Here is a 216,695-nt window from a genome sequence, read left to right as displayed (position 1 = left end):
AAAACCATAGCGCGGCGACCACCACGCCGAGCATGCCGCCATGGAAGGACATGCCGCCCTGCCAGACATACAGCGCCTCCCACGGCGCCGTGACGTAGTGGTCCGGCCGGTAGAACAGCACGTAACCGAGCCGCCCGCCCAGGATGATGCCGAGCGTCGCCCAGGTGACGAAGTCATCCACCTGTTCCCGGCTGGCCGCCACCGGCGCCAGCGCCACCAGCCGCCGCGCCAGCATCCAGCCCAGGACAATTCCACCGATGTACGCCAGCGCATACCAGCGCAGCGCGAAGGGGCCGATTTCGATCAGCACCGGGTCGATGACGGGGAAGGCGATCACGAACATCTCTGCGGGTTACCGATGCGGGTCAGGGTTCAGCAGGAAATCCCGCACGTAGCGGCCGACGCCATCTTCCAGCGTCGTTGCCGGCCTCGCATAGCCTGCGTCGCGCAGCTTCCGCATCGGGGCCTCGGTGAAGTACTGGTATTTCCCCCGCAGGTCCGGCGGCATGTCGATGAATTCGATGCGGTCGTTCTGGCCCAGTCCGGCGAACATCGCCCGCACCAGGTCGACGAAGCTGCGCGCCTGGCCGGAGCCGATGTTGAACAGCCCGCTGACGCCAGGATTTTCCAGCAACCACAGGATTGCGGCCACGCAATCATCCACATGGACGAAGTCGCGCATCTGCGCGCCATCGGCCACGCCGGGGCGGTCCGACCGGAACAGCCGGGCCGGCTCGCCCCGCGCCACCTCGTGGAATTTATGGAAGACGACGCTGGCCATGCGGCCCTTGTGGGCCTCGTTCGGGCCATAGACGTTGAAGAAGCGCAGCCCGGCCCATTGCGGTGGCGCCGGATGGCCACGGGCCAGCATGTCCGCCACCCGGCGATCGAAGGCCAGCTTGGACCAGCCATACAGGTTCAGCGGCCGCAGCGCCGCCAGTGCCGCCGGCGCCTCGTCATCCTCGAAGCCCAAGGCCCCGTCACCATAGGTCGCCGCCGAGGAGGCGTAGATGAACGGCACGCCGCGCCGGGCGCATTCCCCCCAGAGTTCAAGCGGCAGCGTCAGGTTGGTGGCCGCCACCAAGTCGCCATCCGTGGCGGTGGTTGCGCTGATCGCGCCCATGTGCAGCACCGCCTCGACCCGCGGATTGCCGGCCCAGAAGCCGGGCAATGCCTCCGGCGCCAGGATGCCGGCGATGCCGTGCTTCGCCAGGTTCCGCCATTTCGGCCCGTCCCGCAGCCGGTCCACCACCAGGACCTCGGCCCCGCGGTCACAGAGTGCGGCAACCAGGTTCGACCCGATGAAACCGGCGCCCCCAGTTACGACATACATCGCGCGACATACATCGTCGGTTGATCCCCTCGCGGTGCCCATCCAGCCGCCGGCGGGGTATAGGCCGCGGTCCCGCAGCCGGACAAGGCGCGGGCGGGGTGCGGCCAGGGTTACAGGTCATGTGGCAGGAGGTCTTGATGAGCAGCGAAACCGGCACCGGCGGCAGCAACCCGGGCGGCACCAGCGGGGCCGGCACCAGCGGGTCGGGCATGGGCAGCGGCCCCGGCGGCCGCAAGTCGATCTTCGACGACCTGGCCGGCATGGCCGGCGGCGCCTTCTCCGTCCTGGCCGGCGCGCGCGCCGAGGCCGAGGCGATGGGTCGCGCCCAGGTGGAGGCCATGGTCCAGCGCCTGGACCTGGTGCGGCGCGAGGACCTGGATGCCGCGCTCGAGGTCGCCCGCCGGGCGCGGGAGCAGGCGGAGGCGCTGGAACTCCGCGTCGCCGCACTGGAAGCGAAGCTGGCCGAGCCGAAGGCGGCGCCCGAGGCAGATCCGGGACTTTCGGCCGACGCCGGCTGAAGGCGCTGTTGCCGGTTCGCGCGCCAAGCCGTTGAGCTGCGTTACAGAAGCGATGCTTGCGGGCGCGTTTTGCACCTGCGTAGTCTAGCCCTTGTGGCGATTCGGGTGGCCCCTCCCCAACCCAGGGGGGTTGGCGCCCCCGGACGGGCGAAGGAGGTGCCGCGATGTCCGCATATGTCGGATACGAGGAACGCGACCGGTCCGCGAACCCCCTCGACGTGCTGGAACAGATCGTGACGGCCAATGAATGGGCCTTCGACCGCCGCTCGGACAGCGAGATGGCGGCCGAGGCACCCGGAAAGTGGTGCGACTACGGCCTGTACTTCTCCTGGTCGCACGAGATCAGCGCCATGCACTTCTCCTGCACCTTCGACCTGAAGGTGCCACCCGGCAAGCGCGACCGGCTGTTCGAGCTGCTGGCCCTGGCCAACGAGAAGCTGTGGATCGGCCATTTCGGCCTGGACAGCGACGATGGCGTGCCGGTGTTCCGCCATGCCGTGCTGCTGCGCGGGGCGCCGGGCGCCTCGGCCGAGAGCCTGGAGGACATGGTGGATATCGCCATCACAGAGTGCGAGCGCTTCTTCCCCGCCTTCCAGTTCGTGCTGTGGGGCGGCAAGCCGCCGGCCGAGGCGTTGCAGGCCGCGATGCTGGACTGCGTCGGCGAGGCCTGAGCCGGGGAACCGCTTGCCAAGCAGGGGCCGGGCGGCAAGTCTCGCCGGCATGACCGACACGCTCCCCCCCCTGCTTCTCATCGGCTGCGGCAAGATGGGCGGCGCCATGCTGGCCGGCTGGCGCGAACGTGGCCTCGGCGAGACCCTCGTGGTGGACCCCTTCGCCGCCGCGCCAATTCCGGGTGCCACCCTGCTGCGCGATCCGGCCGAGATCCCCGCCGGCTTCGCGCCCGCCGCCATCATCATCGCGACCAAGCCGCAGGAGGCCCCGGCGAGCCTGCCCGCCTATGCGCGCTTCGCCGGGAGCGGCGTCTTCGTCTCCATCATGGCCGGCAGGACGGTGGCCTTCATGCAGGGCCTGCTCGGCGACGGCAGCGCCGTGGTCCGCGCCATGCCGAACACGCCGGCCGCCGTGCGCCAGGGCTTCACCGTCGCCTTCGCCGGCCCAGGCGTCTCCGCCGCCCAGCGCGACCTGGCGGATACGCTGCTGGCCGCCACCGGGGAGGTCGCCTGGGTGGAGGCGGAAGGGCTGCTGGACCCGGTGACCGCCGTCTCCGGCGGCGGCCCCGCCTATGTCTTCCTGCTGGCCGAATTGCTGGAGGCCGCAGCGGTGGAACAAGGTATCCCGTCGGACCTCGCCCGCCGCATGGCGCGCGCCACCGTCGCCGGCTCCGGCGCCCTGCTGGCCGCGAGCACCGAGGATTCGGCGCAGCTTCGGAAGAACGTCACCAGCCCCAAGGGCACCACCGAACGCGCGCTGGCGGTGCTCATGGACCAGGCAGCCTGGCCCAGCCACATCTCCCGCGCCATCGCCGCCGCCACGGCGCGGTCGCGCGAGTTGGCGGGATGAGCGCCCCATTGGCGACAGGCGGGTCCGACCCCAAGCTTATGGCCATGGACAATACCGATTCCCCGCTGCTCGATGCGCTGTTCAACGTGATCGCGCAGCATGGCTGGCGCGGCGTCACCGTCGGCCGGCTTTCCGCCGCCTCCGGCATTCCGGCCGGGGAGCTGGTTCGCCGCTTCCCTTCGCGCCTCGACCTGTTGCGCCTGCATGCCGACAGCGTCGCCGACCAGGTGGCCGCCGGCACCGTGCCCGGCCAGGGCGGCACGCCACGGGACCGGGTGTTCGACGTGCTGATGCGCGGCATCGATGCGCTGCTGCCGCATCGGGCCGGCATGCTGCGGCTCGCCTCCGACATGTGGCGCGACCCGGTCCTTGCCGGTGCGCTGGCGCCCATCCTCCAGCGCAGCATGGAGCGCATGCTGGATGCGGCGGAGCTCGATTCGACAGGCCTGCAGGGCAAGCTGCGCGCCGCCGGCCTCGTCGGCGTCTGGATCATGACGGTGCGGGCCTGGGAGAAGGACGAGACGGCGGATCTGGGCTCGACCATGGCGGCCCTGGATCGGGCGCTCGACCGGGCGGAACAGACGGCGCGCAGCCTTCGACTGGACCCAGGCGACCGGGCGCCGCCTGTCTCGGTGGACTGACGGCACCCATCACAAAAAAATGGTGCGGTGCAGCATGAAACCTCTTCTGCGGATATCACCACTTCGCTATAGGGTCGCCACGCCGACCCCAAGCAGCTGCCGAAGGAACACCTGAAGATGTCCGACCGTTTTGGCATGAAGCCCGACGAAATGATGCGCATGCTGTCCGAGTTCCGCATGCCCGCGATGCCGGACATGAGCGGCCTCGCCGATGCGCAGCGCCGCAACCTGGAGGCCCTTTCCAACGCCAACCGCGTGGCGCTGGAAGGCGCGCAGGCCGTTGGCCGCCGTCACATGGAGATCCTGCAGGCCTCGATGACGGAGATGAGCGACGCCATCCGCATGATGTCCGGCACGGAAAGCCCGCAGGCCCGCGCCGCCAAGCAGGCGGAGTTGCTGAAGTCCGCCTATGAGCGGGCCGTCGCCAACATGAAGGAGGTCGCCGACCTCATCCAGAACTCCAACTCCGAGGCGCTGTCCGTGCTGAACAAGCGCTTCACGGAAGCCATGGACGAGGTGAAGACCCTGGTCGCCAAGCAGCAGGGCTGAACCGGCCGGCGCGTCCCCGGGCGCGCCACCTAGACCGGCAGGCGGACCCGAGCCCGCAACCCCCCGAGCGGGCTCTCCTCCAGCACGATGTCGCCGCCATGCGCCCGGGCAATGTCCCGGGCGATGGCAAGCCCCAGGCCGGTGCCGCCGGCCGTCAGCGTAGCGAAAGGCCGGAAGGCCTCCTCCCGCTGCGCCTCCGGGATGCCCGGCCCGTCATCATCCACCGTCACCTGCGCCCAGGCTCCCGCGGTCTCGCCCCGCGGAATCTCGGCGACGGCCACGGCGATCCGCCGTGCATGCTTGCGGGCGTTGTCCAGCAGGTTCGCCAGGCAGCGCCGCAGCGCGTCCGGCCGCAGCGGCAGCACCAGTGCTGCCGGCGCCTCCACCGCCACTTCCGCGCCATCCCGCCGCGCCCGCTGCGCCACGTCCCGCACGATGCCGCTGAGGTCGGTCGGCTGGGTCTGCTCCTGCGCCTCGCCCCGGGCGAAGGCGAGATAGGAGGCGACCATGCGCTCCATCTCCTCGACATCCTCGACCAGCGCCGCGATGTCCTCCTCCGCCTCCGGTGCCCGCGGCAACATCGCGAGCGCGAGGCGCATCCGGGTCAGCGGCGTACGCAGGTCGTGGCTGATCCCGGCCAGCATGTCCGTGCGCTGCCCGACGAAGCGGCGGATGCGGTCCTGCATCCGGTTGAAGGCGCTCGCCGCCTGCCGCACCTCCGCGGCGCCTTCCGGCTTCATCAGCCCGATGTCGCGACCCAGGCCAAAGGCCTCCGCCGCGCCCGCCAGGCGGCGGATGGCGCGCACCTGGTTCTTCATGAACAGCGCCGCGACGCCGAACAGCAGCAGGGACGACCCCACAAGCCAGATGAAGAACAGGTACAGCGTGCCTGTGAACAGCCGCTTGCGCGGCGCCTCCACATGCAGCACGCCATCCGGCAGCTGCACGCGGATGATCACGCTGCGGCGGTCGGACTGCCAATCGGCGTCGAAGGGCCGCCGCACCCGTTCACCCATCGCATGCGCCAGGTCGCCCTCCAGCGGCAGCAGGGGCAGGGAGGCGGCGCGGTCGGGCGTCTCGCCCAGGTTGGCGCCGGCTTCGAAGGCCAGGGCGAGGTCCAGCCGCCAGGCGCTTTCGCGGAACAGCCAGGCGCGGTCCGCCGGCTCCGGCAGCCGCTGCATTACCTCGATCACCATGCCGATCTCGCCCGCGACGCCGCCGGCGAGGCGGCGCGAGATCACATCAAGGTGCCCGCCATAGAACAGCTGCAGCGCGATCCCCTGCAGGATCAGCAGCGGCAGCAGGATGATGAGCAGCGACCGGCCGAGCAGCCCGCGTGGGACCAGTCCCCGAAAGTGGTGGGCGACTTGCCCGATCATGCGCGGGAGGTCCCGGGCTGGATCATGGCCCGGGCCTCAGCACATAGCCGCGGTGGCGCACCGTCTGCACGAAGCGCGGCTCCCGCGGGTCGGGCTCCACCTTCCGGCGCAGGCGCGTGACCTGCACGTCGATGGCGCGTTCCCCGGCCTCCGGCGTGCCGAGGGCGACGCCGATATCCTCGCGGCTCAGCACCTCGTTCGGCCGCTGCGCCAGGGCCATCAGCAGGGCCTGTTCGCCGCCGGTCAGTCGCACCACCCCCTCCGGCCCGCGCAGCTCGGCCCGTTGCGGGTCGAACCAGCGGATGCCGAGCTGCACCGGGGCGGTGGAGGCTTCCAGCACCGGCGGCGGCGCGGCGCGGCGCAGGATGGTGCGGATGCGCAGGGCCAGTTCGCGCGGGTCGAAGGGCTTGGCGAGGTAATCGTCCACGCCATGCTCGAAGCCGGTGACGCGGTCATCCGGGGCACCGCGCGCGGTCAGCATCAGGATCGGCACGTCCAGACCCTCCCGCCGAAGGCTCTCGGTCAGCTCCAGGCCGCTCTCGCCCGGCATCATCACGTCCAGCACCATCAGGTCGAAGCTGACGGAGGCCAGCGCGTGCCGGGCCGCGGCCGCATCTGCGGCGGCGGTGATCCGGAAACCCTGCTCGGCCAGGAAGCGCTGCAGAAGCGCGCGCAGCCGGGCGTCGTCATCGACCACCAGCAGGTGCGGCGCATCGGCGCTCAGCGTCATCGCGATGGCTCCGGCGAGCCCGCCTCCAGCCGATCCAGCGCCGCCCGCGCCTCCGGCCCCATCAGCCCGCGCATCACGCGCCGGAACCCCTCGACGGCCTGCGGCCCTGCCTCCCGGTAGGCGCGCATCACGGTGTCGCGCTGGCGTTCAAACAGGCTGCGCTCCAGCGCGGCGCCCTTCTCCGTCAGGCTCAGCAGCCGCTGGCGGCGGTCGTTGCGGCCGGGGCTTTGTGTCACGAAGCCATCCTCGACCAGCGGGGTCAGCACCCGGCCAAGCGATTGCTTCGTGATGCCGAGGATGCCCAGCAGGTCGCCCACCGTGATGCCCGGCCGGCGGCCGACGAAATGCAGCACGCGATGATGCGCCCGCCCCATGTCCAGTCCGGCCAGAATGGCATCGGCGCCGGCGGTGAAGTCGCGGTAGCCGAAGAACAGCAGGTCCTGCGCGAGCCGCAGTTCCTCCTCCCGCAGGAACAGCAGGTTGCGGCCGGCAGCCGGGCTTCCGCGATCCTCCGTCTGCGGGCGCGCCGCCAAGTCAGGCTTCAGGGGCATGCCGGCTCCGTCCTTCGATGAGCCGAGGCAGCTCGCCCATATGGGTCAGGTTCATTGACATTTCTTCCCGGCCATCGCAACCTTCCCCTGTCGCGCGCGGCGTCCCCTGCCGATATAGGGCACCGGCGCGGAAACGAGTAGCGAACCAGTGGCGACCCAGTGTCGGGAGGAAGAACAACATGGCTCTCGTCCCCTTCGATGACCGTGATGGCTGGATCTGGCTGGATGGCGCCTTCGTGCCCTGGCGCGACGCGCAGTTGCATGTGCTGAGCCATGGGCTGCACTACGCGTCCGGCGTATTCGAGGGTGAGCGCGCCTATTCCGGCCACATCTTCAAGCTGCGCGCCCATACCGAGCGCCTGATTGAATCCGGCCGCATCCTGGGCTTCGAAATCCCCTGGACGGCGGAGGAGATCGACGCCGCCTGCCGCGAGACGCTGGCCCGCAACGGCCTGACCGATGCCTATGTCCGCCCGCTCGCCTGGCGCGGCGCCGAGCAGTTGTCCGTCTCCGCGCAGCAGACGAAGATCCACCTGGCAATCGCCACCTGGGCTTGGCCGAACCTGTTCGGCGCGGACCGGATGAAGGGCGTGCGCCTGGCCTGGGCGAAGTGGAAGCGGCCGCATCCCGAGACGGCGCCGACCGCCTCCAAGGCCGCGGGCCTCTACATGATCGGGACGCTGTCGAAGCACCATGCGGAGGCGGAGGGGTTCGACGACGCCCTGATGCTCGACTGGAAGGGCGACATCAGCGAGGCCACAGGCGCCAACGTCTTCCTGGTGATCGATGGCGAATTGCACACGCCGACGCCGGTGAACTTCCTGGACGGCATCACCCGCCGCACTGTGATGGCGCTGGCCCGCACCCGCCAGATCAAGGTGGTGGAGCGCACCATCCCGCAAGCCGACCTCGCCAGGGCGAGCGAGGTTTTCCTCGTCGGCACCGCCGCCGAGGTCACGCCGGTGCGCCAGGTGGCCGACTTGCACTTCACCCCGGCCGCGATCACGGAGACGCTGCTGAAGGATTACGAGGCGCTGGTGCGCATGCCACCCGAGGGTGTCGCGGTACGGGCGGCCTGATGCCACTCTCGCTGCGATCCGCCCGCGCCGCCGATGCCGGCGGCATCTGCGCGCTGCACGCCATGTCCTGCCGCAGCGCCTACGCCGGCATGCTCGACCGCGACTTCCTCGAGAACGACCTGGAGGATGCGCTGGCCGCGCATTGGCAGGATCTGCTGCGCGGCCGCCGGCGCCCTGGCCAGGTGGTGATGGCGGTGACCGGCCACCAGGTGAACGGCTTTGCCGCTGCGATGCTGGAAGGAACGTGCTGTCAGGTGGGCAGCCTGCATGTGCGGCCGGAAATGCGCGGCGGCGGAATCGGCCGCCAATTGCTGGGCACGCTGGCGCACCGGCTGCGCCAGCAGGGGGCGCTCAGTGCGGAGCTTTGGGTCTTCACCGCCAATGAGGGCGCCATCCGCTTCTACCGCCGGCTGGGCGGGCAGCTTGGCCCGCCGGTGATGCGGGAGGCCTTCGGGCAGCCGGTGTCTGAGCGCCGCATGCACTGGCCGGACCTCGCGGCGCTGGTCGGCGCCTGCGCGCGATAAGGCGCTTGCGACCCGGCCCGGTCCTGGCCTAGCCTCCGGCCAGGAACAAAAGGGATACGTGCCATGACCACCGCCGAGGTCGCGAAGGCTTTCGCCGAGCTCTGCAAGTCCGGCGATCACGAGGCCGCCGGCGCGCGGTTCTGGGCTGAGGATGTGGTGAGCCGGGAGGCGATGGAAGGCCCGATGGCGGAGGTGCGTGGCAAGGCGGCGGTCAAGGCGAAGGGCGACTGGTGGTACGACAACCACGAAGTCCATTCGGTCGAGACCGAGGGGCCCTTCATCCACGGCGACCAGTTCGCCCTGCGCTTCGCCATGGACGTGACGGCGAAGCAGACCGGCCAGCGCATCCAGATGGCCGAGATTGGCCTCTACACCGTGGCAAATGGCAAGGTTGTGGAGGAACGCTTCTTCTACTGATGCTTCATTGGGGCCGCACCACTTCGGGCCGCCGCGGGAGCGCCGCCAGGGCAACGGCCAGCGGCAGCAGCCAGACGATGCGCGCCTGGTAGCGATGGTGCGGCTTCGACAGCGCGCCCGCCGCCGCGGCGTTGACCAGCAGCGCGCCCAGGGCGAGCGACAGCAGCGCCAGCCTGGGTCCGTCGCGTGCCTTGGCGGCGCGCCACGCCATCCACGGCGCGGCCAGCAGCGCCACCAGGACAACCGGCACATGTGGCCGTAGCCAGGGCTCGGCCAGCCGCGGCAGTTCGCCCTGCATCTGCGCGCCGGCATCGAAATGCGCGAGTTCCTCCGCCGGGAAGAACTCCGCGATGGCCCGGCGCGCGGACAGCGCCAGGTGGTCCGCCACCAGCGTATCCCCCACCATGAGCTTCGCGGATTGCGCCAGTGCGTTGCCGATGCCGGCAAGGATGACGCGAAGCGGATAGGCGGCGATCGTCTCGCCGATGATCACCCGCGCCTCGGCCGCGCCGCGCATCGCGCCCATCCGACGCAGCGTTCCATTCGCCTCCCGGTTCAGTGGGCTGGTCTCGTCCCAGAGGAACTCATCGCTGTCCATCGGCAGCTGGTCTGTGAAGGCACAGAGATGCCAGCCGGCCTCCGGGCACCGGTCCCGCAGCAGCGCCGCCGCCGGCCCATCCGCCTGCAGGCGCGCGAGCAGGAAGGCCGCCCCGTGCGGGGAGGGGGTGAAGCGATCGAAGGCCTGCAGATTGGCCAGGCACAGCAGCAGCACCGCCAGCGCCACCGGCAGCCCGGCGCGCAGCACCGGTGCCAGGCGCCAGGTCAGCAGCAGAACCAGCCCAAGCAAGGCCAGCGCCACCGGCAGATGCGAGAGATGAGAGGCGACCGCGAGCACTGTCAGCCCGGCGACCCATAGGGCCTGCCCCATGGTCAGCGCGCCGAAGGCGAGCAGGAAGATGCACAGCGGCAGCAGCCCGGTCAGCGCATCCGGCATCAGCGTCGCCAGGAACCAGGGCGCCGAGGTCAGCACCGCGAGGCCGGCGCAGACCACCAGATGCCAGCCGATCCCGGCCCGCCCCCGCACCGCCGCCTGCATCAGCCAGATCAGGTGGGAGGCGATCAGCCCCTGCACCAGCATCGGCGCCCAGAGCGAGCGCTGCCAGTGGAAGGCGTGCAGGAAGGGACCATAGGCCTGGGTCTTGTCCCAGGGCACCTCCGGCACCGTCGTGTGCAGCAGGTAGGAGACGGTGTCGATGAAGACCAGCGGGTAGCCGTTCAGCCAGGCCGGCCAGACCAGCAGCGGCGCGCCCAGGACACTGGCCAGGAAGCCGAGCAGCTTCCGGGCGAAGGGGCGGTACGACTCGGCGGGCATCGGCCACCAACATCCAGGGTTGTGTCGCGTCCGTCACATGACGCCTGCGCGATAGGCTCCGCTTTGCACCGGGCGGGATCGCGGCAGCAATGCCAGCCCGGCGATGACCGGCATCAGCCACAGGATGCGTGCCTCGTAGCGCAGATGCGGCTTGGACAGGCCGCCGGTCGCCAGCGCATTGGCGGAAACGCCGACCAGCACGCCCACCACCAGCCCGATCCGCCGCACATCGCCGCGCAGCCGCCACCATGCGTACAGCGCCAGCACCGCGCCCACCAGCAGCACCGGCGCGTGCGGCCACAGGAATGGCGCGGTAGCGGTCGGCAGCAGGCCACGCGGTTGCAGCGCGCCGTCGTAGGCCGCCAGTTCGCCGGCCGGGAAACCCTCCGCGATGCGAGGGCGGACGGCGGTGGCCAGGTGCGTGTCCACCAGCGTGTCACCCGCCGTCGCCAGCACCACCTGGCGCAGCGCGTTCAGAACCGTCGTCCTGGCCACCTCCAGCGGATAGGCGCGCAGCGTCTCCGCCACGATCACCCGTGCTTCTTCCGACAGCAGCGCGCCGCCGAGGAAGCGGGGGGCACCATCCGGCGCCCGGTTCACCGGACTGTCCGGCTCCCACAGGAAAGCATCGCTGTCCATCGGCAACCGGTCGGCGAAGGCACACAGGTACCAGCCGGCCTCCGGGCAGCGCGCCCGGACCAGCGCCGCCGCCGGCCCATCCGCCTGCAACCGGGCCAGCGCGAAGGTGGCGCCATGCGGCGAGAGCGTCGCCCTGCCATGTCCCCACAGATTGGTACCGAGAAGCAGCAGCACGGCCAGGGCCATCGGCGCCGCCGCCCGCAGCACTGGCCCGATCCGCCGCGCGACCATCACCACGAACACCACCACCGCCAGCGCCAGCGGCAGGTGCGACAGATGCGCGGCGATGCCCACCGCCGCCAACAGCACCAGCCAGGCGGTCTCCATCCGGGACAGCGGCACAAAGCCCAGCAGCAGCAGCGCCAGCAGCACGATCGGCGCGAAGACATCCGGCATCAGCAGGGCGATGGTAAAGGGTGCCGTGGTCAGCAGCGCCGCGCCGGCGCAGGCCAGGAGGTGCGTACCCGGCGTCGCCACGCCGCGCAGGCCGCGCTGCGCCAGCCACAGCAGGTGCGACAGCGCCAGCGCTTGCGCCAGCATTGGCCCCCACAGCGAGACGCGCCAGTGGAATAGATGCAGCAGCGGGCCGTAGATGTGCGGCTTGTCCCAGATCACCAGCGGGCCACTGGGTGCCGGGGCGGTCTGGTGCAGGAAGGCGCCAGTGTCGCTGAACAGCAACGGGTAGCCGTTCAGGAAGGCCGGCCAGGCCAGCAGCAGCGCGCCCGCCAACCCAGCCACCAGCCGGAGGATCAAGCGCCGTCGGCCCAGCGGGACGCCGCCGCATCATCGCTTGCCTTGGCCTCGACCCAGCGGGCGGCGCCATCCGCGAACTCCTCCCGCTTCCAGAATGGCGCGCCGGTCTTCAGCCAGTCGATCAGAAAGGCGCAGGATTCCAGCGCCGCGGCCCGGTGCGGGGACGCGGTCAGCACGAGAACGATGGGATCACCCGGCAGCAACCGCCCGACACGGTGGATGATGGTGCAGCCGGTCAGGCTCCAGCGCGACCAGGCCTGCTCCGCGATCCTGGCCAAAGCACGTTCCGTCATGCCGGGATAATGCTCCAGCACCAGCGCCGAGAGCCCGTCATCCGCCCGGCACAACCCGACGAAGCTGGCCAACCCGCCCACATCGGTGCGGCCGGAGGTCAGCCGCGCGGATTCGGCGGCGAGGTCGAAGGGCGCGTCCTGCACCAGGATGCGGGGCATGGTCAGCCGCCCGTCACCGGCGGGAAGAACGCGACCTCATCGCTCGCCGCCACCTTCTGGTCCGGCGTCGCGAAATCCTGGTTCACCGCGGCGCGGATCTGCTTCGGATCGGCGAAGGCCGCCGCATGGCCAGGCCCGCGCGTGGCGAGCCATGCAATCAATCCGGCGACGTCTCCTACCTCCGCGGGTGGCGAGACGCTTTCCTCGGCCACGCCCACCTTCTGTCGCACCCAGGCGAAATACAGGATCTTCACGGGGCCGAAGCTCCCTCAGTTCGGCACCACGCGCGTGCTGGGCTGCCCGTCCGGGCCGATCCAGGTCTCGACATTGCCATCGCGGATCACGGCGCCGCCGCCACTCGGGCCGGTAAAGCCCTGCACCCGCGGCGTGCCGCCAGTCCCGGTGACGCTCTGGCCGGAAGGCGTGGTCAAGGCCCGGCCCTCGAGCCGCGGCGAGGCGGGTGCCGAGCGCGGCGCCGGGGTCGGTCCCGGCGTGGTCAGAAAGGCGTCCGGCGGCCCGAGATTGCCGGGCGGGGTGGAGGAGCCACGCCGCAGCGGCCGGTCCCCCGGCGTCGCCACGGGCGATGATGCGGCGGGTGCGCCGTCGATCAGCGAAGGACGGTAGGAGGGGATGTTCCGCATCGCCTCGTCCGGGTTGCTGAGATCGCCCCGGGGCGCTTCCTGCGCCGGCCAAACGTCGCCGGTCTCCGGCACCAGCGGTTCCACCGGCGGGTTGGTGCCGCGCACGCGCTGCACCGTCAGGCTGTCCGCATCTACGACGCTCGTCGGACCCATGAAGGGCGACCAGGGGCTGGCGCCGAGCCCGCCGCCGGAACACCCGGCCAGCAGGAGGGCGACGCCCAGCGCCGGCAGGCGCATGCGCACCGGCAGGCGAAGCGGGCTGGGGTTGGGTTGGTCGGCGGCCATGTCGGCTCCCGTCATCGGATGGGTCGGGCAGAAGATGCGACACAGGATGGCATGTCTCAAGGCCGAAGCGGAGTCCGCACCGGTGGGTCCTGCGCCGGCGGCGGAGATGCGGTGCGGCGAACATGACGGAGACCGGCCTGGAGGTAGTCCCACCCCGTCACCAGGGTCAGAATCGCGGCGGCGAGCAGCATCACCTCCCCGATCAAGGAGACCGGCAGGAAGTCCAGGTACAGAATCGTAGCCCCGCTGTCGCCGGCCAGCAGGGTGCCGAGCGCGCCCATCTGGAAGCCCGTCTTCCACTTGGCCAGTTTCGTCACCGGCAGCCCGACCTTCAGCCCTGCCAGGTATTCCCGGAGGCCGGAGACCAGGATCTCCCGCAGCAGGATCACGATGGCGGGATACAGGCCGAAATCGCTCAGCCGGCCGGTGCCGGCCACCAGCATCAGCGCCGCGCCGACCAGCAGCTTGTCCGCGATCGGGTCGAGCATCCGCCCAAAATCGCTGATCTGCTGGCGCGAACGCGCGAGCTTGCCGTCGAAATAATCGGTGATCGCGGCGGCGGAGAACACGGCACAGGCCGCCAGGTCGCTCCAGGGCTCGCGCAGCGAGGCCAGGACCACCAGCAGCGGGATCGCGGCGATGCGCGAAAGCGTCAGGATATTGGGCAGGTCTGTCGGCACAATGGCATCCGGTGGTTCATCGGGCTCAGCCCTCCCCCACTCTACCCGTCCCGGCGCCAGGGTGGAAATGCCCATGGATGCGGCGCGCCACGGTGGGGCCGATGCCGGGCGCGTTTTCCAGGTCCGTGAGCGCCGCGTTGCGCACGCCGCGGGCCGAGCCGAAGTGATTGAGAAGCTTTCGTTTCAACGCGGCGCCCACACCCGGCACCTCGTCCAGCTCCGACCGCACCATCGACTTGGACCGGCCGGTGCGATGGGTGGCGATGGCGAAGCGGTGCGCCTCGTCCCGCAGCCGCTGCAGATAATACAGCACGGCATCGCGGGGTGGCAGCTGGATCGGGTCGCGGCCGAACTGGTGGAACCACTCGCGCCCGGCATCGCGGTCCGGCCCCTTGGACATGGCGACCAGCGGAATGTCGTCCACCCCGAGCTCGGCCAGGATTTCCCGCGCTGCGGTGAGCTGGCCCTGGCCGCCATCGATCAGCACCAGGTCGGGCCAGGACTCGCCCTCCCGGCCCGGATCCTCCTTCAGGGCGCGGCCGAAGCGGCGCTCGAACACTTCGCGCATCATGGCGAAATCGTCTCCGCCACGGGGTGCGGCGCCGCCCGGGGCGGCCTTGATGCCGTATTTCCGGTAGGCGTTCTTCAGGAAGCCGGCAGGACCGGCGGCAATCATCACGCCATACGCGTTGGTGCCCATGATGTGGCTGTTGTCATAGACCTCCACCCGCTCCGGCGCCGATGGCAGGTCGAAGATGCGGGCGACGCCGGCCAGCAGTTCCGTCTGCGCCGCGCCCTCCGCCATACGGCGCTCGATCGCCTCCCGCGCATTGGTGGTCGCATGTTCCACGGCGCCGCGCTTCTCGCCCCGCTGTGGGCGGTGGATTTCCACGCGCCGCCCGGCCTTGAGGCTCAAGGCTTCGGCCAACAGCGACGAGTCCTGCGGGTCGTGGCTCACCAGCACCAGAGGCGGTGGCGGCAGGTCGTCGTAGAGCTGGCCGAGGAAGGCGCCCAGCACTTCCTCCGGCGACTGTTCCGACTTCGCGTGGGTGAGGAAGAACGGCCGGTTGCCGTTGTTGCGGCCGCCGCGGAAGAAGAAGACCTGGACGCAGGACTGGCCCGCCATCTGGTGCAGCGCCACCACGTCGGCGTCGTTCACGCCCTCCAGGTTGATGCGGTCGCTGCCCTGAACATGGGTCAGGCCGCGGATGCGGTCCCGAAGGCTGGCCGCGCGCTCAAACTCCAGGCGGGCCGAGGCCTCCTCCATCTCCGCCGCCAGCTTCTTCTGGAGCGAGGGGATGCCACCGCCGAGAAAATCCTTCGCCTCCCGCACGAGCGCGGAATAATCGTCCTTCGAGATCCGCTCGACGCAGGGCGCGGAGCAGCGCTTGATCTGGTGCAGCAGGCAGGGACGGGTGCGGGTGTCGAACACCGTGTCCCGGCAGGTGCGCAGCAGGAACACCCGCTGCAACGCCGTCAGCGTCTGGTTCACCGCCCAGGCGGAGGCGAAGGGGCCCCAGTAGCTGGCGCCCTTGCGGCGCTCCCCGCGATGCTTGGTGATCTGCGGCCAGGGGTGGTCCTCGGTCAGCACCAGCCAGGGATAGGACTTGTCGTCGCGCAGGACGATGTTGAACCGCGGCCGCAGCTTCTTGATCAGGTTGGCTTCCAGCAGCAGCGCCTCGGCCTCGCTGCCGGTGGTCACGACCTCCAGGCTACGGGTCTCGAACACCATGCGGCGCAGGCGTTCCGGCAGGCGAGCCAGCTGGGTGTAGGCGTGTACGCGCTTCTTCAGGCTGCGCGCCTTGCCGACATACAGCGCGTCCCCCTTCGCATCGAGCATTCGGTAGACGCCCGGTGCCAGCGGCAGGGTCGCCAGCGCCGTCTCGATCACGGCAAGGCCGCTCGGGCCGACGGCTCCGGCTGTGCCGCCAGGGAACGGGGGTTCGGGCGTATCAGCGGTCATCGCGTGCTACCTGGACGAATTGGGAGGCTCCCTTGAGCAAATCCAGGGCCCTGCGGTTTTTCCACCGAAGCTGGGGATAAGTCTGTGGGGCAACTGTGGTGGAAGCGCCGGAAATGGCCGTCATCCGCCAGTCACACATCATTGCGCGATTTCTAGGCAGTTTCGGCAAGCATCTGATTTTGTTGTGAATTGTGTTTTTGACCCCTGCTTCGTTGGCGTCAAGTGTAACTTCTAGGTTGACAAGCGATCTTCTGCCGCCTTCCGCGCAACCCGGTGGAAAACTGCCGATCGCGTGAGCCGGAATGCACATCGTTTCAGCCGGATGCGCGCGTCCGCTCCACCACCACGCCGACCGTCGCAACGTCCGGGAAGGCATCCGGCTTTTCGACAGTGACCCGCGCCCGTTCCACCCGCGCATCGGCCAGGGCGGCGAGCGCCACCTTCTCCGCCAGGGTTTCCACAAGCAGCACATGGCCTTCGGCGACGGTGGCGCGGGCGATGTCCACCAGGCGTTCATAATCCACCACCCGGCGAAAATCATCCGGCCCGACCGATGCCGGCGCCGCTTCATCCCGCACCACCAGCTCGACGCTCAGCACCACGCGCTGCGGGCCGGCCTTCTCATGCGCGTGTATGCCGAGCCGGGCCATGAGTTCCAACCCGCGCAGGAACACCACCCGATAGCCACGCTCGGCATCCGGTGCGTAGAGGGGGGCATGGATCATTCGGCGACCTCCGCGGCCCCGGCCGCCGGTGCCCATTGCAGATGCTGCCCGCCATCGAGGGCGATCATCTGCCCGGTCATGGCCGGCAGGGACAGGATGGCGAGCAGCGCCCGCGCCACTTCGTCCGGCCCGGTCCCGTGTCGCAGCGGAACGGAAGCGCACTGCCGGTCGAACTGTTCCCGGCTCTGGCGGGGGGAGGGCAGGGCAGGGCCCGGGCCGATGCCGTTCACACGGATGCGCGGCGCCAGCGCCAGCGCCAGGGTCTGCGTCAGCGTCCACAGTGCCGCCTTGGAGACGGTGTAGGATATGAAATGCGGCGTCAGCGACCAGACCCGCTGGTCCAGCAGGTTGACGATGACACCCTCCGCCCCCGCCGGCAGCCCGCCGGCCATGGCCTGCGCCAGCACGAAGGGCGCGCGGAGGTTCGCCTCCATGTGCCGATCCCAGCTTGCCCGGCTGGCATCGTCCCATTCGTCACGCTCGAAGGCGGAGGCGTTGTTCACCAGCACGCCGATGGGGCCAAGCGAGTCGCTCGCCAGGCCGACCAGCGGCGCCACCTGCGCCTCCTGCGCCAGGTCGGCCTGCAGGGCGATGGAGCGGCGGCCTGTCGCTTCGATCGCTGCGACCGTCGCGGCGGCCTCGGCGGTGCTGGTGCCGTAGTGGATCGCGACGTCGAAGCCGGCCTCGGCCAGGGCCAGTGCCATGGCCCGGCCCAGCCGCTTACCGCCGCCGGTGACCAGGGCGGTGCGGGGGATGCTGGTGGGGATGTTCATGCGCGGCGGGCCATAGCCTGCACATGGCGCCTGCGCCAAGGGTTGACCATCACCGCCAGTGCGCCTTCCCTGGGTTGAACGGCTGGGATGATGGACATGCGCGCGGCTTTGGGGGTGCTGGCGTTGCTGGCGGCCGGGCCTGCAATGGGCCAGGGCCTGGGCCAGGCTGTCCCTGGCCTCGGCCGCAGCCTGCCCTCGATCCCCGGCCTCACGGCGCAACCCGAGACGCCGCAGCAGAAACGCGAGTTCTGCCAGCGCGTGGCCAGCGCAGCCGGGCGCTGTGCGATGTCGGGCGGCATGGCTGCGGCGGCACTGACAAGCTGCCTCGTGCAATCGCTGCCGGCGCAGGATTCCCTGCGGGTCGCCCAGGCGGCACAGTCGGCACGCGGCAACGCTGCCGCGCTGCTGTCGGAATGCGGCATCGGCCTGACGCGGTGATGCCTCAGCGCCGGCGCCCGCGCCCCTTCGGCTTGTTCGGATCGTAGCCGCCGCCGCCCGGCCCCAGCGGCTTCGGCTTCCAGTCCTGCTTCGCCCGGCCCTGGATGGGGGCGCTGTCGCGGAGCGAACGTCCGGCCAGGTTCGGCTCCAGCCCCAGCTCCAGCGCCTCCAGCCGCTTGATCTCGTCGCGCAGCCGCCCGGCCTCCTCGAATTCCAGGTCAGCGGCGGCGGCGCGCATGCGCTTCTCCAGTTCGGCGATGCTGGCGCCGAGATCCTTGCCGATGAACTGTGCGGTGCTGTCGCCCTCGACCGCATCCACCGTCACGTAATCCTGCTCGTAGACGGATTGCAGTACGTCGGAGATGTCGCGGCGGATGCTGGTAGGCGTGATGCCGTGCGCAGCGTTCCAGTCCTGCTGCCGCTGCCGGCGCCGCGCCGTCTCGCCAAGAGCCTTCTTCAGGCTCTCGGTCATCACATCGGCATACAGCACCACGCGGCCTTCCACGTTGCGCGCGGCGCGGCCGATGGTCTGGATCAACGCGGTGGTGGAGCGCAGGAAGCCTTCCTTGTCGGCGTCCAGGATCGCCACCAGCGAGCATTCGGGAATATCCAGCCCCTCGCGCAGCAGGTTGATGCCGATCAGCACGTCGAAGACGCCGCGGCGCAGGTCGCGGATGATCTCGATGCGCTCGAGTGTATCCACGTCCGAATGCAGGTAGCGGCAGCGGATGCCGGTTTCCGTCATGTATTCGGTGAGGTCTTCCGCCATGCGCTTGGTCAGCGTGGTGACCAGCACGCGGCCGCCTTCCCCCGCCACCTTGCGGCATTCCGCCAGCAGGTCGTCCACCTGGCCTTCGACGGGCCGGATCTCCGTGACCGGATCGACCAGCCCGGTCGGCCGGATCACCTGTTCGGCGAATGTGCCGCCGGTGCGCTCCATCTCCCAGGGCCCGGGCGTCGCGCTCACGAACAGGGTGGTCGGGCGGTATGCGTCCCACTCCTCGAACTTCAGCGGGCGGTTGTCCTTGCAGGAGGGCAGGCGGAAGCCAAATTCATCCAGCACCGACTTGCGCGCGAAGTCGCCCCGGTACATGCCGCCGATCTGCGGCACCGTGACGTGGCTTTCGTCCACGATCAGCAGCGCGTTCTCCGGCAGGTATTCGAACAGGGTGGGCGGCGGCTCGCCCGGCTTACGGCCGGTGAGATACCGGGAGTAGTTCTCAATGCCCTTGCAGACGCCGGTGGTCTCCAGCATCTCGATATCGAAGGTGGTGCGCTGGTCCAGGCGCTGGGCTTCCAGCAGCCGGCCTTGCGCCGTCAGCTCCGCCAGCCGTTCCTTCAGCTCCGCCTTGATCGACAGGATGGCCTGCTGCATCGTCGGCCGCGGCGTGACGTAGTGGCTGTTGGCGTAGATCGAGACCCGGTCCAGATCGCCCGTCAGCTCCCCGGTCAGCGGGTCGAATTCCCGCAGTCCGTCGATCTCGTCGCCGAACAGGTTCACGCGCCAGGCGCGGTCCTCCAACTGCGACGGCCAGATATCCACGGTCTCCCCGCGGATGCGGAAGGTGCCGCGCTGGAAGGCAGTGTCGTTGCGGCGGTACTGCTGCTCGACCAGCCCCTTGATCAGCACGTCGCGGTCGATCTTCCCCCCACGCTCCAGCTTCACCACCATGCGCGAGTAGGTTTCGACCGAGCCGATGCCGTAGATGCAGGACACCGACGCGACGATCACCACGTCCGACCGTTCCAGCAGCGACTGCGTGGCGGAATGCCGCATCCGGTCGATCTGTTCGTTGATCTGCGCGTCCTTCTCGATATACGTGTCGGTGCGCGGGACGTAGGCTTCCGGCTGGTAGTAGTCGTAGTAGCTGACGAAGTACTCCACCGCGTTGTCGGGAAAGAAGGATTTCATCTCCCCGTAAAGCTGCGCCGCCAGCGTCTTGTTCGGTGCCAGGATCAGCGTCGGCCGCTGCACCGCCTCGATCACCTTGGCCATGGTGAAGGTCTTGCCGGACCCGGTGACGCCGAGCAGCACCTGGTCGCGTTCCTGCTTCGCCAGCCCCTCCAGCAGCGTCGCGATTGCCTTCGGCTGGTCGCCGTTCGGCTCGTAGGGGGAGACCACACGCAGCGGCGGCCCGCCTTCCGGCGGCGGGCGCTTCTGCGGGTAGAACTGCACGACGGGGGTGACGATGTTCATGGCCCCGGCAATGTGGGCACTCCCGCGCCGTCGCGGTAGCCTTCTTCTGTAGCGGAGTGACGCCATGGGCATCGAGATCGAGCGGAAGTTCCTGGTCGCCGGCGATGGCTGGCGGCAGGCCGCCAGTGGCCCCGGCATGCCAATCCGCCAGGGGTACCTCTCGACCAACGCCACCGCCGTGGTGCGCGTGCGCCGTGCCGGGCCGTGCGCCTTCCTGACGATCAAGGGACCGGGTGGCCTGGTCCGGGCGGAATTCGAATATGAGATCCCGCCGCAGGACGCGGAGGACATGCTGACCCTTTGCGCGGAGGTGCCTTTGGCGAAAACCCGCTGGCCGGTGCCGCATGAAGGCCATCTCTGGACCGTGGATGTCTTCGAAGCACCCGCCCGGCTTGCCGGGCTGGTCCTGGCGGAGGTCGAACTGCCGCATGCCGAGGCGGTGCCGGCCCTGCCGGATTGGCTGGGCCGGGAAGTTACCGGCGATCCGCGCTACGCGAATGCGGCGCTGGCCAAGGCCAATCCCTGAGCGGCGGTCCAGCTTCGCGCTGAGGCATGGATGCGGCCGAAACTGAGGCGTGACATGAAGGCGGACCAAGGCGGACTCCCCGGCGCGCGGCAGGCGCTCGCCATGCTGTAGCCGAACATCCTCGCGCCGCTGTGCGCCACCGTGTCGGTCCCGTGACGAACAGAATCGGTGCTTCGGCGTTCTGGGTTCGCAGGGGTGCTGCGCACCCGAACGGACAACGGAGGAACACCATCATGCGATCTCGGCACATGGCGCTGGCTGGCGCTGTTGCGGCGACACTGGGACTTTCCGGTGCAGGGCTGGCGCAGAGCGTCTCCCCCGGCTCCAACGCGCCCAATCTGGATGCCACCGGCCGCCCGGTGACGGAAGCGCCGGCGCGCGGTGGCGCGCAGGCCGTCAACCCGAGCCCGATGACCCCGGGCAGCCGCGCCAACGAGGCACCCGGCATGGGCGCCGGCACAGCCGGGCAGCAGGCGCAGTCGCGCGAAAACCCGACGCCGATGGCGCCTGGCAGCCGCGCCGGAGAAGCGCCCGGCATGGGCGGTGCCGCATCCCAGCGCGGGCCGGCGCAGGCGCAGGGCACCGGTGCACCTGATACGCAGGTGAGCCCCGGCACCGCGCCGGCCACCGCGCCGCCCGGCCAGGCGGCGGGCCCGCTGCCCGGCTCGACTCGGCCGCCCGGCGCCACGCAGTCGGCGGATCCGGGCGCCGCGCGCCCTGGCACGACCGCGGAGCGCCCGATGCCAAACGGCACGGCTACGACAACCCCGCGCGGCGATGCCGCGACAACCCCGCGCGGCGACGCCGCGACAGGCGCCCTCACTCCGGCCGCACCGGCCGAAAGCGGCGGTGCCCGCAGGACGCCGACCGCGGGGGCGCCACTGGAGGGCGCCAATTCGTTCACCGAGGGCCAGGCCCGTTCGCGCATCTCGGATGCAGGCTTCGCCGATGTCCAGGATCTGCGCCTCGACGATCGTGGCGTCTGGCGTGGCCGCGGCATGCGCAACGGCCAGCAGGTCGGCGTCGCCATGGACTACCAGGGCAACGTCGTCGCCGACCAGTAAGCCTCACAGCAACAGGAACATCTCCATGACCCATCGCACAATCGCCCGGCTCTTCGAGAACTCCGCGACGGCCCACGCCGCCGTCCGCAGCCTGGAGGGCGCCGGCTTCCGGCACGACGACATCACCTACATGGGCAGCGCCACGGAAGGCGAGGCCGGCCACACCGGGACCCATGGCACCACCCACACCGAGACCGGCGCCGCCACCGGCGCGTCGCTCGGCACCGTGGTCGGTGGCGGCGCCGGCCTTCTCGCTGGCATCGGCGCGCTGGCCATTCCAGGCGTCGGCCCGCTGGTCGCGGCTGGCTGGCTGATCGCGACGCTCACAGGTGCCGGAGTCGGCGCCGCGGCCGGCGGGCTGCTCGGCGCGCTGACCTCGGCCGGCGTCAGCGAGGAGCACGCCGAAACTTACTCCGAGGGCGTACGCCGGGGCGGCCACCTCGTCGCGGTCCGGACCGACGACGCTCGCGCGGCGGAGGCCGAGCGCATTCTGGAAAGCCATGGCCCGATCAACATGGACGAGCGCCAGCAGGAATGGCGCAGCGGCGGCTGGCAGCCGGCGCACGAGCCCATGCGGAACCCGGACCCGGTCAATCGTGGCATCGGCACCACCCACACCGGCGTGCCCGGCGCGGGCGCGGCGGGGGCTGGCATGCCGATCTCCAGCCCGCCGCTTGCGGGGACTCCCGCGGCCACGACGCCGGTCGCGGGCGCCAACGACCCGACGCGTCGCCGGCCCGGCGACGTCGCCTGAGGCGCGCCGATCCCATGCTGCACGCCCCCGGACCGGTCGGTCCGGGGGTAGTTTTGTTGTGTGAAGATGCTCTTGGCTTGACCTGACGTTTCCATGCAGGCGCGCTCTGCGATAACATGATCCTGAACCGGCGGCCCGCAGCGGGTCGTCGCCAAGGGAGCGATCTGCCCCGCATGCGGCTTTCGACGCGTATCACGTTGCTCTGCGCTGCGGCCGTACTGCCGTCACTCGGTATCCAGGCCTGGCATGAAGTGAGGCTTCGGCAGGCGAAGCTCGAGGATGTCCGGGCCGAAGCCCGGCGCTTCGCGCTGCAATCCGCATCCGAGGTCAACCGGGTGATCGAAGGCGCCCGCAACATGCTGGCAGCGGTGGGGGAGGCGCATCTGCGCGGCGGAACCTTTCCCGGATGCGGGGAGGGCTTGGCGGCCCTGACCGCGCGCATGCCGCGGTACGCCTCCATCGGCGTCAGCAATGCGGAAGGGCAGGTGATCTGCAGTTCTGCCGGCGGCGCCGGGCCGGGCTCGATCAGTGCCAGGCCCTATTTCCAGGCAGCCCGCGCCAGCTTGGCATTCGAGGTCGGCGCGCCGATGGCAATCCCGGCGGCCAACGGCACCGCCGCGCGTCGGATCCTGCCGGTGGCATTGCCGTTTCAGTCCGAAGGCCGCTTCGCCGGCGTCGCCATCACCAGCTTCGATACCGATTGGCTGTCCGCCAACCTGGTCGCCTCCGGTGCGCTGCCGGAGGGTGGATCGGTGACGGTGGCGGACCGGCACGGCACCATCGTCGCCCGCTTTCCCCAGCCGGAAAGCTTTGTCGGTACCCGCATCCCGGAGGCCTATGCCGACCTGATGCGGGCGGGCCCGCCGGGCGTGCTGGACGTGGTCAGCCAGGATGGCACGGCGCGTGTCCTTGGCTACGTCCCCATCGGCGCCGCATCCAGTGGCCTCTACGTCAGTGCCGGCTTTGCGACGGCCCCGGCCCTGGCGGCAGCCGACGAGGCGACGCAACGCGCGGTGCTGCTGGTGCTGGTAGGCCTGCTGTCCGCGCTCGCCGCCGCCTGGCTCTTCGGCCGGCTATCGCTGCGCGATCCGGTGGACCGGCTGCTCGATGTCATGCGCCGCTGGGCGGCCGGGGACCACGGTGCGCGCAGCGACATCACCGATCGCTGGGAGATCGGCCGCCTCGCCGCCGGCTTCAACGCCATGGCCGACGCCGTGGCGATGCGCGAGCAGCACCTGCGCGAGGGCGAGGCGCGGCTGCGGGACGTGCTGGGCCAGATGCCGGTGGCCGTGGTGCTTGCCGAAATCCCCTCCGGCCGCGTCGTGTTCCGCAATGCGCGCGCCGTGGCGCTGCTGCCGGATGGCGAAGCGGGCCGCGATGCGTCGGACCCACTGGCCGAGCCGCTGCGGCGGGCCATCGCCGAAGGCCGGTCGACCGAGGACCTGGAACTGCCGCTGCGCCGCACCGATGGCACCGAGACGATCCTTTCGGTGAGCGCCGCGCCAGTGCGGGCCGCCGGTGGCGAGCGGCTGGCTGTGGCCGCGTTCCTGGATGTCGGCGCGCGGCGCCATGCCGAACGCCAGCGCGAATTGCTGACGGCGGAGCTGCGACACCGGGTCAAGAACGCCCTGGCCGTCGTGCAATCCATGGTGGCGCAGACCCTCGCGCAGAGCACCAGCCTGGACGAATTCCGCCGTAGCTTCACTGCACGCCTCAGCCTGCTGGCCAAGGCGCAGGACGCGCTGTTCGCCTCCGAGGATGGCTGCGTGCAACTGGATGCGCTGGTGGGGATCACCCTCGCGCCGTTCGGTGCGGCGGCGCGCGCGGAGGGCCCGGCAGTGGCGCTGCCGGCAAAGCACACCCTGTCGCTCGCCATGGTGCTGCACGAGATGGCGACCAATGCCGCCAAGCACGGCGCGCTGCGTCCGGCTGCGGGCGGCCACATCGCCGTCACCTGGGCGGTGCGCCAGGACCCGGCTTCAGGCGAGGAGCAGGTGGAACTGGTCTGGGCCGAATGCTCCGGTACCCCGGTGGTTGAGTCCGGGCGGCGCGGCTTCGGCGGCCGGCTGATCGAGCGCTGCGTCCAGCACGACCTGCGTGGCCATGCCGAGTCGCGCTTCGAACCCGCGGGGATAAGCTGGCGCCTGAGCTTCCCGAAGCCGAATCCAGCCCGCACGCAGATGCTGGAATTCGCGCTCCCCGGCTGAGGTGGCACCAGAAGAGTTGCGTCACGCGAGGAACCTTGGGCGGGCATCGTCGTTACGTCGGCGCCTTGGCCGGCATCTTCTGGCCGGCTTTCCTTGTGCTGATCGGGTCCCGCCTTGCAACGCAGAACCGCCCTTGCCGCCTTCGCCGCCCTTTCCGCCAGCGCGACGGGCGTGGGCTTCGCGCAGCAGCGTCCATCTGCGCGGCCCTTCACCGAAGGGACCGTGCGCGACTTGGCACGCGAGCTGGCGAAGTCCCCCTACCGCGCCCCGGAGTCGCGCCTGCCGCGCGGCTTCGCGGATCTCGACTACGACGCCTACCGCACGCTTCGCTTCGATCCGCAACGCGGGCTCTGGCGCGGGGATAATCTTGGCTTCCAGGTGCAGCTGTTCCACCGCGGCTTCCTCTACGCGCCACGGGTCGAACTGTATGAGGTGGTGGATCGCGAGGCGCGGCCGGTGCCCTATGATCCCACTGCCTTCACGCTGGGTGACCGGCCGCCGCCGCCCGCCGATTTCGGCCATGCCGGGTTCCGCATCCATTTTCCGCTGAACACGCAGGGCGTGCTGGACGAGGTGGCAAGCTTCCTCGGCGCCTCCTACTTCCGGGCAGTCGGCAAGGGGCTGAACTACGGCCTGTCCGCGCGCGGCCTCGCCATCAAGACCGCCGATGCGGCGGGGGAGGAGTTTCCCCTGTTCCGCGCCTTCTGGCTGGAACGCCCGCATGCCGGCGCCAATTCGGTCGTCGTGCACGCCTTGCTGGACAGCCCCAGCGCCACGGCGTCCTTCCGCTTCACGATCCGCCCCGGCGAGAACACCATCTTCGACGTGCAGGCCACCGTCTGCCCGCGGGTCGAGGTGACCGCGGCCGGGATCGCGCCGCTGACCAGCATGTACTATTTCGCGCCGAACGACCGCGCCGGCATCGACGACCACCGCGGCGCCGTCCACGATTCGGACGGGCTGATGCTGGCGACTTCCCGCGGCGAACAGATCTGGCGGCCCCTGCACAACCCGCGCGACCTCCAGGTCAGTCAGTTCGCGGAGGTGAACCCGCGCGGCTTCGGCCTGATGCAGCGCCGCCGTGCGCCGGGCGACTACAACGATCTGGAAGCTGCCTATGAGCAACGCCCAAGCCTGTGGGTGGAACCGATCGCGGATTGGGGGCCAGGCACCGTCCAGTTGATCGAGATTCCCACCAACGACGAGATTCACGACAACATCGTGGCCTTCTGGCGCCCGCAGCAGCCCATGCGCCCCGGCGAGGAGTACAACTTCGTCTATCGACTGCACTGGCTGCCGGTGGTGCAAGGCAACCCGGATCTGGCGCAATTCGTCGATACTCGCAGCGGCGCCGCGCCCGGCAATGCGCGCCTGTTCGTCCTGGACGTGGTCGGCGGAAAGACGGAGGTGCCCGAGGGCACGCTGCCGGTGCTCGACCTCTCAGCCCATGCCGGTGAGATCCGTCACCCAGTGGTGCAGCGCAACCCGCAGACCGGTGGCTGGCGCGTCCACTTCCAGCTTGTGCCGGGTTCGGCTCGGCTGGTGGAACTACGCGCGGTCCTGAAGCTCGGCGAGCGGCCGATCAGCGAAACCTGGCTCTACCGATGGACGGCCTGAACAACCAGACTGGCCGCACCGGCTGGCGGGCCCTGCCGGACCCGGCCCCGCTGGACATGCCGGTGCAATCGCTGCGGCAACTGCCGCCGGCGGGCCCGGCCACGCGGCCTTCCTCGCCGCCCGGCATGGCCTGGCGGCGCATCCTGGTGCTCGGCGGCGCGACGCTGCTGACCATCTTCGCCACGCATGAGATGGGCTTGGCGCTGGATATCGCGCGGCCGACCGGCCTGCAGATCATCCTGCTGGTCCTGTTCGTCGCGCTGTTCGCCTGGATCGCGCTGTCCTTCGTCAGCGCACTCTGCGGCTTCGCCAGCCTGTTGGCCGGCGGCGGCAGGCGGCTCGGGATCGATCCCGCGGCGCCGCTGCCGGTGCTGCAAAGCCGTACCGCGCTGCTGATGCCGGTCTACAACGAGCCGCCCGAGCGGGTGATGGCGGGCTTGCAGGCAATCCACGAGAGCCTCGCCGCCACCGGGCAGTCGGCGCATTTCGACATCTTCATCCTCAGCGATACGACCGACCCGGATGCCTGGGTGGCAGAGGAGGCGGCCTTCCTGGCGCTCCGCGAACGCACCGGCGACCACGACCATATCTTCTACCGCCGTCGCCCCAAGAACATCGAGCGCAAGGCCGGCAATATCGCCGAATGGGTGCAGCGCTTCGGCGCTGGCTATCCGCAGATGCTGGTGCTGGACGCCGACAGCGTGATGGAGGGCGATGCGCTGGTGCGCCTGGCCGGGGCGATGGAGGCTCACCCGGACGTCGGCCTGATCCAGACCCTGCCCGTCATCGTCAACGGGAACTCCTTCTTCGCCCGGATGCAGCAGTTCGCCGGCCGCGTGTACGGTCCGATGATCGCCGCCGGCATCGCCTGGTGGCATGGGGCGGAGGGCAACTACTGGGGCCACAACGCGATCATCCGCACCCGCGCCTTCGCCGAGCACGCCGGGCTGCCGACGCTGGGCGGCCCGAAGCCGTTCGGCGGCCATATCCTCAGCCATGATTTTGTCGAGGCTGCACTGTTGCGCCGGGCGGGCTGGGCCATCCACATGGTGCCCGCGCTGCGCGGCAGCTACGAGGAAAGCCCGCCGGCGCTGACGGAACTGGCGATCCGCGACCGTCGCTGGTGCCAAGGCAATCTGCAGCACGCTGCGGTGCTCGGGGCGCGCGGGCTGCACCCGATCAGCCGGCTGCACCTGCTGACAGGTATTGGCTCCTACATCACGGCGCCGCTCTGGCTGCTGTTCCTGGTGGTCGGCATCTTCGGTGCGCTGGAGGTGCGGTTCATCCGGCCGAATTACTTCCCCTCCGGCCCGTCGCTGTTCCCGGACTGGCCGGTGGTGGACCCGGTGCGGGCCATGTGGCTGTTCATCGGCACCATGTCGCTGCTGCTGGTGCCCAAGGTCCTTGCCTGGATCCTGCTGCTCCTGAAGCCGGCGGACCGGCGCGGCATCGGCGGGCCGGTGCGGTCTTTCCTCAGCATGCTGCTCGAAACGGTGGTCGCCGGCCTGCTGGCGCCGGTGACGATGCTGACGCAGAGCGTCGATGTGGTCTCGATCCTGCTCGGCCGCGACTCGGGGTGGCAGCCGCAGCAGCGCGACGATGGGCGGCTGGAATGGCGGGCGGTGGTGCGGCTGTACTGGCGGCATACCGTGGCCGGGCTGCTGTTCGGCGTTGCTTCCTGGCTGGTCTCGCCGAGCTTGGCGCTCTGGATGCTGCCGGTGACCCTGGGCCTTGCGCTCGCGGTGCCACTGGCATCCTGGACCGCAGGCTCCGCAGTCGGACTGCGCCGTATGGGCCTGCTGGCGATCCCGGAGGAAGCCACGCCGCCGCCGGTTCTGGCCCGCGCCAATGCCCTGCGCGCGACGTTGCGCCCTGTGGAGCAGGAGGCGGTGGCGCGGCTTGCCGCAGAACCGACGCTGCTGGAGGCTCACACCAGCATGCTGCCGGCGCCACGCCGGCCGAGGCTGGACCCGGTCGATGTGCCACTGGCGGTCGGGATGGTGAAGGTGAACGAGTCGCGCGACTTGGGAGAGGCCCTGTCCGGGCTGGCGCGGGCCGAAAAGGCGGCCCTGCTGGCGGATCCGGCTGGTCTGGCGAGGCTTATGGAACTGGCGAGACCGGTGCCAGCACGGGTCTCAGAACCTGTCGCGTGATTGCCGTTCAGGCGGAGGCTGGCGCTCTCGGAGCCATTTTGTGGCTCCTGGGCCCGGTCAGCCGAACAGGCTCTGTGCCACGAGCCCGAGGCCGACCCACAGGAGGATGCTGGCGCCTACGATGACGAGGAGCGCGGTGCGGACGCTGAGGCGTTCCGGCATGGCGGCAACCTTGGCAATCGTCGCCGTGTTCGAAGCGGTGGTCGGGGCGGTTGTCGTGGACATTCTGGGTCCTGCCGTATTGCTCGCATCAATGTGATGCAGATTGACCGGTCAAACAACTGTCAAGAATGAGACGCGAAATCCCGATTATTGCGTTTGATGCAAACCATCCGCCGCAACGTTCCTCATGGCCGATGATTTACCCGATATTCGTACCGAAAGCTACATGAAGTGTGAGCTTGATTGACTCAGAGGTGCAAAATCGCGCTTCAGCGCAATCCGGCGAAGCGCCATCACGCCGGGTGCAAACTGCCAGGATGCTGAAGGGGGCGGAAATGCCGGGTGAGGGGATCGAACCCCCGACCTTCGGTTTACAAAACCGCTGCACTACCGCTGTGCTAACCCGGCGCGCCAGGATCGGGCGGACCCGGATGCTTTAGCCTGCCGCGATACGCCGCTCAAGCATGGCCGACCTGCCCGAAGGCGTCGTCATTGGTCGCGCGCACCACCGCGGCGAATAGCCGCAGGGCATCAGGCCCACCGCGGTCGGAGAGCGTGCCACCCTCCATCTCCTCGGCCAGCAGCTCCGCGTGCTCGGCAAGCGTCTCGGCGGCGCGGCGCAGCGCCTCCCGCGACAGGACCAGCTGCAGATCCTCAGGGAGGGTATTCCAGTCGGCTATTCGCATGGCGGTCCCAGGGCAGGGCGCCATCCTGGCGAAAGGCCGCGCGACAGGCTGCGGCAAGGTCATCCTGTCACGCCCGCATTGCCGAAGCGTGAACGGCAGGCCGTTGTTCAAACGAAGTGCAGCGAGACGCGGCCCAGCGTGTCGAACTCCACCTCCACCTCGGTCGGCCCCGCGATCCAGATCGGCGGCGTGACGGAACCCAGGAACACCACCTGCCCGGCGCGCAGCCCGCCGAAGACGGCGGCGGCCGGGGACGCCGCAAGCCAGGCCAGCGCCGCGAAGGGGTGCCCGAGCAGATCGGCGCCGACACCTTCGCCGCGCAATGCGCCACCCACGTGCATCCGCCCGCGCGTCGCCCCGAGGTCCAGGTCACGCCAGTTCACCGCCGGCACGCCGAGCACGCCGGCGGCGTGGAACACCTGGTCCGCGATCAGGGTCGGGGTGCCAAGCGCCGCCAGGTCGTCGTAGCGCTTCTCCACGATCTCAATGGCCGCGAAAACCTCCGCCACCGCATCGCGCGCCTGGTCCTGCGTGCAGGGGCCGGGCGGCAGGTCGGCGCCGAGCCGCAGCCCGACCTCGCATTCGACGCCGGGCGCCACGAAATCCGCGAACCGCACCTGCGCCGGGGTCGTGTGCAGACCGGAGGCGGGGACGAAGCCGGCCGCCGGCCCCGCAAGCCCGAGATAGGCCTGCATCTGCTTCGTCGTGGCGCCGATCTTGAAGCCGGCGGGCGGAATGGCGCCCATGGCCTGCGCCACCTCCCGCTGCACGGCGTAGCCGCCGGCCGCGTCATGCGGGGCATGGGTACCAAGCGGAGCCAGGTTCAACCGGGCCCGGCGGGCGGCGAGGATGGCGGTGGCGGCGGGGCTGGTCATGCCTGTTCGTCCTCCTCCAGCGTATCGTCCTGGTCTTCCGGGTCCTGCGGATCATCCAGCTCGTCCGCATCCTGCGGATCGGGCGCCTCGTCATCCGGCATCCTGCCGTCGCGGGCGATCTCGTAGAGCCCGACGGCGGCGGCGGCGGCGACGTTCAGGCTTTCCACCTCCGGCACCATCGGCAGCCGCACCAGCTCGTCGCAGGTCTCGCGTTGCAGGCGCCGCAGCCCGGCATCCTCGGCACCCAGCACCAGCACGCTCCGCCGGTCCCGCGGCACCGCCTCGCCCAGGGTCCGCTTGCCTTCGCCGGCCAGGCCCAGCACCCAGAAGCCGGCGCGCTGCAGCGCGACGATGGCGCGGGACAGGTTCACCTCCCGCGAGATCGGCACCAGCTCCAGCGCGCCGGAGGCCGCGCGGGCCAGGGCGCCGGTTTCCGGCGGCGCGTGGCGGTCCTGCATCACCACGCAGGCGGCGCCGAAGGCGGCGGCGGAGCGCAGGATGGCGCCGACATTGCGCGGGTCCGTCACCCGGTCCAGCACCAGCACCGGGCCGGGCCGCTGGGCGATGGCGACATCGAGCGGGATGGGCTGCAGCGGCTCGGCCAGCAGCGCGGCGCCCTGGTGGATGGAATCTTCAAGCAGGAAGGTCTGGAAGCGGTTGCGTTCGACGCGTTCCGCCGGCACCCGCCAGGGGCGCGGCAGCGCCTCGGCCAGCGCGGCTTCCGCATCCACCGTCAGCAGCAGGCGCTTCAGGCGGCGGCGTGGATTGGCGAGCGCGGCGGCCACGGCGTGGATGCCATACAGCCACAGCGTGCCGCCCGGCGCCGCATCCCGCGCGATGGCGGCCTGGGAGGGGCGCGGTTCCCGCACCGGGGCGGCGGCGGGCTGCACACGCGGTAGCCGCGTCTCGCCGCTGCCGCGCCGGTCGCGGCCGCGAACCGGCGCCTCGGGCTCCGGCGCGTTGGGTGCGGGCGCGAAGGGCGTGCGGCCGGGCGCGGTCTCACGCGGCGCCAAGGGGCGGGGCGCGCGGTCCGTCGGGTTGCGGGTGAAGCCACCCGGCTTTCCGTTCGGCTTGCGCCCCGGCTTGCCGCTGGGAGCCCCTCTGGGCTTCTGGAAGCTGCGCTGGCCTGCGGTACCGCGCGCGGCCGCACCGCCGACGCTGCGCGGCGGACGTTCGCCAAGCGGGCGGAACGGCCGGTCCTCCGTGTCGCGGGTGGGCCGCTCGGCGGCGGGGCGGCCGGGCCGCTCAGGCGGCGCGCCGGGTGGGCGGCTGCCGGCTGGCTTCGGGCCTGCCGTGGCGCCGCCGCGCGACGGCTTGCCGGCGGGACCACGGCTGGGCGGGCCCCCTGCGGGGCCACGACTGGGCGGGCCCCCTGCGGGGCCGCGGCCGGGCGGGCGCCCGGCGGGGCCGCCGGAGGCGGAGGAGGGGCGACGAGGCGGGGGCTTGGACATGGTGCCATTCTGCGCCGCCGCGCGCGCCCTGTCCAAGCGCGCGCTGCCCGTGCCAGCCCGCTGCCCGGAAGCCGTTGACAGCGGCCGCGCAAAGGGGCAAGTCCCGGCCCGCTCCGGGTGATGAGCCTGGAGCGCGGCAGGCCTGTCGAAGGCTGCGGAGGGGTGCCCGAGTGGCTAAAGGGGGCGGACTGTAAATCCGCTGGCTCAGCCTACGTTGGTTCGAATCCAACCCCCTCCATACCTTCCCCGGTTGTTTCCTACGGGTCGTCAGGCCTCCCGCTCCGGTCCCGCGTCGCGGGTGTAGCTCAATGGTAGAGCTCCAGCCTTCCAAGCTGGCTATGCGGGTTCGATTCCCGTCACCCGCTCCACGCGCGCGCGGGCCGGCGGCACAGTGGCGCGCGGCAGACATGGTCTGGATAGCGGGAACAGGCAGATGGCCAAGGCGAAATTCGAGCGGAACAAGCCGCACTGCAACATCGGCACGATCGGGCACGTGGACCACGGCAAGACGTCGTTGACGGCGGCGATCACGAAGATCCTGGCGAAGACGGGCGGTGCGACGTTCACGGCGTACGACCAGATTGACAAGGCGCCGGAGGAGCGTGCGCGCGGGATCACGATCTCGACGGCGCATGTGGAGTACGAGACGGCGAACCGGCACTACGCGCATGTGGATTGCCCGGGCCACGCCGACTACGTGAAGAACATGATCACCGGCGCGGCGCAGATGGACGGCGCCATTCTGGTCGTCTCGGCGGCGGATGGTCCGATGCCGCAGACCCGCGAGCACATCCTGCTGGCGCGCCAGGTCGGCGTTCCGGCGCTGGTGGTGTTCCTGAACAAGGTGGACATGGCGGACCCGGATCTTCTCGAACTGGTCGAGATGGAAGTTCGGGAATTGCTGTCGTCCTACCAGTTCCCGGGCGACGACATTCCGATCATCCACGGCTCGGCGCTGATGGCGCTGGAGGACAAGCAGCCGGAGATCGGCGAGCAGGCGGTGCTGAGGCTGATGGAGGCGGTGGACGCCTACATTCCGCAGCCGGCGCGTGCGCTGGACCGGCCGTTCCTGATGCCGGTGGAGGACGTGTTCAGCATTTCCGGCCGCGGCACGGTGGTGACCGGGCGGGTCGAGCGCGGCATTGTCAAGGTGGGCGAGGAGATCGAGATCGTCGGTCTGAAGAACACGGTGAAGTCGGTGGTGACCGGCGTCGAGATGTTCCGCAAGCTGCTGGACAGCGGGCAGGCGGGCGACAACATCGGCGCGCTGCTGCGCGGCATCAAGCGCGAGGATGTGGAGCGCGGGCAGGTGCTGGCGGCGCCGGGCTCGATCACGCCGCACACCGGCTTTTCGGCCGAGGCGTACATCCTGACGAAGGAGGAAGGCGGGCGTCACACGCCGTTCTTCACGAACTACCGGCCGCAGTTCTACTTCCGGACCACGGACGTGACCGGGATCGTGAAGCTGCCGGAAGGCGTCGAGATGGTGATGCCGGGCGACAACGTGACGATGGACGTGGAGCTGATCGCGCCGATCGCGATGGATGAGGGCCTGCGCTTCGCCATCCGCGAAGGCGGCCGCACCGTCGGCGCCGGCGTCGTCGCCAAGATCGTCAAGTAGGGCGGCCCCGGATCGGGGCAGGGGCGGGGCGGGTCGTGCGAGCGACCCGCCCCGTTTCACTTGAGGGAGGCGGAGCGGGGCATGTCGGCACACGGGATGGAACTGGCAGGCTTCGGCCCCCGCCTCGGCGCGCAGTTGATCGACCTCCTGTGGCTGCTGCCGCTGTCGCTGGTGCTCGGCACCCTCGGTGCGCTGGCCAATGGCGGCGAGATGTCCGGCGCCGGGGAGGCGATGGCCAATATCATCGGCGCGCTGGTGGTGCTGACCTTCTGGGCGGATCGAGGCGCGACGCCCGGAAAGCTGGCGCTTGGCCTGCGGATCGTCGATGCCGAGACCGGCGGGCAGCCGCCCTTCCGCCGCCTGGTATTGCGCTACCTCGGCTACCTGCTGTCCGCCATCCCGCTTTGCCTGGGCTATTTCTGGATGCTGTGGGACCCGCGCCGGCAGACCTGGCACGACAAGCTGGGCCGGACCCTCGTCGTGACGGTCGCGCGCCCCTCGACAGGCTCCGCGCGCTGATATAGAGGACCGCCCTCGCGCGGACCCTTAGGGGCGTAGCTCAATTGGCTAGAGCGCCGGTCTCCAAAACCGGAGGTTGGGGGTTCGAGACCCTCCGCCCCTGCCAAGCGGCCGCGCGGGCAACGTGGCCGAAGGCGTCCCCGGAACGGGACGCCACCGGCCGCGCAGGCCACGAAATGCTATCGTTTTCGGTGTCTCGTCCGTGAAAGGGGCCGTCTTGGCCAAGCTCGATCCCGCGCAGTATGTCCGCGAGGTGCGCCAGGAAGTGGCGCGCGTCACCTGGCCGTCGCGCAAGGAGACGCTGATCACGACCGGCCTGGTGCTGGCGCTCTCGGCGTTGGCCGCGGTGTTCTTCCTGGTTGTGGACCAGATCATCGCCTACGCGATGCGGATGCTCTTCGGGGTGGGTGGGTGATGGCGGACAAGAAGTGGTACGTGGTCCACGTCTATTCGGGCTTCGAGAAGAAGATCAGCCAGCAGCTGCGTGAGCAGGCGGCCCAGAAGGGCTTGGCCGATGCCTTCGAGGAAATCCTGGTCCCTGCCGAGGAGGTGGTGGAAGTCCGCCGCGGCCAGAAGACCAACCAGGAGCGGAAGTTCTTCCCCGGCTATGTGCTGGTGAAGATGGAAATGACCGATGACGCTTGGCACCTCGTCAAGAACACGCCGAAGGTCACCGGCTTCCTGGGCGAGAAAAACCGCCCCACGCCGATCCGCGAATCCGAAGCGCAGCGGATGCTGAAGCAGGTGCAGGACGGGGCCGACAAGCCGAAGCGCCCCTCCATCATCTTCGAGGTCGGCGAGCAGGTGCGCGTGGCCGATGGCCCCTTCACCAGCTTCAACGGCACGGTCGAGGAAGTGGATGAGGAACGCGGCCGCGTGAAGGTTTCCGTCTCCATCTTCGGCCGCTCCACGCCGGTCGAGCTGGAATACGGGCAGGTCGAGAAGGTCTGAGAGCGGCCCCGGAAGGGGCTGGACTCGCCATCCGCGCAGGGCTATACGCCCGCCTCCGCTGACCGGCCCGGGCGTTTTCCGGGCCTTTCGGCTGTCTGGAACGCGGGAGACGCCCCGGTGGGCGTCGCAGGGACCGCGGTCCTCCAATAGAGGATACCGCTCACAGTGGCGAAGAAGATCGTAGGCTACATCAAGCTGCAGGTGCCGGCGGGCAAGGCGAATCCGTCCCCGCCGATCGGCCCGGCGCTGGGTCAGCGCGGCCTGAACATCATGCAGTTCGTGAAGGAATTCAACGCGGCGACGCAGCAGCTGGAGCCGGGCACGCCCACTCCGGTCGTGATCACCGCGTTCTCCGACCGCACCTTCTCCTTCATCATGAAGACGCCGCCGAACACCTACTTCCTGATGAAGGCGGCCAAGATCGAGAAGGGCAGCCTGACGCCGGGCAAGGGCGCCACCGTGGGCCGGGTCACCAAGACCCAGCTGCGCGAGATCGCCGCGGTGAAGATGAAGGACATGAACTGCACCGACGTCGAGAGCGCCGTGCGCATGCTGGCAGGTTCCGCCCGTTCCATGGGCATGACCGTGGTGGAGGGCTGAGCCATGGCAAAGCAGGGCAAGCGCCTCAAGGCGATCGTCTCCAACCTCGACCAGAACAAGAACTACGCGCTGGATGAGGCCATCAAGCTGGCCAAGTCGAACGCCAAGGCGAAGTTCGACGAGACTATCGAGATCTCGATGAACCTCGGCATCGATCCTCGCCATGCGGACCAGATGGTGCGCGGCGTGGTCGGCCTGCCGAACGGCACCGGCAAGACCGTGCGTGTCGGCGTCTTCGCCCGCGGCGCCAAGGCCGAGGAGGCGCTGGCCGCCGGTGCCGACGTGGTCGGCGCGGACGACCTGGCCGCCGCCGTGCAGGAAGGCAAGATCGACTTCGACCGCTGCATCGCGACGCCGGACATGATGGCCCTGGTGGGTCGCCTGGGTAAGGTGCTCGGCCCGCGTGGCCTGATGCCGAACCCGCGCCTCGGCACCGTGACCATGGACGTCAAGGGCGCCGTGCAGGCCGCCAAGGCCGGCCAGGTGGAGTTCCGCGCCGAGAAGGCCGGTATCGTGCATGCCGGCATTGGCAAGGCGAGCTTCGAGGCCGACAGCCTGCTGGCCAATGCACGCGCCTTCATCGACGCGATCCAGAAGGCCCGCCCGACCGGCGCCAAGGGCACCTACGTCAAGAAGGTGTCGCTCAGCTCCTCGATGGGCCCGGGCCTCAAGGTCGACATCGCCACCCTGACCGGGGGCTGAGTTTTCTCGCGGCGCACATTGCGCCGCGACGCCATTCGGCATCCCTCGGGATGCCGGGCAGGGCAGGGGCCATGGTCCCTGTCCGAACCTGTCGGAGACCTCCTGTGGCGCGACCCGGCCCCGGCCGGTCCGCCTTGAAGCGGCGCCAGCCGCGCAGGTGAGAGATGGGGTGCCGAGAAGTTCCGCCGGACCGGGTGCCCATGGCACCCCGCACGGCTTGGCTTGGTAGGTCCCGTTCCAGCAGGCCTTTCGGGGTGGTTCCCACCCCGCGCTTGAACCGGCCGTAGCCCTTCCAAAAGGCGCGGCCAAATTCGGAGACGGACGTGGACCGTACGGAAAAGCAGGCCTTCGTGCAGGGCCTGCAAACGGTGTTCGCGGAGACGTCCTTCGTCCTCGTCAGCCAGAACAAGGGCCTGACGGTGGCGGATGCGACGACGCTGCGGCGGCGGATGCGGGAAGCCGGGGCAACCTACAAGGTTGCGAAGAACCGGCTGGCCGCGCTCGCCCTCGATGGCACCAGCTTCCAGGGCATCTCGCCGCTGCTGAAGGGCCCGACCGCGCTTGCGTGGTCGCGGGACCCGGTGGCCGTGGCGAAGACCGCCGTGGACTTCGCCAAGGTGAACGACAAGTTCGTTATCCTTGGCGGGGCGCTCGGGACCCAGACGCTGGACGCCGAGGGCGTCAAGGCGCTGGCAGCCCTGCCGTCGCTCGAGACCCTGCGCGCGCAGCTTCTGGGCCTGATCCAGACGCCGGCGACGCGGATCGCGGGCATTCTGCAGGCTCCTGGCTCGCAGCTCGCGCGGGTATTCGCCGCGTATGCCAAGAAGGACGAGGCGGAGGCGGAGGCGGCGTAAGCCCCTTCCCACCCTCATGATCGGACCAGGCGGGAAGGGTTCCCGCTTCGGTCTTGCAAATACCAAGCCAAGCTATTAGATCGAAGGACATTGACATGGCCGAACTCGCAAAGCTCGTCGAAGAGCTCTCCAGCCTGACCGTTCTGGAAGCTGCTGAGCTCTCCAAGATGCTGGAAGAGAAGTGGGGCGTTTCCGCCGCGGCTCCGGCCGCAGCGGCAGCGGCACCCGCGGCTGCAGCCGCGGCCGCCCCGGTCGAGGAGAAGACGGAATTCACCGTTACCCTGAAGGCCGCCGGCGACAAGAAGATCAACGTGATCAAGGAAATCCGTACCATCACGGGTCTGGGGCTGAAGGAAGCCAAGGATCTGGTCGAGGGTGCGCCGAAGGTCGTGAAGGACTCGGTGAACAAGGACGAAGCGGCCAAGATCAAGAAGGTGCTGGAAGAGAACGGCGCCGTGGTCGAGATCAGCTGAGGCCGCTGCGCATCCAACCTCACCCCTCTGGGCGGGGGCGGGTGCGCGAAATCCGGTCGGCGGGCCTTTGGCTTGCCGCCGGGCGACATATCTGCGGGAACGGGCGGGACTCCCAATCGGGAATCCCGCCCGCGACCGCGTTTGACGATGGCGCTCCGCCGCTCCAGGCGAGGCGAATTGGCAGGAATCCTCCGGGCGCGGTGCGTCTCCGGCAGGTACGGGAAGCGGGACAGGCATGAACGCTATCGCGAAGACGTTCACCGCGCAGAAGCGCATCCGGCGGTCTTTCGGGCGCCTGCCCGAAGTCGCCCCGATGCCCAACCTCATCGACGTGCAGCGCGCCTCCTACGAGGCCTTCCTGCAGATGGGCGTTGACCCGGATGTGCGCCTGCACGCCGGGCTGCAGGAAGTCTTCAAGTCGGTCTTTCCGATCGACGATTTCGGTGGCCGGGGCCGGCTGGAATTCGTCCAGTACGAGCTCGAGGAGCCGAAATACGACGTCGAGGAATGCATCCAGCGCGGCCTGACCTTCGCCGCCCCGCTCAAGGTGCGCCTGCGCCTGATCGTCTGGGACGTGGACGAGGATACGGGCTCTCGTTCCGTGCGCGACATCAAGGAGCAGGATGTCTACATGGGCGACATGCCGCTCATGACGGATAACGGCACCTTCATCGTCAACGGCACCGAGCGCGTCATCGTCTCGCAGATGCACCGTTCGCCGGGCGTGTTCTTCGACCACGACAAGGGCAAGACGCACAGCAGCGGCAAGTACCTGTTTGCCGCGCGCGTCATCCCCTATCGCGGCAGCTGGCTCGATTTCGAGTTTGACGCCAAGGACATCTGCTACGTCCGCATCGACCGCAAGCGCAAGCTGCCGGCAACGACGCTGCTGTATGCGCTGGACAGCGCCTGGACCCAGCAGCAGCGCGCCGAACGCGCCGCCGCCGGCCTGCCGCCGCTCGAGATCAACGAGATCCGCGGCATGGATGCCGAGGAAATCCTGAACGTCTTCTACGGCCAGGTGGTCTTCGCGCGCGGCCCGAAGGGCTGGTCGCGCCCGTTCGATCCGGACGCCTTCCGCGGCATCAAGCTGCAGGAGCCGCTGATCGACGCGCGCACCGGCGAGGTCGTGGCCGACAAGGACGTCAAGATGACGCCCCGCGCCGCCCGCAAGATCGCCGAGGGTGGCACGACCGAGGTGCTGGTCGGCCGGGCCGACCTGCTCGGCCGGTTCGTCGCCGAGGACATGGTCAACATGGAGACGGGCGAGATCTGGGCCGAGGCCGGCGAGGAGCTGACTGAGCCGAAGCTCGCCGCCATTGAGGAAGCCGGGCTGGACCGTCTTGCGACGCTGGCCATCGACCAGTCCGCCGGCCCCTGGATGCGCAACACGCTGGCCGTCGACAAGAACGGCAACCGCGAAGAAGCGCTGATGGACATCTACCGGGTGATGCGCCCGGGCGAGCCGCCGACGGCGGACACCGCGGAGACGCTGTTCCGCGGCCTGTTCTTCGACAGCGAGCGCTACGACCTGTCGGCCGTCGGCCGGGTGAAGATGAATATGCGCCTCGGCTTCTCCGCCGAGGAGGTGCCGGACACCCAGCGCACGCTCCGCAAGGAAGACATCGTCGCCACGATGCGCGTCCTGCTGCAGCTGAAGGACGGCAACGGCTCCATCGACGACATCGACAACCTCGGCAACCGCAGGGTGCGTTCGGTCGGCGAGCTGATGGAGAACCAGTACCGCGTCGGCCTGCTGCGCATGGAGCGTGCGATCAAGGAGCGCATGGGGTCCGTCGATATCGACACCGTCATGCCGCACGATCTGATCAACGCGAAGCCGGCCGCGGCCGCGGTGCGCGAGTTCTTCGGCAGCAGCCAGCTGTCGCAGTTCATGGACCAGACCAACCCGCTGTCCGAGGTGACGCACAAGCGCCGCCTCTCGGCGCTTGGCCCGGGAGGCCTGACCCGCGAGCGCGCCGGCTTCGAGGTGCGCGACGTGCACCCGACGCATTACGGCCGCATCTGCCCAATCGAGACGCCGGAAGGCCCGAATATCGGCCTGATCAACAGCCTGGCCACCTTCGCCAAGGTGAACAAGTACGGCTTCATCGAGACACCGTACCGCCTGGTGAAGAATGGCCAGGTGGTCGGCGCGCCGCGCTACCTCTCCGCCATGGAGGAGGAGCGCCTCGTCGTGGCGCAGGCCGATGCCGGGCTGGACGGCGATGACAAGCTGACCGGCGAGCTGGTCAGCGTGCGCGATGGCGGCGACTTCCGGCTGGTGAAGCCGGAGGAAGTGACGGCGATCGACGTCTCGCCGAAGCAGCTGGTTTCCGTTGCTGCGGCGCTGATCCCGTTCCTGGAGAACGACGACGCCAACCGCGCGCTGATGGGCTCCAACATGATGCGTCAGGCGGTGCCGCTGATCCAGGCGGACGCCCCGCTGGTCGGCACCGGCATGGAAGCGGCGGTGGCACGCGACAGCGGCGCCACCATCGTGGCGAAGCGCGACGGCGTGGTGGACAGCATCGACGGTGCGCGCATCGTGGTGCGGGCGACGGGCGACGACGGCACCACGCGCGGCGTCGACATCTACCGCTTGCGCAAGTTCATGCGCTCCAACCAGTCCACCTGCATCAACCAGCGCCCGCTGGTGAAGGTAGGCGACCGGGTGGCGGCCGGCGGCATCATCGCCGACGGTCCGTCCACCGAGTTCGGCGAGCTGGCGCTCGGGCGCAACGCGCTCTGCGCCTTCATGCCGTGGAACGGCTACAACTTCGAGGACAGCATCCTCATCAGCGAGCGGATCGCGCGCGACGACGTCTTCACCTCGATTCACATCGACGAGTTCGAGGTGAACGCCCGCGATACCAAGCTGGGCCAGGAGGAAATCACCCGCGACATTCCGAACGTGGGTGAGGAAGCGCTGCGCAACCTCGACGAGGCCGGCATCGTCTATATCGGTGCGGAAGTGCAGCCGGGCGATATCCTGGTGGGCAAGGTGACGCCGAAGGGCGAGAGCCCGATGACGCCGGAAGAAAAGCTCCTCCGCGCCATCTTCGGCGAGAAGGCCTCCGACGTGCGCGACACCTCCCTGCGGCTGCCGCCGGGCGTGGCGGGCACCATCGTCGATGTGCGCGTGTTCAGCCGCCGCGGCGTCGACAAGGACGAGCGCGCCATGGCGATCGAGCGCGCGGAGATCGAGCGTCTGGCCAAGGATCGCGACGACGAGAAGGCGATCCAGGAGCGTTCGTTCCACTCGCGCCTGCGCGAGCGCCTGCTGAACCGCAAGGCCAGCGGTGGCTTCCGTGGCGTGAAGGCCGGCACCGAGATCAATGACGAGGTGCTGGACCAGTTCGCCAAGCAGACCTGGCGCCAGATCGGCGTGCAGGACGATGCGGCGATGGCCGAGATCGAGTCGCTGAAGCGGGAGTTCGACGCCGCCGTCGAGCGTCTGCAGAAGCGCTTCGAGAGCAAGGTCGAGAAGCTGCAGCGTGGCGACGAGCTGCCGCCCGGCGTGATGAAGATGGTCAAGGTCTTCGTCGCGGTGAAGCGCAAGCTGCAGCCGGGCGACAAGATGGCCGGCCGCCACGGCAACAAGGGCGTCGTCTCCCGCGTGGTTCCGATCGAGGACATGCCGTTCCTTGAGGACGGCAAGCCGGTGGATCTGGTGCTGAACCCGCTCGGCGTGCCGTCGCGCATGAATGTCGGGCAGATCCTGGAGACGCACCTGGGCTGGGCCTGCGCCAACATGGGCCGGCAGATCGGCGAGATGGTCGAGGAGTATCGCCGTGGCGGTGCCATGCGCGAGGAGCTCATGGCCAAGCTGCGCGAGGCCTATGACGAGGAGACCGTGGTTCGCGAGATCGAGCCCATGGACGACGACCAGCTGATCGAGCTGTGCGAGAACCTGAAGAAGGGCGTGGCCATCGCGACGCCAGTCTTCGACGGCGCCCGCATGGCGGATATCGAGGGCATGCTGACCAAGGCCGGCCTCGACAAGTCCGGCCAGGTCTGGCTGCACGATGGCCGCTCGGGCGAGAAGTTCGAGCGCAAGGTCACGGTCGGCTACATCTACATGCTGAAGCTGCACCACCTGGTGGACGACAAGATCCACGCGCGGTCCATCGGGCCGTACAGCCTGGTGACCCAGCAGCCGCTGGGCGGAAAGGCGCAGTTTGGCGGACAGCGCTTCGGCGAGATGGAGGTCTGGGCGCTGGAAGCCTACGGCGCCGCCTACACCTTGCAGGAAATGCTGACGGTGAAGTCGGACGACGTGTCCGGCCGCACCAAGGTGTACGAGGCCATCGTCCGCGACCAGGACAACTTCGAGGCCGGCGTGCCGGAATCCTTCAACGTGCTGGTGAAGGAACTGAAGTCGCTGGGCCTGAACGTCGACCTGGAAAACCGCCCGACCTGATCGGGCGGCGTGCTTCCCCGCGCTGCCGGAAGGTGGCGCGGCTCTCTCCCTTTTCGTGGCGCGAGGCGGGCACGCTGGCGCGCCGGACGGAGTGGACCGCATGAATGAGCTGATGAAGATTCTGGGCCAGACCGGCCAGCAGATGACCTTCGATCAGATCCGCATCTCGATCGCCTCGCCGGAGCAGATCCGCTCCTGGTCCTATGGCGAGATCAAGAAGCCGGAGACGATCAACTACCGCACCTTCAAGCCGGAGCGGGACGGGCTGTTCTGTGCCCGCATCTTTGGGCCGATCAAGGACTACGAGTGCCTGTGCGGCAAGTACAAGCGCATGAAGTTCCGCGGCATCATCTGCGAGAAGTGCGGCGTGGAGGTGACGCTGGCCAAGGTGCGCCGTGAGCGCATGGGCCATATCGAGCTGGCGTCCCCGGTCGCGCATATCTGGTTCATGAAGTCACTGCCCTCGCGCGTCGGCCTGATGGTCGACATGTCGCTGAAGGAGCTGGAGAAGGTCCTGTACTTCGAATCCTACGTGGTTCTGGAGCCGGGCCTGACCGACCTCAAGCTGCACCAGCTGCTGACCGAGGACCAGTTCCAGAACAAGCAGGACGAGTTCGGCGAGGACGCCTTCAGCGTTGGCATCGGCGCGGAAGCGGTGAAGCAGATGCTGGCGGCCATCGACCTGCAGAAGGAAGCCGCGCAGCTGCGCGCCGACCTTAAGGAGACCACTTCCGAGGCCAAGCGCAAGAAGCTGGTGAAGCGCCTGAAGATGCTCGAGAGCTTCGGGGAGGGCGGTGCCCGTCCGGAGTGGATGATCCTCGACGTCGTGCCGGTGATCCCGCCCGAGCTGCGCCCGCTGGTGCCGCTTGACGGTGGCCGCTTTGCGACCTCTGACCTGAACGACCTGTATCGCCGCGTCATCAACCGCAACAACCGCCTGAAGCGGCTGATCGAGCTGCGCGCGCCGGACATCATCGTGCGCAACGAGAAGCGCATGCTGCAGGAGGCCGTGGATGCGCTGTTCGACAACGGCCGTCGTGGCCGCGCCATCACGGGGGCGAACAAGCGACCGCTGAAGTCGCTGTCCGACATGCTGAAGGGCAAGCAGGGCCGCTTCCGGCAGAACCTGCTCGGCAAGCGCGTCGACTATTCGGGTCGTTCGGTCATCGTGGTGGGTCCGGAGCTCAAGCTCCATCAATGCGGGCTCCCCAAGAAGATGGCCTTGGAGCTGTTCAAGCCGTTCATCTATTCAAAGCTCGAAAAATACGGCCACGCGACCACCATCAAGGCCGCCAAGCGGATGGTGGAGAAGGAGCGGCCGGAGGTGTGGGACATCCTCGAGGAGGTCATCCGCGAGCACCCCGTCCTGCTGAACCGCGCGCCGACGCTGCACCGTCTGGGCATCCAGGCCTTTGAGCCGGTGCTGGTCGAGGGCAAGGCGATCCAGCTGCATCCGCTGGTCTGCACGGCGTTCAACGCGGACTTCGACGGCGACCAGATGGCCGTGCACGTCCCGCTGTCGCTGGAAGCGCAGCTGGAAGCGCGCGTGTTGATGATGTCCACCAACAACATCCTCAGCCCGGCCAACGGCAAGCCGATCATCGTGCCGTCGCAGGACATCGTGCTTGGCCTGTACTACCTCTCGCTCGAGACGCCCGAGTTCAAGGTGGCGGAGGAGCAGAAGGCGCCGGCCTACGCCTCGATCGGCGAGATCGAGCAGGCGCTGGCCGCTGGCGTGATCAACCTGCACAGCAAGATCCGCGCGCGCCGCAAGGCCGCCGACAAGGACGGCAACATCGTCACCGAGCGCGCGGTGACGACGGCTGGCCGCATGTTCATGGGCGCGCTGCTGCCGCTGCATCCGGCGGTGCCATTCTCCCTGATCAACCGGCAGCTGACCAAGAAGTCGATCTCTGACGTCATGGACGCAGTGTACCGTCACTGCGGCCAGAAGGAGTCGGTGATCTTCGCTGACCGCCTGATGGGCCTCGGCTTCCGGCACGCGGCCAAGGCCGGCATCTCCTTCGGCAAGGATGACATGGTCATCCCCGACACGAAGAATGCGATGATCGGCAACACCAAGGACCAGGTGAAGGAGTTCGAGCAGCAGTACCTCGACGGCCTGATCACCGCGGGCGAGCGCTACAACAAGGTGGTCGACGCCTGGTCGCGCTGCACCGAGGAAGTCGCGCAGGCGATGATGAAGGAGATCCAGAAGGAGGAGATCGGCAAGCCCGCCAACTCCGTCTGGATGATGTCGCACTCCGGCGCGCGTGGTTCGCCGGCGCAGATGCGCCAGCTCGCCGGCATGCGTGGCCTGATGGCCAAGCCCTCGGGCGAGATCATCGAGCAGCCGATCATCTCAAACTTCAAGGAAGGCCTGACCGTCCTGGAGTACTTCAACTCGACCCATGGCGCCCGGAAGGGCCTCGCGGACACCGCGTTGAAGACGGCGAACTCGGGCTACCTGACGCGGCGCCTGGTCGACGTGGCGCAGGACTGCATCATCGTCGAGGACGATTGCGGTACGGAGCGTGGCATTACCGTGCGCGCCGTGATGGATGGCGGCGAGACCGTGTCCTCGCTCTCGGAGCGCATCCTGGGCCGAACGACGCAGGAGAACGTCATCGACCCGGCTGACGGATCGGTGCTGGTCAAGATCGGCACGCTGGTCGAGGAGCCGGAGGCCGAGCTGATCGAGAAGGCCGGCGTGGAGGGGGTGAAGATCCGCTCCGTGCTGACCTGCGACGCGCGCGTTGGCGTCTGCGCCATGTGCTACGGGCGAGACCTCGCCCGCGGTACGCCGGTAAACACCGGCGAGGCTGTCGGCGTCATCGCGGCGCAGTCGATTGGCGAGCCGGGCACGCAGCTGACGATGCGCACCTTCCACATCGGTGGAGCGGCGCAGCGTGGCGCGGAGACATCGGCCGTCGAGGCGATCGCGGACGGCACGGTGAAGTTCCTGAACCGCCAGGTCGTTACCACCAGCCAGGGCGCAACCATCGTCATGGCCCGCAACTGCGAAGCCGTGCTGCACGATGCGAATGGCCGGGAACGCGGGCGCAATCGGGTGCCCTACGGCGCCAAGCTGCTGGTGGAGGAGGGCGAGGCCGTCACGCGCGGCCAGAAGGTAGCCGAGTGGGACCCCTTCACCCTGCCGATCATCACCGAGAAGAACGGCAAGGTCGAGTTCGGCGACCTGCTCGAGAACGTCACCCTCATGGACCGCATGGACGAGGTGACGGGCCTGAGCTTCAAGGAGGTGGTCGAGTACAAGTCGACGGGCCGCAGCGCCGATCTTCGTCCGCGGCTGATCCTGCGCGATGCCGGCGGTAATGTGGTGAAGCGCGACAACGGCGCGGAGGCCATCACGGTGCTGCCTCCTGGCTCGATCCTTTCGGTCGAGCATGGCAGCGAAGTCCGGATCGGCGACGTGATCGCGCGGATGCCGCGCGAATCGTCGAAGACGCGCGACATCACCGGCGGTCTGCCGCGGGTGGCGGAGCTGTTCGAGGCGCGGCGTCCGAAGGACGCGGCGATCATCGCCGACGTCGATGGGCGCGTGGAGTTCGGCAAGGACTACAAGGCCAAGCGGCGCATCCTGGTGGTTCCGGAGCAGGTGGGCGACGAGCCCTCCACGCCCCGGGAGTACCTGGTGCCGAAGGGCAAGCACGTCTCCGTCCAGGAAGGCGACTACGTGAAGGCCGGCGACCCGCTGGTCGACGGTCCGCGCGTGCCGCACGACATCCTGCGGGTGCTGGGCGTGGAGGCCTTGGCCAACTACCTGGTGAACGAGGTGCAGGACGTCTATCGACTGCAGGGTGTGAAGATCAACGACAAGCACATCGAGGTCATCGTCCGGCAGATGCTGCAGAAGGTCGAGATCCTGGATCCGGGTGACACGACCTACCTGGTGGGCGAGACGGTGGAGCGGATCGAGTTCGAGATCGAGAACGAGAAGCGCATCTTCGCCAAGGAACGCCCGGCACGTGCCGAGCCGGTTCTGCAGGGCATCACCAAGGCGTCGCTGCAGACCACCTCGTTCATCTCGGCCGCTTCGTTCCAGGAGACGACCCGGGTGCTGACCGAGGCCGCTACCGCGGGCAAGGTGGATAACCTGATGGGCCTGAAGGAGAACGTCATCGTCGGGCGCCTGATCCCGGCGGGCACGGGGTCCGTCATGAACAAGCTGCGGGCCGTTGCTGCGCAGCGGGACCGGGGGCGTCTGCCGACCTCTCCGGAGCCGTTGGCGGGCCCCGCGCGGGCCGCGGAGTAGCTATGCGGGTGGCGTCCAGGGAACTCCCCAGGGGCGCCACTTCGCTTGACTCAACCAGGCGCGCCGGATAATAGGCGCGACCTTGGTCGGATGTGGCGCAGCCTGCGCCGGTACGGCCGGGCTGATATTGGTCTCCAGCGACGCGCTTCCGGAACCGCTCCTACAGGAGCCTAGGCCGGGGGTCGGACAGGTGCCCGCAGGGAAGTGCCACTTGGCCTTCCACGCGGGCCGCTCTGTTTGCGGTGCCGGGACAGACGAGACGAGCACGAAGGGGCGTCATGCCGACGATCAACCAGCTCATCGCCCACGGGCGTGAGCCTATCGCGAAGCGGAACAAGGTTCCGGCCCTGCAGGGCAGCCCGCAGAAGCGGGGCGTCTGCACGCGCGTCTACACGACCACGCCGAAGAAGCCGAACTCGGCGCTTCGCAAGGTCGCGAAGGTGCGCCTGACGAACGGCTACGAGGTCGTGAGCTACATTCCGGGTGAGGGTCACAACCTGCAGGAGCACTCCGTGGTGCTGATCCGCGGCGGGCGCGTGAAGGACCTTCCGGGCGTTCGCTACCACATTCTGCGCGGCGTGCTCGACACGCAGGGCATTGCCAAGCGTCGCCAGCGCCGGTCGCTGTACGGCGCCAAGCGGCCGAAGTGAGGAACTGAGACATGTCGCGCCGCCATAGCGCCACCAAGCGCGAAGTCCTGCCGGACCCGAAGTTCGGCGACCTCGTGCTGAGCCGTTTCATGAACGTGCTGATGTACGACGGTAAGAAGAGCACCGCCGAGGGCATCGTCTACGCTGCCATGGACACGCTGAAGCGTCGTGGCGGCGCCAATGCCGATCCGCTGGGCGTGTTCCACCAGGCGATGGACAACGTGAAGCCTGCCGTTGAGGTGCGCTCGCGCCGTGTCGGCGGGGCCACCTACCAGGTGCCTGTCGAGGTTCGGCCGGAGCGGCGCCAAGCGCTTGCGATCCGCTGGCTCATCGACAGCGCCCGCAAGCGTGGTGAGCACACGATGGAAGACCGCCTGTCCGCAGAGTTGATGGATGCCGCGAACAACCGTGGTTCTGCCGTCAAGAAGCGCGAAGACACGCACCGTATGGCCGAAGCCAACAAGGCCTTCAGCCACTATCGTTGGTAAATCTGCGCTTCAACGCGCACCGCTGGTAACGCGATCCGATCTGAGGATTTGACATCATGGCCAAGGCGAAATTCGAGCGGAACAAGCCGCACTGCAACATCGGCACGATCGGGCACGTGGACCACGGCAAGACGTCGTTGACGGCGGCGATCACGAAGATCCTGGCGAAGACGGGCGGTGCGACGTTCACGGCGTACGACCAGATTGACAAGGCGCCGGAGGAGCGTGCGCGCGGGATCACGATCTCGACGGCGCATGTGGAGTACGAGACGGCGAACCGGCACTACGCGCATGTGGATTGCCCGGGCCACGCCGACTACGTGAAGAACATGATCACCGGCGCGGCGCAGATGGACGGCGCCATTCTGGTCGTCTCGGCGGCGGATGGTCCGATGCCGCAGACCCGCGAGCATATCCTGCTGGCGCGCCAGGTCGGCGTTCCGGCGCTGGTGGTGTTCCTGAACAAGGTGGACATGGCGGACCCGGATCTTCTCGAACTGGTCGAGATGGAAGTTCGGGAATTGCTGTCGTCCTACCAGTTCCCGGGCGACGACATTCCGATCATCCACGGCTCGGCGCTGATGGCGCTGGAGGACAAGCAGCCGGAGATCGGCGAGCAGGCGGTGCTGAAGCTGATGGAGGCGGTGGACGCCTACATTCCGCAGCCGGCGCGTGCGCTGGACCGGCCGTTCCTGATGCCGGTGGAGGACGTGTTCAGCATTTCCGGCCGCGGCACGGTGGTGACCGGGCGGGTCGAGCGCGGCATCGTCAAGGTGGGCGAGGAGATCGAGATCGTCGGTCTGAAGAACACGGTGAAGTCGGTGGTGACCGGCGTCGAGATGTTCCGCAAGCTGCTGGACAGCGGGCAGGCGGGCGACAACATCGGCGCGCTGCTGCGCGGCATCAAGCGCGAGGATGTGGAGCGCGGGCAGGTGCTGGCGGCGCCGGGCTCGATCACGCCGCACACCGGCTTTTCGGCCGAGGCGTACATCCTGACGAAGGAGGAAGGCGGGCGTCACACGCCGTTCTTCACGAACTACCGGCCGCAGTTCTACTTCCGGACCACGGACGTGACCGGGATCGTGAAGCTGCCGGAAGGCGTCGAGATGGTGATGCCGGGCGACAACGTGACGATGGACGTGGAGCTGATCGCGCCGATCGCGATGGATGAGGGCCTGCGCTTCGCCATCCGCGAGGGCGGCCGCACCGTCGGCGCCGGCGTCGTCGCCAAGATCGTCAAGTAAGCGACGACAGAAGGGATACGGGCCAGAGCGCCATGGACAGCCAGAACATCCGCATTCGCCTGAAGGCGTTCGATCACCGCGTGCTGGATGGCAGCACGCGGGAGATCGTCAACACGGCCAAGCGGACGGGTGCGCGGGTGCGCGGGCCCATCCCGCTGCCGACGCAGATCGAGCGTTTCACCGTTAACCGTTCGCCGCACGTCGATAAGAAGTCGCGCGAGCAGTTTGAGATTCGTACGCATCGTCGCCTGCTTGATATCGTCGATCCCACCCCGCAGACCGTGGACGCGCTGATGAAGCTCGACCTGGCCTCCGGCGTGGACGTCGAGATCAAGATCTGATCGACGGTATAAGGACCGACATTATGTCCATCACAGGCCGTCAGGTTACGGGCCGTTCCGGGCTGATCGCCCGGAAGCTGGGGATGACCCGGCTTTTCAACGAGGACGGTTCCACCGTTCCGGTCACCGTTCTGCATGTCGACGACGTGCGGGTTGTTGCGCAGCGCACGATGGAGAAGGATGGCTATGTTGCCGTCCAGATCGGCATCGGCCACGCGAAGCCGAAGAACGTCACCAAGCCGCAGAAGGGTCACTTTGCGAAGGCCGGCGTCGATGCGCCGCGCAAGACCGTGGAGTTCCGCGTGGCGGAAGACGCGACGCTTGCGCCTGGCACGAAGCTCGACATCGGGCATTTCGTTGTTGGCCAGAAGATCGACGTGACCGGCGTGACGCAGGGCAAGGGCTTTGCCGGCGCCATGAAGCGCTGGAACTTCTCGGGCCTCGAGGCGTCGCACGGCGTGTCGGTCAGCCACCGTTCGCATGGTTCGACCGGCAACCGCCAGGATCCGGGCAAGACCTTCAAGAACAAGAAGATGGCTGGTCACCTCGGCGTCGAGCGCGTGACCACCCAGAACCTGGTGATCGCCGGGCATGACGCGGAGCGCGGCCTGCTGCTGGTAAAGGGTGCGATCCCGGGCTCGAAGGGTGGCTACGTGCTGGTGCGCGACGCTGTGAAGCGTGCGCGTCATGCCGATGCTCCGTATCCCGCGGGCGTGGTCGCGGCCGGCGAAGCTGGGGCGCAAGGGTAACAATCATGGCGATCCAGCTTCCTGTCATCACTCTCGACAACACGCCTGCCGGCGAGATCGAGCTTTCGGAGGCGCTGTTCGGCGCCGCGCCGCGGGCCGACATCATGGCGCGTGTCGTCCATTGGCAATTGGCCAAGCGCCGCGCCGGGACCCACAAGGTCAAGGGCATGGGCGAGGTCTCCGGTACGACCAAGAAGCCGTACCGGCAGAAGGGCACCGGCAACGCGCGCCAGGGCTCGCTTCGGGCACCGCAGTACCGTAAGGGTGGCATCGTTCACGGCCCGGTCGTGCGCAGCCACGAATACAATTTGAACAAGAAGGTCCGTCGTCTCGGCCTGATCTGCGCGCTGTCCGCCAAGGTCGCGGCCGGCAAGCTCATCGTGCTGGATGCAGCTGCCGCTGGTGAGGATGCGAAGACCTCGGCGATGGTCGCGCAGCTGAAGAAGCTGGGCTGGGACAGCGCGCTGGTCATCGATGCGACGGTGGATGCGGGCTTCGCCCGCGTCACGCGCAACATCCCGAAGATCGACGTGCTGCCGACGATCGGCGCCAATGTGTACGACATCCTCAACCACGATGTGCTTGCGGTGACGCGGGCTGGTCTTGAGGCTCTGGCCGTGCGGCTCAGCGGCGCGAAGAAGGAAGCTGAGGCATGAGCGAGACGGCACCCAAGCCGCGCGGCAAGGTCCTGTCCGCGGAACGCCTGTACCAGGTGATCCTGGCGCCGGTGGTGACGGAGAAGGCGACCCGGCTCAACGAGAGCAGCCAAGTCACCTTTCGCGTGACCAATGACGCGACCAAGCCGGAAATCCGGCAGGCCGTCGAGAAGCTGTTCTCCGTCAAGGTCGAGGCGGTCAACACGCTCGTGATGAAGGGCAAGACCAAGCGGTTTCGCGGTCGCAAGGGCCAGCGGTCCGATTGGAAGAAGGCGGTGGTTCGGCTGCAGGCCGGACAGACCATCGACCTCACGACGGGGCTTGCGTGACGCCATGGCATTGAAGAATTTCAACCCTGTTACGCCTTCGCTGCGCGGCACGGTCCTGGTGGACCGGTCCGACCTGTGGAAGGGCAAGCCGGTCAAGGGGCTGACGGAGGGCAAGTCGCACTCCGGCGGTCGCAATAACCATGGCCGCACGACGGTTCGGTTCCGGGGCGGCGGACACAAGCAGTCCTACCGCATCGTCGACTTCAAGCGCCGCAAGTATGATGTTGCCGCGGTTGTCGAGCGTCTGGAATACGACCCGAACCGCTCTGCCTGGATCGCGCTGCTGAAGTACGCGGACGGTGAACTGGCCTACATCATCGCGCCGCAGCGCCTGAAGGCCGGCGACAGCGTGGTGTCGGGCGAGAAGGTCGACATCAAGCCGGGCAATGCGATGCCGCTGGCCAACATCCCGGTCGGCACCATCATCCATTGCCTGGAGATGAAGCCGGGCGCTGGTGCCAAGATCGCACGCTCGGCTGGCACCTTCTGCCAGCTGGTCGGCAAGGATGCCGGCTACGCGCAGGTGAAGTTGATGTCCGGTGAGGTCCGCCTGGTGCGGGCCGAGTGCATGGCCGCCATCGGCGCCGTGTCCAACCCGGATAACAGCAACCAGCAGATCGGCAAGGCTGGCCGGACCCGCTGGATGGGCTTCCGTCCGCATGTCCGCGGCGTGGTCATGAACCCGGTCGACCACCCGCATGGTGGTGGCGAGGGTCGGACTTCCGGCGGTCGCCATCCGGTTACCCCGTGGGGCAAGCCCACCAAGGGTGCCAAGACCCGTAACAACAAGCGTACGGACCGGCTCATCGTCCGGCGCCGCAACGCGACGAAGGGCTGACGGCAATGTCGCGCAGCGTCTGGAAGGGGCCGTTCGTCGACGGCTACCTGCTCAACAAGGCAGAGGCGGCTCGTGCCTCCGGCCGGAACGAGGTCATCAAGATCTGGTCCCGCCGCAGCACGATCCTGCCGCAGTTCGTGGGTTTGGTGTTCGGCGTGTACAACGGGAAGAAGTTCATCCCGGTGCAGGTGAACGAGAACATGGTTGGGCACAAGTTCGGGGAGTTCTCGCCGACGCGTACCTTCACCGGGCACTCGTCCGACAAGAAGGCGAAGCGGGGCTAACGCCATGAGCAAGCCGAAGCACGAGCGCGGGCTCGAAGAAACCGAAGCGCAGGCCGTCACGAAGAACATTCGTGTCAGCCCGCGGAAGCTGAACCTGGTGGCGGGGTTGATCCGTGGCCGCACGGCGCAGGACGCCGTCGCGACGCTGACCTTCTCCAAGCGCCGCATCGCGCAGACGGTGAAGAAGACGCTCGAGAGCGCGATCGCCAACGCCGAGAACAACCACTCCCTCGATGTCGACCGCCTGGTCGTCACCAAGGCCGAGGTTGGCCGCGCGGTGGTGATGAAGCGCTTCCACGCGCGTGGTCGCGGCCGCTCCTCGCAGATCGAGAAGTGGTTCAGCCATCTCAAGATCGTGGTGGCGGAGCAGACGATCGCCCCGCCGGCGGCACAGCAGGAGGCCGCGTAACATGGGTCACAAAGTCAATCCGATCGGGCTCCGGCTCGGCATCAACCGCACCTGGGACAGCCGCTGGTTCGCGGAAGCCGACTATGCGCGGATGCTGCATGAGGACCTGAAGCTGCGCCGGACGCTGCGTGAGCGCTTGAAGGGCGCCGGCGTGTCGCGCGTTGTGATCGAGCGTCCGGGCAAGAAGCCGCGCGTGACCATCCATGCCGCCCGGCCTGGCGTGGTCATCGGCAAGAAGGGTGCGGACATCGAGAACCTGCGCAAGGACCTGGCGAAGATGGCGGGGGCCGAAGTATCCCTGAACATCGTCGAGATCCGCAAGCCGGAGATCGACAGCACGCTGGTCGCGGAGAGCATCGCGCAGCAGCTGGAGCGCCGCGTGGCGTTCCGCCGCGCCATGAAGCGCGCCGTGCAGTCGGCCATGCGCCTCGGCGCTGGCGGCATCCGCATCAACTGCTCCGGCCGTCTTGGCGGGGCGGAGATCGCGCGGATGGAATGGTACCGTGAAGGCCGTGTGCCGCTGCACACGCTGCGCGCGGACATCGATTTCGGCGTCGCCACGGCGAAGACCACCTACGGCACCTGCGGTGTCAAGGTTTGGATCTTCAAGGGCGAAGTCATGGCCCATGATCCGATGGCGCAGGACAAGCGCGCCGCGGAACAAGCGCCGCAGCGCTGAGAGTAAAGTATCATGCTTCAGCCTAAGCGCACGACGTTCCGCAAGGCCCACAAGGGCCGCATCAAGGGCATCGCCCGTGGTGGATTCACTCTGACCTTCGGCGGCTTCGGCCTGAAGGCGCTGGAGCCCGAGCGGGTGACGGCGCGGCAGATCGAGGCGGCACGGCGCGCCATCACGCGCGCCATGAAGCGCCAGGGTCGGGTGTGGATCCGCATCTTCCCGGATGTGCCCGTCTCGACGAAGCCGGCCGAAGTCCGCATGGGCTCGGGCAAGGGTGCGCCGGAATACTGGGTGGCGCGGGTGAAGCCGGGCCGCATCATGTTCGAGCTGGACGGGGTCTCCGGCGAGATCGCGCGCGAGGCGCTCGAGCTCGGGGCGGCGAAGCTGCCGATCAAGACGAAGATCGTGACGCGCCTCGGCGCCACGGCGGAGGCCTGAGATGGCGCAGACAAAGATTGCGGACGTCCGGGCGAAGTCCCCGGATGAGCTGCAGGAGATGCTGGTGAACCTGCGGAAGGAGCAGTTCAACCTGCGCTTCCAGCGGGCCACTGGCCAGCTTGAGGCGACAGGTCGCATCAAGCAGGTCCGGCGCGACATCGCCCGGGCGAAGACGATCATGGCCGAGCGCACGCGCGCCGGCAAGCAAGCGTAAGGGGTTCGGGCGATGCCGAGGCGCGTCCTCACGGGCCGGGTGGTCAGCGACAAGACCGACAAGACGATCACCGTCTTGGTCGAGCGTCGCGTGATGCACCCGCTCTACAAGAAGTTCATCCGTCGTTCCAAGAAGTACGCAGCGCATGACGCGGCGAACCTCTGCAAGGAAGGCGACCTGGTGTCGATCGAGGAATGCCGCCCGATCAGCAAGAACAAGTCCTGGCTGGTGATTGCGCGCAACGGCGATGCGGTTGAGCGTCCGGAGGGCTTTGCCGCCCCGGTCGCCGCCACCGCACCGTCTGCCGACGCGCCGGCTTCGGCAGGCTGAGGCGGACCCACCATGATCCAGGTCGAATCCAATCTCGAAGTCGCCGACAACTCCGGTGCGCGTCGCGTCCAGTGCATCAAGGTGCTGGGTGGCTCGAAGCGCCGGACCGCGTCGGTCGGTGACATCATCGTCGTTTCCGTCAAGGAGGCGATTCCCCGCGCCAAGGTGAAGAAGGGCGAGGTGCATCGCGCCGTCATCGTCCGCACGGCCTATCCCGTGCGGCGTATCGACGGCACGGCCATCCGCTTCGACGGCAACGCCGCGGTGCTGATCAACAAGCAGGGCGAGCCGATTGGAACCCGTATCTTCGGACCGGTCGTGCGCGAGCTGCGTGGGAAGAAGTTCATGAAGATCATCTCGCTGGCGCCGGAGGTCCTGTAAGGCCATGGCCGCGAAGATCAAGAAGGGCGACAAGGTCGAGGTTTTGACCGGTCGCGACAAGGGCAAGAAGGGCGACGTCATTCGCGTCGTGCCCGAGGAAAGCCGCGCCTTCGTGCAGGGCGTGAACATGGTGAAGCGCCACACCAAGCCGCAGGGCATGGGCAAGCCGGGTGGCATCGTCGAGAAGGAGGGGCCGATCCATCTCTCCAACTTGGCGCTGCTCGATCCCGTCTCCGGCAAGGCGACGCGGGTTGGCTTCAAGGTGCTGGAAGACGGCCGCAAGGTCCGTGTGGCCAAGCCCTCGGGCGAGGTGATTGACCGATGAGCGACTCGAAGAAGGGCAACAAGCCCGGCACGAAGGGTGGCAAGTCCACGCCGCCGAAGAAGTCCAACGCGCCGGCCGCCGCCAAGGGTGGCGAGCAGCGCGTTGCGCCGGCCTCTCCGGCCGCTGTCGCGAACCCCGGCGAGGCGAAGGCTTCGCCGGCCGAGCAGCCGCGCATGCGGCGCCGCTATGAGGACGAGATCCGCAAGGCCCTGTCTGCCGAGTTCGGCTACAAGAACCCGATGCAGGTGCCGAAGCTGGAGAAGATCGTCATCAACATGGGCGTGGGCGAGGCCGCCGGCGACCAGAAGAAGCTGGATGCGGCGGTGGCCGACCTGATGGCGATCAGCGGCCAGAAGCCGGTGAAGACCAAGGCGCGCAAGGCGATCGCGGGCTTCAAGATCCGCGAAGGTCAGGCGATTGGCTGCAAGGTCACGCTGCGCAAGGCGCGGATGTTCGAGTTCCTCGACCGCCTGGTGACCATTGCGTTGCCGCGGGTGCGGGACTTCCGGGGCATCCCCGGGAACCGTGGCTTCGACGGCCGTGGCAACTACGCCATGGGTCTCAAGGAGCAGATCGTGTTCCCCGAGATCAACTACGATAAGGTCGACGTGGTGCGCGGCATGGACATCCAGTTCGTGACGACGGCGAAGACCGACAAGGAAGCCAAGGCGCTGCTCAAGGCGTTCGACCTTCCTTTCGCAAACTGATTTGGAAAACCGCCTGACAGACGTCAGGCAGGTTCCGGAGGATTTTAGACGGCATGGCCAAGACCTCGTCTGTCATGAAGAACAAGCGTCGTGAACGGCTCGCGAAGCTGCATGCGCCCAAGCGCGCCGCCCTCAAGGCGGTGGTGATGGATCGCGAGTTGCCGGTCGAGGAGCGCTTCGAGGCGACGCTGAAGCTGGCGCAGTTGCCGCGCAATGGCGCGCAGAACCGCGTCCGCCTGCGCTGCGAGCTGACCGGTCGTCCCCGCGGCAACTACCGCAAATTCAAGCTGAGCCGCAACCAGCTCCGCGATCTGGCCAATCAGGGTCAGATTCCGGGCCTGGTCAAGGCGAGCTGGTAAGGAGGGCCGCGTATGTCGCTGTCCGATCCGCTGGGTGACATGCTCACCCGTATCCGCAATGCCCAGCGCGCACGGCAGAGCCGTTGTGTGGCCCCGGCATCCCGCCTGCGGGAGAATGTGCTCGATGTGTTGAAGCGCGAGGGCTACATCCGCGCCTTCGCCACCGAGCAGCTTCGCCCTGGCATCAAGGTGATCAGCATCGAGCTGAAGTATTCCGAAGGCGAGCCCGCCATCAAGGAAATCGCGCGCGTGTCCAAGCCGGGCCGCCGCGTCTATTCCAAGATCGCGGAGTTGCCGAAGTTTTACTCCGGCCTCGGTATTTCGATCCTGTCCACGCCGAAGGGCGTGATGAGCGACAATGAGGCCCGCGCTGCCAATGTTGGCGGCGAAGTCCTCTGCCGCGTGTTCTGACGGGAGGATAGATTATGTCTCGCGTCGGCAAATACCCGGTCCCGGTTCCGGCAGGCGTCCAGGTGGCGCTGCAGGGCCGCAAGGTCGTGGCCAAGGGCAAGAATGGCGAGCTTTCGCTCGACCTGACGGAAGAAGTGGATGTCACCATCGAGGGTGGCGAGGTTGCGGTGGCGCCGCGTGGGGGGGACCGCAAGTCCCGCACCATGTGGGGCACCACGCGCAGCCTGATCCAGAGCATGGTGACCGGCGTTTCAACCGGCTTCACCCGCAACATGGAAATCACCGGCACCGGCTATCGTGCGGCAGTGCAGGGGAAGGAGCTCGTGCTCAACCTCGGCTACAGCCACGACATCCGCTATCCGATCCCGGCGGGCATCAAGATCACCTGTGAGAAGCCGACCTCCATCAAAGTGGAAGGCGCCGACAAGCGCCAGGTCGGCCAGGTGGCCTCTGAGATCCGCGCGTATCGCGGCCCGGAGCCCTACAAGGGCAAGGGCGTGCGCTACGACAACGAGGTGATCCTCCGGAAGGAGGGTAAGAAGAAGTAATGGCCAACAAGCTCGCATTGATGGAGCGTCGCCGTTCGCGCGCGCGCTACCAGATCAAGATGAAGTCGGGTGGCCGCGTGCGGCTCTCGGTCTTCCGCTCGGGCAAGCACATCTACGCCCAGGTCATCGACGACAAGGCCGGCCGTACCGTGGCCGCCGCCTCGTCCATCGAGAAGCCGATGCGTGATGAGCTGAAGACCGGCGCCGACAAGGGCGCGGCGGCAGCAGTCGGCAAGCTGGTGGCGGAGCGCGCGCTCGCCGCCGGTGTCGTGGAAGTGGTGTTCGATCGCGGGCCGTACCTCTATCACGGCCGCATCAAGGCACTCGCGGAGGCAGCCCGCGAGGGCGGCCTCTCCTTCTGAGGAGTTCGGGAATGGCACGTGAACCCAGGAGCGGCGAGGGCGGCGGTGGCGGTGGCGAGGGCGGCGATCGCCGTCGTGGCCGCGGTCGCGACCGCAACGAGAACCGGCAGGATCGGTCCGACGGCGATGAGCTGAAGGACAAGCTGGTCACCATCAACCGTGTGGCCAAGGTGGTGAAGGGCGGTCGTCGCTTCAGCTTCGCCGCGCTGGTCGTGGTTGGCGACCAGAAGGGGCGCGTTGGCTGGGGCGCCGGCAAGGCGCGCGAGGTTCCGGAGGCAATCCGCAAGGCGACGGAGCGTGCCAAGCGCACGATGATCCGCGTGCCGATGCGCGAGGGTCGCACCCTGCACCACGACCAGGTCGGCGAGTTCGGTGCGGGCCGCGTGATTCTGCGGGCCGCGCCGGCCGGTACCGGCATCATCGCCGGTGGTCCGATGCGCGCGGTGTTCGAGACGCTTGGCATGGGCGACGTCGTCGCCAAGTGCACCGGCACGACGAACCCGCATAACATGGTGAAGGCGACCTTCGCGGCGCTCGGCCGTTGCACCAGCCCGCGGGCTGTGGCGGCGCGTCGCGGCAAGAAGGTGTCGGACCTGATGGGTCCGCGCAAGGACGCCGTGGCCGAGGGCGCGGCGCCGGAGGCGACGAATGTCTGAGGCGAGCAAGAAGACCGTGAAGGTGACCCAGACCGGGTCGCCGATCGGCCGCAAGCCGGGTCAGCGCGAGACGCTGATCGGGTTGGGCCTGAACAAGATCCGTCGCACGAGCGAGCTGGAGGATACTCCGGCCGTGCGTGGCATGATCCGGAAGGTCGCCCATCTGATCAAGGTGGACGGTGAATAACATGAAGCTCAACGAAATCCGCGACAACGACGGCGCCCGGCCGAAGTTCAAGCGCATCGGCCGTGGCATCGGGTCCGGCAAGGGCAAGACTTCCGGCCGCGGCGTCAAGGGTCAGAAGGCGCGCACCGGCGTGTCGCTGAATGGGTTCGAGGGCGGTCAGCTCCCGATCTATCGGCGCATGCCGAAGCGTGGCTTCGTGAATCCGTTCCGCAAGAACTACGCGCCGCTGAACCTCGGTGCGCTGGACAAGGCCATTGCCGATGGTCGTCTGCCGGAAGGCCAGGCGATCGACGAGGCCATGCTGCAGGCGGCCGGTGTGGTCCGCAACTCTCCGAAGTACGCCGGCGTGCGGCTGCTTGGCGTGGGTGAGATCACCCGCGCTGTGACACTGACGGTGTCCGGTGCCTCCGCCACTGCGGCCGCGGCGATCGCGGCGGCCGGTGGCACGCTGACGCTGCTGGTGGTCAAGGCAGAGGCTCCGGTTGAAGCCTAGGCCGGTCCAAGGCTGATTTGAGCGCGCCGCCCTTGCACCCTTTGGGTGCGGGCGGCAATTTAGGGTAGCTGCGACGCGGCGTCCCGGGTCCGCCTTTCGGCGTGGCTTGGGGGCGCCGCTTTCGCGAGGAGGGATCGCACATGGCGTCCGCCGCCGAACAGCTTGCGGCCAATCTGAACCTCGGGGTGCTGGCCAAGGCCACCGAGCTCAAGAATCGGCTGTGGTTCACCCTGGGCGCGCTGATCGTCTACCGCATCGGCTCCTACGTGCCGGTGCCGGGCATCGATGCCGGCGTGATGGCCGAACTGCTGCAGCAGATGGGCGGCGGCATCCTCGGCATGTTCGACATGTTCACCGGCGGGTCGCTGGGGCGCATGACGATCTTCGCGCTGAACATCATGCCCTACATTTCCGCCAGCATCATCGTGCAGCTGATGACGGCCGCCATCCCGTCCTGGGAAGCCTTGAAGAAGGAAGGTGAGTCCGGGCGAAAGAAGCTCAACCAGTACACCCGCTACCTCTGCCTGTTCATCGCGATCTTCCAGGCCTACGGCATCGCCGTGGGGCTCGAGAGCCTGCGCGGCAGCTTCGGGGCGGCGGTGCATGATCCAGGCTGGTTCTTCCGAATCTCCTGCGTCATCACGCTGGTCGGCGGCACCATGTTCCTGATGTGGCTGGGCGAGCAGATCACGGCGCGCGGCATCGGCAACGGCATCAGCCTGATCATTTTCGCCGGCATCGTGGCGAACCTGCCCTCCGCGCTCGCGGCGACCCTGGAACTCGGCCGCACCGGGGCGCTGTCCACCTTCTTCATCATGGCGTTCCTGGCTATCGCCCTGCTGGTTATCGCCTTCGTGGTATTCATCGAGCGCGCCCAGCGGCGCATCCCGGTGCAGTACCCGAAACGCCAGGTCGGCAACCGGATGTTCGGCGGCGAGAACACTCACCTGCCGTTGAAGCTGAACACGGCCGGCGTCATGCCGCCGATCTTCGCGTCCTCCCTGCTACTGCTGCCCGCGACCTTCGCGGCGTTCCGGCAGGACCCGAACAGCGACAGTTGGCTGACCAGCGTGACCAACCTGCTGGCGCATGGCCAGCCGCTGTACATGGCGCTGTACCTGGCGCTGATCGTGTTCTTCGCCTTCTTCTACACGGCGGTCGTGTTCAATCCGCAGGAGACGGCTGACAACCTGCGCAAGTATGGCGGCTTCGTGCCCGGCATTCGGCCTGGCCTGCCCACCGCGCAGTATTTCGACCGGGTTCTGACGCGGCTGACGGCGGTGGGCGCCATCTACCTGTCCATCGTCTGCATCCTGCCGGAGCTGCTGATCTCAAACTACGGCGTGCCGTTCTACTTCGGCGGCACGTCGCTGCTCATCATCGTGTCGGTAACGATGGACACGGTGGCACAGGTGCAGTCACATCTGTTCGCCCATCAGTACGAGGGGCTGATCAAGAAGGCTCGGCTGGGTGGCCGCGGCACGCAACCGGGGGGACGCGGTCGATGAGGACAGATACGTGCGGCTGATCCTTCTGGGTCCGCCCGGGGCCGGAAAGGGCACCCAGGCGAAGCGGCTGGAGGAGCGCTACGGCGTCGTGCAGATCGCCACCGGCGACATGCTGCGGGCCGAGGTGAAGTCGGGCTCTCCGATCGGCCGCGAGGCGAAGGCCATCATGGAGCGGGGTGAACTGGTGCCGGACAGCATCCTGATCGGGATGCTGGCGGCCCGTGTGCAGGCGCCGGACGTGGCGCGGGGCTTCATCCTGGATGGCTTCCCCCGCACCGTGCCACAGGCGCAGGCGCTGGATGGAATGCTGTCCGACCAGGCGCTGCCGCTGGACCACGTGATCGAGCTGAAGGTGGATGACGCCGCGCTCGTGGAGCGGATTGCCGGGCGCTACACCTGCGCGAAGTGCGGGGAGGGCTACCACGACCGCTTCAAGGTGCCCGCCCAGGCGGGCGTCTGCGACGTCTGTGGCAGCACCGAATTCGTTCGTCGCGCCGATGACAGGGCGGAGACGGTGGCGGCGCGGCTCGAGACGTACCACCGCCAGACATCACCCTTGCTGCCGCACTATGCCGGGCAGGGAAAGCTCAAGCAGGTCGATGGCATGGCCGACATGGACGAGGTGACGCGGCAGATCGCGGCCATCGTGTCCGGTCGTCCGCTGGGTACGGGCTGAGGCCGTGGCCTCCGCCTTGACTCCCCCCTTGGGGCCGGTGTAGCACCCGGCCCCTGCGGTCCGGAGGTTCCTCCGGCCGCCCTTCGCCGTTGCATGCCTGATTCGGGCCAGTTTCGTGGGAGCCACGAAGGTCCGGGTCTGGTTGAACTGATGCGGGCCTCGGCCCGGTTTTTTTGAGGCAGGCCCCAGGCCTGATGAGGAGAGAGGCACCGTGGCGCGCATCGCCGGCGTGAACATCCCAACCAACAAGCGGGTGCTCATCTCGCTCCGCTACATCTATGGCATCGGTCCGCAGAACGCGAAGGTGATCTGCGAGCAGCTCGGCATTCCCGAGGATCGCCGGGTGAACCAGATGACCGATGACGAGGTCATCCGCGTCCGTGAGCTGATCGACCGGGAATACCGCGTCGAGGGCGACCTGCGGCGTGAAGAGGCGATGAACAAGAAGCGGCTGATGGACATGGCCTGCTACCGCGGCCTGCGTCACCGCAAGGGCCTGCCGGTCCGCGGCCAGCGCACCCACACCAATGCCCGCACCCGCAAGGGCAAGGCCGTGGCGATCGCCGGCAAGAAGAAGGTGACGAAGTAAGATGGCTCGCGAACCCCGCGCCGGCGCCCGTCCCCGCAAGAAGGAGAGGAAGAACATCTCCTCTGGCGTGGCGCATGTGCTCGCCTCCTTCAACAACACCGTGGTGACCATCACCGACGCCCAGGGCAACGCGATTGCCTGGTCCTCGGCTGGTAGCCAGGGCTTCAAGGGTAGCCGGAAGTCCACGCCCTACGCCGCCCAGGTGGCCGCAGAGGATGCCGGCAAGAAGGCCCGCGAGCACGGCATGGAGACCCTGGAGATCCAGGTCTCCGGTCCAGGTTCGGGTCGCGAGTCGGCGCTGCGTGCCCTCCAGGCCGTCGGCTTCTACGTCACCGCCATCCGCGACGTGACTCCCATCCCGCACAATGGCTGCCGCCCGCGCAAGCGCCGCCGCGTCTAGTTTGACGCGCGACGCTTACCAGGGCTGGGCAGGGGAATAGACCGTGATCGAGAAGAATTGGCGTTCGCTGATCGAGACCAAGAAGGACGTCGAACTCGGCGCCGATCCGACGCGGCTTGCGACCCTGATCGCGGAGCCGCTGGAGCGTGGCTTCGGCATGACGCTCGGCAATGCGCTGCGCCGCATCCTGCTGTCTTCGTTGCAGGGCGCCGCCGTGACGGCCGTGCGTATCGACGGCGCGCTGCATGAGTTCAGCAGCCTCCAGGGCGTGCGGGAAGACGTCACGGACATCGTCCTGAACGTGAAGCAGCTTGCCGTGCGCATGCAGGGCGATGGCCCGAAGCGCCTGCAACTGACGGCGACCGGCCCGGGCGAAGTCACCGCCGGCCAGATCCAGACCACCGGCGACATCGAGATCTCGAACCCGGACTTGGTCATCTGCTCGCTCGACGACGGCGCCAAGTTGTCGATGGAACTGACGGTCGACACCGGCAAGGGCTATGTCCCGGCCAGCGAGAACCGGCCGGAGGATGCGCCGATCGGCCTGATCCCGATCGATGCCATCTACTCGCCGGTCCGCCGCGTCGCCTACCAGGTGCAGCCGACCCGCGTCGGCCAGAAGACGGACTACGACAAGCTGGTCCTGACCGTCGAGACCGACGGTACGGTGACGCCGGAGGATGCTGTCGGCATCGCCGCGCGCATCCTGCAGGAACAGCTGCAGCTCTTCATCAATTTCGAGGAGCCGCGCCAGCGTGTGGTGGAGGAGATCCGCGACGATCTGCCCTTCAACCGCAACCTGCTGCGCAAGGTCGACGAGCTGGAGCTTTCGGTCCGCTCGGCGAACTGCTTGAAGAACGACAACATTGTCTACATTGGCGACCTGGTTCAGAAGACCGAGCAGGAAATGCTCCGCACGCCGAATTTCGGCCGCAAGTCGCTGAACGAGATCAAGGAAGTCCTCGCCTCCATGGGCCTCGGCCTCGGCATCACCGTGCCGGGCTGGCCGCCGGAGAACATCGAGGACCTGGCGAAGAAACTCGAGGAGCCCTTCTGAGGGCTCTTGGCGGAGGGGCAGTCACCCATTCGGGTGAGACGGCTCTGCAACGGACTTAACGGGTCGGCCGACGCAGATGCGGCTGGCCTGGGTATCTAAGGAAACAGGACCATGCGTCACGGCGTTGCCGGCCGTAAGCTCGGCGTCACCACCAGCCACCGCCTCGCCATGCTGCGCAGCATGGCGACCGCGCTGATCAAGCACGAGCAGATCAGCACCACGCTGCCGAAGGCGAAGGAGCTGCGCCCCTATGTCGAGCGCATCATCACCCTCGGCAAGCGCGGCGACCTGCATGCGCGGCGCCAGGCCTATGCGCAGATTCGCGATCCGAAGGTGGTGGACAAGCTGTTCTCCACCATCGCGGATCGCTACAAGACCCGCGCCGGCGGCTACACCCGCGTGCTGAAGGCCGGCGTCCGCTACGGCGACGCGGCCGACATGGCGGTGATCGAGCTGATCGAGCGTGACGTCGCGGCCAAGGGCCTCGACAGCGGCCCGCGTCCTGAGGCTGTGCCGAGCGAGGCGGACGAGGCGTAAGCCTCTCAGCCCCAGGCTTCGTGAAGGGGGGGCGCCGCATGGCGCCCTTTTCCGTTAGATGATCCGCAGCGTCATTCTGCTGGGACTACTCGCGGTGCAGCCGGCCCAGGCGCAGGCCAGCTGGCCCGAGGTCAAATGCACGCGCTACGGCGAAGCGACGGCAGCGGCGCTGGCGCATTTCGGGCGCCAGGGTGTCAGCCAGGAGTTTCTCGACCGGCACGCCGCCTTCCTTGCTTCGGGGTGCAGCGGTCCGCGCGATGTCTGCCCACGGTCGCCGGCGGAACTGAACCTGGCCGATGCGCTGTCGATCGCCGCGATGAACGGCGGCGCCACCGGCAGCTTCCTACCCTTCGCCTGCCGGGACTGACCCGCGCCGCGCGTCGCGCAACTCCAGCCGCGTCAGCCAGAAGCCGGCCCCGACGATCACCGCGACACCGGCCAACATGGAGACCTCCGGCACCTCGTCGAAGAAGATCCAGCCGAACAGGATCCCCCACAGGATCATCGCATATTGCCACGGAACGACCACCGGCGCCGGCGCCAGGGCGAGCGATCGCGTGACGGCCAGATGCGCCGCCACCCCCACCACGCCCAGCAACATCAGCAGGCCCGTATCCACCCATCCCACCGGCACCCAGCCAAAGGGCGCCAGGAACAGGCCGAAGGTCAGCGCCCCCAGCATCTGGTACACGGCGAGCACCGGAGCAGAGGTGCCGCGCAGCGCACGCGTGCTCAGCAGGTAGCCGCTGTACAGCACGACACCTGCCATCGCCGTCAGGGTCGGCAGAAGCCCGTGGTCCAGCCCGGCACCGAGCGTCAGCACCACGCCCAGGAAGCCCAGCACCACCGCGATGAAGCGCGGCCGGTCGAGGCTTTCCTTCAGCAGCACGGCAGAAGCCAGCGCCACGAAGATCGGCGTCGCCATCCAGAACGCCATGGTGTCCGCCAGCGGCATCTGCGACACGGCCCAGTAGAAGGCCGCGACCTCCAGTGTGCCGCAGGCCACCCGCAGCAATTGCAGCCTCGGGCGGCGCGGTTGCAGCAGGGGCAGCACACCCTCCCGCACCAGCAGCGGCGCCAGGATCAGCAGGGCCGCGATGCTGCGCAGGACCAGCACCTGCGCGACGGTGTAGCTGCCGAGCAGCCACTTCCCCAGCACGTCGTTCAGCGAAAAGCCAAGCACCGCCACCGACATCAGCAGGATGCCGGCGAGGTTGCGGTTGGAGGGTGGGGTCACTCGGCGCGGATATTCGCGTCCCGCACCAGGGCCGCCATCTCCGCCCTCCCGTCGCGCACGAAGCGGGCGAAATCATCCGGGCGGCTGGCCACGGGCACACAGCCGATCTGCACCAGGCGCTGGCGGATCGCCGGTTCCGCCACCGCCTCGACCAGCGCATCGGACATCGCCTGGACCACGGCGGGCGGCGTCGCGGCGGGGCCGAAAAGGCCGGCCCATTCATTGGATTCGAAGCCCTCGAAGCCGCTCTCATGGATCGTCGGCACGTCCGGCCGGCTTTCCACCCGCGTCCGAGTGCCGACCGCCAGGAAGCGCGCCCGGCCGCCATCCACCACCGGGCCGGCTGAGACCAGCGTGGTGAAGACGGCATCGATGGCGCCGCCCGCCAGGTCCTGCGCCGCGGCCGCACCGCCCCTGTACGGCACGTGGATCACCTCGATGCCCGCGCGTCGGGCGAAGGCCACCAACCCCAGATGCCCCGCCGTCGCATTGCCCTGCGTGCCCACGGTGATCGTGCCCGGACGTGCCTTTGCCGCCGCCACGAATTCCGCCAGGGAGCGCGCCGGAAAATCGTTCTTCACCGCGATGGCGGAGGGGAACTGCACCACGAGGCTGATCGGCGTGAAGGCGGTCGCGTAGTCGAAGGGCAGGCGCGGCAGCAGCGCCGGATTAACGATGTGGGAGGAGGCATCCCAGAGGAAGGTGTGGCCGTCCGTCGCCCGCGCCACCTCGTTGCCGCCCAGGCTGCCGCTGGCGCCGGTACGGTTTTCCACCAGAAAGTTCTGGCCGAGCTTCGCGCCCATATGGGGCGTCGTAACCCGTGCGGCGCTGTCCGCCGCGCCGCCGGCAGAGAAAGGCACCACCAGCCGGATGGGCCGCGACGGCCAGGCCGCCTGTGCGTGTGACCTGGACGCGAGCGCGAGGGTGGCGGCACTGGCCAGGATGGCGCGGCGGGTGGCGGGCATCGTTCTTCCTCCGGTCGGGTCGGTGCGGGAGATTGCGGCGGCGACGCGCCGGGTCAACCCACCTCGATCTTCGCGTCGCGCACCAGCTGCCCCATCAAGGCCCGCTGGTCCGCCACATACTTCGCGAATTCGGCCGGCGATGTGCCGACGGGCAGCGCGCCCAGCGTATCCAGCCGCGCCCTTACCGTGGCATCCGCGAGGGCGTGCAGCGCCGCCGCATGGAGCCGTTCGGTGATCGCCGGCGTCAGCCCGGCAGGGGCATACAGCCCGTTCCACTCGTTCAGCTCGTAGCCCGGAAAACCCTGCTCGGCGACGGTCGGCACGTCCGGCAGCGCCGCCAGCCGCTGCGTCGTGCTGACGGCCAGCGGCTTGATCGCGCCGTCGCGGGCCAGTTGCAGGGAGGAGGAGACGGTGCCGAAGACGAAGGTGATGTTGCCGCCCAGCAGGTCCTGCAATGCCGGCGTGCCGCCGCGATAGGGCACGTGCTGGATGTCGAGCCCGGCCCGGCTGAGGAACAGCGCGGAGGCCAGGTGCGCCGCCGTGGCATTGCCGGAGGAGCCATAGGACAGCGTGCCCTGACGCGCCTTCGCCCATGTGACGAACTCGGCCAGGCTGTTCACCGGCACGTTCTTGTTCACCACCAGCAATTGCGGCAGCACCACCACCTGGCTGATGGGGGTGAAGGCGGTGGCGTAGTCAAAGGACAGGTTGCGCAGCAGGGACGGGTTCACCGTATGCGCCAGCGCGTCGATCATGATGGTGTGGCCGTCCGGCGCGCTGCGCGCCAGATCCGCCGCGGCGATGGAGCCGCCGGCGCCGGCACGGTTTTCCACCACCACCGGCTGGCCGAGAAACGCGCCCATCGGCGTGGCCAGCAGGCGGGAGGTGGTGTCGACGCCACCGCCCGGCGGGTAGGGCGCCAGCATGCGGATCGGCCGTGTCGGCGCCCACTGTGCCAAGGCGCCACGCCCCAGGAAGGGTGTCGCCAGAAGGGCGCCAGCCAGCGCGCGGCGGGTGAGGGTGGTCATGGCGCGATCCTCCGCTTTTGTTGGCCGCACCATGCCCTGCGGGCCGGCATGCGGCTAGACTGCGGGGCATGACACGCCCACCCGATCTGTTCGGCGCCCCGGAAGCCGAGGCACCCGCACCACCGCCCGGCCCCCGCCCGTTGGCCGACCGCTTGCGGCCGCGCAGCCTTGATGAGGTGGTAGGCCAGCCGCAGCTGGTCGGGCCGGAGGGCAGCATCACCGGCATGCTGGCGCGCGGCAGTCTTTCCTCCGTGATCCTCTGGGGCCCGCCCGGCGTCGGCAAGACCACCATCGCGCGGCTGCTGGCGGAGGCCGCCGGGCTTTCCTTCGTCGCGCTGTCCGCGGTGTTCTCCGGCGTCTCCGATCTCAAGCGCGCCTTCGACGAAGCGCGCATGCGCCGTCGCAACGGCCGCGGCACGCTGCTGTTCGTGGACGAGATCCACCGGTTCAACCGCGCGCAGCAGGACGGCTTCCTGCCGGTGGTCGAGGACGGCACCGTGACGCTGGTCGGCGCCACCACGGAAAATCCCTCCTTCGCCCTGAACGGCGCGCTGCTGTCGCGCTGCCAGGTGCTGGTGCTGCAACGGCTGGACGAAGCCGCACTGGCCGACCTGATGGCGCGCGCCGAGGCCGAGGAGGCGCGGACCCTGCCGCTGACGGCAGAGGCGCGGAACAGCCTGGCCGGCATGGCCGATGGCGATGGCCGCTACCTGCTCAACATGGTGGAACAACTCCTGTCCCTGCCGCCGGGCGGCGATCCGCTGGATCCGGACGGCCTCGTCGCGCTGCTGGCAAAGCGCGCCGCCCTCTATGACAAGGACCGGGAGGAGCACTTCAACCTCATCTCCGCCCTGCACAAATCCCTGCGCGGCTCCGACCCTGACGCGGCGCTTTACTGGTTCGCGCGGATGCTGACCGGCGGCGAGGACCCCCGCTACATCGCCCGCCGCCTCCTGCGCTTCGCCTCCGAGGATGTCGGCATGGCCGACCCCCGGGCGTTGCAGATCGCGCTGGCGGGGTGGGAGGCGTATGAGCGGCTCGGCTCGCCGGAGGGCGAGCTGGCGCTGGCACAGGTGGTGGTGCATCTTGGCACCGCACCGAAATCCAATGCGCTGTATGCCGGCTTCGGGGCGGCGATGCGCGCGGCGAAGCAGACCGGCAGCCTGATGCCGCCACCCAATATCCTCAATGCGCCGACGAAGCTGATGAAGCAACTCGGCTACGGCGAGGGCTACGAATACGACCACGACGCCGAGGAGGGCTTTTCGGGCGCCGACTATTGGCCCCCGGGCATGGAGCGCCAGCGCTTCTACAGCCCGACGCAGCGCGGCGCGGAGGCGGCAGTGGCGGCGCGGCTGGCGGAATGGGATGCGCTGCGGAAGCGCCGGCGATGAACTGGCTGCTGGTCGCCGCGGGCGGCGCCGTGGGATCCCTGCTGCGACACGGCCTCTCCCAGCTGGCGATCGGCCAGCTCGGTGCCGGCTTTCCCTGGGGCACCCTGGCGGTGAACGTGCTCGGCAGCGCCGGCATCGGCATCGCGGCGGGGCTCGGGGTGCAGGGCGAGGCGCGGTTGCTGCTGGTCACCGGCCTGCTCGGCGGCTTCACCACCTTCTCCGCCTTCAGCCTGGAGACCGGCCTGCTGTTCGAGCGTGCCTGGTGGCTGGCGGCGGCCTACGTCGCGGCGTCGCTGGTCCTGGGCCTCGCCGCCTTCGGCATCGCCTATGGGCTGATACGACGCTGACCCGCGTCAGGTGCGGCGGATGCCGGTGAAGGTGGTCAGCCCGACTGGCATGTCCACCAGGTTGCGCTGATGCGCGGTGACACGGAAGAACTCGCCGATCGGGTAGTACGGCAGGTCCTGGAAGAACTGCGTCTGGATCTCCCGCGCCTTGGCCTGCTGCGCGGCGACATCCGGTGCCGCCATCCATTCCTGCCGCAACCTTTCCAGATCCGGGCTGTCCGGCCAGCCGAACCAGGCCCGCGCGCCATTCGCCCGCAGGCCAAGATTGGCCACCGGGTCGAGCAGCCCGGCGGCGCTGAAGCTGGAGGGGAAGACGCTCCAGCCGCCGCGCTCCACCGGCTCCCGCGAACCGCGCCGCTGCACGACGCTGCCCCAATCCGCGGCGAAGGGCTCCACATTCATCCCGACACGCCGCAGCATGTCCACGGCCACCTCGCTCATCGCCTTCAGCGTGGGCAGGTCCATCGGCTGCAGGACCACCACCTTCTCACCCTTGTAGCCGGCGGCGAAGATATCCTGGCGCGCCTTCTCGTAGTCGCGCGGGCCCTCCAGCACGGCGAGGCCTGCATCATTGGCCATCGGCGTATTCGGCACGAATACGCCGACGCCGCTGCGCCACAGGTTGCGATCGTCGCCAAAGGTCGCCGTCATGTAGGCGGCCTGGTCCAGAGCGCCGAGCAGCGCCCGGCGGATCGCGGGATTGTCGAAAGGCGGATGCAGGTGGTTGAGGCGGAGGATGCTGACGCTGCTGTCCTCCGTCACCTTCACGGCCACGTTGCGGGCGCGGCGCAGGATCGGCAGCAGGTCGTTGGGCGCGAATTCCACCCAATCCACCTCGTTCTGCTGGAGTGCTGCCGCGGCGGTCGCGTAGTCGGGCAGGACGTGCCACTCGACGCGGTCGAAATGCGCGACCTTGGGCCCGGCGGTGCGGCTGGGCGTGCCCTCGGGCCGGGGCACATAGCGCTCGAAGCGGTCATACACCACGCGCACGCCGGAGACGCGTTCCGCCGTGTTGAAGCGGAAGGGTCCGCTGCCGATGATCTCCGGCACGGGGCGCGATGGGTCGGTCAGCGCCAGGCGCTCCGGCATCATCGCCGGCATCGGCGCCGTCACCTTGCCCAGCGCGCGGGCCAGCAGCGGGAAGGGGCGCTTCAGCCGGAACCTGATGGTCCGGTCGTCCGGCGCGCTGAGTTCGTCGATGGCGGCGAGCAGTTCCTGCCCGAACATGTCGCGGGCGCCCCAGCGGCGGATGCTGGCGACGCAGTCGCGGCCGCGCACAGGCTCGCCGTCATGGAAGCGCAGCCCGTCCCGCAGGGTCAGCGTCCATTGCAGCCCGTCATTCTCCACCACATGGCCGGCGACCATCTGTGGCTGCAGGTTGTAGTCGGCGTCCATCCCATACAGCGTGTCGAACACCATGCCGCCATGGGTCAGCGTCACCGTCGCCGTGTTGAAGACCGGGTCGAGGACCGTCAGGTCGGTCTGCGGCACGAAGCGTAGGGTGCGCGCCGCGGCGGGCTGCGCACCGACGACCCGCGGTGCGGCCAGCAGGGCACTCGTGGCAGCCAGGATCGTGCGACGGGTCTGCATGCGGAGGAACTCCAGGACGACCCCGGAGGCAAAAGAACTTTGTAGACTGTGTCAATCGCGCAGGCGCGGCCGCTGCATCACGACAGGGCGTTGTCGTCCCAGCGTGGCCCAATCGGCGCCTTGCCGCCGCCCTCCGGGCGTTCCTGGACGTAGGTCGGCCAGGCCAGGCCCGTCACCTTGAAGCGCAGCGCGGCGAGGATGGCGCGGCCTTCCTCGGCGGGCACCTCGAAGCGAGAGGTGCCCGGCGCGGCATCGAGCTGGTGCAGGTAGTACGGCTTCACCCGGTGGCGCAGCATGGCGCGGAACAATTCCTCCAGCGCCGCCGCACTGTCGCTGACACCGCGCAGCAGCACGCTCTGCCCCAGCAGCACCACGCCGGCGCCGGTCAGGCGGCGCAGCGCGGTGGCAGCCTCGGCGGTGAATTCGCGGGCGTGGTTGGCATGCAGGCAGAGATACAGCGGCTTTTCCAGGTCCATCGCCGCCGCCAGTTCCGCCGTAACCCGCGCCGGATCAGCCACCGGAACCCGAGTATGAACCCGAAGGATCTCGATATGCGGGATCGCTGCCAGCCGTTCCAGCAGCCAGCCGAGCCGCCGTGGTGAGAGCATGAGGGGATCTCCGCCGGTCAGGATCACCTCCCGCACCTGCGGCGTCGCCGCGAACCAGGCGATCGCGGCTTCGAGCTGCGCCGTGTCCAGCAGCCCGCCGCCGGGCCCCACCACCTCCCGCCGGAAGCAGAAGCGGCAATAGACGGGGCAGGCCAGCAGCGGCTTCAGCAGGGCGCGGTCCGGGTAGCGGTGCACCACGCCGGGCACCGGGGTGAAGGGTGCGTCGGCGGTGGGGTCGGCGACCTCGTGTGGCGCCGTCTCCAGCTCCGCCACGTGCGGGACGTACTGCGCCGCGATCGGGTCCGCCGCATCCTCCGGCCGGATCAGCGCCGCCATCGCCGGCGTCACCGCGATGGCGTAGCGCTCCGCCACCGCCTCCAGCCCCGCCGCATCGGCGCCATGTGGCAGCAGCCCGGCGGCGGCCAGGCCGGCGGCATCGCGGATCGTCCGCTTCGGCAACAGGTTTCGGGGCGGGTTGGTATCGGGCATGATCCGCGCCGGTAAACCCCAACACCGGAGGCGCGTCCATGCCCAAGGCCGCATCGCCACATGGCCGGCAAGCCTGGACGCGCGACCGGCTCGCCGCGCGGCTGCCCTTCCTGCGCCGCCGCGCCGCACTCACCGCCGCCACCCGCGCCTTCTTCCAATCCCGCGGCTACCTGGAGGTGGAGACGCCCTGTCTGGTCCCTGCGCCCGGCATGGAGGTGCATCTGCGCGGCTTCGCCACGGAATACCGCCCGCATCTCGGCATCGGCGAGGAGACGCTGCTGTGGCTGCGGACCTCGCCCGAACTGGCGCTGAAGCGCCTGCTGGCCGGCGGGGCCGGGCCGATCTTCGAATTCGCCCGGGTCTGGCGCAACGGCGAGGCGAGCCCGAACCACGCGCCCGAATTCACCATGCTGGAGTGGTACGCGCCGGGCCTCGGCATGGCCGGGCTGATGGATGAGGCGGAGTTGCTTCTCCGCTCCGTCTGCCCCGGTGTTGTGGGACAGGGGGAGGTCACGGCGGATCTTTCCCGCCCCTTCGTCCGCATGACCATGGCTGAAGCCTTCAGCCGGTATTGCCGAGGCCTCGACATCCTGGGAACCGTCGATGTCGCGACCGGGGAGGGCAGCGCCACGAGGTTGCGCGCCGCCGCCGCCCGCAGCGGCCTGCATGTGTCGGAGACGGATAGCTGGGAGGACGGCTTCTTCCGCCTGATGCTGCGCTACGTCGAGCCGAAGCTCGGCCGCGGCCAGGCCACCTTCCTGACCCACTGGCCCACCCCCCAGGCCGCGCTGGCCCGGCGCGACCCGCAGGATGGCCGCGTCGCCCTGCGGTTCGAGCTATTCGCCGCAGGGCTGGAACTGGCCAACGCCTTTGAGGAACTGACCGACCCGGTGGAACAGCGCAGCCGCTTCGAACGCGACGTTGCCGCGCGCCGGGCCGAAAGCGGCGAGGCCGGCTGGGACGTGGATGAGGATTTCCTGGCGGCGCTGGACTACGGCATGCCGCCATCTTCCGGCATCGCGCTCGGCTTCGACCGGCTGGCGATGCTGGCCAGCGGCGCCGCGGAGATCGAGGACGTGCTGTGGCTGCCCGCCATCCCGCGCACGCCGCAGCCGGCCCTGGCCGCGCCGCCGAAGCTGCTTGCGGGGCCTGGCTAGTCGGCCTGGCTAGTCCCTCAGAGCCGCAAGAATTTCGGCGCTGCGCTCGGCCGGCCAGGCGAAGAAGGTGAAGACATAGGGGTCGGAGGCCGCAAAGACCGCCGGGTCCGGCGAGGCCACCTGCATCGTCGCCGCGTCGAACGCCGCATGCGGATGCCAGGCGCGGTCCAGCACGAACCAGCTTTCGTAGCCGAAGCCGGCCAGCAGCGCCGGCACGTCCCGCGTGCTGCCGGCACGGTGGCGTTCCTCGACCTCCAGCGACAGCACCGGGCGGCAGCGGCGCAGCGTCGCGGCGGCGCCCTCCAGCACCTCCTGCTCGAAGCCCTCCGCGTCCAGCTTGACGTGTTCCAGGTCGTCCAGCCCTAGCGCATCGATGGTCGTAACCGGCACCACATGCCGCGCCACGGTGACCGAGGCGAAGGCGTCGTAGGATTTGGCCGTGCTCGCCCACTGCTCCTGCGCCACGCCGTCCAGGATCGGCACGGACAGGGTAAGGCTTCCGGCAACAGCCCCCAGCGCCTCCGTCCGCAACTCCAGATGCGTCGGGATGGCGCCGTATTCCGCCAGCACCGCTTCGCGCAGCCGGGCGAAGGCGCTCGGCAGCGGTTCAAATGCAAGGACCTGGGCGCCGGGCAGGCGGGAGAAGGGCAGGGTCAGGAGCCCGTCATGCGCGCCCACATCCAGGATGGTGCCAGGGCGGTGCAGCCGCTGGTGGAAGCTCAACTCGTCCATGTGCCTGCCGGGCTCCCATTCCTGAGCCCGGCATGTGGCATCGGCGCGCGGAACGCCAGGGGCGGGCGCTTCAGTTCGGCGGGACTTCCGAAATCCGCAGCTGCGTCGGGATGCGGGAGCCGCGGTCGTAGCTGCCGATCCAGATGTCGTACTGGCCGGATTGCGGGTTGCGGAAAATCAGGCCGGGGTTGGTGCCCTGGAAGTCGTCGTTGCAGGCCCAGCGGCCGTTCGGCAGGTTGACCACCAGCGTGACGTCGGCCCGCGACACCGCCGAAAGATACAGCGGCAGCCCCTGGCCGGCGCTGTAGTTCAGCCGCACATCGGGCGCGTTGGCGATGGAGCCCAGGCACTCCCGCCCCCCGAGCCGCTCCGCCGGCAGTCCGCCACCTGCCGTGACGTTCACGACGTAAGGATCGGGCGCGAAATTGGCGCGGAGGTTCACCGTGCCGAAGGAGGGCTGCCGGTTGTAGTCCTGCGCCAGGGCCAGAGTCGGCACCGCGGCCAGGGCCAGCAGGGCGGCGATGTGTCGGGACAGCATGGTCGATCTCCAGCAGTGGCGGCGCAGGATGCGGCCGCTCGAATGAACATTTCCCTTTTCGTGGAGCCGCTGCATCCAACGGCTCGCGCCGACCGTAACGCTTCCGTCGCGGTTGAAAAGCCCGCGACGGCGTTGCCGCAACAATTCGAAACGGAAACCCGATGTCCCGCCCCCTGGTCTGGCTCGCCGTAGCATTGGGCTTTGCCCATCCTGCCGTCGCCCAATCTCCCGATCCCTCATCCTGGCTCCCGCTGGAGCGCCGCTTCGAGAGCACCGGCGGGGGCGGCTGGATGATCGACGGCTATGACCCGGTGCTGGCCGAGGGCCGCTGCCGCACGAACTTCCTGGCGCTCGGCCCGGGCGGGGAGCGTGTCGCCAACGTCGTGGAGTGGGAGGCCGTGCCGATCCCGGGAGGCATCCTGTGCCGCGACGGCCGCTGGCGCGGCCAGGACGGGCAGGGCGCCGGCACCACGCCGCTGCAGGTGTTCCTCCGCGCCGATGGCGCCCGGTTCCGCTCCCCGTGAGGCGGATCGCTCAGATGATCAGGCGCCCCGCACTCACCGGCACCACGCCGCCGCCGACGCTGACCCGGATGCCGAAATGCGGCATCGTCTGGGCGGCGAGCGCGAGGAGGCTCGGCCGGCCCATCTCGATGCCCTGCTCCACCTCGATCTCCAGCGCATCGGCACCCAGCCTCTGCATCAGCAGTCCGGCTAGCGCCACATTGGCACTGCCTGTCGCCGGGTCCTCCACCAGGCCTGACAGCGGCGCGAACATGCGCGCCCGCAGCCGGCCGGGGTGCAGGCGGGTGTAGAGCAGCAGGCCAATGGCGCGATCCGCCGGCAGGTTGGCGCGGAAGGCGGCGACATCCGGGGCGGCGGCGGCCAGTGTCTCCGCATCCGCGACCTCGGCGATGGCAAAGGGCGTGCCGCAGGAGGCGATAACCGCCTCCCCCACCAGCGCCGGCAGGCCGGCGCAGGCGGCAATGGCCTCGGCATGCAGCGTCTCGACCAGGGTAAAGGGCTGCGGCGCGGAGATGTGGGCGGCCGTGACCTCCCCTGCCGCATCGCGCAGCAGCCGCGCCTCCACCGCGCCAGCCGCCTGTTCCAGCAGCAGCGTATCGCCGGCGAGTTCCAGGTGCCGCGCCAGCAGAACGGCGGCGCCGACATTGGGGTGGCCGGCGAAGGGCAGTTCGCGGCCTGGGGTGAAGATGCGGATGCGGGCGCGGGACGGTTCGGCGGCGGTGACGAACACCGTCTCGCTCAGGTTGAACTCGCGCGCGATGGCCTGCATCACGGCGCCATCCAGATCTGCGGCGCCGTAGACCACGGCCAGCGGATTGCCGCCATGGCGGATGGTGGTGAAGACGTCGCAGGTTTCGAACATCAGGCTCATGATGATCTTGTCGGACGGGTTGGCGGCGTCAGGCAAGCGTCTTCCGGCAGGCTATCCGAAAGGAGCAGACCCTCAGCCCCCTGCGGCGGCAATCGCCGCGTTCATCGCCCGCACGCCGGCATCCGGCCCGTCGGGATGGTTCCAGACTGCGCCGACGACCGCCAGGAAATCCGCCCCGGCCTGGACCAGGGGCGCGCAGTTGGCGGCGGAAATGCCGCCGATGGCGACGCAGGGGATCTCGAACATCTCGGACCACCACTCCAGCAGGTCGGTCTCCGCCACATGCTCGGTCCGCTTCGTGCCAGTCGGGAAGAAGGCGCCGAAGGCGACGTAGTCCGCGCCCGCTTCCCCCGCCTCCATCGCCAGATGGCGGGAGGCGTGGCAGGTGACGCCGATCATTGCCTCCGCCCCCAGAAGTTTGCGCGCCGCGATGGGGTCGCCATCGCCCTGGCCGAGATGCACCCCGTCGCAGCCGGCGCGCTTCGCCAGGTCCATGCGGTCGTTCATTAGCACGGCGACGTCATGCGCCTGCGCCACCGGCAGCAGGGCTTCCGCCGCGCGCAGGATGGCATCCTCCGGCAGGTCCTTCAGCCGCAGTTGCAGCGCGGCGACGTCGCCGGCGCCGAGGGCGCGTTTCAGCGCCTCGGTGAAGCCGGGCAGGTCCGGGATGGCGGGCGGGGTGATGAGGTAGAGGCGGCAATCGGGCATGGCCCAGCGTGTCGCCCGCCGGCGGCGCTTTGGGAAGGGGTCACGCCAATCCGCGCCAGGCCAGGTGCGCGCCGAGTGCCAGCAGGCTGGCGAAGAAGATGCGCCGGAACAGCGCCGGCGGGATCTTCGCCCGCAGCCAGCCGCCCAGCGCCATGCCGCCGAGCGCCGGCGGCAGCGCCAGCAGCGATCCGCCGGCGGCCATCGGCGTGAAGCTGCCGGCCAGGGCCAGGGCGAGGCCCAACGCTACCGTCGCCACCAGGAAGGCAAGGCCGAGTGCCTGTACCAGCGCATCGCGCGAAAGCCCCAGCGCGCCGAGCCAGGGCACCACCGGCATGACGAAGACGCCCGTCGCCCCCGTCACCAGCCCGCCAAGCAGGCCGGTGGGCACCGCGCTGATACGTTCCGCCCGTGGCGACAGGTGAAACGGCGGCGCCGCCAGCCCCCAGCCACCATAGATCGCAAGAGCCAGCCCGAGCAGCCCGAGCGCTGCCGGCCCGCCACCCGTCAGCAGCCCGATCCCGGCCAGCGTGCCCGGCACCAGCATCAGCAGCATCGGCCACAGCCGCCGCAGCAGCGGCCGCAGCGCCGGTCCACTGGCCTGCATCACGTTGGTGGCGAGAGACGGCAGAACCAGCAGCGCCGCGGCCTCCGCCGGCGGCATCACCAGCGCCAGGACGCCGATGGCGATGGTCGGAAGGCCGAGGCCGATCAGGCCCTTGACCATCCCGGCGAGCAGGAAGACGAGGCCGGCGAAGACGGCGAGAGGCAGGTGTTCCATGCGGCCAGCCTGCCTGGGATCCGAAATCGATGCTTCGCTGCCGGCCGCAGCGTCCGGCGCCGGTCAGCCGGCCCGCGCGTCGGACGGGCCGACGGGTGTTACGCGAGAGGGGGAGGCCGTGTGGCCTCCCCATCGTGGTCTCAGTGCTTGTAGACGTTGATGATCGCGGCGAGCAGCGCCAGCGCATCGGCCTTGGAGCGCTGGAAGGCGTTGCGGCCCATGATGGAGCCGTTGCCGCCGGCGGCGTGGATGGCGCGGACCTCGTCCAGGATCGCCTCCGTACCCTTGGCCTCGCCGCCGGAGAACACCACCAGGCGCCGGCCGCCGAAGCAGGCCTGCACGATGTGGGCGAAGCGCTTGGTGGCGTCGTCCTCCACCGGGCTCGCCTGGTAGGTCTTCTTCGCTGCATCCAGGCTGATGGCGGAAGTCGGCGGCTTCACCTTGATGATGTGCGCGCCGACCAGCGCCGCCATGTGCGCGGCATAGGCGCAGATGTCGAGCGCCGTCTCGCCGACCTTGTCCAGCATCGGGCCGCGCGGATAGCTCCACACCACCACGGCAAGGCCGACGGACTTGGCCTCCTCCGCCAGCTCGCGCAGCTCCTCGATCATCTCGAACTGATATTCGGAGCCGGGGTAGATGGTGAAGCCGATGGCCGAGCAGCCCAGGCGCAGCGCGTCGCCGACGCTGGCCGTCACGCCCTGGTCCTTGGTGGTGGACAGGCTGTTGCTGCTGTTCATCTTCAGGATGGTCGGGATGGTGCCGGCATAGGTCGCGGCACCCGCCTCGATCATGCCGAGCGGCGCGGCATAGGCGTTCAGCCCGGCCTCAAGCGCCAGCTCGAACAGGTAGCGCGGGTCGTAGGCCGCGGGGTTCGGCGCGAAGCTGCGGGCCGGGCCATGCTCGAAGCCCTGGTCGACCGGCAGGATCACCATCCGCCCGGTGCCGCCGAGCTTGCCGGCCATCAGGATGCGGGCGAGGTTCGCCTTGGTCCCGGGATTGTCGCTCTCATACCAGGACAGGATTTCCTGGACTTTTGGCGTCAGACGCATTCTCGGGAGTCCTCTCGGATGTCGGCAAACGATGTCCGGGGTCTAGCGCAGCATGGCCCCGGTGTCATGCGTCCGGGCCAGCCAATCCGCCAGTTTGGCGCGCGCGGCAGGGCGGCGGAGATCAAGTTCGCGCAGGTCCAGAGCCGGCGGGCGCGAGGGCAGCAGCAGCGCGCCAACCTCTGCCGCCGCTCCGGACACGGTGGCGAAGGCCGGAAGCGCGCCATGCAGCACCAGGATGCGGCAGCCGGCGCGAAGGCCCGCCAGCGCATCGCCGGCCGCATCGCCGCAGCACAGGGCGTTGGGCGCATCGCCGCGGTCCTGCACGCCGGACGTAGCGCCGGCCGCCGCGACCAGCGCGCGCCAAGCGCCCGGGCCGAGGAACCCGGCAGCGCCCGGCGCCGATAGGAGCAGCACGCCACCCGGCCCCGCGACCTCCAGCGCCGCGCGGCCTTCCGCCGCCGACCGCACCAGAACAGCCGGCGGAAGCCGGACCGAACCCTTGCTCACCGTTGACCCGCCGCGCCGTGCATGCAAAGCGTTGCAGCATGCCGGAACCGGTGGCGACAAGGCGCAGGCGGCGCAGTCGCTGCGTTTGGGCGCGCAACGGGGCGGGGGTTTCTGGTGTCAGGCATGCGTGCGGAAACCGGCGACCCGACCAGCCGCGCCCTGGCGCGGCTGGAACAGGCCGTCGAGAGACTGGCCGAGGCAGCCGCCCAGCCCCGCGCCGTTGCCGCGCCGGGTGAAGGCATCCCGAAGGCCGCCGTCGCCGCCATCGCGGACCGGCTGGACGAGACGATTGCGCGCCTGCGCGCGGCGCTCGGAGAGGATCAGTAGATGGGTCAGGTCACCGTCCGCGTCGGCGGCTACAGCCACCCGGTTTCCTGCGAGGATGGCCAGGAAGCCCACCTGGTCTCTTTGGCCGGGGAGGTCGACAAGCGGGTCAATTCCATCAAGGCGATGGGCGGCCAGTTCGGCGAAAGCCGCCTGCTGCTGCTCGGCGCGCTGCTGCTGGCCGACGAGGTGCACGACCTGAAGGTCGCGCTGTCCCAGGCCCGCGCCGGCCAGAACATGGCCGCCCCGCAGCCCGACCCGAAGCTGGCGGAACGCCTGGCGCGCATCGCCGACCGCATCGAGGGCATTGCCCAGACCCTCGACCGTCCCTAACTAGGATATGCGGGGCTGCCCGGTTGGTGAGGCACATGAACCCCCGGGGCCAATAAGCATCCTCCGGGGGCTGGCGCTGCTCAGGTCTTGGCCTGGGTACCTGGTTCCCACCTGCAAAAGCAGGTCTCAGGAGGGTTATAACGCCCACGGCCATGGTGGCTCCGCAGCTTTACATATCCTCTGACGTGCCGCAGGCACGCCAAAGGCGTAACAGGCGCGGCCTCCGGCCGCCTGCCTACGCGCCTCGCACGGTTGGTCTGGGTGAGGGTAATCTGGGCGAGGGTAATCTGGGCAAAGTCCGCCTTCGCGGCCTCGGCGCGCTGCGGCGCCGCCGGCGCTCTGCCATTCCTCAAGCGCCGGGCGGCGGCATCCGCCACCTTGGCTTTGCTCCCTCTCCCCCGCAGGGAGGAGAGGGTTGGGGCGAGGGGGGCGCACAGGACCGGCGCGACACCGCCCCATGATGCTCTGTCCCGAACTCCTCGCTGGCATGAAGGCGGAGGCGCGCAAGGCCGCGCTGGCCCGTCGCGCCGCCTGCGATCCTGCCCTTGGGGCACGTCTGGCCCACCACGTCCTGCGCGACGCGCCGCCGCCACCCGGCGCCACCGTTGCCGGCTTCTGGCCGATGGGCCCGGAGATCGACATCCGCCCGCTGCTGCTGGCCCTGCACGCGTGCGGCCACCGTATCGCGCTGCCGGTCACGCCGAAGCGCGGCAACCCGCTGCGCTTTCGCCAGTGGCAGCCCGGCGACACGCTGGCGCGCGGCCCGCTCGGCACCAGCCAACCAGGTCCAGAGGCGCCGGACCTCACACCCGATTGGCTGCTGGTCCCGCTGCTGGCCTTCGACCGTGCCGGGCGCCGCCTCGGCTATGGCGGCGGCTATTACGACCGCACCCTGGCCAGCCTGCCCGGCGCCACCGCCATCGGGGTTGCCTATGCATGCCAGGAGGTTGACGAAGTGCCCGCGGGCGTGGACGACGCACCCCTGTCTGCCGTCGCGACGGAGCGCGGCCTGATCTTCTGCGGAGCCTCCCCGGTTTGAGAATACTGTTCCTCGGCGACCTCGTCGGCCGCTCCGGCCGGGAGGCCGCCGCCGCCGCCATCCCCGGCCTGCGGCAACGCCTGGCGCTCGACCTGGTGGTGGTCAATGCGGAGAATGCCAGCCACGGCTTCGGCTTGGCGCCGGAGATGGCACGCGCGCTGTTCCTGGCCGGGGCGGATGTCCTGACGCTCGGCAACCACGCCTGGGACCGCAAGGAAATCTTCGCCTACATCGAGACCGAGCCGCGCCTCATCCGGCCGCTGAACTACCCGCCCGGCACCCCCGGCAAGGGTGCCTTCGTCGTGGCGCTGGACGATGGCCGCAAGGCGCTGGTGGTGCAGGCGATGGGCCGGCTGTTCATGGATGCGCTGGACGACCCTTTCCGCGGCGTGCAGGCGGCCATCGCCGGGCACCGCATGGGCGCCGGCGGCTCCGTCCAGGCGATCCTCGTCGACTTCCATGCCGAGGCGAGTTCGGAAAAGCTCGCCATGGGTCACAGCTTCGACGGCAAGGTATCCCTGGTGGTGGGCACCCATACCCACACGCCCTCCGCCGATCACCAGATCCTGGTGGGCGGCACCGGCTACATGACGGATGCCGGCATGTGCGGCGACTACGACAGCGTCATCGGCATGCAGAAGGGCGGCGCCGCGCTGCGCTTCTGGAAGAAGGTGCCCGGCGAGAAGCTGGCCCCTGCCGAGGGCGAGGCCACGGTCTGCGGCGTCTTCCTGGAAACCGACGACGCCACCGGCCTCGCCACCCGCATCGAGCCTGTTCGCATGGGCGGCCGGCTCAGCCAGGCGATTCCCGCCCTTCAGGCCGCCTGACGAAACCGCGCCAGCCCACCGGACCGCAGCAGGGTAGAGGGCAGGGGCCGCCCCACCACCTCCTCCGCCAGCCGCCCGGCCTCGACCAGCGCATCCAGGTCGATGCCGGTGGCGAGGCCCATCTCCTCGCACAGCAGCACCAGTTCCTCGGTCGCGATGTTGCCCGGCGCGCCCGGTTGGCCGGCGAAGGGGCAGCCGCCCAGCCCGCCCACCGTGGTGTCGAAGCGGGAAATCCCGAGCCGCAGCCCGGCATGGGCGTTGGCGATGCCGAGCCCACGCGTGTCATGCAGGTGCAGGATGAGCGACAGCTCCGGCCAGCGCGCCCGCACCTCGCCCACCACGCGCTCGATCCGTGCCGGCGTCGCCCACCCCATGGTATCCGCCAGCGTCGCCTCGCGCAGCGTCAGGCCGTGCTCGGCGCCGATCTCGAACGCGTCCACCAGCGCTTCGATCACCTTGGCCGGCGGCACGTCGCCTGAATAGTTGCAGCCGAAGGCGGCCTGCACGCTGATCCGCGGCACCAGCACCCCGGCCTCCAGATGCGCCGCGACGTTGCTGCGTTGCGCCGCCAGGTTCTTCGCCCGGTCGCGGTTCAGGTTCTTCAGGGAGAAGGCCTCGGACGCCACGACGGTGACGGCGCCCTCCACCTTCAGCCGGTCGCGGAAGGCGAGCGCGCGCGCAAGCCCGGCGGCGTTGAACCACAGCGCCGTGTAGGTCACGCCCGCGCGCGGCGCGAAGCCCGCCACCACCGCCTCCGCATCCGCCCAGCCCGGCACCAGCTTGGGCGAGACGAAGGAGCAGACCTGGATGTGGTGCAGCCCGGTGGCGGACAACGCATCCACCAGCGCCACCTTGCGGGCGGTCGGGATCGGGCCGGGCTCGATCTGGAAGCCCTCGCGGGGACCTTCCTCGCGGATCTCGACGGATGACGGCAGGTCGGACATGGCGCGTTCTCCTCGCCGTGCAGGCTACACCCCCACCTGCCCGATGCGGAACCCTGACCCCAAGGGTGCCGGCGCGCTGCGCCGAGCGGCCGAACGGTCGCCGCGCCCAGGCCGACCGCGCGAAAGTTCGAAACAGTGCAGGGCGCCCGCCGCTTGAGGTCAGGAAAACATAGCCCTTCTGGGCCTTTTCAGGCCCAGCTGGGCAAATCGATCCAGGCCAGGTGCCCCCCCTTTCCGGCGCCGCAGTCCAGGAAGATGCAGCGCCCGCCCAGCGCCCCCTCCGCCACGAAGGGCCGGCCGTCCATGCTGCGGCGGTCATGGCCGCAGACCACGGTGACATCGGCCGGAATCTTGTCCACCCAGTCATGCACCCTGTCGGGGAAGCCATCCTGGCGCATCCGCCCGGTCACCTGGCCGAACAGCGCCCGCGTCACCAGGCCCTGCGCCTTCTGCGTGCCGGCATCCGGCGGCGGCGCCGCGTGCAGCATGCCGGGGTGGTAGCCGCCATGCACGAACACACGGCCGCCATCGCGGATCCAGGCCGGGGCACGGGCAATCTCCTCGATCGCGCGCGCCTTCAGCGCCGCCCCATCCGGGGCCGCGTCGAGCTGCGCCAGGGTCCGCCCCAGCCCCTCCGCCTGGATGCGCAGCGGCGTGCCGGTCAGGGCGCGGCGCAGCTTGTGGTCGTGGTTGCCGAGCAGGAACAGCCCCTGTCGTGCGTCGATCAGCGCGAACATGCGGCGCAGCACCTCCGGGCTGTCCGGCCCGTGGTCGGTCAGGTCGCCGAGCTGCAGCACGAACATGTCGGCCGCCAGGGCGCCATCGACGGCATGGGAGAAGGCCTGCGCATCGCCATGCACATCGGCTACCACGCGCAGCCCGGCGAAGCCGCGCCACAGGTTTTCAGGCGGGGTCATCAGGCCGGACCCCTCACTTGCGCAGCGCCGCGAAGCCGGCCAACGCCCGGGCGCGGCCCGTCGCATGATCCACCACTGGGGAGGGGTAGCCGTTGCGGGCGATGGCCTTGGGCGCCTCCCACGGCTTGTGGATGAAGGCGTTCGGCATCGCCGCCAGCTCCGGCACCCACCGGCGGACATAGGCGCCCTCCGGGTCGAACTTCTCGCCCTGCAGGATCGGGTTGAACACCCGGAAATACGGCGCCGCATCCGTGCCGCAGCCCGCCACCCACTGCCAGGAGGCGCTGTTGGAGGCGAGGTCGGCATCCACCAGCGTGTCCCAGAACCAGGCGGCACCCTCCTGCCAGGACTGCATCAGGTGCTTCACCAGCAGGCTGGCTGCGATCATCCGGACCCGGTTGTGCATCCAGCCGGTCTGCCACAACTGCCGCATGCCCGCATCCACCACCGGATAGCCGGTAAGGCCGCGTTGCCAGGCATGCAGCAGCTTCGCGTCGGGCTGCCATGGGAAGCTGGCGAACTCCGCCCGCAGCGGCGCCTCCGGCATCTCCGGCCGGTGCCATAGCAGGTGATAGGCGAATTCGCGCCAGAGGATCTCCTTCAGGAAGGTCTCGCTGGCAGTCGCGTCCGCCTGCGCGGCGCGGACCGCATGCCAGACCTGGCCCGGCGAAACCTCTCCCCAGCGCAGATGCGGCGACAGGCCGGAGGAACCCTCGATGCCCGGCAGGTTGCGCTGCATATCGTACTTGCCCAGCGCCCGGTCCACGAAGCGCGCCAGCCGCGCCTGGGCGCCGGCCTCGCCCGGTTGCCAGGTTTCGGGAAAGCCCGCCGCCCAGTCCGGCTCGCCCGGCACCGGATACAGGCCGAGCGATTCCAGCGTCTCGCCCCCCTCGGGCGGCGTGACGCCGGGGATGCACTCGGGCGCGGCGCGCGGCGCCGGCGGGTCGCCGGCCGCCAGCAGGGTCTTTGCAAAGGGCGAATAGACCGCGTAGGGCTTGCCGCTCGCGGCGCCGAAGCCGTGCGGTTCGCGCAGCAGCGTCGTGGTGTGCAGGTGCAGCGCGCGGCCGGAATCGGCCAGCGCCTCGTGCACACGGCGCGACTGCTCGCGGGCCCAGGGCTCGTAGCCGCGGCCGGCATGGACGGCCCGGGCGCCGACAGCCTCAGCCAGGGCCGGCAGCACCATCTCCGCCCGCCCGCGCGCCAGCAGCAGCGTCGCGCCCCGCGCCGCGAGATCGGCCTGCAAGGATGCCAGGCTGCGATGCAGCCACCAACGCGAAGCGGCGCCGGCGCGGTGTGCGTCCGCGGCGTCATCGTCCAGCACGAAGACCGGCAGGACCGGGCGGCCGCCTTCCAGGGCGGCGAGCAGGGCGGGATGGTCGGAGAGGCGAAGGTCGTGGCGGAACCACAGCAGGCGGGGCTCGGTCATCCCTGCCATGTAGGATGAAACGACCGATTAGGGAGCAGCGGGAGCGAACCATTGCGGATCGAACGCGTTCTTGACCCGACCGCAACGCCTGCCGCCCTGGTTTGCCCTGACGTGCACGGGCAGCGCGGGCCACAACAGAGGATACCCCCGCATGATCCAGACGACCCTCCTGCGCCGTCGCTTCCTGACCCTGGGCACGATGGCCGCCGCCGGCTCGCTCGCCGCCCCCGCCATCCTGCGTGCCCAGACCGTGCCGCCGACCCGCACCCTCGCCGACACCATGGCCGGCGACAGCCGCTTCGCCCGCTTCTTGGACCTGATCAGCCGTGGCGGCATGGTTGAGGACTTCCGCAGCGCCGAGCCGATGACCGTCTTCGCCCCGACCGACGCCGCCTTCTTCGGCGCCCCTGCCAACCTGCTGCAGCAGCTCGTCGGCACCAACAGCTCCGGCGGCAGCCAGGAGAGCGTGGACCGCCAGCGCCTCGGCGCGCTGATCAACTACCACATCCTGCCTGGCGCTTTCCGCGCCTCCGAGCTGATGGGCAGCGATCGCCGCCTTCGCACGCGCAATGGCGCCGACATTGCCCTGACCGGCACGACCGAGGGCCTGATGTTGCAGAACCCGGCCCCGGCGATGCAGATGGGCGGCTTCGGCGCGGCCGGTGCCAACGTCTCCTCCCGCCCGGCGCGGGTGGTGCAGGCCGATATCGTGGCCAGCAACGGCGTGATCCACGCGATCGACCAGGTCATCTGGCCGTGAGGTGACGCGGCGGGGCCCGGAGCATTTTCAAGCCAGGCGGAGACGCCTCGCGACTCGGAAGATGTGGCAGGTCTAGTCCCCGCCGATTTGCGTGAGGACAGGCGCGCCGTCCGGCAAGGACGGCGCGTTTTCCGTTCCTGGCGGCCTGGTGCCGCGCAAGGGGCCGGTCGGGAAGCTGAACAGCCGGTCCTGGCCGAGCAGGAAGGCGCGGCCGCCCCGCGGGAACAGGGCGGCGATGGCGGGGTCACGCACCTCCAGCCCGCCGGTATAGGCGCCGAAGGCCGGCAGCAGCAGGCGCCGCGCATCGGTCAGGAAGCAGGGGCGCGTCACGGTCCCCGCGCGGGTCGGCATGGCTGCCTTCGGGTGGTAGTGGCCCGAGACCTCGAAATTGGCGCCGTGTTCGGCGATGTGGCGGAACATCAGCGGCCCGCGCCGCCATTCCGCCACGGCAATGCCGGGCAGGCCGACCGGCGGTTCCGGGTCGTGGTTGCCCAGCACCCACACCACCTCCAGCCCCGCCAGCATGCGCTGCAAGGCGGCGCAATCCGCGGCCTGCAGTCGGGCGCAGCCATGGCGGTCGTGGAAGCTGTCCCCCAGCAGCACCAGGCGTGCCGGCTTCCAGCGCCGCAGCGCCAGCGCCAGGCGCTCCAGCGTCTCCCGCGTGTCGTAGGGCGGCAGGAAGCGGCCGGCGGCGGCGAAGCTGCTGCCCTTTTCCAGGTGCAGGTCGGCCACGACCAGAAGTTGTTCCGAAGGCCAGGCGAGCAGCCCGGCCGGGTCCAGCATCAGGCGCTGGCCGGCCATGTGAAGCGGTGCTGCGTTCAAGAGGGGGCTCCGTAGTTCTTCGGCGCGTTGCGCACGAAGCGGTTGTAGCGCTTGGGGTCGCGCGGGCGTCGCGCGCGGTCGCGGTCGCCGCGCGGCGGGATGGTCTCGGTGACGTTGGCGAGGATCTCGGAAAACACGTCGGCCCCATCGGTCGCGTCTGCGACGAGGTCCGCTGCCTCCGCCAGCAGCGCATCCTGCGCGCCACCGGCGACCCATTCGCGGCCCTCCTCGATCAGCGCCGGCACGGCCAGCGGCGAGGCACGCTCGAGGCGCATGTGGCGGATGCCGCCGGCCTTCGCGCGCGCCAGCAGCAGCCCGATCCGCGCCACGTCGGTCAGCCCTGCGGCGGCTTCGCGCCGCGTCGCGCGCAGCAGGATGTGGTCCGGCTCATGCTTCCGCAGCACGTCGTAGATCAGGTCGGAGTTCATCGTCATCTGCCGCGGTCGCTTCTCCGTCCCCGGATGGTTCTTCTCGATCAGCCCCGCGATGGTGGCGATGTTCCGGAAGGTGCGGCGGAGCATGCTGCTCTCGGCCATCCAGGCCTCCAGCTCCTCGCCCAGGATGTCCTCCTCGAACAGCCGCTCGATGCCGGTGAGTTCGAAGGCCGACCAGGCGGCCAGCACGTAGTCCGTCGCCAGGTATCCGAGCGGTCCCATGCCGAGACGTTCCATCCGCTTGGTCACCAGCATGCCCAGCGTCTGGTGCGCGAGGCGCCCCTCGAAGCAATAGGCCACCAGGAACCAGCGGTCGCCGCGCAGGAAGGTCTCCACCAGCAGCCCGTCGCGCGGCGGCATGATGGATTGGTGCTGCTGCAGCCGTAGCCACTCGCGCACGGATTCGGGCAGGGCGGGCCAGGAGGACGGGTCGTGCAGGATGCCGCGCACGCGGGCCGCGAGATGCGTGGTCAGCGGCATGCGGCTGCCGGCATAGGCCGGCACGCGCGGCTCGCCCTCTCCGCCTCGGGAGACCATGCAGGCCAGCGCGTCCAGCCCCTCAAACTTCAGGAGTTGGCCGGCGAAGATGAAGCAGTCGCCGGCGGTGAGCGTGGAGACGAACCACTCCTCGACCTCGCCGAGCACCGGACCGCCGCGCAGGCGGACTTTTACGAGCGGCGTCTCGACGATGGTGCCGAGGTTCATGCGCAACTGCCGCGCGGCGGCGGGACCGCGGATATGCACCATGCCTTCAGAATCGCGGAACAGCCGGCGGAAGCGGTCGTAGGATTGCAGGGCGTAGCCGCCGTTTTCCACGAAGCCCAGCGCATCGTCGAAATCCCGCCGCGTCAGCGCGGCATAGGGCGCGGCACGGATCACCTCCGCATACAGGTCATCCGGGTGGAACGGCCCCGCCACCGCAACAGCCAAAATGTGCTGCGCCAGCACGTCGAGGCCGCCCTCCCGGGGCGGATCGCCATCCAACTCTTCCGCCGCGATGGCCTGGCGGGCGGCGACGCATTCGATGACCTCGAAGCGGTTCGCCGGCACCAGCACCGCCTGGCTCGCCTCGTCCATCCGGTGATTGGCGCGGCCGATGCGTTGCAGCAGTCGCGAAACGCCCTTCGGCGCGCCGACCTGCACCACCTGGTCGACCGCGCCCCAGTCGATGCCGAGGTCGAGCGAGGCGGTCGCCACGACGGCGCGCAGCTTTCCCTCCGCCATCGCGGCCTCAACCTTGCGGCGCTGTTCCACGGTCAGGCTGCCGTGGTGCAGGCCGATGGGCAGGTTGTCATCGTTCAGCCGCCACAGCGCCTGGAAGCACAGCTCCGACTGCGCGCGGGTGTTGACGAAGACGATGGTGACGCCGGCGCCGCGGATGCGGCGATAGACCTCCGGCATCGAGGCCAGGCCCATATGGCCGCCCCAGGGCAGGCGGCCCTCGGGCAGCAGCATGTCGAGGTGTGGCGCCGCCCCCGGAGCGCCCTGCACCAGCGCCACATCCTGGGCCCGCGCGGTGGGCGAAAGGTAGGCGCGAAGCGACGTCGGATGCGCGACCGTCGCAGACAGGCCAATGCGCCGCGCCGCTGGCGCCAGCGTCGAAAGCCGGGCCAGCCCGAGCGCCAACTGGTCGCCGCGCTTGCTGCCGGCCAGGGCGTGGATCTCGTCCACCACGATGGCGTGCAGCCCGGCGAACATCTCGCCAGCATCCGGCAGGGTCAGCAGCAGCGCCAGGCTCTCGGGCGTGGTCAGCAGCAGGTGCGGCGGTGCCGCGCGCTGGCGGGCGCGGCGGTTGGCAGGGGTATCGCCGGTGCGGGTTTCGATGCGGATCGGCAGGCCCATCGCCTCGACGGGCGCGGTCAGGTTGCGCGCGATGTCCACCGCCAGGGCCTTCAGCGGCGAGATGTACAGTGTGTGCAGACCCTCGCGCGGATGCTCGTGCAGATCGACCAGGCTGGGCAGGAAGCCGGCCAGGGTCTTGCCGCCGCCGGTCGGCGCCACCAGCAGCGCGCTCTGCCCTCCTTGCACAGCCGCCAGCAGCGCCATCTGGTGCGGCCGCGGCGACCAGCCGCGCGCGGCGAACCACTGGCTGAACAGTTCCGGCAATGTTCCCATCTGCCGGGGACTATGGCGATGCTGGCGAGGAAGGGAAAGGGCGGTCAGACCTTTTCCAGCGCCCGGTGCGGCAGCGCTGGCATTTCGGCCCGCACGGCATCGCCCGGCCGCACCACGCCGCCCTGGCGCACGATGGCCATGATGCCCGCCTTCAGGATCAGCGCGCCCTCCGGCGTGCGGCCGAGCGTGGCGCGCATCAGCCCCGGCTGGAAGTGGTCGAGCTGGTAGCAGGGGTTGCGCAGCCCGGTCACCTCCACCACCGCCGCATCGCCCAGGTGCAGCAGCGTGCCCTGCGGCAGCGCCAGCAGGTCGAGGCCCGCCACCGTCACATTCTCCCCGATCGCGCCGGGGCTGACATCGAAGCCCTGGCCGCGCAGTTCCTCCAGCAACCCGGCGTCGACCAGATGCACCTGGCGCAGGTTGGGCTGGTCCGGGTTCGCCTTGACGCGGGACCGGTGCTTCACCGTCACGCCGCAATGCGCATCGCCCGCCACCCCCAGCCCCGCCAGCAGCGTGATGTCCGGCAGCACTGGCTTGGAAAAGGCATGTCCGGCCGCCGCAGCCACCGCGATCACTTCAGCCGGCATGGTGTCGTCCCGATTCGATCCTCACTGAAGAAAGCCGATCCAGCGCCCCGCGACCACCGTGCCGATCCAGGCCAGCAGCGAAACCAGCGCCGCCGCCCGCACCGAGGCCGCGACGGGCGCCCCCGCCAGCGCCTGCCGCCACGGCGCACGCAGATGCAGCACCGCAAGGTTCAGCAGCCCGGCCCCGATCAGGCCCAGCTTCGCCAGGAAGGCCGGGTTCTCCAGGTAGGCGCCGGGCCGCGTGGTGAACAGCCAGAACCCGGTCACAGCCGCGAGCCCAAGCCCCATCGCCGCGACGCGCCACAGCGGCGGCCCGAACAGCGCCAGCGGCACGGCCCGGAAGGCGCCGAGCAGGCGCAGGTCCAGCGTCGCGATGGCGCCGAACAGCAGGCCGATGCCCAGGATATGTGCCGCATTCACCAGCAGGTAGGCGGTCTGCCAGTCCCGCAGCAGCGCCGCCCCGCGCCAGGCGGCCATTGCCTCCAGGCTCAGCTGCGGATCCGCTCGGGGTAGATGTCGTAGGTGCGTTCCCGCACCGTCACCCGCACCGCCTTCATCCGCCGCTCATCGCTGCTGCGCGAACTGTTGCCGAGCGCCCGCACCTCGTCGCCTGCACGGGCGGACTCGGCGTTGAAGCCGGCGGCGGCGGTCTGGCGCGGATTGCCCAGCTCAACGATCCAGAGCTGGCCATTCGCTTCGACGCGCAGGGTCGGGTGCGGCGCGCCGATGTAGATTTCGCGGATCGTGCCGGTCAACTCGCCCTGGTCGCCCTCCGCCCAGGACCAGCCGTGATGCGCCGCGGCGCCGCCGGCGGTGACGGTAGCGGCGAGGAAGCCCAGCGCTGCGCGCCGTCCGTGGGTGTGCCTTTGCATGCAAGCCCTCCTTGGGTTGACGGGCGGCAAGTTGGGACGATGCAGGCGGCTGTCGAGGTGCAGCCGCTCAGGCGGCCTGGCGCGCCACCACCAGCGCCACCAGGGCGCCGAAATCCTTGCACTCGCCCAGCTCCTCGGCCTCCACCGCCACGCCGCTGCGCGCCTCCACCTCCAGGCTGATCAGCGTGTGGTTCAGGCTGTCCCAGCCCGGCACGTCGCCGGCCGCCATGTCGGGAGTCAGCACGATATCGCGGTCCCCGATCACCTCCCGCGCAATGGCCTGCAGGTCGGCGAGGTTGAAGGCGGGCATGGGCGTCACTCCGGCTGGCGAACCTGGTCTTGGCGAAACTGGGCGACGTATCGGCGGCGGTTCTCGTCCCGGCTGATCTTGCCGCTGCCGGCCTTCACCAGCCAGCTGCCCTCGACGATGCGCACGTCACGCGGCGTGACCAGAAGCGTGTCGGCCAGGTGGCGGCTGGCGGCGGCGCGGCAGGCGGCCAAGGCGACGCCGGCGGCCGGGTCATGCTCCGCCACCACGACCAGCTCCTCCGACCCTGTCTGGTCGCTGTCCAGGCCGAAGGCGACGATCCGCCCTGCCTTCAGGCCAGGAACCTCCGCCAGGGTCGCCTCCACGTCGTGGACGAAGATGTTGCGGCCGTTGACGATGACGATCTCCTTGATCCGGCCGAAGACGAAGAGCTGGTCCTGCAGCACGGCCCCGAGGTCGCCGGTGCGGAACCAGCCATCCGCGCCGATGCCCGAATCCGGCGCCGACCTGCCGCGATAGCCCGCAAACAGGAAGCCGGCGCGCAGGCCGATCTCGCCGTAATGCCCGGGCGCCAGGGCGCGGTCGCCGTCGAATACCGCGATGTCCACACCCGGCAGGGGCCGGCCGGAGGACAGCACCAGCCCTTCTCCCTCCGGCGCCAGCGACGCGCCGGCAAGGTCCTCACCGACCGCCAACCCCGGCGGCACCGCCAATCCCAGGCGCTTCTCGGCCCGGCCCTGGCTGGCGGCGAACACCGTTTCCGCCATCGCGTAGCAGCCTACCACCGAACCCTGCCGCACCCCGCAATCGGCGAAGGCCTGCTCGAACCCCTGGGCATCGGCCAGGCGGCAGGGCTCCGAGCAATCCACCCAGAGCCGCATCGCATCCAGCCGCGGCGGCCGCAGCGCGCGGCGCAGCCGGATGAAGTGGCGGAAGGCGAAATTCGGCATCCAGCAGATGTCGCAGCCATCCGCCGCGATCAGCTCGAGGAACCGCCCCGGCGCACCGACCCATTCAAACGGATCGAGCACCGAGACGCAGTCGCCCCCCAGCACCGGCAGCAGGAAGCCGGCCAGCAGCCCCATGTCGTGGTACAGCGGCAGCCAGCTCGCAACGGAGAGCCGCGCGACCCCCACCTCGGCCCGCAGCCCCGGCCAATAGGCGACGAACTGGCCGGCCAGCATCCGCCCGCTGACCGGCACCGCCTTCCGGAGCCCGGTGGTGCCGGAGCTGTGCTGCACGAACAGCGGCGCGTCCGATTCCAGCCGGGCTCGAAGCACCTCCAGCGCCCCGGTCCCGTCGGCCCGCGCATCGGCCGGAACCACCAGCACCCGCGCCGCCAATGCCGGATCGAGAGACCGCACCATCTCCGCCGACGCCGCATCCAGGACGCAGATGGCGGCCGGATCGACGGCGCGCAGCGCGCTGCGCTGCTGGGCGAAGAAATGCGCGGGGTCCTGGCGTGGCGAGGCCGGTGGAAAGCAACTCGCGACCCGCCCCGCCGCCACGATGCCAAGGAAAACCGCCATGACCTGCGGCCCGGAAGCTCCGACAACCAGCACCAGCCCGCCGGGCGGCGCGCGCGCTTCAATCCAGGCCGCCAGCGCGGTGGCGCGCTGCCACAGCGCACGCCCCGTCATGTCGTGGCGCTCACCCTGGCGCCAGTGCCGCAGCACCGGGCGATCCAGCAGCCCCGGCGGAAGCAGCGCGTCCGTCACGCTGCCGCGCCGGGCTTCCGGCGCATCAGCCCCCACTTCGTCAGGGCCCGCGTCACCTGGTCGGCGTAGGTGCGTTCGAAGGCCAGGCCGGCCGGCGTGTCCGCATGCGCGTCCTCATGCCAGACATAATCCGCGGCAGGATAGGGACAGTAGGCGAAGCAGGTTCCGGCATCCACCACGTGCAGCTCCGCCGGCCGCTGCCGCGCCGCATTGTTGGTGATCAGGATGCGGTTGCCGGCACGGCCTGTGAAGCGGGCCAGCGCGGCGTCCAGGTGGGCCAGGAAATCCAGCTTCTCCTCCGGGTACTGCACCGGGCAGGCGGCCAGCAGGAACACCGCATCCGGCCGGCGGCAGGCGTCGCGGAACAGCGCGGCCTTCGCGGCAAGATTGTCGCGCATCGGTGCCGCATCCCGCTGCAGCCAGTAGGGCCCGCGATGGTGGTTCCAGTGCGCGGTGCGGTCGGCGCGGACCGCCATTGAGTGGCCGCGACGGGTCCGGACGATGCGGATGGCGCCTGGGTCGCAATAGCCGGCGAAGTCATCCTCCAGCGCGGCCAGCACTCCAGGAACGGTGTGGCCTGCCAGCGCGAAGGGAACGAACAGGGCGACGAAATCCTCCTCCCGCCGCAGGCCCCAACGGCAGGGCAGGTGCCAGGGCAGGCAGTTGAGCCCGAGCGAGATGAACGAGGCGCCACCCTCGAACCGGTCCCGCAGCCATGTCCGGAAGCGCTGTCGGTGCCGCACCGCGTACCAGGCCTGTCGCAGCGGTGCGTGCTGCCGCGACGCGGCGCCGAGGGCGAGGATGACCGCCTCGATCTCCTCCAACGGCAGGCAGCACAACTCAGCGAAGTGCAGCAGGGTGGCAGGGTAGTGGTGCGCCGGCACCACGGTGGCCGGGTCCAGCCTGCGGATCGCCTCGCGCGTCGCCTGTTGCAGGGCGGCGTAGTCCTGGATTTCGAACAGGAGCCGCAGCCGCATATGCGCGACATCAGGCGCATCTCCGGCCTGCCGCAGCAGGGCGATCGCGCCCGGCAGGTCGCCCGCTTCCCGCAGCCGCGATGCGGCCAGGGTCGGCGGGACGGAGGCGTCGTCCGCGACGGTCACTCGGCGTCGGATGTGCGGCCGAGGCGCCTTGGTCCGGCCTGTTCCAGGGTCAGGCCGGCCTCGGCCAGGTCACGCAGCACCAGGCTGCCGAGGCGGGTGTATTCGCGCCGGTTGCCGGCCCACTGCTCGCGCATCGCCTCGCGCAGCTTCTCCCGGCTCAGGCCGGGATGGGCCTGCAGGTGCAGCTGCCGCCACAGCACCTGCCCGACGAGTCGTGCCAGTTCGGCGTCCTCGGCCACCGGCTCCTGCGCCTGCTCCGCCGGCGCCTCCTCCGCCGCGGCGGCGAAACTGGGCACCGGCAGGCCAATGCCGACATGCGCCCGCAGTGCTTCCGCCGCCTCCGGCCGCGCCAGCTGCGCCACGACAAACAGGTCCCGGCCCGCTTCGCTGGCGTCCCCGGGACCGGCATGGGGGTCCCAGTGCCCGGCATAGGCGATGTCGAAGCCCAGGCGCTCCAGCAGCGGGCGCACCAGGGTGAAGCTCTGGTATTCGAAGCGCGTGCAGGCCTGGCCCTGCCAGGGGAAGTAGCGGCGGATGTCGCCCACCAGCTTGGCGAAGCCGGCCTCCGTCGTCGCATCGGCGACGTTGAACACCAGCCACCCGCCGGGCCGCAGCAGCAGCGCGGCATTCAGCCAGTAGGCGAGCTGGTACTGCAGGTCGACCTGCACCATGGCGTCGATGCTGAACACCGCATCGACATCGCGCTTCAATTCCTCCCGCCCGAAGGCGCCCAGCACTCCGTCCGGGTGCAACGGGTCGACCGGCAGGAAGCCGAGCCGGCCGGCGTCGACATGGTCCGCAAGCTTCGCTGCCGCGGCCTTCATCACCCGGTCGCTGACGTCGAAGACGGTCAGCTTCACCGCCGGATTGGCGCGCAGCAGCGCCTCCGCGTAGCGCCCGTCGCCGGTGCCGATCTCGATGGCGCGCCGCCAGCCGGCCGAATCCGCCATGCCGAAGATCCGGCGCAGCACGGCCATGGCCGGAGGCCGGTCGGGGCCGCCGGCGATGGCGCGCGGGGCCTCCCGCGTCCACAGGTCGGCGTAGGATTCCGGCCGGGCGAGGCTGGCCGGCACCGCATCGGGGTCGGCGCGCAGCGCATCGCGGAAGGCCTCCGCCTGTTCAGGGCGATCGAGGCGGGCGATCAGGTACAGGTCCCGCGGTGGCCGTCCCTCATGGTTCGACCAGGGCTCCAGCAACTCGATCTCGAAGCCCAGCCGGCGCAGGACGAAGCTGGCGATCTCGGCCGAGAGGTATTCGAATTTCGGGCAGATGCGGCCCTGGAACCTGTAGAACTTGCGGATGTCGCGCAGGATCTTCTGGAAGCCGCCGACGGTGGTGGGGTCGGCCAGCGTCATCAGCACCCGCCCGCCCGGCTTCAGCAGCAGCGCCGCGTTCATCCAGTAGGTGGTGAGGTAGGTGAGGTCCACATGGACCATGGCGTCGATGCTGAACACCGCATCGACCTTGCGCGCCAGACCCTGCGCGGACAGCATGGTGAACATCGCATCCGGGTGCACCGGGTCGATCTCGTGCAGGGACAGCCGGCCGGATTCGACGAAACTGCCCAGACGTGCCGCCGTGGCGTCGAGGAAGTTGCGGCTGACGTCGAAACCGAACAGCCGGACCCCTTCGCCGGCGTGCAGCACGCGTTCCGTGTACTTGCCGCCGCCGCCGCCGATCTCGACTGCCACGCCCCACTGTGCGACGCCGGCCGGGACGAAGAGCTTGTCGAAGATGCGCTGCCAGCTTTTCTCGTTGCCCCATTCCTGCCCCGGGTAGACCAGACGCGCATCGGCCTGCTGGAGCCTGGGAAACGCCTCCGCCACATAGACGTCCCACAGCTGACCATAGGTCTGCTTCTTCATCCGGCGCCGCTCCGAGTTGCGTACAAGTTACCAGCCGCCTTCCCGCCATGAAAGGGTTGCGGCAGCCGCCCCCGGGCCGGTCGCATTGCCGCCTCAACCGGCCGCGCCCACATTGTGGGCCATGGCGGCTCCCCACCCCCGAAGCTGGATGCGCGTGACGCCCGAGGGGCTGTACTGCGAACCCGGCGGCTTCTTCATCGACCCGGCGCGGCCGGTGCCACTGGCGGTGGTGACGCATGGCCACTCGGACCATGCCCGCCCCGACCACGCGGCGGTGCTGGCCAGCCCGGAGACGCTGGCGGTCATGCGCGCCCGCATGGGCGAAGGCCGTGCCGGTCTGCGGCAGCAGCCGATCGCGCCCGGGGAGGTGGTGCGTCACAACGGCGTCGAGATCCGCCTGGTCCCGGCTGGCCATGTGCTCGGGTCCTGCCAGGTGGTGCTGGACTGGCAGGGCAGCCGCATCGTCGTCTCCGGCGACTACAAGCGACGCGCCGACCCGACCTGCGCGCCCTTCGAGCCCGTCACCTGCGACGTCTTCGTCACCGAGGCGACCTTCGGCCTGCCGGTCTTCCGCCATCCGGATGCGGCGGTGGAGGTGGCGCGGCTGCTGGAAAGCCTGCGGCTGTTTCCGGAACGGGCACATCTCGTCGGTGCCTATGCGCTGGGCAAGGCGCAGCGGCTGATCGCGCTGCTGCGGCAGGCCGGCTGGGACCGGCCGATCTACCTGCACGGCGCGCTGATCGGCCTGTGCGAATTGTACGAAAGCCTGGGCGTGAAGCTTGGCCCGCTGGAGCCGGTGCCGGTGCCGGCCAAGCGCGGTGGTGGCGGCCTGCTGGCCGGCGAGGTGGTGCTGGCGCCACCGAGTGCCGAGGCCACCGCCTGGGTGCGCCGCCTGGCCGAGCCGGTGATCTGTGCCGCCTCCGGCTGGATGCGGGTGCGGCAGCGCGCCAAGGCGAAGGGCGTCGAACTGCCGCTGATCATCTCCGACCACGCCGACTGGGATGAGTTGCTGATGACCATCGAGCAGGTGCAGGCCCCGGATGTCTGGGTCACCCATGGCCGCGACGACGCGCTTTGCCACGCTATGGCGCAGCGCGGCGTGCGCGGCCGGGCGCTGCACCTGCTGGGCCGCGGGGAGGAAGATGAGGACCCGGCGCCGGTGGCCGCGGAAGCGCCGGCGGAATGAGTCTTCCAGCCTTCGCCGGACTGCTCGAACGGCTTGCCTTCACCCCCGGCCGCCTCGCCAAGCTGGCGCTGCTGCGGCACTGGTTCGAGACGCAGCCCGACCCCGATCGCGGCATCGGCCTCGCCGCCCTGACCGGGGAGCTGGTGTTCCGCTCCGCCAAGCCGGCCATGGTGCGGGAACTGGTGGCGGGGCGCAGCGACCCGGTGCTGTTCGACCTGTCCTACGATTATGTCGGCGACCTCGCCGAAACCGTTGCGCTGATCTGGCCGCCGCGCGCCGGCGTCAACACCCCGCCGCCCGGCCTCGCCGAGGTGGTGGAGGCGATGGAGGCGACGCCGAAATCGGCGCTGCCGGAGCTGATCGCCGGTTGGCTGGATGCGCTGGATGCCAATGGCCGGCTGGCGCTGATCAAGCTGGTCACCGGCGGGCTGCGCGTCGGCGTTTCCGCCCGGCTTGCCAAGACCGCACTGGCTGAATGGGCCGGGGAGGATGTGGCGGAGATCGAGGAGGTCTGGCACGGCCTGGCGCCGCCCTACCTCAACCTGTTCGCCTGGCTGACCGAGCAGGGGCCGCGGCCGAGTTCCGAGAACCTGCCGGTGTTTCGGCCCTTGATGCTGGCGCATCCGCTGGAGGAGCCGGATTTCGCCACGATCGGCCCGGAGACGCATCGCGCCGAGTGGAAGTGGGACGGGATCCGCGTGCAGCTTTCGGCGACGCCGGGCGGTGCCGCGCTGTGGTCGCGCGGGGCGGAGGAGATTTCCGGCGGGTTCCCCGAGATCCTGGAGGCGATGGATTTCCACGCCGTGCTGGACGGCGAGTTGCTGGTGATGCGGGACAAGGAAGTCGCGCCCTTCGCGGACCTCCAGCAGCGGCTGAACCGCAAGGTGGTCAGCGCGAAGATGCAGGCGTCGCATCCCGTCGCCGTGCGGCTGTACGACATTCTGTTCGATGGCGCGGAGGATCTGCGCCCGCTGCCCTTCGACCAGCGCCGCGCGCGGCTGGAGGCCTGGTTCGCGCGGGTGCAGCCGCGGCGCATGGACCTGTCGGAGATGATCCGCTTCGGCTCCATGGCCGAGTTGGAAGCGATCCGCGCGGGCGCGCGCGCCGCGGCGATCGAGGGGCTGATGCTGAAGCGCGCCGACAGCCCCTACCTCGCCGGGCGGCAGAAGGGGCTGTGGTGGAAGTGGAAACGCGCGCCGCTCGGCGTGGATGCGGTGCTGATGTACGCCCAGCGCGGCCACGGCAAGCGCAGCAGCTTCTATTCCGACTTCACCTTCGGCCTGTGGCGGCCGGACGGGCAGGGGGGGCAGGAACTGGTGCCGGTCGGCAAGGCCTATTCCGGCTACACCGACCAGGAATTGCTGTGGATCGACCGCTGGATCCGCAACCACACCACGGCCCGCTTCGGCCCGGTGCGGGAGGTGGAGAAGTCCCTGGTGATCGAGGTGATCTTCGACGCCGCGCAGCGCAGCACCCGCCATAAATCCGGCGTCGCGTTGCGCTTCCCCCGCATCCTGCGGCTGCGTACCGACAAGCCGGCGGAGGAGGCGGACCAGTTGGCGACGCTGGAGGCGCTGATCGTCGGTGTGGCGGAGGATTGACGAGTCTGGCTAGCCTGCCCGTCCCGGCCCGCATCGGGCGGGCCGGCGGAGATGAATGACGATGCTGAAATCCGCTTGCCGCCTGGCGATGGTCCTGCTGCCGTTGGCGGGATTGGCTCACGCCCAGACCGTTGTTGCCACGCGCGAGGCGCCGGAGGCGATCGGCCCCTACAGCCAGGCCATCCGCGTCGGCAACACGCTGTACCTTGCCGGGCAGATCGCGCTCGACCCCGCCACCAACCAGATGATCGCCGATCGGACCATCGAGGCCGAGACGCGCCGCGTGCTGGACAACCTGAAGGCGGTGGTCGAAGCGGCGGGCTTCCGCATGTCCGACATCGTCTCCACCACCGTCTTCATGGCGGACCTGAATGAGTTCGGCCGCATGAACACGGTCTATGCCACCTACTTCCCTTCCAACCCGCCGGCCCGCGCCACGGTGCAGGCCGCCCGGCTGCCGCGCGACGTGAAGGTGGAGATCGCCGCGATCGCCGCGCGCCCCTGATTGACCACCCCCAACCCGCGTGCTGCCTTGCCGGCGCAGCACGTGGGGTGACGTCGATGAAACTGGTTCCGAATCTATGCCGTCAGCGCCTCGCCGAGGGCGGACTCGCGCTCGGCTTCGGCGTGCATCACCTGCGCGGCAGCGCGGTCGGCATGATCGGCCAGGCCGCTGGCTTCGACTGGCTGTTCATCGACATGGAGCACGGCGCGATGAGCGTCGACGATGCTAGCCGCATCGCCATCGCAGCGCTCGGCCAGGGCATCACGCCCATCGTCCGGGTCTGCAAGGATGCGCTGTTCGAGGGCACGCGCTGCCTCGACAACGGTGCCATGGGCATCGTCGTGCCGCATGTCGACACGGCCGAGGAGGCCGAGGCGGTGGTGCGCGCCTATCGCTTCCCGCCCACCGGCGACCGCAGCTGGGGCGCGCCGCCCTTCGCCTATGGCATGGCGCCGGTAAATGCGGCGCAGGCGCAGGCCGAACTCAACGCGGATATTCTGGTGGTCTGCATGATCGAGACGCCGCAGGCGGTGGCGAATGCGGAGGCCATCGCCGCCGTGCCGGGCGTCGACGTGCTGATGTTCGGCACCTCCGACCTCACCGCCACCATGGGCATCCCCGGCCAGATCGGCCACCCGGATGTCCGCGCCGCCTACGCCACGGTGGGCGCCGCCTGCGCCGCGCATGGCAAGGTGATGGGCATGGGTGGCGTGTATGACGAGAAGGTCGCGCCGGACTACATCGCGCTCGGCGCGCGCTTCATCCTGGGCGGCTCCGACCACGCCTTCCTGATGGCCGGCGCCACCCAGCGTGCCGGCTTCCTGCGCGGGCTGGCGCCGAAACGGGCTTGACCCCTCGCGCCGAGAGGCCGGCGGTCGGCATCGCGCTGCGGCTGTCGGCGACGCTGCTGTTCGCCGTGATGTCGCTGTTCGTCCGGTTGGCCTCGGCGCAGGCGCCGGTCGGGCAGATCGTGTTCCATCGCAGCTTCTGGGCGCTGCTGCCGATCCTGGCCTACCTGGCCTGGCGGCGGCAGTTGCCGCGCGGGTTCACCACGCGGCACCCGATGGGCCATCTGCGGCGCAACCTGTTCGGCTGTGCCTCCATGTTTTTCTCCTTCCTGTCGCTGGCCACCCTGCCGTTGGCGCTGGCCACCGCATTGTCCTTCCTGGCGCCGCTGCTCGCCGTGCCGGTCGGCATCCTGGTGCTGCGGGAACGGCCCGGCTGGCTGGTCGGCGGCGCGGCCATCGGCGGCTTCGCCGGCGTGCTGCTGATGCTGGCGCCCGCCTTCACCGGCCCGGCGCTGGACCAGGACACGCTGATCGGCGTCGGCGCCGGCCTGCTGACGGCGGCGACGACGCTGTTCGCCCGCGTCGAGGTGAAGCGCCTGACGGCGACCGAACTGCCGGGCACGATCGCCCTGTATTTCTCGCTGCTCTGCGCCGCCGGTGGGCTGGCGACGCTGCCCCTCGGCTGGGCCGATATCGGCGGCACCGGCCTGGTCTGGCTGGTCGGCGCCGGCATCGCCGGGGGCCTCGCGCATATCTGCATGACGGAGGCGGTGGCCCGCGCGCCGATCAGCCTCCTCGCCCCCTTCGAATACACCGCGCTGTTGTGGGCGGTGCTGTTCGACCTGGTGATCTTCGGCCTGATCCCAGGCCTGCCGAGCCTGGCGGGCGGCGTGCTGGTGGTTGCGGCCGCGGTGGTGGTTGCCTTCGCCGACCGGCTGCGCACCTGGCTGCGGCGCGCTTGAGCGCCGGGTGCCATTCCTGTGGATGACTCGCAAGTAATCTTGCGAACGCCTCGCAATTGCGATATCTCGCTCGCAACACCGCCAGAGGACACCCCCCATGCGCCGTCGCCCCCTGCTCTCGCTGCTTCCGGCCCTCGGCCTTGCGGCATTCGCGTTTCCGGCGCTCGCCCAAGGGCCGGAGCTGAACCTCTACTCCTCCCGCCACTACGACACGGACCGGGAGCTGTATGACGCGTTCACGCGCGAGACCGGAATTCGCGTCCGCCTGATCGAGGGCGACGCCGACCAGCTGATCCAGCGCATCCGCACCGAGGGCGCGAACAGCCCCGCCGACGTGCTGATCACGGTGGACGCCGCCCGCCTGGCCCGCGCGAAGGAGGCCGGCATCCTGCAGCCGATCCAGAGCCAGGTGCTGAACAGCCGCATCCCGGCCAACCTGCGCGATGCCGAGGGCTACTGGTTCGGCGTCTCCAAGCGCGCCCGGGTCATCATGTACGACCGCCAGGCCGGCCTGCCCGAGGGCCTGAGCCGCTTCGAGGACCTCGCCGATCCGCGCTTCCGCGGCCAGATCTGCGTCCGTTCGGCGTCGCACCCCTACAACACCTCGCTCACCGGCTCGGTGCTGGCCGCCAACGGCGCGGAAGCGACGGAAGCCTGGGCGCGTGGCGTCGCCGCCAACATGGCGCGCCCGCCGCAGGGCGGCGACCGCGACCAATTCCGCGCGATCCCCTCCGGCCAGTGCAAGCTGGCGATTTCCAATACCTACTACCTCGGCAACATGATGACATCCCAGCGCGCCGAGGACCGCGCGATCGCCGAGCGCATCGGCGTGCTCTTCCCGAACCAGGGTGCCGGTGACCGCGGCGCGCATGTGAACATCTCCGGCGCCGGCGTTGTTCGCACCGCGCCCAATGCCGCCGCCGCGCAGCGCTTCATCGAATACCTGACCAGCCCGCGGGCGCAGGAGATCTTCGCGGTGGGCAACATGGAATATCCGGTCGTGGCCGATGCGCCGGTGCACCCGGTGCTGGCCGCCTTCGGCGAGTTCCGCGAGGACCAGCTCAACGCCGGCACCTACGGCGCCAACGCCGCCGAGGCGCTGCGCATCATGCAGCGCGCGGGCTGGCGCTGACTCTCCGGGCGGCCTTCTGACGCCTTGGCGTCAGCGGCCCGCCTGTCGCTGAATTGCTGCAAAAGCCGCTGCGGAAGGGCGAGGCTGCATGTATATCTGCAATTGCAATGCGCTGACGGACAAGCAGATCTCGGCCGCGGTGGCCGCGGGAGCCGACCGTCCGCATGATGTCTACGCGGCCTGCGGCTGCCGCGCCCAGTGCGGCGGCTGCACGGCGACCATCCTGGCGATGGTGCGCGCGGGGACCTGCACTGCCGGCAAGTAGCCGGCCGCAGCCCCGGGGCCGGTCACCCGGTTGCAGAAGGATGCGGACGTGCGCGACGCCAAGGTCATCGAATACCTCAACCTCCAGCTCACCAACGAGCTGACCGCGATCAACCAGTACTTCCTGCATTCCCGCACGCTGCGCCACTGGGGCGTCAGCAAGCTGGCGCGCAAGGAATACGAGGAATCGATCGAGGAGATGAAGCACGCCGACTGGCTGATCGAGCGCATCCTGTTCCTCGGCGGCCTGCCCAACGTGCAGCGGCTGAACCAGGTGCTGATCGGCCAGAACGTCCAGGAGATCCTGGAATGCGATCTGAAGCTGGAGGAGAAGGCGCTGGTCGATCTGCGCGACGGTATCGCGCACTCCGAATCCGTGCGCGACTACGTCTCGCGCGACCTCATGCTGAAGATCCTGGCGAATGAGGAGGAGCACGAGGATTTCCTCGACCGCCAGTTCGACCTGATCCGCCAGATCGGCATCGAGCGCTACATCCTGCTGAACAGCGACGCGGCGCCCGATCAGGATTAGTCGCGCTCCGCCGTGATGCTGCTGCCGCCGAAGACCACCTGGCGGCGCAGCGCCGGCGTGAACAAGCCATACAGCATCGGCAGGTCCGGCGCGCTGGCGGCGTCCAGCGCGGCGCGCCGGTCCTCCGGCAACCGGAGATCCGTGGCCGCGATGTTGTCCCAAAGCTGCGCCATGCGGCTGACGCCCATCAGCGCGGTGGTCACCCCGGGCCGGCCCAGGACCCACGCCAGCGCGACCCGGGCCATCGGCTGCCCCATCCCCTCCGCCACCTCCCGCAATGCGGCGACGATCCGCCAGTTGCGCTCGGTGAACAGCGTGTCGCCGAAGGGGTTGGCCCCGTCCAGCCGCTTGTCATCCGACGGACGCGCCGTGGCGCCGGCTTCGTTCGGCAGGCCGCCGGCACGCGAGGGGCCCGCCTCGACCGTCGCGCGGTCGTATTTGCCGGTCAGCAGGCCATAGGCGAGCGGGCTCCATGGCATGAAGCCGATGCCTAGGTCGCGCGCCAGCGGCAGGTGTTCCGCCTCCAACTCCCGGCTGACCAGCGAATGGAAGTACTGCATCGCGATCGGCCCCGGCTGCCCGCGCAGCGCTGCCAAGGTGGCGATGCGCGCGACGTACCAGGCGGGTGCGTTGGAGATGCCCCAGTAGCGGATGCGGCCGGCGCGGATCAGCGCCGCCATCGTCTCCAGCAACTCCTCGGCCGGCGTCACGGAATCCCAGACATGAACCCAGTACAGGTCGATATGGTCGGTGCGCAGCCGGCGCAGCGAGGCCTCCAGCGCCGCATGGACGTGCTTGGCCCCGTTGCCGCCGGCATGTGGCCCCTGGCCACCGGAGAAGCCGGATTTCGTCGCCAGCACGATGCTGTCCCGCAGCCCGCGCTCGGCGATGATCGCACCCAGCATCTCCTCCCCCTGCCCGCCGGCATAGACGTCCGCCGTGTCGACGAGGTTGCCCCCGGCCTCGACATAGGCGTCGAACACCGCCTCGGCCTCCGGCCGGTTCATGCCCCACCGAGAGACGCCGAACGTCATCGTCCCCAAGGCAAGGGGGCTGACGGCAAGGCCGGAGCGGCCGAGGGTGCGGTAGTCCGTGAGGGCCATGCGAGGATTCCATAGCGATTGCTATGGAACGTGATGCGCCACTTGTCGGCGGTGGTCAAGAATTTCATAATGATTGCTATGGAACATGCCGCGCCGCGTCGCCGACATGGCCGCCCGCTGTCCTTCGACCGCGAGGCGGCGCTCGGAGCCGCCATGCTGCTGTTCTGGCGGCACGGCTACGAGGCGACCTCGGTGGCTCAGCTCACCCAGGCGATGGGCATCACGCCGCCCAGCCTCTACGCCGCCTTCGGCGACAAGCGCCGCCTCTTCCGCGCCGCGGTCCAACGCTACATGACGGGCGCGCGGACCGTGGAGCAGATCATCGGCGAAGCCGCGAACGCGTGGGACGCGGCACGTGACCTGCTGGTCACTGCGGCAACCGGCAATACCGGCGAGGCGACTCCGCCGGGTTGCCTGCTGGCCAGCGCCCTGGTCAGTGGCTCGCCCGAGGAGGCCGAGCTGCGGGAGGAGTTGGCCGCCATCCGCCGCGATATCGAGGCGCGCCTGCGGTCGCGGATCGCGCAGGATTTGGCGGAGGGCCGGCTGCCCCCTGGCTGCGATCCCGTGGCGCTGGCCGGCCACACGCTCGCCGTGATTCAGGGCATGTCGACGCTTGCCAAGGATGGCGCCGACCGGGGCAAGCTGCTGCGGATCGTGGATACCGCGATGGCCTGTTGGCCGGCGCCGGGTGGCTGATCTTCAGCCAGGTCCGGCTATGTTGCCGCTCAGGCTGGCGGCGATCGTGGCGGCTTCCTCCGCCGTACTGCCCTCGGCTGGGCTTCGGCCGGCGCGGCGGTACCAATACTCGGCATTGGCGTCGTCACCCTCGATCCGGTGCAGCCAGGCATGGATCCAGGCGGCGTCCGCGCCCGGATCGGCCTGGGCGATCTGGTGCGCCCCCTCCCAATCCCCATCGAGCGCCAGGCGGATGGCGCGCAGCAGCGGCTCGGTCCTGGTGATCACCGTCGCATCCCCCGCACCAGGGCCGCCACCGGCAGCAGCCCGACCAGGACGATCAGCAGCGCGGCGGTGGACGCTTCGGCCAGCCTTTCATCCGAGGCCAGATTGTGCACGCGGACCGCCAGCGTGTCGAAGTCGAAGGGCCGCACGATCAGCGTCGCCGGCAGTTCCTTCATCGTGTCCACGAAGACCAGCACGCCCGCCGTCAGCAGCGCACCGCGCGCCAGCGGCAGTTCGACCGAGCGCACCGCCTGCCCCGGCGTGCGGCCGAGCACGCGGGCGGCGCCGAACAGGCTTGGCCGGATGCGGGCCAGGCCCGATTCCACCGCCGACAGCGCCACGCCGAGGAAGCGCACCAGGTAGGCGAAGACCAGCGCCGCGATGCTGCCCGACAGCAGCAGGCCCGTGGAGATCCCGAATCGCGCGCGCATCCAGGCATCCAGGGTGTTGTCGAACAGCGCGAAGGGCACCAGCGCGCCCACCGCGATGACCGAGCCCGGCAGCGCGTAGCCCAGCGCCGCAACCCGGTTGGCCGAGGCGCGCACGCGGGAGGGATGCAGCCGCTGCGCCCAGGCCAGCAGCGCCGCCAGCAGCACGGCGAGGGCGGCCGTCAGCCCGGCGAGCGTCACGCTGTTCAGCGCGTAGGGCACGGTGCGGCGCGGGTCGAGCGGGTCGCCCGCCTCCAGCATCAGCATCAGCAGCGCGCCCGCCGGGATGACGAAGCCGAGCAGTACCGGCAGCGAACACACGAGGATCGCCGCCGCTTCCTTCCAGCCGCGCAGCACCACCGGCCGCAGTGGCGGGTTGCGGGTGGTGGTGGGGTGGTAGCGCCGGCCGCCGCGACTCATCCGTTCCAGCAGCAGCAGGGTCGCGACCAGACCCATCAGCGCGGTCGCGAGTTGCGCCGCCGCAGTGCGGTCGGCTAGGCCGAACCAGGCGTCGTAGATGCCGGTGGTGAAGGTACGCACGGCAAAATGCTGCACCGTGCCGAAATCCGCCAACGTCTCCATCAGCACCAGCGCCACGCCACCGGCCAGCGCCGGGCGCGCCATGGGCAGCGCCACATGCAGGAAGGTACGCGGCAGGCCGTGGCCGAGGGTGCGGCTGGCTTCCAGCAGGCACACGCTCTGTTGCAGGAAGGCGCTGCGACACAGCAGGTAGACGTACGGATATAGCACCGCGGCAAGCATCAGCGCGGCACCCGGCAGGCTGCGGATCTCGGGGAACCAGTAATCGCCCCAGCGCAGGCCGGTGGCGTCCCGCAGCAGGGTCTGCACCGGCCCCGCCACGTCCAGCAGCCAGACATAGGTGTAGCCGCAGACATAGGCCGGCATCGCCATCGGCAGCAGCAGGGCGACTTCCAGCAGCCAGCGGCCGCGGAAGGCGCAGCTTGCCACCAGCCAGGCGGTGATCGCGCCCATCGTCGCCGCCAGCACGCCGACCAGCACCGCGAGCAGCAGTGAGTTCACCAGCAATTCGGGCAGCAGGGTGCGCAGGATGTAGGCCCACTCGGTGCCGCCCGATCCCAAGCCAGCGGGCGTCGCCGCCGTCACCAGCACGGAGGCCAGCGGCGCCGCGATCAGGCCCGCCGCCAGCAGCGAGACCCAGGCCCAGGCCGGCGCCACCCGGCTGCGCCGCGGCGGGCCGGGGCGCAGGCGGTCGGCCGGAAAGCCGGCGGTGGACATCGCGTGTCAGTCCTTGCGCGCCATCCAATCGGCGGCGGAGACCCGCTTCACCTCCATCCGGTCGCTGGTCCGCGTGTACCAGCCGGCACCATGCAGGCGACCCACAAGCCCGAGCGCCGGGCTGTCGATGTAGCATTTCACCGGGTCCATCACCGCGGCATCGGCGATGTGCATGGCCCGCACCTGGCCGATGACCATGCTGTGGGCGCCGATCGGCAGCGTCTGGAACAGCGTGCACTCCATCGCCACCGGGCTTTCCGCCAGGCGGGGCGGCCGCACCTTGGTGGAGGGGAGGGTGGTCAGCCCGGCCTGCGCCACCTCGTCCTCGCCGGGCGGGAAGTCGGCGGCGGTGACGTTCATCGCATCCAGCGCCGTCTCCGGCACCAGGCAGACGGTGAATTCGCCGGTGGCCGCGATGTTGGCCAGGGTGTCCTTGGCCGCACCGGTTGGCCGGTTGCCGACGCCGAGCGCAACGACCGGCGGGTCCGAGCCGAAGACGTTGAAGAAGGAATAGGGCGCGGCGTTCAGCACGCCCGCCGCATCCTGGGTCACCACCCAGGCGATTGGCCGCGGCACGACGGTGGAGACCAGCAACTTGTAGCGGCTGGACGCCGGCAGGGCATCGAGGTCGAACAGCATCGGCAGTCTCCGCGGGTCGCCGCGCTTAGTGCCGCCGGCGGCCGCCCCTGTCGAGGGCTGGGCCTCTCAGCATTGCCGCCCCTTCGGCACCTGCATCGATCGAAGCTCGCCCTCCGCCACCAACTCCGCCGATTCGGCGAGTGCGGCGGTCAGTGGCAGGCCGAGGTGCCGCGCGACCTGTCCCAGCCGGGCGCCGCAGGTGCGCAACGTCTCCAGCGACGTATCGGCCCGGCGCGGCTCGCCGCCTGGCCTCTCCCCGTCCGGGTCCAGCAGGTCGAACACGAAAGTGCGGCTGCCGTCGTCATGCTGCGTGATCAGTGGGGTCTCCCGCAGCAGCGCAGCCAGCAGGTCCTGGTCCGGGATGGTTTCGAGCCGGCCCCTGCGGTCATGGATGAACAGGGTGATCCGTGCGACCTCGCTCATTTTGGTTCCTGCCTGCTGGCGCCCTGGGCGCTTCGGCCCCGCCATGAGGCGGCCGGTCACCGAAGATAACTATTTCGTTACGAAACTACCCAGGATTGAACCATTAAGCAAACGAATCCCGTGAGGGGTCAGCCCACGGCATCCGGCGCCTTCTTCCCGTGCAGAAGCACCGCATCGACATTGCTCAGGGCGCGCTGGCCCATGGCGTCCCGGGTCTCAAGCGTTGCGCTGCCCAGATGCGGCAGCAACGCCACATTCGCGAGGCCCAGATAGCCCGGAAACAGCTTTGGTTCGCCATCATAGACATCGAGGCCGGCGGCGCGGATGTGGTCGGAGCTCAGCGCCGCGACCAGCGCCGCATCATCCACCGAGCCGCCGCGACCGGTGTTGATGACGATCGAGCCCGGCCGCATCCAGGAGAGGCGTTCGGCATTCAGCCAGCGCCGCGTCGCCTCGCCGCCCGGCATGTGCATGGACAGGATATCGATGGAGGACAGGAAGTCGCGCTCCTCCGCATGGAAGATCGCGCCCTGTTCCAGGTCCGGCGGCACGCGGTTCAGGTCGCGGTAGTGGATTTCCATGCGGAAGCCGCGCGCCATGGCGGCCAGCTCCCGCCCGATGCGCCCGAAGCCGGCGATGCCGAGGCGCTTGCCCTCCAGCGTCACCCCCATCAACTGCGTGGGCGCCCAGCCGTCCCATTTGCCGGCGCGGACCATGCGCTCGCCCTCTCCGGCGCGGCGGGCGGCCATCAGCATCAGGGTGAAGGCGCATTCGGCGGTCGCGAAGGACAGCACCTCCGGGGTGTTCGCCACGGTGATGCCGCGCGCCTTGGCCGCGGGAACGTCGATATGGTCGGTGCCGACGGAGAAGGTGGCGATGATCTTCACGCTGTCCGGCAAGGCGCCAATGGTGCCGGCGTTCATCGGGTCGCCTGCGGCGCACAGGATGCCGGCGGCACCAGCCTCCGCCGCCCGGCGCGCAATCTCGGTGCCCTCGCGGTACCAGGGCTCGTCGGCGCTGTTCAGGCGGGCATCGTAGTCGCGCGCGGCGCGGGCCTCGATGGCATCCGGCAGGCGGCGGGTCAGCAGCAGGACGGGTTTCGGCATGGCTTTGTCTTCCCGGGCGTCGTTCGGGCTTTGGTAGCAGGAAGCGCCCGGCTTGCCAGCCGGGCCGCTCGGTTGCAGGTTCCCCGCCGGATTGCCGCAAGGAATGAAAACATGGATCTGGGTCTCAAGGGCCGCCGCGCCCTGGTGATGGGCGCCTCCAAGGGCCTCGGCCGGTCGATCGCCGATGCGCTGGCGGCCGAGGGCGCGACCCTTGCCATCAGCGGCCGCGACCAGGCGAGCCTCGACAAGGCGGCGGCGGAACTGCGGGCGGCCGGTGCGGCGGCGGCCACCGGCCTGGTGGCCGATGTCGCGCAGGGCGAGCAGATGGACCGCCTGGCCGATGCCGCGATCGCGGCGATGGGCGGCGTCGACATCCTGGTGCTGAACCACGGCGGCCCGCCGCCCTGCATCGCCTCCGAGATCACGGACGCTTCGCTGCACACCTGGTTCGAGCAGATCGTGGCCTCCCCCATCCGCATCGCCAACCGGCTGATCCCGGCGATGCGCAAGCAGGGTTTCGGGCGCGTCATCGTGGTCGGCAGCACCGGCATGCAGCATCCGATCCCGAACCTCGCTCTGTCCAACACCCTGCGCGCCGCGATCTGGGGCTGGCTCAAGACCTATGCGGGGGAGGCGGCGAAGGACGGCGTGACCATGAACGTGCTGGCCCCCGGCAGCATCATGACCGACCGCATCGTGCAGAACGCGGCTTCCCGCGCCGCCAAGGCCGGCACCACGCCGGAGGATGAGATGGCGCGCATGTCGGACGAAATTCCGGCCGGGCGCATCGGCACGACGGAGGAGTTCGGCCCGATGGGCGCCTTCCTTGCCAGCGACCGCGCCGCCTACATCACCGGCTCCATGATCCGCGTCGATGGCGGCCGCGTCCGCAGCATGCTCTGAGGGAAACACACCGATGCTGCCGAACCTGACGCCGGATGTGGCGCTCGCCGAGAGGCTGTTCGACGAGTTGCGCGTGGCAAGCTTCGACGGCGTCGGCATCACCCGCGATGCCTATGGCGCGGGCGAGCGACGCGCGCATGAGATCGTGCGCGCGGCGGCGGAGGGCATCGGGCTGGACTGCCAGGTGGACCCCATTGGCAACCTGCTGATGACCCTGCCGGGCAGCGACCGCGCGCAGAAGCGCGTGCTGCTCGGCAGTCACCTCGACAGCGTCGCGGAGGGCGGCAACTTCGATGGCGCCGCCGGCGTGCTGGTGGGCCTCGCTGCCCTGTCCGGCATGAAGCGCGCCGGCTTCGTGCCGGGGCGGGATGTGACGGTGGTGGCGGTGCGGGCGGAGGAGGCCGGAAGCTGGTTCCCCATCTCCTACCCCGGCTCGCGCGGCGCACTCGGCCTGCTGAAGCCCGAGGAGCTTGGGGTAAAGCGCCAGGACAACGGCCGCTCGCTGGCCGACCACATGCGGGAGGAGGGGTTCGACCCCGGCTTCGTGGAACGTGGCGGGCGCACCTTCTCCAAGGACGACACGGCGGCGTTCCTCGAATTGCACATTGAGCAGGGGCCGGTGCTGGAAGGGCAGGGGGCGCCTGTCGGCATCGTCACCGGCATTCCGGGCAGCCGCCGGCTGCGCGGCGCGCGCGTGCTGGGCGAGTACAACCATTCCGGCGCCACGCCCCGCAAGTACCGGCGCGACGCGGCGATCGCGCTGGCGGAGCTGGCGCATCGCGTCGATGACCGCTGGGTGGAGCTGGAGGCGCGCGGCCACGTGCTGGTCGTCACCTTCTGCGTCATGGGCACGACGGAAGACGCCGGCTTCACCAAGATCGCCGGCGAGGCGCGCTTCCAGCTCGACGTCCGCAGCGTGAACCCGCGCAGTTGCGACCTGCTGATGGAGACGCTGTACGAGGCGGTGCCCGAGATCGAGGCGCGCCGCGGCGTGCGCTTCGAACTGGGCGCGGAGACCACCAGCCGCGCCGCGCCGATGGATGCCGGCATCCAGGCGGGGCTGGCGAACGCCGCCGATGCGCTGGGCATCCGCCACCTGTCGATGGCAAGCGGCGCGGGGCATGACGCGGCGGCCTTCGCCATGGCGGGCATCCCGGCCGGGATGATCTTCGTCCGCAACCAGAATGGCAGCCACAATCCGAAGGAAGCGATGCGGATGGAAGATTTTGCCGAGGCCTGTGCGGTGGTGACGCGTTGGGCGAGCATGTCCTCGTCACAATGAGCGAGTTGGTCTGGATATCACTAGTTAGTTCATTTGCTGGCGCGGCGGCGTTCTACCTGCTTCAGGCTGCGCTGAACATTTGGCTGCGGCCAGTCCTGGTTGTTGAGGTTTCGCAGAACGGCGGTTTTCGTGTCGAGCGTTTGGTCAACGTTGATGGAGGCACCATGCCAAAATCTCAGCGACCGGGCGTGTGGCTACGAGTTCGTGTCGTCAACCGAGGGCGAAGCGTCTCTCGCGGTGTCCGCGTGTTTATGACTGATTTTGCCGACGCTGGAGACGCGCCGCTAGAACGGCTGGCAACGGACCCTGCCCCGCTCGATTGGGCACATTTACCGCGTGGTTCGGCAATCGACATCCCGCCCGGGCTGGGGTTCTTTGCTGACTTCGTATTGGCCGTTGGATACCCGTCGTGGGTTGAATCTGAACTCAGGTCGGGATCGCGCATTCCAGAATTCGAGAGACTTTTACTCAGCCGCAGTCCGATCCGCTGTGCCTTTACCCCGACTCATCAAAGTGGCCTGGGTGAAATGAAAATTGCCTGCCTTGAAGTCGGGGGCAATTTGAACGCCTTTCAATGGAGGCATTAACCAGCAACATGTCTGAATTGAGCAAAGCAGCCCGCCTCGCCGTCGATATCGGCGGCACCTTCACCGATGTGGCCGTCGAGCGTGCCGGCGAGGACGGTACCGAGCGCTGGACCGGCAAGGTTCTCACGACGCCGCACGCGCCGGAACTCGGCGTGCTGGAGGGCGTGCGCGTGGTGCTGGAACGTGCCGCGCTGACGCCCGCCGATATCGAGTTGGTCATCCACGGCACCACGCTGGCCACCAACGCCATCATCGAGCGCAAGGGCGCCCGCACCGCGCTGCTGACGACGGACGGCTTCCGGGACGTGCTCGCGCTGGGGAACGAGTCCCGCTACGACCAGTACGACCTGAACATCGATCTCGCCCAGCCGCTGATCCCGCGCCGCTGGCGGCTGACGGTGCCGGAGCGGCTGGACAATGAGGGCCATGTGCTGCTGGCGCTCGACGAAGCGGCGGTGCGCGCCCAGGTCGAGACCCTGCGTGCCGAGGGCATCGAAAGCCTCGCCATCGGCTTCCTGCATGCCTTCGTGAACCCGGCGCATGAACGCCGCGCCGCGGCCATCGTGCACGAGATGTGGCCGGACCTTCCCATCTCGCTGTCCTCCGAGGTGTCGCCTGAGATGCGGGAGTGGGAGCGGTTTTCCACCACCGCCGCCAACGCCTATGTCCAGCCGCTGATGGCGAGCTACCTGCGGCGCCTGGAAGCCGGGTTGAAGGAGGCCGGCTTCACCTGCCCGCTGTTCATGATGCTGTCCGGCGGCGGCCTGACCACGCTCGACACCGCCGCGCGCTTCCCGATCCGCCTGGTGGAATCCGGCCCCGCCGGCGGCGCGATCTTCTCGGCGCATGTCGCGAAGCAGCGCGGCTGGTCGAAGGTGCTGTCCTTCGACATGGGCGGCACCACGGCGAAGGTCTGCCTGATCGACGATTTCGCGCCGCAGGCCAGCCGCACCTTCGAGGTGGCCCGCGTCGGCCGCTTCAAGAAGGGCTCTGGCCTGCCGCTGCGCATCCCCGTGATCGAGATGGTGGAGATCGGCGCCGGCGGCGGCTCCATCGCCCATCTCGATGCGCTGGGCCGCATCCAGGTCGGGCCGGAAAGCGCCGGCGCGGACCCGGGACCGGTCTGCTACGGCCGCGGCGGCGACAAGCCGGCGGTGACTGATGCGAATTTGGCGCTTGGCCGCTATGAGCCGGACCTGTTCGCCGGCGGCGCCTTGAAGCTGCATGTGCAGCCGGCGCTGGATGCGCTGGATGCGCATGTCGGCCGCAAGCTGGGGCTGGCGCCGGAGATGGCGGGGCTCGGCGTGGTGGAGATGGTGGACGAGAACATGGCGAACGCCGCGCGCGTGCATGCCATCGAATCCGGCAAGGGCTATGGCGGCCGCGGCATCATCGCGTTTGGCGGCGGCGGGCCGGTGCATGGCTATCGCGTCGCCGAGAAGATCGGTGTCGATCGTGTGCTGGTGCCGAGCGGCGCCGGCGTCGGCTCCGCCATCGGCTTCCTGCGCGCGCCGGTGGGGTATGAGGTGGTGAAGTCGCTGTACCAGCGTTTTCGCACCTTCGACGTGGCGGCTGTCAATGCGCTGCTGGCGGAGATGTCGGCCGAGGCGTCCCGCGTTGTCGCCGAAGGCGCCTTCGGCGCGCCGACGCAGGAACACCGCCTGGCCTTCATGCGCTACGTCGGCCAGGGCCACGAGATCAACGTGGCGCTGCCCGCGCGGGCGCTGACCGAGGCCGACATTCCCGAAATCCGCTCTGCCTACGACGCCGAATACACCCGCTTCTATGACCGCCCCGTGCCCGGCAGCGACGTTGAAATCCTGTCCTTCGCCGTCACCGTCGCGACCATCGCGGAACCGGTCGAACCCGTGGCGCCCGTGGCCGACACGCCGGCCCCCGCGCCGATCCGCATGCAGCGCGTGCGCGACACGGCGACCGGGCAGGTGGCGGATTGGCAGGTCTATGACCGTGCCCAAATGCCCGCCGGGTCCGCCGTGCCCGGTCCCTGCATCGTGGCGGAGGCGGAGACCAGCACGCTGGTCGGGCCGGGCTGGTCCTGCCGGGTGGACGGGCTGCGCTATCTGGAACTGACTCGCGGTGGCTGAACTACAGCTCCACCTCGTCACCCTCGACGAAGATGGTGCCGGATGGCGGCAGGGATCGCGTGGCGCTGTCGGTATCCAGCCCCAGCCGCGTCATCTCGGCCTCCGTCAGGCGGCGGAACTCGACGCCGGCCTCGCGGAAGATCTCGATCGACAGCAGCCCGGCCTTGTCCCACTTCGATGCGGTGCCGAGGCGGGGTTCGGCGGCGATCACGCGCTTGACGCCGGCCTGGATCAGCAGCGTCGCGCACATGCTGCAGACCGGCTTGCCGACCACATAGGCGTCGCAGTCCCGCGCCTCCTTCCCCGCGAAGATCAGCGCGTTCTGCTCGGCGTGGATGGTCATGGTCAGCTTGAGCTTCTGGTCCTCCAGCCGCCGCACGTCATCCTCGACGTTGGAGGGGAAGCCATTGAAGCCGACGGCGATCAGCCGGCCGAGCTTGGGATTGACGATGGCGGCGCCGACCTTGGCGCGCGGGTCCTTGGACCATTCGCCGACCAGCTTCGCCAGGTCGAGGTAGCGGGCATCCCACTTCTCCTGGCTTTTCCGCCGTGTTGCCGCGCTGACTTTGGTCCGGGCCATTCCTACGCACCGCAAGTCTCTGAATATCAAGCCTAGATGGGGATCGCATGAGCACGCAAGCCGCCAGCGCGCTGGAGAAGATCCAGCAGCAGATCCAGTGGAACCGCCTGATCGCGGTGGTGGAGGAACAAGCTCAGATCATGATCCGCACCGCCTTCTCCACCACGGTGCGGGAAGCTGGCGACCTGTCCGCCGGCGTTTTCGACCTGCATGGCCGGATGCTGGCGCAGGCGGTGACGGGCACGCCGGGCCATGTGAATTCCATGATGGAATCAGTCGGCCACTTCCTGGCAAAATTCCCGGCCGAGACGATGAAGCCGGGCGACCACTACATCACCAACGACCCCTGGCTCGGCACCGGCCACCTGCACGATTTGACGGTGGTGACGCCCGCCTTCAGCGGCGGGAAGATCGTCGGCCTGTTCGCCAACACGGCGCATGTCATTGATGTCGGCGGCCTCGGCATGGGGCCCGAAGGGCGCAGCGTCTTTGAGGAGGGGCTCTATATCCCCATCGTGAAGTGTTTCGACCAGGGCGCGCCGAACGAGACCTTTTTCGACTTCCTGCGCATGGGATCGCGTACGCCGGTGGAGCTGGAGGGCGATGTCTATTCGCTGTGCGCCTGCAACGATGCCGGCGCCAAGCGCCTGGCGGAGATGCTGGCCGAATTCGGCATGGACAGCCTGGACCCCCTGGCCACCTACATCTTCGACAGCTCGCTGAAGGCGACGCTGGAGGAAATCGCAAACCTGCCCAAGGGGATCTACCGCAGCCAGATCACCTCCGATGGCTACGAGGCACCGGTCACGCTGAAGGCCGCGATGACGGTGCAGGCTGATCGCATCGTGGTGGACTATTCCGGCACCTCCGGCCTGTCCGGGCGCGGCATCAACGTGCCGGCGGCCTATTGCCGCGCCTATGCCTGCTTCGGCATCAAATGCGTCGTGGCGCCGGAGATCCCGAACAACTGGGCCTCGCTGGCGCCTTTCCACATGGAGATTCCCGAGGGCTGCATCCTGAACGCACCGCGGCCCTATCCGGTCTCGGTGCGGCATGTGGTGGGACAGTTGCTGCCGGACCTGATGATGGGCTGCCTGCACCAGGCGGTGCCGGACCGGGTGAATGCGGAAGGCTCCTCGGCCTTATGGAACCCGCCGCTGCGCGGCGGCGCGCAGGTCTCCGGCGCGGCTGCGGAACTGCCGGATTTCGAGATCATCACCTTCAACTCCGGCGGCACCGGCGCGCGTCCCACCAAGGATGGCCTGGACGGCACCGCGTTTCCCTCCGGCGTGCGGACCATGCCGGTGGAGGCGACGGAGAATGTCGCGCCGGTGATCTTCTGGCAGAACCAGCTCCGCCCGGATTCGGCCGGCGCCGGCCGCACCCGCGGCGGCTTCGGCAAGGTCATGGAAATCGGCACCAAGGGCGAGGCAGAATTCGCCGTCAACGCCATCTTCGACCGCGTCGCCAACGCGCCGAAGGGCCGCGACGGCGGCGGGGAGGGGGCGCCCGGCTGGGTCGGCCACACCGATGGCACCACCATCCGCACCAAGGGTTTCCAGGTGATCCCGAAGGGCAAGCGGCTGCTGCTGAAGCTGCCGGGCGGTGGCGGCATGGGCGATGCGGCGGCGCGCGACCCGGCGCTGGTCGCGCGCGACGTGGCGGATGGGCTGGTCAGCCCGGAGCAGGCGAAGGCGCTCTACCGCGCAGGATAGGCCTTCTCCGGTCGCGGATTGCTGCTAAAGCACATCATTGCGCCATGGCTCGATGATGCTGGCGCGGGAAGGAAGTGCCGTCGATGCCGGTCTGTCCAAAGGCGACCATGGACGAGTTCCTTCTACGGCTCCGCGCGGTGAACGCGACGCTCGACCGCGGCCTGAGCGCCTCGGTCTTCGGCAAGAGCTCACTGCAGCCACTGGTGGCGCTGCTGAAGACGACAGGTTGCACGCCGCTTGGAATCTACCGGGCGATCGCGGCGCTGGAGCCGGCGAGCGTGGACAAGTACCGCGACGGCTTGTCCTTTCTGCTGCGCAGTTTTCCCGGCCTGAGCGGTACCGGTATCCAACTCGACGATCTGCGCAGCCAGCCGATTCCGCAGGTCCAGGCGGCACTCTACACCAAGTCTATCACGCCAGCCGATTTCAACCCGGACAACCGCCGGGGGCAGGGCATCTTCGTGAAGCCGCCCTCGACTTCCATGGGTCGTTCCATCGTCAAATACCTGCTGGCCAACCCGGCGGATGCCGGACTGCTGATGATCCACCTGGGAAGCGCCGATTCTGCCGGGCTGGATGAGAGCTTCAATGGGCGAACCTCGCTGCAATACATGACCTCGGTGCTGCGCGTGGCCCGGATGCTGGGCTGCCCCATCACCGCCCTGTCGATGGCCAAGGCGGGCGAGGAGCACCTGTGTCCGGTTCTGCTGACCGAGTTCATGCAGGTTCCGAAGACCCGCCGGCTGGTGATCCACGAGCCTGCGTTCCACACGGCGACCAACCAGCCTGCCATGCTGGCCTTCCTGCGCAGCCGGCCCCGCGTCATCGTGATGGGGTTCGACGCGACAATCTGCGTCTTTGCCAATGTCTTCGGGTCGGAGGAGAAAATGAGCGAGCATGACGCGACCTTCCGCCCGCCGCTGATCAACTTCGCTGACGTCGTCATGTCCCGCGCCACGCTGGCCTGCAAGGGGCCGCTCAACGCCAAGACACAGACCTTCGGCAAGGCGGAGTACGGGCCGCTCTTCATGCTCGGCCCGAACTGAGCCGGCGCGCTTTCAGCCGTTTCCATGGCAAGGGCGCGCCTCGCCTCCATCTTGCGCGGCGGCGTCGGCGCAGCAGATGCAGGCCATGAAGTCCTGCACCGGTCGTCGCGCCTTGCTGGGGATGAGCCTCGCCAGCATTGCGAACCCTGCCCTCCTCCAGGCGCAGCCGCAACGCCCGCCACTGCAACTCGAACGGTTCGCCGACACGCCCGGCCTGCGCGCGCTGATCGTGGCCCAGAACGGCATCCCGGTTGCGGAGCGCGTGTTCCGCGGCGGCGGGCTGGACCGGCCGACGAACATCAAGTCAGCGTCCAAGACCCTTCTTGCCATGCTGGCCGGCATCGCCATCGAGCGCGGCGTGCTGACCGGGCTGGACCAGCGCATCGCCCCCATCCTCGGTAGCCGCATTCCGCGCGACGCGCCGCCGGAGGTCCGCGACATCACGCTTCGCCATCTGCTGTCCATGCGGGCGGGGCTGGAGCCGACCTCCGGCGCCAATTACGGCGCCTGGGTCGCCAGCCGGGACTGGCTGGCCTACGCCCTGTCACGGCCGATGGTGGATGAGCCGGGCGGGCGGATGCTGTACTCCACCGGCACCTCCCATATCCTGGCTGCGATCCTGGCCCGCGCCAGCCGTCGCAGTGTCCACGAACTGGCAACAGCCTGGCTCGGCACGCCGCTGGGCTTCACCGTGCCGGGCTGGACGCGGGACCCGCAAGGGCTGCATTTCGGCGGCAACGAGATGGCGCTGTCGCCGCGCGCCCTGCTGGCCTTCGGCGAGTGCTGCCGCAAGGGCGGGGTGCATGAGGGCCGCCGGGTGATCCCGGCCGATTTCCTGCGCCAGGCCTGGCAGCCGCAGGCGCGCTCGGCCTGGAGCGGGCAGATGTACGGCCTCGGCTGGTGGATCGCCGAGGCGCGTGGGCAACCGGTGTACTATGCCTGGGGCTATGGCGGGCAGATGCTGTACCTGCTGCCGGGGCTGGGGCTCACCGTGGTGATGACCTCCGACCCGGACGTGCCGCGGGTGCGCGGCCAGGTGCAGACCCGACACGCGCTGCTGACCGAATCGATCCTGCCGGCGTTCCTGGAAGGTGCCTAGTCGTCCGGCGCGCCCTTCGTCCGGTCGGTGACGCCGGGCGGGTCCGGGTAGAGGTCGGACGGGACCTTGGCCTCCGGGTTCCGGGTGGTGGAGCCCTGCTGCACCTTCGCTGCGGTGTCCTTGCTGGTTGGGTCGGCGCTGTTCATCCGCTCGCTGGCGCCGGTCGGCGCGGTCGGCTTGGCCATGGCTTGCTCCTGGGCTGGTCCGGTGGCAACGCCGAACGGCGCCCGAGGCTCCCTGGCGCGATGACGCCCGGCTTGGCATGATCGCGCAAAGCGATAGGGAACCCGGCCAGATGGCGCTCCGCTGCGACCTCATCATCCGTGACGCAACCTTGTTCGACGGCACCGGGGCACCGCGCCGCCTCGGCGATGTCGGGGTCAAGGGCGACCGCATTGCCGCCATCGGCGACCTCGGCGGCGCAACGGCGGACCGGGAGGTGATCGCCACCGGCCGCGCCGTGGCGCCCGGCTTCATCGATGCGCACACGCATGACGACCGCGCCGTGCTCTGCGGCCCGCAATGCACCACCTGCAAGACCAGCCAGGGCGTCACCACCGTGGTGGTCGGCTGCTGCGGCGTCTCGCTCTCCCCGGCGCGGTTCAAGCGCATGCCGCCGCCGCCGCTGGACCTGATCGGCGCCGAGGGCTGGTGGCGCTTCGCCGATTTCGGCGACTACGCGCATGCGCTGGCGAAGCAGGGCAGCGAGGTCAACACCTATGCCCTGGCCGGCCACCAGACCATGCGCGTGGAGGCGATGGACGGGGACGTGTATCGCCCGGCCAATGACCGGGAAATCCACCACATGCACCAGCGGCTGAAGCAGGCGCTGGCGGAAGGCGCCTCCGGCTTCTCCACCGGCCTGTACTACGGCCCCAACATGCATGCGACGACGGAGGAGGTCATCGCGGTGGCGGAGGCGCTGAAGACCACCGGCGGCCTGTATTCCACCCATATGCGCGACGAGGCCGACAAGGTCCTGGGCTCGATCGAGGAGACCATGAAGATCGGCAAGCGGGCCGGCGTCGCGGTGCAGATCAGCCACCACAAATGCTCGCTGCCGGAGAATTTCGGCCGTTCCACCCAGACCCTGCCGCTGATCGCGGAATATGCCCGCACGCAGGAAGTCGCCTACGACGTCTATCCCTATCCGGCCGGGTCCACCGTGCTGATGCCGGACCGGCTGCGGGACGACGTGAAGGTGATGATCACCTGGTCCGTGCCGCACCCGGAGATGGCCGGCCGCTACCTGCACGAGATCGCCCGCGGCTGGAACAGCGACATCAAGGCGGCGGCGGAACGCCTGACGCCCGCCGGCCAGATCAGCTTCCAGATGGACGAGGAAGATGTGCGCCGGATCATGGCGCATCCGCTGTCCATGATCGGCTCCGACGGCATCCCGCACGACGCCCACCCGCATCCGCGCCTGTGGGGCACCTTTCCGCGCGTCCTCGGGCACTACGCGCGCGGCCTCGGCCTGTTCAGCATGGAGACCGCCATCCACAAGATGACCGGCCGCTGCGCGGAGGCCTATGGCATCGTGGACCGTGGCGTGCTGGCGGAGGGCGCCTATGCCGACCTCGTGCTGTTCGATCCGGCCACGGTCATCGACGCCGCCACCTTCGAGACGCCGACCCTGCCGAGCCTCGGCATCGAGGAGGTCTGGGCCAATGGCGTGCCCACCTTCCGCGCCGGCTACGGCGACAAGGGTGGGGCGACGGGCGAACGGCCTGGCCGCCTGGTGACGCGCCATCGCGCCTGAACCGACACGACCCCGCGCCTGGTACCAGGCGCCGCCGGCCAACGACGTGGCGCCGACCGAGCGCCGCGATCCGATCACGCGCACCGCGCGCAATGCGATGATCGCGGGGCTGCTGGTGCTCGGCGCGCTGGTGCTCGGCGCGCAGATGTTTAGCGGCGGCTGGGTCGTGCCGTTCGAGATGGCCAGCTACATCAAGGCCGGGCCACGCGCCGGGGCCGAGCGGTTGGAGCGCGACCTGCTGGAGGCGCACGGCCCCGGCAGCAGCGTCGGGCCGCTCTACGCCCAGTTGCAGCGCATGGGCTTCGAATGCCGCGGCGTCACGGCGGCCGGTGAAATTGAAACCTGCCGCTTCCGCGCCCGTCGCGGCGACAGCGAGGTGCTGACCGCGTTGGTGGAACTCGGCCATGACGGGCTGGTGGTGCGGGCCATCGCGGTGCGCATGGCTCTGTCGCGAAGCTGAGCTTTCATCAGGTCAGTGTTGCTGTCACGATCCAGGCATGGACTGGCTGCCGCTCCTCGGTTTCGCGATCGCTTCCTCGGTGACGCCGGGCCCCAATGTCCTGATGGTCGCCGCCGCCGCCGCGAGCCACGGGCTGCGGCGGGTGATGCCGCACATGCTGGGCATCACCTTCGGCTTCGGCGGCATGATCCTGCTGGTCGGGCTGGGTCTGGCCGGGCCGCTGCTGGCCAGCCGTATCCTGCACGAGGTGCTGCGCTGGGCGGGTGCGGCCTGGCTTCTGGTGCTGGCCTTGAGGATTGCCACCGCTCCGCCACCGCAGGCCCGCGCGGTGGGGGAGGCGGCCGGCGCGGACAAGCCGCCGCTGGGCTTTGTCGGTGGGGCGCTGTTCCAATGGGTCAACCCCAAGGCCTGGATGATCGCCGCTGCCGTGGTGCCCGCCTTCACCCGTCCGGGCGAGCCGATGCTGCCGCAGATCCTGGCCATCTCCCTGGTCTTCCTGCTGATCACCCTGCCTTGCCTGCTGGTCTGGGCCGGCATTGGCGTTTCCGCCGGGCGGCTGCTGCACAGCCCAGGGCGCCTGCGCGCCTTCAACGTCACCATGGCGGTGCTGCTGGTGGCGAGCCTGGTGCCCATGCTCCGGTAGACTCGCGCGGCCCTGCGCCGTAATCCGGGCGGCAAGCCCGGGAGACGACACCAGATGGACATGCACCAGCCCGCCGCCGATCCGCATGCCGAGATCCGCGAGGAAGTCCGCAAGCTCTGCGCCCGTTTCCCCGGCGAATACTGGCGCGAGCTGGACAGCCGCCGCGGCTATCCGACAGAATTCGTCGAGGCGCTGACCGAAAGCGGCTACCTCGCCGCGCTGATCCCGGAAGAATTCGGCGGCGCCGGCCTGCCGCTGTCGGGTGCGGCCGCGATCCTGGAGGAAATCCAGGCCAGCGGCTGCAACGGCGCTGCCTGCCACGCCCAGATGTACATCATGGGCACCATCCTGCGGCACGGCAGCGAAGCCCAGAAGGCGCAGTACCTGCCCGACATCGCGGCGGGCAAGCTGCGCCTGCAGGCTTTCGGCGTGACGGAGCCCACCAGCGGCACCGACACCACAGCGTTGCGCACCACTGCGCGCCGCGAGGGCGACAAATACATCGTCAACGGCCAGAAGATCTGGACCAGCCGCGCCGAGCATTCCGACCTGATGCTGCTGCTGGCCCGCACCACGCCACGTGACCAGGTGGCGAAGAAGACCGAAGGGCTGTCCACCTTCATCGTGGACATGCGCACCGCGAAGGGCCTCACCATCCGCCCGATCCGCACCATGATGAACCACAATTCCTGCGAGGTGTTCTTCGACAACATGGAGGTGCCGGCGGAGAACCTGCTTGGGCAGGAAGGTCGCGGCTTCCGCTACATCCTGGACGGGATGAACGCCGAGCGCCTGCTGATCGCGGCCGAGTGCATCGGCGACGCCAAGTGGTTCACCGCGCGGTCGGCCGCCTATGCCCGTGAACGCGTGCTGTTCGGCCGCCCGATCGGCCAGAACCAGGGCGTGCAGTTCCCGATCGCCAAGGCCTACGCCCAGATGCGCGCGGCGGAGGCCATCGTGCAGAAGGGCCTGGCGAAATTCGAGCGCGGCGAGAACTGCGGCGAGGAGGCCAACATGGGCAAGATGCTCGCCGCCGAGGCCTCCTGGGCCGCTGGCGAGGCCTGCATCAACACCCATGGCGGCTTCGGCTTCGCCGAGGAATACGACATCGAGCGTAAGTTCCGCGAGACGCGGCTGTACCAGGTGGCGCCGATCAGCACGAACCTGATTTTGAGCTACATCGGCGAACACGTGCTGGGCATGCCGCGGAGCTATTGATGCGACCGCTGGAAGGCCTCCTCGTCGTCGCCATGGAACAGGCCGTCGCCGCGCCGACCTGTTCGGTGAAGCTCGCCGATGCCGGCGCCCGGGTCATCAAGATCGAGCGTGCCGAGGGCGATTTCGCGCGCGGCTACGACACCGCCGCCGCCGGGCAATCCAGCTATTTCGTCTGGCTGAACCGCGGCAAGGAATCGCTCGTCCTCGACATCAAGAACGCCGGGGACAAGGCGCTGCTCGGGCGCATCCTGGCGAAGGCAGATGTGTTCATCCAGAACCTCGCCCCCGGCGCCATGGCGCGCGCCGGCTTCGGCAGCGCAGAGCTTCGTGTGAAGCACCCGCGCCTGATCACCGTCGACATCTCCGGTTACGGCGAGGAAGGCGATTACGCCGCGATGAAGGCCTACGACCTGCTGGTGCAGGCGGAGTCCGGCCTCGCCGCCATCACCGGCCATCCGGCCGGGCCGGGCCGCGTCGGCGTCTCCGTGGTCGATATCGCCTGCGGCATGAACGCCCATGCGGCGGTGCTGGAGGCCTTGATCGCCCGCGGCATCACCGGGCAGGGCACCGGCATCGCCGTGTCGCTGTTCGACGGCATGGCGGATTGGATGAACGTGCCGCTGCTGTACTACGAGGGCACCGGCCGCGCGCCGGCGCGTGTCGGCCTGGCGCATCCCTCCATCTGCCCCTACGGCGCCTTCGCCACGGCGGATGGCGCGCTGGTGCTGATCTCGATCCAGAACGAGCGCGAATGGGCCGCCTTCTGCGGCGGCTTCCTGGCGGAGCCGGGCCTGCCCGTGCAGCCAGGCTGGCGCAGCAACAACGAACGTGTCGCGAACCGCCCGGCGGTGGATGCGCATATCGGCACCGTCTTTGCCGGCCTGACGCGCGATGCCGCCGCGGCGCGGTTGAACGCGGCCGGCATCGCTTATGGCTTCGTCAACGGCGTGGCCGAGCTTGCCACTCATCCGGCGCTGCGCCGCCTGCGTGTGGAGACGCCGGGCGGGCCGGTGCAGGTGGCGGCACCGGCGGCACGGCTGGCGGGCGAGGCGCGGCAGTACGGGAAGGTGCCGGCACTGGGCGAGCATGGTCCGGCGATCCGGGCGGAGTTCGGCGGAGGCTGAGACCGTTCTGCCCTGCAGAAAGATGCGGACGCCCATACGGGCATGCGCTCGGTGCGTGGGTGCAATGCAGCAAGATTTTTATGCTGCACCGCAAAAAGACCCTTGTGGGGCCGGCACCTCCGCTATAGATTGTGCATCGCAGCAACACGGCGTTGCCGGGTTGTCTGTCTTTCTTGGACGTTTCCTCCCTAAACTCGGCGGTCCCGCAAGGGACCGCCCTTTTTTTGTCCAGTGCCCGCCCAGCCGAACAGGGTCAGCGCAGGACGGACCAATCCGCCTTTGCCAGGGTCGCGACCAGCCGCGTCAGGTCGCGCGTCAGGGCCTGCATCCCCGGCGCCCGTTCCACCCGCGCCTCGTTCATGTACAGGCTGCGCGCGATCTCGATCTGCAGCGCGTGCACGCCCTCCCGCGGTCGTCCGTAGTGGCGGGTGACGTAGCCGCCGGCATAGGGATCATTGCGGCGCACCCGGTAGCCCAGGCCGCCCAGCGTCTCCTCGACCAGCCGCGTCGCCCGCGGCGCGCAGGCGGTGCCATGCGCGTCGCCCAGCACGAAATCCGCCGGGCTGACCCCATGGCCCGGATGCGCCGGCATGGAATGGCAATCGATCAGCAGGCAGTAGCCGAAGCTGGCATGGGTTTCCGCGATCAGCGCGGCCAGGGCCGCGTGGTAGGGCTGCCAGAACTGGCGGATGCGCGCCTCCGCATCGGCGAAGGCCAGCTTGTTGCGATAGACCGGCTCGCCGGAGGCGACGATGCGAGCGATGGTGCCGAGCCCGGCGCCGACGCGGGGGCTGGCGCTGTTCACCCAGGCGGGAAGCGGACCGTCGAACATCCCTGGGTCGAGCTCCCAAGGCTCCCGGTTCACGTCGCAGAACACGCGCGGGAAGGTCGCCGTCAGCAGTGGTGCGCCGAAGCCGGGGGCGGCGGCGAACAGCTCGTCCACGAAACTGTCCTCGCTACGGCGCAGCGCCGTGGGGTCCAGACGGGAATCGGCCAGGAAATCGGCGGTGTAGTGCGCCCCGCTGTGTGGGGAGGCGAAGACCAGGGGCACGGTCTGGCGCTCCGGCCGCGCCACGTGCAGCGGCGGCAGGTCGGGGACCAAACTGGTGGTCAGGGCGGCGGGCAGAGGCAGGTCCATCGGTGTCACGATCAAGCCACAGCGAGGGGCCGCTTGTCATCCCCCGCTGTCCGATCAGCCGGCCGCCTGGGCTTGCGTTGCCCTCCGTGCTTGGCTATCTCAGCGCTTCGCTGGATGGGCGCGTAGCTCAGCGGGAGAGCATCGCCTTGACACGGCGGGGGTCACAGGTTCAATCCCTGTCGCGCCCACCATCCAGCGCTTCTCCTTCCTTCAGGCTCACGCGGCGTTGACCGCGGGCGCGGGCTGACGCACATCTGCGCCACCATCCCGGGAGGAACGAAATCATGCGCCGCCGCACCCTTATCGCCGCCGCCCTGGCCACACCCGCGCTGCCGCGCCTCGGTCAGGCGCAGGCCGCCGTCACCATGCGGCTGTCGCACCAGTTTCCCCCTTCCCACCACAATGCCCGCGTCGTCGCCGCCTTCGCCGAGGATGTGAAGGCGCGCAGCCAGGGCCAGGTGGATGTGCAGGTCTTCCCGGCGGAACAGCTGGCCAAGGCCGGCGAGAACTTCCCCGGCGTGGCGCGCGGCGCCTTCGAGGCGGCGGCGGCGGTGAACTTCCAGTGGGGCACGACGATCCCCGAGATGAACGCGCCGACCATCCCCTACCTGTTCACGGATTTCGCGCGGATCAGCCGCTTCCCGGGCAGCGAGGCGGCGAAGCACCTGGAAGGGCTGCTGGAACGCCGGGCCGTGAAGAACCTGATGTGGCTCTACACCACCCGCCAATCCATCTTCACCAGCAACCGCAAGCCGATCGTCAACCTGGCCGATTTCCAGGGCATGAAGATCCGCGGCCTGAACGCGCTGACCGACCACGCCCTGTCCGCCGTCGGCGCCGCCCCATCCGCCATGCCGGGGCCGGAAGTGTCGCAGGCGCTGCAATCCGGCGTGCTGGATGCGGGGCTGACGGACATCTCCGCCGCCGTGTCGCGCCGCTACTACGAGATCCAGAAGTTCGGCACCGTCGCGCCCTATTTCTCCGTCATCAGCCATGTCTACGTGAACCCGCGCTGGTTCAACGGGCTGGCACCCGCGCACCGTACTGCGATCGAGGCCGCCGCCCGCAAGGCGGAGCAGGACCAGATGCAGATCACCGAAGACACCGCCAAATCCGCGCTGTCCACGCTGCGCGAGCGCGGCATGACCATCCATGAGCAGACCGCGTCCGAGGCGGCCACCTGGCAGGCCGCGATGCAGCCGCCCGTGATCGCCGCCTTCCTGCGCCTGGCGCCCGAGGGCGGCCCGCGCGCCATCGAATTGCTGCGCAACATCCCGAACGCCTGAGATGCGTGGGCTGGAGCGCGCCGTCGGGCTGGTGGCGCGCTTCGCCGGTGGGCTGGGCGCGGTGCTGACGCTGCTTTGCGTCGCCCTGGTCGGCTATGCCGTCGGCATGCGCTACCTGTTGGGCCAGCCGGAGCCCTGGACCGACAAGGTCGCCGGCTGGCTGGTGGTCGGCGTTGTGATGCTGGCGGCACCCGAGGCGCAGCGCCGCTTCGAACATATCGGCGTCGATATCGCGCGTGATCGCCTCGGCCCGCGCCTGGTGCGGGTGGCGCACCTGATCGGCACGCTTTCGGTGGCGGTCGTCGCTGGCGTGCTGCTGCATGCCGGGATCGAGACGGTGGCGTTCAGCCGCATGGTCGGCATGATGACCGACCTCGAGGGTATCCCCGCCTGGTGGGTGCAGGCGCTGCTGCCGGTGGGCGCGGCACTGCTGCTGCTGGTGGCCTCAGCCCAGACCCTTCTGCTGCTGCTGGGGCGCGAGCCCGAATACCTGCCCGACAGTTCGGAATCGGTCCCGCGCGACCCGCTCGCCCGAGCGGAATGACCTGACGGAGTGACGCCCGCGTGACCTTCTTCCTGCTGCTGGGCGCGCTGATCGTCCTGCTGTGGCTTGGCATGCCGATGTTCGCGGCGCTGTTCCTGCTGCCGCTCGCCGTGCTGTTCTGGGTCGAGGGCGCGGTGCCGGCGCTCGGCGAGATGGTCATCGGCAAGCTCGACGGCTACCTGCTGGTGGCGATCCCGCTGTTCATGCTGATGGCGCACATCATGGTGCGCGGCCGCGTGGTGGACGACCTGTACAACGCCGCCTTCGCCCTGCTGCGCGGCGTGCGCGGTGGCGTCGGCATCGCGACCGTGCTGGCCTGCACCGTCTTCGCCGCGATCAGCGGCAGTTCCGTCGCCACAGCGCTGACCATCGGCAAGATCGCGATCCCGCAGATGCTGCGCTACGGCATGTCCCGCCAGGGCGCCTTCGGCGTGGTGGCGGGCGGCGGCACCCTTGGCATCCTGATCCCGCCCTCCGCACCCATGGTGCTGTACGCGTATGTCACGGAAACCTCGGTCGCGGCACTGTTCCTGGCCGGGCTGGTGCCGGGCCTGCTGATGGCGCTGATGTTCGCCGCCTACTGCTTCATCACCGAGGGCAAGGCCAAGGTCCCGGCGGACGAGCCGGTGCCGGACAGCGTGCAGGTCGCGCTGATGCGCGCCGGCTGGTCGCTGTCGCTGCCCATCTTCGTGCTCGGCGGCATCTATCTCGGCGTCTTCACGGCGACGGAGGCGGCCGGCACCGGCACGATCTACGCCCTGCTGATCGCCGCCCTGATCTACCGCACGCTGACCTGGCGCGACATGCTGCAAGGCGTGCAGGAAGCGACGCGGACATCCGCCATGCTGCTGATGATCATCGCGGGTGCAGCCATCTACGGCTACATGCTGACCAAGCTGCAGGTGCCGCAGGAGTTGACGAAGCTGGTGGCCGATTTCGGCCTGTCGCGCACCGAATTCCTGATCGCCATGATGGTGCTGCTGTTCCTGCTCGGCCTGGTGCTGGAAAGCTTTTCCATCATCCTGCTGACCATGCCGGCCATCCTGCCGCTGCTCGGCGTGCTGGACATCGACAAGGTCTGGTACGGCATCCTTCTGACGCTGAGCCTGGAGATGGCGCTGATCTCGCCGCCGGTGGCGCTGAACTTGGTGGTGATCAAGGCGATCACCGGAGCGCCGCTGGCGGAGGTGAATCGCAGCATCCTGCCCTACATGCTGATGCTGGCCTTCGGCACCGCCATGCTGATCGCCTTTCCGGAAATTGCGCTCTGGCTGCCACGGATGGCGGGGTACGGAGGCTAGCCTGCGCCGCGCCGCCATTGCCGACTGAACTTCGCCGGCCCTGGCGGGTTTGTGCGGCATGGCCCCATTCCGGGTGCCGTCGGGGTCCGCGCCTGGCGAGGTGCCCCGCGCAGCAGGAGTTTCCCCATGCAGCTTCGGATCAGCGGCGTCCTTGTGGCCACCGCGCTGTCGTTCGGCCTTGTTGCCTGCGACGCCGCCTCGAACAGAGGCTCTGGCGTGCCGTCCGCCTCCCGCACCGCGCCTGGCTACAGCCAGACCGGCTCATCGGGTTCGGGCGGCAGCACCGCCGGGAGTGCGGCAAGTGGCACGTCCGGCGCCAACGCGCCTTCCAGCGCCAGCGGTGGCCAGTCGTCCAGCGGCACCGGTGGCACGGGCGGCTCCTCCGGAAGCGCCGCCAATGCGGGCGCCAGCTCCAGCGGCGGCCAATCCTCGGGCGGTACCGGCGGCGCCGGCGGCTCGCAGTAGCGCCGGCGGACTATCGATCCCGCCGCACCACCCGGTGCGGCGGGACGTTTCTCAGGCCGCGCGCTGCAGGCCGGACGCCAGCGCGTCCTCGCCATCCAGCACGGCGGCGGTGGCATGCACCACGGCGGCGATGCGCACCGCGGCCTGCACCTGTTCCTTGCTCAGCCCGCCGTGCAGCACGATCTTCTCGTGGCTTTCCATGCACATGCCGCAGCCGTTGATGGCGGAGACCGCGAGCGACCACAGCTCGAAATCCGCCTTGTCGACGCCCGGCTTGGCCATGACGTTCATGCGCAGCTTCGCCGGCATGTTCGCGTAGTCGCCGCCCACCAGGTGGGTGAAACGGTAGTAGACGTTGTTCATGCCCATGATGGCGGCGGCGGCCTTGGCGGCGGCCAGCGCCTCCGGCGACAGTTGCGCGCCGAACTCGGCGACCAGGGCCGCGGTCAACTCCGCGTTGCGGCTGGCGAGCGCGGAGGCGACGAAGGTACCGGCACGCTGCTGCTGGTTCAGCACCGGCTCGGTGGCCAGCGAGCCCAGGTTGAGCTTCAGGTCCTTGGCGTAGTCGGGCAGCCGCCCGCGAATGGCTTCGAGAGACATTGGGATGACCTCATCAGGACAGGCAGAGCCCTCTCCCCCGAGGGGGGAGAGGGTTTGGTGAGGGGGGCGCGCCGCTAGATCAGGCGGCCTGCTCGAACAGTTCCTGCGGCTTCAGGACATCCTTGCCCTTCTCCCAGTTGCAGGGGCACAGCTCATCCGTCTGCAACGCATCGAGCACGCGCAGCACTTCCTGCGGGTTGCGGCCGACATTCAGGCCGTTCACGGCGGCCCACTGGATGGTGCCCTCCGGGTCGACGATGAAGGTCGCGCGGAGCGGCACGCCCTCAGCCTTGTCGAGGATGCCGAGCGCGTTGGACAGCTCGCGCTTGGTGTCGGCCAGCATCGGGATCTCGAGGTTGCGGATGTCCTCGTTGTAGACGCGCCAGTTCAGGTGCACGAACTCGCTGTCGGTGGAGGCGCCGTACAGCACGGTGTCACGGTCCGCGAACTCGCCGTTCAGCTTGCCGAAGGCGGCGATCTCGGTCGGGCAGATAAAGGTGAAATCCTTCGGCCAGAAGAACACGACCTTCCACTTGCCGGCATCTGTCGATTCGGAAATTTCGGTAAACGATTTGCCCGGGCCGAGCAGGCCTTCCTTGCCGCCCTTGACGGCAGTGAGCTTGAAGGTGGGGAACTTGTCGCCGACGGTCAGCATGGAAATCTCCTGGGGAGGGAGGGCTTTGCGCAACCTGCGCTGCGCTGCAGCATTTATGGCGCGGTGCAGCAAAACGTGCCAATGAATAGTTTTCGGCCGTTTGATTGGTTTTGTCGATCATGCTCCTCCCTAGCCCGCAGCAACTCCGCTACCTCGTGGCGCTTGCCGACCATGGCCACTTCGGCCGGGCCGCTTCCGCCTGTGCCGTCACGCAGTCCACGCTTTCGGCCGGGCTGATCGCGCTGGAGCGGCAATTGGCGGCGGCGTTGCTGGAACGTGGCGGCGTGGTGAAGCGCCCGGTCTTCACGCCGCTCGGCCTGGAACTCGTGGCGCGGGCGCGCACGGCGCTGGCGGCGCTGGAGGCGGTGGCCGAGACCGCGGCCACGGCGCGCGACCCGCTGTCGGGCCCGCTGCGCCTTGGTGTGATCCCGACCATCGGCCCCTTCCTGCTGCCGCGCCTGATGCCGGCGCTGCGCGCGGCCTATCCACGGCTGCGGCTCTGGCTGCGGGAGGATCTGACGGACCGGCTGGTGTCGGGGCTGGAGGCCGGGAAGCTGGACCTGCTGATCCTGGCGCTGCCGGCGGCCGGCGCCATCGAGACCCTGCCACTGGCCGCCGACCCGTTCCGGCTGGCCCTGCCGCGCGGCCACCACCTGGCGGCACGTGACCCGGTGCCAGTCTCGGTGCTGTCGGGCGAGCGGATGCTGCTGCTGGAGGACGGCCACTGCCTGCGTGGCCATGCCGAGGCCGCCTGCGGCCTGCCGCGCGGGCTATCCGACGCCAGCGAGGACGGCTTTGCCGCGACCAGCCTGCACACGCTGGTGCAGATGGTGGCCGGCGGCCTCGGCATCACGCTGCTGCCGCAGTTGGCCATCGATGCCGGCGTGGTCGGCGATGCGCCGGTGGAGTTGCGCCGGCTGGAGGGCTCGGCGGCGCCGGCCCGCATGCTGGCGCTCGCCTGGCGGCCGCGCAGCCCGCGCGCAGCGGAATTCGCCGGGCTGGCGCCGGCGGTGGCCGCGGCGCTGGCCTGATCCGGCCGTGCCTTCTAGCGCACGACGATCTCCACCCGACGATTTCGCGGCTCCCGCACCCCGTCCCGCGTCGCCATTGCAAGCTGCGTCTCGCCGAAGGCCGACACGCCGATATCCTCGCCCCGGATGCCCTGGCGACGAAGTTCGGAGGCCACGGCCTCCGCGCGTCGCATGGAAAGGCGCTGGTTGGCGCCGGCCGTGCCGACCGTGTCGGTGTGACCGCTGACCTCGATGCGCGCCGTGCCGGTGCGGGCGGCCTGTGCCGCCTCCGCCACGATCTCCCGCGCCCGCGCCGTGAGGGAGGCGCTGTTGAGCCCGAAATACACGATATAGCTGCGCGCCACGGCGGGCGCCGCGGCGACCGGCGGCTGGGCCATGGGGGCCATGGGCGGGGCGGCGAGCGAGGGTGTGACGGGCAAGGGCTCCGGCGTGCTGCCCAGCGCATAGCGAACACCGAACAGCACGGCATGGTGGTAGGGGTTGATCTCGGCCCGGCCGGTCTGGTTGCGGCCGTTCCGGGCGAACAGTGTGGCGCTGTATTCCGGGTCCATCATACCCATGAAGCGGTATTCCGCGGTCGCGGACAGGCCCGGTATCGCGCCGATCGGGAAGGCGGCGCCGGCGATGGCCTGGTAGGCGAGCGACCCGTCGGTACCATCCACCGCCAGGCGCTGGCGGTTGCCGTTCACGCGGAGATCCTCGACCTCCGACCACACATAGCCGAGGCCGACGCCGAGATACGGCTGCACCCAGTCGACGCCGACCGGGATGTCCAAAAAAGCATTGGCCATGACGCCCCAGTTCCACATCTGTCCCTGGCTCTGCGTCACCGGGGACAGGCTGGCGGGTCCGCTGGCGCGGTCGATGGCATTGGCGCGGAGGCTGCCTTCCAGCTCGACGCGGATGCCGTTGCCGAAGCCGTATCCCACTGCCAGCACGCCCATCGCCTGCGGCTCGAAGCGGATGTTGCCCTGGCCGTTGAGCGCCCTGGCGACATTGCCGCTGGTTTCGATATCGGTCTGCTGCGGCTGGTTCGCGCCGATCCCGGCGGAGACGTAGAAGCCGGCGGGCACCTGCGCCTGCGCCGTCCCGGCCAGCAGGGTGCAGCCCAGCAGCATGGCCCTCACTGTCCGCATGCGCCCGTTCCCCTTCCGATGCCGGAATGTAACATGGCGCAACAGGTAGGCGGACGGAATAGGGAATTGCCGCGAGGGTTGAGGCTAGAACCCGCCGCCGGCCGCGAGCCAGGCCTGTTCCGCCGGCGTGCTGGCGCGACCGAGCGCGGCATTGCGGTGCGGGAAGCGCCCGAAGCGCCGGATCACCACGCGGTGCCGCCAGGCATAGTCGATGGCGCCATCCGGCGCGGCCATGGCCGGGGTGTCGCGCAACCCCTCGAACAGGGCGACGGACAGGTCCTGGTCCGGCAGGTCCTCGCCATGTTCGAAGGGCAGGTACAGGAACACGCGCTGCACCGGGTGCAGGCCGCGGTCCAGGCCACGCGCCAGCACCACGTCGCGCGCGATGGCGCGGGCGTGTGCGTCGCTGGCGAAGGCCTCGGCGCTGCCGCGGTGCAGGTTGCGCGGGAACTGGTCGAGCACCAGCAGCAGCGCCAGCGCGCCCTCCGCCGTCCTCGCCCAGCCATCGAGGGCACCGTCGCGCGCGGGGGCGACCAGACCGGCGAAGCCGTCGCGGATGCTGGAGTCGAAGGCATCGTCCTTGGTGAACCAGGCCTTGCGGAAGGTGGCGGGGCCTTCGGCGAACCAGAAGGCCAGCACGTCGTCGGGGGAGGTCATGCGAGGGCCATATCCAGGATGCGGATGGAATGCAGCGCCGGCCGCTTCGCCAGGTCGGCGATCTGGTGGCGGCAGGACGTGCCGTCGGCGACGATCAGCGCGGTGGGCGCCGTGCGCCGGATGTGCGGCAGCAACGACAGTTCGGCCATGGCGATGGAGGTCGGCAGCTTCTCGGCGTCGTAGCCGAAGGCGCCCGCCATGCCGCAGCAGGAGGAGGCGATGGGCGTGACCTTCAGGCCGGGAATGCGCGTCAGCGTCGCCACCGCGGCCGGGAAGTCGCCGACCGCCTTCTGGTGGCAATGGCCGTGGATGTGCGCCTCCGCGCCGATCTCCTTCAGCTTCAGCGGTGCCTTTGTCTTCGCCAGCCACTCGGACACCAGCATCGCCCGCCCCGCCAGCTTTTGCGCAGCCTCGCCGGGTAGCATGGACAGGAACTCGTCGCGGAGCGTCAGCAGGCAGGAGGGTTCCAGGCCGAGCACCGGGGCCTCGAAGGGCGCCAGGGCTTCCAGGGTACGGCGGGCCTCGGCACGGGCTTCCTCGACCATGCCGGCGGCGAGGTAGGTGCGGCCTTCATCGAGCGGGCGCGACCCCGCGCGCGGTCGGGCCACCGCCGGGTCGGCGCCGGCTGCGCGGAGCACGCGGATGGCGGCGCGCAGGTTCTCCGGATCGAAATACCGGTTGAACAGGTCGGGCAGCAGGATGACCTCGCCCGCCCTTCCATCTGGTGCGCGCAGCTCCGCATCCCGAAAAGCGTCGCCGCGGAAGCGGGGCAGGGTGCGGCCGGCGGCGAGGCCGGTGAGGCCCTGTGTCAGACGCGCCGCGCCCGGGATCATGTCGCGCAGGTTGAACAGCGCCGGCGCGCGGGCGGCGAGCGGCGCCCAGCGCGGCATGGTGGCGATCAGCCGGTCCTTCAGCGCCACGCCGCGGGCGCGGCCGCGGGCATGCGCGGCCTCGATCTTCATCTTCGCCATATCGACGCCGGTTGGGCATTCGCGCTTGCAGGCCTTGCAGCCAACGCACAGCTCCAGCGCCGCCGCGACCTCGTCCGAGGCCAGCCCGTCCTCGCCCAACTGCCCGGTCAACGCCAGCCGCAGCGTGTTGGCGCGCCCGCGCGTGAGGTGCTGTTCCTGCCGCGTGGCGCGGTAGGAGGGGCACATGCTGCCGGCGTCGAATTTCCGGCAGGTGCCGTTGCTGTTGCACATCTCGACCGCGCCCAGCAGGCCACCTTGCGGGCCTGGCCAGGCGGACCAGTCCAGCGCCGGCGTGACCTTCGGGTCCGCCGCGTAGTCCGGCCCGTAGCGGAACAGCGTGCGGTCATCCATGCGCGGCGGATGCACGATGCGGTTCGGATTCAGCAGCCCATGCGGCAACTCATCGGTGCCCGGGTCGAAGGCGTCCTTCACCTGTTCGAAGGCGCGCGCGATGCGGGCGCCGAACATCGGCTCGTTGAATTCGGACCGCACGATGCCGTCGCCATGCTCGCCGGAATGGCTGCCCTTGTATTCGCGGACGAGGGCGAAGCACTCCTCGGCGATGGCGCGCATCTTCGTCACGTCCTCGCCCGACTTCATGTTCAGCACCGGCCGCACATGCAGGCAGCCTACCGAGGCGTGCGCGTACCAGGTGCCCTTGGTGCCATATCGCGAAAAAACGTCGTTCAGGCGCTCGGTGTAGTCGGCGAGGTCGTCGAGGCCGACGGCGCAATCCTCGATGAAGGACACCGGCTTCCCGTCGCCCTTCATGCTCATCATGATGTTGAGCCCGGCCTCGCGCACCTCCGCGACCCGCGCCTGGAAGCCGGCGTCGGTGATGCGCACGACCTGGCCCGGCAGGCCAAGGTCGCCCATCATTTCCACCAGCCGGTCGAGTTGCAGCAGCAGCGCCGCGTCGTCGTGGCCGTGGAATTCCACGATCAGCAGGCTGTCGGGCTCGCCGATCAGGATCTGGTCGATGGTGTCGCGGTAGATCGGGATCGACCGGCCGAGGTCGATCATGGTGCGGTCCACCAGCTCCACCGCCTCCGGGTCCAGCGTCACCAGGTGGCGGGAGGCTTCCATGGCGCGGCGGAAGGAGGGGAACTGGCAGATGCCGAGCACCTTGCGCGGCTTGATCGGCCACAGCTTCAGGTCGAGCGCCGCCGAAAATGCCAGCGTGCCCTCGCTGCCCACCAGCAGCCGCGCCAGGCTGCCGCGACCGTGCTGGCGGCCGTCCGGCGTCAACGCATCCAGGTTGTAGCCGCCGACGCGGCGAAGCTGCTCCGGGAAGCGCGCCGCGATCTCCTCGGCTTCCCGCGCCCCGATCGCGCGCAGCTTCGCCACCAGGTCGGCGACGCCGCCCGGCACGTCCGGGCCGAGGTTGTCCGGCAGCTCGGCAAAGTTGAAGCGCGTGCCGTCGGCCAGGATGGCGTCGATGGCGCGGACGTTGTCCGCCATCAGCCCGTAGCGGATGGATTTCGAGCCACAGGAATTGTTCCCCGCCATGCCGCCGATGGTGCAGCGCGCCCAGGTCGAGGGATCGACCGGGAAGAACCTTCCTGAACTCTTCAGCGCCTCGTTCAGCGCCCCGAGCGTGATGCCCGGCTCGACCCGCGCCGTGTCGCCCTCCACGGAGATCACGCGGCGCAGATGCGGAGTGCAGTCGATCACCAGGCCGCTGTTCACCGTCTGGCCGCACTGGCTGGTGCCGGCCCCGCGCGCCAGCACCGGCACGCCCTCCTCGCGGCAGATCGCCATGGCGGCCGCGACATCCGCGGTACTCCGCGGCACCAGCACCCCCACCGGCATCATCTGATAGATCGAGGCGTCGGTCGCGTAGCGCCCGCGGTCGCCGGCGGAAAACAGCACCTCGCCCGCGGTCTCGCGCCGCAGCCGGTCCGCGAGGCGGCTGGTTCCGATGTCGCGGCTGGCGTTCATGCTGGTTCCCTCATCCTTGCAGGGTGCTTAGCGCGCGCGCCTGCAAATGTCCGATCTATAAGGCTCATCAATCCTACAAGGCTTACTCATTGGCAGGCAGCCTGGGTGGAGGCTAGGTAGCGGCAACCGAGGAGGATCGCCGCCATGGCCTATTTCCAGTCCAAGCCCAATTCCGGCCGCCATTTCCTGCAAATCCCGGGTCCCTCCAACGTGCCGGACCGCATCCTGCGCGCCATGGACCACCCGACGATGGACCATCGCGGCCCGGATTTCGGCAGGTTCGGCGCCCAGGTCCTGGAGAAGGTCCGGAAGGTCTTCAAGACGGAGAGCCATGTGGTGATCTTTCCGGCCTCCGGTACCGGCGCCTGGGAAGCGGCATTGGTCAACACCCTGTCCCCCGGCGACCGCGTGGTGATGTGCGAGACCGGCTGGTTCGCGCATCTGTGGAACGAGATGGCGGAACGCCTCGGCATCCAGGCCGACTTCGTCAAGACCGACTGGCGCCGCGGCGCGGATGTCGCGGCCATCGAGCAGAAGCTGCGGGATGACAAGTCGCACGCCATCAAGGCGGTCTGCGTCGTGCACAACGAGACCAGCACCGGCGCGACATCGCGCATCGACGAGGTGCGCCGCGCCATCGACGCCGCCGGCCACCCGGCGCTGCTGCTGGTGGACACCATCTCCGGCCTGGCGTCCATGGACTACCGCCACGACGAGTGGGGCGTGGATGTCACCGTTTCTGGCAGCCAGAAGGGCCTGATGCTGCCGCCCGGCCTGTCCTTCAACGCGATCAGCGCCAAGGCGATCAAGGCCAGCGATTCTGCGAAGCTGACGCGCAGCTTCTGGGACTGGAAGCCGATGCTGGCCTCCAACGCCACCGGCTACTTTCCCTACACGCCGGCCACCAACATGCTCTATGCGCTGGATACCGCCGTTGACATGCTGCTGGAGGAAGGGCTCGACAACGTCTTCGCGCGGCACGACCGCATGGCGGAAGCGACGCGCCGCACCGTGCGGCATTGGGGGCTGGAGGTGCAGTGCCAGGACCCGCGGCACTATTCCTCGGTCCTGACGGCGGTGCGCCTGCCGGAGGGACACAGCGCCAACGCGCTGCGCGCGACGATTCTGGAGAAGTTCAACATGTCGCTCGGCAACGGGCTCGGCCAGTTGAACGACCGGGTGTTCCGCATCGGCCACCTGGGCGACATCAGCCCGCTGCAACTGGTCGGCACGCTCGGCGGCGTGGAGATGGGGCTGCGCGCGGCCGGCATCCCGCACCAGGCCGGCGGCGTGCAGGTGGCGATGGAGTACCTCGGCGGGAACGCCTGACGGAAAGCCCTCTCCCGCACTTCGGGGGAGAGCGCCGGCGCAATGCGCCGTCGGGGTGAGGGGGCATCACGCCTCCGCCATCTTGCACGCGACGGTTGCATCCCGCGCGCCGCCACGTGCCATCCTCCGCCCGCCCGTTCGGGCCAACGGAGGAAGCCCATGCAAAACGTTCCCTCGCGCCGCACCCTGCTCGGCGCGGCCGCCGCCCTCGCCGCAAGCCCCGCCACCGCCCAGCGCCAGTTCGGCCCTGGCGCCCCGCCGCAGCGCTACCCGGACCCGGACATCGTCGCGATCGACCCGCAGCGCTTCAACGCGAAGCTGGGCAATTCCGCCATCACCCGGCTGCACACCGGCATGGGCTGGGCCGAGGGGCCGGCGTGGCACGCCACCGGCCGCTTCCTGATCTGGTCCGATATCCCGAACGACGAATGCCTGCGCATGGTCGAGGAGGACTGGACCACCCATCGCCGCTTCCGCAGCCCCTCCGGCTATTCCAACGGCAACACCTTCGACCGTGAAGGCCGGCAGATCGCCTTCCGCCACTTTCACCGCGACGTGGTGCGCTACGAATCTGATGGCCAGGTCACGGTGCTCGCCGCGAGCGGTCCCGATGGTCGCTTCAACGCGCCGAACGATGGCGTGGTGCATCCCGAGGACGGCGCGCTGTGGTTCACCGACCCCGGCTATGGCGGGCTGATGGACTACGAGGGCAACCGCGTGCCCGAATCCGCGCAGTCGCCGCGCCCCTTCATCAAGGAGGCGATCTACCGGATCGACGCGCAATCCGGCCAGGTGGCGAAGGTGGCGGACGATGTGGTGAAGCCGAACGGGCTGTGTTTCTCGCCCGACTACCGCACCCTGTACGTCGCCGACACAGGGCGCAGCCACTACCCGGGCACGCGCAGCCAGATCTGGGCCTATGACGTGAACGGGGACCGCCTCAGCAACCCGCGGACCTTCGCCGAGATGACCCTGGACGGGAAGACCGGCATGGTGGACGGGCTGCGTTGCGACGAGGCCGGCAATGTCTGGGGCGCCATGGGCTGGGTCGGGGAGGGCTATGACGGCGTGCACGTCTTCGCGCCCAACGGCGACCGCATCGGCCAGATCCGCCTGCCCGAGATCTGCGCCAATATCTGCTTCGGCGGCACCAGGCGGAACCGGCTGTTCATGTGCGCCAGCCAGTCGATCTACATGGTGCCGGTCGAAACCCGCGGCGCGCATTTCTGCTGAACGGAGGGGCAGGGGGGCCGCTTGCCAGCCCCGGTAGCGCGGCCCACCCTGGCCACCAACGATCTCCGGAGTGTTGCATGACGATCGAGGTCTGGACCTGGCCGACGCCGAATGGCCACAAGGTCCACATCGCGCTGGAAGAACTGGGCCTGCCCTACAAGGTGGTGCCGGTGAACATCGGTGCCGGGGAGCAGTTCCGGCCGGAGTTCCTGGCCATCACGCCGAACCACCGCATTCCCGCCATCGTCGACCCGGACGGGCCGGGTGGCCAGCGCCTCACGCTGTTCGAATCCGGCGCAATCCTGATCTATCTCGCGGAAAAGACCGGGAAGCTGCTGCCGGCGGACCCGGCCGGGCGGTATCGCGCGCTGGAATGGCTGATGTTCCAGATGGGCGGTGTCGGCCCGATGTTCGGCCAGTACGGCCACTTCCACACCTACGCCCCGGAACAGATCCCCTACGCCCAGGACCGCTATGCGAAGGAGGTCGGCCGCCTGCACCGCGTGCTGGACAAGCGCCTGTCCGCGGTTTCCTTCCTGGCCGGGGAAGCGTATTCGATCGCCGACATCGCCACCTTCCCCTGGATACGCAATCCGGAGCGGCGGAAAATCGACCTGGCGGACTATCCCCATCTGAAGCGCTGGCACGACACCATCGCCGCGCGGCCCGCCGTGCAGCGCGGCTGCGCGGTGCTGGCGGAAAACCAGCGCGTCGGCGGCATGTCGGACCAGGAACGTGAAGTGCTTTTCGGCCAAACCCAATTCCAGGCGCGCTGACATGGCAGAGATCGACCACATCGTCATTGGCGCCCGTACGCTGGAGGAAGGCGCGGACTACATCGAGGCGCAGCTCGGCGTGCGCCCCACGCCTGGCGGCAGCCACCCCGGCATCGGCACGCACAACATGCTGCTCGGCCTGGGCCCGGATCGCTACCTGGAGGTCATCGCACCCGACCCGGAGCAGCCCGCCCCGCCGCACCCACGTCCCTTCGACCTCGACGATGCCGGGGTGGCGATGATGCTGGAGGCCGGGCCGCATCTGCTGGCCTGGGTTGCCCGGACCCCGGCGCTGGATGCGGTAGCCGCACGGCTAGGCGCCAGCCAGGCCGGGGAGGTGCGGGCCATGTCGCGTGGCGACCTGAAGTGGCGCATGGCCTTCCCGCCGCAGAACCAGGACATGCGTAACCTGATCCCGCCGCTGATCCAGTGGGAGGACGGCAAGGGCGCCGCGCCGCGCCTGAAGGATTCCGGCTGCCGGCTGCTGGCGCTGGAGGCCGAGCATCCGGATGCCGACCAGCTCCGCCAGGCCCTCGCCCAGAGAGGGCTGGAGGAGGCGCTGAAGCTGCGCCGCAGCGGCCACCCGCGCCTGGTGGCGCGGATCAGCCGCCCGGACGGCACGGAGGTCGCCCTCAGCAGCGGTTGAATCCGCTGCCCCCCATCACATGAACCGTAAACTTACGTCTGCGAATGACGCGTGGCTTGCGTCAGGCGTTGCGGCGCGGCGAACTACCGGGCAGGCTGGTAACGCCAGACGCTGGCCGGTGGGAAGTTGAGGGGGGTCCAGACCTCCCGCTTCGCGCTGAGGCCAAGCGCACGATAGGGCAGCGGCGAGGTAATGCAGTAGGTGTACAGGAGAAATCCCTTGCCGGGAGCCACGGCCTCGACCGCTGCGATGAATCGCCGCTGGTACGCCCGGGGCAGCATCACCAGGGGAATGCCGCAGATCGCGGTGCCGACCTTGCCGTGCATCGACTCGGGCAGCGCCTTCGCCAGTTCGAAGGCATCGCCGCAGATCACGTTCACGCCCGGCAGCGCCGCGCGCAGGTGGTCGGCCATGTCGCGGACGATCTCGACCACCACCAGTTTCTCCGCCGGCACGCCGGCGGCCAGCAGGGCGCGGGAGATGACACCGGTGCCGGCGCCGAGCTCCACCACCACTTCGTCCTCCTTCCGCTGTACCAGGGCCGCGATGCGCCGGCACAGGGTGTCGGAGGACGGGATGATGGACCCCATCTGCAGCGGGTTGGCGAGCCAGCGCTTGAAGAACAGCCCGGCATTGGCGACTTGGCGATGCCCGCCTGGGACCGCATCGGGTGTCGCGTCGCTTCTGGTGATGTCTGACACAGATTTCTCCTTGACAGATTTGTGACCGTATGCATCAGGCCAACGAAATGCGTGTAGCCGGAATGCCGCTGCCTCGCCAGGGTGGTGCTTGCCGCGCCGCCATGGCCGCTTCCGGATCCTGCGCGCGATGACCGCCCGGATCCTCGTCGTCGACGATATCGCAGCGAACCTCCGGCTGCTGGAGATCAAGCTGCTGAACGAGTACTACGAGGTGGCCATCGCCGCCTCGGGGCCGGAGGCGCTGACGACGGTGCAACGCTGGATGCCCGACGTCGTTCTTCTCGATGTCATGATGCCCGGCATGGATGGCTACGAGGTCTGCCGCCGGCTGAAGGCGCAGCACAGCACGGCGCATATCCCGGTGGTGATGATCACGGCGCTGACCGACCCGGCCGAGCGCGTGCGCGGGCTTGAGGCCGGGGCCGATGACTTCCTGTCGAAGCCAGTGGACGATGCGACGCTGTTTGCCCGGCTGCGGGCGCTGCTGCGGATGAAGCAGGTGCTGGATGCCTGGCGGCTGCGCGCCGAGACCGCCCGCGACCTGGGCTTCGAGCCGCCGCCCGGACCATCCCCCAGCGTCGCCGGTGCCCGCGCCCTGATCGTGAACGAGGACGCGGCGGAGGCCGAGGCGCTCGGCCTGGTGCTTGCGGCCGACGGCATTGAGGTGGCGCATTGCGCCGACCCGTCCGAATCCTGGGACATCCTGCAGGACGGGCTGCACGACGTTGTGCTGCTGAGCCTTTCGCTGGATGGCGGCGATGCGCTGCGCCTGGCATCGCGGCTGCGCGCCCATGCGGCGACGCGGGACGTGCCGGTGCTACTGGTCGCCGATCATGGCCAGAAGGGCCTGGTGCTGCGCGGCTTCGACCTCGGCGCCAACGACCACGTCATCCGCCCGGTCGACCCCAACGAGCTGCGCGCCCGTGTCCGCAACCAGATCCGCCGGAAGCGCTACCAGGAACGCCTGCGCGCCGACCTCGACCGCAGCCTGGAGATGGCGGTCACGGACCCGCTGACCGGGCTGCGGAACCGTCGCTATGTGCGTCGCCATCTGGAAGGCGTGCTGCGCAATTCCGGCGCGGCGGTGTTGCTGATGGATGTGGACAAGTTCAAGGCCGTCAACGACACGCATGGCCACGCCGCCGGCGACCTGGTGCTGCGGGAGGTGGCGGAGCGCGTCCGGGGCCATCTGCGTGCCGCCGACGTGGTGGCCCGCTACGGCGGGGAGGAATTCCTGGTGGTGATGTCCGGCGCCGCGACGGAGGACGGGATGCTGGTGGCGGAACGCCTTCGGGCCGCCATCGCCAATGTGCCGATGGTGGCGGAGGGCGTTTCCATGAACGTCACCATGAGCATCGGCGTGGCAGCCGGCGGCATCGGTGCGCAGGCGGATGATGTGGTGAGTGCGGCCGATGCGGCGCTGTATCGCGGCAAGAACAACGGCCGCAACCGAGTGGAGGCCGCTGAGCCATCGGACTGGCCGCCTTCCGCCGACCAGGGCAAGGCCGCGACGCGCGTGGCCCGCTGAAACGGCGAAAGGCCGCCCCGGACGCATCGTCCGGGGCGGCCTTCATGCCGCGGCGCGGGGGGCGGTGCCCCCCAGCGGAATTACTTGATCTTCGACTCGCGGAACAGCACGTGCTTCCGGGCGACCGGGTCGTACTTCTTCATCTCGAGCTTGCCGGTCGCGTTCCGGGTGTTCTTCTTCGTCACGTAGAAATAGCCCGTGGACGGCTCCGCCGTGCTCACCAGCTTGATCAGGATGGTATTGGCCTTGGCCATCGGGCGGGTTCCAGCTCAGAAAACGGTTGCGGGCGGACCTTGCGGACCACCCGGCACGAAGGCCGCGTTGTAGTCCGGCGGCGGCTCAGGTCAAGAGCCATCAGTCGGCGGTGGCCCCGCTGGCCCGCACCAGCGGCACCCATTCCGCCAGCTCACGCTTCAGGAAGGCGGCGAATTCCGCCGGGCTGCCCTCCGCGATCGGCGGCAGGTCCAGTTCGGCGAGCCGCGCCGCGGTCGCCGGTTCCAGCAGGGCAGTCCGCACCGCCTGGTTCATCCGCGCCACGATCGGCGCCGGGGTGCCGGCCGGCGCGAACAGGCCGAACCAGGAATAGGCCTTGTAGCCCGGCAGCCCGGCCTCCGCCGCCGTCGGCACCTCCGGCATCAGGGAGGACCGCGCCGCGGTTGCCACCGCCAGGCAGCGCAGCCGGCCGGCAGCATGGTGCGGGGCGATCAGCGCCGGCGTGTCGAAGCACAGCGAGACCTGGCCGGCCAGCATGTCCGTCAGCATTGGCGCGCTGCCGCGATAGGGCACATGCGTCGCCTCCGCCCCGATGGCGTTGAGGAAGGCGACCGCGCCGATATGCGCCGACCCGCCGGCGCCGCCGGTGCCGTAGGCGGTGCGTCCGGGACTGGCCTTCAGCAGCGCGATCAGCCCGGCCAGGTCGGTAACGCCGAGGGAGGGGTGCACCGTGATGCAGATCGGCACCATCACGGTGGGTGCCACCGCGACGAAATCACGCTCCGGATCGTAAGGCAGGCGGGCGCCGTACAGGCCGACGGCCAGCACATGGGTCGAGATCGTGCCCATCAGGAACACGCTGCCATCCTTCGGCGCGCGGGCCACCGCGTCCGAGCCGATGGTACCGCCGGCGCCGCCGCGATTCTCGATCACCACAGACTGCCCCAGCACCTGCTGGATACCCGGCGCCAGCAGCCGGGTCGAAACATCGGTGCTGCCGCCGGCGGCGAAGGGCACGACGATGCGCACCGGCCGAGTCGGCCACTCCGCTTGGGCCCGTGCCGCAAGCGGCAGCAGGGTTGCGGGGATGGCGAGGGCGGTGCGGCGGGAAATCATGGTGGCCTCATGCGGCAGGTGCGGCGCGACCATAGGCCCGGCGCCGTGCGGCAGGCCATGGCGGGACTCGGGCTTGCCGTTATAACGGCGGACCATGCGCGATCTCCTCCTCCTCAATGCCCGCCTGCTCGACCCCGCGACCGGGCTGGATGCGCCCGGCGCGCTGCTGGTGCGGGACGGCCGGATCCATGACCACGGCCAGAACCTCGGCACGCCGGAGGGGGTGGAGGTGCTCGACCTGGATGGCGCCTGCCTCGCCCCCGGCCTGGTCGACCTGCGCGCCGCACTCGGCGAGCCTGGCGGCGAGCACCGGGAGACCATCGCCTCTGCCGCCCAGGCCGCGGCGGCGGGCGGCATCACCACGCTTTGCGCGCTGCCGGATACCAGCCCCGCCATCGACGACCCCGCGCTGGTGTCCTTCCTGGCGCGCCAGGCCGGCGGCAGCCTGACCATCCTGCCCTATGGCGCGGCGACGCGGAGCTGTGCCGGCAAGGATCTTTCCGAATTTGGCCTGCTGCGGGAGGCGGGCGCGATCGCCTTCACCGATGGCCGTCGCGCCATCGGTCCAGCACGGCTGATGCGCCTCGCGCTGTCCTACGCGCGCGCCTTCGGCAGCTTCATCGTGCAGCATCCGGAGGAGCCTTCGCTGGCCGCCGGCGGCGCCGCGACGGAAGGCGAGCGCGCCACGCGGATGGGCCTGCCCGGCATCCCGCCCGCCGCCGAGTGCATGATGGTCGAGCGCGACATCGGCTTGGCGCGGCTGACCGGCGGTCATGTCCATTTCGCCCATGTCAGCACTGGCACGGCGCTGGAGGCGATCCGGCGCGCCAAGGCGGAGGGCCTTCGCGTCACCTGCGACACGGCGCCGCCCTATTTCGACCTGAACGAGACGGCAATTGGTGAATACCGCACCTACGCCAAGCTTTCGCCGCCGCTGCGGGCGGATGAGGACCGGCTGGCGGTGGTGGCGGCGCTGGCGGACGGCACCATCGATGCCATCGCCTCCGACCACCAGCCGCACGACGCTGATGACAAGCGCCTGCCCTTCGCCCAGGCGGAGCCTGGCGGCGCCGGGCTGGCGACGCTGCTGGCGGTGACCCTGGCGCAGGTGCATGGCGGCCGGCTGCCGCTGCTCGCCGCCATCGGCCTGATGACGGACCGGCCGGCGAAGCTGCTCGGCATCGAGGCTGGCCGCCTGCGCAAGGGCGCGCCGGCCGACCTGGTGCTGTTCAGCCTGGAGCGTGGCTGGCAGGTGATCTCGGGGAAGCTTCCGGGCAAGGCGCAGAACACGCCCTTCGACGGGCGTGCGCTGGAAGGCCGCGTGCTCGGCACCTGGAAGGCCGGCCAGCGGGTGTTCGGGTGACCACGCCTTTGATCCTCGCGGCCATGCTGGGCTACCTGCTCGGCTCGGTGCCCTATGGGCTGCTGCTGACGAAGGCGGCGGGCCTCGGGGATGTCCGCGCCATCGGGTCCGGCAGCATCGGCGCCACCAACGTGCTTCGCACCGGCAACCGCAAGTTGGCGGCGGCGACGCTGGTGCTGGATGCGGCCAAGGGCGCGGTGGCGCTGCTGCTGGCCCGCTGGATCTGGGGCGAGGATGCGGCGCTGGTCGCCGGCTTCGCCGCGTTGCTGGGGCACACCTTCCCGATCTGGCTCGGCTTCAAGGGCGGCAAGGGCGTGGCCACCGGGGCGGGCGTCATCCTGGCCGCGCAGCCGGGGCTGGGGCTGCTGCTGCTGGGCGTGTGGCTCGCCATGGCGGTGCTGACCCGCATTTCCTCGGCCAGCGCGCTGACCGTCTGTGCCCTGGCGCCGGTGGTGGCGGCGCTTTCGGGGGATTGGCGGCTGGCGGGGTTCTGCCTGGGCGTCGCGCTGCTGATCGCCATCCGCCACCACGCCAATATCCGCCGGCTCATCGCCGGCACCGAACCCAGGATCGGCAAGAAGACCTAGATGGCCCCCGCCGAGGCCCTGGCGCGGCTGCGCCTGTCGCGCACCGAAGGCATCGGCCCGGCCAATTTCCGCCGCCTGATCCAGCGCCATGGCAGCGCTGGCGCGGCGCTCGCCGCGCTGCCCGGCCACGCCGCCCGCAGCGGCCGCGCCTTCACCGCGCCACCGCCGGCCGAGGCGGAGCGCGAGATGGCGGCGGTGGCACGCATGGGCGGCGATTTCGTGTTCCTCGACAGCCCCGGGTACCCGCCGCTGCTGGCGCTGCTGGAGGACCCGCCGCCGGTGCTGGCCGTGCTCGGCGATGCCACCGTACTGAAGCGGCGCCAGGTCGGCGTGGTCGGCGCCCGCGCAGCCTCCGCGGCCGGGCGGCGGCTGGCGGAGGAGTTGGCCGCGGGGCTGTGCACGGCCGGCATCGCCGTCACCTCCGGCCTCGCCCGCGGCATCGACACGGCGGCGCACCAGGGCGCGCTCGCTGCCCAGGGCCGCACTGTCGCCGTGGTCGCAGGCGGGCTGGATGTGCCCTATCCGGCCGAGAACGCGGCGCTGCAGGCCCGGATCGCCGCCGAAGGGGGCGTCGTGGTCAGCGAGGCGCCGCTCGGCACCGCGCCCATGGCGCGGCACTTCCCGCGCCGCAACCGCATTGTCGCCGGCCTGGTGCTGGGGCTGGTGGTGGTGGAGGCGGCGCCGCGCTCCGGCAGCCTGATCACCGCCCGCCTGGCGCTGGAGGCGGGGCGGGAGCTGTTCGCGGTGCCAGGCAACCCGATGGACCCGCGCGCCCGCGGTGGCAATGATTTGATCAGACAGGGTGCGCATTTGACCGAAGGTGCGGAGGATGTGCTAGCCAACCTGCCCGCCCAGCCGCTCGAATTGCCGCTGTTCTCGATGCGTCCGGAGCCCCGCAATGCCGCCGAAAGCCCCCTGGAAGCGCCACCGCCGGCCGAATCCACAGGGCAATTGCTTGAGTTGATTGGCACGGTCCCGGTTGCCGTTGACGATCTGGTCCGCCGCTGCCAGCTATCTGCGCCATCCGTCCAGGCGATCCTGCTTGACCTGGAGTTGTCGGGGCTGGTGGAAACCCTGCCCGGCAACAGGGTCGTGCGGTCCGTGACCTGACCGTCCGATGCTACCGAAGCGCGCGAAGGCGAACCGACAGAAATGACCGATGTCGTCGTGGTCGAAAGCCCGGCCAAGGCCAAGACCATCAACAAGTACCTGGGCGGCGACTTCACCGTCCTCGCCTCCTTCGGCCATGTCCGGGACCTTCCCGCGAAGGACGGCAGCGTCCGGCCCGAGGAAGACTTCGCCATGGACTGGGAGGCGGATGAGCGGGGCGACCGGCAGATCACCGCCATCGCCAAGTCGCTGAAGGGGGCCCGCCGCCTGTACCTCGCCACCGACCCGGACCGGGAAGGGGAGGCGATTTCCTGGCATGTGAAGGACATGCTGGCCCGCCGCGGCGTCCTGAAGGGCGTCGAGGTGCACCGCATCACCTTCAACGAGATCACCAAGCGCGCCGTGCAATACGCGGTGGCACACCCGCGCGAACTCGACGCGCCGCTGATCGACGCCTATCTGGCCCGCCGCGCGCTGGACTACCTGGTCGGCTTCAACCTTTCCCCGGTGCTGTGGCGCAAGCTGCCTGGTAGCCGTTCGGCCGGGCGCGTGCAGTCCGTCGCGCTGCGCCTGATCTGCGAGCGGGAGGCCGAGATCGAGGCGTTCCGGGCGCGCGAGTACTGGACGGTGGAGGGCCGCTTCGCGACCCCGGCCGGCGCGCCCTTCACGGCGCGGCTGACGCACCACGAGGGCAAGAAGCTTGACCAATTCGACCTGCCGAACGAGGCGGTGGCGATGGCCGCCAAGGCGGCAGTCGAGGCGGGCCAGTTCAGCGTCGCCAGCGTCGAGAAGCGGCGCACCCGGAGAAATCCGCCGCCGCCCTTCACCACCTCGACGCTCCAGATGGAGGCGTCCCGCAAGCTTGGCATGGGCGCTCAGGCGGCGATGCGGGTGGCGCAGCAGCTGTACGAGGGTGCCGATATCGGCGGCGAATCCGTCGGCCTCATCACCTACATGCGGACCGATGGCGTGCAGATGGCGCGCGAGGCGATGTTCGCCATCCGCGACCATGTGAAGGAGGCGTTCGGCCCCGACTACGTGCCGGGCGCGCCGCGCGAATATTCCTCCAAGGCGAAGAACGCGCAGGAAGCGCATGAGGCGATCCGGCCGACCGACGTCACCCGCACGCCGGAACAGGTGGCCCGCTTCCTCGATGAGCGGCAGCGCAAGCTCTACGAGCTGATCTGGAAGCGCGCCGTCGCCAGCCAGATGCAATCCGCCGAGCTGGACCAGACGGCGGTGGAGCTGGTCGAGCCCTCCGGCCGCACGAAGCTGCGTGCCACCGGCTCGGTCATCGCCTTCGACGGCTTCCTCCGCCTGTACCGGGAGGATGAGGACGACCGGGCGGCGGACGCCCGCGCGGGCATCGCGACGGCCGGGCCCGAGCCGGATGACGACAGCAGGACGCTGCCGCCGATGCGGGAGAAGGACCCGGTGAAGACCGGTGCCGTCGCCGCCAACCAGCACTTCACGCAGCCGCCGCCGCGCTATTCCGAGGCGACGCTGGTGAAGCGGATGGAGGAACTCGGCATCGGCCGGCCGTCCACCTATGCCTCCATCCTGCAGGTGTTGCAGGACCGCGACTACGTGAAGATCGACAAGCGCCGCCTGGTGCCGGAAGACCGCGGGAGGCTGGTGACGGCCTTTCTGATGTCCTTCTTCGAGCGGTACGTGGACACCGGTTTCACCGCGGGGCTGGAAGAAAAGCTGGACGACATCTCCGGCGGCCGCGCCGACTGGCGCGCGGTGATGCGTGCCTTCTGGGAGGAGTTCTCCAAGGCGATCTCGGCCACCAGCGAGCTGACGATCTCGGACGTGATCGACGCGCTGGACGAGGACCTCGGCCCGCACTTCTTCCCGGCCCGCGCCGATGGCGTGGACCCGCGCGGCTGCCCGGCCTGTTCCGGCGGCAGGCTGGGACTGCGGCTGGGGCGGACCGGCGCCTTCATCGGCTGCTCGAACTATCCCGAATGCCGCTACACGCGGCCGCTGGTGGCCCCTGGGGCCGAGGCGGAGGGTGCGGCCGGCTTCAACGAGGGCCAGCGCGACCTGGGCGCGGACCCGGCGACCGGCCAGAACATCAGCCTGCGCCGCGGGCCCTACGGCCTGTACGTGCAGCTCGGCGAGGAGACGCTGGACGCCAAGGGCAAGAAAGTGAAGCCGCGGCGGGCCAGCCTGGCCAAGGGCATGGACCCGGAGGGGCTGACGCTGGACCGCGCGCTCGCCCTGCTGTCGCTGCCGCGCGTGGTCGGTGTGCATCCGGAGACGCATGAGGAGATCACGGCGGCGATCGGGCGCTTCGGGCCGTATCTGAAGATGGGCCAGCTGTTCAAGTCGCTGGACCCGGATGACGACGTGCTGGTCGTCGGCCTCAACCGTGCGGTGGCGCTGCTGGCGGATGTGAAGCCGCGCGGGCGGGCGCTGGGCGATCATCCGACCGGCGGCAATGTCGATGTGCGGCGCGGGCGATTCGGGCCCTTCGTCATGCATGGCAGCCGAGTCGCCTCCATGCCGAAGACCATGGACTTCGACACGGTGACGCTGGACGAGGCGGTGAAGCTGCTGGCGGAGAAGGGCAAGGAATTGCCGCCGCTGAACAAGGGCAAGAAGGGCGCCAAGGCAAAGGCGCCGGCGCGCAAGGCGGCGGCGAAGCCGGCGAATGGCGAGGATGCGCCGGCCAAGCCACCGGCGGCGAAGAAGCCTGCGGCCAAGAAGGCAGCGCCGAAGAAGCCGGCCGCGAAGAAGCCGGCCCCAAAAAAGGCGGCCCCAAAAAAGGCGGCCCCGAAGAAGGCGGCGCCGAAGAAGGCTCCGGCGAAGCAACCGGCCGCCAAGAAGGCCGCGGGCTGAGATGCCGCGGCGCGGTCCCCCGCTCAAGGGCCACGCCGCGCGCAAGAAGCCGGCGGTGCCGAAGCCGGCCACCGGCGCGGCACCGGTCCGCGCGGCACCGGTTGGCGGGGCAACGGTCGGCGCGGCAGCGGCGCCGCTGCCGACGCTGGTGCAGTTGCGCGAGTTCCTGCGCGACGCACCGGGCCCGGTCGGCAAGACCGAGATATCCCGGCATTTCGGCCTGTCCACCGACCAGCGCCCGGCGCTGCGGGAGTTGCTGCGCAGCCTGAAGGAGACCGGCCAGGCGGCGCCGGTCGGCCGCAAAAGCCTGGTGGCGCCGGAACGCCTGCCGGACATGGCCCCGGTCGAGATGACCGGCACCGACGTGGATGGCGACCCGATCGCCCGGCCGCTGCAATGGGACCGCGCCCTCGGCCCGCCGCCCGCCATCTTCATGCAGCGGGAAGCGGCCGGACAGCCGGCGCTGGCGCCGGGCGAGCGGGTGCTGGCGCGGCTGAAATACATCGGCGGCAACAAGTACGAGGGCCGCACCTTCAAGCGCCTGACGCGCGAAACGCCGGCGCGCATCCTCGGCGTGTTCGAGGAAGGCCGCATCATCCCGACCGACCGCCGCCAGAAGGCGGATTGGCGGGTGCCGCTGGACCAGCTGGGCGGCGCGAAGCCAGGCGATATCGTACTGGCCGAACCTCTGCCCAGCCACCACGCCCTCGGCCCGCGCCCGGCGCGAATCCTGGAAGTACTGGGCCGCATGGGGGAGGCGCGCTCCGTCTCGCTCATCTGCATCCACGCCCACGGCATTCCGGACATCTTTCCGGCTGAGGCGCTGGAGGAAGCCGAGGCGGCGAAGGGCGTGACGAAGCGCGGGCGGGAGGATCTGAGCGACATCCCGCTGGTCACCATCGATGGCGAGGACGCGCGGGACTTCGACGACGCCGTCTGGGCGGAACCGCAGGATGACGGCTGGCGCTGCCTCGTCGCCATCGCCGATGTCGCGCATTACGTGAAGCCCGACAGCGCACTGGACCGGGAGGCCTGGGCGCGCGGCAATTCCGTGTATTTCCCCGACCGCGTCGTGCCGATGCTGCCGGAGGCGCTGTCCAATGGCTGGTGCAGCCTGCGCCCGAACGAGCCGCGCGGCTGCCTGTTCTGCGAATTCCACATCGACCGCGCCGGTCGCAAGTCCAGGCACCGCTTCGGCCGCGGCCTGATGCGCTCCGCAGCGCGCCTGACCTACGAGCAGGTCCAGGCGGCGAAGGAGGAAGGGACGGCGCCGGACGGCGTGCCGGCCGACCTGCTCGGCCATCTCTACGGCGCCTTCGAGGCGCTGCTCGCGGACCGCGCCCGGCGCGGCACCCTGGAACTCGATGTGCCGGAACGCCGGGTGCTGCTGGACGAGGCGGGCCAGGTGCAGGCGGTGGTGCCGCGCGCGCGCCTCGATTCGCACCGGCTGATCGAGGAATTCATGGTCGCCGCCAATGTCTGCGCGGCGGAGGAGCTGGAACGGCTCAGCCAGCCCTGCATGTACCGCGTGCATGACCGGCCCTCCGACGCCAAGCTGGAAGGGCTGCGGCAGTTCCTGGAAAGCCTCGGCCTGAAACTGCCGGCGCGGGACCGCATCCATCCCAGGGATTTCGGCGGCATCCTGGAGGCGGTGCAGGACAGGCCGGAGGAACGGCTGGTGCATGAGGCCGTCCTGCGCGGCCAGTCGCAGGCCGAATACAGCCCGGACAACATCGGCCACTTCGGCCTGGCCCTCGCCCGCTACGCCCATTTCACCAGCCCGATCCGGCGTTACTCGGACCTGCTGGTGCACCGCGCCCTGATCGGCGGCCTGGAACTGGGCCGGGATGGCCTGGCGGCGGCCGAGGTGGCCCGCTTTCCGGACACCGCGGAACACATCACCCAGACCGAACGCCGTGCCGCCATGGCCGAACGCGACGCGGTGGACCGCTACCTTGCTGCTTTCATGGCAACACGTGTCGGAGAAGTTTTTGCAGCGAGGATTTCCGGGGTGACACGCTACGGCCTGTTCGTCACCTTGCCGGAGAACGGCGCCAGCGGAATTGTCCCGCTCGCGAGTTTGCCGGACGACAAATGGCAGTTGGACGAGGCCGGGCATACGATGTCCGGTCGCAGCACGGGTCTGACCTTTTCGCTCGGCCAAGCGGTCGAGGCGAGGCTGTCCGAGGCGACGCCGCGGACCGGGGGCATGGTGTTCTCGTTGATGCAGGGCGATCCACGAGCGCGTGGTGGCATGCGGTCCGCCAGGGTTTCGCGGCGGCGCTGATCGCCTTCGCCGGCGCGGCCTCTGCGCAGGAGGCGGGGCCGGGCGGGCTGGGCGAGGTTCTGCGCCCCAGCCACGGCCTGATCCTGGAGCGCCACCTGGAGGATGCCAGCCCGACCGACATGGTGCTGTGGTCGCTGCGCGGGCTGGCCGTGCTGGACCCCCGGCTCAATGCGGAAATCCGCACCGACCGCATCCTGCTGCTGAACGACGACCGGGTGCTGGCCACCGCCGCCCTGGCGCCGCTGCTGCAACCCGGGCCGGCGGACCGGCGCGGCACGGCCGTGGCCAGCCTGCTGGAGCAGTTCTACGCCGCCGCCTGGCGCGCCTCCCCGGCGATCCGGCGGGCCGGGGCGGAACGGCTGCTGGCCTCGGGCTTCGAGGAATTGTTCAACCACCTGGACCCCTACAGCCGCTACGTGACAGCCGAGGAAGCCCGCGGCCTGCGGGAACGCCGCGTCGGCCAATCCGGCCTCGGCCTGCGGGTGGCCGCGCAGCGCAACGCCCTGGTCATCATCGCCGTCACACCGGATGGCCCCGCGGCGCTGGCCGGCATCCGGGTGGGGGATCGCCTGCTGGCGGTGGATGACCGGGCGCTTGGCCCGCGTGACCCGGGACTTGCGGCGCGGCTGCTGGAGGGGGCTGAAGGTTCGGAGGTGACCCTGACCCTGTCGCGCGCCGGCCGCCGCCGCAGCGTGACCCTGCTGCGGGAGCTGGTGGTGCCGGAGACGGTGACGGCGGAGCGGCGCGGCGAAATCCTGTTCATCCGCCTCACCGGCTTCTCCGCCGTCACCGACCGCCGGCTGACGCAGGTGCTGCGCGATGATTTTGCCGAACGCCCGCCGCGCGGCGTGGTGCTGGATCTGCGCGGTAACCGGGGCGGGCTGCTGAGCCAGGCGGTGGCGGTGGCGGATGCCTTCCTGGTCTCCGGCGTGGTGATGCGCACCGAGGGTCGGCACCCGGATGCCAACCGCCGCTACCTGGCCGGCGGGCAGGACCTGGCGGAGGGTCGGCCTGTGGTGGTTCTGGTCGATGGCCGCAGTGCGTCCTCCGCCGAGATCGTCGCCGCGGCCCTGGCCGGGTCCGGGCGTGCCGCGGTGGTGGGCAGCGCGACACAGGGCAAGGGGCTGATCCAGGTGGTGGCGCCGCTGCCGAACGGGGCGGAACTGATGGTGACCTGGTCGCGCGTGCTGGCGCCGGCCGGCTGGCCGATCCAGGGCCTCGGCGTGCTGCCGGCGCTGTGCACCAGCCTGGGGCCGGAGGCGATGGCGCAGGGGCTGGCCCAACTGCGGGCGGGGGAGGCGCCGATGGCCGTGGCGCTGTCCCGCCAGCGCGTGGCGCGGGCGCCGGTACTGGCCAGCGAAGTGGCCGCGCTACGCAACGCCTGCCCGCCGGCGGAGGGACGGGAAGACGACCTTGTGGCGGCGCGGGCGCTCATCGAGACGCCGGCGGCCTATGCGCGGGCGGCAAGGGGGCCGTAGCGACGGAACCCTCTTCACCCGCTGGGGGAGGGCAGGGTGAGGGGGTGGCGACCTATCCAGCCCTTTCGCCAGCCCGCTACATGTTCCGCCGCTGGTTGCGCGCCAGCACGTCCAGCACGGCCATGCGGCAGGCCACGCCCATCTCCACCTGCTCGCCAATGACGCTGCGCACCGGGTCATCGGCGATGGCGCTTTCGATCTCGACGCCGCGGTTCATCGGGCCGGGATGCATGACGATGGCATCCGGCTTCGCATAGGCCAGCTTCTCGGCGTTCAGGCCGTAGAAGCGGAAGAACTCGCGGGAGGACGGCACGAGGCCGGAGGTCATGCGTTCCTTCTGCAGCCGCAGCATCATCACCACGTCGGCGTCGGCCAGGCCCGACTTCATGTCGTGATGCACCTCCACCCCCAGCCGCGCGGCCTCGGACGGGATCAGGGTGGGCGGGCCGACGATGCGGACGCGGGAGTTCATCGCCAGCAGCAGGTGGATGTTGGAGCGCGCCACGCGGGAATGCAGCACGTCGCCGCAGATGGCGACGGTCAGCCCCTCCAGGCTGCCCTTGCGGCGGCGGATGGTCAGCGCGTCCAGCAGCGCCTGGGTCGGGTGTTCATGCGTGCCGTCGCCGGCGTTGATGACGGCGGCATCCACCTTCTGCGCCAGCAACGCCGGGGCGCCGGACTGGCCGTGGCGGATCACCAGCAGGTCGGTGTGCATGGCGTTCAGCGTCGCGGCCGTATCCAGCAGCGTCTCGCCCTTGTTCACGCTGCTGGTCGAGACCGACATGTTGACGATGTCGGCGCCCAGCCGCTTGCCGGCCAGCTCGAAGCTGGTGCGGGTGCGGGTGCTGTCCTCGAAGAACAGGTTGATCAGCGTCCGGCCCTTGAGCAGGTCGCGCTGGGTTTTCCCCTGCCGGTTCAGCAGCGCGTAGTTTTCCGCCAGATCCAACAGATCGGCGATGTAGGGGGGCTCGAGGCCCTCGATGGCGAGCAGGTGGCGATGCGGATAGGGGAGCATGGGACAGACCCTAGCCGGGGCCGGCGCTGGCATCCAGGGCGGCCTGCAGCATGTAGGCGGCCGCCGCGGCATCCACGGCCTTTGCCCGCTTGGCGCGGGTCAGGTCGGCCTCGATCATCATGCGGTTGACGGCCGCCGAAGAAAGACGCTCGTCCCACAGCGCCAGCGGCAGGCCGGTGGCTGCCGCGATCGCCATGGCCCAGTCCTTCGCCGCCTGCGCCGCCGGGCCGAAGCTGCCGTCCATGGACAGCGGCAGCCCCGCCACCAGCCCGCCGGCGCCTTCCTTCCGCGCAATGGCGCCGATCTCCGCCGCATTGGCGGCCAGCTTGCCGCGCGGGATGGCCTTGTAGGGGGAGGCCAGCATCAGCGAGACGTCGGACAGCGCCACGCCGATGATCCGCGCCCCGGGATCCAGCCCGATCAGCCGAGCGTGGCGGGGCAGGCCGGCGCGCAGGTCGCGCATGTTGATGACGGGCATGTGGGCCGTTATGTTCCCCGTCGCAGCCCCTGGCAAATCCAGCCAGATCCCAGGCCCATCAAGGAATTCCCGAGCCCCATGTCCCTCGATACCGGTACCATCCGGCGCATCGCCTCGCTCGCCCGCATCCGACTGGAGGAGGCGGAGGTCGTCCAGGCGCAAGCCGAGATCAACGGCATCCTCGGCTGGATCGAGCAGTTGCGGGCCGTGGACACGGACGGCGTGGAGCCGATGGCGGGTGGCTCGCCGGTGGCGCAGGTCTCGGCGCGGCTGCGGCCGGATGTGGTGACGGATGGCGGCCAGGCGGACGCCGTGCTGGCGAATGCGCCGGATCGGCAGGGCGAGTATTTCGGCGTGCCGAAGGTGGTCGAGTGATGAACGCGACGGATTTCACCCTGCGCGGCGCGCTGGATGCGCTGGCCGAGGGCAGCATCAGCAGCGTCGAGCTGACCCAGGCGCATTTGGATGCGATCGAGGCGCTGAACCCGCGGCTCAACGCCTTCATCACGGTGACAGCGGAGAAGGCGCTGGCGCAGGCGAAGGCCAGTGATGCGCGCCGCGCGGCGGGGCAGGCGGGGGCGCTGGACGGCGTGCCGCTGGCGATCAAGGACCTGTTCTGCACCGCCGGCACGCGCACCACGGCGGGCAGCAACATCCTCGGCAACTTTGTGCCGCCCTATGAGAGCACGGTCAGCCAGAAGCTGCTGGACGATGGCGCGGTGTTCCTCGGCAAGGCGAACCTCGACGAATTCGCAATGGGGTCCTCCAACACCACCAGCGCAAGCGGGCCGGTTGAGAACCCCTGGTCGCGGGCGAACGATCCCGACACGCGGCTGGTGCCGGGTGGATCCTCCGGTGGATCGGCCGCGGCGGTCGCGGCGCGGATGGCCCTGGGGGCGACGGCCACCGATACGGGTGGATCCATCCGCCAGCCGGCCGCCTTCTGCGGCATCGCCGGCATCAAGCCGACCTATGGGCGCTGTTCCCGCTTCGGCATCGTGGCCTTTGCGTCCTCGCTCGATCAGGCCGGGCCGGTGGCGCGGACGGTGGAGGATTGCGCCATCCTGCTGCGCTCCATGGCCGGCTTCGATGCGAAGGATTCGACCAGCGCCGATGTCGCCGTTCCCGACTTCGCCGCTGCCTGCGCGCGCGGCGTGAAGGGGCTGCGGATCGGCGTGCCGCGCGAATACCGGATGGACGGCACGCCGCCGGAGATCGAGGCGCTGTGGCAGCAGGGCCTCGCCTGGCTGCGCGACGCCGGCGCCGAGACCGTCGAGATCAGCCTGCCGCACACGAAATACGCCCTGCCGACCTACTACATCGTGGCGCCGGCCGAGGCGTCCTCCAACCTCGCGCGGTACGACGGCGTGCGGTTTGGGATGCGGGTGGTGGAGCCAGGGTCGGATTTGCGCGACCTGTATGAGCGCACGCGCGCGGCGGGCTTCGGGGCGGAGGTGCGGCGCCGCATCATGATCGGCACCTATGTGCTGAGCGCCGGCTACTACGACGCCTACTACCTGAAGGCGCAGAAGGTGCGCGCGCTGATCCGCCGCGACTTCGAGGAAGCCTTTGGCAAGGTCGATGCCATCGTAACGCCGGCGACGCCGAGCGCCGCCTTCGGGATGGATGAGAAGCAGGACGACCCGGTGGCGATGTACCTGAACGACATCTTCACGGTGACGGCGAACCTGGCCGGGCTGCCGGGGCTTGCGGTGCCGGCGGGGCTGGATGCGCAGGGCCTGCCGCTGGGGCTGCAGGTGATCGGGCGAGCGTTCGACGAGGAGACGGTGTTCGCGGTGGGGACGGCGCTGGAACGGGCGGCGGACTTTACGGCTGTGCCGCGGTTGAGGGCGGGGGCATGACCTACACGATCGAGGGCCGCACCGGCTCCTGGGAACTCGTCATCGGCCTGGAAGTCCATGCCCAGGTCATCAGCGAGGCCAAGTTGTTCTCCGGCGCCGCCACGGCGTTCGGCGCGCCGCCGAACAGCCAGGTGTCGTTCATCGATGCGGGCTTTCCTGGCATGCTGCCGGTCATCAACGCCGAATGCGTTGCGCAGGCGGTGCGCACCGGGCTTGGGTTGAACGCGCAGGTCAATCTGTGGTCGCGCTTCGACCGCAAGAACTACTTCTATGCGGACCTGCCACAGGGCTACCAGATCAGCCAGTTCGCGCACCCGATCATCGGCGAGGGCGCCATCGAGATCACGCTGGCGGATGGCGCGACCAAGACCATCGGCATCACGCGTCTGCATCTCGAACAGGATGCCGGCAAGTCGCTGCACGACCAGCATGCGACGAAGTCCTTCATCGACCTGAACCGCTCCGGCGTCGCGCTGATGGAGATCGTCTCGGAGCCCGACATGCGGAGCCCGGAGGAAGCCGGCGCCTACCTGACCAAGGTGCGGCAGATCCTGCGCTACCTCGGCACCTGCGACGGCAACATGGACGAGGGTTCCATGCGCGCCGACGTCAATGTCTCCGTCCGCAAGGCGGGCGAAGGCTTTCGCACGCGCTGCGAAGTGAAGAACGTCAACTCCATCCGTTTCGTCATGCAGGCGGTGGAGGCCGAGGCGCTGCGGCAGATCGAGGTGTGGGAAGCGGGCGAGGAGGTATTCCAGGAAACCCGCCTGTTCGACACGGCGCGGGGCATCACGCGGTCCATGCGGTCCAAGGAGGACGCGCATGACTACCGCTACTTCCCGGAACCCGACCTGCCTCCGCTGGTGCTGGAATCGGATTGGGTCGAAGCGCTGAAGGCGGCGCTGCCGGAACTGCCGGATGCGCGGCGTGCGCGCTACGTCGCGATGGGCCTCACGCCCTACGACGCCCATGTGCTGACGCTGGAGAAGGAGACGGCGATCTTCTTCGAAACCGTGGCGAAGGGACGCGACGCCAAGCTCGCGGCGAACTGGGTGACGGGTGACTTCTTCGCCGCGCTCAATCGCATGAAGCGCGACGTGGCGGACCCGCCGGTGACGGCCGAAAATCTCGGCGCGCTGCTCGACCTGATCGCCGACAAGACACTGTCCGGCAGCCTGGCGAAGCTGGTGTTCGAGGCGATGCTGGAGACCGGCAAGCCGCCCGGCGTCATCGTCGAGGAACGCGGCATGAAGCAGGTGACCGACACCGGCGCGATCGAGGCGGTGGTGCGGGAGGTGATGGCGAAGAACGCCGACAAGGTCGCCGAATACCGCAGCGGCAAGGACAAGCTGTTCGGCTTCTTCGTCGGCCAGACGATGAAGGCCATGCAGGGCAAGGGGAACCCGGCGGTGGTGAACGAGGTGGTGAAACAGGCGCTGGCCGGCTGACCCTTCTCCCTCCCCCGCGAAGCGGGGGGTTGCGGCACTGCCGCAACGCCGAAGGCTGGTCGGGGTGGGGGCAATGCCAGGCGGTCCCCCGAAGAGCCCCCACCCAACCCTCCCCCGCAAAGCGGGGGAGGGTTCCCAGTTCACACCGGCCGCACGCCCCACGGGTAGGGCATGCTGCCCTTCACGTGCCCGGTGATGTTGGTGCGCCAGGCGCTGCGGATCGTGAACTGGCCGAGCGGGATGGTCGCCACGTCATCCTGTGCCAGCTTGTTGATCTCGTTCGCCAGCGCCTGCTGCCGCGCCGCATCCGGGGCGTCCAGCCAGTTCTGCACCAACTCCTGCGCCCGCGGACTGTCGTACCAGCCGAACCAGCCCTGCGCGCCCGGCCCCTTCACAAGGGACGACACTGCCGGGTTGAGGTAGGCGAGCGACGAGCCATAGGTGTGGAAGATCGACCAGCCGCCGCGCTCCACCGGTTCCTGCCGAACCCGGCGCTGCACCACGGTGCCCCAGTCGGTCTCCACCAGCTCCACGTTGAAGCCGATGCGGCGCAGTGCATCCGCGGTGACATGGCCGTGCGGGCCGATCAGCGGGAAGTCGGTGGGGCTGATGATGACCACCTTCTCGTTGTTGTAGCCGCTGGCCTGCAACGCGGCGCGGGCACGGTCCAGGCTGCGGGGCGGCGCGTTGAGCTCGGACAGGTCCTCGACGCCGTAGGGCGTGCCGCAGGGGAACAGGCTGCGGCAGGTGCGCCAGACGCTGCGGTCGTCGCCGAGTGTCGAGCGCATGTAGTCCTCCTGGTTCACCGCCAGCGCCACCGCCTGGCGCACCTTCAGGTTGTTGAAGGGCGCCTGCAGGTGGTTCAGCCGCATGATGGACAGGATGCCGGCCTCGTTCAGCACCTCCACCTTGATGTTGCGGTTTCTCACAAGTGTCGGGATCAGGTCGGACAGCGGCTGGTCGAGCCAATCCACCTCGCCGGCCTGCAACGCCGCGGCGGCGGTCGCGGGGTCGGGCAGGATGTGCCATTCGATGCGCGGGAAGTGTGCGACCTTGCCGCCGGAGGCGCCGCTGGCGGGTTCCTGGCGCGGCACATAGGCCTCGTTCTTCGCATAGACCACGCGGCTGCCGGAGACGAATTCGCCGGGCACGAAGCGATAGGGGCCGCTGCCCATCACCTCCGAGATCTGCGTGCTGGCATCGGTCGTTGCCAGGCGTTCCGGCATGATGAAGGGCACGTTGGCGTCGGGCTTGGCGAGCGCCTCCAGCAGCAGCGGGAAGGGCCGCTTCAGGCGGATCTCCAGCACGCGGTCCTCCGCCGCGCGCCATTCATCAACGGAGGCCGCGAGGATCTGCCCGAACGGGTCGCGCTTCGACCATCGTGCGAGGGAAGCCGCGCAGTCCCGCGCGCGCACCGGTTCGCCATCATGGAAGCGCAGGCCGTCCCGCAGCGTGATGCGCCACACGCGCCCATCGGCCGAAACCTCGTGCCCCTGCGCCATCTGCGGCTGCGGCCGCAACTGCGCGTCCATGGCGTAGAGCGTGTCGAACACGTGGTAGCCGTGCATCTGGGTGACGATGGCGCTGGTCCAGATCGGGTCCAGCGCCGTCAGGTTCGCCTGCGGCACGAAGCGCAGCGTGGCGGCACGGGCCGGCTGGGCGAGGGCAGGGCGGGCGAGCGTGACCCCCATGGTCCCGGCCGAGATGACCCCGGCCCCTGCCCGAAACAGTGAGCGGCGATGCATGGCTTGTGTCCTCCGTGTCGTTCTTCTGGCGACGCGCGGAGGCTAGGCGCGGGGGCTCCGGGGGGTCAATCAAGCCGCCAGGCGCGCCTTGACCATCCGCTGGCGATGGCGGACAGGATGCGGCAAAGGTGGAGGGGACAGGCGCATGGCCGATCCGGTACGGTTCGAGGTGGTGGATGGCGTTGCGGTGGCCACCATCGCCAACCCTCCCGTCAATGCCCTATCCGTCGCGCTGCGCGCCGGCCTGTTCCAGGCGGTGCAGCGGGCGGAGGCCGACCCTGACATTCGCGGGCTTGTGATCGCGGCGGAGGGCCGCACCTTCATCGCCGGCGCCGACATCTCCGAATTTGGCAAACCCCCGGCCTCGCCGACGCTGGCGGAACTGGTGGCGGCGCTGGATGGCGCGACGAAGCCGGTGGTGGCTGCCATCCACGCGGCGGCGCTCGGCGGCGGGCTGGAAGTCGCGATGGCCTGTTCCTGGCGGGTGATCGGGCCGCGCGCCAAGCTGGGTCTGCCGGAGGTGAAGCTGGGCCTGCTGCCGGGCTCCGGCGGCACGCAGCGGGCGCCGCGGCTGATGGGGGCGGCGGCGGCGCTGCGGCTGATGGTCTCGGGCGATCCAATGGATGCGGAGGCCGCGGTGGCGTCGGGCCTGGCCGATACCGTGGTGGCCGGGGACCTGCTGGCGGCGGCGCGGGAATGGGTCGGGCAGCCCAAGCCCAAGCCGGTGTCGCAGCGGGACGAGGGGCTCGGCTCGCGTGAGGATTTCGAGAAGGAAGCCGCCGCGCTGGCGAAGCGCGCCGCGACCGAACCGCAGGTCGCCGACTGCATCGCCTGCGTCCGCGCCGCATTCGAGAAGCCCTTCGCGGAGGCGGTGGCCTTCGAGCGGGAGGCCTTCCTCCGCCTGCTGGACGACCCGCGCAGCAAGGCGCTGCGCCATGTGTTCTTCGCGGAACGCGAGGCGGCGCGGATAGCCGGGCTGCCCGCGGGGACGCAGCCGCGACCGGTGGCGCGCGCGGCCGTGCTCGGCAGCGGCACGATGGGCGCCGGCATCGCCATGTGCTTCGCCAATGCCGGCATCCCGGTCCGGGTCATCGAGACCGACGAGGCGGCGCTGGCCCGCGGCATGGACCGCATCCGCGGCACCTATGAGAGCAGCGTCAAGCGCGGCAGCCTGGCGCCCGCCAAGCGCGACGAACGCGTGGCGCTGATCGAGGGCGCGGTCGGCCTGGACGCTGCCGCCGATGCCGACCTGGTGGTCGAGGCGGTGTTCGAGGAGATGGGCCTGAAGAAGCAGGTTTTCGCTCATCTCGACCGCGTGACGAAGCCAGGAACCATCCTGGCGACGAACACGTCCTACCTCGACATCGACGAAATGGCCGCCGCCACATCGCGTCCGCAGGACGTGCTGGGGATGCACTTCTTTTCCCCGGCCAACGTCATGAAGCTGCTGGAGGTGGTGCGGGGCCGGGAGACCTCGCCCGAGGCGCTGGCGACGGCGGCGGAGATCGGCCGCAAGCTGGCCAAGGTGCCGGTGGTGGTAGGCGTCTGCTACGGCTTCGTCGGCAACCGCATGCTGTCGCGCCGCACCCAGCAGGCGGAGCGCCTGCTGCTGGAAGGCGCCACACCCGAGCAGGTGGACAAGGCGCTGGTCGATTTCGGCTTCAAGATGGGCCCCTTCGCGATGTCGGACCTCGCCGGCCTCGACATCGGCTGGCGCATCCGCCGCGCGACGGGCAAGCGCGCGCCGGTGGCGGATGCGCTGGTGGAGGCGGAACGGCTCGGCCAAAAGACGCAGAAGGGCTACTACCTGTACCCGGACGGCGCCCGCACCGGCGTGCCGGACCCGGAGGTCACCGCGCTGATCCGCCGCGTCGCGGCGCAGGAAGGTGTCGAGCAGCGCGAGATCGGGCAGGCCGAGATCCTGGACCGCTTGGTGCTGCCGATGGTGAACGAGGGCGCGCGCATCCTGGAGGAAGGCATCGCCGCGCGGCCGGGCGACATCGATGTGGTCTGGCTGCATGGCTACAACTGGCCGGCCTGGCGCGGCGGGCCGATGCACTACGCGGACAGCGTCGGCCTGCTGCATGTGGTGGCGCGACTGGCGGAGTTCGCGCAGCAGACCGGTGACGACAGCCTGCTGCCGGCGCCGCTGCTGGCCCGCCTCGCCGCCGAGGGCGGCAACTTCGCGAGTCTCAAGGCCGGTTGAGATGCATCCCTGGGAGCCCTCCTACCCGCCGGAATGCCGCTGGGACGCGCCGATCGCGCGCGGGACGCTGCCGGGCTTCCTGGACGAGGTGGCGGCGCGTTTTGCCGGGATGCCGGCGCTGGAATATCGCGGCCATGTGCTGAGCTATGCGCAGATGCGGGCCGCGTCGGACCGCATCGCGGCGGGGCTGATGGCGCGCGGTATCGGGCGTGGCGATTGCGTCGCGCTGTACCTGCCGAACACGCCGTGGCACCCGCTTTGCTTCTTCGCCGCGCTGCGCACCGGGGCGCGCGTGGTGCATTTCTCGGCGCTCGATGCGAAGCGGGAACTCGCGCACAAGGCGCATGATTCTGGTGCCACTCTGCTGATCACCACCGGCTTGCCGGGACTGATCAGCAATGCCGGCTGGCTGCGCGACGAAGGCGCGGTGCGGGATGTTCTGCTGGCACCGGAAGCGCGCTGGGGCGGGGACGACGCGCCGCATGATTTCGCGCCGCTGCCGGAGGCCGATCCGCCCGCCGCTTGGCCAGCTTTGTCGCCCGACGATCTGGCGCTGCTGCAATACACCGGCGGCACCACGGGCACGCCGAAGGGTGCGATGCTGACGCATGGCAACCTGACCGCCGCCGTCGCCATCTACAAGGCGTGGCGCGACAATACCTCTCTGCCCGTGGGCACGGCGCGCGTGCTGGTGCTGCTGCCGCTGTTCCACATCTTCGCGCTGACCGCCGTGCTGCTGCGGCAGTTCGCGGAAGGCGCACTGTGCCACCTGCGGATGCGCTTCGACGCGGCGCAGTGGGTGGAGGAGGTGGAGCGCCTGCGCATCACCACCTTCTCCGGCGTGCCGACCATGTGGATCGGCATTGCGGGCGTCCCGGGGATCGAGCAGCGCGACCTGTCCTCGCTCCGCCAGTGCAGTTCCGGCGGCGCACCGATGCCGCAGGAGGTGCAGCAGCGGGTGGAGCGCATCCTGGGCCTGCGCATCGGCGGCGGCTGGGGCATGACGGAAACCTGCCCGGCCGGCACCCGCCTGCCGCCCGGAGGCCCGGTGCGCGCCGGCATCATCGGCCTGCCGCTGCCGGGGATCGAGATGCGGATCGTGGCGCTGGATGAGCCGACGCGGGAAATCCCGCCGGGCGAGATCGGCGAGATTGCGATCCGCGGCCCCAACGTTTTTTCGGGATACTGGAACCGGCCCGAGGACAATGCGGCGGCCTTCGCGGATGGCTGGTTCCTGACCGGCGACACCGGCTGGATGGACGCGCAGGGCTTCTTCACCCTGGTGGACCGTCGCAAGAACATGATCCTGTCGGGCGGCTTCAACGTCTATCCTGCCGCCATCGAACAGGCGATCTATGAACATCCCGCCGTTGCCGAATGTGTGGTGATCGGCGTGCCGGACGAATACCGCGGCCAGGCGGCGAAGGCCTTCTGTTCGCTGAAACCCGGCGCGGCCCCCTTCACGCTGGACGAACTGCGCGCATTTCTGGCGGACCGCATCGGCCGGCACGAGATGCCGGCGGCGCTGGAGATCCGGGACAACCTGCCACGCAGCGCCGCCGGCAAGCTGCTGGCAAGTGCCCTGCGCGACGAAGAAGCGGCCAAGGCCTAGGAGACGCACGATGGACCTGCGCTACACGCCCGACGAGATCGCCTTCCGCGACGAGCTGCGCAAATTCTTCCGCAGCGAGATCCCGCTCGCCATCCGCCGCAAGGTCAGCGAGGGGCGCGCCCTGAACCGCGACGACTACGTCACCAGCCAGCGCATCCTGCACGCGAAGGGCCTCGCCGTGCCGAACTGGCCGGTTGAATGGGGCGGCCAAAGCTGGTCGCCGGTGCAGCGCTACATCTACATCGAGGAATTGCAGGCGGCCGCGGTGCCGCAGCCGCTCGGCTTCAACGTCAATATGGTTGGCCCCGTCATCGCCACCTTCGGGTCGGAGGCGCACAAGCAGCGCTTCCTGCCGCCGACGGCGAACCTCGACATCTGGTGGGCGCAGGGCTTCTCGGAGCCGGGCGCCGGGTCCGACCTTGCCTCGCTGAAGACCACCGCGAAGCGGGAGGGTGACCACTTCATCGTCAACGGCCAGAAGACCTGGACCACGCTCGGGCAGTACGCCGACTGGATCTTCTGCCTGGTGCGCACCGACGCGACGGTGAAGAAGCAGGCCGGCATCTCCTTCATCCTGATCGACATGAAGACGCCTGGCATCACGCTGCGCCCCATCATCACCATCGATGGCGGGCACGAGGTGAACGAGGTGTTCTTCGACGAGGTGCGCGTGCCGGCGGAAAACCTGGTGGGCGAGCTGAACAAGGGCTGGGACTACGCGAAGTTCCTGCTGTCGAACGAGCGCATCGGCATCGCGCGCATCGGCATGACAAAGGAACGCCTGGCGCGGGTGAAGCGCCTGGCGCAGGAAACGCCGGCCGGTGAAGGCATGGTCTGGGACGACCCGGACTTCCGCCGCCGCCTGGCGTGGAGCGAGATCGAGTTGAAGGCGCTGGAGATCACGCAGATGCGCGTCGTCGCGGCCCAGGGCAGCCGCGCCGCGGACAAGCCGGACCCCTCCAGCTCCATCCTCAAGATCAAGGGCAGCGAGATCCAGCAGCAGGCGACGCAATTGCTGGTCGACGTCGCCGGCCCCTACGCCATGCCGCGCCCGGACCGGGAGGAGGAGGGGCTGAACCTGCCCTCCGTCGGGCCGGAATGGGCGGATGCCGCGGCGCCCCTGTTCTTCAACTACCGCAAGGTATCTATCTACGGCGGGTCGAACGAGATCCAGCGCAACATTATTGCGAAGGCATTTCTGGGTCTTTGAAGTGCGCGGCTTGTCATCTGCCAGAAGCCTGGATGTGAGCGGGGATACATGGATTTCGACCTGACCGACGAACAGCGCATGCTGTCCGACAGCGTCCGCCGCCTCGTCTCGGACGCTTATGACGATTTTGAGCATCGCAAGACCTACCGCGCCGAACCGCGCGGCTGGTCGGATGCGAACTGGCAGAAATTCGCGGAAATGGGCCTGCTCGGCCTTCCCTTCGCGGAGGAGGATGGCGGCTTCGGCGGCGGGCCGCTCGAGACCATGATCGTGCTGGAGAATTTCGGCCGCGGCCTGGTGGTGGAACCCTACCTCGCCACCGTCGTGCTCGGCGGCGGGCTGCTGCGGCGGGCCGGCAGTGCCGCGCAGCGGGAGGCGTTGATCCCGCAGGTCGCGGAGGGCTCGCTGACGCTGGCCTTTGCACATCAGGAACGTCAGGCGCGGCACGATCTGTTCGATGTCGCCACCACTGCAAAGCGGGACGGCGCCGGCTATGTGTTGAACGGCGCGAAGGGCGTGGTGCTGCATGGCGACAGCGCGGGCCGCCTGATCGTCTCCGCCCGCACGGCCGGCAACAGGCGGGACCGCGACGGCATCAGCCTGTTCCTGCTGGACCCCACGACGCCCGGCGTCACCCGCCGCGGCTACGCGACTCAAGACGGGCTGCGCGCGGCGGAGGTGGTGCTGGAGAATGTGGTGGTGCCCGCTGACGCGCTGCTCGGCCCGGAAGGCGGCGCGTTGCCATTGATCGAGCATGTGGTGGACGAGGCGCAGGCGGCGATCTGCGCCGAGGCGCTGGGCGCGATGGAGGTGCTGCGCGACCTGACCGTCGACTACCTGAAGCAGCGCACGCAGTTCGGCCAGGCGATCGGGAATTTCCAGGCTTTGCAGCACCGCGCCGCGGACATGCTGGTGGCGACCGAACAGGCCCGCAGCATGGCGATGTACGCCGCCATGATGGTGCAGGACCAGGACCCGGCGGCGCGCCATGTGGCGCTGTCCGCCGCCAAGGCGCTGGTCGCGAAGCTGGCCGACCAGCTCGGCAAGGAAGCCGTGCAGCTGCATGGCGGAATCGCCGTGACGGATGAGTACAAGGCGGGGCATTATTTCAAGCGGCTGTCGATGCTCGGCGGGCTGTTCGGCGATGTCGACCATCATCTGCGCGTGGTCGTCGCGGCCGGGGGGCTGCCAGAGGCGAGTTGACACGGGGGGGAAGCGGGATGCCGAACATGGCACTGGGCCGGCGCGCCGCGCTGGGGCTGGGCGTGGCTTCGATCGCGGCGCCGGCGCTCGGGCAGGCGCGATACCCCGACCGCCCGATCCGCGTCATCGTGCCCTTCCCACCTGGCGGCACCACGGACATCCAGATGCGCGTGCTGTGCGAAGGCGCCTCGCGCCGCCTCGGCCAGCCCGTGGTGATCGAGAACCGTCCCGGCGCCGGCGGCAGCATGGGCGCGACCGCGCTGGCGCAGGGCACGCGGCCGGATGGCTACCTGCTTTCCGTCATGCCCAACTCCATCTTCCGCATTCCCGTGATGATGGCGCGGCCGACCTATGACCCGATGGCGGACTTCACCTGGGTGATCCGCCTGGTCGGCTACACCTTTGGCATTGTCGTGCGCGCGGATTCCCCGTTCCAGACGCTGGCGGCGCTGCTGGACCACGCCCGCGCGAATCCGGGGAAGATCACCTACGGCACCCCCGGCGTCGCGACGCTGGACGTGACGATGGAGCGCATCGCGCAACAGGCCGGCGGCCTGCGGATGGTGCATGTGCCGTTCCGCGGCGGCGCCGACAACATCCAGGCGCTGCTCGCTGGGCAGATCGACGTCTCGGCCGAGAGCAGTTCCTGGGGCGAGCTGGTGCTGGATGGCCGGCTGCGCCTGCTGGCCACCTGGGGTGAGGCGCGGCCGCCGCGCTTCGCCATGGCCCCGACGCTGCGGGAGGCCGGCATCGATATCGTCAACAGCTCTCCCTACGGGCTCGCCGCCCCGCGCGGACTGGACCCGGCCGTGGCGCAGGTGCTGCACGACGCCTTCAAGGCCGCGCTGGACGACCCGCCGCATCTTGCGGTGCTGGAGCGCTACAACATGCCGATGATGTACGCGGACGCGGATGGCTATGGCCGCTACGCGCGCGAGTTCTACGAGGAAGACAGCGCCATGGTCCGCGCCATGGGGCTGAAGTTCTGACGGAACGTCAGTTGTTGCAACGAATGTTTGCGATCCGATGGCCTTGGCGAACGGCCGGCTTGGGTGCAGTCTCGCAACATGGGCATCCGTATGAAGTTGAATCTCGGCCTGCTGGCAGTCTTTGCCCTCGCCGCCGCCGCCGCCTGGCTGTTCCTGTCGCAGCAATTCGCGACGCAGGCGCGGCGGGAGGTGGTGCAGAACGCCCGCATCATGATGAGCGCCGCCAACGCCGTGCGCACCTACACCATCCGCGAAGTCGTGCCGGCGGTGATGCGGGAGCGGACGGACTGGGTGGCGCCGCTGACGGTGCCCTCCTATGCCGCGCAGACCAATTTCCGCGCCGTGCGCGCCGAACATCCCGACTACACCTACAAGGAAGCCGCGCTGAACCCGACCAACCCCGCCGATCGGGCGCAGGATTGGGAGGCGGACTTCATCAACGGCTTCCGCAACGACCCGACGCTGACGGAATCGCTCGGCGAGCGTGACGTGCTCGGCAACCGGGTGCTGACGCTGGCGCGCCCCATCACCATCCGCGACGCCGCCTGCCTGACCTGCCACAGCACGCCGGATGTGGCCCCAGCCCGCATGGTGGCGGCCTATGGCAGCAACAACGGCTTCGGCTGGCGGATGAACGAGACGGTGGGCGCGCAGCTGGTCTCCGTGCCCATGGCCGCGGCGCTGCGCAGCGCCGAGGCCAACCTGCTCAGCGCCATGGCCGTGCTGCTGGCGATCTTTGCCGGGCTGATGCTGGCGCTGAACCTGCTGCTGCACGTCGTGATCCTGCGCCCGATCGACCGCATGGTCCGCACCGCCTCCGCCGTCAGCCTCGGCCAGGCGAGCACGGAGGAATTCGCCACGACCGGCCGCGACGAGATCGCCGAGCTCGGCCGCGCCTTCACCCGCATGCGGCGCAGCCTGGAACAGGCGGTGAGGATGCTCGGGTCCTGATGCGACGGGATCGCGCATGAGCGACGCCACGCCGCTGCCCGCCGCCTTCGGCCGCTACCAGCCGGTGGAGTTGCTCGGCGCCGGCGCGATGGGCCGGGTGTATCGTGCCATCGACCCGCTGATCGACCGCACCGTGGCGGTGAAGGTGATCAACGCCGAGCTGATGGCGCCGGACGCCCGCGACGAATTCCTGCAGCGCTTCCGAACCGAGGTGCGCGCCGCGGCGCAATGCGCGCATCCAACCATCGTCAATGTCTACGATTTCGTCGACGACCCGAACGCGCCCTACATCGTCATGGAATACGTCCCCGGCTGCACCCTGTCCGCCCTACTGCGCCGGCCGGCGGCGGAGCGGGAGGGCACGGGGCCTGGGCTGATGCGCTCGATGCTGGAGGTGCTGGACGGGCTCGGCGCGGCGCATGCGGCGGGCGTGGTCCACCGGGACATCAAGCCGGCCAACATCATGCTCACGCCGCGTGGCGCGGTGAAAATCACCGATTTCGGCATCGCGCGGCTGGGTGATTCCTCGATGACCGTCTTCGGCGGCATGGTCGGCTCACCCGGCTACATGGCGCCGGAGCAGGTGCTTGGGCAGGGCGTGGACCACCGGGCGGATTTGTTCGCCGCTGCGGCCGTGCTGTACGAGATCCTGCTCGGGCGAACGCCCTTCGGCAGCGGCGGCCTTTCCGCCACGCTGCTGCGCCTGGCGGGGCCGGAGCCGGCCGACCTGCAGCATCTGTCGGACACCGCCATCGGCCGGGTCCTCGGGCGCGGCCTGGCGAAGGACATGACGCAGCGCTTTGGCTCCGCGCCGGAGTTTATCGAGGCGCTGCGCCAGGCGCTGCAGGATGATCCGGATGCCGAGGCGACGCGTATCGTCTCCAGGGCCATGGCGTCCCCGCCGACCCTGGGTGGCCATCTGCCTTCCGCCAGCATCAGGCCGCCGGCGGCGTTCCAGCTGGCGGCCCCGCAGGGGGCGCGGATCGCGGAACAGCTCGCCTTCTTTGTCGGGCCGATCGCGCCGGTGATGGTCCGCAAGGCCGCGAGCCAGGCGCGGGACCTGCCGGACCTGGTCGAGCGGCTCTGCGCTCAGTTGCCGCCGGAAGAAGCGAACGGCCTGCGCCGGCGAGTGGCGCCGCTGATCCAGGCTGGTCCCTGATGATCCGCGCCCGGGGCGGCATCAGCCGGCCCGGGTCGCGTGCAGCGCCTGCACCCGCAGTGCGCTGGCCAGCGGAAGGTCCGGATCCGGCCGCGCCGCATCGACACCCGCCACCAGCGCTGCCAGGCTCAGGCCACTCGCCGCCGCCAGATCCTCCAGCGCCGCCCAGAACTCCGGCTCCAGTGCGACCGAGGTGCGGTGGCCTGCCAGGCGGAATGAGCGCTTCCGCAGATGCCTCACCCGCCGCCTTCGAGCGTGCCGCCGGGCCGCAGCATATCCTCCGGCCGCACCCAGCGGTCGAAATCCGCCTCCGAGACATGGCCAAGGCGTGCCGCCGCGGCTTTCAGCGTGATGTCCTCGGCCAATGCCAGCTTGGCGATGGCGACCGCCTTGTCGTAGCCGATGCGCGGGTTCAGCGCGGTGACCAGCATCAGCGACTTGCCGAGGCTGTCGGCGATCTTCGGCAGGTTCGGCTCCAGCTTGTCCACCATGTTGCGGGCGAAGCTCTCCGCGACATCCGCCAGCAGGCCCGCGGATTGCAGCACCGCCTGGATGATGACGGGCTTGAAGACGTTCAGCTCCAGGTGCCCCTGCGCGCCGCCGATGGTGACGGTGACGTGGTTGCCCATGACCTGGGCGGCCACCATCGTCAGCGCCTCCGACTGTGTCGGGTTGGTCTTGCCGGGCATGATGCTGCTGGACAGGCCATCGGCCGGGATCACCAGTTCGGCGAAGCCGGCGCGGGGCCCGCTGCCGAGCAGCCGCACGTCATTGCCGATCTTGTTGAACGACACGGCGATGGTGTTGAGCACGCCGGAAAGCTCCACAAGCGCGTCATGCGCGCCCATGCCCTCGAAGGGGTTCTCGTTCCGGGTGAAGGGCAGGCCGGTGAGTTCGGCCATGCGTGCCGCGAAGGTCTTGCCAAACTCTGGATGGCTGTTGAGGCCGGTGCCTGCCGCCGTGCCGCCCTGCGCCAGGGGCATCAGCCGCGGCAGGGCGTCCCGCAGGCGCGCGATGCCGAGTTCCACCTGCCGCGCCCAGGCCGCCGCTTCCTGGCCCAGAGTGACCGGCACCGCATCCATCATGTGGGTGCGGCCGATCTTGATGATGTCTGCCCAATCCGTCGCGCGCCGCGCCAGGCTGGCGTGCAGCACCTCCAGCGCCGGGATCAGCCGCCCGGCCACCGCCTCCGCCGCCGCCACATGCATGACCGTCGGGAAGCTGTCGTTGGAGGATTGGCCGCGGTTGACGTGGTCGTTCGGATGCACGGGCTTGCGGCTGCCCAAGGGCTGGCCGAGCGCCCGGTTGGCGAGGTTCGAGATCACCTCGTTGGCGTTCATGTTGGTCTGGGTGCCGGACCCGGTCTGCCAGACCGGCAGCGGAAACTCCGTATCGTGCCGGCCCGCCGCCACCTCCGCCGCCGCCCTGGCGATGGCCTCCGCGATGTCCGGCGGCAATTCGCCGAGCTTCGCATTGGCTTCCGCCGCCGCCTGCTTCTGCAGGCCGACGGCGCGGATCAGCCCGGGCGGGAAGCGTTCGGAGCCGATGCGGAACAGCAGCCGGGCGCGCTCCGTCTGCGGGCCCCAGAGGCGGTCGGCCGGGATCTCGATGGTGCCGAGGCTGTCGGTCTCGGTGCGGGTCTGGGTCATGCGGGTCTCCTTCGTCCGGGAGATAGGTGGCCCGGCGGCCCGCCGCCCATCACGGCTGGTTATTCGGGGAATCGGTCCCCGTAGGTCGCGATCTCGATCAGATTGCCATCCGGGTCGCGGCAATAGACCGAGTTGATCGGACCCAGCGCGCCCTGCTTCGCGACCGGCCCGACTTCAACCGTCACACCGCAGCCGCGCAGGTGTTCGGCGATATCCTCGGCCGCCACCGTGACAACGAAGCACAGATCCTGCGTGCCGGGTTCCGCGACGACGGAGGAGAACCACTCTGCCTGGGTCGCGCCGCGCGGCCGCAGGTTGATCTTCTGGCCACCGAACTTCAGCGCGATGCGCGGCGGCTCGCCGAAGCTGTCACGCTCCATGCCCAGCACGCGCTGGTACCAGTTGGCGCTGGTCTCCACATCGGCGCAGGTGATGACCAGGTGGTCCAGGCGGTCGACGGCGAAGCGCATTGGCCTACTTGTCCCCTTCGCGCCGACGCAGCCGCGCCGTCACCTCGATCTCGATCCTCATCTCCGGCCCCTGCAGCCCGGCGACGATCATGGTGGAGGCGGGGCGCGCCCGGCCCAGCCACTTCTTCACCACCGGCCAGCACAGCGGCCAATCCGCCCGGTCCGGCACGATGAAATTCGCCCGCACGATGTCGTCGATCCGCCCGCCGGCCTGGCGCAGCGCCGATTCGATGTTGCGGAAGGTCTGGTCGCATTGCTCGACCACGCCGGGGGCGATGGTCATGGTGGCGTAGTCATAGCCGGTGGTGCCGGAGACGAAGATCCAGTCACCGTCGATGACGGCGCGGGAGTAGCCGATTTCTTCCTCGAAGCGGCTGCCGGAGGAAAAGCGGGCGCGTGCCATCTTGGCGTCGGTTCCCGTTGATGGGCTGAAGGTGCTGCAAGCCATATCCCAGCCGCGGCGCGGCAGGAAGGCCCAGCCGCAGCGCGGCAGGAAGGCCCAGCCGCGGCGCGGCAGGAGGGCCCAGCCGCGGCGCGGCAGGAAGGTCCAGGTGTCGCCCCCCGCTGCTCGGCTGTCAGAACGAGAAGAAACGGACCAGCGCGTCGCCGAAGCCCGTGCGGCGCGCCAGGAAACCCACGGCAACGGAGGCGCCGGACGCCACCACGGCCGCCGGAGTCGCCGTCAGCCAGCGATGTCGCGCCGCCCGCAAACCCCTGGCGAGGCAGATCACCATGGCCACGAGCGGCAGCGGTGCGACGACGGTGAAGGCCATGAAGAGCATGCTCAGCCGATCGATCGCCTCGTCGAATCCCGGCAGTGGCCTTCCCTCCGCACTGACCGCCGCGGCGAGGCCCGCGGAGATGCCAAGCGCGTCGTTCGTCCGGAACAGGATCAGCGCGATGATCAGGTCGTACAGGGTCGCGGCGGCGAAGGCCGCCAGCGCCAGTGCCAGGGCCGGGCGCCAGGGAAGGCGGGGCCGGATGAGCCTCGCGGCGAGCAGCATGGCGCCGAGGAGCACCGCCACCTCTGCCCCGGTCGTGATGACCCAGGGCGGGACGATCGTCACCATGCCGTCCGGGACGGCGGCCTGGCGGTTCATGCGGTCGAACGAGGCCAGTCCTTCCGCGCCATCGATGCCCAGGCGTTCTGCCAGGGCGCGCAGACGCTGCAGTGGCGCGAAGGCTTCCTGGTTGAAGGCTCGCTGCAGCCGTTCCGACAGCCAATGGGCCGCCACGATCAACGCCAGGACCTTCGGCACGTAGGCCGAGACCGAGCCCTCGCCGGCCCCGGGGTATGACGCAGGATGCGGCGCCATGCGGAGCGCGCAGCGCAGGACGGCCCACCAGGCCCGGAGATCGGCCAGGTTCCCGCCCCAGGCCATCGCGGCTCCTCATGCCGGTCGGATGTTCACTCCAGACCTTCGTAGAAGTCGTTCCCCTTGTCATCCACAACGATGAAGGCGGGGAAATCCTCGACCTCGATCCGCCAGACGGCTTCCATGCCGAGCTCGGGGTATTCCAGGACCTCGACCTTGCGGATGCAGTCCTGCGCCAGCCGTGCGGCGGGGCCGCCGACGGAGCCGAGGTAGAAGCCGCCATAGGATTGGCAGGCGCGCAGCACGGCCTTGCTTCGGTTGCCCTTGGCCAGCATCACCAGGCTGCCGCCGGCCTTCTGGAAGGCCTCGACATAGCTGTCCATGCGCCCGGCGGTGGTCGGGCCGAAGCTGCCGGTGGCGTAGCCATCGGGCGTCTTGGCGGGACCGGCGTAGTAGACAGGGTGGTTCTTCAGATAGTCGGGCAGGCCCTCGCCACGGTCCAGCCGTTCCTGCAGCTTGGCATGGGCGATGTCGCGCGCCACCACAACGGTGCCGGTCAGCGACACGCGGGTCTTCACCGGATGCTTCGACAGCTCCGCCCGGATCGCGTCCATCGGCTGGTTCAGGTCGATCCGCACCACGTCGCCGCCGAGGATCTCGTCCGTCGCCTCCGGCAGGTACTTCGCGGGTTCGTGCTCAAGCTGTTCCAGGAACACGCCCTCCGGCGTGATCTTCGCCTTGATCTGGCGGTCGGCGCTGCATGACACGCCGATGCCGATCGGCAGCGAGGCGCCGTGCCGCGGCAGCCGCACCACCCGCACGTCGTGGCAGAAATACTTGCCGCCGAACTGCGCGCCGATGCCGAGGTTCTGCGTCAGCTTGTGCACCTCCGCCTCGAAGGCCACGTCGCGGAAGGCATGGCCGGCCTTGCTGCCCTCCGTTGGCAGCGCGTCCAGCCACTTGGTCGAGGCCAGCTTCACCGTCTTGAGGTTCGCCTCCGCGCTGGTGCCGCCGATGACGATGGCCAGGTGGTAGGGCGGGCAGGCGGACGTCCCCAGCGTCTTGATCTTGTCTTCCAGGAAGGCCAGCAGCTTCGGCTTGTTCAGCACCGCGCGGGTCTGCTGGTACAGGAAGGTCTTGTTGGCCGAACCGCCGCCCTTGAGCACGAACATCAGGTGCATCTCGTCGGCGTGGTGCTCGCCGGGCTGCGCCATGATGGAGAATTCCACCGGCAAATTGTTGCCGGTGTTCACCTCCTCCCACATGGTCAGCGGCGCCATCTGCGAATAGCGCAGGTTGGTCTCGGTGTAGGTGCGGTGGACGCCGTAGCTCAGCGCCTCCTCCTCGTCGCCCTCGACCCAGACGCGCTGGCCCTTCTTGCCGAAGACGATGGCGGTGCCGGTGTCCTGGCACATCGGCAGCACGCCGCCAGCGGCGATGTTGGCGTTCTTCAGCAGGTCGAGCGCCACGAAGCGGTCGTTCGGGCTGGCCTCCGGGTCCTGCAGGATCTTGGCCAATTGCCCCAGATGGCCGGGGCGCAGCAGATGGGAGACGTCCTTGCAGGCGGCGAAGGCCAGCGCCTCCAGCGCCTCCGGCTTCACCTTCAGCACGGCCCGGCCGTCGCAGGTCGCGGTGCTGACGCCGGCGATGGCCAGCTTACGGTAGGGCGTCACGTCGTCGCCAAGCGGGTACATCGGGCTGTAGCGGAAGCCGGACGGGCGCGTGGGTGCGATCACGGGGGAATCGAGGTCGAGCGGTGCGGTCACGGTGGTTCTCCGTGGCGCCGTCACCCGGCCGGGGTGCGGCGTGGATTGGTCTGCGCGGTGGTAGCGCAGCCGCGCCCTGCGGCCAACGGTTGCGGTTGTGCGGGCCTCAGTCCCGCGCCGGGCGGCGTCGGAACGCGTCCAGGCTGACCACCTGGGCCGGCGCTTCGGCCGGCGGGGCGGCGGGCGCTGCATCGGGCTCCGGCTCGGCTGCCTCGGACACGGCGACCGGGTCCATCAGCGGCTGGAAGCGCAGGCCGTAGCGCACGGCCGGGTCGGCGAAGCCGGTCAGGGCGGCGAAGGGCACCTGGAGTTGTGCCGGTACACCGCCGAAATGCAGGCGCACGGCGAAGGTGCCAGCGGTGCGGTCCACCACCAGGCCCTCGTACTGGTGCTGCAGCACCACCGTCATCTCCTGCGGGTAGCGCGCCTTCAGGTGGCCGGGGATCCGCGTGCCGGGATGATCGGTGCGGAAGGTGATGTAGTAGTGATGCTCCCCCGGCAGGCCCGTGGTCGCCGCGAGTTCGAGCGCGCGCGCCACCACGTCGCGCAGCGCGTCGTCGGTCCAGCGTTCGTATGGAATCAGGCTTTCGGCCGGGCGGGCGTCGTCGCTCATGCATGCATCCCTTTGCGCGGAGCATAAGCCGGCCGGGTCGCCTGCGGAAGGGCCGGGCAGAGGGGGTAGGGGAGGGAAAGTGGGGGGCTTCTGTTGCCCGGTGCCCCCCGAACCGCGCTTACCTTATTCAGGCAGCGAGTGCGTAAGCCTCGCGGCTATTGTCGTTCGCACTTAGAGATTAGCCCGATAACGGCGGTACAATGCCGGGCAAAAACGACCTCTTTACCACGCGCGTCGAAGCTGTTTCGCCCCCATGGGTCCCGCCGAGGCGGGGTTTGGTGGAGGCGCCGGGCACTGCCCCCGGGTCCGCAACGATTATTCCAGATCGCGTTTATCACCATAGTCGCCGAGGCGACGGGGCAGATGTAGGCGCTTCGCGTGGTAAAATCCAGGGGTCAATGAAGGGGGTGCCGCGAAGGGCGGGGTAGGCTAGTACAGCCAGCCTTTACGTACAGGACTCGGGCATGGCCCTGACGCCGGAACAGCAGCTTGAAATCAACGCCGCGCGCGAGGCCGCGCACGCGACGCGTCGCCCGACCGTGCCTGCCCTGGAAGACATGCTGTTCACCGCGACGCCGGTGCTCGACCACGGCTTCGTCCGGGTCGTCGACTACATGGGCGACGATGCCGCCATCGTGCAGGCCGCCCGCGTCAGCTACGGCCGCGGCACCCGCGCGGTGTCGGAGGATCGGGGCCTGATCCGCTACCTCATGCGCCACCGCCACTCGACCCCCTTCGAGATGTGCGAGATCAAGTACCACGTGAAGCTGCCGATCTTCGTCGCGCGCCAGTGGATCCGCCACCGGACCGCCAACGTGAACGAATACTCCGCCCGCTACTCGATCCTGGACCGCGAATTCTACATCCCCGCCGCCGAGAACCTGGCCGCGCAATCCGCCGTCAACCGCCAGGGCCGCGGCGAGGTGCTGGAGGGTGACCAGGCCGCCCGCGTGCTGGACCTGCTGCGGGAGGATGCGACCCGGAACTACGACCACTACCTCGACATGCTGAACGAGGACGAGCAGGGCGCCCCGATCGACCCGGGCCGTCCCGGCCTGGCGCGCGAGCTGGCGCGGATGAACCTGACCCTGAACGCCTACACCCAGTGGTACTGGAAGACCGACCTCCACAATTTGTTCGGCTTCCTCTCGCTCCGCGCCGATGCGCACGCGCAGTATGAAATCCGGGTCTATGCCGATGCGATGATGGCCAGCGCCGAGGCCTGGGTGCCGATCGCGGCCGCCGCCTTCCGCGACTACCGCCTGGGTGCCGTCACGCTGTCGGCGCAGATGCTCGGCATCCTGCGGCGGATGCTGGCCGGGGAGCCGGTCGATCAGGCTGGCTCCGGCCTGTCGAAGCGTGAATGGCGGGAATTGATGGAGACGCTCGGCCGTGCCGCCTAGCCCCGCGGCGCGGCGCGGGACAGGGCGGCCGGCCAATGGCCGCGCGCGTGGCAAGGCGGCCGCGCCGCCGCAGCGCGCCTGGCTGGAGCGCTGGTGGAAGGTGGCCCTGCTGGTCGGGCTGGTGACGCTCGGCCTGCCGCTGGCACACGCCTTGTTCGGCGAGATTTTCGCGTTGCTGGGCGGTGCCGTGCTGTTCGGCTTCCTGCTCGGCCGCTGGACGGCGGGCGTCTGAGCCTAGCCCGGCAGGCGGTCCGCATACTCCGCCCGCAGCCGGCTCCAGGCGCTCCAGAACGGTCCCGGCTCCCGGCTCTCGGTGCGCGCCGCCAGGACATCCAGATGCGCATGCCAGCCGGCGCCGACGTTCAGCAGGCTGGCGCGATCGAGCAGGCGGCGATGGATCACCGTCAGCAGCACCTGCGCGCCCTGCTGTTCCAGCTCGAAGGTCACGTCGCCGCCGCCCCAGCCGAAGGCCAGCAGGCGGGGCGGGTCGAGGCGGGTGATGTGGCTGGACAGCCGATGCTCGGACTCCATCCCGGGCGGCCGCTGCGCCGGCCCGCCGGACAATTCGTCGTTGCGCCAGACCAGTTCCACGGTACCGCCGACGCGCAACTCCATCGGCCCGGCCGCCAGCCACTGCCGGCGCAGGTCGCTTTCGGTGAGCCAGGCCCAGATCCGCTCGATCGGGCCCGGCAGCAGCCGCTGGATGCGCAGCGTGGTCGGTTCCGTGAGGACGCCCTGGGCGTCCAGGGTCGCAGCGTCACTCATCGCCATCTCCTTTGGTGTCCGTGGTTCTGGTGTCCGTGGTGTCGTCCTGCCGGAGCAGCCCCTCGAGGATGTCGAGGCGGCCGTTCCAGAAGCGCTCGTAGAAGCCGAGCCAGGCATGGGCGCCGGCCAGCGGCCGTGGCTCCAGCCGGCAGAGGTGCGTCCGCCCCTGGATCCGCCGGCGCACCAGCCCGGCGCGTTCCAGCGCCTGCACATGCTTGGAGGCCGCCGCCAGCGACATGGCGAAAGGCGCCGCCAATTCGCCGACGCTGCGCTCCCCATCGGCGAGGCGCTGCAGCATCCGGCGCCGGGTGGCGTCGCCGAGGGCGTGGAAGACGGCATCGAGCCGCCGGGCTTCTGATTCAACCATGTGGTTGAGGATGCGGCTGAGGCAGCTAATTGTCAACCGAATAGTTTAACAATGGCGCTTGGTGTGGCATGGCCAATTCCCGCCCGCTTCGCCACCATGGCGCCAACCGGAGACCGCCCATGCACGCCGACCGCGCCGCCGCCCTGATCGAGTTCCTGGCCCTCGCCGACCGCCTGAAGCACATCGAGCGTCGCGGTGAGACGGCGCGCCCGGACGGCACCTCGCGCCGCGAGAACTCCGCCGAGCATTGCTGGAACGTCGCCCTTGTCGCCGTGCTGCTGCATGGCGAGATGCCGGATGCCCCCGACCTCGGCCACACCCTGGCGATGATCGCGGCCCACGACCTGGTAGAGATCGAGGCCGGCGACACCTTCGCCTATGACGAGGCGCACCTGCTGACCCAGGCAGCGCGCGAGACGGCCGCCGCCGACATCGTCTTCGCGACGCTGCCGCCAGACCTGGGCGCGAAGCTGCGGGCGTTGTGGGAGGAGTTCGAGCAGGGCGAGACGCCGGAGGCGCGCTTCGCCATGGCCTGCGACCGCGCCCAGGGCTTCCTTCAGGGCGTCATCGGCACCGGCCATTGGCGCGACGCCGGCATCGCGGAGGCCGTGACGCATGGCCGCATGAGCCCGGCCCGCCAGGTCGCCCCGGCCTTTGAGGCCCTGATCGGCACGCTGTATGAGCGAGCCCGTGCCGGGCGTATGTTCGCGGAATGAGCATCCTCGTCTTCGGTTCCGCCAATGCCGACCTGATCTTCACCGTCCCAACCCTGCCGGCTGCCGGCGAGACCGTGCTGGGCGACGGGTTCCAGCAGATGCCGGGCGGCAAGGGCGCCAACCAGGCTGTCGCCGCGGCGCGGGATGGCGCCAGCGTCGCCTTCGCCGGCTGCGTCGGGGAGGATGGGCTGGCCGGCATCGCCACCGGCGCGATGCGGGATGCCGGCGTGGACCTAACCCGCCTGCTGGCCGTGGATGCGCCGACCGGCTGCGCCAGCATCTGCGTCGACCGGGCAGGGCAGAACCAGATCGCCGTCGCCCCGGGCGCCAACCTGGCCGCACGCGCCGCGCAGGTGGAGGATGCGGCGTTGCATCCCGGCGTCATCCTGCTGTTGCAGATGGAAGTTCCGGCCGAGGAGGTGCGGCTGCTGATCCACCGCGCCGCCGGCCTCGGTGCACGCTGCATCCTGAACCTGGCGCCGCCGGCGGACCTGCCGCTGGCGGTGCTGCGGGACCTTCACCTGCTGGTGTTGAACCAGCACGAGGCGGCGGTGCTGGCCGCACGGGTCGGCGTGGAGCCGACCGCGACCGCCCTGCGCGCGCTGCTCGGCTGCGACGTCGCCGTGACGCGGGGCGTCGAGGGGGCCGAGGCTGCGACGGAAGCCGGCAATGAGTTCGTCCGCGCCTTCCGCGTCGACATCACCGACACCACCGGCGCCGGCGATACCTGGTGCGGCGTGCTGGCGGCCGGGCTGGACCGTGGCCTGACATTGCCGGAGGCGATGCGGCGCGCTGCCGCGGCCGCCGCCCTGTCCTGCACCCGGCCGGGCGCAGCACCCTCCATGCCCGCCGCGGCCGAGACCAACGCGCTGCTGTCTATTCGATGACGATGCGCGGCCCCTCGGCCGCGGCCGCATTCTCCGCCAGCTTTTCCCGCAGCCGGCTGGCGATGCGCTGGTAGGCCGCGGCCTCGTCCGTTTCCGGCCGCGCGGCCACGATCGGCGTGCCGGCGTCCGCGAGTTCGCGGATCGCCAGCTTCAGCGGCAACTCGCCGAGGAACTCCACGCCCAGCCGCGCCGCCTCCGCCCGGGCGCCGCCATGGCCGAAGATGTCGCTCTGGTGGCCGCAGTTCGGGCAGCAGAAGAAGGACATGTTCTCGATCACGCCGAGTACCTTCACGCCCACCTTCTCGAACATCCTGACTCCGCGCCGGGCGTCCAGCAGCGCCACGTCCTGCGGGGTGGAGACGATGACGGCGCCGGCCAGCGGCACGCGCTGGCTCATCGTCAGCTGCGCATCGCCGGTGCCGGGCGGCATGTCGACGATCATGATGTCGAGCGCCCCCCATTCCACCTGACCCATCAGCTGTTCCAGCGCGCCCATCACCATCGGGCCGCGCCAGATCATCGGCGTCTCCTCTTCCACCAGGAAGCCGATGGACATGGCCTTCAGGCCCCAGCGGGACAGCGGGATGATGCGGTTGCCCTCGGTGCGCGGCCGTTCGCGCGTGCCGAGCATCTGCGGCAGCGAAGGCCCGAAGATGTCGGCATCCAGCAGGCCGACGCGCAGTCCCTGCATCGCCAGCGCGACGGCGATGTTGACGGCGGTGGTGGATTTGCCGACGCCGCCCTTGCCGGAGGCGACGGCGACGATGGCGCCGACCTGCGGCAGCAGCATCTGGCCCTGCCCCGGCTGGCCGGGGCCGGCCGCGGCCTTGCGCGAGGGCTCGGCGGGCTTGGCCGGCTCCGCGCGATGCGCCGTCAGCACCACGGTCGCGGACAGCACGCCGGGCACCGCGGCCACCGCGCGTTCGGCGGCGGCGCGCAGCGGTTCGCTCTCCCGCGCGCGTTCCCGCGGCACCTGGATGGCGAACTGCACCATGCCGGCCTTCACCGCCAGGCCGTCCACCAGGCCGGCGCTGACCACGTCCCGGCCGCTGACGGGGTCGCGCACCTGCGCCAGCGCGGCCCTTACCGCCTGCTCCAGCCTCTCGCTCATCGCTTGAAAAACCCCCTGTTCCGTACGATATCGCGGCGGCCGGCCGGTGCATGGCGCGCGGTTGCACGCGCCCCAGACCGAGCCTGCTGCCCTGGCCACGACCAAGGCCGGGCCGACGACACCCGGACCATATGGACCGTCGGCGCGGGCGCTGCACCCCTCCCTTTGCAGGACGGGGCGTGGCAAAGGATGAGCCGAAGTCTGGAGGAGGCCTAAAGCCCGATGGCGTGGAACAGCAACGGCGGACCCAGCCCCTGGGGCAACCCCAGGCCGGGCGGGCCGTGGGGGCAGCCGCAGCCGCCTTCTGGCGGAGGCCAGGGTGGCGGCGGTGGCGGGCGGGGCGGTGGCCCGGACCTCGATGACGTCATCCGGCAGGCACAGGATACCGTACGGCGCATGCTGCCGCGCGGCATGGGCGGCGCGGGGCTGGGCCTGCTGGCCCTGCTGCTGGTCGGCGCCTGGCTGGCGTCGGGCATCTATCGCGTCCAGCCGGACGAACAGGGCATCGTGCTGCGCTTTGGCGCCTATACGGCGACGACGCAGCCCGGCCTGAACTACCACCTGCCCTGGCCAATCGAATCCGTCACCACGCCGCGCGTCACCCGCATCAACCGGGTCGATGTCGGCTTCCGCGCCTCCGCCGACTCCGGCGCCGCGGCACGGCCCATTCCGGCACGCGACGTGCTGGAGGAAAGCCTGATGCTGACCGGCGACGAGAACATCATCGACATCGACTTCGCCGTGTTCTGGCGCATCCGCGATGCCGGGGAGTTCCTGTTCAACACCCGCAACCCGGAGCAGACGGTGAAGTCGGCGTCGGAAAGCGTGATGCGTGAGGTCATCGGCCGCACCGCCATCCAGCCGGCGCTGACCGAGGCGCGCGCCCAGATCGAGCAGGAGGTGCGCCGCGGCACCCAGGCGATCATGGACCAGTACAATGCGGGCGTGGAAATCACCCAGGTACAGCTGCAGAACGCGCAGCCGCCGGCCCGCGTGATCGATGCCTTCATCGACGTGCAGCGCGCCGGCGCCGACCGCGAGCGTGCCCGCAACGAGGCCGAATCCTACCGCAACGCTATCATCCCGGCCGCGCGCGGTGAATCGCAGCGGCTGGTGCAGGAAGCCGAGGGCTTCCGCGAAAGCCAGATCTCCCGCGCCCGAGGCGAGGCACAGCGCTTCCTCTCGGTGCTGTCCGCCTACCAGGTGGCGCGGGACGTGACGGTGCGCCGGCTTTACCTGGAGACCATGGAGGAAGTGCTGCGCCGCAACCCGAAGATCCTGATCGACGACCGCCTGCAGGGTCTGGTGCCGCTGTTGAACCTGGGTGACGCCACGCGCGGCGCCGCCGCGGTCCAGCCGCCGAGGCAGGGTGCCCAGCCGGGCGCGCAGCCATCGCCGCCCAGTGCCGGCGCGCAGCGGGGTGCGATCCGATGAACAAGACTATCGCAGCCGCCGTTGCCCTGGCGGTCATCCTCGTCGTCGCAGCCTCCACCCTGTTCACCGTGCACCAGACCCAGCAGGTGCTGATCACCCAGTTCGGCGAGCCGATCCGCGTGATCCGGACGCCGGGCCTGCATGCCAAGATCCCCTTCGTGCAGTCGGTCATCGCCTTCGACCGCCGCCTGCTGGACTTCGACGCGCCGGCGGAGGAGATCATCCTCGGCGACCAGCGCCGGCTGAGCGTGGACAGCTTCACGCGCTATTCCATCACTGACCCGCTGCGCTACTACCAGACGGTCGGGGCGCAGGAGGTGGGCATCCGTGCCCGCATTAACTCCATCGTCACTTCCGCCGTCCGCCGCGTGCTCGGCAACGAGCCGCTGCTGTCCGTGCTCTCTGCCGACCGCGCTCGCATCATGGGCGAGATCCGGCGGCTGGTGAACGAGGAGATGCAGGCCTTCGGCATCGAGGTGCAGGATGTCCGCATCCGCCGCGCCGACCTGCCGGAACAGAACACCGACGCCATCCTGTCCCGCATGCAGTCCGAACGGCAGCGCGTCGCTGCCGAGGAACGCGCCCGTGGCCAGGAGGAAGCGACCCGTATCCGCGCCGGCGCGGACCGCGAGCGCACCGTGCTGCTGGCCGAAGCCCAGGCGCAGGCCGACATCCTGCGTGGCCAGGGCGAGCAGGACGCGATCCGCATTTTCGCTGATGCGTTCCAGCAGGATCCGGAGTTCTTCCAGTTCTACCGGAGCATGCAGGCGTATCGCGAGGCGTTCTCCGAGGGTGAGACCCGCCTGCTGCTGTCGCCGGACAGTGAGTTCTTCCGCTTCTTCCGGGAGAGCATGCCGAGCGTCGGCACGCAGCCAGCCCGCGCCGCGGCACCCGCCGCAGCACCGCCGACCGCTGCCGCCGTTCCGGCGCCCGCGGCCGCCGAAGTGGCACCGGCTGCGCCGCAGCAGTAGCCGGCCATGCAGCTCGGCCACGTTCTTGCGGGCGTGGCCGTGGTGCTGGCTTTGGAAGGCCTGGCCTACGCGGTTTTTCCCGGTTCCATGAAGCGCATGCTGGCCAGCCTGGCTGCCACCCCGGAGCAGCGGCTGCGGACCGGGGGGCTGGTCGCCGCGGTCATCGGCACCGGGCTCGCCTGGATGATGATTGGCGCCGGGTGACGTCGACGTCATGCGCGGGCGGGCTTCCGCTTGTGGCACGCCGTGCCAATCTCTATCGCCGCGAGACATGAGTCGGGCGAATGCGCCCATCCCCCTCCGTAGAAGGTTGCCGCAATTGCGCTTTGCCCCCCTGTTGATGGTCGCGGCGCTGGCCGCGCCGCTGGCCGGATTGCCAGCCGCCCAGGCGCAGGTTCCGCCGCCGGGCGCCCCCACCTCCTTTGCCCCGCTGGCGCAGCGCCTGCTGCCGGCGGTGGTGAACATCCAGACCAGCCAGGCCGCCGCCCAGGCGCAGGCGCAGCGCCGCCCCGGCGCGCCCGACGTGCCCCAGGCCCCGCCCGGCAGCCCATTCGAGGAATTCTTCCGAGACTTCCTGGAGCGTAACCGCCCGCCGGGCAGCCCCCCGGGCGCCCAGCCGCAGCCCAACCGGCCGCAGCCGCCCGCCCGCCGCGGCCAATCGCTCGGCTCCGGCTTCATCATCGATGCCTCCGGCATCATCGTGACGAACAACCACGTCATCGAGGGCGCGGACGAGATCAACGTGGTGCTGTCCGACAACACCACGCTGCGGGCCGAACTGGTCGGCGCCGATCCGCGCACAGACGTGGCGGTGCTGCGCGTCCGCCCGGAACGCCCGCTGCCCGCCGTCACCTTCGGCGACAGCGACACGGCCCTGGTCGGTGACTGGGTGCTGGCCATCGGCAACCCCTTCGGCCTGGGCGGCTCGGTCTCGGCCGGCATCGTCTCGGCACGCGGCCGCGACATTCGGCAAGGGCTGTATGACGACTTCATCCAGACCGATGCGGCGATCAACCGCGGCAATTCCGGCGGCCCGCTGTTCAACCTGGCCGGCGAGGTCATCGGCATCAACACCGCCATCTACTCGCCCTCCGGCGGGTCGATCGGCATCGGCTTCTCCATCCCCTCCAACCTCGCACGCAACATCGCGGCGCAATTGCGCGATGTCGGCCGGGTGCGGCGCGGCTGGCTTGGCGTGAACATCCAGCAGGTGACGGACGAGATCGCCGAGAGCCTCGGCCTGACAGGCGGCGCCCGCGGCGCCCTGGTGGCCCGCGCGCAGGAGGATGCGCCGGCGGCACAAGGCGGCATCCAGGCCGGCGACGTGATCCTGCGCTTCAACGGGCAGGAAGTGCGGGAAATGCGCAACCTGCCGCGCATCGTGGCCGACACCGCCGTGGGCAGCCAGGCGCCGGTGGTGGTGTGGCGCGACGGTGCCGAGCGCACGCTGACCGTCACCGTCGCCGAACTGCCGAGCGACCAGGCCGCGGCCGGCGCGACGACGCCGGCGCCGGAGGCTCGCCCCCAGACGCTGGAACTCGCCGGCCTCGGCCTGACGGTTGGCCCGATCACGGCGGAGTCGCGGGAGCGGTTCAGCCTGCGGCCGGAAAGCCGCGGCGTGGTGATCACCGAGGTCTCCCCCGGCAGCCCCGCCGCCGAGCGCGAGCTGCGCCCCGGCGACGTGATCGTGGAAGTGCAGCAGGAGCGGGTGAACACGCCGCAGGAGGTGCAGGAAAGGCTTTCGACTCTGCGCCGCCAGAACCGCGCGACGGCGCTGCTGCTGATCGAAAGCGCACAAGGCCAGCGCTGGGTGCCCCTGCGCCTGGCCGCCCCCACCGGCAGCCCCGGCTGACCGACGAGCCCTCTCCCCCTATGTGGGGAGAGGGTTGGGTGAGGGGGGCGGCGCTGCCTTAGCGAAACTCGCTGCGCCGATAGCCTTGGGCGAACAGCAGCGCCAGCAGGTCGTTGTAATCGACCCGCGCCCGGGCGGCGGCCGCGACGATCGGCTTGGCGTGATAGGCGATGCCAAGCCCCGCTGCGCCGATCATGTCCAGGTCGTTGGCGCCATCCCCCACCGCGAGCGTCGCCGCCATCGGCAGCGCATTCTCCGTCGCCAGCCGGGTCAGCGTGGCCAGCTTGGCGTTGCGGTCGAACACCGGCTCGGCCACCTTGCCGGTCAGCTTGCCGTTCTCGATCAGCAGGATGTTGGAGACGTGGTGGTCGAAGCCGAGCCTGTCCGCCACCCGCCCGGTGAAGAAGGTGAAGCCGCCGGAGGCGAGGCAGCACACCGCACCATGCGCGCGCATCGTCGCCACCAGCGTCGCCGCGCCGGGCATCATTTCCGTCTGCGCCCAGGTGCCTTCCAGCGCGGCGACCTCGAGCCCGCGCAGCATGCCGACGCGCTCATGCAGCGCCTGGGCGAAATCGAGTTCGCCATTCATGGAGCGCCGGGTGATGGCGGCGATCTGGTCCTTCAGCCCGGCATAGGCGGCGAGTTCATCCAGCGTCTCCGACGTCACGATGGTGCTGTCCATGTCCGCCACCAGCAGGCGCTTGCGGCGACCCTCGGCGGGCTGCGCGATGGCGTCCACCGGCGCATCGCCGAGCGCCGTGCGGGCGGCGGCGGCGGCCAGTTCGGCGGGGGCATCGGCGAAGGGCAGGTCCACCGCCTCGCCCTCCGACAGCCAGTCCGGAGCGCCGGGGGTGGCGCCGATGCCGGCCAGTGCCGCGCGGGCGCGGGCGAGAAGGGCGGGGTCGAGACCGCCGGGGGCTGCGATCAGGGTCAGGATATGGGGCATGTGGCGCGCCCTGTGCCACCAGCCTGATGGCCGCGCAACATCCGCCCGCCATCCTGGTCGCCGGCCCGACCGCGAGCGGCAAAAGCGCGCTGGCGCTGGCCCTGGCGGAGCGCCTCGGCGGCGAGGTGATCAACGCCGATTCCATGCAGATCTATGCCGAACTGCGCATCCTGACCGCCCGCCCGACGCCGGCCGAGGAAGCCCGCGTGCCGCATGCGCTGTACGGCGTGCGCCCGGTGGCGGAGGCCGGCACCGTCGCTTGGTGGCGCGGCGCCGCGCTGGGCGCGATGGAGCGCGCGCGGCAGGCTGGCCGCGTGCCGATCCTGTGCGGCGGCACCGGGCTGTATTTCCTGTCCCTCACCGAGGGCCTGTCCGAGATCCCGCCGGTGCCGGAGGCCGCCCGCGCCGAGGCGCGCCGGCTGCTCGCCGAGGCAGGCCCGGCCGCGCTGCACGCCCGCCTCGCGGCGCTCGATGCCGAAACCGCCGCGACGCTGCGTCCTTCCGACGGCCAGCGCCTGGCGCGTGCCTATGAGGTGGTGACCGGCACCGGGCGTGGGCTGCGCCATTGGCAGGCGGCCTCCGCCACCGGACCGGCGCCCTGGCGCTTCGCTGCCATTCTGCTCGACCCGCCGCGCGATGCGCTGCGCGCCGCCATCGCCCGGCGCTGGCAGGGAATGCTGGAACAGGGCGCGCTGGAGGAGGTGCGGGCGCTGGGCGCGCAGGGCCTGGACCCGGCGCTGCCGGCGATGCGGGCGCATGGCGTGCCGGAACTGCTGGCGTATCTGGCCGGCGGGATGACGCTGGAAGCAGCCTCCCACCGCGCCATTCTCAACACCGGTCAATATACCAAGCGCCAGGCGACTTGGTTCCGGCATCACGCCCTCGCCAGCCTTACGCATAGCATCCATGCGCGCAGCGGCGGTCTCTCGCAACTTTCGGAACGCGCGCTGGCCGAATTTATGATGTTTGTTCATCCGGACGTTGACGCGCCGCAGCAACGGGCCTAGTTAGCGCCTGTCTCACCAGACACAGGAAAGCCCCCAGCCCCATGTCCGCCACCATCCAGCACGCCACGACGCAGCCCCTGACCATGTCGGGCGCCGAGGTCGTACTCCGGGCGCTGAAGGATCAGGGCGTCGAGGTCATCTTCGGCTATCCGGGCGGCGCCGTGCTGCCGATCTACGACGCGATCTTCCAGCAGAACGCCATCCGCCACATCCTGGTGCGCCACGAACAGGCCGCGGTGCATGCGGCGGAAGGCTATGCGCGCTCCACCGGCAAGGTCGGCTGCGTGCTCGTGACCTCCGGCCCCGGCGCCACCAATGCGGTGACCGGGCTGCTGGATGCGCTGATGGACAGCATCCCGCTGGTCTGCCTGACCGGGCAGGTGCCGACGCACCTGATCGGCAACGACGCCTTCCAGGAAGCCGACACCACCGGCATCACCCGCCCCGCCACCAAGCACAACTACCTGGTGAAGCGGTCCGAGGATCTCGCCCGGGTGGTGCACGAGGCCTTCCATGTCGCCCGCAGCGGCCGCCCCGGCCCGGTGGTGATCGACCTGCCGAAGGACATCCTGATCGCCAAGGCGCCCTATGCCGAGGCCCCGCCCGCGGCCCAGCCGCACCGCTCCTATCGTCCGGTGACGGCGCCGGACATGGGCCAGGTGCGCAAGGCGGTGGCGCTGCTGAAGTCGGCCCAGCGGCCGGTGATCTATGCTGGCGGCGGCGTCATCAATTCCGGGCCGGAGGCGTCGCGCCTGCTCGGCGAATTCGCCCGCCTGACCAATTTCCCGGTGACCAACACGCTGATGGGCCTCGGCGCCTTCCCGTCGCAGGACCCGCAGTTCATCGGCATGCTCGGCATGCACGGCACCTACGAGGCGAACCTCGTGATGCATGGCTGCGACGTCATGCTGAACATGGGCGCGCGCTTCGATGACCGGGTGACCGGCAACCTGCTGCACTTTTCGCCGGGTTCGAAGAAGATCCACGCCGACATCGACCCGTCGAGCATCAACAAGAACGTCAAGGTGGACGTGCCGATCGTCGGCGATGCCGGGCAGATCATCGCCGCCATGATCCAGGTCTGGAACGAGGACAAGGCGCCGCCGCAGCGGGAGGCGCTGGCCGAGTGGTGGCGCCAGATCGACCAGTGGCGCGGCAAGGACTGCCTGCGCTACGTCCAGCAGGGCAAGATCATCAAGCCCCAGCACGCGGTGAAGCGGCTGTACGAGATCACCCGCGAATCCGGCCGCGAGACCTTCATCACGACCGAGGTCGGCCAGCACCAGATGTGGGCGGCGCAGTATTTCGGCTTCGAAAAGCCGAACCGTTGGATGACCTCGGGCGGCCTCGGCACCATGGGCTACGGCCTGCCGGCGGCGATGGGCGTGCAGATCGCGCATCCGGATGCGCTGGTCATCGACATCGCCGGCGAGGCCAGCATCCTGATGAACATCCAGGAAATGGCGACGCTGGCGCAGTACCGGCTGCCCGTGAAGGTGTTCATCCTGAACAACGAATACATGGGCATGGTGCGGCAGTGGCAGGAGCTGCTGCATGGCGGCCGCTATTCCGAAAGCTACTCCGCGGCGCTGCCGGATTTCGTCAAGCTGGCCGAGAGCTTCCACGGCGTTGGCCTGCGCGCGACCTCGGCCGATCAGCTGGACGACGTGATCCGGGAGATGCTGGCGGTGGACCGGCCCGTGATCGCCGACATCTGCGTGGCCAAGGACGAGAACTGCTTCCCGATGATCCCCTCGGGGGCCGCGCATAACGAGATGATCCTCGGCCCGGGGCAGGAGGGTGGCGTCGCCGGCGTGACGGATGAGGGCAAGGTTCTCGTCTGAGTCACGCCTGCCGCTTCCCTGACCTCCTGCCGGACTGCTGAAACCGATGCCCGACGATTCTGGAAAATTCCGCTCCGCCACCATCGCGGTGCTGGTGGAGAACGAGGCCGGCGTACTCGCGCGCGTCATCGGCCTGTTCTCCGGCCGCGGCTACAACATCGAAAGTCTGACGGTGGCGCCGGTCGATGCCGACCGCCGGCTGTCGCGCATCACCATCGTCACCTCCGGCACGGAGATGGTGATCGAGCAGATCAAGGCGCAGCTCGACCGGCTGGTGCCGGTGCACAAGGTGTCCGACCTGTCGCTGGCCGGGCCGCACCTGGTCCGGGAACTGGCGCTGATCAAGGTGGTCGGCACCGGCGAGACGCGGGTGGAGGCGCTGCGCCTGGCGGATGCCTTCCGGGCGCGGGTGGTGGATGCCACCACCGAAAGCTTTGTCTTCGAGATGACGGGCAACGCCGAGAAGATCGATGCCTTCTGCGCGCTGATGCGGCCGATTGGCCTTGCCGAGGTCAGCCGAACCGGCGCGGTCGCCATCGTGCGGGGCAGCTCCGCGCTCTCGGTCTGAAACTTTGCTGGCCTCCCCGCCGTTCGCAGGGCGAACCGACTCCGGAGCCCATGCCATGCGCCTTTTCGCCTGCCAGAAGTGCAGCAACCTGCTGCATTTCGAGAACACCGCCTGCGAGAATTGCGGCTCCCGCCTCGGCTTCCTGCCCGGGCCGGGGCGCCTGTCCGCCTTCGATGAGGAAGGCAATGCGCTGTTCAACGGCCAGCCCTGGAAGGCCTGTGCCAATGCGGCGCATGACGCCTGCAACTGGATGCTGCCGAGCGAGGACGAGGCCGACTACTGCCCCGCCTGCCGCCTGAACGAGATCGTCCCGGACCTGTCGGTGCCGGAAAACCTGCCGCTGTGGCGGCGGATGGAGGTGGCGAAGCGCCGGCTGATCTACACGCTGGACCGGCTCGGCCTGCCGCATGAGGGGCCGGAGCTGCGCTTCGCCTTCCTCGCCGACCTCGATGGCGAGCCGCCGACCATGACCGGGCATGACGAGGGGCTGATCACCATCGCCCTCGCCGAAGCCGACGATGCCGAGCGCGAGGCCCGCCGCACCCGGCTGAACGAGCCGTTCCGCACGCTGCTGGGTCATATGCGGCATGAGGTCGGGCACTGGTACTTCATCGTCCTGATCGACCGCGCTGGCCGTACCGAGGATTTCCGGGCATTGTTCGGCGACGAAAGCACCGACTATGGCGCGGCGCTGCAGGCGCACTACGCCAAGCCGCCGAACGACGATTGGCGCGGGGACTACATCTCCGCCTACGCCGCCGCTCACCCGCATGAGGATTGGGCGGAATGCTTCGCCCATTACCTGCACATGGTGGACAGCCTGGAGATGGCCGCCAGCTTCGGGATGAAGATCAGCCCGAAACTGGACAAGGAGGGGGTGCTGGAGACCGACCTCGACTTCAACCCCTACCGATCCTCGATGGAGGAGATCCTCTCTGCCTGGACCCCGCTGACCATCGCCATGAACGCGATGAACCGCAGCATGGGCACGCCCGACCTCTACCCCTTCGTGCTGAGCCCGCCCGTGGTGCGCAAGCTTGGTTTCATCCACGAAGTGGTGCATCAACGCCCGCGGAGCGGGTAACACCCAATTGCCCCCGCAACGGGGCATTAGTCGCCTCGGGACGAGGCAATCCAAAGGAAGCTGCGACGATGCGTGTGTATTATGACCGCGATGCGGATGTGAATCTGATCAAGGCCAAGAAGGTCGCGGTCATCGGCTTCGGCAGCCAGGGCCATGCCCATGCCCAGAACATGCGCGACAGCGGCGTGGCCGACGTGGTCATCGGCCTGCGTCCGGGCGGGTCCTGGAAGAAGGCGGAAGCCGCCGGTTTCAAGGTGATGTCGCCAGCCGATGCGGCGAAGTGGGCCGATGTGGTCATGGTGCTGACGCCGGACGAACTGCAGGGCGACCTGTACCGCGACCACCTGCACGCCAACATGAAGCCCGGCGCGGCGCTGGCCTTCGCCCACGGTCTGAACGTGCATTTCAACCTGCTCGACCCGCGCGCCGACATCGACGTGTTCATGATCGCGCCGAAGGGCCCCGGCCACACGGTGCGCGGCGAGTACCAGAAGGGCGGCGGCGTGCCCTGCCTGGTGGCGGTGCACCAGAACCCCTCGGGCAATGCGCTCGAGATCGCGCTGTCCTACGCCTCCGCCATCGGCGGCGGGCGCTCGGGCGTCATCGAGACGACCTTCAAGGAGGAATGCGAGACCGACCTGTTCGGCGAGCAGGTGGTGCTCTGCGGCGGCCTGGTCGAGCTGATCAAGGCGGGCTTCGAGACGCTGTGCGAGGCCGGCTACGCCCCCGAGATGGCGTATTTCGAGTGCCTGCACGAGGTGAAGCTGATCGTCGACCTGATCTATGAGGGCGGCATCGCCAACATGAACTACTCGATCAGCAACACGGCCGAATACGGCGAATACGTCACCGGCCCGCGCATCATCACCCCCGCGACGAAGGAGGAGATGAAGCGCGTCCTCAATGACATCCAGTCGGGCAAGTTCGCCCGCGACTGGATGCTGGAGAACAAGGTGAACCAGGCCAGCTTCAAGGCGACCCGCCGCCGCCTGGCCGAACACCCGATCGAGGAAGTGGGCGAGAAGCTGCGCGGCATGATGCCCTGGATCAAGACCAACCAGCTGGTCGACAAGGCCAAGAACTAAGGCAACCTTCTGCCTCCCCCGCCTGCGGGGGAGGCTCGGGGTGGGGGCAAGCGCCATGAAGACCATTGCCTGCCTCCACACCGCCGCCACCAATCTTCGCCTGTTCGACGAGGCCTGCCCGCCCGACGTCACGCTGTACCACCACCTGCGCGACGATCTGCTGGCGGAAGCCGAGGCCGCCGGCGGCATGACGGCGGACATCGCCGCCCGCACCGCCGCCGCGCTGGAAGCCCTGGCCGAGCCGGGCACGGATGCCATCCTGCTGACCTGTTCCACCCTCGGCCCGGCCGCTGGCCTGGTCTGCGCCGCCATTCCGGTGCTGCGCGTCGACGCTGCCCTGGCCGAGGCCGCCTGCCGCAATGGCGGCCCTGTCATGGCGCTCTGCGCCGTCCACACCACCCTGGCGCCGACCGGGGCGCTGTTCGCCGAGGCCGCCGCGCGCCATGGCGCGACGCTGGAGGTGCGGCTGGTCGAGGGCGCCTGGGCTGCCTTCCGCGCCGGCGAGGCCGACCGCTACGCCGCGCTGGTCGCCGCCGCCGCCGATGCGGCGTTCGACGGTGGCGCGGCCGTCGTGGCCCTGGCGCAGGCCAGCATGGCGCCGGCCGCCGCGCTGTGCCGGGCCGGCACGCCGCTGACCAGCCCGGCCGCCGGTCTCGCCGCGGTTGCCTGACGGCGCGGCGGCGCCACATCCAGGACACAACCCGGAGGTCCCGCCATGCTCGAACGCCTCGCCGCCGGTGCCACCGCCTTGGCGCAGGGCGTCGCCTCCGTCGCCGGCGTGCGCAGCGGGACGGAGGAGCCTTCCTTCGAGGTGCTGGACCGCGCCCGCGGTATCGAGATCCGGCGCTACGCCGCCCGCCTCGCCGCCGAGACCGAGGTGCCGGCCGATGAGACCGCCAGCCGCAGCGAGGGCTTCTCCCGCCTCGCGCGCTACATCTTTGGCGGCAACCAGACGCGGGCCCGCATCGCCATGACGGTACCGGTCGACCAGGCCAGGGCGCGGGCCGGCCACCGCATCCGCTTCTTCCTGCCGGCCGCATTACGCGAACCGCCTGTCCCTGCGGACCCGCGCGTGCAGATCGTGCAGGTAGCGCCCGAAACCTGTGCCGTGCTGCGCTTTTCCGGCAGCACCGCGCCGCAATGCGTGGCGGATGCCAAGGCCCGCCTGCTGGCTGCCTTGGGGGACACGGCCTGGGTAGCGGAGGGTGCGCCCATCGCCTGGTTCTACGACCCGCCCTGGACCATTCCGGCGCTGCGGCGGATCGAGGTGGCGGTGCCCGTTCGCCGGCGCGATTGACCCTGGCGCAGCCTGCCGGCAGCCTTGGCGCATGACGAAGCTCGCCGCCGACACCGACTACCCCCGCGATTTCGCCGGCTACGGCGCCACGCCGCCCGACCCGCGCTGGCCTGGCGGCGCGAAGCTCGCGCTCTCCTTCGTGCTGAACTACGAGGAGGGCGGCGAGAACACCGTGCTGAACGGCGACGCCGGCAGCGAGTTGTACCTGCACGAGGTGCCCGGCGGCACGCCCATCCTGGGCGAGCGCAACCGCACCGTCGAAAGCCAGTTCGATTACGGCGCGCGGGCCGGGGTGTGGCGCGTGCTGCGCGCTTTCGCCGCGCAGGATTTTCCGCTCACGGTCTATGGCGTCGGCCGGGCGCTGGAGTTGAACCCCGAGGCCGCGCGCGCCTTCGCCGAGGCGGGGCACGAAGTCGCCAGCCACGCCTGGCGCTGGATCGACTACCACAAGGTCGATGAGGCGACGGAGGCCGCCGAAATCGTTCGCTGTGTCGAGACCATTGAACGCCTGACCGGCACCGCCCCGGTCGGCTGGTACACCGGCCGCATCTCGCCCCGCACCCGCACGCTGGTCGCCCGCCATGGCGGCTTCCTGTACGACAGCGATGCCTACGACGACGACCTGCCGCACTACGTGACGGCGGAAGGCAAGCCGCACCTCGTCATCCCCTACACGCTCGACAACAACGACATGAAGTTCGCCGTGCCGCCGGGCTTTGCCGGGCCGGATGGCTTTGAGCGGCACCTGACCGACGCCTTCGACCTGCTGCTGGCCGAGGGTCGCGCCGGCGCGCCGAAGATGATGTCGGTTGGCCTGCATTGCCGCATCGTCGGCCGCCCCGGCCGCGCCGCCGCGCTCAATCGCTTCCTGGCGCATGTCGCCCGGCATGGCGATGAGGTCTGGGTGGCGCGCCGTGCCGATATCGCCCGCCACTGGTGGAAGGAACACCCGCCCGCATGACCCGCCTCGCCTTCGCGGCCCTGCTGCTTGCCGCCGGATGTGCCGAATCGCCCATGGCCATCCCGCTGCGCTCGGACCGTGCGCTGCCACCACCGGCGCTGGTCGGCTGCGCGGAACACGCCGTGGCGGTCGCCGAACTCTCCGGCAGGCCGGAGGCGGAGGTCCGCACCGCGCTCGCCGCCATGCCGGGCATCCGCACCATCCGCCTGCTGGCACCGGGCCAGCCGGCGACGCGGGATTTCCGTCCGGACCGGGTCGGCGGGGTGGTGGAGGACGGTGTGGTGCGGAACCTGGCCTGCGGCTGAGGCCCTCAGCCGCGCTGCAAAATCTCCGGGTTCACCATCATCGACGGATCGGCGCGGCCATCCAGCACGTCCAGGATGTTCTGGGCCGAGATGCGCGCCATGCGGTCCATGCCCTCCACCGTGCTGGCGGCGGAATGCGGGCTAATGACGACGTTGGGCAGCGACAGCAGCGGGTTGCCGGGCTCGGCGGGCTCCACCTCCAGCACATCGAGGCCGGCACCCATCAGGTGGCCGGAGCGCAGCGCCTCAACCAGCGCCGCCTGGCTGACCACCGGGCCGCGCGCCGTGTTCACCAGGATTCCGCCGGGCTTCATCGCGGCGAAGGCGGCCTGATTCATCAGGTGGTGCGTGGCGGGCGACAGCGGGCAATGCAGGCTCACCACATCCGCCTCCGCCAGCGCCGTGTGCAGGTCGCGGACGGCGCGAAAACCGTCGGCGACGATGCGGTGCGGCGAGTAGAAGGGGTCGAGCACCGCCACATCCATGTGGAACGCCTTCAGGTAGCGGGCGACGCGGGTGCCGATGCGGCCGTAGCCCACCACCAGTGCCCGCCGTCCGGCCAGGTCCACCATGCGCAGCCCGCCAGGCGGCCACCAGCCGCCGCCCTTCACATGCTGGTCGATATCCACGGCGCGCCGCGCCACGGCCAACAGCAGCATCAGCGCGTGTTCGGCCACCGAGAGGTCGTTGGAGCCATTGGCCACCATCACCGCGATACCGCGCTCGGTGCAGGCGGGCACCTCCACCGTGTCGTAGCCCACCCCGATGCGAGAGACGACGCGCAGCCGTGGTGCTGCGGCAACAGCGGCGCGGTCCATGCGCTCCAGCCAGCACAGCGTGCCGTCAGCGTCGCGGATCGCCGCGTGCCAGGCCGCCACGTCCGGATTGTCCAGCACCACCAGGTCCACATCCGGCCGCGCCGCGAACACGGCCATCCCGGCCTCCGGCAATTTCCGGCCCAGCACCACCTTGAACATGTTTTGCCAACTCCCCGACCAGCCGACATGCTGGCCCGGCGCCCGGAAATGCACCAGCGCTTGCGGCGCGCATCGGGCCTCGCTAGGCTCGATCCTGCCATGACGCCTCGCGCCGCCCGCACCGAGCTGAACGCCGCCCTCCGGGCTGGCCTGCCGGCGCGCGCGCTCCTTCTCCTTCGACTTAGCCACCCCTGGGCGTAACGCCTGGCCGCTAGCGGCTGGTCATCGCTCAGGGGACCCTGGGGGCAGTGCTGCCCTCGCGCATGGCTCAACGAAATTCGTCAAGGAACGCCCCCATGGCCATCAATCATCCGTCCTTCGGGACGATGGACCCCGACCGGGTCATCATCTTCGACACCACGCTGCGCGACGGCGAGCAATCCCCGGGCTTCTCCATGAACCTGGAAGAGAAGCTGCGCATGGCGGAGGCGCTGGCCGAACTCGGCGCCGACGTGCTGGAGGCCGGCTTCCCCATCGCCAGCCCGGGCGATTTCGAGAGCGTGCAGTCCATTGCCCGGCGCTTCGCCAAGGACGGCCCCGTGGTCTGCGGCCTGGCGCGCACCGCGCCGGGCGACATCGCCCGCGCGGCGGAAGCCATCAAGCCCGCCGCGCGCGGCCGCATCCACACCTTTGTCTCGACCAGCCCGCTGCACATGCGCGTCAAGCTGCGGATGGAGCCGGAGGCGGTGCTGGAGATGGTGACCGCCTCCGTCACCATGGCGCGCAACGCGACGGATGACGTGGAATGGTCCGCCGAGGACGGCACGCGCACCGAGATGGAATTCCTGTGCCGCTGCGTCGAGGCGGCGATCAGGGCCGGCGCCACCACCATCAACATCCCGGACACGGTCGGCTATGCGGTGCCGGAGGACATGCACCGCATCTTCTCGACCGTGCGGGAGCGGGTTCCCGGCGCGGATCGCGTGATCTTCTCGACGCACAACCACAACGATCTGGGCCTCGCGGTCGCCAACACCATCGCGGCGATCCGCGCCGGCGCGCGCCAGGTGGAATGCACCATCAACGGCATCGGCGAGCGCGCCGGCAATGCGAGCCTGGAGGAGATCGCCATGGCGCTGCGCACGCGCCAGGACGCGATCCCGGTGCGCAATGGGGTCAATACCCAGAACATCCTGAAGACCTCGCGCCTTCTGGCGACGATCACCGGCTTCGACGTGCAGCCGAACAAGGCGATCGTCGGCCGCAACGCCTTCGCGCATGAATCCGGCATCCACCAGGACGGCATGCTGAAGGATTCCTCGACCTATGAGATCATGACGCCGGAGAGCGTCGGCTGGACCAAGTCCTCGCTGGTGCTGGGCAAGCACTCCGGCCGCGCCGCCTTCAAGGACAAGCTGAAGGCGCTCGGCTACGAGGTCGGCGACAACGCCATGAACGACGCCTTCAAGCGCTTCAAGGACCTCGCCGATCGCAAGAAGGTGGTCTACGACGAGGACATCGTGGCGCTGGTGGATGACGAGGTCGTCCGCGCGCATGACCGGATCAAGCTGACCGGCCTGTCGGTCTCCACCGGCATGCACACCCGCCCCATCGCCTCCATCGCGCTGGACGTGGATGGCGAGGCGCGTGAGGGTGTGGCTGGCGGCGATGGCGGCGTGGACGCTACCTTCGCGGCGCTGCGCGTGGCCTTTCCGCACGACGTGAACCTGAAGCTCTACGCCGTGCAATCCGTGACGGGTGGCACCGACGCCCAGGCCCGCGTCACGGTTCGGCTGGAGGAAGCTGGAAAGCTGGTGGACGGGCAGGGGGCGGATACCGACACCATCGTTGCCTCCGCCCGCGCCTATGTCCACGCGCTGAACAAGCTGCTGGTCAAGCGGGCGCGCACGGCGCCCGCAGAGATGGGGGGCGAGATCACCCCGCCGATGGCGGCTTCGGCCTGACGGCAAGCGGCGGGCGGGGTGTCGGCGGGCGCAGCGGGAAGTCGAGCGACAGCCCCGCCTCCTCCCGCTGCAACTCCGCGCCCAATTGCCTCGCCAGCCCGCGCAGCAGCAGGTTGCGCAGCTGGTCGTCCGGCCGCGGCGTCACGCCGTCATCCTCGATGGCAAGCCGGGCGCGCCGGTCGCCGGCTTCCACGCGGATGCTGATGCGGCCACCCTGGCCCTGCGGAAAGCCCTGCTTCAGCGCGGCGGACACCGCCTCCGTGATGATCAGGGCCAGCGGCACCGCCTGGTCGGAGGAGATCCGTAACTCGGGGGCTGCCACATCCAGCGCGATGCGGCGGCCGGGCTTGTCGCCGATGGCGGCGAACAGCTGCACCCCGAGTTCTTCGATGAAGGCACCGAGGTCAATCGCCTCCGGGTCGTGATGCGCGTACATGTGCCGGTGCAGCGTCGCCAGCGCGCCGATCCGGTCCCGCGCCGCCTCGAATTCCGCCCGTGCCTGTACATCCGTCACACGCTGCGCCTGGAGCGCCAGCAGGCTGCTGACGATCTGGAGGTTGTTCTTGACCCGGTGATGCACCTCGGCGGCCAGGATCTCGGCCCGCTCCATGGCCGCCTCCAGATCGCGCTCGCGCTGTGCCAGGGCGGTGGCGCCGGCTGCGAAACTCTCGGACAGCTCCCGGATCTCGTCAGGCATGCCGTCGCTGCCCGGAACCTCGAAGGCGCCGCCGCCGCCGCGCCAGACGGCCACGGCCCGCCGCAGCCGGGACAGCGGGCGCGTCACCGCATAGTTGGCGCCAAGCACCACGGCCAGGATGCTGAGCGCCAGGAGCGCCGCAACCTCCCCCAGGCGACGGGAGGCGGCCAGCAGGGCCGCAGCGCGGATCGGTTCTGCCGGCCGTGCCACGACCAGGAAGGCCTGGTCCCAGAGCATGCCGCGCGCCGCGATCAGCGGCGTTCCATCCGCGGCGGTGGTGGTCGTCGCGTCCAGTTCGGCCGGCGGCGGCGTCTCGCTCAGTCGCAGCGCCTGGGTGCCGATCGGCCAGGACCGGTTTTGCGCGTCGACGAGCCATGCAAGCAACCCGGCTGGCAGGGCCGGCGGCGCGACCCGGGCGGTGATGACGCGTCGATTTGCCGGAACCACCCGCCTGAGGGTGATGGTACCACCGGAGGAGACGAGAAGCTGCGGGCCTGTGCCTAAAGCCGGCAGGGGCGTTGCGTCCACCATGGCCGCATCATTGCAGCCGGCCTCCAGTTCCACGCCATCCGGCGACGCCTGACCCAGCCTTTCGCCGCAGCCATCCCAACCGGCGGGCCAGGTGGCGCCCAGGGCGCGCAGCGTCGCATCGGCGGTTGTGATCCGGCCGGAAACCAGGGCGACGGCGAGGTCGCGTTCCAGGATGAGGTCGAGCTTGGACTGGCGCAGGGCGCCCTGGTAGCTGGAATAGGTGCCGGCCAGTACCAGGAGCACCACCGGGAAGGCGGCGATCAGCAACAGGCAAAGCAATCTGCCGCGCAGGCTGGCCTGCGGCCGCGGCAGGGCCCGGAACCGCTTCATCACGCCGCTGCTGCTCATCTCGGCACTGCTGGCCCTCATGCTCTCATGGTGCCGCGGTGGCTACGGCGCCATGCAGGCCAGCCGGCAGGCGCCGGATCACTTGTCCTTGCGGGACCGATCATCCTCGATCAGGCGTAGCAGCGCGTCCGGAATCGGCTCGGACGCGACGTCATCATAAAGCTGGTGCAGCCCGCGCTGCAGCCAGAGATCGAAAGCGTCTTCGGTCACGCCATTGCCCTTGGGCCTGCGAGCTTTCAAGTGAGGCCCGCCAGGGGGTTGCGGCGGCTTGTTGCGGTCGCTGCTGTCCATGTCCATTGCCGATGCCGCGGACCTCCCGTCCAGGATGTGGAAAGAGGTGCGGACATTTCGACTTAAGACAGTAGATGATGTTCGCCAACCCCCGAGATCGTCCGTGTCCGGCCGGAGGCGACGCTGCGTCCGGCCACCCGGCCACCGGGCTCGCCCGGAAGCTGTGCCGCGCGGCCCTCGGCCGTGGTCGCCTCGGCGGATTCCTCGCCGGCCAGCCAGGTCTGCAACTGGCGGCGGGCACGGAAGACGCGGCTTTTCGCGGTGCCAACGGCGCAACCGGTGGCCTCGGCGACGTCCTCGTAGGACATGCCCTGCAGCACCACCATGAACAGCGCCTCGCGCTGGTCGGCCGGCAGGCGGTTCACGGCATTGCCCAGTTCCTTCAGGATCAGGCGGTCCTCATGCGTGGCGCTGACGGCGAAGGCGCCCGCCGGCACATCCTCGATATCCGTCGTCTCGCGCTGCTTGCGGAGGGTGCTGATGAAGCGGTTGCGCAGGATGCGATGCATCCAGGCGGCGAAGTTGGTGCCGGGGGTGAAGCTGTTCTGCGCAGCCAGGGCGTTGGCCACGGCGTCCTGGACCAGATCGTCCGCTGCCGCGCGGTTGCGGGTCAGGGCAAGCGCCTGGACGCGCAGGCGGGGGAGAAGTGCGATGACCTGGCCGTGGAACTCGTTGGGCATTGTCCGCTCCGTGCTCTATGCAGACTGAATGAACGGGCCACTGGCTGGGTTGCATCGCGAAAACGTCAGGCGTTCACAGGGGCGAGAGCCTCCGCGAGCGCCCGGCGTGCGCGAGAGACGCGCGCCTTCATGGTGCCGACGGGCACGCCGCAGATCTGCGCCGCCGCCTCGTGGCTCAGCCCGCGGGCGCAGACCAGCATCAGCGCCTCCCGCATCGAGGGAGGCAGGCGGGACACCGCGCGCGCCAGGTCGCGCACCTCATGCGCGCTTTCCTGGTCGGATTGCCGCGGGGCTTCTTCCTCCGATGGGTTCGCCTCCAGGTGGTCACGCTCCCGCCGTGCCCGGCGCCAGCCTTCGCGAAAGGTGTTGCGCAGCACTGTCAGGCCCCAGGGTCGCAGCGCCGCCTGCGGGTCATGCGCCAATTCCGGCGGCGCCACGAAGGCGGGCAAGCCGCGCAGCATCCGCAGGACAGTTTCCTGTACCAGATCATCGGCCTCGGCTCTCGATCTCGCGAGCATGCGGGCTGCGGCGCGCAGTTCCGGCAACAACTGCGCGATCACGGCGCGCTGGGCGCCGGGCTTGTCTTGTTCATCCACGGGACCCTGCATATCAAGCCTGTGAGCCCAGCGGCAGCGCGCGCCGCTCATTCAGGAGATGAAAAGGCGATGAGCGAGATCGACCGCGCCGCGCTGATCGGGGCCTTGCCCTATGCGCGCCGCTTCGCGCGGGCCCTTACCGGTTCCCAGGCGGAGGGCGACGGGCTGGTCGGCCAGGCTCTGCGGGCCGGGGTGCCGACCATAGACGGCACACGCGATGGGCCGCTGGTCGCCCGCACCGCGCTGTACGCAGCGATCTGCCGCATGGCGGGCGAGGCGCCGGAGGCGTCCTCCCCGGGCATTGCTCGCACCGGGCGGATGCTGCTGCTGCTGACTTCGCTCGAGGAACTGGACACCCATCATGCCGCGCTGGTCCTTGGCCTGCCGGTGGAGGACGCCGCGCGCCATATCGAGGCCGCCCGCAGCCACCTGCGCGCCGGCGCCGTGGCCCGCGTGCTGATCATCGAGGATGAGCCGATCATCGCGCTCGACCTGCAACAGCTGGTCGAGGCGGCGGGGCACGAGGTCGTGGGGATCGCCTCCACCGAGGACGAGGCGGTGGCGATCGCGGAGGCGGAGCGGCCGAGCCTGGTGCTGGCGGATGTGAATCTTGGCGCCGGTGGCGATGGCACATCCGCGGTGGCGCGGATCCTCAAGCACCACCAGGCCCCGGTGATCTTCGTCACGGCCTATCCGGAGCGGCTGCTGACCGGCCAGGACCTGGAGCCGGCCTTCATCATCACCAAGCCATTCGAGCCGACGACGCTGGCGATCGCCACCTACCAGGCGGTGTCTCGAGGCGTGCACCTGGATACGGTATAGCCACCGGTCCGGGCGCGGCGGCGGCGTTGCGTTTTCGCACCGGGGCCGGAACCACCCCGGCGGGCAGGCGTTCTTCCGGCGTCGTCATCTGCCGGAGACTGTCATGCTATACTGGACGCTGGTTTTCCTCGTGGTCGCACTGGTGGCCGGTCTGTTCGGGTTCGGTGGCATCGCCTCGGCCTCGGCCGGTATCGCGCAGATCCTGTTCATCATCTTCATCGTGCTGTTCCTGCTGAGCCTGATCTTCGGGGCCTTCCGCAAGGGTTGAGCCGATGCGCGGCATGGCGGCTGGCGTGCTGGCTCTGATGCTGACAGCCGGTTCGGCTACGGTGGGGCAGGCCCAGCCGCAGCCGCCGCCGCCGCAGGCCAGCTTCTGGTTCGACCCGACGCAACTGCCGACCTTCACCGGTACCGTCGAACGCTACCTGGTGAACCCGGCTGGGGAGACCGACGCCCTGCTGTTCCGCGAGGGCCCGCAGGTGGTGTTCCCGCCCGACATCGCGGATGCGGTGCGGGAGGCCGGCCCGCCCGGCCGGACCCTGGTGGTCTGGGGCATCCGTGCCCGGCAGGCACCCGTCATCACCATGCTGGCCTTCGCCGTGGCGCCGGATGCGACTTTGGGCGTCGTGGACCGCTTCTACTGGCGCCTCGGCGGCAGAGCACGTCCGGACGCGCCCCGCATCGCCGTGTCCGGCGCCGTCCGGTCCCCGTATTTCGCGCCGCAGGGCCAGTTGGCGGGCGCGGTGCTGGAGGACGGGACCGTGGTGATCCTGCCGCCCGGCGGTGCCGATGCGTTCGGCGGATTGCTCCGCCAGGGCGCCCGCCTGGCCGCCGAGGGTCCTGGCTTCGAGGGCGAGGCCGGGCGCGCGTTGGTGGCCGATCGGCTCGGCGAACAGCCCGACGCGCTGCGCCCGGTGCCGGCCCCCACAACATCCGGCTCACGCTGAGGCACCATGTCCGACCTAGCGCCTGCGGCCCCCGACCAGCCGCCGCAGGAGGGACTGATGCGCCGCTTCTGGCGCTTGGCGCGCGGCTACTACACCTCGCCCGGGGATCGCCGGCAGGCCTGGCTTTTGACCCTGGCGGTGGTCGGACTGACCCTGTTCCAGATCGGCGTGCAGGTGCGTTTCAATCTGTGGAACCGGGATTTCTTCAACGCGCTGGAGAACCGCGACCGCGTGGCCTTCTTCGGCCAGATGTGGATGTTCAGCCTGCTGCTGGTGCTCGCGATGTTCGCCGCGGTGGCGCAGCTGTGGGCCCGCCAGGCGCTGATGCTGAACTGGCGCCGCTGGCTGGTGCACCGGCTGCAGAATCGCTGGCTGGAACATGGCCGGCACTACCAGCTGAACTTCCTGCCCGGGGCAGCGGACAATCCCGACCAGCGGATCAGCGAGAATACACGCTGGGCGACCGCGATGGCGGTGGATCTGGCCATCGGCCTGCTCAGCGCGATCCTTACCCTGGCATCGTTCCTCGGCATCCTGTGGTCGCTGTCGGGGCCGCTGCACGTGGCCCTCGGCAGTACCGAATTCGACATCCCCGGCTACATGGTCTGGGCGGCGCTGCTGTATGCGCTGGTGGGCTCCGGCCTGACGCTGGTGATCGGCGGGCCGATGGTCTCCATCAACATCCGCCGCAACGAGGCCGAGAGTGACCACCGCTTCGCCCTGATCCGGATGCGGGAGAACAGCGAGGGCATCGCCCTCATCAAGGGCGAGCCGGACGAGGATCGCGGGCTGCAACGCGCCTTCGGCCGGGTGGTGTCGGTGATGAAGGAGCTGTACGGGCGCGAGCGCAACCTGATGTGGCTGACCTCCGCCTATGGCATGGCGGTCGGCGTCATCCCGATCCTGGTGGCGAGCCCGCGCTACTTCGCGGGCGCCATCACGCTCGGCGTGCTGATGCAGATCAGCTCCGCCTTCCTCGAGGTGACGCGCGGGCTGAACTGGTTCGTCGATAATTTTCCACGGCTTGCCGACTGGCGCAGCCACGTGGAGCGCGTGGTGGATTTGGAGGATACCTTCGACATGGCGGAGGCCATGGCCGGCCAGACGCGGATCGACCTGGTCGAGGAAAAGCCGGGCACGGAGCCGGAGCGGCTGGTGTTCCATGACCTCCAGGTGGCGCATTCGGACGGCAACGTGGTGATCCAGGACGCCAATGTTGAAATCGCGGCCGGCGAGCGGGTGCTGATCGTGGGCGAGAGCGGCAGCGGCAAATCGACGCTGTTCCGCGCCATCGCCGGGTTGTGGCCGTGGGGTGCCGGGCAGATCCGCATCCCGCCGCGCGCCCACATGATGTTCATGCCGCAACGCCCCTACCTGCCGTTGGGCACGCTGCGCGCCGCGCTGTGCTACCCGGCCCTGCCCAAGGATTTTCCCGAGGCGGACCAACTGGCCGCGCTGGAACGCTGCGCCCTGCCGCACCTGGCGGCACGGCTGGACGAGGAGGAGCGCTGGGACCGCGTGCTGTCGCTTGGCGAGCAGCAGCGCCTGGCCTTCGCCCGCCTGCTGCTGCACCGGCCGCGATGGGTGTTCCTGGACGAGGCGACGGCGGCGCTGGATGACGAGAATCAGGATTCCATGATGCGTCTGTTCCGGGAGGAACTGGCGGGCACGGCGCTGGTCTCGATCGGTCACCGGCCGGGCCTGGATGTCTATCACGACCGTACCCTGCAACTGCTGCGGGCCCCCGATGGGGCGCGGTTGCAGGTGCGTCGCAAGCCGGCCCGCGCTGGGCGCGGCGATGGGCTGTCCGGAAGCCGGGCGGCGCTGCGGCGCATGCTGCGGCGCAGCTGAGGGAAGGGCTGCGGCGCAGCTGAGGGACGGGCTGCGGCGCAGCTGAGGGAAAGGCTTCGGCGCAGCTGAGGGAAAGGCTTCGGCGCCGCTGATATGAATAAGGCCGCCATCCCGGGCCACGGGATGACGGCCACGCCTTCAGCGGAGCGCCGGGTGGGGGGACCCCCGGCGCTGGCCGTTCAGCGCCAGGCGGGACGGCCGAGGTTGACCGTCCCGGGGCTGGTCAGCGCGCCGCCCGCGGCACCCGCGGCGCCACCGAGCAGCGCGCCGGTTCCGGCGCTGCCGCTGAGCGACCCGATCGCCGCACCCGCGCCGGCCCCGAGCAGGCCGCCGGACACCGCACGGTCGCCCGTGCTCTGGCCGCAGGCGGCCAGACCGGCCGCCATCAGCACTACCATGGTAAGCTTGCGCACAGCGAAATCTCCTTGATGACTGTCCCGTCAATCATAACGTCCCGTAAGCGATTCGGTTGCAGGGGACGTTGCGATTTCGGATTGCGCTGCGTGGTTGATCAACAGGACTTGAGCAGGAGGCGGGGGAGGGGTATCGGAGCGCCTCCCGCCGGACCATCGGACCCGGGTCGCGCCGCACCCGGATCGAACCCCGGGCCGGCGAGGCTGACCGCATGGCGCGGTGTTACACTCCGCCTCAGGAAGGTTCCGGCCGCATGTTTTCTCGCCTGTTCGGCTTCCTCTCGGCTGACATGGCCATCGACCTCGGCACCGCCAACACGCTGGTCTATGTGAAGGGGCGGGGCATCGTGCTGAACGAGCCCTCCGTCGTCGCGATCTCCGACCATCGTGGCAAGAAGCAGGTGCTGGCGGTGGGCGAGGAGGCCAAGCTGATGCTCGGCCGCACCCCCGGCAATATTGCTGCCATCCGGCCGCTCCGGGATGGCGTGATCGCCGATTTCGAGGTGGCGGAGGAAATGATCAAGCATTTCATCCGCAAGGTGCACAACCGGCGGTCCTTCGCCTCGCCGTTGATCATCGTCTGCGTCCCCTCCGGGTCCACCGCCGTGGAGCGCCGCGCGATCCAGGAATCCGCCGAAAGCGCGGGTGCGCGGAAGGTGCTGCTGATCGAGGAGCCGATGGCCGCCGCGATCGGGGCGGGGCTGCCGGTGACGGAGCCGTCCGGGTCCATGGTGGTCGACATCGGCGGCGGCACCACCGAAGTGGCGGTGATCTCGCTCGGCGGCATCGTCTACGCGCGGTCCGTGCGGGTCGGTGGCGACAAGATGGACGAGGCCATCATCTCCTATATCCGTCGCAACCATAACCTGCTGATCGGCGAGAGCACCGCCGAGCGCATCAAGATGGAGATCGGCGCCGCCGCGCCGCCATGGGAGGGTGAGGAAGGCCCGCTGACCGAGGTGAAGGGCCGCGACCTGATGAACGGCGTGCCGCGGGAAGTGGTGGTCAGCCAGCGGCAGATTTCGGAAAGCCTTTACGAGCCGGTCATACAGATCGTCGAGGCGGTGCGGGTGGCGCTGGAGAACACGCCGCCGGAACTCGCCGCGGATATCGTCGACAAGGGCATCGTGCTGACCGGCGGCGGCGCCCTGCTGCACCGGCTGGACGGCGTGCTGCGCGATGCGACGGGGCTGCCGGTGGTGGTGGCGGAAGATGCGCTGTCCTGCGTTGCGCTTGGAACCGGCCGGGCGCTGGAGGACATGAAGCGACTTCGCCACGTGCTGTCTTCGATGTACTGAAGGGAAGGCGGCTGACCATGGGTTGAAGGGGGGCGCGCGTGATCCGACTGAGCATTCCGCTCCGCCAGGCCCTGGCGCGGCTGTCCCTGCCGGTGCTGATCGCGGCGGCCTTCGGCACCATGCTGCTCGGCAAGGCGGACACCCTGCTGGCGGAGCGCGCGCGCATCCTGCTGGCCGACGCGCTGACGCCCTTCTACGCCGCCTTCGCCGAACCTGCCCGCGCGGTGCGCGACGGCGTGGCGGAACTGGGCCACCTGCTGGAACTCCGTGAGGAGAATGCCCGCCTGGTGGAGGAGAACGAGCGCCTGCGCCGCTGGCAGGCCGCCGCCCTGTCGCTGGAGGCGGAGAACGCGATGCTGCGCCGGCAGCTGGATTTCGTGCCGGAACGGGCGCCGGCCTTCCACACCGCCCGCGTGGTGGCGGATGGCGGCGGCGTCTATGCCCGCGCCGTGCTGCTGACGGTGCCCCCCGAGATCCAGGTCCGCCGCGGCCAGATCGCGCTGGATGAGCGTGGCTTCGCCGGGCGGGTGACGGAGGTGGGCGCGCGGTCGGCCCGCGTGCTGCTGGCCACCGACATGAACAGCCGCCTGCCCGTGACCCTGGAGGGCAGCCGGCTGCGCGCCATGATGGTCGGCACCAACGGCGCCAGGCCACGCCTGCAGCACTGGTCCGAAGGCGGCCGCCCGGCGGAGGGCGAGCGCGTGGTGACCAGCGCGGAGGGCGTGGAGTTTCCCGCCGGCCTGCCGGTCGGCGTGGTGCGCTGGACCGAGGGCGGGGTGGCCGAGGTGGAACTGTTCGCGCGGACCGATCGGCTGGACGTGGTGCGGCTGTTCGATTTCGGCCTGGGCGGGATCCTGCCGCCGGAGGCGATCGCGCGCCCCGAGCCGCGGGCGCGGCGCTGAGCGCCGGCCCATGCAGCACCGCGCCGGGTCCTGATGGTTGGCCGCAAGGAACCCTCGCCCGGGCTGCTGCGGCAGCTCGACGACCTGGCGCGGGCGGTGTTTCCCTCGCTCAGCACGGTGCTGCTGATGGTGCTGGCGGCGGGGCCGACCGGGGTGCCGGCCATGGTCCCGGCCGCGGCGCTGCCCTGCATCGTCTTCTGGTCCGTGTTCCGGCCTGGCGCCATGCCGCCGCCGGCGGTGTTCGTGCTGGGGCTGCTGCAGGACCTGTTGACCATGTCGCCGCTCGGCATCGGGGTGGTGACGCTGCTGGTGGCGCATGCGGTGGCCGTGGCCTGGCGGCGCTTCCTGGTGCGGCGATCCTTCCTCGCCGTCTGGCTCGCCTTCTGCACCTTCGCCGCCGGCACCGCCGCGCTGGGCTGGCTGCTGACCGCGCTGCTGGCCTGGAGCCTGCCCGCCTTCGCGCCGGCCCTGTACCAGGCGGCGCTGACCGCGGGGCTGTACCCGGCCTTCGCCTTCGTGCTCAGCCGCATCCATGGCGTGATGCGGCGGGCGGAGGAGGTGGCGTGACCTGTCCAATGTGCCCTGCCCTCGGCACGGGCGGGCCGCGCACTTCCGCGGCCCGAGGCCGCGAATGCGGCCCGCGCCCAACCTGCCTTCCACGACGGCGCGGCAGTGCACCGGCGCGCCGGCAAGCGCGCGCCCGCCGCTTGAGGGCTATGTAGAATGTCGCGCAAGCAGAGGGAGGAGGAGAGGGTCCGCGGCATCTTCAGCCGCCGCGCCCTGGCGCTGGGCCTCGGCCAGATGGGGCTGCTCGGCTTCCTGGCGCATCGGCTGCACTGGCTGCAGGTGGACCAGGGGGAGCGCTATGCGACGCTGGCCGAGGAGAATCGCCTCTCGGCCCGGCTGCTGGCGCCACCGCGCGGCCGCGTCCTGGACCGCACCGGCCAGGTGATCGCCGGCAACCAGCTGAATTGGCGCGCCCTGCTGACGGCGGAACAGACCACTGACGTTGCCGCGACGCTGGAGACCTTCAGCCGCATCGTCCCCCTGACCGAGGCCGAGCGCACCCGCATCGAGCGCGACGTGCGCCGCCGCCGCCGCTTCGTGCCGGTGACGGTGCGGGATTTCCTGACCTGGGAGGAGATGGCGCGGATCGAACTGAACGCGCCGGACCTGCCGGGCATCAGCGTCGATGTCGGCACCACGCGCATCTACCCGGAAGCCGAGCATCTGGCGCACATCGTCGGCTACGTCGCGCCGCCGGCCGAGCGCGACATGGATGGCGACCCGTTGCTGGAACTGCCGGGCATCCGCGTCGGCCGTTCCGGCGTCGAGCGGCATCACGACCTGGCGCTGCGGGGGCGGGCGGGGGCGGTGCAGATGGAGGTCAACGCCGTCGGCCGCATCATCCGTGAGCTGGACCGGCGCGAGGGGGTGCAGGGCCAGGATGTGCAGCTTTCCGTCGATGCGGCGCTGACGCGAACCCTGCGCGGCAAGATCGAGGAAGGCACCTCCGTCGTGCTGATGGATGCGCGGAACGGGGAGGTGCTGGCGATGGCGACGCAGCCTTCGTTCGACCCCAACCTGTTCAACGCCGGCGTATCCCAGGCGCAGTGGCGGGACTGGACGCGCCACCGCGGCACGCCGCTGATCAACAAGGCGACCAACGGCCTTTACGCACCTGGGTCCACCTTCAAGATGGTGGTGGCGCTGGCGGCGCTGGAGGCGCGCGTGGTGACGCCGGGCGAGCGGGTGCACTGCCCGGGCCACATGGACCTCGGCGCGTCGCGCTTCCATTGCTGGAACCGCAGCGGCCATGGCGGCCTGGACATGCGCGGCGCGCTGAAGGTCTCCTGCGACGTCTATTTCTACGAGATGGCCAAGCGGCTCGGTATCGACCGCATCGCCGCGATGGGTCGCCGCTTCGGGCTCGGCGTGCCGCTGGAGATCGAGCTGCCGGGCATCCGCGCCGGGCTGATGCCGACGCGCGAATGGCGCCAGGCGCAGGGCGGGTCCTGGGCGCTGGGGGATACGGTGGTGCACGGCATCGGCCAGGGCTTCTACCAGCTGACGCCGCTGCAACTGGCGACCATGACGGCGCGGCTGGCGACAGGCCGCGCCGTGCAGCCGCATCTGACCCGCAGCATCGGCGGCCGTCCGGTGCGCGGCACACGGGCGGAGGATTGGCCGAGCCTCGGCATCCCCGAAGCCAATCTCCGCCTGGTGCGGGAGGCGATGTGGGCGGTGGTGAACGAGGCCGGCGGCACCGCCCGCGTCGCCCGCATCCCGCCCGAGATGGGCGCGGTGGCCGGCAAGACCGGAACTACGCAGGTGCGACGGGTGACGCGCGAACAGCGGGAACGCGGCTTCAACGTCAGCCAGGTGCCGCGCGAATGGCGGCCGCATGCGCTGTTCGTGGCCTATGCGCCGCATGAGAACCCGGTCTTTGCCGTGTCCGTCATCGTTGAGCATGGCAGCAGCGGCAGCGCCGCGGCGGCGCCGCTGGCCCGCGACGTGCTGGTGGAGGCGTTCCAGCAATTGCGCCCCGGGCCGGGCGGCTTCGGCGCGCGGGTGGCGGAGGCGCGACCTTGATCCGCATGCCGGAGGCAGGGCCTTGATCTTCGAACGCAGGCTGCTGGCGCGGGAACGCGGCACCGGGGTGCTGGAGAAGCTCTGGCAGATTCCCTGGGTATTTGTGCTGCTGCTGTGCGGGGTCGGCGGTGTGGGCTACGTGGCGCTGTATTCGGCCGGCGGCGGCGCGGCGGAACCTTACGCCGCCAAGCATGCCATCCGCTTTGGCTTCGGCCTGGTGCTGATGCTTTCCATCGCGCTGGTGGACATCCGGCTGATCGCGCGGCTCGCCTGGCTTGGCTATGCGGCCGGCGTCGGGCTGCTGGTGCTGGTGGCGTTCCACGGCCAGGTCGGCGGCGGGGCGCAGCGCTGGCTCGATCTCGGCGGCTTCCAGTTGCAGCCATCCGAACTGATGAAGATCATGCTGGTGCTGGCGCTGGCCGCCTGGTTCCACAAGGCGTCGTGGGAGCGCATCGGCAATCCGCTGTTCCTGATTCCGCCGATCGTCGCCGTACTGGTGCCGGCGGCGCTGATCCTGCGGCAGCCGAACCTGGGCACGGCGCTGATCACCCTGATGGTCGGCGGCGCGGTGTTCTTCGCTGCCGGCGTGCGGCTGTGGAAATTCGCCATCATCCTGGGGGCGGCGGGGGTGGCAGCGCCGATCGCCTATGAGCATCTGCACGATTACCAGCGTGCCCGCATCACCACCTTCCTGGATCCCGAGAGCGACCCGCTGGGGGCCGGCTACAACATCATCCAGTCCAAGATCGCGCTGGGGTCGGGTGGCTTCTGGGGCAAGGGCTTCCTTCAGGGCACCCAGGGCCACCTGAACTTCCTGCCGGAGAAGCAGACCGACTTCATCTTCACCATGCTGGCCGAGGAATTCGGCCTGGTCGGTGCGCTGAGCGTGCTCGGCCTGCTGGCGACGGTGGTGGCCTTCGGCTTCCTGGTGGCGCTGCGCAGCCGGCACCAGTTCGGCCGGCTGCTGGCGGTGGGGCTGGCGACGAACTACTTCCTGTACGTCTTCGTCAACATCGCCATGGTCACCGGCGCTATCCCGGTGGGCGGCGTGCCGCTGCCGCTGATCAGCCACGGCGGGTCCGCCATGCTGACGGCGATGGTGGGGTTCGGCCTGCTGATGTCGGCGCATGTGCACCGTGAGGCGGAGCTGGTCGCGCCGCGGGACCAGCCCTGAACGGAGGGCATGGCGGGGCTGCATGAGTTGGGGCCGGTTGGGCTGGACAAACCCGCCGCCACCGCCTAAACGGCCGTCCTCGCCAGTTGATGGCGCGGGCGCTTAGCTCAGTTGGTAGAGCAGCTGACTCTTAATCAGCGGGTCGTAGGTTCGAGCCCTACAGCGCCCACCAATCAAATCAATCGGTTGGCAGGTCCGGGCGGGCACCTCGGCATTCCGGAAGTCGAGCGGGTCTTCCAGCGGCCGCCAACGGAGCCCTGCGGCTTCCATCCAAGGATGCCTGGGCCGTGGCCACCTCAAGCCCAGCAGTATTTTGCATCGCGTTGACGGACGTGACCTGATCTCGTCGTCGGTGCCGCGCCTGTTCCCGGATGCGTTGCGACGATCGCGGGCCGCCACGCGGCCGGCTGGAACCCACTGGTTGGCGATACCGGTTCGTCGAAGCAGTTGTCGCCCAGCATCAGTTCGGCGCTGAGCCTGGCATCGGGCCAGGTTGCAGCAATGGCCGCTTGAACCTTGCCGCACGCAGGCGAGACGGCTCGGCTGTCGTGCAGCGCTTTGTCGGAAAGCGTCCGGAGGACGCAAAGGGAAGTCGTTTGGGCTGAACGGGTTGTCGTTGCTACGAAAAGAGGCTGGCGGCCTCGGGCCGCCGAGGCGTCGCAGCGGGGGCGGGCCTGATCCTGCCCCCGCCCTGCTCTGGTCAGCGCGCGCTGACGAATGCACGTGCCTGCTCAATCTCCGGCCGCGGCGTGTCGGCACGCTCCGCGAGGCGCATGAGATGCTCGTAGTGCTGCCGTGCCGCGGCGCGATCTCCGGCCAGTTCGGCCGCGCGACCAGCCCCGTACACCGCCCGGAACCGGTTGGGCTCGGTCTGCTGGACCGCCTCGAACTCGACCTGCGCGGCGGCATGGCGGTTCATCGCCAGCAGCATCTCGCCAAGTTGCTCCCGCGCGGGAAACAGCGGGCCGGGGGTGACCGGGTGCTTCTCGGTGCCTGCTTCGCGTGCCGCTGCCTCGCGGAGAAGGGTGAGCCCCGCCTCATGCTCACCGCGCGCGAAGGCCACCCACCCCTCCGCGGCGACGCGGAGGATTTCCACCTGTTCCTGCCAGTAGGCGTCGCGTCCCTGAAGGTCGGCGGCCGCGGCCTTCAGCGCCTCGATGTCCGCGGCGGATGCTTCTGGTCGGCCGGCGCGCGCCGCGCCCATCGCGCGCGCGAAATGGGTGGTGGCGTCCACGAAGGGCACGCCGTAGCGGCGGGTGCCAAGCGACGCGGCACCCTCCCAGTCGCCGCGTTCCAACGTCAAACGCGCCGGCATGGCGGTCAGCGCGTAGCTTCCGATGGGCGTCGGCGGGTTCCAGTCGACGTAGCGGGCGATCTCCTCCAGCACGTGCCGTGCGGCCTCGGTCCGGCCGGTCTGGAGGTAGCCGTAGACCATATAATCCAGGGCGTGCAGCTCATCGAAACGCTCCCCCCGCGCTCGCGCGGTCTCGGCGGAGCGCCGGTTGGTCTCGATCGAATCCTCCCAGCGCCCGACGCGCGTGAAGATGTGGGAGGGCATGTGCAGCGCGTGCGGCGCGTCCGCCGCCAGCGCAGCGTAGCGCTCGGCTGCCGCCACGCCCTTCTGCGCCAGCGCCGGCACGTCGTAGGCATGGATCAGGTAGTGGGAGATGCCGGGATGTTGCGGATGCCGGCTGTACTCGCGCTCCAGGATCTCGCCGGCCCGCAGCTGGTTCGCATAAGTCTTGTCCGCGGGCGAGGCCGCCATGACCAGCGACAGCGCATGAGTGATCGACACCTCCGTGTCGTCCGGGAAGCGCCTGCTCAGCGCTTCCATGGCCTGCGCATACTGCACCACGCGGGCACGGTGACCCGGCATGTCGTCACCGGCAAAAAGGACCATCAGCGCGCCGATGAAGCCGGCCTCACGCTCCGTCTTGGCGCCGATGCGCTGTGCCTGCTCCAGCAGCGCCCGGCCCTGCGGCAGCGCGTCGGCCGGCGGCGGGCTGAAGGGATTGCGCAGCAGCGCCAGGGCCCCGCCCCAGTAGGCCATGACGCAGTTCGGATCGCGCTCCAGCACCCGGCGGTGCGCCTGATCGGCGGCCTGGTACCAGAAGGAGTGTTGCAGCTTCATCGCGTCGTCGAAGGCGGCCTGCGCCTCGGGCGTACAGCTGGCAGGGAAGTGCAGGGTGCCGAGCGTGGCCGGAGGTGGCGGTGTCCCGCCATGGCTGTGGTCGTGCTGGGGTTGCTGGGCCTGTGCGAAGGCGGGACCAAAGGCGAGGCCGAGGGCAAGCGCCCAGCGGCGGATGGCCGGGTGTGCTGGCATGGTTTCCTCCTCGCCGGGGGGCGTTAGCCACTTCCCCTGGCGGCCGGAGGCTAGGCCTCTGAAATCGGATGTGGAAGCGCCAAGTGCAGCCGGTAGGTCAGCATGAAACAAGGGCCCTGTCGCTTGTTCCTCCTGCAGGATCAACCCTCGCACCCTGGCGCGCCGGATCCGTATTCGCCTGCGATCGAGAGGCGCGGCGGCGCGCTGGGCGCGTTCTCTGCCGGCGCCTGCGTGGCCCCGGAGGGCGTCCTCGGCCCTGTCCGCTGGATTGCCGGCGCGTCGGCGGGGCCATCAACGCGGCGATCATCGCCGCCGACCCACCGGACCGTCGCGCGCTCCAGCTGCGCCGATGCTGAGACATGCTGCCTCCGCGGCGGGCCGAAGGGATGACCGCCGTGCGGATCATCCCCGAACGCCGCGCCTCGGCACGGCGTTGACGGCCGACGGATCATCTCAGGAGACCAGGATGCGCTTCATCCCTACCCGCATCCATGGCGTGCTCGACTACCTCATGGGGGCGCTGCTGATTGTCGTGCCCTATCTGCTGGGCTTCGCAGATGGCACCGCGGCGCAGTGGGTGCCGCAGATCCTGGGTGCCGGCGCGATCATCTATTCGCTGCTGACGAATTATGAACACAGCGCGGTGCGGGTGATACCGATGCCGATGCATCTGGTGCTCGACACCGGCTCCGGCGTGCTGCTGGCAGCATCCCCTGGCTGTTCGGCTTTGCCGACCGCGTGTTCTGGCCGCACCTCATCCTCGGCCTGATCGAGATTGGCGCGGGACTGTTGATGCGCGCCGTCCCCGGAGTCACCACAACCGACCTCGACAATCGCGCGAGCACGCTGAACCGGCGCAGTTGAACCGCACCTGCCCTGCACCAGACTCCGCAATGGCAGGCGCGGCTGCGGGACAACGACGAGGACCTGGAAGCCTTCGTGCACGAGGTGCGTCGCTTTTATTCCTTTACGCCCGCGATCGGCGGCCGCGTGCTGATGGACCTCTATGGCACCAATCGCGGTTCCCGCAGCTTCGAGCGATGCCGCGACACCACAAGCATCCCGCTGTCGCGGGAACGCAGCCTGAACCACCTCCGCCGCGTTGGCGGGTCAGGGCCTCACCGTCGGCTGCGGAGCACCGTTGCTCCCGACGCAACATGCGGGAGCGGCCTGCCATGTGCCTGCCTGTAAGCCTCGGCAAAGGCCGCGCGCTCCAAGGCTTCGCAATCACCCAGGTAGTTCAGCAGCCGCCGCTCGGCGCAGGCCGATGAGCCAAGCCGGCGGCGGAAGGCCTGCCACAGCATCAGCGCATTGACCGCCCAGGCGTCATAGGCGTGGTCCTGCATGCGCTGCCGGATGGCTGGCGGCAGCGCATCGAAGGCGGCCCAATCATCGCCCGAAAAGCGCTGCCAGATCGCCTCACGAACGGTGACATCGTTGAGGCCCGTTGCAGCGTCCTGCCTGCAGCCAACCCGCAGGCCAATCCGACTGACTGCGCCGCGCGTCCTCGGGTGGCGACCCGCGGATGGTGCACGCTCCTCGCGCATCGATGCGGCGCCTGCGCGGCAGTGCGGGTCCAGGATCATCGAGGCTGCGTCCACGGCCCCGTCAGGCTCCCGCGATGCAGGCTTCGAAACCGCGGCGCAGCACCGGGCGGCTGAGGTTGCGGCCGATGAAGTCGCCATCCGCCAGCATGTGCACGGCCTGGAAGGCGAAACGCCGGTCCTCCTCGGTGAAGTCGAGGATGCCCTTGGTGCGCAGCAGATCCTGCCCCCGCTCGGCCAGCAGCTTCGAAATCCAGGCATCAAGGCGATCCGCGTCCAGTGGACGATCCGTCTCAAAGGCGACACTGGCGACCGCGTCGTCATGCTCATGGTCGTCCTCACCGGTCAGGAAGGCCGGCTCCATCTCCAGCACGCGCGCGAGGTCGAAGCCACCGCGGCGCAGCACCTCCTCGACCGCGAGTTCCGCCCGCTGCGTCCGATGGATGCGGGCATGCGGGTTGATCCCCCGGATGCGCATCTCCAGCGCCTCCAGCTCCGCCGGCGTGACCAGGTCGGCCTTGTTGAGCAGGATGACATCGGCGAAGGCGACCTGTTCCAGGACCTCGTGGCTGTCATGCAGGCGCTGTGGCAGGTGCTTGGCATCGACAACCGTGACGATGGCATCAAGCCGCGTGCGGGCCTTCACCTCCTCATCGACAAAGAAGGTCTGCGCGACGGGGGCGGGGTTGGCGAGCCCGGTCGTCTCGATGATGATGCCGTCGAGCGACGTGCGCTTGATCAGCCCGCCGATGATGCGGATCAGGTCGCCACGCACGGTGCAGCAGATGCAGCCGTTGTTCATCTCGAAGACCTCCGCGTCGGCATCCACCACGAGGTCGTTGTCCACGCCAAGCTCACCGAACTCGTTGATGACGACGGCGTATTTCCTGCCGTGCTGTTCCGTCAGCAGCCGGTTCAGCAGCGTGGTCCTGCAGGCGCCAAGGTAGCCGGTCAGCACGGTCACGGGAATCAGCGGAGGAGGGTCCATGATCGGTACGGCTCCATGGGGTCAGTCGTGGGCGCGGCTCAGTGCCGCTCCCCGGTCAGTGAGACCAGGCGGATATCGAAGGGCGCGCCGCCGGTCTCGACCACGCGTTGCAGCGCAAGCGTCTCCGCATCATGCAGGGCGACGCGGCCGGCCGCCGGATCGCTGACCGCGACCAATCCGCCCGCGGCCGACAGCCGCGGCCGTGCCACAGCCGAGCCACCTTCCAGGCTGTAGCGCCCGGTCGCCTGGACCCTTTGGCGCGGAGCGCCGTCGAGCGTCGAGAATGCGTGCAGCATGCCGTCCTCGGTCATCGCGAAGCCGGTGTCAGCGCGGGCCGGGTCGAGCGCGAAATGCAGGCGGCGCGCCGGCAGTGGCACCACGCGCATCGTGCCCGCATCCGGATCCACCACCACCATCGCGTCCGGTCCGAAGTCGCCGAGCAGCAGGCGCCAATCCTCGCCGCCGGCAAGGTTCCGTACCATCCGCTCACCGGTGCCCGGCGGGTTGGCGATCTTGCGGAATTCTCCGCTGCCGGCATCCAGCAGCAGCACGCCGTCGGCGCAACCGAAGGCGATCAGCGGTCCGGTCTGCGCCTCGCCATGCAGGCGCGGACAATCCTCCCGCCGCGCCAGTTCGGCGCCGGCCGCGTCGCGCAGGCTGACGGCGGAGGGCCGCTCGCCGGGCGCCACGGCCTCGCTCAGCGCGACACGTGACCCGGCGGTGGAGATGAAGGGGAAGGCGACGCCGTGATGCGCATGCGCGGCGGAGAGGCGGGTGGGCGCCTCCTCCTTGCCGGATTCGATCAGGCTGACGGAACCATCGCCATCGAAGAAGACCCCGAGCCGTCCATGGGCGCCGACGACGTGGGAGGGACGCGGTCCGCGCAGTTCCAGCGGCAGACGGGCCGGGGCGGCGAGGTGAAGGTCACCGTGGTCGCCATGGCCATCGAGCCGCAGCCCGGTCTCGAGCAGCGTCACGCGGCCGAGGGTGCCTTCGCGCAGCGCGACCTGGCCGCGGTGCAGGCCGGCATGCAGGCGCGCGGGTTCCGCCGTATCCAGGCGCAGCAAGGGCGCGCCCGCCTCATCGGCCACGACAATCCGTGGCGCAGCATGGTCGGCGATGACCAGCCGCGTGGCGGTAATGGTTTCGGCGGTGGCCGGCAGGGCGGCGATGAGCAGGAGGGAGAGGGTGCGGATCATGCTGGACCCCTGGCTGATACAGGACAGGCTCGTGAGGTTATATGATAACATAACATCCGGTGGACGGCATCCGCAAGCGCGTGCCGGGTACCAGCGGCGCGATCAGCCGCGCGGCTTGGCGCAGGCGGGGCAGGCGCCGACCAACTCGATGACGCGATCCTCGACTCGAAAGCCGGTACGATCGGCCACCACACCCAGCACGGCGGCCAGCGCCGCGTCTTCCAACTCCCGCACGGCACTGCAACCCCGGCAGACCGCGAAGGCGGGACGATGACCCGCATCGTGCTGATGGTCCGGACCATGATGGCCCGTGGCGTTGTCATGTACGCAAAGGGTGAAAGCGTTCAGGCTCTCGATTCGGTGGATCAGGCCGGCCTGCTGCAACGCGTCGGGCGCCCGGTACACCGTCTGTGGCCCACGGATTCCGGCCGGTCCGAGCTGGGCCAACACCTCATAGGCGGTCAGCGCCCTTCCGGCCGCGGCGCGCAGGGCGCCGAGCACGAGGTCCTGGTTGCGTGACGGCCTGGCAGGCATGGCTTCTCCGGCCGACGCCGGCTTGGCATGGGCGGCCAACGGTGTCGGACGTCGGGTCGGAAGGGCCAGGGTCCTGCGCACAAAGTGATATTATCACACGTCACTGCCGATGCGAGGCGATGAGCCTTCTACGCTCCTGGTCTGCACCCGCTGCCGCATGCGTGGCGCCGATCCGGAGGCACCGCGCCGGTGTGATGCTGCTCGCCGCGACACGCGTCGCGCCCCGGCGGCGGCGAGAGCACCGCGGAACTCGCAGAGCGGGTGCTCGGCTGGTTCCGCACGCTGCCGCCGGGGGAGGGGGTCCTCGCCGTTACCCATGGCGGCCCGGTCACCGCCCTGCGCGGCAGCCTGGCCGGGCTGCCCGCGCAGGACTGGCTTGCGCTGGTGCCGGAGCTCGGGGAGGCGATAGACCTGTAGCCTCATCAGGTCGTGGATAGTCGGCGCCGGGCGTTGGGCTACAGCGGCCGCTCGAACCAGGTGGAACTGGTCCATTCGCCAGGCTTTCGGGCGCATTTTCGGAACGTTCCTACCTCGGCGAAGCTTATCCTGCGGTGCAGCACGAGCGAGGCCTCGTTCGGCAACGCAACGCCGGCCACGACCAGGTGGACCGGCTGCTGCGTGAGGTGTTCGAGCAGCGCGGTGCACAGCGCCGTGCCGGTGCCGCGGTCGCGGTGCCGGGGATCCAGGCAGATGCTGGCCTCCTCTTGGCGTCGAAGGCGGGGCCGGGGCGGAAGGGGCTGCTGGAGGCGTAGCCGACCAGCGCCCCGCCCGCGATGGCCACCAGCAGTCGGTGGCGCTCCTCGCCGAAGGTCTCGAACCAGGGCAGGCGGGACTGCACGGTCTGCGGCGTCGTCGCGAAGGTGACGTGGCCGTCGAGGACGTAGTGGTTGTAGATGTCGACCAGCGCGGGAAGATCGTCGGGTGCCGCCGCCCGGGTCAGGAGAGTTCAGGCAGATCCGTGCCAGGGTGGTCGCCGTTGATGGGCCGGCCGCAGGCCGGGCAACGGAGACGGGAGCGCCGCTCCGCAGGGTCCGCCGCTTCGGGACTGCGCAGGTCGACGGTGTGGATCCGTACGCTGGTCGTGATCTGTTCGCCGTCGCAGCGCAAGCCGCAGGAGGCGGGCCTGCTGGCCCCGTCATGCGGCCGTAATGTCCAGGCCGCAGCCGGAAGGGCCGGGGCGATGAACAGGGCAGGGAGGATCGATCGACGCTTCATCATCCCGCCTAGACTAGGTTGGATCGGCCGGAGGGAGAAAGTGCAATCGGCGCTGCCACGCCGGCTGTGCGACCTGGGTCGGGCGTCATGCGATCCACGCTACGCACCTGCTCCGGCCACCGTCCCGGGTTCGGCACCAGGTTGAAGTGGTGCCGGGAAGCGAGGTGTGGCGCTGTTCCGCCGTCGGCTGCTTGAAGCCCGCGCCGTAGCTCGCGTAGAGCAAGAACAGCTCGTCCAGCACCAGACGGGCGAAGTCGTTGTCCGCGCCGAGGTCGGTGGGGTCGAAGCGGTTGTAGGGCGTGGCGCCGAAGGACAGGTTGCGCGTGCAGTTCAAGATGCCGTCGGGCGAGCGGGAATTGTTGCGCGACGGACCACGTCGCGGGTGTTGTCGGTGACGCGCACGATCGGTTGACGGTGACGCAGGGGGCGTGGCGGAACCCATCCTTCGCGTTGCGTGCCAGCTGGCGGTCGAGCTCGGTGCCGGGGATGACGTCGACGGTGGCGGGCATGTCCGGCAGCCGGCGCTCGTTGCGCAGGGCAGTCGTCTTCACCGATGGCAAGAGGATCATGGCGGGCAGCCGCACCTCGCCCTCCGCGGGCGTGGCCGCCGGCTGTGCCAGGGCAGGCGACATCCCCAAGGCCAGGGCTGCCAGGGCCTCTGGGACAAGACGCTGCGGCACCCTTCCGCGCAGGGGCGCGGGGCGGTGGACGAACGACATGGCAGGAACTCCTCGAGCCCGACGTCGGCGCCATCCAATTGCAAATTTTCGCAGAATAAATCTTGAGCAAATTAACTTGGTGCTGTTTGCGGGCGCCTGGCCGCCGCGCAGGGCAGCGCTGTTCAGCTTTCGGCGTCGAAGGTCACGAGGGGGAGCGCGGCTTGCGCGCCGGCGATGATCTCGACGACCCGCGCCAGCTCGATGCGCGTAAGCCCGCTTCTCCCGGCGGCCAGTGCCAGCAGCCTCGGCGTGATGTCCGCCCGCGCGCGGTCGAAGGCCGAGCACTCGCCGAGCCGGCGCCCCGCAGCCTCGAGCCGCCGCAGGTCGCGCGCGGCATCCTCCAGCTTCCGAACCGCTTCGTCATCCGCCCGGCAGGGAAGGCCGGCAAGGCCCGTCACCGCATCGAGCAGATCGGACAGCAAGCCCCCTTCATACCGGCTCCGGCATGCCGCCGCGGTCTCCCCACGGATCGCGGCCATGTTGCGCCGTCGCTCCTCTCGTCCGGCCGGGGGGCCATAGTCGTCGGCATCCTCGAGACGGCTGACCAGCGCCTCGGCGTAGTCGGCCATCTCCCCAAGGCTCGGCGCGGATGAAACGGCCGTGGCGTGCGCCAGGAGCAGATCGTACAGGGCATCCTCGGCCAGCCGCACCACGACCGGCGCGAAGCCGCCCGCCACCCAGGCCACACGGGCCGGCGCCGCGGCTTCCCGCAGCAGCAGCACCGTGGCTGCGGCGAGCGCCGCCGGACCCTCCGCCACGATCGGCCCCAGCGTTGCGCGCAGGACGGACTCCGGTGGTCCGTCGCAGGCGCTCCGCCGGGCCGCCAGCAGCGCGACGCCATGCCGCCAGAGCGCCGCCGCAAGGTCCACGATCGGCCCCGTCGCATCGTGCGGCAATCCGGCGCGGTCCCAAGCCCCGCCTGCGCGCGGCAGCACGGCCACCCCGGCCGCAAGCCAGAGCCGCGCCCCCAATGCGGCAACCGACGCCTCATCATCCATGGACCTGTTGGCGCAGGCGGCTTCGATCGCCTCCACCTCGCCCCCGAGCGCGGCGCGCACAGCCTCGCCGAGCGGGGCAAGCGCGGAGCGTGGAATCGCCGTGGGGCTCCGCATCCATGCCGAGGTCGAGACAAGCGCGCCTTCAAGCGGCAGGGCGAGCAGCCGCAAGAACTGCATCGGCCGGACAGGTCGCAGCCGCTGCAGCCTCGGGCGCACGGAGGTAAGGAGAGCATCCGCCTCTCCACGGTTGGCGATCCTGTCCAGGATACCGACGATCCGGCCAAGTGTTCCGTCGGGCGCTGTGGCCAGGGCGGCACGGATCTGCCGTGCATCGGAGCCGAGAAGCGTCACGGCGCGCGCGCTCGCCGGGCCTCGTGCAGCGCGATGAGCGCCATGCGACCGCCGCGCGCCCAACTCGGCTTGAGCGGTAGCCGGCGTTGTGCGGAGGCGAGGCTGTCCCACCCGGTCAGCAGCTGAGACCAGTCATCCGCTTCGCGCGCCGGCACCGGCAGGCCAGCCAGGAGATCACCGAGGAAGTCGCGGCGCTTGACTGGCGGGATCTCGTCCCAGAGCGCGATCAGGCCGGACCACCCGTCCAGCAGGAGATCGAGGCGTCCCGCCTGCTCGCCGATCTCGGCCAGGACCCGCTCATTGCCGGCAATGCGGGCCGGCAGGTGCAACAGCGACGCGTGGAGCGGACGGAGGCAGCA

General features: G+C 69.7%; 228 protein-coding genes, 6 tRNA genes, 2 other RNA genes and 2 pseudogenes (2 of these 238 cut by a window edge). 146 read left to right on the top strand and 92 right to left on the bottom strand.

Annotated features, from left to right (window positions below; all coding sequences use genetic code 11):
• Both lgt and rfaD read right to left on the bottom strand, forming a co-directional pair.
• On the bottom strand, positions 1-343 hold the 5' portion of the coding sequence (gene lgt / locus ACLF3G_RS09645; RefSeq protein ID WP_430669140.1) for a prolipoprotein diacylglyceryl transferase. The gene continues 449 nt to the left of window position 1, outside the view; only the first 343 of its 792 coding nucleotides appear in the window; the start codon lies at positions 341-343; its stop codon lies off the left edge, out of view.
• Positions 344-352: 9 nt separating this feature from the next.
• Positions 353-1,333, bottom strand: coding sequence for an ADP-glyceromanno-heptose 6-epimerase (rfaD, locus tag ACLF3G_RS09640; protein WP_430669139.1), 981 nt, complete (start codon positions 1,331-1,333; stop codon positions 353-355).
• Between the two features lie 137 nt (positions 1,334-1,470).
• On the opposite strand from rfaD, the gene ACLF3G_RS09635 reads away from it, so the two are divergent.
• The 5 genes from ACLF3G_RS09635 to ACLF3G_RS09615 all read left to right on the top strand — a co-directional run bounded on the left by ACLF3G_RS09635 (position 1,471) and on the right by ACLF3G_RS09615 (position 4,562).
• Entirely contained in the window at positions 1,471-1,851 is a 381-nt protein-coding gene (locus ACLF3G_RS09635; protein ID WP_430669138.1) for an accessory factor UbiK family protein, read from the top strand.
• Between the two features lie 164 nt (positions 1,852-2,015).
• Positions 2,016-2,522 (top strand): YbjN domain-containing protein, encoded by a 507-nt coding sequence (locus tag ACLF3G_RS09630; RefSeq protein WP_430669137.1) that lies wholly within the window; start codon positions 2,016-2,018, stop codon positions 2,520-2,522.
• A gap of 49 nt (positions 2,523-2,571) precedes the next feature.
• Positions 2,572-3,372 (top strand): pyrroline-5-carboxylate reductase, encoded by an 801-nt coding sequence (gene proC / locus ACLF3G_RS09625; RefSeq protein ID WP_430669136.1) that lies wholly within the window; start codon positions 2,572-2,574, stop codon positions 3,370-3,372.
• Positions 3,373-3,416: 44 nt separating this feature from the next.
• A complete protein-coding gene (locus tag ACLF3G_RS09620) occupies positions 3,417-4,013 on the top strand; it encodes a TetR family transcriptional regulator (RefSeq protein WP_430669135.1) in 597 nt (198 codons plus the stop codon).
• A gap of 117 nt (positions 4,014-4,130) precedes the next feature.
• The gene (locus ACLF3G_RS09615; protein WP_430669134.1) at positions 4,131-4,562 is read left to right on the top strand and encodes a phasin family protein; all 432 of its coding nucleotides are present in this window, start codon (positions 4,131-4,133) and stop codon (positions 4,560-4,562) included.
• A gap of 29 nt (positions 4,563-4,591) precedes the next feature.
• Here ACLF3G_RS09615 and ACLF3G_RS09610 read toward each other — a convergent pair whose 3' ends face one another.
• From ACLF3G_RS09610 to ACLF3G_RS09600, 3 genes are read right to left on the bottom strand one after another with little or no spacing between them, the layout of a single operon-like run.
• On the bottom strand, positions 4,592-5,941 hold the full coding sequence (locus tag ACLF3G_RS09610) for an ATP-binding protein (RefSeq protein WP_430669133.1): 1,350 nt from the start codon (positions 5,939-5,941) through the stop codon (positions 4,592-4,594).
• 22 nt (positions 5,942-5,963) lie between these two features.
• The gene (locus ACLF3G_RS09605) at positions 5,964-6,671 is read right to left on the bottom strand and encodes a response regulator (RefSeq protein WP_430669132.1); all 708 of its coding nucleotides are present in this window, start codon (positions 6,669-6,671) and stop codon (positions 5,964-5,966) included.
• Positions 6,668-7,222: a MarR family winged helix-turn-helix transcriptional regulator gene (locus ACLF3G_RS09600; RefSeq protein ID WP_430669131.1), complete on the bottom strand. Its 555-nt coding sequence runs from the start codon at positions 7,220-7,222 to the stop codon at positions 6,668-6,670. Before ACLF3G_RS09600 ends, ACLF3G_RS09605 begins: the two co-directional genes overlap by 4 nt.
• 179 nt (positions 7,223-7,401) lie before the next feature.
• On the opposite strand from ACLF3G_RS09600, the gene ACLF3G_RS09595 reads away from it, so the two are divergent.
• From ACLF3G_RS09595 to ACLF3G_RS09585, 3 genes are all read left to right on the top strand, one after another.
• Positions 7,402-8,301: a branched-chain amino acid aminotransferase gene (locus ACLF3G_RS09595; RefSeq protein ID WP_430669130.1), complete on the top strand. Its 900-nt coding sequence runs from the start codon at positions 7,402-7,404 to the stop codon at positions 8,299-8,301.
• A complete protein-coding gene (locus tag ACLF3G_RS09590; RefSeq protein ID WP_430669129.1) occupies positions 8,301-8,825 on the top strand; it encodes an N-acetyltransferase family protein in 525 nt (174 codons plus the stop codon). The genes ACLF3G_RS09595 and ACLF3G_RS09590 overlap by 1 nt, the downstream gene beginning before the upstream one ends.
• Before the next feature lie 63 nt (positions 8,826-8,888).
• Positions 8,889-9,242 carry a SnoaL-like domain-containing protein gene (locus tag ACLF3G_RS09585; RefSeq protein WP_430669128.1) on the top strand — a complete coding sequence of 118 codons (354 nt, stop codon included), beginning with the start codon at positions 8,889-8,891 and terminating at the stop codon, positions 9,240-9,242.
• A 4-nt stretch (positions 9,243-9,246) separates the two neighbouring features.
• Here ACLF3G_RS09585 and ACLF3G_RS09580 read toward each other — a convergent pair whose 3' ends face one another.
• From ACLF3G_RS09580 to ACLF3G_RS09540, 9 genes are all read right to left on the bottom strand, one after another.
• Positions 9,247-10,614, bottom strand: a complete 1,368-nt coding sequence (locus tag ACLF3G_RS09580; protein WP_430669127.1) for a hypothetical protein — start codon at positions 10,612-10,614, stop codon at positions 9,247-9,249.
• Between the two features lie 33 nt (positions 10,615-10,647).
• Complete coding sequence (locus tag ACLF3G_RS09575) at positions 10,648-12,006, bottom strand: hypothetical protein (protein ID WP_430669126.1); 1,359 nt, start codon at positions 12,004-12,006, stop codon at positions 10,648-10,650.
• The gene (locus tag ACLF3G_RS09570) at positions 12,003-12,458 is read right to left on the bottom strand and encodes a molybdenum cofactor biosynthesis protein MoaE (protein ID WP_430669125.1); all 456 of its coding nucleotides are present in this window, start codon (positions 12,456-12,458) and stop codon (positions 12,003-12,005) included. The genes ACLF3G_RS09575 and ACLF3G_RS09570 overlap by 4 nt, the downstream gene beginning before the upstream one ends.
• Before the next feature lie 2 nt (positions 12,459-12,460).
• Positions 12,461-12,712: a molybdopterin converting factor subunit 1 gene (gene moaD, locus ACLF3G_RS09565; RefSeq protein ID WP_430669124.1), complete on the bottom strand. Its 252-nt coding sequence runs from the start codon at positions 12,710-12,712 to the stop codon at positions 12,461-12,463.
• 15 nt (positions 12,713-12,727) lie between these two features.
• Entirely contained in the window at positions 12,728-13,384 is a 657-nt protein-coding gene (locus ACLF3G_RS09560) for a hypothetical protein (RefSeq protein ID WP_430669123.1), read from the bottom strand.
• Between the two features lie 56 nt (positions 13,385-13,440).
• Positions 13,441-14,064, bottom strand: a complete 624-nt coding sequence (pgsA, locus tag ACLF3G_RS09555; protein ID WP_430669122.1) for a CDP-diacylglycerol--glycerol-3-phosphate 3-phosphatidyltransferase — start codon at positions 14,062-14,064, stop codon at positions 13,441-13,443.
• A 25-nt stretch (positions 14,065-14,089) separates the two neighbouring features.
• On the bottom strand, positions 14,090-16,027 hold the full coding sequence (uvrC, locus tag ACLF3G_RS09550; protein ID WP_430669121.1) for an excinuclease ABC subunit UvrC: 1,938 nt from the start codon (positions 16,025-16,027) through the stop codon (positions 14,090-14,092).
• Between the two features lie 314 nt (positions 16,028-16,341).
• Positions 16,342-16,752: a dihydroneopterin aldolase gene (folB, locus tag ACLF3G_RS09545; protein ID WP_430669120.1), complete on the bottom strand. Its 411-nt coding sequence runs from the start codon at positions 16,750-16,752 to the stop codon at positions 16,342-16,344.
• Complete coding sequence (locus tag ACLF3G_RS09540; protein WP_430669119.1) at positions 16,749-17,525, bottom strand: SDR family oxidoreductase; 777 nt, start codon at positions 17,523-17,525, stop codon at positions 16,749-16,751. Before ACLF3G_RS09540 ends, folB begins: the two co-directional genes overlap by 4 nt.
• A gap of 96 nt (positions 17,526-17,621) precedes the next feature.
• On the opposite strand from ACLF3G_RS09540, the gene ACLF3G_RS09535 reads away from it, so the two are divergent.
• Complete coding sequence (locus ACLF3G_RS09535) at positions 17,622-17,963, top strand: hypothetical protein (RefSeq protein WP_430669118.1); 342 nt, start codon at positions 17,622-17,624, stop codon at positions 17,961-17,963.
• Positions 17,964-17,967: 4 nt separating this feature from the next.
• On the opposite strand, the gene uvrB is transcribed toward ACLF3G_RS09535, so the two are convergent.
• A complete protein-coding gene (gene uvrB, locus ACLF3G_RS09530) occupies positions 17,968-20,160 on the bottom strand; it encodes an excinuclease ABC subunit UvrB (RefSeq protein ID WP_430669117.1) in 2,193 nt (730 codons plus the stop codon).
• A gap of 64 nt (positions 20,161-20,224) precedes the next feature.
• Between uvrB and ACLF3G_RS09525 the strand changes: the two genes are divergently transcribed.
• The 6 genes from ACLF3G_RS09525 to mdoH all read left to right on the top strand — a co-directional run bounded on the left by ACLF3G_RS09525 (position 20,225) and on the right by mdoH (position 28,481).
• A complete protein-coding gene (locus ACLF3G_RS09525) occupies positions 20,225-20,686 on the top strand; it encodes a CYTH domain-containing protein (protein WP_430669116.1) in 462 nt (153 codons plus the stop codon).
• A gap of 233 nt (positions 20,687-20,919) precedes the next feature.
• A complete protein-coding gene (locus ACLF3G_RS09520; protein ID WP_430669115.1) occupies positions 20,920-21,750 on the top strand; it encodes a hypothetical protein in 831 nt (276 codons plus the stop codon).
• A 25-nt stretch (positions 21,751-21,775) separates the two neighbouring features.
• Positions 21,776-22,504 carry a hypothetical protein gene (locus ACLF3G_RS09515; protein WP_430669114.1) on the top strand — a complete coding sequence of 243 codons (729 nt, stop codon included), beginning with the start codon at positions 21,776-21,778 and terminating at the stop codon, positions 22,502-22,504.
• A 251-nt stretch (positions 22,505-22,755) separates the two neighbouring features.
• Entirely contained in the window at positions 22,756-24,711 is a 1,956-nt protein-coding gene (locus ACLF3G_RS09510; protein WP_430669113.1) for a sensor histidine kinase, read from the top strand.
• A 114-nt stretch (positions 24,712-24,825) separates the two neighbouring features.
• A complete protein-coding gene (locus ACLF3G_RS09505) occupies positions 24,826-26,328 on the top strand; it encodes a glucan biosynthesis protein (protein ID WP_430669112.1) in 1,503 nt (500 codons plus the stop codon).
• Complete coding sequence (mdoH, locus tag ACLF3G_RS09500) at positions 26,316-28,481, top strand: glucans biosynthesis glucosyltransferase MdoH (protein ID WP_430669111.1); 2,166 nt, start codon at positions 26,316-26,318, stop codon at positions 28,479-28,481. Before ACLF3G_RS09505 ends, mdoH begins: the two co-directional genes overlap by 13 nt.
• Positions 28,482-28,538: 57 nt before the next feature.
• On the opposite strand, the gene ACLF3G_RS09495 is transcribed toward mdoH, so the two are convergent.
• The 5 genes and pseudogenes from ACLF3G_RS09495 to rlmB form a co-directional block, all read right to left on the bottom strand.
• Complete coding sequence (locus tag ACLF3G_RS09495; RefSeq protein ID WP_430669110.1) at positions 28,539-28,706, bottom strand: hypothetical protein; 168 nt, start codon at positions 28,704-28,706, stop codon at positions 28,539-28,541.
• A gap of 273 nt (positions 28,707-28,979) precedes the next feature.
• Positions 28,980-29,051, bottom strand: a tRNA-Thr gene (locus ACLF3G_RS09490).
• 50 nt (positions 29,052-29,101) lie between these two features.
• Entirely contained in the window at positions 29,102-29,329 is a 228-nt protein-coding gene (locus ACLF3G_RS09485; RefSeq protein WP_430669109.1) for a hypothetical protein, read from the bottom strand.
• A gap of 107 nt (positions 29,330-29,436) precedes the next feature.
• Positions 29,437-30,204, bottom strand: coding sequence for a 2-keto-4-pentenoate hydratase (locus ACLF3G_RS09480; RefSeq protein WP_430669108.1), 768 nt, complete (start codon positions 30,202-30,204; stop codon positions 29,437-29,439).
• A gap of 104 nt (positions 30,205-30,308) precedes the next feature.
• A pseudogene (gene rlmB, locus ACLF3G_RS09475) lies at positions 30,309-31,094 on the bottom strand (23S rRNA (guanosine(2251)-2'-O)-methyltransferase RlmB); the annotation flags it as partial.
• Between the two features lie 717 nt (positions 31,095-31,811).
• On the opposite strand from rlmB, the gene ACLF3G_RS09470 reads away from it, so the two are divergent.
• The 44 genes from ACLF3G_RS09470 to ACLF3G_RS09255 all read left to right on the top strand — a co-directional run bounded on the left by ACLF3G_RS09470 (position 31,812) and on the right by ACLF3G_RS09255 (position 63,286).
• Positions 31,812-31,893, top strand: a tRNA-Tyr gene (locus ACLF3G_RS09470).
• A 56-nt stretch (positions 31,894-31,949) separates the two neighbouring features.
• Positions 31,950-32,023: transfer RNA gene (locus tag ACLF3G_RS09465), tRNA-Gly, on the top strand.
• Positions 32,024-32,088: 65 nt separating this feature from the next.
• On the top strand, positions 32,089-33,276 hold the full coding sequence (gene tuf / locus ACLF3G_RS09460) for an elongation factor Tu (RefSeq protein ID WP_430669107.1): 1,188 nt from the start codon (positions 32,089-32,091) through the stop codon (positions 33,274-33,276).
• An 81-nt stretch (positions 33,277-33,357) separates the two neighbouring features.
• On the top strand, positions 33,358-33,795 hold the full coding sequence (locus ACLF3G_RS09455) for an RDD family protein (protein WP_430669106.1): 438 nt from the start codon (positions 33,358-33,360) through the stop codon (positions 33,793-33,795).
• A 29-nt stretch (positions 33,796-33,824) separates the two neighbouring features.
• Positions 33,825-33,901 (top strand) — tRNA-Trp (locus ACLF3G_RS09450).
• A 111-nt stretch (positions 33,902-34,012) separates the two neighbouring features.
• Positions 34,013-34,210 (top strand): preprotein translocase subunit SecE, encoded by a 198-nt coding sequence (gene secE / locus ACLF3G_RS09445; protein ID WP_430669105.1) that lies wholly within the window; start codon positions 34,013-34,015, stop codon positions 34,208-34,210.
• Complete coding sequence (gene nusG, locus ACLF3G_RS09440) at positions 34,210-34,746, top strand: transcription termination/antitermination protein NusG (protein ID WP_430669104.1); 537 nt, start codon at positions 34,210-34,212, stop codon at positions 34,744-34,746. Before secE ends, nusG begins: the two co-directional genes overlap by 1 nt.
• A 165-nt stretch (positions 34,747-34,911) precedes the next feature.
• Positions 34,912-35,346 carry a 50S ribosomal protein L11 gene (rplK, locus tag ACLF3G_RS09435; RefSeq protein WP_430669103.1) on the top strand — a complete coding sequence of 145 codons (435 nt, stop codon included), beginning with the start codon at positions 34,912-34,914 and terminating at the stop codon, positions 35,344-35,346.
• Between the two features lie 3 nt (positions 35,347-35,349).
• A complete protein-coding gene (gene rplA / locus ACLF3G_RS09430) occupies positions 35,350-36,048 on the top strand; it encodes a 50S ribosomal protein L1 (protein ID WP_430669102.1) in 699 nt (232 codons plus the stop codon).
• A gap of 323 nt (positions 36,049-36,371) precedes the next feature.
• Complete coding sequence (rplJ, locus tag ACLF3G_RS09425; protein ID WP_430669101.1) at positions 36,372-36,902, top strand: 50S ribosomal protein L10; 531 nt, start codon at positions 36,372-36,374, stop codon at positions 36,900-36,902.
• A 95-nt stretch (positions 36,903-36,997) separates the two neighbouring features.
• On the top strand, positions 36,998-37,375 hold the full coding sequence (gene rplL, locus ACLF3G_RS09420; RefSeq protein WP_430669100.1) for a 50S ribosomal protein L7/L12: 378 nt from the start codon (positions 36,998-37,000) through the stop codon (positions 37,373-37,375).
• Positions 37,376-37,610: 235 nt separating this feature from the next.
• Positions 37,611-41,798, top strand: coding sequence for a DNA-directed RNA polymerase subunit beta (gene rpoB, locus ACLF3G_RS09415; protein WP_430669099.1), 4,188 nt, complete (start codon positions 37,611-37,613; stop codon positions 41,796-41,798).
• Between the two features lie 100 nt (positions 41,799-41,898).
• The gene (rpoC, locus tag ACLF3G_RS09410) at positions 41,899-46,074 is read left to right on the top strand and encodes a DNA-directed RNA polymerase subunit beta' (protein ID WP_430669098.1); all 4,176 of its coding nucleotides are present in this window, start codon (positions 41,899-41,901) and stop codon (positions 46,072-46,074) included.
• Positions 46,075-46,352: 278 nt separating this feature from the next.
• Positions 46,353-46,724 carry a 30S ribosomal protein S12 gene (gene rpsL, locus ACLF3G_RS09405; RefSeq protein WP_430669097.1) on the top strand — a complete coding sequence of 124 codons (372 nt, stop codon included), beginning with the start codon at positions 46,353-46,355 and terminating at the stop codon, positions 46,722-46,724.
• An 11-nt stretch (positions 46,725-46,735) separates the two neighbouring features.
• Complete coding sequence (gene rpsG / locus ACLF3G_RS09400) at positions 46,736-47,212, top strand: 30S ribosomal protein S7 (protein WP_430669096.1); 477 nt, start codon at positions 46,736-46,738, stop codon at positions 47,210-47,212.
• A gap of 56 nt (positions 47,213-47,268) precedes the next feature.
• The gene (tuf, locus tag ACLF3G_RS09395; protein WP_430669095.1) at positions 47,269-48,456 is read left to right on the top strand and encodes an elongation factor Tu; all 1,188 of its coding nucleotides are present in this window, start codon (positions 47,269-47,271) and stop codon (positions 48,454-48,456) included.
• A gap of 32 nt (positions 48,457-48,488) precedes the next feature.
• Positions 48,489-48,797, top strand: coding sequence for a 30S ribosomal protein S10 (gene rpsJ, locus ACLF3G_RS09390; RefSeq protein ID WP_027285682.1), 309 nt, complete (start codon positions 48,489-48,491; stop codon positions 48,795-48,797).
• Positions 48,798-48,820: 23 nt separating this feature from the next.
• A complete protein-coding gene (gene rplC, locus ACLF3G_RS09385) occupies positions 48,821-49,546 on the top strand; it encodes a 50S ribosomal protein L3 (protein ID WP_430669094.1) in 726 nt (241 codons plus the stop codon).
• A gap of 11 nt (positions 49,547-49,557) precedes the next feature.
• Positions 49,558-50,202, top strand: coding sequence for a 50S ribosomal protein L4 (gene rplD, locus ACLF3G_RS09380; protein ID WP_430669282.1), 645 nt, complete (start codon positions 49,558-49,560; stop codon positions 50,200-50,202).
• 32 nt (positions 50,203-50,234) lie between these two features.
• A complete protein-coding gene (locus ACLF3G_RS09375; RefSeq protein WP_430669281.1) occupies positions 50,235-50,531 on the top strand; it encodes a 50S ribosomal protein L23 in 297 nt (98 codons plus the stop codon).
• A gap of 4 nt (positions 50,532-50,535) precedes the next feature.
• Positions 50,536-51,369 carry a 50S ribosomal protein L2 gene (gene rplB / locus ACLF3G_RS09370; RefSeq protein ID WP_430669280.1) on the top strand — a complete coding sequence of 278 codons (834 nt, stop codon included), beginning with the start codon at positions 50,536-50,538 and terminating at the stop codon, positions 51,367-51,369.
• A 5-nt stretch (positions 51,370-51,374) separates the two neighbouring features.
• On the top strand, positions 51,375-51,653 hold the full coding sequence (rpsS, locus tag ACLF3G_RS09365; protein WP_430669093.1) for a 30S ribosomal protein S19: 279 nt from the start codon (positions 51,375-51,377) through the stop codon (positions 51,651-51,653).
• Between the two features lie 4 nt (positions 51,654-51,657).
• On the top strand, positions 51,658-52,062 hold the full coding sequence (gene rplV, locus ACLF3G_RS09360; RefSeq protein WP_430669092.1) for a 50S ribosomal protein L22: 405 nt from the start codon (positions 51,658-51,660) through the stop codon (positions 52,060-52,062).
• A 1-nt stretch (position 52,063) separates the two neighbouring features.
• Entirely contained in the window at positions 52,064-52,741 is a 678-nt protein-coding gene (rpsC, locus tag ACLF3G_RS09355) for a 30S ribosomal protein S3 (protein WP_430669091.1), read from the top strand.
• A 12-nt stretch (positions 52,742-52,753) separates the two neighbouring features.
• On the top strand, positions 52,754-53,179 hold the full coding sequence (gene rplP, locus ACLF3G_RS09350; protein ID WP_216837909.1) for a 50S ribosomal protein L16: 426 nt from the start codon (positions 52,754-52,756) through the stop codon (positions 53,177-53,179).
• Position 53,180: 1 nt separating this feature from the next.
• Positions 53,181-53,393, top strand: a complete 213-nt coding sequence (rpmC, locus tag ACLF3G_RS09345; RefSeq protein ID WP_430669090.1) for a 50S ribosomal protein L29 — start codon at positions 53,181-53,183, stop codon at positions 53,391-53,393.
• A 12-nt stretch (positions 53,394-53,405) separates the two neighbouring features.
• Positions 53,406-53,723 (top strand): 30S ribosomal protein S17, encoded by a 318-nt coding sequence (rpsQ, locus tag ACLF3G_RS09340; protein WP_430669089.1) that lies wholly within the window; start codon positions 53,406-53,408, stop codon positions 53,721-53,723.
• Between the two features lie 12 nt (positions 53,724-53,735).
• Positions 53,736-54,104, top strand: coding sequence for a 50S ribosomal protein L14 (gene rplN / locus ACLF3G_RS09335; protein WP_430669088.1), 369 nt, complete (start codon positions 53,736-53,738; stop codon positions 54,102-54,104).
• 4 nt (positions 54,105-54,108) lie between these two features.
• Positions 54,109-54,429 carry a 50S ribosomal protein L24 gene (rplX, locus tag ACLF3G_RS09330; RefSeq protein ID WP_430669087.1) on the top strand — a complete coding sequence of 107 codons (321 nt, stop codon included), beginning with the start codon at positions 54,109-54,111 and terminating at the stop codon, positions 54,427-54,429.
• A 173-nt stretch (positions 54,430-54,602) separates the two neighbouring features.
• Positions 54,603-55,136 carry a 50S ribosomal protein L5 gene (gene rplE / locus ACLF3G_RS09325; protein WP_430669279.1) on the top strand — a complete coding sequence of 178 codons (534 nt, stop codon included), beginning with the start codon at positions 54,603-54,605 and terminating at the stop codon, positions 55,134-55,136.
• A gap of 53 nt (positions 55,137-55,189) precedes the next feature.
• On the top strand, positions 55,190-55,495 hold the full coding sequence (gene rpsN, locus ACLF3G_RS09320) for a 30S ribosomal protein S14 (protein WP_430669086.1): 306 nt from the start codon (positions 55,190-55,192) through the stop codon (positions 55,493-55,495).
• Positions 55,496-55,507: 12 nt separating this feature from the next.
• Entirely contained in the window at positions 55,508-55,906 is a 399-nt protein-coding gene (gene rpsH, locus ACLF3G_RS09315; RefSeq protein ID WP_430669085.1) for a 30S ribosomal protein S8, read from the top strand.
• Positions 55,907-55,920: 14 nt separating this feature from the next.
• The gene (gene rplF, locus ACLF3G_RS09310; protein WP_430669084.1) at positions 55,921-56,454 is read left to right on the top strand and encodes a 50S ribosomal protein L6; all 534 of its coding nucleotides are present in this window, start codon (positions 55,921-55,923) and stop codon (positions 56,452-56,454) included.
• Positions 56,454-56,816: a 50S ribosomal protein L18 gene (gene rplR, locus ACLF3G_RS09305; protein ID WP_430669083.1), complete on the top strand. Its 363-nt coding sequence runs from the start codon at positions 56,454-56,456 to the stop codon at positions 56,814-56,816. The genes rplF and rplR overlap by 1 nt, the downstream gene beginning before the upstream one ends.
• Before the next feature lie 11 nt (positions 56,817-56,827).
• Positions 56,828-57,472 (top strand): 30S ribosomal protein S5, encoded by a 645-nt coding sequence (rpsE, locus tag ACLF3G_RS09300; protein WP_430669082.1) that lies wholly within the window; start codon positions 56,828-56,830, stop codon positions 57,470-57,472.
• The gene (gene rpmD / locus ACLF3G_RS09295; protein ID WP_430669081.1) at positions 57,465-57,659 is read left to right on the top strand and encodes a 50S ribosomal protein L30; all 195 of its coding nucleotides are present in this window, start codon (positions 57,465-57,467) and stop codon (positions 57,657-57,659) included. Before rpsE ends, rpmD begins: the two co-directional genes overlap by 8 nt.
• Before the next feature lies 1 nt (position 57,660).
• A complete protein-coding gene (gene rplO / locus ACLF3G_RS09290; protein WP_430669080.1) occupies positions 57,661-58,152 on the top strand; it encodes a 50S ribosomal protein L15 in 492 nt (163 codons plus the stop codon).
• A gap of 140 nt (positions 58,153-58,292) precedes the next feature.
• On the top strand, positions 58,293-59,660 hold the full coding sequence (gene secY / locus ACLF3G_RS09285; protein WP_430669079.1) for a preprotein translocase subunit SecY: 1,368 nt from the start codon (positions 58,293-58,295) through the stop codon (positions 59,658-59,660).
• Positions 59,661-59,670: 10 nt separating this feature from the next.
• Positions 59,671-60,336: an adenylate kinase gene (locus ACLF3G_RS09280; protein ID WP_430669078.1), complete on the top strand. Its 666-nt coding sequence runs from the start codon at positions 59,671-59,673 to the stop codon at positions 60,334-60,336.
• Between the two features lie 211 nt (positions 60,337-60,547).
• Positions 60,548-60,925 carry a 30S ribosomal protein S13 gene (gene rpsM, locus ACLF3G_RS09275; RefSeq protein ID WP_430669077.1) on the top strand — a complete coding sequence of 126 codons (378 nt, stop codon included), beginning with the start codon at positions 60,548-60,550 and terminating at the stop codon, positions 60,923-60,925.
• A 1-nt stretch (position 60,926) separates the two neighbouring features.
• Positions 60,927-61,325, top strand: a complete 399-nt coding sequence (rpsK, locus tag ACLF3G_RS09270; protein WP_430669076.1) for a 30S ribosomal protein S11 — start codon at positions 60,927-60,929, stop codon at positions 61,323-61,325.
• Positions 61,326-61,368: 43 nt separating this feature from the next.
• Positions 61,369-62,382: a DNA-directed RNA polymerase subunit alpha gene (locus tag ACLF3G_RS09265; RefSeq protein ID WP_430669075.1), complete on the top strand. Its 1,014-nt coding sequence runs from the start codon at positions 61,369-61,371 to the stop codon at positions 62,380-62,382.
• Positions 62,383-62,493: 111 nt separating this feature from the next.
• Entirely contained in the window at positions 62,494-62,919 is a 426-nt protein-coding gene (rplQ, locus tag ACLF3G_RS09260; protein ID WP_430669074.1) for a 50S ribosomal protein L17, read from the top strand.
• Between the two features lie 58 nt (positions 62,920-62,977).
• The gene (locus ACLF3G_RS09255) at positions 62,978-63,286 is read left to right on the top strand and encodes a hypothetical protein (RefSeq protein WP_430669073.1); all 309 of its coding nucleotides are present in this window, start codon (positions 62,978-62,980) and stop codon (positions 63,284-63,286) included.
• Here ACLF3G_RS09255 and ACLF3G_RS09250 read toward each other — a convergent pair.
• Genes ACLF3G_RS09250 through ACLF3G_RS09240 form a run of 3 tightly spaced genes read right to left on the bottom strand, consistent with a single transcriptional unit; the run spans position 63,263 to position 66,149 of the window.
• A complete protein-coding gene (locus tag ACLF3G_RS09250; protein WP_430669072.1) occupies positions 63,263-64,156 on the bottom strand; it encodes a DMT family transporter in 894 nt (297 codons plus the stop codon). The genes ACLF3G_RS09255 and ACLF3G_RS09250 overlap by 24 nt on opposite strands.
• The gene (locus tag ACLF3G_RS09245) at positions 64,153-65,121 is read right to left on the bottom strand and encodes a Bug family tripartite tricarboxylate transporter substrate binding protein (RefSeq protein ID WP_430669071.1); all 969 of its coding nucleotides are present in this window, start codon (positions 65,119-65,121) and stop codon (positions 64,153-64,155) included. The genes ACLF3G_RS09250 and ACLF3G_RS09245 overlap by 4 nt, the downstream gene beginning before the upstream one ends.
• 53 nt (positions 65,122-65,174) lie before the next feature.
• A complete protein-coding gene (locus tag ACLF3G_RS09240; RefSeq protein ID WP_430669070.1) occupies positions 65,175-66,149 on the bottom strand; it encodes a Bug family tripartite tricarboxylate transporter substrate binding protein in 975 nt (324 codons plus the stop codon).
• 68 nt (positions 66,150-66,217) lie between these two features.
• Between ACLF3G_RS09240 and ACLF3G_RS09235 the strand changes: the two genes are divergently transcribed.
• Complete coding sequence (locus tag ACLF3G_RS09235; protein ID WP_430669069.1) at positions 66,218-67,543, top strand: replication-associated recombination protein A; 1,326 nt, start codon at positions 66,218-66,220, stop codon at positions 67,541-67,543.
• Positions 67,540-67,890: a fluoride efflux transporter FluC gene (locus tag ACLF3G_RS09230; RefSeq protein ID WP_430669068.1), complete on the top strand. Its 351-nt coding sequence runs from the start codon at positions 67,540-67,542 to the stop codon at positions 67,888-67,890. The genes ACLF3G_RS09235 and ACLF3G_RS09230 overlap by 4 nt, the downstream gene beginning before the upstream one ends.
• A gap of 6 nt (positions 67,891-67,896) precedes the next feature.
• On the opposite strand, the gene ACLF3G_RS09225 is transcribed toward ACLF3G_RS09230, so the two are convergent.
• Positions 67,897-69,480, bottom strand: coding sequence for an ABC transporter substrate-binding protein (locus ACLF3G_RS09225; protein ID WP_430669067.1), 1,584 nt, complete (start codon positions 69,478-69,480; stop codon positions 67,897-67,899).
• 77 nt (positions 69,481-69,557) lie between these two features.
• Positions 69,558-70,577 carry a lysine-2,3-aminomutase-like protein gene (locus ACLF3G_RS09220; protein ID WP_430669066.1) on the bottom strand — a complete coding sequence of 340 codons (1,020 nt, stop codon included), beginning with the start codon at positions 70,575-70,577 and terminating at the stop codon, positions 69,558-69,560.
• 38 nt (positions 70,578-70,615) lie between these two features.
• Between ACLF3G_RS09220 and epmA the strand changes: the two genes are divergently transcribed.
• Positions 70,616-71,734, top strand: a complete 1,119-nt coding sequence (epmA, locus tag ACLF3G_RS09215; RefSeq protein WP_430669065.1) for an EF-P lysine aminoacylase EpmA — start codon at positions 70,616-70,618, stop codon at positions 71,732-71,734.
• A 9-nt stretch (positions 71,735-71,743) separates the two neighbouring features.
• On the opposite strand, the gene ACLF3G_RS09210 is transcribed toward epmA, so the two are convergent.
• Both ACLF3G_RS09210 and ACLF3G_RS09205 read right to left on the bottom strand, forming a co-directional pair.
• Positions 71,744-72,466, bottom strand: coding sequence for an FkbM family methyltransferase (locus tag ACLF3G_RS09210; RefSeq protein WP_430669064.1), 723 nt, complete (start codon positions 72,464-72,466; stop codon positions 71,744-71,746).
• 70 nt (positions 72,467-72,536) lie between these two features.
• On the bottom strand, positions 72,537-73,004 hold the full coding sequence (locus ACLF3G_RS09205) for a hypothetical protein (protein WP_430669063.1): 468 nt from the start codon (positions 73,002-73,004) through the stop codon (positions 72,537-72,539).
• Between the two features lie 161 nt (positions 73,005-73,165).
• Between ACLF3G_RS09205 and ACLF3G_RS09200 the strand changes: the two genes are divergently transcribed.
• Complete coding sequence (locus ACLF3G_RS09200) at positions 73,166-73,528, top strand: hypothetical protein (protein WP_430669062.1); 363 nt, start codon at positions 73,166-73,168, stop codon at positions 73,526-73,528.
• Between the two features lie 10 nt (positions 73,529-73,538).
• On the opposite strand, the gene ACLF3G_RS09195 is transcribed toward ACLF3G_RS09200, so the two are convergent.
• From ACLF3G_RS09195 to ACLF3G_RS09175, 5 genes are all read right to left on the bottom strand, one after another.
• Entirely contained in the window at positions 73,539-74,435 is an 897-nt protein-coding gene (locus ACLF3G_RS09195; RefSeq protein WP_430669061.1) for a PhzF family phenazine biosynthesis protein, read from the bottom strand.
• A gap of 36 nt (positions 74,436-74,471) precedes the next feature.
• Entirely contained in the window at positions 74,472-75,107 is a 636-nt protein-coding gene (thiE, locus tag ACLF3G_RS09190) for a thiamine phosphate synthase (RefSeq protein ID WP_430669060.1), read from the bottom strand.
• Positions 75,108-75,147: 40 nt separating this feature from the next.
• The gene (locus ACLF3G_RS09185) at positions 75,148-75,885 is read right to left on the bottom strand and encodes a sulfite exporter TauE/SafE family protein (RefSeq protein ID WP_430669059.1); all 738 of its coding nucleotides are present in this window, start codon (positions 75,883-75,885) and stop codon (positions 75,148-75,150) included.
• Between the two features lie 140 nt (positions 75,886-76,025).
• Positions 76,026-76,937 carry a class I fructose-bisphosphate aldolase gene (locus ACLF3G_RS09180; protein ID WP_430669058.1) on the bottom strand — a complete coding sequence of 304 codons (912 nt, stop codon included), beginning with the start codon at positions 76,935-76,937 and terminating at the stop codon, positions 76,026-76,028.
• A gap of 42 nt (positions 76,938-76,979) precedes the next feature.
• Positions 76,980-77,444 carry a hypothetical protein gene (locus ACLF3G_RS09175; protein WP_430669057.1) on the bottom strand — a complete coding sequence of 155 codons (465 nt, stop codon included), beginning with the start codon at positions 77,442-77,444 and terminating at the stop codon, positions 76,980-76,982.
• Positions 77,445-77,567: 123 nt separating this feature from the next.
• Here ACLF3G_RS09175 and ACLF3G_RS09170 point away from each other — a divergent pair, with 123 nt between their 5' ends.
• From ACLF3G_RS09170 to ACLF3G_RS09150, 5 genes are all read left to right on the top strand, one after another.
• Entirely contained in the window at positions 77,568-77,771 is a 204-nt protein-coding gene (locus ACLF3G_RS09170) for a hypothetical protein (RefSeq protein ID WP_430669056.1), read from the top strand.
• A complete protein-coding gene (locus tag ACLF3G_RS09165) occupies positions 77,772-78,101 on the top strand; it encodes a cell division protein ZapA (protein ID WP_216839869.1) in 330 nt (109 codons plus the stop codon).
• 9 nt (positions 78,102-78,110) lie between these two features.
• Positions 78,111-78,267, top strand: a non-coding RNA gene (gene ssrS, locus ACLF3G_RS09160) — 6S RNA.
• Positions 78,268-78,558: 291 nt separating this feature from the next.
• The gene (locus ACLF3G_RS09155) at positions 78,559-79,140 is read left to right on the top strand and encodes a 5-formyltetrahydrofolate cyclo-ligase (protein WP_430669055.1); all 582 of its coding nucleotides are present in this window, start codon (positions 78,559-78,561) and stop codon (positions 79,138-79,140) included.
• A complete protein-coding gene (locus ACLF3G_RS09150; protein WP_430669054.1) occupies positions 79,137-79,967 on the top strand; it encodes a TIGR00282 family metallophosphoesterase in 831 nt (276 codons plus the stop codon). Before ACLF3G_RS09155 ends, ACLF3G_RS09150 begins: the two co-directional genes overlap by 4 nt.
• On the opposite strand, the gene ACLF3G_RS09145 is transcribed toward ACLF3G_RS09150, so the two are convergent.
• From ACLF3G_RS09145 to ACLF3G_RS09135, 3 genes are all read right to left on the bottom strand, one after another.
• The gene (locus ACLF3G_RS09145) at positions 79,955-80,911 is read right to left on the bottom strand and encodes a hydroxymethylglutaryl-CoA lyase (protein ID WP_430669053.1); all 957 of its coding nucleotides are present in this window, start codon (positions 80,909-80,911) and stop codon (positions 79,955-79,957) included. The genes ACLF3G_RS09150 and ACLF3G_RS09145 overlap by 13 nt on opposite strands.
• Positions 80,912-81,099: 188 nt before the next feature.
• Entirely contained in the window at positions 81,100-81,828 is a 729-nt protein-coding gene (locus tag ACLF3G_RS09140) for a metallophosphoesterase (protein WP_430669052.1), read from the bottom strand.
• Positions 81,829-81,841: 13 nt separating this feature from the next.
• A complete protein-coding gene (locus ACLF3G_RS09135; protein WP_430669051.1) occupies positions 81,842-83,254 on the bottom strand; it encodes a cryptochrome/photolyase family protein in 1,413 nt (470 codons plus the stop codon).
• A gap of 151 nt (positions 83,255-83,405) precedes the next feature.
• Here ACLF3G_RS09135 and ACLF3G_RS09130 point away from each other — a divergent pair, with 151 nt between their 5' ends.
• On the top strand, positions 83,406-84,014 hold the full coding sequence (locus ACLF3G_RS09130; RefSeq protein ID WP_430669050.1) for a fasciclin domain-containing protein: 609 nt from the start codon (positions 83,406-83,408) through the stop codon (positions 84,012-84,014).
• 72 nt (positions 84,015-84,086) lie between these two features.
• Here ACLF3G_RS09130 and pdeM read toward each other — a convergent pair whose 3' ends face one another.
• The 9 genes from pdeM to ACLF3G_RS09085 all read right to left on the bottom strand — a co-directional run bounded on the left by pdeM (position 84,087) and on the right by ACLF3G_RS09085 (position 93,798).
• Positions 84,087-84,836, bottom strand: coding sequence for a ligase-associated DNA damage response endonuclease PdeM (gene pdeM / locus ACLF3G_RS09125; RefSeq protein WP_430669049.1), 750 nt, complete (start codon positions 84,834-84,836; stop codon positions 84,087-84,089).
• A complete protein-coding gene (locus ACLF3G_RS09120) occupies positions 84,833-87,385 on the bottom strand; it encodes a ligase-associated DNA damage response DEXH box helicase (protein WP_430669048.1) in 2,553 nt (850 codons plus the stop codon). The genes pdeM and ACLF3G_RS09120 overlap by 4 nt, the downstream gene beginning before the upstream one ends.
• Positions 87,386-87,429: 44 nt before the next feature.
• On the bottom strand, positions 87,430-87,972 hold the full coding sequence (locus ACLF3G_RS09115; RefSeq protein WP_430669047.1) for an MOSC domain-containing protein: 543 nt from the start codon (positions 87,970-87,972) through the stop codon (positions 87,430-87,432).
• Between the two features lie 21 nt (positions 87,973-87,993).
• On the bottom strand, positions 87,994-88,449 hold the full coding sequence (locus ACLF3G_RS09110; RefSeq protein WP_430669046.1) for a DUF2214 domain-containing protein: 456 nt from the start codon (positions 88,447-88,449) through the stop codon (positions 87,994-87,996).
• Between the two features lie 11 nt (positions 88,450-88,460).
• Positions 88,461-88,844 carry a DUF6152 family protein gene (locus ACLF3G_RS09105; RefSeq protein ID WP_430669045.1) on the bottom strand — a complete coding sequence of 128 codons (384 nt, stop codon included), beginning with the start codon at positions 88,842-88,844 and terminating at the stop codon, positions 88,461-88,463.
• Positions 88,845-88,911: 67 nt separating this feature from the next.
• Entirely contained in the window at positions 88,912-89,154 is a 243-nt protein-coding gene (locus tag ACLF3G_RS09100; RefSeq protein WP_430669044.1) for an acyl carrier protein, read from the bottom strand.
• Between the two features lie 5 nt (positions 89,155-89,159).
• Positions 89,160-90,830 carry an AMP-binding protein gene (locus ACLF3G_RS09095; protein WP_430669043.1) on the bottom strand — a complete coding sequence of 557 codons (1,671 nt, stop codon included), beginning with the start codon at positions 90,828-90,830 and terminating at the stop codon, positions 89,160-89,162.
• Entirely contained in the window at positions 90,827-91,933 is a 1,107-nt protein-coding gene (locus ACLF3G_RS09090) for a hypothetical protein (RefSeq protein ID WP_430669042.1), read from the bottom strand. Before ACLF3G_RS09090 ends, ACLF3G_RS09095 begins: the two co-directional genes overlap by 4 nt.
• A complete protein-coding gene (locus tag ACLF3G_RS09085) occupies positions 91,930-93,798 on the bottom strand; it encodes a methyltransferase (RefSeq protein ID WP_430669041.1) in 1,869 nt (622 codons plus the stop codon). The genes ACLF3G_RS09090 and ACLF3G_RS09085 overlap by 4 nt, the downstream gene beginning before the upstream one ends.
• A 121-nt stretch (positions 93,799-93,919) precedes the next feature.
• Between ACLF3G_RS09085 and ACLF3G_RS09080 the strand changes: the two genes are divergently transcribed.
• The 8 genes from ACLF3G_RS09080 (at position 93,920) to bfr (ending at position 100,768) form a co-directional block, all read left to right on the top strand.
• Positions 93,920-94,984 carry a ligase-associated DNA damage response exonuclease gene (locus tag ACLF3G_RS09080; RefSeq protein ID WP_430669040.1) on the top strand — a complete coding sequence of 355 codons (1,065 nt, stop codon included), beginning with the start codon at positions 93,920-93,922 and terminating at the stop codon, positions 94,982-94,984.
• A complete protein-coding gene (locus ACLF3G_RS09075) occupies positions 94,981-96,585 on the top strand; it encodes a cisplatin damage response ATP-dependent DNA ligase (RefSeq protein ID WP_430669039.1) in 1,605 nt (534 codons plus the stop codon). The genes ACLF3G_RS09080 and ACLF3G_RS09075 overlap by 4 nt, the downstream gene beginning before the upstream one ends.
• Positions 96,586-96,646: 61 nt before the next feature.
• Complete coding sequence (locus tag ACLF3G_RS09070) at positions 96,647-97,090, top strand: Rid family detoxifying hydrolase (RefSeq protein WP_430669038.1); 444 nt, start codon at positions 96,647-96,649, stop codon at positions 97,088-97,090.
• Positions 97,091-97,146: 56 nt separating this feature from the next.
• Complete coding sequence (locus tag ACLF3G_RS09065) at positions 97,147-97,941, top strand: HpcH/HpaI aldolase family protein (RefSeq protein WP_430669037.1); 795 nt, start codon at positions 97,147-97,149, stop codon at positions 97,939-97,941.
• Positions 97,938-98,840 carry a DMT family transporter gene (locus tag ACLF3G_RS09060; RefSeq protein ID WP_430669036.1) on the top strand — a complete coding sequence of 301 codons (903 nt, stop codon included), beginning with the start codon at positions 97,938-97,940 and terminating at the stop codon, positions 98,838-98,840. The genes ACLF3G_RS09065 and ACLF3G_RS09060 overlap by 4 nt, the downstream gene beginning before the upstream one ends.
• 97 nt (positions 98,841-98,937) lie before the next feature.
• Positions 98,938-99,972, top strand: a complete 1,035-nt coding sequence (locus ACLF3G_RS09055) for a Fe(3+) ABC transporter substrate-binding protein (protein ID WP_430669035.1) — start codon at positions 98,938-98,940, stop codon at positions 99,970-99,972.
• Between the two features lie 88 nt (positions 99,973-100,060).
• Positions 100,061-100,237, top strand: coding sequence for a (2Fe-2S)-binding protein (locus ACLF3G_RS09050; RefSeq protein ID WP_430669034.1), 177 nt, complete (start codon positions 100,061-100,063; stop codon positions 100,235-100,237).
• 48 nt (positions 100,238-100,285) lie between these two features.
• A complete protein-coding gene (gene bfr, locus ACLF3G_RS09045) occupies positions 100,286-100,768 on the top strand; it encodes a bacterioferritin (protein WP_430669033.1) in 483 nt (160 codons plus the stop codon).
• Here the strand turns inward: bfr and ACLF3G_RS09040 are convergent.
• Complete coding sequence (locus tag ACLF3G_RS09040) at positions 100,765-101,871, bottom strand: aldo/keto reductase (RefSeq protein WP_430669032.1); 1,107 nt, start codon at positions 101,869-101,871, stop codon at positions 100,765-100,767. The two genes, bfr and ACLF3G_RS09040, sit on opposite strands and share 4 nt — an antisense overlap.
• A 69-nt stretch (positions 101,872-101,940) precedes the next feature.
• Between ACLF3G_RS09040 and ACLF3G_RS09035 the strand changes: the two genes are divergently transcribed.
• A complete protein-coding gene (locus ACLF3G_RS09035; RefSeq protein WP_430669031.1) occupies positions 101,941-102,567 on the top strand; it encodes a TetR/AcrR family transcriptional regulator in 627 nt (208 codons plus the stop codon).
• Positions 102,568-102,570: 3 nt separating this feature from the next.
• Here ACLF3G_RS09035 and ACLF3G_RS09030 read toward each other — a convergent pair whose 3' ends face one another.
• From ACLF3G_RS09030 to ACLF3G_RS09010, 5 genes are all read right to left on the bottom strand, one after another.
• Positions 102,571-102,834, bottom strand: coding sequence for a hypothetical protein (locus ACLF3G_RS09030; RefSeq protein WP_430669030.1), 264 nt, complete (start codon positions 102,832-102,834; stop codon positions 102,571-102,573).
• A complete protein-coding gene (locus ACLF3G_RS09025; RefSeq protein ID WP_430669029.1) occupies positions 102,831-104,516 on the bottom strand; it encodes an ABC transporter permease in 1,686 nt (561 codons plus the stop codon). The genes ACLF3G_RS09030 and ACLF3G_RS09025 overlap by 4 nt, the downstream gene beginning before the upstream one ends.
• Before the next feature lie 6 nt (positions 104,517-104,522).
• Entirely contained in the window at positions 104,523-105,155 is a 633-nt protein-coding gene (locus tag ACLF3G_RS09020; RefSeq protein ID WP_430669028.1) for a flavin reductase family protein, read from the bottom strand.
• A gap of 66 nt (positions 105,156-105,221) precedes the next feature.
• Positions 105,222-105,578 carry a hypothetical protein gene (locus ACLF3G_RS09015; RefSeq protein ID WP_430669027.1) on the bottom strand — a complete coding sequence of 119 codons (357 nt, stop codon included), beginning with the start codon at positions 105,576-105,578 and terminating at the stop codon, positions 105,222-105,224.
• Positions 105,579-105,706: 128 nt separating this feature from the next.
• Positions 105,707-106,684 (bottom strand): 2-hydroxyacid dehydrogenase, encoded by a 978-nt coding sequence (locus ACLF3G_RS09010; protein ID WP_430669026.1) that lies wholly within the window; start codon positions 106,682-106,684, stop codon positions 105,707-105,709.
• A 111-nt stretch (positions 106,685-106,795) separates the two neighbouring features.
• On the opposite strand from ACLF3G_RS09010, the gene ACLF3G_RS09005 reads away from it, so the two are divergent.
• The 4 genes from ACLF3G_RS09005 to ACLF3G_RS08990 are packed head-to-tail and all read left to right on the top strand — an operon-like array spanning position 106,796 to position 111,561.
• A complete protein-coding gene (locus ACLF3G_RS09005; RefSeq protein WP_430669025.1) occupies positions 106,796-107,587 on the top strand; it encodes an SDR family oxidoreductase in 792 nt (263 codons plus the stop codon).
• Between the two features lie 13 nt (positions 107,588-107,600).
• A complete protein-coding gene (locus tag ACLF3G_RS09000) occupies positions 107,601-108,869 on the top strand; it encodes a Zn-dependent hydrolase (protein ID WP_430669024.1) in 1,269 nt (422 codons plus the stop codon).
• On the top strand, positions 108,866-109,456 hold the full coding sequence (locus tag ACLF3G_RS08995) for a hypothetical protein (RefSeq protein ID WP_430669023.1): 591 nt from the start codon (positions 108,866-108,868) through the stop codon (positions 109,454-109,456). Before ACLF3G_RS09000 ends, ACLF3G_RS08995 begins: the two co-directional genes overlap by 4 nt.
• A gap of 17 nt (positions 109,457-109,473) precedes the next feature.
• Positions 109,474-111,561: a hydantoinase/oxoprolinase family protein gene (locus tag ACLF3G_RS08990; RefSeq protein WP_430669022.1), complete on the top strand. Its 2,088-nt coding sequence runs from the start codon at positions 109,474-109,476 to the stop codon at positions 111,559-111,561.
• A gap of 1 nt (position 111,562) precedes the next feature.
• Here ACLF3G_RS08990 and ACLF3G_RS08985 read toward each other — a convergent pair whose 3' ends face one another.
• The gene (locus ACLF3G_RS08985; protein ID WP_430669021.1) at positions 111,563-112,141 is read right to left on the bottom strand and encodes a deoxycytidylate deaminase; all 579 of its coding nucleotides are present in this window, start codon (positions 112,139-112,141) and stop codon (positions 111,563-111,565) included.
• Between the two features lie 47 nt (positions 112,142-112,188).
• Between ACLF3G_RS08985 and ACLF3G_RS08980 the strand changes: the two genes are divergently transcribed.
• The 3 genes from ACLF3G_RS08980 (at position 112,189) to ACLF3G_RS08970 (ending at position 116,001) form a co-directional block, all read left to right on the top strand.
• Positions 112,189-113,856, top strand: coding sequence for a hydantoinase B/oxoprolinase family protein (locus ACLF3G_RS08980; protein WP_430669020.1), 1,668 nt, complete (start codon positions 112,189-112,191; stop codon positions 113,854-113,856).
• Between the two features lie 107 nt (positions 113,857-113,963).
• Positions 113,964-114,902, top strand: coding sequence for a hypothetical protein (locus ACLF3G_RS08975; RefSeq protein WP_430669019.1), 939 nt, complete (start codon positions 113,964-113,966; stop codon positions 114,900-114,902).
• Between the two features lie 85 nt (positions 114,903-114,987).
• Entirely contained in the window at positions 114,988-116,001 is a 1,014-nt protein-coding gene (locus ACLF3G_RS08970) for a serine hydrolase domain-containing protein (protein WP_430669018.1), read from the top strand.
• Here ACLF3G_RS08970 and ACLF3G_RS08965 read toward each other — a convergent pair.
• On the bottom strand, positions 115,998-116,186 hold the full coding sequence (locus tag ACLF3G_RS08965) for a hypothetical protein (protein WP_430669017.1): 189 nt from the start codon (positions 116,184-116,186) through the stop codon (positions 115,998-116,000). The two genes, ACLF3G_RS08970 and ACLF3G_RS08965, sit on opposite strands and share 4 nt — an antisense overlap.
• A gap of 110 nt (positions 116,187-116,296) precedes the next feature.
• Here ACLF3G_RS08965 and ACLF3G_RS08960 point away from each other — a divergent pair, with 110 nt between their 5' ends.
• Genes ACLF3G_RS08960 through ACLF3G_RS08940 form a run of 5 tightly spaced genes read left to right on the top strand, consistent with a single transcriptional unit; the run spans position 116,297 to position 121,208 of the window.
• A complete protein-coding gene (locus ACLF3G_RS08960; protein ID WP_430669016.1) occupies positions 116,297-117,763 on the top strand; it encodes an N-acyl-D-amino-acid deacylase family protein in 1,467 nt (488 codons plus the stop codon).
• A 46-nt stretch (positions 117,764-117,809) separates the two neighbouring features.
• Positions 117,810-118,223, top strand: a complete 414-nt coding sequence (locus ACLF3G_RS08955; protein ID WP_430669015.1) for a hypothetical protein — start codon at positions 117,810-117,812, stop codon at positions 118,221-118,223.
• Positions 118,224-118,260: 37 nt separating this feature from the next.
• On the top strand, positions 118,261-118,866 hold the full coding sequence (locus ACLF3G_RS08950; RefSeq protein ID WP_430669014.1) for a LysE family translocator: 606 nt from the start codon (positions 118,261-118,263) through the stop codon (positions 118,864-118,866).
• Positions 118,867-118,920: 54 nt separating this feature from the next.
• Entirely contained in the window at positions 118,921-120,084 is a 1,164-nt protein-coding gene (locus ACLF3G_RS08945; protein WP_430669013.1) for an acyl-CoA dehydrogenase family protein, read from the top strand.
• Positions 120,084-121,208 (top strand): CaiB/BaiF CoA transferase family protein, encoded by a 1,125-nt coding sequence (locus ACLF3G_RS08940; RefSeq protein WP_430669012.1) that lies wholly within the window; start codon positions 120,084-120,086, stop codon positions 121,206-121,208. Before ACLF3G_RS08945 ends, ACLF3G_RS08940 begins: the two co-directional genes overlap by 1 nt.
• Positions 121,209-121,461: 253 nt before the next feature.
• Here the strand turns inward: ACLF3G_RS08940 and ACLF3G_RS08935 are convergent, their stop codons facing one another.
• Positions 121,462-122,346, bottom strand: coding sequence for an N-formylglutamate amidohydrolase (locus ACLF3G_RS08935; protein ID WP_430669011.1), 885 nt, complete (start codon positions 122,344-122,346; stop codon positions 121,462-121,464).
• Between the two features lie 116 nt (positions 122,347-122,462).
• On the opposite strand from ACLF3G_RS08935, the gene ACLF3G_RS08930 reads away from it, so the two are divergent.
• The 4 genes from ACLF3G_RS08930 (at position 122,463) to ACLF3G_RS08915 (ending at position 125,477) form a co-directional block, all read left to right on the top strand.
• Positions 122,463-122,537, top strand: a tRNA-Val gene (locus ACLF3G_RS08930).
• Between the two features lie 93 nt (positions 122,538-122,630).
• Positions 122,631-123,632, top strand: coding sequence for a TRAP transporter substrate-binding protein DctP (dctP, locus tag ACLF3G_RS08925; RefSeq protein ID WP_430669010.1), 1,002 nt, complete (start codon positions 122,631-122,633; stop codon positions 123,630-123,632).
• Position 123,633: 1 nt separating this feature from the next.
• Entirely contained in the window at positions 123,634-124,176 is a 543-nt protein-coding gene (locus ACLF3G_RS08920) for a TRAP transporter small permease (RefSeq protein ID WP_430669009.1), read from the top strand.
• A 20-nt stretch (positions 124,177-124,196) separates the two neighbouring features.
• Positions 124,197-125,477, top strand: a complete 1,281-nt coding sequence (locus ACLF3G_RS08915) for a TRAP transporter large permease (protein ID WP_430669008.1) — start codon at positions 124,197-124,199, stop codon at positions 125,475-125,477.
• Between the two features lie 245 nt (positions 125,478-125,722).
• Here ACLF3G_RS08915 and ACLF3G_RS08910 read toward each other — a convergent pair whose 3' ends face one another.
• From ACLF3G_RS08910 to ACLF3G_RS08900, 3 genes are all read right to left on the bottom strand, one after another.
• Positions 125,723-125,848, bottom strand: coding sequence for a hypothetical protein (locus ACLF3G_RS08910; RefSeq protein ID WP_430669007.1), 126 nt, complete (start codon positions 125,846-125,848; stop codon positions 125,723-125,725).
• A gap of 145 nt (positions 125,849-125,993) precedes the next feature.
• Entirely contained in the window at positions 125,994-126,542 is a 549-nt protein-coding gene (locus tag ACLF3G_RS08905) for a carboxymuconolactone decarboxylase family protein (RefSeq protein ID WP_430669006.1), read from the bottom strand.
• A gap of 79 nt (positions 126,543-126,621) precedes the next feature.
• Positions 126,622-127,197 (bottom strand): peroxiredoxin, encoded by a 576-nt coding sequence (locus ACLF3G_RS08900; RefSeq protein WP_430669278.1) that lies wholly within the window; start codon positions 127,195-127,197, stop codon positions 126,622-126,624.
• Between the two features lie 116 nt (positions 127,198-127,313).
• On the opposite strand from ACLF3G_RS08900, the gene ACLF3G_RS08895 reads away from it, so the two are divergent.
• Positions 127,314-128,228 (top strand): hydrogen peroxide-inducible genes activator, encoded by a 915-nt coding sequence (locus ACLF3G_RS08895; RefSeq protein WP_430669277.1) that lies wholly within the window; start codon positions 127,314-127,316, stop codon positions 128,226-128,228.
• Positions 128,229-128,242: 14 nt separating this feature from the next.
• On the opposite strand, the gene ACLF3G_RS08890 is transcribed toward ACLF3G_RS08895, so the two are convergent.
• From ACLF3G_RS08890 to ACLF3G_RS08880, 3 genes are all read right to left on the bottom strand, one after another.
• Positions 128,243-129,364 carry an OmpA family protein gene (locus tag ACLF3G_RS08890; RefSeq protein WP_430669005.1) on the bottom strand — a complete coding sequence of 374 codons (1,122 nt, stop codon included), beginning with the start codon at positions 129,362-129,364 and terminating at the stop codon, positions 128,243-128,245.
• 84 nt (positions 129,365-129,448) lie between these two features.
• Positions 129,449-130,021, bottom strand: coding sequence for a DUF924 family protein (locus ACLF3G_RS08885; RefSeq protein WP_430669004.1), 573 nt, complete (start codon positions 130,019-130,021; stop codon positions 129,449-129,451).
• Positions 130,018-132,933 carry an FAD-binding and (Fe-S)-binding domain-containing protein gene (locus ACLF3G_RS08880; RefSeq protein ID WP_430669003.1) on the bottom strand — a complete coding sequence of 972 codons (2,916 nt, stop codon included), beginning with the start codon at positions 132,931-132,933 and terminating at the stop codon, positions 130,018-130,020. Before ACLF3G_RS08880 ends, ACLF3G_RS08885 begins: the two co-directional genes overlap by 4 nt.
• A 144-nt stretch (positions 132,934-133,077) precedes the next feature.
• Between ACLF3G_RS08880 and ACLF3G_RS08875 the strand changes: the two genes are divergently transcribed.
• The 4 genes from ACLF3G_RS08875 to ACLF3G_RS08860 all read left to right on the top strand — a co-directional run bounded on the left by ACLF3G_RS08875 (position 133,078) and on the right by ACLF3G_RS08860 (position 136,917).
• Positions 133,078-134,262, top strand: a complete 1,185-nt coding sequence (locus ACLF3G_RS08875; protein ID WP_430669002.1) for a pyridoxal-phosphate-dependent aminotransferase family protein — start codon at positions 133,078-133,080, stop codon at positions 134,260-134,262.
• Positions 134,263-134,421: 159 nt separating this feature from the next.
• Positions 134,422-135,495 (top strand): SMP-30/gluconolactonase/LRE family protein, encoded by a 1,074-nt coding sequence (locus ACLF3G_RS08870; protein WP_430669001.1) that lies wholly within the window; start codon positions 134,422-134,424, stop codon positions 135,493-135,495.
• Between the two features lie 77 nt (positions 135,496-135,572).
• Positions 135,573-136,271 carry a glutathione S-transferase family protein gene (locus ACLF3G_RS08865; protein ID WP_430669000.1) on the top strand — a complete coding sequence of 233 codons (699 nt, stop codon included), beginning with the start codon at positions 135,573-135,575 and terminating at the stop codon, positions 136,269-136,271.
• 1 nt (position 136,272) lies between these two features.
• A complete protein-coding gene (locus ACLF3G_RS08860) occupies positions 136,273-136,917 on the top strand; it encodes a VOC family protein (protein WP_430668999.1) in 645 nt (214 codons plus the stop codon).
• An 83-nt stretch (positions 136,918-137,000) separates the two neighbouring features.
• On the opposite strand, the gene ACLF3G_RS08855 is transcribed toward ACLF3G_RS08860, so the two are convergent.
• A complete protein-coding gene (locus ACLF3G_RS08855) occupies positions 137,001-137,618 on the bottom strand; it encodes a class I SAM-dependent methyltransferase (protein ID WP_430668998.1) in 618 nt (205 codons plus the stop codon).
• Between the two features lie 127 nt (positions 137,619-137,745).
• Between ACLF3G_RS08855 and ACLF3G_RS08850 the strand changes: the two genes are divergently transcribed.
• Complete coding sequence (locus tag ACLF3G_RS08850) at positions 137,746-139,146, top strand: PleD family two-component system response regulator (protein WP_430668997.1); 1,401 nt, start codon at positions 137,746-137,748, stop codon at positions 139,144-139,146.
• 80 nt (positions 139,147-139,226) lie between these two features.
• On the opposite strand, the gene rpmG is transcribed toward ACLF3G_RS08850, so the two are convergent.
• Together rpmG and ACLF3G_RS08840 are read right to left on the bottom strand one after the other, a co-directional pair.
• Positions 139,227-139,400: a 50S ribosomal protein L33 gene (gene rpmG / locus ACLF3G_RS08845; protein WP_168033295.1), complete on the bottom strand. Its 174-nt coding sequence runs from the start codon at positions 139,398-139,400 to the stop codon at positions 139,227-139,229.
• A gap of 100 nt (positions 139,401-139,500) precedes the next feature.
• Positions 139,501-140,571 (bottom strand): Bug family tripartite tricarboxylate transporter substrate binding protein, encoded by a 1,071-nt coding sequence (locus ACLF3G_RS08840; RefSeq protein ID WP_430668996.1) that lies wholly within the window; start codon positions 140,569-140,571, stop codon positions 139,501-139,503.
• Here ACLF3G_RS08840 and pyrC point away from each other — a divergent pair.
• The 6 genes from pyrC (at position 140,570) to ACLF3G_RS08810 (ending at position 150,147) form a co-directional block, all read left to right on the top strand.
• Positions 140,570-141,838 carry a dihydroorotase gene (gene pyrC / locus ACLF3G_RS08835; RefSeq protein ID WP_430668995.1) on the top strand — a complete coding sequence of 423 codons (1,269 nt, stop codon included), beginning with the start codon at positions 140,570-140,572 and terminating at the stop codon, positions 141,836-141,838. The two genes, ACLF3G_RS08840 and pyrC, sit on opposite strands and share 2 nt — an antisense overlap.
• 23 nt (positions 141,839-141,861) lie before the next feature.
• Positions 141,862-142,425: a glycerol-3-phosphate 1-O-acyltransferase PlsY gene (gene plsY / locus ACLF3G_RS08830; RefSeq protein WP_430669276.1), complete on the top strand. Its 564-nt coding sequence runs from the start codon at positions 141,862-141,864 to the stop codon at positions 142,423-142,425.
• Positions 142,426-143,535, top strand: coding sequence for a DNA-processing protein DprA (dprA, locus tag ACLF3G_RS08825; RefSeq protein ID WP_430668994.1), 1,110 nt, complete (start codon positions 142,426-142,428; stop codon positions 143,533-143,535). It abuts the gene before it with no gap.
• A 42-nt stretch (positions 143,536-143,577) separates the two neighbouring features.
• A complete protein-coding gene (gene topA, locus ACLF3G_RS08820; RefSeq protein ID WP_430668993.1) occupies positions 143,578-146,382 on the top strand; it encodes a type I DNA topoisomerase in 2,805 nt (934 codons plus the stop codon).
• A gap of 1 nt (position 146,383) precedes the next feature.
• Entirely contained in the window at positions 146,384-148,669 is a 2,286-nt protein-coding gene (gene rnr / locus ACLF3G_RS08815) for a ribonuclease R (RefSeq protein WP_430668992.1), read from the top strand.
• A gap of 119 nt (positions 148,670-148,788) precedes the next feature.
• On the top strand, positions 148,789-150,147 hold the full coding sequence (locus ACLF3G_RS08810) for a S41 family peptidase (RefSeq protein ID WP_430668991.1): 1,359 nt from the start codon (positions 148,789-148,791) through the stop codon (positions 150,145-150,147).
• A 76-nt stretch (positions 150,148-150,223) separates the two neighbouring features.
• On the opposite strand, the gene ACLF3G_RS08805 is transcribed toward ACLF3G_RS08810, so the two are convergent.
• Positions 150,224-151,162: an aspartate carbamoyltransferase catalytic subunit gene (locus ACLF3G_RS08805; protein ID WP_430668990.1), complete on the bottom strand. Its 939-nt coding sequence runs from the start codon at positions 151,160-151,162 to the stop codon at positions 150,224-150,226.
• 10 nt (positions 151,163-151,172) lie between these two features.
• Positions 151,173-151,640: a Holliday junction resolvase RuvX gene (gene ruvX / locus ACLF3G_RS08800; RefSeq protein ID WP_430668989.1), complete on the bottom strand. Its 468-nt coding sequence runs from the start codon at positions 151,638-151,640 to the stop codon at positions 151,173-151,175.
• A 78-nt stretch (positions 151,641-151,718) separates the two neighbouring features.
• Between ruvX and gatC the strand changes: the two genes are divergently transcribed.
• The 3 genes from gatC to gatB are packed head-to-tail and all read left to right on the top strand — an operon-like array spanning position 151,719 to position 154,950.
• Complete coding sequence (gatC, locus tag ACLF3G_RS08795; RefSeq protein WP_430668988.1) at positions 151,719-152,015, top strand: Asp-tRNA(Asn)/Glu-tRNA(Gln) amidotransferase subunit GatC; 297 nt, start codon at positions 151,719-151,721, stop codon at positions 152,013-152,015.
• Positions 152,015-153,502: an Asp-tRNA(Asn)/Glu-tRNA(Gln) amidotransferase subunit GatA gene (gatA, locus tag ACLF3G_RS08790; RefSeq protein WP_430668987.1), complete on the top strand. Its 1,488-nt coding sequence runs from the start codon at positions 152,015-152,017 to the stop codon at positions 153,500-153,502. Before gatC ends, gatA begins: the two co-directional genes overlap by 1 nt.
• Complete coding sequence (gatB, locus tag ACLF3G_RS08785; protein ID WP_430668986.1) at positions 153,499-154,950, top strand: Asp-tRNA(Asn)/Glu-tRNA(Gln) amidotransferase subunit GatB; 1,452 nt, start codon at positions 153,499-153,501, stop codon at positions 154,948-154,950. Before gatA ends, gatB begins: the two co-directional genes overlap by 4 nt.
• Before the next feature lie 140 nt (positions 154,951-155,090).
• On the opposite strand, the gene ACLF3G_RS08780 is transcribed toward gatB, so the two are convergent.
• Complete coding sequence (locus ACLF3G_RS08780; RefSeq protein ID WP_430668985.1) at positions 155,091-156,695, bottom strand: ABC transporter substrate-binding protein; 1,605 nt, start codon at positions 156,693-156,695, stop codon at positions 155,091-155,093.
• Positions 156,696-156,840: 145 nt separating this feature from the next.
• Between ACLF3G_RS08780 and ACLF3G_RS08775 the strand changes: the two genes are divergently transcribed.
• From ACLF3G_RS08775 to ACLF3G_RS08745, 7 genes are all read left to right on the top strand, one after another.
• Positions 156,841-158,901, top strand: coding sequence for a 3-hydroxyacyl-CoA dehydrogenase NAD-binding domain-containing protein (locus ACLF3G_RS08775; protein WP_430668984.1), 2,061 nt, complete (start codon positions 156,841-156,843; stop codon positions 158,899-158,901).
• A 1-nt stretch (position 158,902) separates the two neighbouring features.
• Positions 158,903-160,513 carry an AMP-binding protein gene (locus tag ACLF3G_RS08770; protein WP_430668983.1) on the top strand — a complete coding sequence of 537 codons (1,611 nt, stop codon included), beginning with the start codon at positions 158,903-158,905 and terminating at the stop codon, positions 160,511-160,513.
• A gap of 10 nt (positions 160,514-160,523) precedes the next feature.
• Complete coding sequence (locus tag ACLF3G_RS08765; RefSeq protein WP_430668982.1) at positions 160,524-161,723, top strand: acyl-CoA dehydrogenase family protein; 1,200 nt, start codon at positions 160,524-160,526, stop codon at positions 161,721-161,723.
• A 48-nt stretch (positions 161,724-161,771) separates the two neighbouring features.
• Complete coding sequence (locus tag ACLF3G_RS08760; protein WP_430668981.1) at positions 161,772-162,926, top strand: acyl-CoA dehydrogenase family protein; 1,155 nt, start codon at positions 161,772-161,774, stop codon at positions 162,924-162,926.
• Positions 162,927-162,952: 26 nt separating this feature from the next.
• The gene (locus ACLF3G_RS08755) at positions 162,953-163,915 is read left to right on the top strand and encodes a tripartite tricarboxylate transporter substrate binding protein (protein WP_430668980.1); all 963 of its coding nucleotides are present in this window, start codon (positions 162,953-162,955) and stop codon (positions 163,913-163,915) included.
• A gap of 90 nt (positions 163,916-164,005) precedes the next feature.
• Complete coding sequence (locus ACLF3G_RS08750; protein ID WP_430668979.1) at positions 164,006-164,866, top strand: c-type heme family protein; 861 nt, start codon at positions 164,006-164,008, stop codon at positions 164,864-164,866.
• Between the two features lie 16 nt (positions 164,867-164,882).
• A complete protein-coding gene (locus ACLF3G_RS08745) occupies positions 164,883-166,025 on the top strand; it encodes a serine/threonine-protein kinase (protein WP_430668978.1) in 1,143 nt (380 codons plus the stop codon).
• Positions 166,026-166,046: 21 nt separating this feature from the next.
• Here the strand turns inward: ACLF3G_RS08745 and ACLF3G_RS08740 are convergent, their stop codons facing one another.
• The 8 genes from ACLF3G_RS08740 to ssrA all read right to left on the bottom strand — a co-directional run bounded on the left by ACLF3G_RS08740 (position 166,047) and on the right by ssrA (position 172,234).
• The gene (locus ACLF3G_RS08740) at positions 166,047-166,265 is read right to left on the bottom strand and encodes a ribbon-helix-helix domain-containing protein (protein WP_430668977.1); all 219 of its coding nucleotides are present in this window, start codon (positions 166,263-166,265) and stop codon (positions 166,047-166,049) included.
• Positions 166,262-167,674 carry a class II fumarate hydratase gene (locus ACLF3G_RS08735; RefSeq protein WP_430668976.1) on the bottom strand — a complete coding sequence of 471 codons (1,413 nt, stop codon included), beginning with the start codon at positions 167,672-167,674 and terminating at the stop codon, positions 166,262-166,264. Before ACLF3G_RS08735 ends, ACLF3G_RS08740 begins: the two co-directional genes overlap by 4 nt.
• A 59-nt stretch (positions 167,675-167,733) precedes the next feature.
• Positions 167,734-168,144 (bottom strand): VOC family protein, encoded by a 411-nt coding sequence (locus ACLF3G_RS08730; RefSeq protein WP_430668975.1) that lies wholly within the window; start codon positions 168,142-168,144, stop codon positions 167,734-167,736.
• Between the two features lie 4 nt (positions 168,145-168,148).
• The gene (locus tag ACLF3G_RS08725; RefSeq protein ID WP_430668974.1) at positions 168,149-168,547 is read right to left on the bottom strand and encodes a RidA family protein; all 399 of its coding nucleotides are present in this window, start codon (positions 168,545-168,547) and stop codon (positions 168,149-168,151) included.
• A 172-nt stretch (positions 168,548-168,719) separates the two neighbouring features.
• Positions 168,720-169,526: a hypothetical protein gene (locus tag ACLF3G_RS08720; protein ID WP_430668973.1), complete on the bottom strand. Its 807-nt coding sequence runs from the start codon at positions 169,524-169,526 to the stop codon at positions 168,720-168,722.
• A 26-nt stretch (positions 169,527-169,552) separates the two neighbouring features.
• Positions 169,553-171,154, bottom strand: a complete 1,602-nt coding sequence (locus ACLF3G_RS08715; RefSeq protein WP_430669275.1) for a fumarate hydratase — start codon at positions 171,152-171,154, stop codon at positions 169,553-169,555.
• Positions 171,155-171,332: 178 nt separating this feature from the next.
• Positions 171,333-171,839: an SspB family protein gene (locus ACLF3G_RS08710; protein ID WP_430668972.1), complete on the bottom strand. Its 507-nt coding sequence runs from the start codon at positions 171,837-171,839 to the stop codon at positions 171,333-171,335.
• Positions 171,840-171,917: 78 nt separating this feature from the next.
• Positions 171,918-172,234: a transfer-messenger RNA gene (gene ssrA / locus ACLF3G_RS08705) on the bottom strand.
• 69 nt (positions 172,235-172,303) lie between these two features.
• Here ssrA and thyX point away from each other — a divergent pair.
• Both thyX and ACLF3G_RS08695 read left to right on the top strand, forming a co-directional pair.
• Positions 172,304-173,242: an FAD-dependent thymidylate synthase gene (thyX, locus tag ACLF3G_RS08700; RefSeq protein WP_430668971.1), complete on the top strand. Its 939-nt coding sequence runs from the start codon at positions 172,304-172,306 to the stop codon at positions 173,240-173,242.
• A complete protein-coding gene (locus tag ACLF3G_RS08695) occupies positions 173,232-173,474 on the top strand; it encodes a hypothetical protein (RefSeq protein WP_430668970.1) in 243 nt (80 codons plus the stop codon). The genes thyX and ACLF3G_RS08695 overlap by 11 nt, the downstream gene beginning before the upstream one ends.
• Positions 173,475-173,476: 2 nt before the next feature.
• Here ACLF3G_RS08695 and ACLF3G_RS08690 read toward each other — a convergent pair whose 3' ends face one another.
• A complete protein-coding gene (locus tag ACLF3G_RS08690) occupies positions 173,477-174,007 on the bottom strand; it encodes an SRPBCC family protein (RefSeq protein WP_430668969.1) in 531 nt (176 codons plus the stop codon).
• Positions 174,000-174,374, bottom strand: coding sequence for an ArsR/SmtB family transcription factor (locus ACLF3G_RS08685; RefSeq protein WP_430668968.1), 375 nt, complete (start codon positions 174,372-174,374; stop codon positions 174,000-174,002). The genes ACLF3G_RS08690 and ACLF3G_RS08685 overlap by 8 nt, the downstream gene beginning before the upstream one ends.
• 119 nt (positions 174,375-174,493) lie before the next feature.
• Between ACLF3G_RS08685 and ACLF3G_RS08680 the strand changes: the two genes are divergently transcribed.
• Both ACLF3G_RS08680 and ACLF3G_RS08675 read left to right on the top strand, forming a co-directional pair.
• Entirely contained in the window at positions 174,494-175,090 is a 597-nt protein-coding gene (locus ACLF3G_RS08680; protein ID WP_430668967.1) for an HD domain-containing protein, read from the top strand.
• The gene (locus ACLF3G_RS08675) at positions 175,087-175,977 is read left to right on the top strand and encodes a ribokinase (protein ID WP_430668966.1); all 891 of its coding nucleotides are present in this window, start codon (positions 175,087-175,089) and stop codon (positions 175,975-175,977) included. The genes ACLF3G_RS08680 and ACLF3G_RS08675 overlap by 4 nt, the downstream gene beginning before the upstream one ends.
• Here ACLF3G_RS08675 and ACLF3G_RS08670 read toward each other — a convergent pair.
• Entirely contained in the window at positions 175,967-177,088 is a 1,122-nt protein-coding gene (locus ACLF3G_RS08670) for a P-loop NTPase (protein WP_430668965.1), read from the bottom strand. The two genes, ACLF3G_RS08675 and ACLF3G_RS08670, sit on opposite strands and share 11 nt — an antisense overlap.
• Positions 177,089-177,310: 222 nt before the next feature.
• Here ACLF3G_RS08670 and hflK point away from each other — a divergent pair, with 222 nt between their 5' ends.
• The 4 genes from hflK (at position 177,311) to ACLF3G_RS08650 (ending at position 181,345) form a co-directional block, all read left to right on the top strand.
• Positions 177,311-178,522 (top strand): FtsH protease activity modulator HflK, encoded by a 1,212-nt coding sequence (gene hflK / locus ACLF3G_RS08665; protein WP_430668964.1) that lies wholly within the window; start codon positions 177,311-177,313, stop codon positions 178,520-178,522.
• Positions 178,519-179,493, top strand: a complete 975-nt coding sequence (hflC, locus tag ACLF3G_RS08660; protein ID WP_430668963.1) for a protease modulator HflC — start codon at positions 178,519-178,521, stop codon at positions 179,491-179,493. Before hflK ends, hflC begins: the two co-directional genes overlap by 4 nt.
• A gap of 6 nt (positions 179,494-179,499) precedes the next feature.
• Positions 179,500-179,697 (top strand): DUF2065 domain-containing protein, encoded by a 198-nt coding sequence (locus tag ACLF3G_RS08655; protein WP_430668962.1) that lies wholly within the window; start codon positions 179,500-179,502, stop codon positions 179,695-179,697.
• Between the two features lie 115 nt (positions 179,698-179,812).
• Positions 179,813-181,345, top strand: coding sequence for a DegQ family serine endoprotease (locus ACLF3G_RS08650; protein ID WP_430668961.1), 1,533 nt, complete (start codon positions 179,813-179,815; stop codon positions 181,343-181,345).
• A gap of 58 nt (positions 181,346-181,403) precedes the next feature.
• On the opposite strand, the gene serB is transcribed toward ACLF3G_RS08650, so the two are convergent.
• The gene (gene serB, locus ACLF3G_RS08645) at positions 181,404-182,291 is read right to left on the bottom strand and encodes a phosphoserine phosphatase SerB (protein ID WP_430668960.1); all 888 of its coding nucleotides are present in this window, start codon (positions 182,289-182,291) and stop codon (positions 181,404-181,406) included.
• A gap of 26 nt (positions 182,292-182,317) precedes the next feature.
• Here serB and miaA point away from each other — a divergent pair, with 26 nt between their 5' ends.
• The 9 genes from miaA to ACLF3G_RS08600 all read left to right on the top strand — a co-directional run bounded on the left by miaA (position 182,318) and on the right by ACLF3G_RS08600 (position 190,442).
• Positions 182,318-183,298, top strand: a complete 981-nt coding sequence (gene miaA / locus ACLF3G_RS08640) for a tRNA (adenosine(37)-N6)-dimethylallyltransferase MiaA (protein ID WP_430668959.1) — start codon at positions 182,318-182,320, stop codon at positions 183,296-183,298.
• Between the two features lie 41 nt (positions 183,299-183,339).
• Positions 183,340-185,142 carry an acetolactate synthase 3 large subunit gene (locus ACLF3G_RS08635; RefSeq protein WP_430668958.1) on the top strand — a complete coding sequence of 601 codons (1,803 nt, stop codon included), beginning with the start codon at positions 183,340-183,342 and terminating at the stop codon, positions 185,140-185,142.
• A gap of 46 nt (positions 185,143-185,188) precedes the next feature.
• Entirely contained in the window at positions 185,189-185,710 is a 522-nt protein-coding gene (ilvN, locus tag ACLF3G_RS08630) for an acetolactate synthase small subunit (protein ID WP_430668957.1), read from the top strand.
• Between the two features lie 55 nt (positions 185,711-185,765).
• Positions 185,766-186,794, top strand: coding sequence for a zinc-binding metallopeptidase family protein (locus ACLF3G_RS08625; RefSeq protein ID WP_430668956.1), 1,029 nt, complete (start codon positions 185,766-185,768; stop codon positions 186,792-186,794).
• Between the two features lie 68 nt (positions 186,795-186,862).
• Positions 186,863-187,879 carry a ketol-acid reductoisomerase gene (gene ilvC / locus ACLF3G_RS08620; protein ID WP_430668955.1) on the top strand — a complete coding sequence of 339 codons (1,017 nt, stop codon included), beginning with the start codon at positions 186,863-186,865 and terminating at the stop codon, positions 187,877-187,879.
• 55 nt (positions 187,880-187,934) lie between these two features.
• On the top strand, positions 187,935-188,549 hold the full coding sequence (locus ACLF3G_RS08615; RefSeq protein ID WP_430668954.1) for a hypothetical protein: 615 nt from the start codon (positions 187,935-187,937) through the stop codon (positions 188,547-188,549).
• Positions 188,550-188,594: 45 nt separating this feature from the next.
• The gene (locus ACLF3G_RS08610) at positions 188,595-189,176 is read left to right on the top strand and encodes an SOUL family heme-binding protein (protein WP_430668953.1); all 582 of its coding nucleotides are present in this window, start codon (positions 188,595-188,597) and stop codon (positions 189,174-189,176) included.
• Between the two features lie 31 nt (positions 189,177-189,207).
• Positions 189,208-190,137: an allantoinase PuuE gene (gene puuE / locus ACLF3G_RS08605; protein ID WP_430668952.1), complete on the top strand. Its 930-nt coding sequence runs from the start codon at positions 189,208-189,210 to the stop codon at positions 190,135-190,137.
• Positions 190,134-190,442: an I78 family peptidase inhibitor gene (locus tag ACLF3G_RS08600; RefSeq protein WP_430668951.1), complete on the top strand. Its 309-nt coding sequence runs from the start codon at positions 190,134-190,136 to the stop codon at positions 190,440-190,442. The genes puuE and ACLF3G_RS08600 overlap by 4 nt, the downstream gene beginning before the upstream one ends.
• A gap of 5 nt (positions 190,443-190,447) precedes the next feature.
• Here ACLF3G_RS08600 and ACLF3G_RS08595 read toward each other — a convergent pair whose 3' ends face one another.
• Entirely contained in the window at positions 190,448-191,419 is a 972-nt protein-coding gene (locus ACLF3G_RS08595; RefSeq protein WP_430668950.1) for an NAD(P)-dependent oxidoreductase, read from the bottom strand.
• A gap of 296 nt (positions 191,420-191,715) precedes the next feature.
• Between ACLF3G_RS08595 and ACLF3G_RS08590 the strand changes: the two genes are divergently transcribed.
• Positions 191,716-193,323 carry a 2-isopropylmalate synthase gene (locus ACLF3G_RS08590; protein ID WP_430668949.1) on the top strand — a complete coding sequence of 536 codons (1,608 nt, stop codon included), beginning with the start codon at positions 191,716-191,718 and terminating at the stop codon, positions 193,321-193,323.
• On the opposite strand, the gene ACLF3G_RS08585 is transcribed toward ACLF3G_RS08590, so the two are convergent.
• The 4 genes from ACLF3G_RS08585 to ACLF3G_RS08570 all read right to left on the bottom strand — a co-directional run bounded on the left by ACLF3G_RS08585 (position 193,295) and on the right by ACLF3G_RS08570 (position 196,466).
• On the bottom strand, positions 193,295-194,920 hold the full coding sequence (locus tag ACLF3G_RS08585) for a sensor histidine kinase (protein WP_430668948.1): 1,626 nt from the start codon (positions 194,918-194,920) through the stop codon (positions 193,295-193,297). The genes ACLF3G_RS08590 and ACLF3G_RS08585 overlap by 29 nt on opposite strands.
• A gap of 57 nt (positions 194,921-194,977) precedes the next feature.
• Entirely contained in the window at positions 194,978-195,190 is a 213-nt protein-coding gene (locus ACLF3G_RS08580) for a NepR family anti-sigma factor (RefSeq protein WP_430668947.1), read from the bottom strand.
• A gap of 62 nt (positions 195,191-195,252) precedes the next feature.
• Positions 195,253-195,870 (bottom strand): sigma-70 family RNA polymerase sigma factor, encoded by a 618-nt coding sequence (locus tag ACLF3G_RS08575; RefSeq protein ID WP_430668946.1) that lies wholly within the window; start codon positions 195,868-195,870, stop codon positions 195,253-195,255.
• 65 nt (positions 195,871-195,935) lie between these two features.
• A complete protein-coding gene (locus ACLF3G_RS08570; protein WP_430668945.1) occupies positions 195,936-196,466 on the bottom strand; it encodes a sigma-70 family RNA polymerase sigma factor in 531 nt (176 codons plus the stop codon).
• Positions 196,467-196,535: 69 nt separating this feature from the next.
• On the opposite strand from ACLF3G_RS08570, the gene ACLF3G_RS08565 reads away from it, so the two are divergent.
• From ACLF3G_RS08565 to ACLF3G_RS08550, 4 genes are all read left to right on the top strand, one after another.
• Positions 196,536-197,288, top strand: coding sequence for a PhyR family response regulator anti-anti-sigma factor (locus tag ACLF3G_RS08565; RefSeq protein WP_430668944.1), 753 nt, complete (start codon positions 196,536-196,538; stop codon positions 197,286-197,288).
• A 103-nt stretch (positions 197,289-197,391) separates the two neighbouring features.
• On the top strand, positions 197,392-197,556 hold the full coding sequence (locus tag ACLF3G_RS08560) for a DUF1328 domain-containing protein (protein ID WP_430668943.1): 165 nt from the start codon (positions 197,392-197,394) through the stop codon (positions 197,554-197,556).
• A gap of 25 nt (positions 197,557-197,581) precedes the next feature.
• On the top strand, positions 197,582-198,235 hold the full coding sequence (locus ACLF3G_RS08555) for a hypothetical protein (RefSeq protein WP_430668942.1): 654 nt from the start codon (positions 197,582-197,584) through the stop codon (positions 198,233-198,235).
• A gap of 57 nt (positions 198,236-198,292) precedes the next feature.
• Positions 198,293-200,086, top strand: a complete 1,794-nt coding sequence (locus ACLF3G_RS08550) for an ABC transporter ATP-binding protein/permease (RefSeq protein ID WP_430668941.1) — start codon at positions 198,293-198,295, stop codon at positions 200,084-200,086.
• 179 nt (positions 200,087-200,265) lie between these two features.
• On the opposite strand, the gene ACLF3G_RS08545 is transcribed toward ACLF3G_RS08550, so the two are convergent.
• The gene (locus tag ACLF3G_RS08545; RefSeq protein ID WP_430668940.1) at positions 200,266-200,499 is read right to left on the bottom strand and encodes a YMGG-like glycine zipper-containing protein; all 234 of its coding nucleotides are present in this window, start codon (positions 200,497-200,499) and stop codon (positions 200,266-200,268) included.
• A gap of 254 nt (positions 200,500-200,753) precedes the next feature.
• On the opposite strand from ACLF3G_RS08545, the gene ACLF3G_RS08540 reads away from it, so the two are divergent.
• The 6 genes from ACLF3G_RS08540 to ACLF3G_RS08515 all read left to right on the top strand — a co-directional run bounded on the left by ACLF3G_RS08540 (position 200,754) and on the right by ACLF3G_RS08515 (position 206,637).
• On the top strand, positions 200,754-201,797 hold the full coding sequence (locus tag ACLF3G_RS08540) for a rod shape-determining protein (protein ID WP_430668939.1): 1,044 nt from the start codon (positions 200,754-200,756) through the stop codon (positions 201,795-201,797).
• 38 nt (positions 201,798-201,835) lie between these two features.
• A complete protein-coding gene (mreC, locus tag ACLF3G_RS08535; RefSeq protein ID WP_430668938.1) occupies positions 201,836-202,699 on the top strand; it encodes a rod shape-determining protein MreC in 864 nt (287 codons plus the stop codon).
• A 33-nt stretch (positions 202,700-202,732) separates the two neighbouring features.
• Positions 202,733-203,266 carry a rod shape-determining protein MreD gene (mreD, locus tag ACLF3G_RS08530; RefSeq protein ID WP_430668937.1) on the top strand — a complete coding sequence of 178 codons (534 nt, stop codon included), beginning with the start codon at positions 202,733-202,735 and terminating at the stop codon, positions 203,264-203,266.
• Positions 203,267-203,422: 156 nt separating this feature from the next.
• Positions 203,423-205,291, top strand: a complete 1,869-nt coding sequence (gene mrdA, locus ACLF3G_RS08525) for a penicillin-binding protein 2 (RefSeq protein ID WP_430668936.1) — start codon at positions 203,423-203,425, stop codon at positions 205,289-205,291.
• 22 nt (positions 205,292-205,313) lie between these two features.
• Positions 205,314-206,465 carry a rod shape-determining protein RodA gene (gene rodA, locus ACLF3G_RS08520; RefSeq protein WP_430668935.1) on the top strand — a complete coding sequence of 384 codons (1,152 nt, stop codon included), beginning with the start codon at positions 205,314-205,316 and terminating at the stop codon, positions 206,463-206,465.
• Positions 206,466-206,561: 96 nt separating this feature from the next.
• A tRNA-Lys gene (locus tag ACLF3G_RS08515) sits at positions 206,562-206,637 on the top strand.
• A 528-nt stretch (positions 206,638-207,165) separates the two neighbouring features.
• On the opposite strand, the gene ACLF3G_RS08510 is transcribed toward ACLF3G_RS08515, so the two are convergent.
• Positions 207,166-208,788, bottom strand: coding sequence for a tetratricopeptide repeat protein (locus ACLF3G_RS08510; RefSeq protein ID WP_430668934.1), 1,623 nt, complete (start codon positions 208,786-208,788; stop codon positions 207,166-207,168).
• Between the two features lie 466 nt (positions 208,789-209,254).
• On the opposite strand from ACLF3G_RS08510, the gene ACLF3G_RS08505 reads away from it, so the two are divergent.
• Complete coding sequence (locus ACLF3G_RS08505; RefSeq protein ID WP_430668933.1) at positions 209,255-209,557, top strand: SPW repeat domain-containing protein; 303 nt, start codon at positions 209,255-209,257, stop codon at positions 209,555-209,557.
• A 349-nt stretch (positions 209,558-209,906) separates the two neighbouring features.
• Here ACLF3G_RS08505 and ACLF3G_RS08500 read toward each other — a convergent pair whose 3' ends face one another.
• The 4 genes from ACLF3G_RS08500 to ACLF3G_RS08485 all read right to left on the bottom strand — a co-directional run bounded on the left by ACLF3G_RS08500 (position 209,907) and on the right by ACLF3G_RS08485 (position 213,053).
• Entirely contained in the window at positions 209,907-210,374 is a 468-nt protein-coding gene (locus ACLF3G_RS08500) for a DUF6525 family protein (RefSeq protein WP_430668932.1), read from the bottom strand.
• A gap of 22 nt (positions 210,375-210,396) precedes the next feature.
• Positions 210,397-211,320, bottom strand: a complete 924-nt coding sequence (locus ACLF3G_RS08495) for a CobW family GTP-binding protein (RefSeq protein ID WP_430668931.1) — start codon at positions 211,318-211,320, stop codon at positions 210,397-210,399.
• A 38-nt stretch (positions 211,321-211,358) separates the two neighbouring features.
• Positions 211,359-212,519: a hypothetical protein gene (locus tag ACLF3G_RS08490; RefSeq protein WP_430668930.1), complete on the bottom strand. Its 1,161-nt coding sequence runs from the start codon at positions 212,517-212,519 to the stop codon at positions 211,359-211,361.
• 102 nt (positions 212,520-212,621) lie between these two features.
• A complete protein-coding gene (locus ACLF3G_RS08485; RefSeq protein ID WP_430668929.1) occupies positions 212,622-213,053 on the bottom strand; it encodes a Fur family transcriptional regulator in 432 nt (143 codons plus the stop codon).
• Between the two features lie 225 nt (positions 213,054-213,278).
• On the opposite strand from ACLF3G_RS08485, the pseudogene ACLF3G_RS08480 reads away from it, so the two are divergent.
• Positions 213,279-213,470: pseudogene (locus ACLF3G_RS08480) on the top strand (histidine phosphatase family protein); the annotation flags it as partial.
• A 38-nt stretch (positions 213,471-213,508) separates the two neighbouring features.
• Here ACLF3G_RS08480 and ACLF3G_RS08475 read toward each other — a convergent pair.
• The 4 genes from ACLF3G_RS08475 to ACLF3G_RS08460 all read right to left on the bottom strand — a co-directional run.
• The gene (locus tag ACLF3G_RS08475) at positions 213,509-214,192 is read right to left on the bottom strand and encodes an N-acetyltransferase family protein (RefSeq protein ID WP_430668928.1); all 684 of its coding nucleotides are present in this window, start codon (positions 214,190-214,192) and stop codon (positions 213,509-213,511) included.
• Between the two features lie 161 nt (positions 214,193-214,353).
• Positions 214,354-214,602: a hypothetical protein gene (locus ACLF3G_RS08470; RefSeq protein ID WP_430668927.1), complete on the bottom strand. Its 249-nt coding sequence runs from the start codon at positions 214,600-214,602 to the stop codon at positions 214,354-214,356.
• Positions 214,603-215,109: 507 nt separating this feature from the next.
• Positions 215,110-216,162, bottom strand: a complete 1,053-nt coding sequence (locus ACLF3G_RS08465; protein ID WP_430668926.1) for a hypothetical protein — start codon at positions 216,160-216,162, stop codon at positions 215,110-215,112.
• 170 nt (positions 216,163-216,332) lie between these two features.
• Positions 216,333-216,695, bottom strand: the end of a protein-coding gene (locus ACLF3G_RS08460; protein ID WP_430668925.1) for a hypothetical protein. The gene runs 651 nt beyond the window's last position; only the last 363 of its 1,014 coding nucleotides appear in the window; its start codon lies beyond the right edge, outside the window; it ends in the stop codon at positions 216,333-216,335.

This window comes from Falsiroseomonas sp. HC035 (assembly GCF_050563525.1).
Lineage (GTDB): Bacteria > Pseudomonadota > Alphaproteobacteria > Acetobacterales > Acetobacteraceae > Falsiroseomonas.
Note: the sequence above shows the minus strand (reverse complement) of the source record. Positions and strands in the feature narration are given on the sequence as shown.

What these genes read in the sequence shown, in the direction of transcription:
- ACLF3G_RS09615 (WP_430669134.1), top strand. Translation starts at nt 4,131, where the DNA reads ATGTCCGACCGTTTTGGCATGAAGCCCGACGAAATGATGCGCATGCTG.
- ACLF3G_RS08940 (WP_430669012.1), top strand. Translation starts at nt 120,084, where the DNA reads ATGCGACCGCTGGAAGGCCTCCTCGTCGTCGCCATGGAACAGGCCGTC.
- gatB (WP_430668986.1), top strand. Translation starts at nt 153,499, where the DNA reads ATGACCTACACGATCGAGGGCCGCACCGGCTCCTGGGAACTCGTCATC.
- ACLF3G_RS08465 (WP_430668926.1), bottom strand. Translation starts at nt 216,162, where the DNA reads ATGCAGTTCTTGCGGCTGCTCGCCCTGCCGCTTGAAGGCGCGCTTGTC.
- ACLF3G_RS08870 (WP_430669001.1), top strand. Translation starts at nt 134,422, where the DNA reads ATGCAAAACGTTCCCTCGCGCCGCACCCTGCTCGGCGCGGCCGCCGCC.
- ACLF3G_RS09075 (WP_430669039.1), top strand. Translation starts at nt 94,981, where the DNA reads ATGAGTCTTCCAGCCTTCGCCGGACTGCTCGAACGGCTTGCCTTCACC.
- ACLF3G_RS09495 (WP_430669110.1), bottom strand. Translation starts at nt 28,706, where the DNA reads ATGTCCACGACAACCGCCCCGACCACCGCTTCGAACACGGCGACGATT.
- ACLF3G_RS08840 (WP_430668996.1), bottom strand. Translation starts at nt 140,571, where the DNA reads ATGGTCCGCCGTTATAACGGCAAGCCCGAGTCCCGCCATGGCCTGCCG.
- uvrC (WP_430669121.1), bottom strand. Translation starts at nt 16,027, where the DNA reads ATGACCGCTGATACGCCCGAACCCCCGTTCCCTGGCGGCACAGCCGGA.
- gatA (WP_430668987.1), top strand. Translation starts at nt 152,015, where the DNA reads ATGAACGCGACGGATTTCACCCTGCGCGGCGCGCTGGATGCGCTGGCC.
- rplO (WP_430669080.1), top strand. Translation starts at nt 57,661, where the DNA reads ATGAAGCTCAACGAAATCCGCGACAACGACGGCGCCCGGCCGAAGTTC.
- ACLF3G_RS08900 (WP_430669278.1), bottom strand. Translation starts at nt 127,197, where the DNA reads ATGCTGACCGTCGGCGACAAGTTCCCCACCTTCAAGCTCACTGCCGTC.
- ACLF3G_RS09005 (WP_430669025.1), top strand. Translation starts at nt 106,796, where the DNA reads ATGGATCTGGGTCTCAAGGGCCGCCGCGCCCTGGTGATGGGCGCCTCC.
- ACLF3G_RS08730 (WP_430668975.1), bottom strand. Translation starts at nt 168,144, where the DNA reads ATGCGCTTCGCCGTCGACCGCCTGGACCACCTGGTCATCACCTGCGCC.
- rplV (WP_430669092.1), top strand. Translation starts at nt 51,658, where the DNA reads ATGAGCAAGCCGAAGCACGAGCGCGGGCTCGAAGAAACCGAAGCGCAG.
- ACLF3G_RS09100 (WP_430669044.1), bottom strand. Translation starts at nt 89,154, where the DNA reads ATGCCCGCCTTCAACCTCGCCGACCTGCAGGCCATTGCGCGGGAGGTG.
- ACLF3G_RS08995 (WP_430669023.1), top strand. Translation starts at nt 108,866, where the DNA reads ATGAGCGAGTTGGTCTGGATATCACTAGTTAGTTCATTTGCTGGCGCG.
- ACLF3G_RS09185 (WP_430669059.1), bottom strand. Translation starts at nt 75,885, where the DNA reads ATGGAACACCTGCCTCTCGCCGTCTTCGCCGGCCTCGTCTTCCTGCTC.
- ACLF3G_RS08500 (WP_430668932.1), bottom strand. Translation starts at nt 210,374, where the DNA reads ATGATCCTGGACCCGCACTGCCGCGCAGGCGCCGCATCGATGCGCGAG.
- ACLF3G_RS08875 (WP_430669002.1), top strand. Translation starts at nt 133,078, where the DNA reads ATGGCCTATTTCCAGTCCAAGCCCAATTCCGGCCGCCATTTCCTGCAA.
- ACLF3G_RS09180 (WP_430669058.1), bottom strand. Translation starts at nt 76,937, where the DNA reads ATGCGTCTGACGCCAAAAGTCCAGGAAATCCTGTCCTGGTATGAGAGC.
- ACLF3G_RS09520 (WP_430669115.1), top strand. Translation starts at nt 20,920, where the DNA reads ATGCGATCTCGGCACATGGCGCTGGCTGGCGCTGTTGCGGCGACACTG.
- ACLF3G_RS08755 (WP_430668980.1), top strand. Translation starts at nt 162,953, where the DNA reads ATGGCACTGGGCCGGCGCGCCGCGCTGGGGCTGGGCGTGGCTTCGATC.
- ACLF3G_RS08765 (WP_430668982.1), top strand. Translation starts at nt 160,524, where the DNA reads ATGGACCTGCGCTACACGCCCGACGAGATCGCCTTCCGCGACGAGCTG.
- ACLF3G_RS09115 (WP_430669047.1), bottom strand. Translation starts at nt 87,972, where the DNA reads ATGCCGGCTGAAGTGATCGCGGTGGCTGCGGCGGCCGGACATGCCTTT.
- ACLF3G_RS09170 (WP_430669056.1), top strand. Translation starts at nt 77,568, where the DNA reads ATGCGTGCGGAAACCGGCGACCCGACCAGCCGCGCCCTGGCGCGGCTG.
- rpsE (WP_430669082.1), top strand. Translation starts at nt 56,828, where the DNA reads ATGGCACGTGAACCCAGGAGCGGCGAGGGCGGCGGTGGCGGTGGCGAG.
- rpmD (WP_430669081.1), top strand. Translation starts at nt 57,465, where the DNA reads ATGTCTGAGGCGAGCAAGAAGACCGTGAAGGTGACCCAGACCGGGTCG.
- rpoC (WP_430669098.1), top strand. Translation starts at nt 41,899, where the DNA reads ATGAATGAGCTGATGAAGATTCTGGGCCAGACCGGCCAGCAGATGACC.
- rpsJ (WP_027285682.1), top strand. Translation starts at nt 48,489, where the DNA reads ATGGACAGCCAGAACATCCGCATTCGCCTGAAGGCGTTCGATCACCGC.
- ACLF3G_RS08885 (WP_430669004.1), bottom strand. Translation starts at nt 130,021, where the DNA reads ATGACCTCCCCCGACGACGTGCTGGCCTTCTGGTTCGCCGAAGGCCCC.
- ACLF3G_RS09110 (WP_430669046.1), bottom strand. Translation starts at nt 88,449, where the DNA reads ATGGCCGCCTGGCGCGGGGCGGCGCTGCTGCGGGACTGGCAGACCGCC.
- rpmG (WP_168033295.1), bottom strand. Translation starts at nt 139,400, where the DNA reads ATGGCCAAGGCCAATACCATCCTGATCAAGCTGGTGAGCACGGCGGAG.
- ACLF3G_RS08720 (WP_430668973.1), bottom strand. Translation starts at nt 169,526, where the DNA reads ATGGCCTGGGGCGGGAACCTGGCCGATCTCCGGGCCTGGTGGGCCGTC.
- ACLF3G_RS08960 (WP_430669016.1), top strand. Translation starts at nt 116,297, where the DNA reads ATGGCGCTCCGCTGCGACCTCATCATCCGTGACGCAACCTTGTTCGAC.
- ACLF3G_RS08725 (WP_430668974.1), bottom strand. Translation starts at nt 168,547, where the DNA reads ATGGCACGCGCCCGCTTTTCCTCCGGCAGCCGCTTCGAGGAAGAAATC.
- ACLF3G_RS08670 (WP_430668965.1), bottom strand. Translation starts at nt 177,088, where the DNA reads ATGAGCGAGAGGCTGGAGCAGGCGGTAAGGGCCGCGCTGGCGCAGGTG.
- rplP (WP_216837909.1), top strand. Translation starts at nt 52,754, where the DNA reads ATGCTTCAGCCTAAGCGCACGACGTTCCGCAAGGCCCACAAGGGCCGC.
- ACLF3G_RS08610 (WP_430668953.1), top strand. Translation starts at nt 188,595, where the DNA reads ATGCTCGAACGCCTCGCCGCCGGTGCCACCGCCTTGGCGCAGGGCGTC.
- ACLF3G_RS08505 (WP_430668933.1), top strand. Translation starts at nt 209,255, where the DNA reads ATGCGCTTCATCCCTACCCGCATCCATGGCGTGCTCGACTACCTCATG.
- rplL (WP_430669100.1), top strand. Translation starts at nt 36,998, where the DNA reads ATGGCCGAACTCGCAAAGCTCGTCGAAGAGCTCTCCAGCCTGACCGTT.
- ACLF3G_RS09155 (WP_430669055.1), top strand. Translation starts at nt 78,559, where the DNA reads ATGATGCTCTGTCCCGAACTCCTCGCTGGCATGAAGGCGGAGGCGCGC.
- ACLF3G_RS08775 (WP_430668984.1), top strand. Translation starts at nt 156,841, where the DNA reads ATGGCCGATCCGGTACGGTTCGAGGTGGTGGATGGCGTTGCGGTGGCC.
- ACLF3G_RS08985 (WP_430669021.1), bottom strand. Translation starts at nt 112,141, where the DNA reads ATGGCCCGGACCAAAGTCAGCGCGGCAACACGGCGGAAAAGCCAGGAG.
- ACLF3G_RS08980 (WP_430669020.1), top strand. Translation starts at nt 112,189, where the DNA reads ATGAGCACGCAAGCCGCCAGCGCGCTGGAGAAGATCCAGCAGCAGATC.
- epmA (WP_430669065.1), top strand. Translation starts at nt 70,616, where the DNA reads ATGCCCAAGGCCGCATCGCCACATGGCCGGCAAGCCTGGACGCGCGAC.
- rplA (WP_430669102.1), top strand. Translation starts at nt 35,350, where the DNA reads ATGGCAAAGCAGGGCAAGCGCCTCAAGGCGATCGTCTCCAACCTCGAC.
- ACLF3G_RS09120 (WP_430669048.1), bottom strand. Translation starts at nt 87,385, where the DNA reads ATGGGAACATTGCCGGAACTGTTCAGCCAGTGGTTCGCCGCGCGCGGC.
- ACLF3G_RS08675 (WP_430668966.1), top strand. Translation starts at nt 175,087, where the DNA reads ATGAGCATCCTCGTCTTCGGTTCCGCCAATGCCGACCTGATCTTCACC.
- rfaD (WP_430669139.1), bottom strand. Translation starts at nt 1,333, where the DNA reads ATGTATGTCGTAACTGGGGGCGCCGGTTTCATCGGGTCGAACCTGGTT.
- ACLF3G_RS08970 (WP_430669018.1), top strand. Translation starts at nt 114,988, where the DNA reads ATGAAGTCCTGCACCGGTCGTCGCGCCTTGCTGGGGATGAGCCTCGCC.
- rpmC (WP_430669090.1), top strand. Translation starts at nt 53,181, where the DNA reads ATGGCGCAGACAAAGATTGCGGACGTCCGGGCGAAGTCCCCGGATGAG.
- ACLF3G_RS08860 (WP_430668999.1), top strand. Translation starts at nt 136,273, where the DNA reads ATGGCAGAGATCGACCACATCGTCATTGGCGCCCGTACGCTGGAGGAA.
- ACLF3G_RS08780 (WP_430668985.1), bottom strand. Translation starts at nt 156,695, where the DNA reads ATGCATCGCCGCTCACTGTTTCGGGCAGGGGCCGGGGTCATCTCGGCC.
- ACLF3G_RS08580 (WP_430668947.1), bottom strand. Translation starts at nt 195,190, where the DNA reads ATGGACAGCAGCGACCGCAACAAGCCGCCGCAACCCCCTGGCGGGCCT.
- rpsH (WP_430669085.1), top strand. Translation starts at nt 55,508, where the DNA reads ATGTCGCTGTCCGATCCGCTGGGTGACATGCTCACCCGTATCCGCAAT.
- ACLF3G_RS09240 (WP_430669070.1), bottom strand. Translation starts at nt 66,149, where the DNA reads ATGACCACCCTCACCCGCCGCGCGCTGGCTGGCGCCCTTCTGGCGACA.
- ACLF3G_RS09605 (WP_430669132.1), bottom strand. Translation starts at nt 6,671, where the DNA reads ATGACGCTGAGCGCCGATGCGCCGCACCTGCTGGTGGTCGATGACGAC.
- ACLF3G_RS09035 (WP_430669031.1), top strand. Translation starts at nt 101,941, where the DNA reads ATGATTGCTATGGAACATGCCGCGCCGCGTCGCCGACATGGCCGCCCG.
- ACLF3G_RS09485 (WP_430669109.1), bottom strand. Translation starts at nt 29,329, where the DNA reads ATGCGAATAGCCGACTGGAATACCCTCCCTGAGGATCTGCAGCTGGTC.
- ACLF3G_RS08905 (WP_430669006.1), bottom strand. Translation starts at nt 126,542, where the DNA reads ATGTCTCTCGAAGCCATTCGCGGGCGGCTGCCCGACTACGCCAAGGAC.
- ACLF3G_RS08850 (WP_430668997.1), top strand. Translation starts at nt 137,746, where the DNA reads ATGACCGCCCGGATCCTCGTCGTCGACGATATCGCAGCGAACCTCCGG.
- ACLF3G_RS08540 (WP_430668939.1), top strand. Translation starts at nt 200,754, where the DNA reads ATGTTTTCTCGCCTGTTCGGCTTCCTCTCGGCTGACATGGCCATCGAC.
- ACLF3G_RS08600 (WP_430668951.1), top strand. Translation starts at nt 190,134, where the DNA reads ATGACCCGCCTCGCCTTCGCGGCCCTGCTGCTTGCCGCCGGATGTGCC.
- ACLF3G_RS08770 (WP_430668983.1), top strand. Translation starts at nt 158,903, where the DNA reads ATGCATCCCTGGGAGCCCTCCTACCCGCCGGAATGCCGCTGGGACGCG.
- ACLF3G_RS09020 (WP_430669028.1), bottom strand. Translation starts at nt 105,155, where the DNA reads ATGCTGTTCGACCTCGATGCCCTGCCGGCGTCCAGCCGCTACAAGTTG.
- ACLF3G_RS08560 (WP_430668943.1), top strand. Translation starts at nt 197,392, where the DNA reads ATGCTATACTGGACGCTGGTTTTCCTCGTGGTCGCACTGGTGGCCGGT.
- secY (WP_430669079.1), top strand. Translation starts at nt 58,293, where the DNA reads ATGGCGTCCGCCGCCGAACAGCTTGCGGCCAATCTGAACCTCGGGGTG.
- ACLF3G_RS08715 (WP_430669275.1), bottom strand. Translation starts at nt 171,154, where the DNA reads ATGTACCCGCTTGGCGACGACGTGACGCCCTACCGTAAGCTGGCCATC.
- thiE (WP_430669060.1), bottom strand. Translation starts at nt 75,107, where the DNA reads ATGCCCGATTGCCGCCTCTACCTCATCACCCCGCCCGCCATCCCGGAC.
- ACLF3G_RS09525 (WP_430669116.1), top strand. Translation starts at nt 20,225, where the DNA reads ATGGGCATCGAGATCGAGCGGAAGTTCCTGGTCGCCGGCGATGGCTGG.
- rpsS (WP_430669093.1), top strand. Translation starts at nt 51,375, where the DNA reads ATGTCGCGCAGCGTCTGGAAGGGGCCGTTCGTCGACGGCTACCTGCTC.
- ACLF3G_RS09130 (WP_430669050.1), top strand. Translation starts at nt 83,406, where the DNA reads ATGATCCAGACGACCCTCCTGCGCCGTCGCTTCCTGACCCTGGGCACG.
- ACLF3G_RS09210 (WP_430669064.1), bottom strand. Translation starts at nt 72,466, where the DNA reads ATGGACGAGTTGAGCTTCCACCAGCGGCTGCACCGCCCTGGCACCATC.
- proC (WP_430669136.1), top strand. Translation starts at nt 2,572, where the DNA reads ATGACCGACACGCTCCCCCCCCTGCTTCTCATCGGCTGCGGCAAGATG.
- ACLF3G_RS09105 (WP_430669045.1), bottom strand. Translation starts at nt 88,844, where the DNA reads ATGCAAAGGCACACCCACGGACGGCGCGCAGCGCTGGGCTTCCTCGCC.
- topA (WP_430668993.1), top strand. Translation starts at nt 143,578, where the DNA reads ATGACCGATGTCGTCGTGGTCGAAAGCCCGGCCAAGGCCAAGACCATC.
- ACLF3G_RS08475 (WP_430668928.1), bottom strand. Translation starts at nt 214,192, where the DNA reads ATGACGGGGCCAGCAGGCCCGCCTCCTGCGGCTTGCGCTGCGACGGCG.
- ACLF3G_RS08595 (WP_430668950.1), bottom strand. Translation starts at nt 191,419, where the DNA reads ATGTTCAAGGTGGTGCTGGGCCGGAAATTGCCGGAGGCCGGGATGGCC.
- rplF (WP_430669084.1), top strand. Translation starts at nt 55,921, where the DNA reads ATGTCTCGCGTCGGCAAATACCCGGTCCCGGTTCCGGCAGGCGTCCAG.
- ACLF3G_RS09165 (WP_216839869.1), top strand. Translation starts at nt 77,772, where the DNA reads ATGGGTCAGGTCACCGTCCGCGTCGGCGGCTACAGCCACCCGGTTTCC.
- ACLF3G_RS08565 (WP_430668944.1), top strand. Translation starts at nt 196,536, where the DNA reads ATGAGCGAGATCGACCGCGCCGCGCTGATCGGGGCCTTGCCCTATGCG.
- ACLF3G_RS09620 (WP_430669135.1), top strand. Translation starts at nt 3,417, where the DNA reads ATGGACAATACCGATTCCCCGCTGCTCGATGCGCTGTTCAACGTGATC.
- ACLF3G_RS09025 (WP_430669029.1), bottom strand. Translation starts at nt 104,516, where the DNA reads ATGTCCACCGCCGGCTTTCCGGCCGACCGCCTGCGCCCCGGCCCGCCG.
- ACLF3G_RS08745 (WP_430668978.1), top strand. Translation starts at nt 164,883, where the DNA reads ATGAGCGACGCCACGCCGCTGCCCGCCGCCTTCGGCCGCTACCAGCCG.
- ACLF3G_RS08880 (WP_430669003.1), bottom strand. Translation starts at nt 132,933, where the DNA reads ATGAACGCCAGCCGCGACATCGGAACCAGCCGCCTCGCGGACCGGCTG.
- ACLF3G_RS09585 (WP_430669128.1), top strand. Translation starts at nt 8,889, where the DNA reads ATGACCACCGCCGAGGTCGCGAAGGCTTTCGCCGAGCTCTGCAAGTCC.
- ACLF3G_RS08635 (WP_430668958.1), top strand. Translation starts at nt 183,340, where the DNA reads ATGTCCGCCACCATCCAGCACGCCACGACGCAGCCCCTGACCATGTCG.
- rpsC (WP_430669091.1), top strand. Translation starts at nt 52,064, where the DNA reads ATGGGTCACAAAGTCAATCCGATCGGGCTCCGGCTCGGCATCAACCGC.
- ACLF3G_RS08750 (WP_430668979.1), top strand. Translation starts at nt 164,006, where the DNA reads ATGAAGTTGAATCTCGGCCTGCTGGCAGTCTTTGCCCTCGCCGCCGCC.
- ACLF3G_RS09065 (WP_430669037.1), top strand. Translation starts at nt 97,147, where the DNA reads ATGAAACTGGTTCCGAATCTATGCCGTCAGCGCCTCGCCGAGGGCGGA.
- ACLF3G_RS09255 (WP_430669073.1), top strand. Translation starts at nt 62,978, where the DNA reads ATGATCCGCAGCGTCATTCTGCTGGGACTACTCGCGGTGCAGCCGGCC.
- ACLF3G_RS08935 (WP_430669011.1), bottom strand. Translation starts at nt 122,346, where the DNA reads ATGGACCTGCCTCTGCCCGCCGCCCTGACCACCAGTTTGGTCCCCGAC.
- rplN (WP_430669088.1), top strand. Translation starts at nt 53,736, where the DNA reads ATGATCCAGGTCGAATCCAATCTCGAAGTCGCCGACAACTCCGGTGCG.
- ACLF3G_RS08735 (WP_430668976.1), bottom strand. Translation starts at nt 167,674, where the DNA reads ATGACCCAGACCCGCACCGAGACCGACAGCCTCGGCACCATCGAGATC.
- dprA (WP_430668994.1), top strand. Translation starts at nt 142,426, where the DNA reads ATGGCCCCCGCCGAGGCCCTGGCGCGGCTGCGCCTGTCGCGCACCGAA.
- ACLF3G_RS08585 (WP_430668948.1), bottom strand. Translation starts at nt 194,920, where the DNA reads ATGAGGGCCAGCAGTGCCGAGATGAGCAGCAGCGGCGTGATGAAGCGG.
- ACLF3G_RS08945 (WP_430669013.1), top strand. Translation starts at nt 118,921, where the DNA reads ATGGACATGCACCAGCCCGCCGCCGATCCGCATGCCGAGATCCGCGAG.
- ACLF3G_RS09070 (WP_430669038.1), top strand. Translation starts at nt 96,647, where the DNA reads ATGCTGAAATCCGCTTGCCGCCTGGCGATGGTCCTGCTGCCGTTGGCG.
- ACLF3G_RS09455 (WP_430669106.1), top strand. Translation starts at nt 33,358, where the DNA reads ATGTCGGCACACGGGATGGAACTGGCAGGCTTCGGCCCCCGCCTCGGC.
- ACLF3G_RS09535 (WP_430669118.1), top strand. Translation starts at nt 17,622, where the DNA reads ATGCGCGCGGCTTTGGGGGTGCTGGCGTTGCTGGCGGCCGGGCCTGCA.
- ACLF3G_RS08550 (WP_430668941.1), top strand. Translation starts at nt 198,293, where the DNA reads ATGCGCCGCTTCTGGCGCTTGGCGCGCGGCTACTACACCTCGCCCGGG.
- rplX (WP_430669087.1), top strand. Translation starts at nt 54,109, where the DNA reads ATGGCCGCGAAGATCAAGAAGGGCGACAAGGTCGAGGTTTTGACCGGT.
- ACLF3G_RS08805 (WP_430668990.1), bottom strand. Translation starts at nt 151,162, where the DNA reads ATGCTCCCCTATCCGCATCGCCACCTGCTCGCCATCGAGGGCCTCGAG.
- ACLF3G_RS08710 (WP_430668972.1), bottom strand. Translation starts at nt 171,839, where the DNA reads ATGAGCGACGACGCCCGCCCGGCCGAAAGCCTGATTCCATACGAACGC.
- ACLF3G_RS09135 (WP_430669051.1), bottom strand. Translation starts at nt 83,254, where the DNA reads ATGACCGAGCCCCGCCTGCTGTGGTTCCGCCACGACCTTCGCCTCTCC.
- ACLF3G_RS08810 (WP_430668991.1), top strand. Translation starts at nt 148,789, where the DNA reads ATGGTGCTGTGGTCGCTGCGCGGGCTGGCCGTGCTGGACCCCCGGCTC.
- dctP (WP_430669010.1), top strand. Translation starts at nt 122,631, where the DNA reads ATGCGCCGCCGCACCCTTATCGCCGCCGCCCTGGCCACACCCGCGCTG.
- rplQ (WP_430669074.1), top strand. Translation starts at nt 62,494, where the DNA reads ATGCGTCACGGCGTTGCCGGCCGTAAGCTCGGCGTCACCACCAGCCAC.
- ACLF3G_RS09570 (WP_430669125.1), bottom strand. Translation starts at nt 12,458, where the DNA reads ATGCCCCGCATCCTGGTGCAGGACGCGCCCTTCGACCTCGCCGCCGAA.
- ACLF3G_RS08495 (WP_430668931.1), bottom strand. Translation starts at nt 211,320, where the DNA reads ATGGACCCTCCTCCGCTGATTCCCGTGACCGTGCTGACCGGCTACCTT.
- uvrB (WP_430669117.1), bottom strand. Translation starts at nt 20,160, where the DNA reads ATGAACATCGTCACCCCCGTCGTGCAGTTCTACCCGCAGAAGCGCCCG.
- rnr (WP_430668992.1), top strand. Translation starts at nt 146,384, where the DNA reads ATGCCGCGGCGCGGTCCCCCGCTCAAGGGCCACGCCGCGCGCAAGAAG.
- mrdA (WP_430668936.1), top strand. Translation starts at nt 203,423, where the DNA reads ATGTCGCGCAAGCAGAGGGAGGAGGAGAGGGTCCGCGGCATCTTCAGC.
- ACLF3G_RS09015 (WP_430669027.1), bottom strand. Translation starts at nt 105,578, where the DNA reads ATGAGCGAGGTCGCACGGATCACCCTGTTCATCCATGACCGCAGGGGC.
- rpsN (WP_430669086.1), top strand. Translation starts at nt 55,190, where the DNA reads ATGGCCAAGACCTCGTCTGTCATGAAGAACAAGCGTCGTGAACGGCTC.
- ACLF3G_RS09630 (WP_430669137.1), top strand. Translation starts at nt 2,016, where the DNA reads ATGTCCGCATATGTCGGATACGAGGAACGCGACCGGTCCGCGAACCCC.
- tuf (WP_430669095.1), top strand. Translation starts at nt 47,269, where the DNA reads ATGGCCAAGGCGAAATTCGAGCGGAACAAGCCGCACTGCAACATCGGC.
- ACLF3G_RS08760 (WP_430668981.1), top strand. Translation starts at nt 161,772, where the DNA reads ATGGATTTCGACCTGACCGACGAACAGCGCATGCTGTCCGACAGCGTC.
- ruvX (WP_430668989.1), bottom strand. Translation starts at nt 151,640, where the DNA reads ATGCCCGTCATCAACATGCGCGACCTGCGCGCCGGCCTGCCCCGCCAC.
- rpsG (WP_430669096.1), top strand. Translation starts at nt 46,736, where the DNA reads ATGTCGCGCCGCCATAGCGCCACCAAGCGCGAAGTCCTGCCGGACCCG.
- ACLF3G_RS09235 (WP_430669069.1), top strand. Translation starts at nt 66,218, where the DNA reads ATGACACGCCCACCCGATCTGTTCGGCGCCCCGGAAGCCGAGGCACCC.
- ACLF3G_RS08615 (WP_430668954.1), top strand. Translation starts at nt 187,935, where the DNA reads ATGAAGACCATTGCCTGCCTCCACACCGCCGCCACCAATCTTCGCCTG.
- ACLF3G_RS08890 (WP_430669005.1), bottom strand. Translation starts at nt 129,364, where the DNA reads ATGCGGACAGTGAGGGCCATGCTGCTGGGCTGCACCCTGCTGGCCGGG.
- ACLF3G_RS08975 (WP_430669019.1), top strand. Translation starts at nt 113,964, where the DNA reads ATGGACGAGTTCCTTCTACGGCTCCGCGCGGTGAACGCGACGCTCGAC.
- ACLF3G_RS08965 (WP_430669017.1), bottom strand. Translation starts at nt 116,186, where the DNA reads ATGGCCAAGCCGACCGCGCCGACCGGCGCCAGCGAGCGGATGAACAGC.
- ACLF3G_RS09200 (WP_430669062.1), top strand. Translation starts at nt 73,166, where the DNA reads ATGTCCCGCCCCCTGGTCTGGCTCGCCGTAGCATTGGGCTTTGCCCAT.
- rpsQ (WP_430669089.1), top strand. Translation starts at nt 53,406, where the DNA reads ATGCCGAGGCGCGTCCTCACGGGCCGGGTGGTCAGCGACAAGACCGAC.
- ACLF3G_RS09515 (WP_430669114.1), top strand. Translation starts at nt 21,776, where the DNA reads ATGACCCATCGCACAATCGCCCGGCTCTTCGAGAACTCCGCGACGGCC.
- ACLF3G_RS09635 (WP_430669138.1), top strand. Translation starts at nt 1,471, where the DNA reads ATGAGCAGCGAAACCGGCACCGGCGGCAGCAACCCGGGCGGCACCAGC.
- ACLF3G_RS09140 (WP_430669052.1), bottom strand. Translation starts at nt 81,828, where the DNA reads ATGACCCCGCCTGAAAACCTGTGGCGCGGCTTCGCCGGGCTGCGCGTG.
- ACLF3G_RS09085 (WP_430669041.1), bottom strand. Translation starts at nt 93,798, where the DNA reads ATGAAGAAGCAGACCTATGGTCAGCTGTGGGACGTCTATGTGGCGGAG.
- ilvC (WP_430668955.1), top strand. Translation starts at nt 186,863, where the DNA reads ATGCGTGTGTATTATGACCGCGATGCGGATGTGAATCTGATCAAGGCC.
- ACLF3G_RS08690 (WP_430668969.1), bottom strand. Translation starts at nt 174,007, where the DNA reads ATGAGTGACGCTGCGACCCTGGACGCCCAGGGCGTCCTCACGGAACCG.
- ACLF3G_RS09010 (WP_430669026.1), bottom strand. Translation starts at nt 106,684, where the DNA reads ATGCCGAAACCCGTCCTGCTGCTGACCCGCCGCCTGCCGGATGCCATC.
- rpoB (WP_430669099.1), top strand. Translation starts at nt 37,611, where the DNA reads ATGAACGCTATCGCGAAGACGTTCACCGCGCAGAAGCGCATCCGGCGG.
- ACLF3G_RS09050 (WP_430669034.1), top strand. Translation starts at nt 100,061, where the DNA reads ATGTATATCTGCAATTGCAATGCGCTGACGGACAAGCAGATCTCGGCC.
- ACLF3G_RS09595 (WP_430669130.1), top strand. Translation starts at nt 7,402, where the DNA reads ATGGCTCTCGTCCCCTTCGATGACCGTGATGGCTGGATCTGGCTGGAT.
- ACLF3G_RS08590 (WP_430668949.1), top strand. Translation starts at nt 191,716, where the DNA reads ATGGCCATCAATCATCCGTCCTTCGGGACGATGGACCCCGACCGGGTC.
- ilvN (WP_430668957.1), top strand. Translation starts at nt 185,189, where the DNA reads ATGCCCGACGATTCTGGAAAATTCCGCTCCGCCACCATCGCGGTGCTG.
- ACLF3G_RS08950 (WP_430669014.1), top strand. Translation starts at nt 118,261, where the DNA reads ATGGACTGGCTGCCGCTCCTCGGTTTCGCGATCGCTTCCTCGGTGACG.
- rplR (WP_430669083.1), top strand. Translation starts at nt 56,454, where the DNA reads ATGGCCAACAAGCTCGCATTGATGGAGCGTCGCCGTTCGCGCGCGCGC.
- ACLF3G_RS09245 (WP_430669071.1), bottom strand. Translation starts at nt 65,121, where the DNA reads ATGCCCGCCACCCGCCGCGCCATCCTGGCCAGTGCCGCCACCCTCGCG.
- gatC (WP_430668988.1), top strand. Translation starts at nt 151,719, where the DNA reads ATGTCCCTCGATACCGGTACCATCCGGCGCATCGCCTCGCTCGCCCGC.
- puuE (WP_430668952.1), top strand. Translation starts at nt 189,208, where the DNA reads ATGACGAAGCTCGCCGCCGACACCGACTACCCCCGCGATTTCGCCGGC.
- ACLF3G_RS08485 (WP_430668929.1), bottom strand. Translation starts at nt 213,053, where the DNA reads ATGCCTGCCAGGCCGTCACGCAACCAGGACCTCGTGCTCGGCGCCCTG.
- nusG (WP_430669104.1), top strand. Translation starts at nt 34,210, where the DNA reads ATGGCGGACAAGAAGTGGTACGTGGTCCACGTCTATTCGGGCTTCGAG.
- rpsL (WP_430669097.1), top strand. Translation starts at nt 46,353, where the DNA reads ATGCCGACGATCAACCAGCTCATCGCCCACGGGCGTGAGCCTATCGCG.
- ACLF3G_RS09055 (WP_430669035.1), top strand. Translation starts at nt 98,938, where the DNA reads ATGCGCCGTCGCCCCCTGCTCTCGCTGCTTCCGGCCCTCGGCCTTGCG.
- rpsK (WP_430669076.1), top strand. Translation starts at nt 60,927, where the DNA reads ATGGCTCGCGAACCCCGCGCCGGCGCCCGTCCCCGCAAGAAGGAGAGG.
- ACLF3G_RS08685 (WP_430668968.1), bottom strand. Translation starts at nt 174,374, where the DNA reads ATGGTTGAATCAGAAGCCCGGCGGCTCGATGCCGTCTTCCACGCCCTC.
- ACLF3G_RS08575 (WP_430668946.1), bottom strand. Translation starts at nt 195,870, where the DNA reads ATGCCCAACGAGTTCCACGGCCAGGTCATCGCACTTCTCCCCCGCCTG.
- tuf (WP_430669107.1), top strand. Translation starts at nt 32,089, where the DNA reads ATGGCCAAGGCGAAATTCGAGCGGAACAAGCCGCACTGCAACATCGGC.
- ACLF3G_RS08625 (WP_430668956.1), top strand. Translation starts at nt 185,766, where the DNA reads ATGCGCCTTTTCGCCTGCCAGAAGTGCAGCAACCTGCTGCATTTCGAG.
- ACLF3G_RS09080 (WP_430669040.1), top strand. Translation starts at nt 93,920, where the DNA reads ATGGCGGCTCCCCACCCCCGAAGCTGGATGCGCGTGACGCCCGAGGGG.
- rplB (WP_430669280.1), top strand. Translation starts at nt 50,536, where the DNA reads ATGGCATTGAAGAATTTCAACCCTGTTACGCCTTCGCTGCGCGGCACG.
- hflC (WP_430668963.1), top strand. Translation starts at nt 178,519, where the DNA reads ATGAACAAGACTATCGCAGCCGCCGTTGCCCTGGCGGTCATCCTCGTC.
- rplE (WP_430669279.1), top strand. Translation starts at nt 54,603, where the DNA reads ATGCGGCGCCGCTATGAGGACGAGATCCGCAAGGCCCTGTCTGCCGAG.
- ACLF3G_RS08920 (WP_430669009.1), top strand. Translation starts at nt 123,634, where the DNA reads ATGCGTGGGCTGGAGCGCGCCGTCGGGCTGGTGGCGCGCTTCGCCGGT.
- ACLF3G_RS09205 (WP_430669063.1), bottom strand. Translation starts at nt 73,004, where the DNA reads ATGCTGTCCCGACACATCGCCGCCCTGCTGGCCCTGGCCGCGGTGCCG.
- hflK (WP_430668964.1), top strand. Translation starts at nt 177,311, where the DNA reads ATGGCGTGGAACAGCAACGGCGGACCCAGCCCCTGGGGCAACCCCAGG.
- ACLF3G_RS09230 (WP_430669068.1), top strand. Translation starts at nt 67,540, where the DNA reads ATGAACTGGCTGCTGGTCGCCGCGGGCGGCGCCGTGGGATCCCTGCTG.
- plsY (WP_430669276.1), top strand. Translation starts at nt 141,862, where the DNA reads ATGCTGGGCTACCTGCTCGGCTCGGTGCCCTATGGGCTGCTGCTGACG.
- folB (WP_430669120.1), bottom strand. Translation starts at nt 16,752, where the DNA reads ATGATCCATGCCCCCCTCTACGCACCGGATGCCGAGCGTGGCTATCGG.
- ACLF3G_RS08655 (WP_430668962.1), top strand. Translation starts at nt 179,500, where the DNA reads ATGCAGCTCGGCCACGTTCTTGCGGGCGTGGCCGTGGTGCTGGCTTTG.
- ACLF3G_RS09480 (WP_430669108.1), bottom strand. Translation starts at nt 30,204, where the DNA reads ATGACCAGCCCCGCCGCCACCGCCATCCTCGCCGCCCGCCGGGCCCGG.
- rplC (WP_430669094.1), top strand. Translation starts at nt 48,821, where the DNA reads ATGTCCATCACAGGCCGTCAGGTTACGGGCCGTTCCGGGCTGATCGCC.
- ACLF3G_RS09610 (WP_430669133.1), bottom strand. Translation starts at nt 5,941, where the DNA reads ATGATCGGGCAAGTCGCCCACCACTTTCGGGGACTGGTCCCACGCGGG.
- ACLF3G_RS09580 (WP_430669127.1), bottom strand. Translation starts at nt 10,614, where the DNA reads ATGCCCGCCGAGTCGTACCGCCCCTTCGCCCGGAAGCTGCTCGGCTTC.
- ACLF3G_RS09145 (WP_430669053.1), bottom strand. Translation starts at nt 80,911, where the DNA reads ATGTCCGACCTGCCGTCATCCGTCGAGATCCGCGAGGAAGGTCCCCGC.
- ACLF3G_RS09560 (WP_430669123.1), bottom strand. Translation starts at nt 13,384, where the DNA reads ATGGCCGCCGACCAACCCAACCCCAGCCCGCTTCGCCTGCCGGTGCGC.
- ACLF3G_RS08865 (WP_430669000.1), top strand. Translation starts at nt 135,573, where the DNA reads ATGACGATCGAGGTCTGGACCTGGCCGACGCCGAATGGCCACAAGGTC.
- ACLF3G_RS09600 (WP_430669131.1), bottom strand. Translation starts at nt 7,222, where the DNA reads ATGCCCCTGAAGCCTGACTTGGCGGCGCGCCCGCAGACGGAGGATCGC.
- pyrC (WP_430668995.1), top strand. Translation starts at nt 140,570, where the DNA reads ATGCGCGATCTCCTCCTCCTCAATGCCCGCCTGCTCGACCCCGCGACC.
- ACLF3G_RS09225 (WP_430669067.1), bottom strand. Translation starts at nt 69,480, where the DNA reads ATGCAGACCCGTCGCACGATCCTGGCTGCCACGAGTGCCCTGCTGGCC.
- ACLF3G_RS09590 (WP_430669129.1), top strand. Translation starts at nt 8,301, where the DNA reads ATGCCACTCTCGCTGCGATCCGCCCGCGCCGCCGATGCCGGCGGCATC.
- miaA (WP_430668959.1), top strand. Translation starts at nt 182,318, where the DNA reads ATGGCCGCGCAACATCCGCCCGCCATCCTGGTCGCCGGCCCGACCGCG.
- ACLF3G_RS08510 (WP_430668934.1), bottom strand. Translation starts at nt 208,788, where the DNA reads ATGCCAGCACACCCGGCCATCCGCCGCTGGGCGCTTGCCCTCGGCCTC.
- ACLF3G_RS09000 (WP_430669024.1), top strand. Translation starts at nt 107,601, where the DNA reads ATGCTGCCGAACCTGACGCCGGATGTGGCGCTCGCCGAGAGGCTGTTC.
- serB (WP_430668960.1), bottom strand. Translation starts at nt 182,291, where the DNA reads ATGCCCCATATCCTGACCCTGATCGCAGCCCCCGGCGGTCTCGACCCC.
- ACLF3G_RS09040 (WP_430669032.1), bottom strand. Translation starts at nt 101,871, where the DNA reads ATGGCCCTCACGGACTACCGCACCCTCGGCCGCTCCGGCCTTGCCGTC.
- thyX (WP_430668971.1), top strand. Translation starts at nt 172,304, where the DNA reads ATGGCCCTGACGCCGGAACAGCAGCTTGAAATCAACGCCGCGCGCGAG.
- ACLF3G_RS08680 (WP_430668967.1), top strand. Translation starts at nt 174,494, where the DNA reads ATGCACGCCGACCGCGCCGCCGCCCTGATCGAGTTCCTGGCCCTCGCC.
- mreD (WP_430668937.1), top strand. Translation starts at nt 202,733, where the DNA reads ATGGTTGGCCGCAAGGAACCCTCGCCCGGGCTGCTGCGGCAGCTCGAC.
- mdoH (WP_430669111.1), top strand. Translation starts at nt 26,316, where the DNA reads ATGGACGGCCTGAACAACCAGACTGGCCGCACCGGCTGGCGGGCCCTG.
- ACLF3G_RS09220 (WP_430669066.1), bottom strand. Translation starts at nt 70,577, where the DNA reads ATGCCCGATACCAACCCGCCCCGAAACCTGTTGCCGAAGCGGACGATC.
- ACLF3G_RS08490 (WP_430668930.1), bottom strand. Translation starts at nt 212,519, where the DNA reads ATGATCCGCACCCTCTCCCTCCTGCTCATCGCCGCCCTGCCGGCCACC.
- ACLF3G_RS09540 (WP_430669119.1), bottom strand. Translation starts at nt 17,525, where the DNA reads ATGAACATCCCCACCAGCATCCCCCGCACCGCCCTGGTCACCGGCGGC.